The sequence below is a fragment of the Caballeronia sp. KNU42 genome, assembly GCF_053760385.1.
Genome location: NZ_CM132388.1, coordinates 2696377 through 2927062 on the forward strand (window position 1 = coordinate 2696377; position 230686 = coordinate 2927062).

Annotated in this window: 203 protein-coding genes, 1 tRNA gene, 2 pseudogenes and 3 riboswitches (2 of these 209 running past the window's edge); of the genes and pseudogenes, 86 read left to right on the top strand and 120 right to left on the bottom strand. The window is 59.1% G+C overall.

Annotated elements, in window-relative coordinates:
• On the bottom strand, nucleotides 1-312 hold the 5' end (the start) of the coding sequence (locus tag ACSOSP_RS12125; protein ID WP_455306846.1) for an IS630 family transposase. 774 nt of this gene lie to the left of the window's left edge; only the first 312 of its 1086 coding nucleotides appear in the window; the start codon lies at nucleotides 310-312; its stop codon lies off the left edge, out of view.
• 43 nt (nucleotides 313-355) lie between these two features.
• Here ACSOSP_RS12125 and ACSOSP_RS12130 point away from each other — a divergent pair, with 43 nt between their 5' ends.
• The gene (locus ACSOSP_RS12130; protein WP_455306902.1) at nucleotides 356-1198 is read left to right on the top strand and encodes a hypothetical protein; all 843 of its coding nucleotides are present in this window, start codon (nucleotides 356-358) and stop codon (nucleotides 1196-1198) included.
• 2 nt (nucleotides 1199-1200) lie between these two features.
• Here the strand turns inward: ACSOSP_RS12130 and ACSOSP_RS12135 are convergent, their stop codons facing one another.
• The 4 genes from ACSOSP_RS12135 to ACSOSP_RS12150 all read right to left on the bottom strand — a co-directional run bounded on the left by ACSOSP_RS12135 (nucleotide 1201) and on the right by ACSOSP_RS12150 (nucleotide 4427).
• On the bottom strand, nucleotides 1201-2019 hold the full coding sequence (locus ACSOSP_RS12135; protein WP_455306904.1) for a DUF2092 domain-containing protein: 819 nt from the start codon (nucleotides 2017-2019) through the stop codon (nucleotides 1201-1203).
• 9 nt (nucleotides 2020-2028) lie between these two features.
• A complete protein-coding gene (locus ACSOSP_RS12140; RefSeq protein ID WP_455306906.1) occupies nucleotides 2029-3003 on the bottom strand; it encodes a SphA family protein in 975 nt (324 codons plus the stop codon).
• Between the two features lie 33 nt (nucleotides 3004-3036).
• The gene (locus ACSOSP_RS12145; RefSeq protein WP_455306908.1) at nucleotides 3037-3489 is read right to left on the bottom strand and encodes a glycine zipper domain-containing protein; all 453 of its coding nucleotides are present in this window, start codon (nucleotides 3487-3489) and stop codon (nucleotides 3037-3039) included.
• A gap of 137 nt (nucleotides 3490-3626) precedes the next feature.
• Nucleotides 3627-4427 carry a hypothetical protein gene (locus ACSOSP_RS12150; protein ID WP_455306910.1) on the bottom strand — a complete coding sequence of 267 codons (801 nt, stop codon included), beginning with the start codon at nucleotides 4425-4427 and terminating at the stop codon, nucleotides 3627-3629.
• 726 nt (nucleotides 4428-5153) lie between these two features.
• Between ACSOSP_RS12150 and ACSOSP_RS12155 the strand changes: the two genes are divergently transcribed.
• The 5 genes from ACSOSP_RS12155 to aqpZ all read left to right on the top strand — a co-directional run bounded on the left by ACSOSP_RS12155 (nucleotide 5154) and on the right by aqpZ (nucleotide 9423).
• Entirely contained in the window at nucleotides 5154-5558 is a 405-nt protein-coding gene (locus ACSOSP_RS12155; RefSeq protein ID WP_455306912.1) for a helix-turn-helix domain-containing protein, read from the top strand.
• Nucleotides 5559-5633: 75 nt separating this feature from the next.
• A complete protein-coding gene (locus ACSOSP_RS12160) occupies nucleotides 5634-6242 on the top strand; it encodes a hypothetical protein (protein WP_455306913.1) in 609 nt (202 codons plus the stop codon).
• Between the two features lie 86 nt (nucleotides 6243-6328).
• Complete coding sequence (locus ACSOSP_RS12165; protein ID WP_455306915.1) at nucleotides 6329-7747, top strand: DUF2252 domain-containing protein; 1419 nt, start codon at nucleotides 6329-6331, stop codon at nucleotides 7745-7747.
• Between the two features lie 45 nt (nucleotides 7748-7792).
• Nucleotides 7793-8200: an RT0821/Lpp0805 family surface protein gene (locus tag ACSOSP_RS12170; RefSeq protein ID WP_455306917.1), complete on the top strand. Its 408-nt coding sequence runs from the start codon at nucleotides 7793-7795 to the stop codon at nucleotides 8198-8200.
• Nucleotides 8201-8682: 482 nt separating this feature from the next.
• Nucleotides 8683-9423, top strand: coding sequence for an aquaporin Z (gene aqpZ, locus ACSOSP_RS12175; RefSeq protein ID WP_455306919.1), 741 nt, complete (start codon nucleotides 8683-8685; stop codon nucleotides 9421-9423).
• Between the two features lie 259 nt (nucleotides 9424-9682).
• On the opposite strand, the gene ACSOSP_RS12180 is transcribed toward aqpZ, so the two are convergent.
• Both ACSOSP_RS12180 and ACSOSP_RS12185 read right to left on the bottom strand, forming a co-directional pair.
• The gene (locus ACSOSP_RS12180; RefSeq protein WP_031362205.1) at nucleotides 9683-9886 is read right to left on the bottom strand and encodes a cold-shock protein; all 204 of its coding nucleotides are present in this window, start codon (nucleotides 9884-9886) and stop codon (nucleotides 9683-9685) included.
• A gap of 1064 nt (nucleotides 9887-10950) precedes the next feature.
• Nucleotides 10951-11469, bottom strand: a complete 519-nt coding sequence (locus ACSOSP_RS12185; protein WP_455306922.1) for a DUF6440 family protein — start codon at nucleotides 11467-11469, stop codon at nucleotides 10951-10953.
• On the opposite strand from ACSOSP_RS12185, the gene dhaL reads away from it, so the two are divergent.
• The 3 genes from dhaL (at nucleotide 11456) to ACSOSP_RS12200 (ending at nucleotide 15462) form a co-directional block, all read left to right on the top strand.
• Nucleotides 11456-13162, top strand: a complete 1707-nt coding sequence (gene dhaL / locus ACSOSP_RS12190; RefSeq protein ID WP_455306924.1) for a dihydroxyacetone kinase subunit DhaL — start codon at nucleotides 11456-11458, stop codon at nucleotides 13160-13162. The two genes, ACSOSP_RS12185 and dhaL, sit on opposite strands and share 14 nt — an antisense overlap.
• A 34-nt stretch (nucleotides 13163-13196) precedes the next feature.
• Nucleotides 13197-13988 carry an SDR family NAD(P)-dependent oxidoreductase gene (locus ACSOSP_RS12195; protein ID WP_455306926.1) on the top strand — a complete coding sequence of 264 codons (792 nt, stop codon included), beginning with the start codon at nucleotides 13197-13199 and terminating at the stop codon, nucleotides 13986-13988.
• 580 nt (nucleotides 13989-14568) lie between these two features.
• Nucleotides 14569-15462, top strand: coding sequence for a glutamate/aspartate ABC transporter substrate-binding protein (locus ACSOSP_RS12200; protein ID WP_455306928.1), 894 nt, complete (start codon nucleotides 14569-14571; stop codon nucleotides 15460-15462).
• Nucleotides 15463-15536: 74 nt separating this feature from the next.
• Here the strand turns inward: ACSOSP_RS12200 and ACSOSP_RS12205 are convergent, their stop codons facing one another.
• From ACSOSP_RS12205 to ACSOSP_RS12260, 12 genes are all read right to left on the bottom strand, one after another.
• The gene (locus tag ACSOSP_RS12205) at nucleotides 15537-16091 is read right to left on the bottom strand and encodes a carboxymuconolactone decarboxylase family protein (protein ID WP_455306930.1); all 555 of its coding nucleotides are present in this window, start codon (nucleotides 16089-16091) and stop codon (nucleotides 15537-15539) included.
• Between the two features lie 25 nt (nucleotides 16092-16116).
• The gene (locus ACSOSP_RS12210) at nucleotides 16117-17463 is read right to left on the bottom strand and encodes an aspartate aminotransferase family protein (protein ID WP_455306932.1); all 1347 of its coding nucleotides are present in this window, start codon (nucleotides 17461-17463) and stop codon (nucleotides 16117-16119) included.
• A 238-nt stretch (nucleotides 17464-17701) separates the two neighbouring features.
• The gene (locus tag ACSOSP_RS12215) at nucleotides 17702-18562 is read right to left on the bottom strand and encodes a MurR/RpiR family transcriptional regulator (RefSeq protein ID WP_455306934.1); all 861 of its coding nucleotides are present in this window, start codon (nucleotides 18560-18562) and stop codon (nucleotides 17702-17704) included.
• A gap of 35 nt (nucleotides 18563-18597) precedes the next feature.
• Entirely contained in the window at nucleotides 18598-18732 is a 135-nt protein-coding gene (locus ACSOSP_RS12220) for a hypothetical protein (protein WP_455306936.1), read from the bottom strand.
• Nucleotides 18733-19057: 325 nt separating this feature from the next.
• Nucleotides 19058-19975, bottom strand: a complete 918-nt coding sequence (locus ACSOSP_RS12225; RefSeq protein ID WP_455306938.1) for a nucleotidyl transferase AbiEii/AbiGii toxin family protein — start codon at nucleotides 19973-19975, stop codon at nucleotides 19058-19060.
• On the bottom strand, nucleotides 19968-21068 hold the full coding sequence (locus ACSOSP_RS12230; RefSeq protein ID WP_455306940.1) for a type IV toxin-antitoxin system AbiEi family antitoxin: 1101 nt from the start codon (nucleotides 21066-21068) through the stop codon (nucleotides 19968-19970). Before ACSOSP_RS12230 ends, ACSOSP_RS12225 begins: the two co-directional genes overlap by 8 nt.
• A 1025-nt stretch (nucleotides 21069-22093) precedes the next feature.
• Nucleotides 22094-25414: a hypothetical protein gene (locus tag ACSOSP_RS12235; RefSeq protein ID WP_455306942.1), complete on the bottom strand. Its 3321-nt coding sequence runs from the start codon at nucleotides 25412-25414 to the stop codon at nucleotides 22094-22096.
• A 26-nt stretch (nucleotides 25415-25440) separates the two neighbouring features.
• Nucleotides 25441-25737 (bottom strand): trypco2 family protein, encoded by a 297-nt coding sequence (locus ACSOSP_RS12240; protein ID WP_455306944.1) that lies wholly within the window; start codon nucleotides 25735-25737, stop codon nucleotides 25441-25443.
• Between the two features lie 1210 nt (nucleotides 25738-26947).
• A complete protein-coding gene (locus ACSOSP_RS12245; protein WP_455306946.1) occupies nucleotides 26948-27076 on the bottom strand; it encodes a hypothetical protein in 129 nt (42 codons plus the stop codon).
• A gap of 75 nt (nucleotides 27077-27151) precedes the next feature.
• Complete coding sequence (locus ACSOSP_RS12250) at nucleotides 27152-28354, bottom strand: metallophosphoesterase (protein WP_455306948.1); 1203 nt, start codon at nucleotides 28352-28354, stop codon at nucleotides 27152-27154.
• 16 nt (nucleotides 28355-28370) lie between these two features.
• Complete coding sequence (locus ACSOSP_RS12255; RefSeq protein WP_455306950.1) at nucleotides 28371-29207, bottom strand: metallophosphoesterase; 837 nt, start codon at nucleotides 29205-29207, stop codon at nucleotides 28371-28373.
• A gap of 83 nt (nucleotides 29208-29290) precedes the next feature.
• Nucleotides 29291-29638: an HVO_A0114 family putative DNA-binding protein gene (locus ACSOSP_RS12260; RefSeq protein ID WP_455306952.1), complete on the bottom strand. Its 348-nt coding sequence runs from the start codon at nucleotides 29636-29638 to the stop codon at nucleotides 29291-29293.
• Nucleotides 29639-30473: 835 nt separating this feature from the next.
• On the opposite strand from ACSOSP_RS12260, the gene ACSOSP_RS12265 reads away from it, so the two are divergent.
• Nucleotides 30474-31337, top strand: a complete 864-nt coding sequence (locus ACSOSP_RS12265) for a DUF2971 domain-containing protein (RefSeq protein ID WP_455306953.1) — start codon at nucleotides 30474-30476, stop codon at nucleotides 31335-31337.
• A gap of 302 nt (nucleotides 31338-31639) precedes the next feature.
• Here ACSOSP_RS12265 and ACSOSP_RS12270 read toward each other — a convergent pair whose 3' ends face one another.
• Complete coding sequence (locus tag ACSOSP_RS12270; protein ID WP_455306955.1) at nucleotides 31640-32884, bottom strand: hypothetical protein; 1245 nt, start codon at nucleotides 32882-32884, stop codon at nucleotides 31640-31642.
• A 779-nt stretch (nucleotides 32885-33663) separates the two neighbouring features.
• Complete coding sequence (locus ACSOSP_RS12275) at nucleotides 33664-34227, bottom strand: lecithin retinol acyltransferase family protein (protein ID WP_455306957.1); 564 nt, start codon at nucleotides 34225-34227, stop codon at nucleotides 33664-33666.
• Nucleotides 34228-35287: 1060 nt separating this feature from the next.
• Here ACSOSP_RS12275 and ACSOSP_RS12280 point away from each other — a divergent pair.
• Nucleotides 35288-35515, top strand: coding sequence for a hypothetical protein (locus tag ACSOSP_RS12280; RefSeq protein WP_455306959.1), 228 nt, complete (start codon nucleotides 35288-35290; stop codon nucleotides 35513-35515).
• A 54-nt stretch (nucleotides 35516-35569) separates the two neighbouring features.
• Here ACSOSP_RS12280 and ACSOSP_RS12285 read toward each other — a convergent pair whose 3' ends face one another.
• Nucleotides 35570-35920 carry a GNAT family N-acetyltransferase gene (locus ACSOSP_RS12285; protein ID WP_455310942.1) on the bottom strand — a complete coding sequence of 117 codons (351 nt, stop codon included), beginning with the start codon at nucleotides 35918-35920 and terminating at the stop codon, nucleotides 35570-35572.
• A 161-nt stretch (nucleotides 35921-36081) separates the two neighbouring features.
• On the opposite strand from ACSOSP_RS12285, the gene ACSOSP_RS12290 reads away from it, so the two are divergent.
• From ACSOSP_RS12290 to ACSOSP_RS12300, 3 genes are all read left to right on the top strand, one after another.
• Entirely contained in the window at nucleotides 36082-36510 is a 429-nt protein-coding gene (locus tag ACSOSP_RS12290) for a 3'-5' exonuclease (RefSeq protein ID WP_455306961.1), read from the top strand.
• A 379-nt stretch (nucleotides 36511-36889) separates the two neighbouring features.
• On the top strand, nucleotides 36890-37201 hold the full coding sequence (locus ACSOSP_RS12295) for a DUF2442 domain-containing protein (RefSeq protein ID WP_455306963.1): 312 nt from the start codon (nucleotides 36890-36892) through the stop codon (nucleotides 37199-37201).
• Between the two features lie 197 nt (nucleotides 37202-37398).
• The gene (locus tag ACSOSP_RS12300) at nucleotides 37399-37917 is read left to right on the top strand and encodes a hypothetical protein (protein WP_455306965.1); all 519 of its coding nucleotides are present in this window, start codon (nucleotides 37399-37401) and stop codon (nucleotides 37915-37917) included.
• A 197-nt stretch (nucleotides 37918-38114) separates the two neighbouring features.
• On the opposite strand, the gene ACSOSP_RS12305 is transcribed toward ACSOSP_RS12300, so the two are convergent.
• Both ACSOSP_RS12305 and ACSOSP_RS12310 read right to left on the bottom strand, forming a co-directional pair.
• Complete coding sequence (locus tag ACSOSP_RS12305; RefSeq protein WP_455306967.1) at nucleotides 38115-39149, bottom strand: TIR domain-containing protein; 1035 nt, start codon at nucleotides 39147-39149, stop codon at nucleotides 38115-38117.
• 858 nt (nucleotides 39150-40007) lie between these two features.
• A pseudogene (locus tag ACSOSP_RS12310) lies at nucleotides 40008-40651 on the bottom strand (DUF6404 family protein).
• Nucleotides 40652-40913: 262 nt separating this feature from the next.
• Between ACSOSP_RS12310 and ACSOSP_RS12315 the strand changes: the two are divergent.
• From ACSOSP_RS12315 to ACSOSP_RS12325, 3 genes are all read left to right on the top strand, one after another.
• Complete coding sequence (locus ACSOSP_RS12315; RefSeq protein WP_455306969.1) at nucleotides 40914-42305, top strand: trypsin-like serine peptidase; 1392 nt, start codon at nucleotides 40914-40916, stop codon at nucleotides 42303-42305.
• 238 nt (nucleotides 42306-42543) lie between these two features.
• Nucleotides 42544-43806: a hypothetical protein gene (locus ACSOSP_RS12320; RefSeq protein ID WP_455306971.1), complete on the top strand. Its 1263-nt coding sequence runs from the start codon at nucleotides 42544-42546 to the stop codon at nucleotides 43804-43806.
• A gap of 194 nt (nucleotides 43807-44000) precedes the next feature.
• Nucleotides 44001-44180, top strand: a complete 180-nt coding sequence (locus tag ACSOSP_RS12325; protein ID WP_455306973.1) for a hypothetical protein — start codon at nucleotides 44001-44003, stop codon at nucleotides 44178-44180.
• A gap of 720 nt (nucleotides 44181-44900) precedes the next feature.
• Here the strand turns inward: ACSOSP_RS12325 and ACSOSP_RS12330 are convergent.
• A complete protein-coding gene (locus ACSOSP_RS12330) occupies nucleotides 44901-48080 on the bottom strand; it encodes a hypothetical protein (RefSeq protein ID WP_455306975.1) in 3180 nt (1059 codons plus the stop codon).
• Nucleotides 48080-49210: a hypothetical protein gene (locus tag ACSOSP_RS12335; RefSeq protein ID WP_455306977.1), complete on the bottom strand. Its 1131-nt coding sequence runs from the start codon at nucleotides 49208-49210 to the stop codon at nucleotides 48080-48082. Before ACSOSP_RS12335 ends, ACSOSP_RS12330 begins: the two co-directional genes overlap by 1 nt.
• Before the next feature lie 1530 nt (nucleotides 49211-50740).
• Here ACSOSP_RS12335 and ACSOSP_RS12340 point away from each other — a divergent pair.
• Nucleotides 50741-51190 carry a hypothetical protein gene (locus ACSOSP_RS12340; protein WP_455306979.1) on the top strand — a complete coding sequence of 150 codons (450 nt, stop codon included), beginning with the start codon at nucleotides 50741-50743 and terminating at the stop codon, nucleotides 51188-51190.
• A 548-nt stretch (nucleotides 51191-51738) separates the two neighbouring features.
• Here ACSOSP_RS12340 and tnpC read toward each other — a convergent pair.
• The 7 genes from tnpC to ACSOSP_RS12375 form a co-directional block, all read right to left on the bottom strand.
• Nucleotides 51739-53271 carry an IS66 family transposase gene (gene tnpC / locus ACSOSP_RS12345; protein WP_455306981.1) on the bottom strand — a complete coding sequence of 511 codons (1533 nt, stop codon included), beginning with the start codon at nucleotides 53269-53271 and terminating at the stop codon, nucleotides 51739-51741.
• A 58-nt stretch (nucleotides 53272-53329) separates the two neighbouring features.
• Entirely contained in the window at nucleotides 53330-53665 is a 336-nt protein-coding gene (tnpB, locus tag ACSOSP_RS12350) for an IS66 family insertion sequence element accessory protein TnpB (protein ID WP_408501606.1), read from the bottom strand.
• A complete protein-coding gene (locus tag ACSOSP_RS12355) occupies nucleotides 53662-54057 on the bottom strand; it encodes a transposase (RefSeq protein ID WP_455306983.1) in 396 nt (131 codons plus the stop codon). Before ACSOSP_RS12355 ends, tnpB begins: the two co-directional genes overlap by 4 nt.
• Nucleotides 54058-54380: 323 nt before the next feature.
• Nucleotides 54381-55145, bottom strand: a complete 765-nt coding sequence (locus ACSOSP_RS12360; protein ID WP_455306985.1) for a cell filamentation protein Fic — start codon at nucleotides 55143-55145, stop codon at nucleotides 54381-54383.
• Between the two features lie 142 nt (nucleotides 55146-55287).
• Nucleotides 55288-55566, bottom strand: a complete 279-nt coding sequence (locus ACSOSP_RS12365; protein WP_455306987.1) for a type II toxin-antitoxin system RelE/ParE family toxin — start codon at nucleotides 55564-55566, stop codon at nucleotides 55288-55290.
• 18 nt (nucleotides 55567-55584) lie between these two features.
• Nucleotides 55585-55983 carry a hypothetical protein gene (locus ACSOSP_RS12370; protein WP_455306989.1) on the bottom strand — a complete coding sequence of 133 codons (399 nt, stop codon included), beginning with the start codon at nucleotides 55981-55983 and terminating at the stop codon, nucleotides 55585-55587.
• Complete coding sequence (locus ACSOSP_RS12375; RefSeq protein ID WP_455306991.1) at nucleotides 55958-56269, bottom strand: hypothetical protein; 312 nt, start codon at nucleotides 56267-56269, stop codon at nucleotides 55958-55960. The genes ACSOSP_RS12370 and ACSOSP_RS12375 overlap by 26 nt, the downstream gene beginning before the upstream one ends.
• Nucleotides 56270-56476: 207 nt before the next feature.
• Between ACSOSP_RS12375 and ACSOSP_RS12380 the strand changes: the two genes are divergently transcribed.
• The 7 genes from ACSOSP_RS12380 to ACSOSP_RS12410 all read left to right on the top strand — a co-directional run bounded on the left by ACSOSP_RS12380 (nucleotide 56477) and on the right by ACSOSP_RS12410 (nucleotide 59697).
• Complete coding sequence (locus ACSOSP_RS12380) at nucleotides 56477-56824, top strand: HVO_A0114 family putative DNA-binding protein (protein ID WP_455306993.1); 348 nt, start codon at nucleotides 56477-56479, stop codon at nucleotides 56822-56824.
• Between the two features lie 145 nt (nucleotides 56825-56969).
• A complete protein-coding gene (locus tag ACSOSP_RS12385; RefSeq protein ID WP_455306995.1) occupies nucleotides 56970-57380 on the top strand; it encodes a DUF29 domain-containing protein in 411 nt (136 codons plus the stop codon).
• Nucleotides 57381-57652: 272 nt separating this feature from the next.
• Nucleotides 57653-57934 carry a hypothetical protein gene (locus ACSOSP_RS12390; protein WP_455306997.1) on the top strand — a complete coding sequence of 94 codons (282 nt, stop codon included), beginning with the start codon at nucleotides 57653-57655 and terminating at the stop codon, nucleotides 57932-57934.
• Nucleotides 57889-58176 (top strand): hypothetical protein, encoded by a 288-nt coding sequence (locus ACSOSP_RS12395; protein WP_455306999.1) that lies wholly within the window; start codon nucleotides 57889-57891, stop codon nucleotides 58174-58176. The genes ACSOSP_RS12390 and ACSOSP_RS12395 overlap by 46 nt, the downstream gene beginning before the upstream one ends.
• Nucleotides 58177-58658: 482 nt before the next feature.
• A complete protein-coding gene (locus ACSOSP_RS12400; RefSeq protein WP_455307001.1) occupies nucleotides 58659-58979 on the top strand; it encodes an MbcA/ParS/Xre antitoxin family protein in 321 nt (106 codons plus the stop codon).
• Nucleotides 58980-59020: 41 nt separating this feature from the next.
• Nucleotides 59021-59293 (top strand): type II toxin-antitoxin system Phd/YefM family antitoxin, encoded by a 273-nt coding sequence (locus tag ACSOSP_RS12405; protein ID WP_455307003.1) that lies wholly within the window; start codon nucleotides 59021-59023, stop codon nucleotides 59291-59293.
• Nucleotides 59293-59697, top strand: coding sequence for a hypothetical protein (locus tag ACSOSP_RS12410; protein WP_455307005.1), 405 nt, complete (start codon nucleotides 59293-59295; stop codon nucleotides 59695-59697). Before ACSOSP_RS12405 ends, ACSOSP_RS12410 begins: the two co-directional genes overlap by 1 nt.
• Here ACSOSP_RS12410 and ACSOSP_RS12415 read toward each other — a convergent pair.
• Entirely contained in the window at nucleotides 59694-60152 is a 459-nt protein-coding gene (locus ACSOSP_RS12415) for an HAD domain-containing protein (RefSeq protein WP_455307007.1), read from the bottom strand. The two genes, ACSOSP_RS12410 and ACSOSP_RS12415, sit on opposite strands and share 4 nt — an antisense overlap.
• 194 nt (nucleotides 60153-60346) lie before the next feature.
• Here ACSOSP_RS12415 and ACSOSP_RS12420 point away from each other — a divergent pair, with 194 nt between their 5' ends.
• The 5 genes from ACSOSP_RS12420 (at nucleotide 60347) to ACSOSP_RS12440 (ending at nucleotide 62961) form a co-directional block, all read left to right on the top strand.
• The gene (locus ACSOSP_RS12420) at nucleotides 60347-60778 is read left to right on the top strand and encodes a hypothetical protein (protein WP_455307009.1); all 432 of its coding nucleotides are present in this window, start codon (nucleotides 60347-60349) and stop codon (nucleotides 60776-60778) included.
• A 139-nt stretch (nucleotides 60779-60917) separates the two neighbouring features.
• Nucleotides 60918-61130, top strand: a complete 213-nt coding sequence (locus tag ACSOSP_RS12425) for a hypothetical protein (RefSeq protein ID WP_455307011.1) — start codon at nucleotides 60918-60920, stop codon at nucleotides 61128-61130.
• 178 nt (nucleotides 61131-61308) lie between these two features.
• The gene (locus tag ACSOSP_RS12430) at nucleotides 61309-62184 is read left to right on the top strand and encodes a hypothetical protein (protein WP_455307013.1); all 876 of its coding nucleotides are present in this window, start codon (nucleotides 61309-61311) and stop codon (nucleotides 62182-62184) included.
• A gap of 60 nt (nucleotides 62185-62244) precedes the next feature.
• Nucleotides 62245-62463, top strand: coding sequence for a hypothetical protein (locus ACSOSP_RS12435; RefSeq protein WP_455307015.1), 219 nt, complete (start codon nucleotides 62245-62247; stop codon nucleotides 62461-62463).
• A gap of 30 nt (nucleotides 62464-62493) precedes the next feature.
• A complete protein-coding gene (locus ACSOSP_RS12440; protein ID WP_455307017.1) occupies nucleotides 62494-62961 on the top strand; it encodes a hypothetical protein in 468 nt (155 codons plus the stop codon).
• Nucleotides 62962-63051: 90 nt separating this feature from the next.
• On the opposite strand, the gene ACSOSP_RS12445 is transcribed toward ACSOSP_RS12440, so the two are convergent.
• On the bottom strand, nucleotides 63052-63351 hold the full coding sequence (locus ACSOSP_RS12445) for a hypothetical protein (protein WP_455307019.1): 300 nt from the start codon (nucleotides 63349-63351) through the stop codon (nucleotides 63052-63054).
• 14 nt (nucleotides 63352-63365) lie between these two features.
• On the opposite strand from ACSOSP_RS12445, the gene ACSOSP_RS12450 reads away from it, so the two are divergent.
• Both ACSOSP_RS12450 and ACSOSP_RS12455 read left to right on the top strand, forming a co-directional pair.
• Nucleotides 63366-64859: a TnsD family Tn7-like transposition protein gene (locus ACSOSP_RS12450; RefSeq protein WP_455307021.1), complete on the top strand. Its 1494-nt coding sequence runs from the start codon at nucleotides 63366-63368 to the stop codon at nucleotides 64857-64859.
• Between the two features lie 481 nt (nucleotides 64860-65340).
• Nucleotides 65341-66327, top strand: a complete 987-nt coding sequence (locus ACSOSP_RS12455; protein WP_455307023.1) for a TniQ family protein — start codon at nucleotides 65341-65343, stop codon at nucleotides 66325-66327.
• Between the two features lie 435 nt (nucleotides 66328-66762).
• On the opposite strand, the gene ACSOSP_RS12460 is transcribed toward ACSOSP_RS12455, so the two are convergent.
• The 4 genes from ACSOSP_RS12460 to ACSOSP_RS12475 form a co-directional block, all read right to left on the bottom strand.
• A complete protein-coding gene (locus ACSOSP_RS12460; protein WP_455307025.1) occupies nucleotides 66763-68223 on the bottom strand; it encodes an ATP-binding protein in 1461 nt (486 codons plus the stop codon).
• A complete protein-coding gene (locus ACSOSP_RS12465) occupies nucleotides 68220-69914 on the bottom strand; it encodes a hypothetical protein (protein WP_455307027.1) in 1695 nt (564 codons plus the stop codon). The genes ACSOSP_RS12460 and ACSOSP_RS12465 overlap by 4 nt, the downstream gene beginning before the upstream one ends.
• 659 nt (nucleotides 69915-70573) lie before the next feature.
• Nucleotides 70574-71164 (bottom strand): hypothetical protein, encoded by a 591-nt coding sequence (locus ACSOSP_RS12470; protein WP_455307029.1) that lies wholly within the window; start codon nucleotides 71162-71164, stop codon nucleotides 70574-70576.
• 1821 nt (nucleotides 71165-72985) lie between these two features.
• Nucleotides 72986-73780, bottom strand: a complete 795-nt coding sequence (locus tag ACSOSP_RS12475) for a hypothetical protein (protein ID WP_455307031.1) — start codon at nucleotides 73778-73780, stop codon at nucleotides 72986-72988.
• Nucleotides 73781-74307: 527 nt separating this feature from the next.
• On the opposite strand from ACSOSP_RS12475, the gene ACSOSP_RS12480 reads away from it, so the two are divergent.
• The 6 genes from ACSOSP_RS12480 (at nucleotide 74308) to ACSOSP_RS12505 (ending at nucleotide 87950) form a co-directional block, all read left to right on the top strand.
• Nucleotides 74308-75321, top strand: coding sequence for a hypothetical protein (locus ACSOSP_RS12480; RefSeq protein ID WP_455307033.1), 1014 nt, complete (start codon nucleotides 74308-74310; stop codon nucleotides 75319-75321).
• 798 nt (nucleotides 75322-76119) lie between these two features.
• Nucleotides 76120-80667: an AAA domain-containing protein gene (locus tag ACSOSP_RS12485; RefSeq protein ID WP_455307035.1), complete on the top strand. Its 4548-nt coding sequence runs from the start codon at nucleotides 76120-76122 to the stop codon at nucleotides 80665-80667.
• Between the two features lie 550 nt (nucleotides 80668-81217).
• Nucleotides 81218-82816 (top strand): helicase-related protein, encoded by a 1599-nt coding sequence (locus ACSOSP_RS12490; protein WP_455307037.1) that lies wholly within the window; start codon nucleotides 81218-81220, stop codon nucleotides 82814-82816.
• Between the two features lie 251 nt (nucleotides 82817-83067).
• Nucleotides 83068-84516: an AAA family ATPase gene (locus ACSOSP_RS12495; protein ID WP_455307039.1), complete on the top strand. Its 1449-nt coding sequence runs from the start codon at nucleotides 83068-83070 to the stop codon at nucleotides 84514-84516.
• Entirely contained in the window at nucleotides 84506-85321 is an 816-nt protein-coding gene (locus ACSOSP_RS12500) for a hypothetical protein (protein ID WP_455307041.1), read from the top strand. Before ACSOSP_RS12495 ends, ACSOSP_RS12500 begins: the two co-directional genes overlap by 11 nt.
• A gap of 343 nt (nucleotides 85322-85664) precedes the next feature.
• Nucleotides 85665-87950: a CHAT domain-containing protein gene (locus ACSOSP_RS12505; RefSeq protein WP_455307043.1), complete on the top strand. Its 2286-nt coding sequence runs from the start codon at nucleotides 85665-85667 to the stop codon at nucleotides 87948-87950.
• 102 nt (nucleotides 87951-88052) lie between these two features.
• Here ACSOSP_RS12505 and tcmP read toward each other — a convergent pair whose 3' ends face one another.
• Nucleotides 88053-88892: a three-Cys-motif partner protein TcmP gene (gene tcmP, locus ACSOSP_RS12510; RefSeq protein WP_455307045.1), complete on the bottom strand. Its 840-nt coding sequence runs from the start codon at nucleotides 88890-88892 to the stop codon at nucleotides 88053-88055.
• A gap of 117 nt (nucleotides 88893-89009) precedes the next feature.
• Here tcmP and ACSOSP_RS12515 point away from each other — a divergent pair, with 117 nt between their 5' ends.
• Complete coding sequence (locus ACSOSP_RS12515) at nucleotides 89010-90278, top strand: three-Cys-motif partner protein TcmP (RefSeq protein WP_455307047.1); 1269 nt, start codon at nucleotides 89010-89012, stop codon at nucleotides 90276-90278.
• A 10-nt stretch (nucleotides 90279-90288) separates the two neighbouring features.
• Here the strand turns inward: ACSOSP_RS12515 and ACSOSP_RS12520 are convergent, their stop codons facing one another.
• The 6 genes from ACSOSP_RS12520 to ACSOSP_RS12545 form a co-directional block, all read right to left on the bottom strand.
• On the bottom strand, nucleotides 90289-91038 hold the full coding sequence (locus tag ACSOSP_RS12520; RefSeq protein ID WP_455307049.1) for a DUF5131 family protein: 750 nt from the start codon (nucleotides 91036-91038) through the stop codon (nucleotides 90289-90291).
• A gap of 858 nt (nucleotides 91039-91896) precedes the next feature.
• Entirely contained in the window at nucleotides 91897-93714 is a 1818-nt protein-coding gene (gene glmS, locus ACSOSP_RS12525; RefSeq protein WP_455307051.1) for a glutamine--fructose-6-phosphate transaminase (isomerizing), read from the bottom strand.
• A gap of 98 nt (nucleotides 93715-93812) precedes the next feature.
• Nucleotides 93813-95174, bottom strand: coding sequence for a bifunctional UDP-N-acetylglucosamine diphosphorylase/glucosamine-1-phosphate N-acetyltransferase GlmU (glmU, locus tag ACSOSP_RS12530; protein ID WP_455307053.1), 1362 nt, complete (start codon nucleotides 95172-95174; stop codon nucleotides 93813-93815).
• 111 nt (nucleotides 95175-95285) lie between these two features.
• A complete protein-coding gene (gene ttcA / locus ACSOSP_RS12535) occupies nucleotides 95286-96194 on the bottom strand; it encodes a tRNA 2-thiocytidine(32) synthetase TtcA (protein WP_455310943.1) in 909 nt (302 codons plus the stop codon).
• A 56-nt stretch (nucleotides 96195-96250) separates the two neighbouring features.
• Entirely contained in the window at nucleotides 96251-96652 is a 402-nt protein-coding gene (locus tag ACSOSP_RS12540) for a dihydroneopterin aldolase (RefSeq protein ID WP_097260064.1), read from the bottom strand.
• 50 nt (nucleotides 96653-96702) lie between these two features.
• On the bottom strand, nucleotides 96703-97542 hold the full coding sequence (locus ACSOSP_RS12545; RefSeq protein WP_455307055.1) for an SDR family oxidoreductase: 840 nt from the start codon (nucleotides 97540-97542) through the stop codon (nucleotides 96703-96705).
• A gap of 13 nt (nucleotides 97543-97555) precedes the next feature.
• On the opposite strand from ACSOSP_RS12545, the gene ACSOSP_RS12550 reads away from it, so the two are divergent.
• Together ACSOSP_RS12550 and ACSOSP_RS12555 are read left to right on the top strand one after the other, a co-directional pair.
• Nucleotides 97556-98770, top strand: a complete 1215-nt coding sequence (locus ACSOSP_RS12550; protein WP_455307057.1) for a class I SAM-dependent methyltransferase — start codon at nucleotides 97556-97558, stop codon at nucleotides 98768-98770.
• Between the two features lie 4 nt (nucleotides 98771-98774).
• Nucleotides 98775-98969 carry a DUF2905 domain-containing protein gene (locus ACSOSP_RS12555; protein ID WP_031362236.1) on the top strand — a complete coding sequence of 65 codons (195 nt, stop codon included), beginning with the start codon at nucleotides 98775-98777 and terminating at the stop codon, nucleotides 98967-98969.
• On the opposite strand, the gene ACSOSP_RS12560 is transcribed toward ACSOSP_RS12555, so the two are convergent.
• From ACSOSP_RS12560 to ACSOSP_RS12575, 4 genes are all read right to left on the bottom strand, one after another.
• Nucleotides 98966-100204 carry a multifunctional CCA addition/repair protein gene (locus ACSOSP_RS12560; protein WP_455307060.1) on the bottom strand — a complete coding sequence of 413 codons (1239 nt, stop codon included), beginning with the start codon at nucleotides 100202-100204 and terminating at the stop codon, nucleotides 98966-98968. The genes ACSOSP_RS12555 and ACSOSP_RS12560 overlap by 4 nt on opposite strands.
• Nucleotides 100201-100821, bottom strand: coding sequence for a glutathione S-transferase family protein (locus ACSOSP_RS12565; RefSeq protein WP_455307062.1), 621 nt, complete (start codon nucleotides 100819-100821; stop codon nucleotides 100201-100203). Before ACSOSP_RS12565 ends, ACSOSP_RS12560 begins: the two co-directional genes overlap by 4 nt.
• A 43-nt stretch (nucleotides 100822-100864) precedes the next feature.
• On the bottom strand, nucleotides 100865-101821 hold the full coding sequence (locus tag ACSOSP_RS12570; RefSeq protein WP_455307064.1) for a complex I NDUFA9 subunit family protein: 957 nt from the start codon (nucleotides 101819-101821) through the stop codon (nucleotides 100865-100867).
• Nucleotides 101822-101939: 118 nt separating this feature from the next.
• Nucleotides 101940-103910, bottom strand: coding sequence for a transglycosylase SLT domain-containing protein (locus ACSOSP_RS12575; protein WP_455307065.1), 1971 nt, complete (start codon nucleotides 103908-103910; stop codon nucleotides 101940-101942).
• A gap of 23 nt (nucleotides 103911-103933) precedes the next feature.
• Here ACSOSP_RS12575 and ACSOSP_RS12580 point away from each other — a divergent pair, with 23 nt between their 5' ends.
• Nucleotides 103934-104527, top strand: a complete 594-nt coding sequence (locus ACSOSP_RS12580) for a 5-formyltetrahydrofolate cyclo-ligase (RefSeq protein ID WP_455307067.1) — start codon at nucleotides 103934-103936, stop codon at nucleotides 104525-104527.
• A gap of 962 nt (nucleotides 104528-105489) precedes the next feature.
• Here ACSOSP_RS12580 and ACSOSP_RS12585 read toward each other — a convergent pair.
• Nucleotides 105490-106002 (bottom strand): winged helix DNA-binding protein, encoded by a 513-nt coding sequence (locus ACSOSP_RS12585; protein ID WP_455307069.1) that lies wholly within the window; start codon nucleotides 106000-106002, stop codon nucleotides 105490-105492.
• Between the two features lie 185 nt (nucleotides 106003-106187).
• Here ACSOSP_RS12585 and pxpB point away from each other — a divergent pair, with 185 nt between their 5' ends.
• From pxpB to ACSOSP_RS12610, 5 genes are all read left to right on the top strand, one after another.
• Nucleotides 106188-106841, top strand: coding sequence for a 5-oxoprolinase subunit PxpB (gene pxpB / locus ACSOSP_RS12590; RefSeq protein ID WP_455307071.1), 654 nt, complete (start codon nucleotides 106188-106190; stop codon nucleotides 106839-106841).
• Nucleotides 106838-107869 (top strand): 5-oxoprolinase subunit C family protein, encoded by a 1032-nt coding sequence (locus ACSOSP_RS12595; RefSeq protein WP_455307073.1) that lies wholly within the window; start codon nucleotides 106838-106840, stop codon nucleotides 107867-107869. Before pxpB ends, ACSOSP_RS12595 begins: the two co-directional genes overlap by 4 nt.
• A gap of 17 nt (nucleotides 107870-107886) precedes the next feature.
• A complete protein-coding gene (gene pxpA, locus ACSOSP_RS12600) occupies nucleotides 107887-108639 on the top strand; it encodes a 5-oxoprolinase subunit PxpA (RefSeq protein WP_455307075.1) in 753 nt (250 codons plus the stop codon).
• A 219-nt stretch (nucleotides 108640-108858) separates the two neighbouring features.
• Nucleotides 108859-109578 carry a DUF969 domain-containing protein gene (locus ACSOSP_RS12605; protein ID WP_455307079.1) on the top strand — a complete coding sequence of 240 codons (720 nt, stop codon included), beginning with the start codon at nucleotides 108859-108861 and terminating at the stop codon, nucleotides 109576-109578.
• A complete protein-coding gene (locus ACSOSP_RS12610; RefSeq protein WP_455307081.1) occupies nucleotides 109575-110531 on the top strand; it encodes a DUF979 domain-containing protein in 957 nt (318 codons plus the stop codon). The genes ACSOSP_RS12605 and ACSOSP_RS12610 overlap by 4 nt, the downstream gene beginning before the upstream one ends.
• A gap of 15 nt (nucleotides 110532-110546) precedes the next feature.
• Here the strand turns inward: ACSOSP_RS12610 and ACSOSP_RS12615 are convergent, their stop codons facing one another.
• The 9 genes from ACSOSP_RS12615 to ahcY form a co-directional block, all read right to left on the bottom strand.
• The gene (locus ACSOSP_RS12615) at nucleotides 110547-111632 is read right to left on the bottom strand and encodes a TraB/GumN family protein (protein ID WP_455307083.1); all 1086 of its coding nucleotides are present in this window, start codon (nucleotides 111630-111632) and stop codon (nucleotides 110547-110549) included.
• Complete coding sequence (locus tag ACSOSP_RS12620) at nucleotides 111625-112629, bottom strand: peptide ABC transporter ATP-binding protein (RefSeq protein WP_455307085.1); 1005 nt, start codon at nucleotides 112627-112629, stop codon at nucleotides 111625-111627. The genes ACSOSP_RS12615 and ACSOSP_RS12620 overlap by 8 nt, the downstream gene beginning before the upstream one ends.
• Entirely contained in the window at nucleotides 112626-113621 is a 996-nt protein-coding gene (locus ACSOSP_RS12625; protein ID WP_455307087.1) for an ABC transporter ATP-binding protein, read from the bottom strand. The genes ACSOSP_RS12620 and ACSOSP_RS12625 overlap by 4 nt, the downstream gene beginning before the upstream one ends.
• Nucleotides 113622-113623: 2 nt before the next feature.
• Nucleotides 113624-114541 carry an ABC transporter permease subunit gene (locus ACSOSP_RS12630; RefSeq protein ID WP_455307089.1) on the bottom strand — a complete coding sequence of 306 codons (918 nt, stop codon included), beginning with the start codon at nucleotides 114539-114541 and terminating at the stop codon, nucleotides 113624-113626.
• 4 nt (nucleotides 114542-114545) lie between these two features.
• Nucleotides 114546-115556, bottom strand: a complete 1011-nt coding sequence (locus ACSOSP_RS12635; RefSeq protein ID WP_455307090.1) for an ABC transporter permease subunit — start codon at nucleotides 115554-115556, stop codon at nucleotides 114546-114548.
• Between the two features lie 113 nt (nucleotides 115557-115669).
• A complete protein-coding gene (locus ACSOSP_RS12640; RefSeq protein ID WP_455307092.1) occupies nucleotides 115670-117304 on the bottom strand; it encodes an ABC transporter substrate-binding protein in 1635 nt (544 codons plus the stop codon).
• A 455-nt stretch (nucleotides 117305-117759) separates the two neighbouring features.
• Nucleotides 117760-118599 (bottom strand): methylenetetrahydrofolate reductase [NAD(P)H], encoded by an 840-nt coding sequence (gene metF, locus ACSOSP_RS12645; RefSeq protein ID WP_455307094.1) that lies wholly within the window; start codon nucleotides 118597-118599, stop codon nucleotides 117760-117762.
• 48 nt (nucleotides 118600-118647) lie between these two features.
• Nucleotides 118648-118998, bottom strand: a complete 351-nt coding sequence (locus tag ACSOSP_RS12650; protein WP_031364155.1) for a phage holin family protein — start codon at nucleotides 118996-118998, stop codon at nucleotides 118648-118650.
• Nucleotides 118999-119077: 79 nt separating this feature from the next.
• Nucleotides 119078-120499 carry an adenosylhomocysteinase gene (gene ahcY / locus ACSOSP_RS12655; protein ID WP_455307096.1) on the bottom strand — a complete coding sequence of 474 codons (1422 nt, stop codon included), beginning with the start codon at nucleotides 120497-120499 and terminating at the stop codon, nucleotides 119078-119080.
• A 33-nt stretch (nucleotides 120500-120532) separates the two neighbouring features.
• A riboswitch (S-adenosyl-L-homocysteine riboswitch) is annotated at nucleotides 120533-120666 on the bottom strand.
• Nucleotides 120667-120783: 117 nt separating this feature from the next.
• Here ahcY and ACSOSP_RS12660 point away from each other — a divergent pair.
• Complete coding sequence (locus ACSOSP_RS12660; protein ID WP_455307098.1) at nucleotides 120784-121737, top strand: LysR substrate-binding domain-containing protein; 954 nt, start codon at nucleotides 120784-120786, stop codon at nucleotides 121735-121737.
• Nucleotides 121738-121845: 108 nt separating this feature from the next.
• On the opposite strand, the gene ACSOSP_RS12665 is transcribed toward ACSOSP_RS12660, so the two are convergent.
• Complete coding sequence (locus ACSOSP_RS12665) at nucleotides 121846-123537, bottom strand: OmpA family protein (RefSeq protein WP_455307099.1); 1692 nt, start codon at nucleotides 123535-123537, stop codon at nucleotides 121846-121848.
• A 329-nt stretch (nucleotides 123538-123866) separates the two neighbouring features.
• On the opposite strand from ACSOSP_RS12665, the gene ACSOSP_RS12670 reads away from it, so the two are divergent.
• Nucleotides 123867-125567 carry an isovaleryl-CoA dehydrogenase gene (locus ACSOSP_RS12670; protein ID WP_455307101.1) on the top strand — a complete coding sequence of 567 codons (1701 nt, stop codon included), beginning with the start codon at nucleotides 123867-123869 and terminating at the stop codon, nucleotides 125565-125567.
• A 15-nt stretch (nucleotides 125568-125582) separates the two neighbouring features.
• Here the strand turns inward: ACSOSP_RS12670 and ACSOSP_RS12675 are convergent, their stop codons facing one another.
• From ACSOSP_RS12675 to fliE, 5 genes are all read right to left on the bottom strand, one after another.
• Nucleotides 125583-125924 (bottom strand): EscU/YscU/HrcU family type III secretion system export apparatus switch protein, encoded by a 342-nt coding sequence (locus ACSOSP_RS12675; protein WP_455307103.1) that lies wholly within the window; start codon nucleotides 125922-125924, stop codon nucleotides 125583-125585.
• A complete protein-coding gene (fliK, locus tag ACSOSP_RS12680; RefSeq protein WP_455307105.1) occupies nucleotides 125921-127264 on the bottom strand; it encodes a flagellar hook-length control protein FliK in 1344 nt (447 codons plus the stop codon). The genes ACSOSP_RS12675 and fliK overlap by 4 nt, the downstream gene beginning before the upstream one ends.
• Nucleotides 127265-127350: 86 nt before the next feature.
• A complete protein-coding gene (locus ACSOSP_RS12685) occupies nucleotides 127351-127683 on the bottom strand; it encodes a flagellar protein FliT (RefSeq protein WP_455307107.1) in 333 nt (110 codons plus the stop codon).
• Between the two features lie 24 nt (nucleotides 127684-127707).
• Nucleotides 127708-128121: a flagellar export chaperone FliS gene (gene fliS, locus ACSOSP_RS12690; protein WP_455307109.1), complete on the bottom strand. Its 414-nt coding sequence runs from the start codon at nucleotides 128119-128121 to the stop codon at nucleotides 127708-127710.
• A gap of 265 nt (nucleotides 128122-128386) precedes the next feature.
• On the bottom strand, nucleotides 128387-128737 hold the full coding sequence (fliE, locus tag ACSOSP_RS12695) for a flagellar hook-basal body complex protein FliE (RefSeq protein ID WP_455307111.1): 351 nt from the start codon (nucleotides 128735-128737) through the stop codon (nucleotides 128387-128389).
• Between the two features lie 335 nt (nucleotides 128738-129072).
• Here fliE and fliF point away from each other — a divergent pair, with 335 nt between their 5' ends.
• From fliF to fliR, 13 genes are all read left to right on the top strand, one after another.
• On the top strand, nucleotides 129073-130857 hold the full coding sequence (gene fliF, locus ACSOSP_RS12700; RefSeq protein ID WP_455307113.1) for a flagellar basal-body MS-ring/collar protein FliF: 1785 nt from the start codon (nucleotides 129073-129075) through the stop codon (nucleotides 130855-130857).
• Nucleotides 130847-131842: a flagellar motor switch protein FliG gene (gene fliG / locus ACSOSP_RS12705; protein WP_455307115.1), complete on the top strand. Its 996-nt coding sequence runs from the start codon at nucleotides 130847-130849 to the stop codon at nucleotides 131840-131842. Before fliF ends, fliG begins: the two co-directional genes overlap by 11 nt.
• Nucleotides 131835-132536 (top strand): flagellar assembly protein FliH, encoded by a 702-nt coding sequence (gene fliH, locus ACSOSP_RS12710; RefSeq protein WP_455307116.1) that lies wholly within the window; start codon nucleotides 131835-131837, stop codon nucleotides 132534-132536. Before fliG ends, fliH begins: the two co-directional genes overlap by 8 nt.
• Nucleotides 132530-134080 (top strand): flagellar protein export ATPase FliI, encoded by a 1551-nt coding sequence (fliI, locus tag ACSOSP_RS12715; RefSeq protein WP_455307118.1) that lies wholly within the window; start codon nucleotides 132530-132532, stop codon nucleotides 134078-134080. The genes fliH and fliI overlap by 7 nt, the downstream gene beginning before the upstream one ends.
• A 24-nt stretch (nucleotides 134081-134104) precedes the next feature.
• On the top strand, nucleotides 134105-134554 hold the full coding sequence (gene fliJ, locus ACSOSP_RS12720; protein WP_455307119.1) for a flagellar export protein FliJ: 450 nt from the start codon (nucleotides 134105-134107) through the stop codon (nucleotides 134552-134554).
• 45 nt (nucleotides 134555-134599) lie between these two features.
• Nucleotides 134600-136165: a flagellar hook-length control protein FliK gene (locus tag ACSOSP_RS12725; protein WP_455307121.1), complete on the top strand. Its 1566-nt coding sequence runs from the start codon at nucleotides 134600-134602 to the stop codon at nucleotides 136163-136165.
• A gap of 226 nt (nucleotides 136166-136391) precedes the next feature.
• Nucleotides 136392-136886: a flagellar basal body-associated protein FliL gene (gene fliL, locus ACSOSP_RS12730; protein WP_455307123.1), complete on the top strand. Its 495-nt coding sequence runs from the start codon at nucleotides 136392-136394 to the stop codon at nucleotides 136884-136886.
• A 127-nt stretch (nucleotides 136887-137013) separates the two neighbouring features.
• Nucleotides 137014-138012 (top strand): flagellar motor switch protein FliM, encoded by a 999-nt coding sequence (fliM, locus tag ACSOSP_RS12735; RefSeq protein WP_031364172.1) that lies wholly within the window; start codon nucleotides 137014-137016, stop codon nucleotides 138010-138012.
• Nucleotides 137999-138442: a flagellar motor switch protein FliN gene (gene fliN, locus ACSOSP_RS12740; RefSeq protein WP_455307125.1), complete on the top strand. Its 444-nt coding sequence runs from the start codon at nucleotides 137999-138001 to the stop codon at nucleotides 138440-138442. Before fliM ends, fliN begins: the two co-directional genes overlap by 14 nt.
• Entirely contained in the window at nucleotides 138439-138981 is a 543-nt protein-coding gene (gene fliO, locus ACSOSP_RS12745; protein ID WP_455307127.1) for a flagellar biosynthetic protein FliO, read from the top strand. The genes fliN and fliO overlap by 4 nt, the downstream gene beginning before the upstream one ends.
• Nucleotides 138981-139757 carry a flagellar type III secretion system pore protein FliP gene (gene fliP, locus ACSOSP_RS12750; RefSeq protein WP_455307129.1) on the top strand — a complete coding sequence of 259 codons (777 nt, stop codon included), beginning with the start codon at nucleotides 138981-138983 and terminating at the stop codon, nucleotides 139755-139757. The genes fliO and fliP overlap by 1 nt, the downstream gene beginning before the upstream one ends.
• Before the next feature lie 43 nt (nucleotides 139758-139800).
• Nucleotides 139801-140070, top strand: a complete 270-nt coding sequence (gene fliQ, locus ACSOSP_RS12755; RefSeq protein ID WP_031364176.1) for a flagellar biosynthesis protein FliQ — start codon at nucleotides 139801-139803, stop codon at nucleotides 140068-140070.
• 2 nt (nucleotides 140071-140072) lie between these two features.
• A complete protein-coding gene (gene fliR / locus ACSOSP_RS12760; RefSeq protein WP_455307132.1) occupies nucleotides 140073-140864 on the top strand; it encodes a flagellar biosynthetic protein FliR in 792 nt (263 codons plus the stop codon).
• A 47-nt stretch (nucleotides 140865-140911) separates the two neighbouring features.
• On the opposite strand, the gene ACSOSP_RS12765 is transcribed toward fliR, so the two are convergent.
• The 13 genes from ACSOSP_RS12765 to flgB all read right to left on the bottom strand — a co-directional run bounded on the left by ACSOSP_RS12765 (nucleotide 140912) and on the right by flgB (nucleotide 154484).
• Nucleotides 140912-142027, bottom strand: coding sequence for a Fic family protein (locus ACSOSP_RS12765; protein ID WP_455307133.1), 1116 nt, complete (start codon nucleotides 142025-142027; stop codon nucleotides 140912-140914).
• Nucleotides 142028-142236: 209 nt separating this feature from the next.
• A complete protein-coding gene (gene flgL, locus ACSOSP_RS12770; RefSeq protein WP_455307135.1) occupies nucleotides 142237-143511 on the bottom strand; it encodes a flagellar hook-associated protein FlgL in 1275 nt (424 codons plus the stop codon).
• A gap of 10 nt (nucleotides 143512-143521) precedes the next feature.
• On the bottom strand, nucleotides 143522-145474 hold the full coding sequence (gene flgK, locus ACSOSP_RS12775) for a flagellar hook-associated protein FlgK (protein WP_455307137.1): 1953 nt from the start codon (nucleotides 145472-145474) through the stop codon (nucleotides 143522-143524).
• A gap of 331 nt (nucleotides 145475-145805) precedes the next feature.
• Complete coding sequence (locus tag ACSOSP_RS12780) at nucleotides 145806-146555, bottom strand: flagellar brake protein (RefSeq protein WP_455310944.1); 750 nt, start codon at nucleotides 146553-146555, stop codon at nucleotides 145806-145808.
• 424 nt (nucleotides 146556-146979) lie between these two features.
• Nucleotides 146980-147966: a flagellar assembly peptidoglycan hydrolase FlgJ gene (flgJ, locus tag ACSOSP_RS12785; RefSeq protein ID WP_455310946.1), complete on the bottom strand. Its 987-nt coding sequence runs from the start codon at nucleotides 147964-147966 to the stop codon at nucleotides 146980-146982.
• Between the two features lie 57 nt (nucleotides 147967-148023).
• A complete protein-coding gene (locus ACSOSP_RS12790; protein WP_455307139.1) occupies nucleotides 148024-149142 on the bottom strand; it encodes a flagellar basal body P-ring protein FlgI in 1119 nt (372 codons plus the stop codon).
• A gap of 2 nt (nucleotides 149143-149144) precedes the next feature.
• Complete coding sequence (locus ACSOSP_RS12795) at nucleotides 149145-149837, bottom strand: flagellar basal body L-ring protein FlgH (protein ID WP_455307141.1); 693 nt, start codon at nucleotides 149835-149837, stop codon at nucleotides 149145-149147.
• Between the two features lie 45 nt (nucleotides 149838-149882).
• Nucleotides 149883-150671 carry a flagellar basal-body rod protein FlgG gene (gene flgG, locus ACSOSP_RS12800; RefSeq protein ID WP_455307143.1) on the bottom strand — a complete coding sequence of 263 codons (789 nt, stop codon included), beginning with the start codon at nucleotides 150669-150671 and terminating at the stop codon, nucleotides 149883-149885.
• A gap of 23 nt (nucleotides 150672-150694) precedes the next feature.
• Entirely contained in the window at nucleotides 150695-151450 is a 756-nt protein-coding gene (gene flgF, locus ACSOSP_RS12805; protein WP_455307145.1) for a flagellar basal-body rod protein FlgF, read from the bottom strand.
• A gap of 36 nt (nucleotides 151451-151486) precedes the next feature.
• The gene (gene flgE, locus ACSOSP_RS12810; protein WP_455307147.1) at nucleotides 151487-152746 is read right to left on the bottom strand and encodes a flagellar hook protein FlgE; all 1260 of its coding nucleotides are present in this window, start codon (nucleotides 152744-152746) and stop codon (nucleotides 151487-151489) included.
• Between the two features lie 41 nt (nucleotides 152747-152787).
• On the bottom strand, nucleotides 152788-153522 hold the full coding sequence (locus tag ACSOSP_RS12815; protein ID WP_455307149.1) for a flagellar hook assembly protein FlgD: 735 nt from the start codon (nucleotides 153520-153522) through the stop codon (nucleotides 152788-152790).
• An 11-nt stretch (nucleotides 153523-153533) separates the two neighbouring features.
• Nucleotides 153534-153959: a flagellar basal body rod protein FlgC gene (flgC, locus tag ACSOSP_RS12820; RefSeq protein WP_031364193.1), complete on the bottom strand. Its 426-nt coding sequence runs from the start codon at nucleotides 153957-153959 to the stop codon at nucleotides 153534-153536.
• Between the two features lie 33 nt (nucleotides 153960-153992).
• Nucleotides 153993-154484, bottom strand: a complete 492-nt coding sequence (flgB, locus tag ACSOSP_RS12825; RefSeq protein ID WP_455307151.1) for a flagellar basal body rod protein FlgB — start codon at nucleotides 154482-154484, stop codon at nucleotides 153993-153995.
• A 334-nt stretch (nucleotides 154485-154818) separates the two neighbouring features.
• Between flgB and flgA the strand changes: the two genes are divergently transcribed.
• The 5 genes from flgA (at nucleotide 154819) to flhA (ending at nucleotide 161050) form a co-directional block, all read left to right on the top strand.
• Nucleotides 154819-156330, top strand: coding sequence for a flagellar basal body P-ring formation chaperone FlgA (flgA, locus tag ACSOSP_RS12830; RefSeq protein WP_455307153.1), 1512 nt, complete (start codon nucleotides 154819-154821; stop codon nucleotides 156328-156330).
• A gap of 190 nt (nucleotides 156331-156520) precedes the next feature.
• Nucleotides 156521-156850 carry a flagellar biosynthesis anti-sigma factor FlgM gene (flgM, locus tag ACSOSP_RS12835; RefSeq protein ID WP_455307155.1) on the top strand — a complete coding sequence of 110 codons (330 nt, stop codon included), beginning with the start codon at nucleotides 156521-156523 and terminating at the stop codon, nucleotides 156848-156850.
• Between the two features lie 160 nt (nucleotides 156851-157010).
• A complete protein-coding gene (locus ACSOSP_RS12840) occupies nucleotides 157011-157454 on the top strand; it encodes a flagella synthesis protein FlgN (RefSeq protein WP_455307157.1) in 444 nt (147 codons plus the stop codon).
• 258 nt (nucleotides 157455-157712) lie between these two features.
• Nucleotides 157713-158951 carry a flagellar biosynthesis protein FlhB gene (gene flhB, locus ACSOSP_RS12845; RefSeq protein WP_455307159.1) on the top strand — a complete coding sequence of 413 codons (1239 nt, stop codon included), beginning with the start codon at nucleotides 157713-157715 and terminating at the stop codon, nucleotides 158949-158951.
• Nucleotides 158948-161050 carry a flagellar biosynthesis protein FlhA gene (flhA, locus tag ACSOSP_RS12850; RefSeq protein WP_455307161.1) on the top strand — a complete coding sequence of 701 codons (2103 nt, stop codon included), beginning with the start codon at nucleotides 158948-158950 and terminating at the stop codon, nucleotides 161048-161050. The genes flhB and flhA overlap by 4 nt, the downstream gene beginning before the upstream one ends.
• A gap of 45 nt (nucleotides 161051-161095) precedes the next feature.
• Here flhA and ACSOSP_RS12855 read toward each other — a convergent pair whose 3' ends face one another.
• The 7 genes from ACSOSP_RS12855 to ACSOSP_RS12885 form a co-directional block, all read right to left on the bottom strand.
• Nucleotides 161096-162337 carry a cytosine permease gene (locus ACSOSP_RS12855; RefSeq protein WP_455307162.1) on the bottom strand — a complete coding sequence of 414 codons (1242 nt, stop codon included), beginning with the start codon at nucleotides 162335-162337 and terminating at the stop codon, nucleotides 161096-161098.
• 29 nt (nucleotides 162338-162366) lie between these two features.
• On the bottom strand, nucleotides 162367-162759 hold the full coding sequence (locus ACSOSP_RS12860; protein ID WP_455307164.1) for an allophanate hydrolase-related protein: 393 nt from the start codon (nucleotides 162757-162759) through the stop codon (nucleotides 162367-162369).
• A gap of 64 nt (nucleotides 162760-162823) precedes the next feature.
• Nucleotides 162824-163783: a carbamate kinase gene (gene arcC, locus ACSOSP_RS12865; RefSeq protein WP_455307166.1), complete on the bottom strand. Its 960-nt coding sequence runs from the start codon at nucleotides 163781-163783 to the stop codon at nucleotides 162824-162826.
• A gap of 19 nt (nucleotides 163784-163802) precedes the next feature.
• Nucleotides 163803-165209: an oxamate carbamoyltransferase subunit AllG family protein gene (locus tag ACSOSP_RS12870; protein ID WP_455307168.1), complete on the bottom strand. Its 1407-nt coding sequence runs from the start codon at nucleotides 165207-165209 to the stop codon at nucleotides 163803-163805.
• 7 nt (nucleotides 165210-165216) lie between these two features.
• A complete protein-coding gene (gene fdrA, locus ACSOSP_RS12875) occupies nucleotides 165217-166773 on the bottom strand; it encodes an acyl-CoA synthetase FdrA (protein WP_455307170.1) in 1557 nt (518 codons plus the stop codon).
• A 138-nt stretch (nucleotides 166774-166911) separates the two neighbouring features.
• The gene (locus ACSOSP_RS12880; protein WP_455307172.1) at nucleotides 166912-167802 is read right to left on the bottom strand and encodes a DUF2877 domain-containing protein; all 891 of its coding nucleotides are present in this window, start codon (nucleotides 167800-167802) and stop codon (nucleotides 166912-166914) included.
• A gap of 16 nt (nucleotides 167803-167818) precedes the next feature.
• On the bottom strand, nucleotides 167819-168487 hold the full coding sequence (locus ACSOSP_RS12885; protein ID WP_455307174.1) for a cysteine hydrolase family protein: 669 nt from the start codon (nucleotides 168485-168487) through the stop codon (nucleotides 167819-167821).
• A gap of 551 nt (nucleotides 168488-169038) precedes the next feature.
• Here ACSOSP_RS12885 and flhF point away from each other — a divergent pair.
• Genes flhF through ACSOSP_RS12900 form a run of 3 tightly spaced genes read left to right on the top strand, consistent with a single transcriptional unit; the run spans nucleotide 169039 to nucleotide 172459 of the window.
• Nucleotides 169039-170772 carry a flagellar biosynthesis protein FlhF gene (gene flhF / locus ACSOSP_RS12890; protein WP_455307176.1) on the top strand — a complete coding sequence of 578 codons (1734 nt, stop codon included), beginning with the start codon at nucleotides 169039-169041 and terminating at the stop codon, nucleotides 170770-170772.
• Nucleotides 170765-171697, top strand: a complete 933-nt coding sequence (locus tag ACSOSP_RS12895; protein WP_455307177.1) for a nucleotide-binding protein — start codon at nucleotides 170765-170767, stop codon at nucleotides 171695-171697. Before flhF ends, ACSOSP_RS12895 begins: the two co-directional genes overlap by 8 nt.
• Before the next feature lie 30 nt (nucleotides 171698-171727).
• Nucleotides 171728-172459, top strand: a complete 732-nt coding sequence (locus ACSOSP_RS12900; RefSeq protein WP_031364209.1) for an RNA polymerase sigma factor FliA — start codon at nucleotides 171728-171730, stop codon at nucleotides 172457-172459.
• A 21-nt stretch (nucleotides 172460-172480) separates the two neighbouring features.
• On the opposite strand, the gene ACSOSP_RS12905 is transcribed toward ACSOSP_RS12900, so the two are convergent.
• A complete protein-coding gene (locus ACSOSP_RS12905; RefSeq protein WP_455307179.1) occupies nucleotides 172481-173572 on the bottom strand; it encodes a diguanylate cyclase in 1092 nt (363 codons plus the stop codon).
• Between the two features lie 340 nt (nucleotides 173573-173912).
• Between ACSOSP_RS12905 and ACSOSP_RS12910 the strand changes: the two genes are divergently transcribed.
• Complete coding sequence (locus ACSOSP_RS12910; protein WP_455307181.1) at nucleotides 173913-174995, top strand: Rieske 2Fe-2S domain-containing protein; 1083 nt, start codon at nucleotides 173913-173915, stop codon at nucleotides 174993-174995.
• 1 nt (nucleotide 174996) lies between these two features.
• Here ACSOSP_RS12910 and ACSOSP_RS12915 read toward each other — a convergent pair whose 3' ends face one another.
• The 4 genes from ACSOSP_RS12915 to ACSOSP_RS12930 all read right to left on the bottom strand — a co-directional run bounded on the left by ACSOSP_RS12915 (nucleotide 174997) and on the right by ACSOSP_RS12930 (nucleotide 178395).
• Nucleotides 174997-176271, bottom strand: coding sequence for a type II toxin-antitoxin system HipA family toxin (locus ACSOSP_RS12915; RefSeq protein ID WP_455307183.1), 1275 nt, complete (start codon nucleotides 176269-176271; stop codon nucleotides 174997-174999).
• Nucleotides 176271-176648 (bottom strand): helix-turn-helix transcriptional regulator, encoded by a 378-nt coding sequence (locus tag ACSOSP_RS12920; protein ID WP_455307185.1) that lies wholly within the window; start codon nucleotides 176646-176648, stop codon nucleotides 176271-176273. Before ACSOSP_RS12920 ends, ACSOSP_RS12915 begins: the two co-directional genes overlap by 1 nt.
• 415 nt (nucleotides 176649-177063) lie before the next feature.
• On the bottom strand, nucleotides 177064-177483 hold the full coding sequence (locus tag ACSOSP_RS12925) for a hypothetical protein (RefSeq protein WP_455307187.1): 420 nt from the start codon (nucleotides 177481-177483) through the stop codon (nucleotides 177064-177066).
• A gap of 567 nt (nucleotides 177484-178050) precedes the next feature.
• Nucleotides 178051-178395 carry a hypothetical protein gene (locus tag ACSOSP_RS12930; RefSeq protein WP_455307189.1) on the bottom strand — a complete coding sequence of 115 codons (345 nt, stop codon included), beginning with the start codon at nucleotides 178393-178395 and terminating at the stop codon, nucleotides 178051-178053.
• Nucleotides 178396-178547: 152 nt separating this feature from the next.
• Here ACSOSP_RS12930 and ACSOSP_RS12935 point away from each other — a divergent pair, with 152 nt between their 5' ends.
• Entirely contained in the window at nucleotides 178548-178760 is a 213-nt protein-coding gene (locus tag ACSOSP_RS12935; RefSeq protein WP_455307191.1) for an AbrB/MazE/SpoVT family DNA-binding domain-containing protein, read from the top strand.
• Nucleotides 178761-178908: 148 nt separating this feature from the next.
• A pseudogene (locus tag ACSOSP_RS12940) lies at nucleotides 178909-179097 on the top strand (PIN domain-containing protein); the annotation flags it as partial.
• A gap of 123 nt (nucleotides 179098-179220) precedes the next feature.
• Here ACSOSP_RS12940 and ACSOSP_RS12945 read toward each other — a convergent pair.
• Nucleotides 179221-179296, bottom strand: a tRNA-Arg gene (locus ACSOSP_RS12945).
• A gap of 322 nt (nucleotides 179297-179618) precedes the next feature.
• Between ACSOSP_RS12945 and ACSOSP_RS12950 the strand changes: the two genes are divergently transcribed.
• Complete coding sequence (locus tag ACSOSP_RS12950) at nucleotides 179619-180530, top strand: c-type cytochrome (RefSeq protein WP_455307193.1); 912 nt, start codon at nucleotides 179619-179621, stop codon at nucleotides 180528-180530.
• A gap of 81 nt (nucleotides 180531-180611) precedes the next feature.
• On the opposite strand, the gene ACSOSP_RS12955 is transcribed toward ACSOSP_RS12950, so the two are convergent.
• Nucleotides 180612-182717, bottom strand: coding sequence for a UvrD-helicase domain-containing protein (locus ACSOSP_RS12955; protein WP_455307195.1), 2106 nt, complete (start codon nucleotides 182715-182717; stop codon nucleotides 180612-180614).
• A 281-nt stretch (nucleotides 182718-182998) separates the two neighbouring features.
• Between ACSOSP_RS12955 and ACSOSP_RS12960 the strand changes: the two genes are divergently transcribed.
• Nucleotides 182999-184042 carry an oxidoreductase gene (locus ACSOSP_RS12960; protein WP_455307196.1) on the top strand — a complete coding sequence of 348 codons (1044 nt, stop codon included), beginning with the start codon at nucleotides 182999-183001 and terminating at the stop codon, nucleotides 184040-184042.
• Nucleotides 184043-184194: 152 nt separating this feature from the next.
• Nucleotides 184195-184572 (top strand): hypothetical protein, encoded by a 378-nt coding sequence (locus ACSOSP_RS12965; RefSeq protein WP_455307198.1) that lies wholly within the window; start codon nucleotides 184195-184197, stop codon nucleotides 184570-184572.
• Between the two features lie 49 nt (nucleotides 184573-184621).
• Here the strand turns inward: ACSOSP_RS12965 and ACSOSP_RS12970 are convergent, their stop codons facing one another.
• Complete coding sequence (locus tag ACSOSP_RS12970; RefSeq protein ID WP_455307200.1) at nucleotides 184622-185221, bottom strand: TetR/AcrR family transcriptional regulator; 600 nt, start codon at nucleotides 185219-185221, stop codon at nucleotides 184622-184624.
• Nucleotides 185222-185339: 118 nt separating this feature from the next.
• Here ACSOSP_RS12970 and ACSOSP_RS12975 point away from each other — a divergent pair, with 118 nt between their 5' ends.
• The 6 genes from ACSOSP_RS12975 (at nucleotide 185340) to ACSOSP_RS13000 (ending at nucleotide 193941) form a co-directional block, all read left to right on the top strand.
• A complete protein-coding gene (locus ACSOSP_RS12975; RefSeq protein WP_455307202.1) occupies nucleotides 185340-186254 on the top strand; it encodes an ABC transporter six-transmembrane domain-containing protein in 915 nt (304 codons plus the stop codon).
• 44 nt (nucleotides 186255-186298) lie between these two features.
• Nucleotides 186299-186422: riboswitch (glycine riboswitch) on the top strand.
• Nucleotides 186423-186467: 45 nt separating this feature from the next.
• Nucleotides 186468-186602, top strand: a riboswitch (glycine riboswitch).
• A gap of 130 nt (nucleotides 186603-186732) precedes the next feature.
• Nucleotides 186733-187857 carry a glycine cleavage system aminomethyltransferase GcvT gene (gene gcvT / locus ACSOSP_RS12980; RefSeq protein WP_455307204.1) on the top strand — a complete coding sequence of 375 codons (1125 nt, stop codon included), beginning with the start codon at nucleotides 186733-186735 and terminating at the stop codon, nucleotides 187855-187857.
• 66 nt (nucleotides 187858-187923) lie between these two features.
• Nucleotides 187924-188304 carry a glycine cleavage system protein GcvH gene (gene gcvH, locus ACSOSP_RS12985; RefSeq protein WP_455307206.1) on the top strand — a complete coding sequence of 127 codons (381 nt, stop codon included), beginning with the start codon at nucleotides 187924-187926 and terminating at the stop codon, nucleotides 188302-188304.
• A gap of 68 nt (nucleotides 188305-188372) precedes the next feature.
• Nucleotides 188373-191300 (top strand): aminomethyl-transferring glycine dehydrogenase, encoded by a 2928-nt coding sequence (gene gcvP / locus ACSOSP_RS12990; RefSeq protein WP_455307208.1) that lies wholly within the window; start codon nucleotides 188373-188375, stop codon nucleotides 191298-191300.
• A gap of 118 nt (nucleotides 191301-191418) precedes the next feature.
• Nucleotides 191419-192522, top strand: a complete 1104-nt coding sequence (locus tag ACSOSP_RS12995; RefSeq protein WP_455307209.1) for an alginate lyase family protein — start codon at nucleotides 191419-191421, stop codon at nucleotides 192520-192522.
• A gap of 30 nt (nucleotides 192523-192552) precedes the next feature.
• Nucleotides 192553-193941, top strand: a complete 1389-nt coding sequence (locus ACSOSP_RS13000; protein ID WP_455307211.1) for an L-serine ammonia-lyase — start codon at nucleotides 192553-192555, stop codon at nucleotides 193939-193941.
• Between the two features lie 26 nt (nucleotides 193942-193967).
• Here the strand turns inward: ACSOSP_RS13000 and ACSOSP_RS13005 are convergent, their stop codons facing one another.
• The gene (locus ACSOSP_RS13005; RefSeq protein WP_455307213.1) at nucleotides 193968-194273 is read right to left on the bottom strand and encodes a helix-turn-helix domain-containing protein; all 306 of its coding nucleotides are present in this window, start codon (nucleotides 194271-194273) and stop codon (nucleotides 193968-193970) included.
• Nucleotides 194266-194640 (bottom strand): type II toxin-antitoxin system RelE/ParE family toxin, encoded by a 375-nt coding sequence (locus ACSOSP_RS13010; protein WP_455307215.1) that lies wholly within the window; start codon nucleotides 194638-194640, stop codon nucleotides 194266-194268. Before ACSOSP_RS13010 ends, ACSOSP_RS13005 begins: the two co-directional genes overlap by 8 nt.
• A gap of 328 nt (nucleotides 194641-194968) precedes the next feature.
• On the opposite strand from ACSOSP_RS13010, the gene ACSOSP_RS13015 reads away from it, so the two are divergent.
• A complete protein-coding gene (locus ACSOSP_RS13015) occupies nucleotides 194969-196675 on the top strand; it encodes a thiamine pyrophosphate-binding protein (RefSeq protein ID WP_455307217.1) in 1707 nt (568 codons plus the stop codon).
• Nucleotides 196676-196784: 109 nt separating this feature from the next.
• Nucleotides 196785-198476: an AMP-binding protein gene (locus ACSOSP_RS13020; protein ID WP_455307219.1), complete on the top strand. Its 1692-nt coding sequence runs from the start codon at nucleotides 196785-196787 to the stop codon at nucleotides 198474-198476.
• A gap of 67 nt (nucleotides 198477-198543) precedes the next feature.
• Here the strand turns inward: ACSOSP_RS13020 and ACSOSP_RS13025 are convergent, their stop codons facing one another.
• Nucleotides 198544-199692, bottom strand: coding sequence for a branched-chain amino acid ABC transporter substrate-binding protein (locus tag ACSOSP_RS13025; RefSeq protein WP_455307221.1), 1149 nt, complete (start codon nucleotides 199690-199692; stop codon nucleotides 198544-198546).
• 94 nt (nucleotides 199693-199786) lie between these two features.
• Nucleotides 199787-203719, bottom strand: a complete 3933-nt coding sequence (gene putA / locus ACSOSP_RS13030; protein WP_455307223.1) for a trifunctional transcriptional regulator/proline dehydrogenase/L-glutamate gamma-semialdehyde dehydrogenase — start codon at nucleotides 203717-203719, stop codon at nucleotides 199787-199789.
• A 318-nt stretch (nucleotides 203720-204037) separates the two neighbouring features.
• On the opposite strand from putA, the gene ACSOSP_RS13035 reads away from it, so the two are divergent.
• On the top strand, nucleotides 204038-204223 hold the full coding sequence (locus tag ACSOSP_RS13035; RefSeq protein ID WP_455307225.1) for a hypothetical protein: 186 nt from the start codon (nucleotides 204038-204040) through the stop codon (nucleotides 204221-204223).
• Between the two features lie 8 nt (nucleotides 204224-204231).
• On the opposite strand, the gene ACSOSP_RS13040 is transcribed toward ACSOSP_RS13035, so the two are convergent.
• Together ACSOSP_RS13040 and hemE are read right to left on the bottom strand one after the other, a co-directional pair.
• Complete coding sequence (locus ACSOSP_RS13040; RefSeq protein ID WP_455307227.1) at nucleotides 204232-206499, bottom strand: primosomal protein N'; 2268 nt, start codon at nucleotides 206497-206499, stop codon at nucleotides 204232-204234.
• Between the two features lie 461 nt (nucleotides 206500-206960).
• Nucleotides 206961-208049, bottom strand: a complete 1089-nt coding sequence (gene hemE / locus ACSOSP_RS13045) for a uroporphyrinogen decarboxylase (protein ID WP_031364245.1) — start codon at nucleotides 208047-208049, stop codon at nucleotides 206961-206963.
• A 197-nt stretch (nucleotides 208050-208246) separates the two neighbouring features.
• On the opposite strand from hemE, the gene ACSOSP_RS13050 reads away from it, so the two are divergent.
• On the top strand, nucleotides 208247-209113 hold the full coding sequence (locus ACSOSP_RS13050) for a transporter substrate-binding domain-containing protein (protein ID WP_455307229.1): 867 nt from the start codon (nucleotides 208247-208249) through the stop codon (nucleotides 209111-209113).
• A gap of 122 nt (nucleotides 209114-209235) precedes the next feature.
• Here ACSOSP_RS13050 and ACSOSP_RS13055 read toward each other — a convergent pair whose 3' ends face one another.
• The 20 genes from ACSOSP_RS13055 to ACSOSP_RS13150 form a co-directional block, all read right to left on the bottom strand.
• A complete protein-coding gene (locus tag ACSOSP_RS13055) occupies nucleotides 209236-210183 on the bottom strand; it encodes an alpha/beta hydrolase (protein ID WP_455307231.1) in 948 nt (315 codons plus the stop codon).
• Between the two features lie 543 nt (nucleotides 210184-210726).
• Nucleotides 210727-212460: an AMP-binding protein gene (locus ACSOSP_RS13060; protein ID WP_455307233.1), complete on the bottom strand. Its 1734-nt coding sequence runs from the start codon at nucleotides 212458-212460 to the stop codon at nucleotides 210727-210729.
• A 246-nt stretch (nucleotides 212461-212706) separates the two neighbouring features.
• Nucleotides 212707-213132, bottom strand: coding sequence for a F0F1 ATP synthase subunit epsilon (locus tag ACSOSP_RS13065; protein ID WP_455307235.1), 426 nt, complete (start codon nucleotides 213130-213132; stop codon nucleotides 212707-212709).
• Nucleotides 213133-213183: 51 nt separating this feature from the next.
• Nucleotides 213184-214578: a F0F1 ATP synthase subunit beta gene (gene atpD, locus ACSOSP_RS13070; protein WP_455307237.1), complete on the bottom strand. Its 1395-nt coding sequence runs from the start codon at nucleotides 214576-214578 to the stop codon at nucleotides 213184-213186.
• A gap of 66 nt (nucleotides 214579-214644) precedes the next feature.
• A complete protein-coding gene (atpG, locus tag ACSOSP_RS13075) occupies nucleotides 214645-215547 on the bottom strand; it encodes a F0F1 ATP synthase subunit gamma (RefSeq protein WP_455307239.1) in 903 nt (300 codons plus the stop codon).
• Nucleotides 215548-215683: 136 nt separating this feature from the next.
• Nucleotides 215684-217225: a F0F1 ATP synthase subunit alpha gene (gene atpA / locus ACSOSP_RS13080; protein ID WP_455307241.1), complete on the bottom strand. Its 1542-nt coding sequence runs from the start codon at nucleotides 217223-217225 to the stop codon at nucleotides 215684-215686.
• Nucleotides 217226-217273: 48 nt separating this feature from the next.
• Nucleotides 217274-217813, bottom strand: a complete 540-nt coding sequence (locus tag ACSOSP_RS13085; protein ID WP_455307243.1) for a F0F1 ATP synthase subunit delta — start codon at nucleotides 217811-217813, stop codon at nucleotides 217274-217276.
• Nucleotides 217814-217815: 2 nt separating this feature from the next.
• Entirely contained in the window at nucleotides 217816-218286 is a 471-nt protein-coding gene (locus ACSOSP_RS13090) for a F0F1 ATP synthase subunit B (RefSeq protein ID WP_050382343.1), read from the bottom strand.
• Between the two features lie 137 nt (nucleotides 218287-218423).
• Complete coding sequence (gene atpE, locus ACSOSP_RS13095) at nucleotides 218424-218696, bottom strand: F0F1 ATP synthase subunit C (RefSeq protein ID WP_031364235.1); 273 nt, start codon at nucleotides 218694-218696, stop codon at nucleotides 218424-218426.
• A 144-nt stretch (nucleotides 218697-218840) separates the two neighbouring features.
• Nucleotides 218841-219692, bottom strand: a complete 852-nt coding sequence (gene atpB / locus ACSOSP_RS13100; protein WP_455307245.1) for a F0F1 ATP synthase subunit A — start codon at nucleotides 219690-219692, stop codon at nucleotides 218841-218843.
• 195 nt (nucleotides 219693-219887) lie between these two features.
• Complete coding sequence (locus tag ACSOSP_RS13105; protein WP_455307247.1) at nucleotides 219888-220502, bottom strand: ATP synthase subunit I; 615 nt, start codon at nucleotides 220500-220502, stop codon at nucleotides 219888-219890.
• A 313-nt stretch (nucleotides 220503-220815) separates the two neighbouring features.
• Nucleotides 220816-221955 (bottom strand): SLC13 family permease, encoded by a 1140-nt coding sequence (locus tag ACSOSP_RS13110; RefSeq protein WP_455307249.1) that lies wholly within the window; start codon nucleotides 221953-221955, stop codon nucleotides 220816-220818.
• A 6-nt stretch (nucleotides 221956-221961) separates the two neighbouring features.
• A complete protein-coding gene (locus tag ACSOSP_RS13115) occupies nucleotides 221962-222891 on the bottom strand; it encodes a ParB/RepB/Spo0J family partition protein (protein ID WP_455307251.1) in 930 nt (309 codons plus the stop codon).
• A gap of 37 nt (nucleotides 222892-222928) precedes the next feature.
• Nucleotides 222929-223699 (bottom strand): ParA family protein, encoded by a 771-nt coding sequence (locus ACSOSP_RS13120; RefSeq protein ID WP_455310947.1) that lies wholly within the window; start codon nucleotides 223697-223699, stop codon nucleotides 222929-222931.
• Between the two features lie 62 nt (nucleotides 223700-223761).
• Nucleotides 223762-224442 carry a 16S rRNA (guanine(527)-N(7))-methyltransferase RsmG gene (rsmG, locus tag ACSOSP_RS13125; protein ID WP_455310948.1) on the bottom strand — a complete coding sequence of 227 codons (681 nt, stop codon included), beginning with the start codon at nucleotides 224440-224442 and terminating at the stop codon, nucleotides 223762-223764.
• Nucleotides 224442-226412 (bottom strand): tRNA uridine-5-carboxymethylaminomethyl(34) synthesis enzyme MnmG, encoded by a 1971-nt coding sequence (mnmG, locus tag ACSOSP_RS13130; RefSeq protein WP_455307253.1) that lies wholly within the window; start codon nucleotides 226410-226412, stop codon nucleotides 224442-224444. Before mnmG ends, rsmG begins: the two co-directional genes overlap by 1 nt.
• Before the next feature lie 234 nt (nucleotides 226413-226646).
• Nucleotides 226647-227393 carry an ABC transporter ATP-binding protein gene (locus tag ACSOSP_RS13135; protein ID WP_455307255.1) on the bottom strand — a complete coding sequence of 249 codons (747 nt, stop codon included), beginning with the start codon at nucleotides 227391-227393 and terminating at the stop codon, nucleotides 226647-226649.
• Complete coding sequence (locus tag ACSOSP_RS13140; RefSeq protein ID WP_455307257.1) at nucleotides 227393-229177, bottom strand: branched-chain amino acid ABC transporter ATP-binding protein/permease; 1785 nt, start codon at nucleotides 229175-229177, stop codon at nucleotides 227393-227395. The genes ACSOSP_RS13135 and ACSOSP_RS13140 overlap by 1 nt, the downstream gene beginning before the upstream one ends.
• Nucleotides 229178-229181: 4 nt before the next feature.
• Nucleotides 229182-230237 carry a branched-chain amino acid ABC transporter permease gene (locus tag ACSOSP_RS13145; RefSeq protein WP_455307259.1) on the bottom strand — a complete coding sequence of 352 codons (1056 nt, stop codon included), beginning with the start codon at nucleotides 230235-230237 and terminating at the stop codon, nucleotides 229182-229184.
• A gap of 135 nt (nucleotides 230238-230372) precedes the next feature.
• A protein-coding gene (locus ACSOSP_RS13150; RefSeq protein ID WP_455307261.1) for an ABC transporter substrate-binding protein crosses the window boundary here: on the bottom strand, nucleotides 230373-230686 show its 3' end. The gene runs 865 nt beyond the window's last position; the window shows 314 of its 1179 coding nt (coding positions 866-1179); the start codon falls outside the window, past its right edge — the gene reads right to left on this strand; the stop codon is at nucleotides 230373-230375.

The following is a 230686-nucleotide window of genomic DNA, read 5'->3' on the forward strand; positions in this document are numbered from 1 at the left end:
TTCTTCCAGTGTCTTGGCAATGAGTGCATCGACCCGAGCATCATCAATGGTGCGTGGCGCACCGGGTCGGGGTGCATCGAGCAGCCCATCAAGTCGCTGGTTGAGAAAGCGCGCACGCCATTTCGTTACCGTCTGCGGTGTCACGCCAAGCACCTCGGCTACGACTCTGTTGGTGGTGCCACTGGCGCAACTCAGAACGATGCGCGAGCGCAAGGCGAGCGCCTGAGCTGTCTTGCGCCGACGCGACCAGGCCTGCAACTGCTCACGTTCCGATTCACTCAACACCAACTCCGCTTTCGGTCGACCTCTCATCGCGCCTCCGCCGTATCGAACCAACTATACGACGGACAACGCAATGATCAATAAATTCCATGAACTTCCAACTCAGGACACTAGCCCAACCGGCATCAACGACCGAACGTACCGGCTGAGCTATCGACGCACGTCATCTGGGCGCCGTAACAACGATGTACTGAACCTGAGTTCCAACGTATTGCGGCTGATACCAGTTCGGCCCGCAATGCTGGTATGCAATGCCGTTCACGACGATGCTCGAGCAGCTCGGCGGCAACGATGCAACCGTCGCGCCAACCACCACCGCCGTCGTCACGCCAACTGCGACGCCGACTGCCACCGGGTTCGCATACCAGCCGTCATCGTGATAGTAGTCATCGTGGTGGTGATGATCGTCATCGTGATGGTCGTCGTCGTGATGGCCGTCGTCGTGATGGCCGTCGTCGTGATGGTCGTCGTCGTGATGGTCGTCGTCGTGATGGCCGTCATCGTGGTGGCCATCGTCGTGGTGGTCGTCCCCACCGCCGCCGTTGTGACCGCCTCCGCCGTTGCTACCACCACCGTTGTGATCGCCGCCACCGTTGCTGCCACCACCGCTGTGTCCACCGCCGTTGCTGCCACCACCGCTGTGTCCACCGCCGCCGCCGCTATGACCTCCGCCGCCTCCGTTGCTGCTTTGGCCCACGCCACCGCCCGGATGCGCCCCCATCTGTTGGCCACCGCCTGGACCGCCGGGGTGGAAACCGCCACCGCCGCCCCCCCCTCCACCGCCATGAAAACCGCCCCCTGGCGGCGCGTGAACACTCGTGCGCGCGCCTCCGCGGAAACCAAACGCGTGGACACTCAACGACGTCGCAAGAAAGACCCCGGCAATACCGGCGGCCGCAAGTTGTTTTGTGCGTGACATCATTCGCTCTCCTCGTACGGCGTACGCGTAGCAGGCTTCAGCTCGATGGCTTTCGCATTCGCCGCAGGCCGGAAAGTAAAGGTCGACGCGGAAAACTCCGGATTGAGTGTCCAGTGATAGGTCACGACGTGTCGTGGACGCGAGTCCTGAGTTGTATCGATGATCTCCATGCGACACGGCAACTGCCGTGTTCCGCTCTGGATCCAGAGCTCCCAGTCAGCGCCTTTCTGCTGATACGCGTAGTGATTGCACCAGCGCGTGTCCACGCGCTCCAGTCCGATGAAAAGCGCGGACGTCAACGTGACGTCATCCACCTTGCCGTTGCCCCAGTAAAACAAATCCGCAAGGGGGGTATCGATGTTGTATGTCGTCGATAACTCCCGGACCAGCAGATCGATCGTGGCCGGTGCGGGGTTCTTTGAGTAGTAACCCGCCGACGTATTGAAGATGGTGAATGTCCTGCCGTCGTAGATCAGCCCTTTCGAACCACGGTTTCCGGCGATGTCCGCTCGCATGCGATTCGGCCGCTCCACCTTCAAATCTGTTTCATGAAGAAACGCGACGGTCTGTCCGCTGTCGAGAACGGCATCGGTCGCAGATGTTGCGCTCACTTCGAAGCGGCTCAGCGAGCGCAAATAGCGTCCCATGGACAACAACGCATCGATAGCCTGCTTCTGGCGTTCGGGTTGCGCGACGGCCGCCGGTGTGCCTCCTGCAGCGCTCGCAGGCTTGGGGCTTGTTTGCGCGAATGCATTGACCACGCTGATGCCCAACGCGATAAGCACACCGCGTATTAGTCGATGAAAGTGTCGTTGCACGTCGCCCCCTTATTGAAAAGTGGCGCTGATTGAAAGTTCGACCGCGTTTCCCTTCGGGCGATCACGCGCTGCAAATTCATTGACCCATCGCAACGATGCCGACACAGGTGTGCTGCTCAGCTTCCCCGACCAGGTCGCCATCGGGCCGATCCCGAGAGCGTGGCCGGCGGTGCCGCCGGTTAACTCGGCAAGGCCGCCGGTGTCTTCGCCGAGCTGCTGAATCCAGCCGCCGACCACACCAACACCCCATCCTCCGGTGAAGCGCTTGAGCGCGAGCAGGTCGAGCACGCTGAGCGGTGCGTTGTGATAGTGCGTCTCGTTGTTGGCCGTATAGAACTCAACGCCGTAGTTCGCTGACAGCTCGATGTTGTGCTCGGGCAGAAGTTTCGTGTACGCAACGGTCGGGATGAACGTCCACGTGTTCAGCCCCGGGTTTGCCAGGCGGTTCACGTTATATGCACCGGTGGGCGCATACATCTGGACGCTCAGTGCAATATGGTCAGTCTTCGTCAGGTGATAGCCGGCCACCACGGGCGTGAAGAAGATGTCGGTGAACTGAGTGCCGCTGTCGTTGGGCAGCCGGCCGTTGAACGAGGAGATCGACGTGTATTGAAACGGCACGCCAAACGACGACGCGAAATTCCATCCGCCAGCGGTGATGCCCCATGTCTTTACGGCATTCAGGATGGTGTACTCGATGTGATAGTTGAGGCCGGCAGACACCGTCCCGGCGATTGGAATCGTCTTGGTTTTGCCGAGCGATCCTTCGTAATAGATCGTCGAAACAGAAAAGATCCAGTCCGAAGTGGGCGGCACAATCCCCATGTAAGGCGCGATCTGCATGCCTGTTATCGGGCGGCCAAGACCACTTTCAGTCGCGCGGCCGGCAGTTGGAATGCCGAGCACAACAGTGGCGAACGCGAACGCGGTCAGCTCCCGTTGCCAGCTTTTGCGCGCACCTGCCCGCTTGTTGTACGTGTCCATCCTGATTCCCTCGCTAAATGTTTTCGCAATCAACTACTGGACGGTGTAACCACGCCCTTGCATGCATGCGCCGTAGGCACGCCAATACGTGTTCATCTCGGCTTGCTGGTTCGCTTGTGCGTTCTGTGCCTGGGCCGCGTGCTGCCGACGGCTACGTACACCGCCCGCTACTGCCCCGGCCGTTGCGCCGACCGCCGCACCGTGTCCCGGATCGTTGTGGTTCACGTCGCCAATGAGCGCACCGGCCGCCGCGCCGCGGGCCGCCCCGCCCACCCGCGCGCCCGTAGGTCCCTGCGGCGGTGGCGGAGTGCCCGCGACGACCGCCGGATCGATGCCCGTGTTTTGCTTGGCCCAGGCGTAGCAGGCGCCGTCGTCCTGCGATTGCTTGCTCGGGCTTTGCCCATGCGCCGGATACACCGCGGGTTTGGCCGCAAACGCAGCGCTGCTTGCCATGGCAAGTGCCGCTGTCAAGAAAATTGTTTTCATACCAACCTCAATATCGATTAGTAAAACTTACCTTTTCACTAACTCCACCCGATCCGATGTCAACCCGCTCCGGCTTTCTTTGTTTCACAAGTTGCCACGTTCCATTCAACACCGGCGTTTCATGGAAGCGCCGTCCGTTATTTGCCGAAGGTCATATTCAAACCTGCAAAGATCGTGAATTGCGGAACGCCCCGCCCTGAATGAGCCACCGAGTACTGCGGCTCTATATACGCGTTGTAGATGGTTGAGCCGCTTTTCCATGCCTTGCCGCCGCCCAGTCCGACTGGGATGTAATAGCTTCCTTGCTGCAGGTCGAAGGTCCAGGTGCCGGTCGAGCGCACATACCATCCCCCGGGCAAGTTGAAAATGCCGAAAGGCTGGGCGGTCAGCGACTGCACGGCCGGGCGGCTATCCTGCCCGGCAAACGAGTGTTGCCACTGGACCAGCGCGCCCAACAGCCGCTCCTTCGTCGCACTGACCGCGACTGCCGCAAGACCGGCTTGCCACTTACCTGTCCCGAGGCTTGGGTCGGTAGCGCTCGGCATGGTGATCAGCGGTCCGACACCAATCTGCATGCCCTCCTGGGAGAGCAGGAAAATATCGAACAGGTTGATATCGCCCAATCCCGTGTTGTATCCGCCACTGGGATCGGGACGGGTGCTGACAGGCACGGTTGCGCGGAAGATCTGCGGCACGCCGATCAGAGCGTTTGGCCCGATTGGAATGGTTGGGCGCAGCAATAGATCATTGGTATGCGAACTCGCACCAAATACACTGGGCGTGTAGTAATTTTGAATATTAAATGAAGCTGCCAAATTCAGCGGATTATTGCTTTTATTAGCCTCGTCCGCGGCGCTTTGCGCGAACGCCAGATTTCCCCAGGCCGTAATAATCAAGCCTGAGAGCGATATTCGAACGAACAGCCGCCGGTGCTTCATTAATTTTCTCAACGTTGATTTCACAAGGCGCAGAAATCCCTTCGGCGTTAATCAAATAACGCTTTTCGGGCACACGAGCGCGACCCTTGCCGGCTCAGCGGCAAAAGGCTTTCGATGATTCTATAAATCGGTTTTCCGCGATATGGACGGAAGGACGATATGAGTTAAACGAACTGCGTGGAACGAGAAATAGCCATACGTTAGTCCTCTCAGAGACATAACAGGGCACGTGTGTCCCGTGCGGGTCTGCCTTGCGCGGTGCATAAGCAGGATTACATTTGTTACGGATGCTAGCAAACGTTTTAGCGTTTGCCAATATTATTTTGTAACTGACCGAGCCCAATTCAATCACCCGATACGTTTCAAAATAACGTTAGCAAACGTTAGTAACAGCAGCCTTAATCCAAATGAGCCTTAGGCAAAATTTGACTAAATTGCAAGCAGGAAATTTTACATGCAATCGGCCCCAAATCCTGAGAAAACAGATATTGGTTAAGAAATCAGCTTCGGGGGCTCTATTCCACCCGCATCGGGAACAGTGCAATTAACTGACTTAATAATTATTGACCCTGCGATGTTTGCGGACATTCATATATTTTCAGAAATAGAAACGCAGTGCCGAAGTGTTTCAAAACAGAATTTCGGCCGTTCCTGGCGAGCCGGAGTTGAAAAACGAACGGCGACGGACTGCCGTGCATTCCTGATGACACAAGGACGAGTGCACAGATGCTTTCTCAGCCCGAGAACCTTCCCAGCGTCGTACGCCGAATGACGGCGGGACAGATGCTGCTCGACGGTGCGTCGGTGGATGACGTTGCCGCGCAGCTTCATTTGTCGATGGCGACGGTAAGGCGCTACAAGGCGCTGATCGACGCCGGCGGCCTGGACGCGCTGAAACAGTTGGGCGTGGGGGGACGTTCTTCCGTACTGGATCAGCGAGCGCTTGAGTGGATATCCGCGGCGCTTCAGGGCTCGGCCAGGGATCATGGCTTCGACAGCGAGGCGTGGACCAACGCGCGGCTGCGGGCGCTGATTGAGTCGCGATACGGCGTCCGTTACTCCCGCGTGTACATCTGGCAGATCGCGACCAATCTTGGACTAGGCCACTTGCTGTCCAAGTCGCGAAGGTAAACATAGGCTTCATCACCCAGGCGGCTCGCCGTCATCCGTAACCATCGACATCGAAACGAATGAGAGGATTCCATAATGACTCGCAAACACCCATGGCGGATTTTCAGCATCAACACACTCAAGGCAGCAATGGTTGTTTCCGCCCTGTTTACCGCGCCGGCGTTTTCGCAAGATGCAGCCTCGGGCGCCGCTCCGGGCGGAGTGGGAGGCGCCGCCACCGCGGAAGTCCAGGCACGTGTGGTCGGCATCGACACTGCGTCCAATAGCGTCGCGTTGCAGGGGAAGAGCGGACGAATCGTTGATATTGCCGTGAATCCGGAAGTCGGTGACGTCGGCAAGTTGCAGATCGGCGATATCGTCCATATCAAGTACGAGAACGCCGTGCTGATCCGCGCCACCAAGGTGGCGTCGAACGGTATTCGCGAGCGGGTCGACGAGACCGCGACCATCCCCGCATCCGGCGGAGCGACGGCGACCGCACGTCGGGTTCGCGTGCTGGCGACGGTTCAGAAGATCGATCAGGCGAAGCGGACCATCACGATTCGTGGCCCGAATAAAACTGAAACGCTGCAGGCGGGACCCGACGTTTCGTTAAAGGGAATAAAGACCGGCGACAGCGTACATGCCGAATTTATTGAAGCGACTGCCGTACTGGTGACACGCAACGGCGCTCCAATAAAGTAAGAAGCCGACAGCAACAGAAGTCGTGATTCGGACCGGCCGCTCGCGCAAGACGTCGCGTGCCCGGTGCGAGACATAAAGGAGCGTAGATGGCGACTGAAAACAAGACGGCGTCGCGTATGGCTGCGGGCAAAGCGTACCGCGAGCGCATGGCCCGTTCCGCGCACGCCCGGATTGGAACGATCGAGCGCGACCCGATCGAGTTGCTCGAGCAAAACAGCAAGGGCCGTGTAGAACGGCTGATCCCGCTCAGATACGGGCGGATGATGGCGTCGCCTTTTACGTTCTTCAGGGGGAGCGCGATCCTGCAGGCCAACGACCTTGGCAAGATATCGAATACGGGCCTGGTGATGCCCATCTGCGGCGACGCGCATCTGATGAACTTTGGCGGATTCGCGACGCCGGAACGCCAGCTCGTGTTCGACCTCAACGATTTCGATGAAGTCGCGCTCGGCCCGTGGGAATGGGATATCAAGCGGCTGGCTGCAAGCTTCATGGTGGCCGCGCGGCACATGCGCTTAAGCCGCCTGACCGGCGAGAGTCTGGTCCAATCGCTCGTGACGCAGTACCAGGTGCGCATGCAGGAGTACGCACAATACAGCGCCCTGGAGCTTTGGTACGAGCGCGTTACTTTCGACCGGATGCTCGAGATTGCCGTGACGCCGGAGCGCAGGCGCGCGTTGCGCAAGGGCATGGAAAAAGCCGCGAGCCGCACGCACGACAGCATGCTTGAGAAGGTGGCGGAATTTGATGCCGAGGCCTGCACCTGGACCCTTCGCGACATGCCGCCAGGGATGTTCCACGTGCACGGCACCAACACGCTATTCGAAGCCGGCGATGACTGGGTCAAGCTCGGGAACTGGCAAGCGTTGATCAAGGGCATGTTTCCGGAGTACGTGAAAACGCTGAGCCACGACCGCCGGGCGCTTCTCAAACATTTCACTGCGCAGGACCTGGCCTTCAAGGTAGTGGGCGTCGGCAGCGTCGGGACTCGTTGCCTGGTTCTGTTGATGATGGATGAACTGGGAAAACCCATGTTCCTGCAGATCAAGGAGGCACGGGCATCTGTGATCGAACAGCATTTTGATGCCGATCGGCTGGACCACGCCGGCGAACGTGTAGTGCGTGGCCAGCGCGTGATGCAAGCCGCCAGCGATATCTTCCTTGGCTGGGCGACCGGGCCATCGGGACGCCATTTCTATTTCCGGCAACTGCGGGACATGAAGCTCTCGGCGAACATCGAATTATTCGATATGGACTTGCTGGAAGGTTACGCCCGGTTGTGCGGCTGGATACTTGCGCGCGCTCATGCAAAAGCGAGCGGCAAGGCTATCGAGATGAGCGCCTATCTGGGCCAGGGCACTCAATTCGCCGACGCGCTGGTCGCCTATTCGAAGGACTATGCGGATCAGGTCGAACGCGATTTCGACCTGTTTTCACAAGCTGTCCGAAACGGCCGGCTGGTCGCCCGGACCGACGAGGATATGGCGGCGGACTTTCATGTTTGAGCGGCCGGGCAAGTCCGGTGGCAGTCCGTACTTTAAGGAGGCTTTATGCGCGTTCGATCATTCTCGTACCGCCGTTCCGGCTGGCTTCAGTTAGCGGTTTGCAGCGTGTTCCTAAGCTATGCCGGGGGCTCCTACGCGGCCAACCTTGGGTTCCTGATGAACACGCCGATTAGTTATATGAAAGAGCGTGATCTGCAGCAACTCAACCGTGCCGCGCAAAAGGCGCTGAACTCGAAACAGGACGGCGAAGCGCTTGACTGGAACAACGACGGCACCGGCAATCCGGTTCATGTAGAGGGCACCGTCACGCCGCTTGACACACGAAAGGAGGGTGACCGGAGTTGCCGGACGATTGCTATCGTCGCCAAGGCAAAAGGTCAGACGCAAACCTGGGCGCCGACTGCTTGCAAGGACGGCGGCGCGGATAGTAAATGGCAACTGCTTAAACAATAGAGCGTGTTGCCCCAAGACCATCGGGTGGTTGGGGGCGCCGCAATTTCACGCATGACGCGAACCGCCGGAGCGTTCGGAGCTATTGATGCGCACACCTAGTCCGCAACCGATCCGCTGCTTTGAATCGTGAAGCACGTAGCGCAATGCAAGCTGGATGACATCGATTTTTAAGAACTTTGACCTACACTGAATTCGTGTCCGAACGACCTCACCCCGGGTGTGCTTCGATCACGCAAACAGCGATGCTGTAGATGCACTGCATCAAGCATTTCCACACGCAAGCCGTTCGTATCTATCGCAACGCATGAATGCCGGGCGCGCGGGTGAGTCTTGCGGCAAACGCCGGCCAGACACATAACTCGAAGCAGAAACGCAAACAGGATCGACCATAAAAAAGCGAAGCTTTTCGTGAAGCGCAATTGTCACTTAGCGCGCCTGGCCACTTCGTATTGAAACCGTTAACCAATCTTGGAAGGCACATCATGCGATTACAACAACGTCTTGCTGCGGAAATGTTTGGCACGTTTTGGCTAGTACTTGGCGGTTGTGGCAGTGCCGTTCTCGCAGCCAAATTTCCCGGTGTCGGAATTGGATTTGCAGGCGTCGCGCTCGCGTTCGGATTAACCGTCCTGACCATGGCTTATGCACTCGGACATATATCGGGTTGCCACCTGAATCCGGCCGTTAGCGTGGGACTCGCTGTTGCAGGCCGTTTTCCTGTCCGCGACCTGGCACCTTATATTGTTGCGCAGGTCGTGGGCGCGACCCTTGGAGCATTCGCACTCTACCTGATTGCGTCCGGCGTGCCCGGATTCGACGCAGTGACTAGCGGATTTGCATCGAATGGATACGGTGCGCGTTCACCCGGCGGATATTCGATGACAGCCGCCCTGATCTGCGAAGTCGTGATGACGTTTTTCTTCCTGATGGTCATTCTCGGCACAACCGACGGTCGCGCCATCTCCGGTTTCGCGCCGCTAGCCATCGGGCTTTGCCTGACGCTGATTCACCTGATATCCATCCCTGTGACGAATACCTCAGTCAATCCCGCACGTTCGACCGGACCGGCACTGTTCGCAGGTGGCGCCGCGTTGGGTCAGCTCTGGCTTTTCTGGGTCGCGCCCATCATTGGCGCATGCATTGCGGGGGCGTTATATCCGCGGCTCTTTCCCGAGAAGGTCGAGGCGATTGCCCCGGCACCCTTGGCGATCGACGCTCCTTGAGGCGGGGCTGCTGGACGGGTTAATGGGGCCGAGACGGGGCTAATGGGGCGGCGGTCACGCGATCCCCTGACAACGGACGCTCATGGCGCCCACGGCCTGTCCTTGCCTGTCCTTGCCTGTCCTTGCCTGTCCTTGCCTGTCCTCGCCTGTTCTTGCCTGTTCTTGCCTGTTCTTGTATCGTGACATTGATGCCGCAAAAAACGAATGGCCCGCCTAAGCGGGCCATTCGGTTCATGCAATCAAGCCGTGCTGTAACGAATTACAGCGGCTGGATGTTCGACGCTTGCAGACCCTTCGGGCCTTGCTTCGCTTCGTAGCTTACTTTCTGATTTTCCTGGAGTGTCTTGAAGCCTTCCGAGCGGATCTCAGAGAAATGCGCAAAGAGGTCATCGCCACCGCCGTCCGGCGTGATGAAGCCAAAACCCTTCGCATCATTAAACCACTTCACAATACCTGTTGCCATTTGCTGATTTTCCTAGAAGAGACGTAATTCCGTTTGGTAGCGCCACCGGCCGTCAATCGGCCAAGCGTTGCAGACTCCTTTTACCACGCGAAAATGACAGTCTGCAATTGGATTCTGCCCGATGTTTCCAAAACAAAGCTCCAAAAACCGTCACGTGCGCAGTCCGGAGACGCATGGCGCCCACAATCCGGAAGCTCAGATAATAAATAAAAGATTCGATAAGACAAAGGAAAAAATCTGTTTCCAGCCGTCATTGATGGTCCTGAGAGCGCCTATCAATGAAAAAAGTGCCGGACGCCGGCATTTGTCGCACCGTTTTTGTATCGGAGGCGCTGTCCGGAACCGCCGACACAGCATGCAGTTCGATTTGGCCGGCGACGGGCGCGAGCGTCGTTTGCAGCGCCTCCAACAGCGGCGCTTGGACGTTCACGGGCGGTGGCGGGTTTGGGGCCAAACCGGGGCGCTGTCCCGCCCGGCAGGACGAGGCAAACCAGCCCACGGATATGTCGGCGGGCAAGATCACCGCAGCCCGGCCGAGCGCCCACGGGATGCCTACCACTTGGGAAAGACAAACGTCGAGCAATTAAACAACACCTTGGTCAAAGCCGGCTCCCCGCCCGGCTGCCGCTAGCGGTAATAGTTACTCCGACGGGACGACGATCAATGCAGGTACTCTCACGATTGGTGATATATCGCATTCAAGTGCGCTCCCAAGCGTCGCATCCTCGTGACGGCCGGAGGTGGAATTTGCGCAATATTTGGCCCCCGCACCTGTCGTCCCGCCGACACATCCCGACACTCCGTCAGGTTCGACGAACGCCAAAAGCGCCAGCCCGCGACATTACTCGGTTGTGGCCTGACACCCATGGGTCGCTCACCTGGGCGCCAGGTACGGCTGAAGGCTCGCCGAGCGCAAATTGTCTGGCGAAAGCCCGATGGAACCAGTAGACACTTCAAGAGCACTCTTTTCGCCGCGGCTTCCACGCCTGGCCCGGCGATTCGCCGCGCGCAGGCTCATTACCGCCGGCGCGGTCGATCAAGACCACGCAAGGCTGCACGTTTTTTTACTGACCGCGTTTTGGCGCGTTGCAGTCGGGTGTGCCGTTGCTCTTTAGAAGTGGTGTGATGCCCTGGCCTTCTGCAATCAGATAGCGGCAACCTGTTTCGTGATCGGTTTCCATCTGGACGTTGATGTCCTCCGTGGTATCGCGAGTGAACCGCGGCGATGAGTTGGCACTGCCGGCCTGCTTCGGTTCAGCGTTCTGCGCATATGCGCTGGATCCAACCAACGCCGCAAGCGATACAAGTAGCCACTTCATATTTTGTACTCCGTTATTTGCAGTCTGTGAGTCTTGGCGATATAGCACCTTAGTGTACGAGTGAATATCCGTGATCGACATGGATTCATTGCCGGAGTTGCACATCAAGTAGCGTGCGGTGAATTCTTGCACAGGCCCATGCTTCAGGAACGCGCGAGCGAGTATCTCGACTGAAAGCGCGATGCAGTCAGGCCATCTATCATGTCCTCCAACCGCGCAGGGCCGGCGGCTTCCAAGGAGGGTGGCTGACATGAAGAAACTCATCAACGAAGTCTCCGCGGTCGTGCCCGACATGCTCGACGGACTCGCCGCGCTCAACCCCGGCTTGTCGTTGCTGCAAGGCAGCACGATCATCGTGCGAGCCGATGCCGAGGCCGCCGCAGCGCGCGGCGAAGTGGCCCTGATCGCCGGCGGCGGCTCGGGGCATGAACCCGCTCACGGGGGTTACGTGGGTCGCGGCATGCTCAGCGCGGCGGTAGCCGGCGAGGTCTTCACCTCGCCCTCGACCGATGCCGTCCTCGATGCAATCCGCGCCGTAGCCGGTCCCGCCGGCGTGCTTCTGATCGTCAAGAACTACACGGGCGACCGCTTCAATTTTGGCCTTGCTGCGGAGATCGCGCGGGCTGAGGGCATTGCGGTGGAAATGGTGATCGTCGCCGACGATGTCGCCCTGTCGGCACACGGCGAACACGCTGGCAGGCGCGGTCTTGCCGGGACCGTGTTCGTGCACAAGATCGCCGGCGCCGCTGCCGCCGAGGGGCGGCCACTCAGCGAAGTGGCGCAGATTGCGCGCGATGCGGCGGCGGCGCTTGGCACCATGGGCGTCGCCCTTACGCCGTGCACGGTACCGGCCGCCGGCAAGCCGGGTTTCCAACTCGCCGACGATGAAATCGAATGGGGTCTCGGCATTCACGGCGAGCCTGGCGTGGAGCGTGGTGCGCTTGAGCCGGCACAGCAAATTGTCGGGCGCCTGCTTGCGAAGATCATCGATGATCTTGCATTGAAGCCCGATGAGCGCGTCGCGATGCTCGTGAACAATCTGGGCGGCACGCCGTCGAGTGAACTGAGCATTGTTGCCGGATCGGCGCTGCGATACCTTCGCGAACATCGCGTTCAGGTGGAGCGGGCGTGGTCGGGCACATTCCTGAGCGCACTTGAAATGGCGGGCATTTCACTCACGTTATTGCGCGTGGACGATCAGCGGCTCGGATGGCTCGACGCTGCGACGCAGACCGCCGCGTGGCCTGCGTTGAGCGGGCGGGTCGCAGAGGCGACCGTTAAGCCCGCGCCTGTCGCGCCAGTTACGAGCAGCGGCGCGCGGCTCTCGCGGGACTCGTCGTTGCGACGGGTTATCGAAGCGGTGTGCGCATGTCTTCTCGAAGCGGAACCCGTCCTGACCGAGATGGATCAGCGCGTGGGCGATGGCGATCTCGGCATCAGCCTGTCGCGGGCGGCTCGTAGCATCCGTGGCGAAATCGATACCTATCCCTCGGAGAACACGCCGGGCGCCGTGCTGCGGAACATGTCCGCCACGATCCGGCGCGTGGTCGGTGGCACATCGGGACCGCTTTACGCAGTGATGCTCTTACGGGCGGCAGCGGTCATCGAACAGTCTGGCGAGTCCGCTGCGAAGGATTGGTCGGTGGCGTTCACTGCGGCTGTCGATGGCGTGACGGCGCTGGGTGGCGCGCATCCCGGTGACCGAACAATGGTCGATGCACTGCATCCGGCAGCCGTTGCGCTACACGACGCGCTTGCAAAAGATGGCATCGATACGGACGAAGCATTGAAAGCAGCCGTCGATGCGGCGACATCAGGCGCGGCATCGACGGCCTCGATGACACCCCGGCTCGGACGTTCCAGTTACGTCGGCGATCGCGCGCTGGGTTTTACCGATCCCGGTGCGCATGCAGTCGCACTATGGCTCGCCGCAATCCGAAGCGCGCTGCAAACCTGACTGAGCTTAAGCAACCAAAAGGGAGACGATAAAAATGGATCTGAATCTGCGCGGTAAGGTTGTCGTATTGACGGGCGCAAGCGTCGGGATCGGGCTCGCCGTAGCCGAGGCATTCGCGGCGGAAGGCGCGAACCTGCTGCTCGCTGCGCGACAGGAAGAGCGGTTGACGGAGGCTGCAGCGCGCATCGCGCGGGAGTTCGGTGTACCGGCGGTGCCGGTCGCTTGCGACGTGGCGACCACCGCAGGCGTCGACAAGATCGTTGCTGCTGCGAGCACGAACTTCGGCGGCGCCGATATCCTCTTCAACAACGCAGGCACGGGCAGCAACGAGACCATCATGGACGCGCCCGACGAGAAGTGGCAATCCTATTGGGACCTTCACGTGATGGCGGCCGTGCGCCTCGCGCGCGGTCTCGTGCCGTTGATGAAGGCCCGTGGCGGTGGCGCGATCCTGAACAACGCGTCGATATGCGCGACGCAGCCGCTCGGCTACGAGCCCATTTACAACGTGACGAAAGCCGCGTTGATGATGCTGTCGAAGAACCTGGCGAACGAGCTGATCAAGGACAACATCCGCGTCAACACGATCAATCCGGGGCTGGTGCTGACACCCGACTGGATCAAGACGGCCAAGGAACTGACGCGCGATTCGGGCGGTGACTGGGAAGCGCATCTGCAACACGTCGCCGACGAACACGCGCCCATCCGCCGCTTCGCCACGCCTGCGGAGCTGGCAAGCTTTATCGTCTTCCTCTGCTCGGAGCGGGCGAGCTATAGCGTGGGATCGACTTATTTCGTCGATGGCGGGATGCTAAAGACTGTGTGACGCGTGCCGATGCGCTCAACCGGCAACTCCAACCCAAGGGACCGTGCCCGCGCCAATGCGGCGCGTGTCCTTCAACTGATACTTCGCGGCGCCGATGTTGTTGCGGCCTTTCGCCTGCTGCGCGCAAAGCTCTGGATAACTTCTGCATAAGTCAGTGAAGTCCTGTGGGCGAAACCTTGATAACCCGGGTGCTGTGCATAAAGTGCCAGAAGTTATCCTTCGGCCAAGTGTCCACTCCACATTTGGTACGCGACTTACCTGTTCGCTAGAGCGTTGATCCAAAGGAGGATTGACTGCTTATCCACAGAATCGGTCGATGCTTGTTAACTATTACTACGTATACATATCAATCTATTTAAAACCCTAAGGCATGCATGCGCGCAGCGGTGTGATGCTGCCTTTTCTATGAGCGGCCTCGCGAGATGCACCGCCATGCGGACCGAACCGGTTCGCGTCATCGCCTGACAACACTCCAAACCCCAGTAGTTAACATATGTTGTAATTTATTTTGACATGGCAACATATGGTTATCGGTGCTGCGAAGCGCCATTGATAACCCATGGAAAGACTGAGGAACGTCATGAACCGGTTCACATTGCTCGCAGCCGCCGTGATGGCCGCTGTGTCCATGGGCGTCTTTGCACAGGATGCGCAAACGGCCTTGGGCAAGATCCAGGCCTCCAATACGATTGCAATCGGGCATCGGGAGACGTCAGTCCCTTTTTCCTACGTCGATGCCAACAATGAGGTCATCGGTTTCTCGCAAGACATCTGCAACAGGGTCATTGATGCGGTGAAGGCGAAGATCAAGAAGCCTGACCTCAAGGTGCGGTTCATCCCGGTCACATCGCAGAACCGGATTGCGTTGGTGCAGAACGGCACGGTCGATCTCGAATGCGGCGTCACCACGAACCTGAAAGCGCGTCAGGCTCAGGTCGCGTTTTCCGACACATTCTTTGTCGCGACGACTCGCCTGCTGACGCGCAAGGATTCGGGCATCAAGGACTTCGCGGATCTTGCCGGCAAGACCGTCGTCACGAATCAGGGAACCACGTCCGAGCGAATTCTCCGCAAGATGAATGAGGAGAAAAAGATGAACATGCAGATCATCAGCGCGAAGGACTACGGCGAAGGGCGACTGACGCTGGAAACGGGCCGCGCAGTTGCATACATGATGGACGACGTGCTTCTGGCCGGCACCCGCTCGCTGACGGCCAACCCCTCGGACTATGTGCTGGTCGGCACGCCGCAATCTTCCGAAGCCTATGGCTTCATGCTGAGAAAGGACGATCCGGAGTTCAAGAAGCTCGTGGATGACACCATGAGCGAGATCATGAAGGGACCGGAGATCAAAGCGATGTATGCGAAATGGTTCCTGAAACCGGTGCCGCCGAAGAACATCAACTTTGATTTCCCGATGAGCGATGCCCTTCAAAAGCTGTACGCCAATCCGAACGACACCGCTTTCGAGTGATTGGCCGCGGCGCTCCAAATAGAAGAGCCACCTTTGAAAGTGAAGGTGGCTTAGCTATTTGGAACGCGTTAGCGTTATTCCGGGAACGGCAAGGTGGTCTGTCCTTCGGCGCGCATGCCGAAGGTGTTCAGGGTCATCGCAACCAACGCGTAGTAACCGAGCAATCCGACCAGATTGATGACGACCACATGGTCGAAGCGTGCGACGGCTGCTGCGAACGTCTTATCTGAAACTCGCCGGGTCTCGTATAGCTCCGTGGCAAATTCATAGATGAGCGCGTCGTCGGCGTCATCGAAGGTGGGACGCTCCCCTCTCTGGATGGCGTCGGCTATCGTCTTCGGAACGCCCGCATCCAACGCGATGGGATAGTGGATGAACCACTCCCCCTGCGATTGCCACCGCGCGGCCGTGACGAGAATCGCCAGCTCCGACAAGCGCAGCGACAAGCCCGTCTTGTATCGACAAAACGCGCCAAGCCGTTGAGCATGGTCAGCCAATTCCGGGCTATGAATCCATCCGAGGAACGGACCGTTCAAGTTGCCGCGTGGACCGCTCAGGATGCTTTGAAGAACGGTTTTTTGTTCGTCGGTGGCGTTAGCGACATCGAAATTCGGAAGGCGAAGGGTCATGGGTTGTCCAGAGTTTGATTGTCACTTAGTGAGCACCCGGTGCACCGATTGACGTCAATGCCGCTTCTATGGCGTCGGAAAGACGTGCACCGATTTCATCGATTTGCAAGGCCGTCGTGATGAACGGCGGAGCGAGGAGCACATGGTCGCCAACGATGCCATCCACTGTGCCGCCCATCGGATAGACCATCAGGCCGCGTTTCATCGCTTCGCTTTTTATCACTGCGTGTAATTTCTTGCTTGCGTCGAATGGAGTCTTCGACGCCCGGTCCTGCACCAGTTCCACGCCGATAAACAAACCCCGTCCACGGATATCGCCGATGAACGGATGACTCGCATAATGCGCTCGCAGCAAGCCGCGAAGCTGCTCGCCTCTTGCCTGCACATTGTCCAGCAATTTCTCGTCGGCGATGACCCGCTGGACTTCAAGCGCCGCCGCACAAGCCGTCGCGTGGCCGATGTACGTGTGGCCGTGCTGGAAAAAACCGGAGCCGTCGACAATGGTGTTGTAGATCTCATCGCTGACCAGCGTCGCTCCAATTGCCTGATAGCCGGCTCCCAGGCCCTTCGCGATGGTCAGAAGGTCTGGAGCCACACCATCCTCTTCGCAAGCGTGCAGGCGCCCCGTACGCCCCATCCCGGCCATGATTTCATCCAGGATCAGCAATACGCCGTACTTGTTGCACACCGCGCGGATTTTCTTGAAGTATTCGCGCACCGGCGGCACCGCGCCCGCGGTTGCGCCTACGACCGTTTCGGCGACGAAAGCTGCGACGGTATCCCCACCGAGTTCCAGGATCTTCGACTCGAGTTCATCCGCCAGGCGCTGCGCGAAAGCTTCTTCGGTTTCATTGGCGCGTTGTTCGCGATACGCGTAACACGGGCTCACATGGTGAGCTTCGATGAGGATCGGAAGAAACGGCTCACGGCGCCATGCGTTGCCGCCGATAGCGAGCGCGCCGAGCGTATTGCCGTGATAGCTCTGGCGACGAGCGATGAAATGACGCCGCTGCCCCTGCCCTTTTTCGACGAAATATTGGCGGGCAAGTTTGAGCGCAGCTTCGATGGCCTCGGAGCCGCCGGACGTGAAGTACACGTGGCCCAGACCAGCGGGCGCGTCCGCTATCAAGCGGTCGGACAATTCTTCCGCGACGGCCGTCGTGAAGAAAGAAGTGTGCGCGTAGGGAAGCTGCTGGGACTGCCGCTTGATGGCATCGATGACACGCTGATTGCTATGGCCCAGGCACGATACGGCGGCGCCACCCGATGCGTCGATGTAGCGCTTCCCCTGCGAGTCGATAATTTCGATTCCATCGCCTGCAACTGCAATAGGGAGTTTGGCTCGCGGCGTGCGATGAAAAACAGTTGTCATTCTGGCCTCGACGTTTGTGACGATGACTGTGCGCTCGTCGCTTGGAGAATAAGGATTCTGATCAGATGTTTGCCTTGATTGACGATACCCGCCTCCGGCTCGGAGGACAGGTGACGACAGCATCAATCACTCAGAAACATGCGATGCTATATTTTCCATCGTCACAACATATGTTGTCAACGCGGATATTGTTGAAGCATCGGCGGAGGCTCTCCGCCTCCGCGCGCTGCAATAAGACTTACGACGAGTAGGCGCCCTTCGCGTGGAGCGCGGATTCGGCTTCTTCCAGCAATTCGACGGCGGATCGCCCTTCGAGCGCAAGCAGATGGGCAACCAGAGATTCCGCTATTGCGGATGCCGCGACAAGCGATGGAAAAAAGGATGGGCTTTCGTGCGAAAAGATGAGGACATGGTCGGCGTTGAGCGCGAGGGGTGACACGGCGCTGTCGGTGATGGCGATAAGCTTGCAGCCCTGCTCTTTCGCCGCTTGCGCGACTCGGACGGCTTCGGCCGAATATGGGGCGAAGCTCGTTACGACGGTCGCGTGCCCTTTGGCCATACCGCGTAGTTGCATTTCCAGCGTCCCGGCCTCGCCGTTGACCAAGCTCACCGATGACCGGAATAGCCGATAACCGTAGACCAGGCTGAACGCGACCGGATAACACGAGCGGAATCCCGCCACGTGGACATGCGGCGCCTTGCGCAGCATCTTGGCGACTTCGACGATCTTCGTGCCGTTCTGTGCGACCGTAACTTCGAGGTTGTGGCTTTGCGCGATGGCGAGTTCCTGGACTAATGACTCGCCAGAGCCGCCTTTGACTAGCGCGCGGGCTTTGGTCGTGAGCGCTTCAGGGCGGGTGCGGACACGGGCGACGAATATTTCACGAAGCTCGTTCCAGCCAGGAAAGCCCAGTTGCTGCGATAACCGCACGAGGGCCGCAGGCTGGACGTTGGCTCGTTCGGCGACCTTCCGCATTGAAAGCACCGCGACCTCGTCCGGGAAGTTCAGCAGGAAACCGGCGCCCGCCTGGAATTGAGGGCTGAACTCGGGAAACTTCGCACGTATCGATGAAACCAGGTCTTCGAAATTGGACGACACGAAACAAACCTCGTTAGGTTGACAACATTTGTAGTTTAACGAGGTTGCTGCATCGACGGGATGTTGTTGGTCGGCGGAGGCCTCAGACCGTCCAGCTCCAGCTCTGAAGGCAGCAGCGGATGCATCTGGTGAACGGCGTAATACGGATATTTCGAGTTGGCGGCGGTCATGGCGAATATTTCGTCGACAAACAATCTCCAAAAATCGCTATAAAACAATCAGATAGACAGCTTATGGCGAATCTCGTGGCGAATCTTGTTGAGTAACGACCGCCCGTCCCAGCTTGTTAGTGCCAATAAGTTGAGAACAGCACAACACCGACTTGTAGCATGCGCACGACCTGTGTCGAGTGGATCTGATTGTCGCTTCGCGACCTGAGCAAACCGTCGCGCATGCGAAAAACCGTCGTTCAGAGAAGGCCGCTGTTGGTCTGAAACAGCGTAGTGGGTGGCCGTTGGAGCGTAGAGCGAGTTCGAGCGCAGTCCGCGCCGCCTCTCAGACGCCGGCCACCGGCCCTCTAAGCTTCTCGTTCGCGCGATCCCCGTTTGCGTCGCCCATCGACAAAAATTCCTTTGTGAAGGTCGCGAGGAGGGCGTCGGAATCATCGACGAAGCCGCCCAGCAGCGTGGCGGCGCGTGCCTCAAGGTCCGCCCGCAGCCTTTCGGCATTCTCTGGCGCTTGGAGCATCGCCTGTAGCGCCGCCTGCGTCTCTGGATACGCAAGATCGCGTACATCGCGACCGAGCAGCCCAGCGGCTGCCCGCAACGGATCGGTACCCTCGGTTTCCAGAAGGTCCAGAGCCTGCTGAAAGGTCCGTTCGATATTGCCGGCTTGGAAGTAGTTGCGCAGGACGAAAAGCATGTCGCCGGCGTCGGTGTTTTTCTGCAGCCGCCGATCTTTCGACGCGAAGAGCTTGAGCAGGACGAAGGCGGGAAGCGTCACCACGGGCACCACGAGGTCCTCGCCGATGTGCACGGGTTCTGCGGTATCGACCGCCTCCCGGAATCCAAGAACCGTCATCACGGTATCGCCGCCCGGTGGCCAATGGATCTCGCCGGGTGGCCCTTCGATTTGCCCGAAGGGAACCACGTCGAGCTCGATCTCGTAGTCGTGCGGGCTGCGCTTGAACAAGAATTTCTGCTGCTGTTTCGGGTGACGTCTGATGCGCTGCGTTTGCAATAGCAGGTCGATCAGATTGTCGTGAAACTCCCAACTCACCGAGCAGACAGCCACGTCGACATCACGCGTGGCAACAGGGGCCTTGATGCCGTGAAGATGCCACATGAGGATGTCGCGCGCGGTCGCGCCCGCGAGCACGAATTGCGTGCCGAGTTGCGCGCACGCGTCTTTGACGTCTCGAAGCAATGCGATGGTGAGCGGCTCGACCGGACGTTCGGCGGGGACTTTAAGCATTCTCTTTCGCCATGTAGCTTGCGTAGATCGCCTGGGCCACTTCGCGATTCCGGTCGTCGCCCGACATGATCAGATCCGCGTAGACGAGCAGAGGGTGAACGACTCCCCGATCGGGTAAGTTCCATCGGTCTTCTGCCTCCACGGGCCAGAACGCCTCGAGCACTTCGACGTCACCGCGCTCGTCTGGCCTCAGCATGGCTTTCGCCATCATTTTCGGCGCAAGGCCGCCTGGTGTGTAGACCGTCACGGACGCGGGCTTGATCTTTCGGGTGAGGATGTCTGCCGCCACTTCGCCGCCAAGACGGGCTTGAGGGTCGAGCGCCTCCGGGTTGAGCCACCAGTTCTTGTCCTTCGCCCAACTGGTAAAGCGATGCGGGCTGAGCTTGGGGCGTAGCCGGGTCGGATAGAGGCCCACCCAGTCGTCGACCAGTCGGCGGCGGTCCACGATTACTCTGTTCTTGCCCTTGACCACCACCAGACCGCGATCCATCAGGTCGTCCATCGCCAGATTCACCGTGTTCAGGGCAACGCCCGAGAATTCTGCAATCGTGCGATAGGGTTCATGCACGAGACCCGGCAGAGTCAGGAGCGCGAAGGTCATGCGCATGCCTTTTGGTGTAGTCGAGCGCGACGTCTGGTCCAGACGCTGCAGTGTGGGTTTACTGCGGCCGACGATCATGATCGTCGCCTCCGGCGCCTGGAGGAAGACGTTGCCCGCGGTGTCGAGGAACGGGATACGTTTGGTGATCAGCTCATCCGCCAGCTTCGGCGTGACATGCTGCGTGACGAGCATCAAGGGAAGATTGTCTTCGGGCGTGGAGCGAGAGCGCATGCGGTTGACGATGACTCCCGCGCCGAGCGAACTGGCGCTCGCCTTGATGACTACGGGCATTACGAGGTGCTTTCCCGCGACGTCGAAGCGGATCCACGCGTCCGGGCCATCGTCTGTCAACTTCCGCGCCTCGGCTCGCCCTTTCCTGCCCGACGCGCTGACGGGCGTTGCCTGATAGAGGTGCGTTGCATCTGAAAACGCTTCGCAAGCCAGCGTCAGCGCGCGCTGCTCACTACTGGTGAGGTGATCCGAGAAGGTCACGTGCAATTTTCCTGTACGTTTATGGCTCAGTGTATGATAAAAACATACACGATGCAAATAACGTACAAAAGTGGTAAAGAGGTCATAATTTGACCGAACTTTCAGCTCGGGAGCGATTCGTGTACGTTAAAGAGCGATGTCCGTCAAAAGCGTACAAATTAAAAACACGTACAGAAATGGCGGTTTTGTCCGTGGGACGTACTGCGGAATCGATGATCTCGAACAAACCGTCGAACGTCAGTTCACGAAAACAAGTTGATGCACAGCACGATTCCAGTTGTTCTTTCCCCGCGCCACACCATCGCACGACGTCGAACTCGGTCTATGGATTGACGACCGCTTGAGAGCCGACGATCAGTGACCGGTTCGGGCCGCTACGCGCCAGCCAGGTAAGAGTAGCAAAGTAGGTGGGTTCGCGCGGCCGGGCTAATCGTCCGTCATCTATAAATTCGCGGAATGGAAAACCCGATGCTACCGCCGCGTCGGCTTTACTCAACTAAGGGCCAGGATTCCCGTGTGCCCGAAGCATTAGTTCGTGACAATAAAGTTGAGAACTGCCGCCCTCGTGGCAGAAGGCTCGCGTCGATCTAAGTATCGCAGCATCTTGCTTTAAAGTTGCGAACAGCGCGGGTTCAATCTGCTCCATCTGCTTGCCTGAAACAATAAAGTTGAGAACAAGATACCGCAGGCTTGTGGCATGCGAACGACCTGTGTCGAGTGGATCTGATTGTCGCTTCGCGACCCCTTGCCGTCATTCGGTTCGCCACGAGGGCAGCGGCCGTTCGCAAACTCCAGCGGCCGTTCGTTTGCTCGCGCACGGCGGCCAGCCGCATGCCAGTCTTTGCGGTCACCCAAAGACAATCGCTGGGGACTGTTTGAGGCTGGCCGCTTCTCACCGTAGAAGTGCCGCGGGGCCGCACTATAGGCGCTAAACTGAGGTGCTTCCCGCACTGGCCGGAGCGCCCCGCCACGCGCGTGTTAATTGGGGAGGCCGAGCGAGCGGCGCATGAATTAAACTCATTGGCTCAAGCGAAATCTTTCAGCCTGCGTCTCAACGTTCTAAGATGGTCATACAACTCGTAAGGCGACGAAAAGACGGACAAACCCATTAACGGACGTGTCTCTTGTTCATCAAGTCGGACGAGCATCGTCGAATCCCCCGTAATCCACCTAAGAGGTGTACGCGTGCAGACCTTTACCGGAGGAGAATACAGCTCCTTTCCAGTGAGCGCGCTAATAGTGGCGCATCGTCCGCTTTTACCAATGACAACCAGTCGATCGTTCGACGCGAATTTGAGTTGCGCTATCTCCTCGTCTCTTTCGTGCTGACGACCAACACCGCGGGGGTCATTAGTCCAGATAAAACATGAGTTGGCTAACCCTGCAGCAATAAATTGACCATTCGGTGAAACGTCAAGTGTTGTAACGCCGCTGCCAAAGTGTCTCTGATATCGAAGCCCAAACGGCTTATACCTTGCACAGACTTCAGGCGGCGTCGGACGAATGCGTATTGCGACAACGCTTCCATCGCCGCAGCCGACGTACATACGCTCTCCGCACGCTGAAAAAACGACGGGCCCAAGAATAAAATTCATCTCCTCTTTCGTACCCTCGTCAAAACTGTATAGCCATGAGTCGGTCATAGAGATAAGCAATAGTCTGGGTCGAATACTGACGAGGGCCACTAAAAACTTTCGATCAGGAGTGAAGCTGCACCAGGTCGCCGCAAATTTGTTTTTCGGCTTGAAATCGGGATCAGCGAGGTCTCCCTGAAACAATATCTCGCTTTTTCTGGCATCAAAAAGAACAAATGAGCCGTCGGAATAGAAGATTGCGAACTCGGCTTTGCTACCAGAGCAAGCATATGCTGACGGCGCTTTGGGAAGCAGTTTCGGGTGAGATAAGCGCGCTCGCCCGGCAGAATCTAGACGGATCAGAACTATGTCTGGGAGCAGACGCGTGCCACGGTCGTATTCCGGATCGTCTTGGAAGACAAGTATGCTCGAGCGGTCGGTGGCCCAACAAGCCCGTCCGTAGACCTGTTGTCTGTTCTGGACTTCTCGCAGTTGTCCGTGGGTTACTGGATGGTGCTCCGTCCGCGTCAAGTGCCAACCCGCGTATTTCATCCCAGCGCCCACATATAGCGCCTTGTCCTTGACGACAAAAGTGCGCGCGTCGGCCTCGAGTTCGGGCGGCCCGATCTCGAGCACATCCTCGGCAAGCCACTTTCCTGTCGGCTTCGATATATCCCACAACATTAGCTCGCCGCTTGAATGAGCAGTGGTTAGCTTCTTCCCGTTCTCGACAAAACATGCGGTTCGGATATCTGCTCTCGTCGACAGTACCACGTGCGATGGGCCATCAGTCTTTATCGGCCAGATTTGCACCACACCATCAGCGCCTATAGACAAGAATTTGCTAGCGGATCGCCATGACTCTTCTGGCCAGCAGGGCTTAAGTTCGACAATGGCACCGTAATGGGCGCGGTCGAATCTGGAAAATCTCGCAAAAGAATGACTGGAAATCTCAAAAGTCTCGATGGATCCGTCTTCGTAACCAAGACAACATTCCGTACTGCCAAGGAGCGCCGCGGCTGTAATGCGCCCTCCCTCGTAAGCAGCGATCCGATCTATTTGATCGTACCTGATTAAAAATATCTCCATTTTTGTCATGACCAGAAGCATAGAATCGCGGGACGAAAACGATACGACTTCGGAGTGCATGCTCAGATCGAGAAAGTCGACAGGTTCTCGCCAGTTTCTCTCTAAGAGAGTTACGCAATCTGCGTCAAGATGATAGTAACGACCTTCCCGCGAGACACAAGCTACAGATATTTCATGCTCGATGCCGACCGTTAGTTTTTTAAGAATTTCGACGCCTATCCAAGCATCCTCCCTCGTCCTAAGGTCGAGTTGGATCTCTTTTGAATCCGCGCCCTCTTTATGAAGGCGCAATTTTCCGCGAGCGCTAAGCGAAACTTGAAATGGCCAGTCGTAAGCAAAGACGCCATCATCAACCGAAGGTGAGTCGAAGTAATTTTTGGGACCTACGTGAGAGATCGCGAAGTGTGCACCACCGCCCAAGGGCAGCCGCCTAACTTCGAGCGGCGTGTGAAGAACCGCTCCAGGAAGGAATCTCACCTTAATTACTTCGTCGCGAGAACTACATCTTTGGGAAACGAGTTTTAAACGCGCGCCGGACAGGCCTATACGCAAGCCAAATGGGTAATAAGCCAGATAGATCGGGTCAGAGGTCCCAATTGGTTCACTCAAATCAGACCCGTCCAAGCTGACAGGTAACCGTAAATGTTGTACGAAGGTCACTCCGTCTCTACAGCCAATCGCGAGCAACCCATCATCAGTCGACACGTCCAGCGATACGGGCAAGTTCGCGATCGGCTCAGCTACCTCGATTGGGGCGGTGACCATGCTGTTGCTGAGGCGATACGCTAATCGTTCCCATGCGAGCCAACCATCCTCCGGATCCCACGAACTTGAGAAGGACTTGACTAGCAGGTCCAAGGCCGGAAGCAGCAATCCGGCACGAAGCTGTGCATCCGCTTCGACGGTGGCCCGATGGTACTCTCTCGAACGTTCAATACGTCTATGATGAGCCGAAGTATAAGGCTCCTCGGCATCGAAATCGGCGACACCGGCAGTAACTAGAATAGTCCGGACGTCATCTAAGTTCCACGCGTCCGCGAGCCGGCCAACGCGAAACTGACCGTCGAAGTTTCCTGGGACCTCTTGTACAACTCCGAAGACCCATATTTCCTTCTTGGAGGGCGAATCGTGAAGGAAGACAGGGCTGCCAGACATACCCTTCCAAACGTCACGGGGATATTTTGGAACATCGCTAAAATTTAGACTGAAGATAAGAGGATCTGTCGGAGTGATTGCGCGAAGGTCGCCCAGCGCGCCGACTAAGGAACGTCCCACACCTAGTTCTAGCGACGCCCGCGGATAACCTCGCGACTCAACCCGGAGGGTCGAACTACTACGAAGTGTCGCCACGCGCAAACGCAGCCGCGGCCGCCACGCCGGCGCCTCGGATGATTCAATGCGTAGCAGCGCCACGTCGGGGATACAGTCCGTACCGCGCCACACGACTTCGTCGCAACGTCGACTTGGCCAAGCGGACTTTTGCCTGCCATTTGGCCAGTCGGATTGTCGGTAGGCCTCCCACCCGTGCAATATGGGCGTCTTATCGTCGAATAGTATGTGGGCTGCCGTGAGAATAAGGTTGTCGGCGATCAGTCGGCCAGAACCTTTGAGATACTTTCCATTTGCCTCATTGAACAGCCACACCAAATCGTCATTTAATTCGCTGACGTCTGGATAGGGCATCACCTCCCCTTATAAATCGGCCGCGGTTACTCTGGCCCCTCGTCGCTGAGCAACGCTCGACGACCGCTTTTGTCCTGTGGCTCTAGAATCAACTTGATCTTATGTGAGTGCTCGTCGTCTCTCTTCCCTTTCCCAGCAATAGCTAAAAACCAAGCTTTTGCTTCGGCTTTGCTTTCAAGCGAGGTTCTGAAAGCGATCGTAAGCTCCACTTCCACCGCTTTCGCGACAAACTGAATATCGTGACCTACGGCTTGTTTTTGTGCTTTTTCGAGTTGCTCTCGTAGCCGCAAGATTGCCTCGGTGATCGTGACGTCATCACTCATGGCTCAATGCTCCACGTCAGAAAGAAGTGTCCAGTGTAATTCAGAAAGTCTAAAAGGGGCGAACGTATGTGATGCCGTTGCTGCTGTGCCTCGCACTAACACCAGAAATCCGGGAATCGCCAACTCCGACCTGGGTCAAAACGGCACAACTTTACGCCCTATCTCGCAACGATCCCTTGAGACATTCTCACTAATCTACGTCAGACAGCAATCCTGACGACCGACGCACAATCCACGTGTCACGTCCATGCTATCTTTCACCTACAGGTGCTTTTGTCAGATTTACGCACACCCAACCTTGTTGCAGCTCCTGATACTTTTAGGGATCGATAAGGAAGCGTAGTGATTTGTTTGAGCGTCTCGCGGACGTCGTTACTTTCAACATGCGTCGATCGGTTTGGTTTTTCGCTGGAGCGTCGAATGTCTCAAAATTACATAGGCTTCGGCGGGGATTTGGGACCCGTGAAAACTGCATCGATCGGTGGCGCGATCATGTAGTAAGTGCCTGCTGCTAAAGTTCGCGATCAATTCAAAATCCCAGCTTATCTCGCGGAAGCATGCAGAAGTGGCGTTTCGGCTTCTATCGATTTAGGACCACGAATGGGTTTCGCTGAAACGGTCATCTGTTGATCCTTCGTCGCCGTGCCCAGCGAACGACTACAAAGGCCGCCAAAGCATCGTTTGCTTTCGGCAATCGAATGGCCGTTTGCTAAGCGGAGCCGCCGTCTGAGCGTCCGAGCGACCCGGCGCACGAATGACGCATCATCGCCGAGCCCGGTCTAATACTGAAATTCCGTGCTGGACCCATCGCTGCATCTACCTAGCGGTGAAACACGAGCTTACTCATGGTTTTGTGTGTTGTCGGGCATGCAGGAGTTCAGGAATTCTTTGGCCCGCGACGATCGGGTAATCTCCGTCCATTGCAGATGAGCAATGCGTGGGTCCTCCCGGAGATTGGCGAACTTGACGCGATTCTTCGCGAACGTCATGTATGACCACAGGAGTATCGAATCGCGGGATAAGAATGTCATACGCAACGACTCACGATTTCCAATTGAAAGGCGGGTGCGCAAGATTCCGCGACTAATGGTGCGCCAGAGCAAACGGGCGAACACGGTGATGCGGCTAAATTCAGCCAGACGACATGCGTGGCACGAAACCACAGCAGATCGCGTACGACACTATAGTTGCCGTCGGCCACCGAGCGTTCTCAGACTGTGGATTCCCGTACCGCGTTTTCGAAGCTTGAATGTGGAACTGGTTGCCATTCTGGGCACCAATAGAGCTGGTCGAGTTCGATGTAAGGACAGGTCATGGCCCTTGCCAATGCGCGAGCCAAGATGGACTTTCCCGCTCCACTTGTTCCGACGATGAGAAAACGCGTGGATATCGGTCGTCGTTTTGGCCGATCGTATTACAACTGTTTCCGGGTAAAAGGCCGATCACCGTGTACCACCCATTCCTGGACATCGGCCAAATCGAAAACGGTGAGCTTGCAGCCGTACACGGCCCCGGTGTCGATGTTGATCACGTTGCCCCGCTGGGCAGCTTCCTGGGTGGGCGTGTGTCCAACGATCACAGCTGTTACGCCCTTAATCTGAGTGGACACTTCATGCCCCGCCCAGCGTCGCCGATCCCACAGAACCTGTTCACGAACTGGATGGTCGAAACGCCCCTTTTCGAGTACGCGTATTAGTTCAGACCATTGCACGCAGGGTACGTCGGCATGCACTACCCCAATCACCCCATGTGCAGTTTCAATTTCGATCGCCCAGGGCAAGCTGGAAAAATATTCGACGATCCACCGTCCTAGCTGCGACGTCGCATCGACATCTGAGCTATAAAGTTCGACGAACCACTCGCCACCGTTGTAGAGCAGCGCACTGGTCGATCCATGACGATAGGCAACGTTGGCGAGCACGCTGTCTGCATCAGCATGGGGATCTGCCAGACAAGCCTTGTATGCCCTGATGTGTTCGAGACCACCATTTAGAGCCCAGTCCAGGATCATTTGCTCATGATTGCCCCGCACGGCCTTGATCTGGTGGCGATGCACGGCATCCAGCACCGCCGGCGATTCCTCGCCCCGGTCTACCAAATCGCCCACGCTAAAAAGTCGGTCACGCGCTGGATCGAACCCGTGGGCAGCCAATTCGGCATCTAGCAGCGCGAAGCAACCATGAATGTCGCCGACCACGAAATCCCGGCCACGGGTATTGAGTGGATACCGATGGACCGGAGGACCCGAACTCGAATTACGCCTTTCCCTGACCATTCCCTGTGCGGGTCGAGGCTGCGGTAGAGGCGCCATATCGCGCCGTCTACGGACGAGGACAAGTGCTCCCTCAGCATCCGGTGAAGACTGCGCTTGGAGCTTGAAGATGCTGGCGATGCGGTTCAGAGACTCAACGTCCGGCTGTCCCCTGCCAAGCTCAAGATCCTGAACAGTTTGCTCGCTGACGCGACGATGTGCTGAAAACTCAGCCTGGCTCATGTCAAATATCGCGCGCATTGCCCTGACGGCATCGGAAATCGTCAGGTTGCCACGGTCGATCCTTTCATAGAAATTCCTGCGGAGGGTGTTGATCTGCTCCAGTGAGCGTGAACGGCGGTTCATGGCAGTCCAATACGGTTCAAACTTCGACGATCAGCGATGGATTGAAGTACGGATTCAGATGCTTCGGGGAGTACCCTCTCGGGTTACAGATCACACGCGTACCGCTCGTCTCAGGATTGGGCGAGACAAGGTAGTCGAAGCTTGTGTGCATGTGGCCGTGAATCCATAGGGGAAGGAACGGCTCCATCAAATTCTCTAGATTTGAAGCATAGGCTGGCGTCAACGAATCTCCCGCGTACTGCAAATCCACGGAGCCCGCCGACGGGGCATGATGCGTGACGACAACGGTTCTTCCCGCAAATGGTTCGCTTAAGCTATTTCGGAGCCACGCACGCGACAGCTCGTGCCGCCGGACCGTGTCTGCGGGATACAACTTCCGATACGATGAAGTCGCGCGAATCAGTCGAAAGTCGCTCATCGCACTTTGCGCATCCCGCATGCAAATCGCGGATGAGATGTCATTGTCGTACAGCTTGAAGTCCGTCCAGAGCGTGCATCCGAGGAAGCGAACGTCGCCCAGCACAAGCGCGTCGTTCTCCAGAAAATGAACGTTGGTCTCCCGTGCAAGCTCACGAAGCTTATCCAGCGTGTAGTCGAAGTGCCCTCGGTAAAATTCGTGATTCCCGGCGATGAGAACAACTGGCTTGGCAGGATCGTCAACGAATGCCTGGGCCCACTCAACGCTTCTATCTTTCGTATGGATGTCGCCAGCCAGCACGACGACATCGGCGCGGGCAACAGCCTCCGCATCAGCTGCGAATGGCTCGAATTCATTGTGAAGATCGGATAAGACGAGCAGTTTCATGCCTTGGCGATCGAAGGTCTGGTTACCGATGTGATCGGCGGCGGCCACTCCTGCGTTCGATGATATAAAGTTACGTGTATGTCCGCAATGCGCAAGGGTTTGTTGAATACCGTCAGCGTTTGCCTGACAGATCAATTGCGCGGTGCAATTAGTACGAAGTCGACGTGGACAGCGGCGTCGGGAAAGATAACCGAGCCGTCGTTAGTCAACTCCACGACGCCAGCGTTTGAACAACGCACGCACATCCCGATCAACTGCTTGAACGTCGCGCCGGACGCGTCGTGCAATCTCAGGATCGATACAGGCCCTGTGCCCGTAATCGAGCCAATGCTGTTCCAGCACCGTCGCGTAAGGATTCGAAATAACAGCTCAACCGATTCGAATGGAATGTGCGACGCTTGTTCCGTCCCTTCGAATGCGTTTAGAAAGCGATTGTTGACGGCCTCGCGCGATGCGACACCAAGAGTGACGGTTTCCATGCCGACCTTCAGTGCCTCTCGGCAGTATAGCGAAGCGAAACACGGACTGGCCGGTGGTACGTCGCCAGTGTTCGATACGCGGGCGTCAGCGGCATCCGTTCGGACGTTGCCGCGGTGCAGTTCTGGCAAACCGCGCCGCACAGCGAGGAAGCCCTGCGTGCGCTGCCAACTCTCGCGTCGATGTGCCGGAAGCGGGCCCGACACCGCAACGCACCGGAACTTGACCGCCAATGCTTCATATTTTCGAAGTTGCATGGAGTACATTCACGAATCCGATCCGGCGATGCATCTCGTGCGGCACTCCTTTCCAACCGCGCGCCCAGGAAGCGGATAACCATCGACGGCGATCCCACGCCTAACGCTCGCGCGATCGCCTTCTACGAGCGGAACGGTTAGCGATTTGTTGGGACTAAATCTAGTTACATCGACACAACGCCAGTGATAGACCGCCGATACGTCATCGACATATAGTGCGTCGTCGAATTGGTAGAGAACCATGACGGTCCGTTGTTGGCCGATCACTGCCTCACGCAAATGGCATGGACTGTTCGATCTCGCACGGTCGCGATCGGCAGCACACGAGACCCGTAAGAGTCTGTCGAATAAAGTCCTTTATGGGCGGCTTTGGCTCCGATATAAGACGATCGCGCCTTACCTCTCTAACAGATGCCGCGGCGCGGGCTCTCTTGAATTCCGCAGGCCAAGGCCTATCGGCAGGACGCCGCCCGTTCGAGGTGCGCCGGGCCTTTGGATTCGTCTCCGACCTCCCTGGCAGAGGCGGAATCCCAGGTGAATTTTCTTGATTCAGCCGTATTGCGCAGCGTTGTAGACTTGCATGCAATATTCCCCGGGGGTACGTCCGATGCCGCCAGATTATCTGTATAAATACACTGCATTGCAGGCACCGACAGAAGGGACTTGCACGCGTGGATTTCGTGCTCGCCTAGCCAGGCAGCCTCGGTTCGATGCTCTGCTTTCTTCTCACCAGGTATGGTTTGCTGCACCTTCGTCATTCAATGATCCCATGGATTGCAAACCACGATTTCGGTTTGAAGGCGGCAGCAACGAAGAACTTGAGCGGTTTCGTCGTAACACTATCATGCACATGGTCAAACAAGACCACCCGCACAGCTCGGGCGACGAATTGGTGAATATAGTGGCTGAATATTTGACCAGCTATCCGAGAGCAGACGCGGGGTTTCTAGCGCTTGCACATTTAGTCATGGAGCGCGAATTGCGCAATGTCGGCGTGCTCTGTCTCTCTGAATGCGGGTGCGATCCGGTCATGTTCTATCACTACGGCGACCAGCATCGAGGCATGTGCCTTAAATTTCGAAGCATCGATTTCTTTGCACACGCTGAACCGGTTCGATACAGTATGGACTACCCGGTGGTCGATTTCTTCGACGATGAAGACCTGCAAGAGCAATTCACGAAGATATTTTTCACAAAGTATCAAGGCTGGTCGTACGAGCATGAGTGGCGTGTTGTCGACTTTGACCAAGATCCGGCGCGTCGCCTGCGGAACTATTCGTCCGAACTACTCGAAGGAGTGATATTCGGCTATCAGATGCCGCAAGTGGATAGAGCTCGCGCGATCGAACTGCTGCAGCAGCGTCGTCATCCGGTAAAGCTGTTTACAGCAAAGGTGAACGAAGCTCACTATCTCCTGGACATCGTTCCGTGCGGCGAAACATAGCCGAGCAAAGAGTAAAATCCAAGATCGATTGATCTACTTTCAGTGGAGCATGAGGTCCCCTTGAACGCGTCGCGGTCCATCAACGATGAGTTGTGAGCCGAGTTGCCTCAGGCGACAGGCGCATATCGACCCACAACTGCCGTTTGAATGCGTATCGAGTGGACGGCAGCTTTCAAGGGCTAACGGTCGTCCGCAATGTCGAGCTTGCAGCCGGTCGGAGCCATCTAATACCGAATGTCATACTGTCTGCGCTTCCGGCACACATAAATCCTCGGGGAATCGCTACGAGATAGCCGAAAAATTCAGCTAATCTTGTCCCCAGTGCTCTTTATCGTTTCGTGACTGTCGATAGTTTTGTTTACTCGATCGAGCAGAGAAAACAGCGTATCGATACTAAATCCCGCCATGAACGCCAATCCAAACGGAATAGACGAAATTGGCACGGCTACTACGCTCGTGTTGCCTGGTGTAGAGCTAGGTACCCAGAACCACCCGATAATGATTCCAGCGAGTCCACCGAGCGCAACTCGTAACAGGATCAATAGGATTCCCACGACCCGTTTGTCCTGAACAGGAGCCACGTTGTCACGCAAGAGAACAAGGTCACGCAGTACATAGACGCAAGCACCAAGCAGTCCATACAGACCGGGTAGCAACCAAGTCACCAAAAGATTGATCTTTGCTTTCGTTTGGTAAATGACCGGCCAAGCCGAATACGTCATCGCCTGCTCGGATATGTGCAGGTGATTGAGGAAGCATTCGAAGCTATTTGTATATGCGTCGATTTCCGCAGTCTGCATTTGTGTAGCTTTAGAAATCTCTACCTTTGACAGTCTCACTGGTTCATCCTTGCAAGGTTCTCCGGGTGAGATACCAGCGGGCGCCGGAGCGAGATACTTTCCCGTGTTGCTCGTAACGCTTCCTTCATTGAAACTCGCGATAAAGCTCCGCAACGACTCTGGGACAATTTCTCCTGCGAACTGAGGCAAATAAAGAACAAGAGCCGACTCAGTCAGTAGGGATTGTATTGCCGCACCTTTTTCGACCGACTGACGTGCTTCGTCGACGAGCTTTTGATAAGCGTCAAGCTGAGCTAGAGGAGGCGTCTGGACGTTGAGTACACGCTCATAGCGGTACATCTTCCAGGCAGCGTATAGTTTTTCTCTCGGCTGTTGGTTCACCCACTCCTGGTATTCGCGAATAGCAATATCGGCCTGATTCAACTGCGAACTTTGGAAGGCTAGATATAGCGTTAGCAATAGCGTAAGCAAGCCGAGGACGAAAGGTGTAACGCCTGCGATTGTATGCCGCACATATCCGATTAAAGAGCCACGCTGCAGTAAGTGTCTCAGCGTTACCGGCGCGATAGCTTTTACTAGCCCGTCGATCTCTTTCTGCAACTGCGGGATGTGTTCGGGTTTAGCTAAAGTTATCGACTCGAGATCCGCTATCAATTCGAAGGCTTCGCTGTTCGCTGGAAGCTTCCCGGCCCGCGCCGCATACCACGCCAGTACACGTGCGTCACGCAGAAGATTCTGAAGCTCCATCGGTAGCATCGGACGCCTCTAGATTAGGACACCTTGAATCCACCCTTGTTGAGGCACAGGACAAGCACATCGGGTTCCCGGCGGTCCAGGATAGGCTGCCCAGCACCAAAACTGAGGCGTTGCACAGACAGTTCCCGGTTGATGTGGCGGAACTTGTGCGATAACAGGTCCACTCTGGGAAGCCCAAAGAAGCAGAATCGCGTAACCAAGCCAAGGTACGTTGCGCATTTTTCACTGCTCCAAGCCAAATCAAGCATACTGTGGGCAGAGTTAATGTAGGCTGAGTTCACGCTGGAGTCAAAAGAGATCGGTCCTTTCTGTGCGGCTGGTCACATAAATTGTATTTAATATCGATGCATATCTAACTAGCCGCCTTTTCGCTTGAGCGGAAGTCCATGCCAAAATGACTATCGCTGGAAACTGAAGGTAAAATGAAAGATTAAGTCCGCGGCCACTACCGATCAAATCCACGCTTGATTGTTGCCTTCGTGGAATCTGCTCCTTGCATTCCGACAACAACGGTCTCTTCGGTTGCTTTGGAAGCGGGTTCTATTGGGCTGCCTGAGCAACGAATCAAAAATTTAAAGCGCGCTTCGGCCACTAACGGGACTTCGTCCGCATAAGACTGCTCTTCATCTGGTGCATCAGGTTTGTGCGCTTTGAGTGCTCGTTCAAAGCGACTTTCTACAGTATGGAGACATTAGTTGAAAGTGGTGTATTCATGGGGGAGGACGAGAACGAGCGGCGCAAGCACTTTTAAATGATTTCAATACGGCCGCCTACAAGAACTCTGTGCCACGAGTCTCCCAATTGACCCAGGCATCCCCACAGAGACGGCGCTTGACTGTCAATCTAAGTAGCCACCAAAAATTGTCGCAATTTTCGAAGTCTCCAGTGAGACAACCGGACGTGAACTGATGGCAGTTATCTAGCACAATCTGGTATTCTCGAGTGGTTCCGATTTTAGCGACGGCGAGTTGCGCTACGGCCTCGCTGCCAACCGGAGTGGTACCCGAGCACGAAACCCATATGGTGATCGCGGGATTCAAGCCACCGTTACGCGCGAGAAATGTTTTTGCCGAAACCTTCTCTACGACGCCTTCGCCGTTCAAATGCACAATCTCGCCGTTGCCGACATAGATTCCGCTGTGCTCGGCAAAACCAAAGCCGAGATTACAATAAACGATACTACCGATAACTGGTCGCACGTGATCGCGGATGAAATTATCGTAAAACCATTTCCCCAGCCCCGCGCTTTCCAACGGTAAACCTGTGATATTAGGATTCCAAATTCCCATCGAGTTCCCGTCGATCGTTCGTTGTAGTGTGTCTACAGACGTCATGTTTGATCTTTCATAGACCTGCAACCTGCATGCCTATTAGGCCTTATCGGCATCTTGCCGGGGAACCTGAGGATAGTCTTTTCAATGACTCAGGTGCTCGCGCGTTAATGGGCGAGGATTTCGTGATACACGCTGCTTAGTTAACGTCTGCTCCCAAGGCGCTCCGGCCGTTCGAATGGCAGAGACCGCACAGAGCTCAACGTCCGAAGATGGCTGGCTACCGCCTGACGCTGCTGTCGCTTGCCGACCCAAACCGGGCATTCGACCGCCTCCAGAGCAGCCCTTCATAGGAGCGAAAACGCCGTCCTTTAGGAACAGGTTTCGGCAACCCCGAGCAGTAGATACGACTCAATTTCAGACGCTAGCCTTCAGAATTCCATGGGAAAGCCGTTATGCAATGTTGAGCCGACCGACTTCTACATTCTGCTGATAAATTGAGCCAAATGAAAATTAATCGACGAACGCTCGGAATGACCTTCTACGTTATCCAAGCGCTGGGAGGTCTCGGACTTGTGATCGGTCTATTTTTCTATGGATTTGAATCAGTTTGGTTCTGTGCACCATTGCTAATAATGGGCTCGCTCGGAGTTAACCGGATAGCTAAATCAAATCCCCAAGCGCTCAAGCGTTCAGCTGCGGCTGTCAAGCTCCACTTGTTTTTCTTGTACAGCATCGTAGCCTGTGGAGTAATCGGAATCTTTGTCTTGATGTCGGCCGCATTTTTTCGATCGCATTCTTAATGCGTTGTTCATTTAAGGACGGTCGTTGATCTACTGAATGTCGGCTCTTGGGCCGCCGACTGCGGCCAGCGAAGTCGATCCATTAGAGACGACCAACTTTCCAGGCAGCGGATGTTCGAAAACCGTGGAGGTGCACGCGTGCGACTCGGGCCGAACTGTGGACTATCAAACTTGCTGCTCAGACGTTTTTCTGCCGACCCAACGCAAACAATGGTAAAGAAAGAGTGTTGTCGGCCGTTAATACAATCATGTATGAACTGCGTTCCAAGGACGAAAAACCAGCGCGTACACGGGAAGAACGGCCCTAATACCGGAGCGGGATGACAATCAAGTATAGAACGCCGTGGATGACAACAAAGACAAGAGCAAGATTTGTCGGCTTTGGGGCAAGTGTCTTATTGGCATTAGCCACCTTAATTATTTTATATTTCTTTAACCGTTCTTCGTCAGTAGCGATCAAAGCTCTGATGACGGTTGCAACGGTTTACGCGGTAGCGTTTGTTATTCAAATCATAAGGCTGATCCGCTTAAATAAGCGCGATCCATGACGAATAGACGCTGTCAAGTCGGACGGCGTTCTCGAATGGCTGAAAGTGGCCGGGTTAAGTCTGACTCGATGAATCCATTTCGCTCGCCTGAGCTGAATAGGACATGAAATAGCGCTCTTCGCTTGAACGATCTATGCGGAATCCGTTCCTTTCATAAAGCTGCCGAGCGGGGTTGACGCGAAGAACGCGCAATCGGATCGCCTGTCCGCCGGCGTCAGCGCGCTCAATCAAGCACCTTAGCAAAAACGTACCAATGCCACGATTCTGATGGCTGGGCAAGATATAAAGCTTTTCCAACATCAAGGCGTCGGGTTGGTCGATCAATGCAATGCATCCAATATCCTCTCCGTCGCATTGAATAATTTGATGGATTTCGGGTCGAAAATTGTTCCGAGGCTCCGGTATCCGCGATAAATCTTCAACTCATTGCTTGCCGGTTGTCGTCAGAGACAAGTGGTCGGTGAGTCGGTGAGTCGGTGATTGTTCAAGTTGCGGCACAAACGTGTCGATATACGTCACATGGCGGCTTCCGATACCTTCGGCGGCATTGCCACGGGGAGAAGCGCATGAAAGTGGCGATCATCGATACCGAACCCACAGGCGTAGCTGCCCACGACGAACCGATCAGCGTGGGGATTCTGCTTGTCGAGATTGAAACCGACTCTGGCAGGCTCATCCGGGAAATCGCCAGGTATCACGGATGGCGCGAGCCGCGCGTAGCGATTCATCCGAAGGCTCAGGCAGTACACGGTATGACCGTCGCCGACCTTGCCGGAAAAGCTCTGGATCTCGGAACAATCACGTCACTCATCAACGAAGCTGAGGTGCTGATCGCTCACAGCGCGCAATTCGACGCAAGGATGCTATCGGTCGTCTGGGCGGCGAACGGCGAACGGCGAACGGCGAACGGCGAACGGCGAACGGCGGGCACGTGCGCAGCAGTCTTGCTCAAAACAGGGATGCTAGAAACCTTGTATGCGTCGCTTTTGCAATAACTACAGTTTTGATGCATTCTCCACAACGAGCGGGTTGGTGCGCAAACCAACGGAGCATCGAGCAATCCGTTGGTACCGTTAAAGCCGTACTTGGACGTTAACTTGCTTGTCTTCTTCATCGCGGCACCGAAAATTTGCGGAACGAAGCAGGGAGATGGGGATGTGCCACGAATTTGAAGCCAGTGAGAATCCCGAAGAAGCACATGGCGTTTTTTACTTCGCCGAAACTGGCCCTATTTTTTTAAACCTAAATTGTGTAAGCGGCAAGCCCGCAGAGGCAGAGTATTACTGGGGAGTTCCTCTAGATTTCGTCAGAAAGATGGAGGAAGCAGCTGAAAAGTGCAGAGACCATCTTTGCGTAGACAAATAGGGGTTGGCTATGACGGTTCAGGACGACAGATATGAAGCTGCAGCTGCTCGGGGACGCGAGGAGCACGCAAACTTTGCAGAAGATTTTACGATAGAAGAACGGAAAATCCGCCTCCGCACTTTTTCCGGAAAATCGATCGATTTTCCTACTGATAAGGCTCCTGGCCTTGCCGGGGCCTCGCAAGAGGACATCAAGTCCGCTGTTTTGATCTCTGGCGGATCTGCGCTCCGGTTTCCTACGCTCAACCTCACATATTACGTGCCCGCGCTAGCGCGGGGCGTGTTCGGGCCAACCGCCAAGGCACGAGCGGCCGCCCGGTAGTTGAAGTTCGGTTTGCGACAGCCCCGTCTCGTAAGGAAGCTGTCGCAGCCCCACTTTTCGACCGATCAGTGTCAGAGCACGTATCCTACAAAAAAGCGATCGTCTTGGTGTCGCTATGGGGTCTCGCGTCACTACTTTGGTGCGCAGTCGCACTGTTAAAGGTCGACGAAAAGGACTTCTGGATAGCTGCGTCACCGATGGCTAGCCTCGCGGGGGCTATAGCCAGTTTCAGCGCTGCCTTCGCAGCCATCTGGATCGGCCTCGATGCTATTCGTTACCGCGCCCGGGTGGAAAAGGTACGTGCCCGCGTGACCGCAGTTTCTTTGTTGCCCATCATTCAGCAAATGAGGTTTCACGCGAGGATACTTGAACGAAGCCTTCGAAGCGTTCACGAAAAGCTTCAGGGGCCAGGCGTCCGGGACGACAATTATGAGAACAACTTGCGAACATCAATGAAGGGACTCTTTGAAAAATACACTCTTGACCAACTTACGCAACTAGCGCCGATATCGCCGGTGGGCGCTGAGGCTCTTGCGGAGGCGCACAGTTTGATCACCTTACTGCACCAAGACATCGTCGTTGAGGGCCTTGATAAACTTTCTGAAAGAACGGGCGAGTCCGCATACAGCCCGAGGCAAAAACAATGTCTGACATGGGTTGCCAGCGTTAGACGTTGCCTAAGCGATGGCGAGGCGGAGTGTAAAAAGATAAAATAAATGGACCGACCGTTTGCGGTGCCACATACTTGGGCCGGAAGAAAGATAAGCCGCAGGATCCTTTCCAACTTGACAGTGTACTCAACCTCTCTGACGAAGACTATCTCAGGTCGACCCGTTTTCAACATTTAAAGAACCACCACATGAACGTCGGATCTCAAAGCGAAATCCGACGCTAGATGCGGCATTACGCTTTATCAGTTTGAGTAGTGGAATTCCCAAAATTCTTCGTTATCGGTCTCGAGAGTAAATTCGTAGGTATTTTTGTGGTATCGGATTAATGATTTTTCATCCGATCCGTCGACAAGCGATTGCAGAGCGGTCAGTTTCTTGCGAAGCTCAGTCATTCGAGAATTTTCCCACTTTACGCTAGGCGAGTCTTCTAAACTGATTAGATTTCGTCGTGCAGCTTGAGAAAATTCGTCTCCGTAGTTGAATAAATCAGGGTGGTATGGTTGACCATAAAAATCTGACAAAACAAACTTAAATACCTCGCCACTTTTTGCAATTTTCCTGAATTCCGCGATTTCCTTGAGCAGTTTTTCGAAGTCTTCCTCGGCTCCGGTTTTTCTTACGCTACGCTTGATTTCAGAGACTTCAGAGGCATCCTTCGCCTTTTCAAGTTTCTTATTCAGAGCTTTAAGCTCACTAACCTCCGACGCGTATTCCGAAAGTGTCTCTTGTGCTTCTTCTAGTTGATTCTTCACCGCTTGATGCTCTTCAGGCGACACCTTTTCCGGCACCCGCATGTTCTTCAGCAATTCCGGTAACGAACCCAAGAATCTGCGTCGCTCTGTGTCCCACTTCGTCACGCTCTTCGGCTTGAAAGATACTTTCGATATTAGATAATCTCTAAGTTCATTATATTTTATATCGTTATCTATTTTCGCCACCTGTGTCGCCGTAATGACGTCTTTGACGTCACTGTATTCCAGCGGCGGCACCAAAATTGGAAAAATTTTGTGCGACTTAACCCATGCGCCGCCCATCTCACACAGGCAAAATTTACTCTCAAAGTAATTCGGGGTCAGCAGCAACACCACTACATCGGGCGTTTGGATCTGATTGTTAATATGATCGATGAAATTTTCACCTGTAGGGATGCCGTACCCCTCAAGAGACGAGCAGAATATCTCTTCGCCAGGCACTCCAATTCCGTTTTCAATTAAATCGACGATGGCCGATGCGATGCTCGCGTCAACGACCGCGTGACTAATAAATATCGACTTCACCAACGAACTCCTTTGTGCTTATAGGTTGCCGAAACAAATTTGGCTTTGTCTCGAGGTAATTGGTTAAGCGGTTTCAAAGGGAAGGCGCCCCTGCAAACCTCGCGAGATGACTGCTGTCGAGCTTTTTTCGACAAAATAGGTCGTCGGTGCACATTCGCCAAGGGAGGAATCCTACACTCGGGGCTTTTAAATGGCGAGCGGCCGGTCAGCGGGAGCGGAGCAGACACTCCGATGTCCGAAATCCGCGAGTCACGAAGGACCCTTCTTGGCCGACTGTTGCCCGATGCATCTAGCCGTAACCGACACGTTGCGAAATTTCACGTCTGCCAGCAGCTCTTCATTCCATTGGGTGCCGCCCAACACGCGATCTATCGTTGGGAGAGGATCGCTGTAGGTTCAGCATTGACTGGTTACTTAAGCGCGCAATACCAGTTGCCCGCGTAGTCGCGATCCACAGTTTCCTGTGACTCGAACGTGAATGCAAGGTCAGCGATGAGGTCATCAGGGCAGCCGCGCACTCGAAACACATCCCTAAATTCATTCAATAGTGTTTTGTTCTCGGTCAATAGGGCGCGCTCTGCATCAGTCTTTGTCTGGATCAAAATCCATGTGAGGCTTGGCTCCATGCAAGTAACGTCGCAGTGTGCGACATGTCGCCGTGCCAGCACCCTTAAATCAGACTCGGCTAGCAGAGCTATCAGACGAAAACTAATTTGCATTGTTAATGGCGAGCCCCACGTCGTGACCTATCTGCACCGATTGTCAACCATGCACGCCGCAATGTCGATTGGCCGGTCCTGGCCGACTTGCGCCCGCTGGCGAGATCGGCAAGCTTTCAAATCACTCGAGCCTTTCCGGTCACACCGATGGATTCAGGTCTTGCCACAATGGCAGGCCGAAACGCCGCCGGAAATACAAGCCTCGCATCGCCATGGATAAACCGAACACGAGTGATCCGCCTAGTATCAGTTGCCAGGAGGGCATATTCATTAGCGGGGTTTGCCAATGCAACCGCAGAAATTCAAATACTGAGAAGCCGAACGCAAATAGCACGGTGTAAGCGATCCATGTCGTCTTGAACCCCCAAAATATAGGGGTGGCACCTTACAGCCTAAGCGTCGGATCAATTTCCAGCCTGGCGGCAAAGCGTTGTCGTCCAGCAAACCTTTTGCCGCAAGCATGCTCATCGCCAATGAAAGCTTTTTCTCAAATAGGGATGCCATCTTTGCTCCAGTGATCTGACCGGCAATTGCAGGGTTCGGCCGGCGCGGTTGGTCAGAAAGGACGCTCGATAATTGTCGCCGATTCAAGGCTCCGCGTCGAACGTCTCCAGTTGGCCGAACGCGGGCCGACGATGTACCGGCGGGGCGTGCCTGCATTGATCGGTCCGCGTCGGGCAGAACTCGACCCGTTTCGGACCTTGGACCTACCTTCACGTCTTCGTTGGCTTCTAGGGTCCTGCGGTCATTCAGCTTACCAGTCGTTATAAAGTCCTCGACCATTATCGGTTGGCTGATATTGCAGATACTTTTGTCCGAATTTGCTACTCATGTTGCTAGAAATTAGCTCAAGTACTAACTAGCATTCTACATAGCTTAGCGATAGGTATCGCTATCGAAGCAACTTCCTACCGTAAAATTATAGATATTACTGAAAAAATAAGAATACGCGATGGCGCAGCTTGCAAAAACAGCAGTTTGAATTCTCGAATTCAGATGCGCCAAGAGTGGGTTACATCCTGTTTCGATGGAGCAGATGATGTCTATGAAAACCGTATTAATCATAACCTCCATCGCTTTAGCGGTTATATTCGTTGGTTTTTCCCTCCCAGGACATGCACAGGTATCTGATACCCCCCCACCACCAAAAGGGGTTGCTCCTAACGCGTCCACGCAAGAAACCGTATTAAACGGTTTTTCTACGACGGATCTTCGCGATTTCCTGGCTCGCCGCCGAAACAAATCGATTGATAACTCAATCCCTTCTCCGCTTAACGATATTTCGAGCGAAGCGATCACCGACAATATTATCTATCGGGAGAAAAGTATCTACGGCACCGATCGTCGCAAGGATTTCTATGAGATACGCGATATAAAACAAATGGCCGCCGCGAACAGCGTGGCAATCCTCGTCAAATCCGATCACTATAAAGAAGAGGCCTCCACGTTGGAAGTTTTTGGAAGACGCCTTGGTGAAGAACTTGGTTTATGCAGCGATCAACAATACTTCGCACAACCGGTGGTCGGCTACTGTACGAGTTTTGTCATCGGCCCTGATACCATCGCGACAGCTGGACATTGCGTTCCAGCGAAAGAAGAGATGGCCAATGTTCGAATAGTTTTTGGCTTCCGTGAGCAGAGCAATGGAGCAGTTATCGGGCTTAGCCAAACCATTTTCAAGGAAGATGTCTATATTCCTACTACGGTGGTGGCAAGAGCACAGGAACCAAATGGTGCGGATTATGCAGTCATCAAGGTGGATCGCCCAATAACGAATCACGCCCCACTTGTGCTTTCCGTGGATAAAGATATAGCTGTCGGCGACGAAGTTTATGTGATCGGATTTCCCTCCGGTCTGCCGATGAAACTTGCAGACAATGCATTTGTTCGGTCGGTTTCCACGCGCGGATATTTCGTCTCAAATCTTGACGTCTTTGGTGGTAATTCTGGCTCGCCTGTTTTTATTGCTGGTTCAGAGACTGTAGCGGGCATACTGGTCCGCGGCGGAACCGACTACGTCGCCAAAGACAAATGCAACGTTGCATACGTATGCCCTTCAGGTTTTTCGGGTTGTCAAGGCGAAGACTCAACATCGGCAAAATTATTAGCGGGTAAAGTTCCAAAAGCCGTAGCAGAAAGCGTGCAAAAGCCAATCACAAAGACCTTCTCTTCGGGTCCGGTTCCTAGCGGCCCCATGAAATCTTTTAGCCGGTTATATGAGGTTAGATCAGATACGCCCCCTCCGGGGTTCAAGATTTCTGATTTTTCCGGAGTGTTAAATGGTGACCGTGCGTGCAATTCGTGGTCGACTTGCGCTGTAACAAAAGAGGGAGATCATGCGGTCTTTAGGTTCAGTTTGCAGGGGCATGACGAATGGCCATTTCCCGGTCAAGCATTGAGTACAGGCACGCTTATTGTAACGTATTCGCCAGAGTAAAGTTATTGAACGCTCCCTGCTAACTTATTGAAACGTAACGATGCACTGTTAGCAAGATGCGTTGAATTGGAAGTTAAACAGAGTCGCCCCACAGAAGGGCGATTTAATCTTTTCGCCGATTCCTATCACCGGTCCCCATTATTGCGCTAGCGTCGGCATTTCGCGCTGGCATGAACGTCTCGAACGATCAGAAAAAGGTATCAATCTCGTAAAAAGATGTCTAGGAATGGGGGCGGTTATGTATACAAGTTATTGGACAGCAGGACCGAAATTGCTCGGGGTCGCGCCTTTGTCGTTTATAGCTGTTTTATTCGCCTTGGCCGGATGCGCACCCACTGTGACTTATACGGCACTAGGTACAGCAAGGAATCCGAGCAGCAGAAATCTTGATGCTCTTGCGGAAGGGGAGATTTTATATTCGCTTCCGACAACTCGACTGACGCTAAAACCGGGATCCGCGAAAGAAGAAGAGTGTGCTAAAGCGGCTATCAAATGTTGGAACGGTGCGGCATTTATCCGGAGTTCGTTCGTAGCAGACGACGCGGTCGTCTATAGGGTGTCACCGGGCGGTCTCTCGTTGTTTTATGGCAAAACCGATTTGTCATCGAGCCTATATGACGACAATGAACCTCGATTGCCGAAGAGCGTGAGCGTCATTTACACAAATACAGGAAAAAACATTGCCGTCGCGGGAGGCGCAGCCTTCGTCAGTCTGGCCGGATTCGGCGTACCCTTTGCTGTCGGAGGAGCCCTGTTTGCAGCGATCGCCGCGACTGGCGTAGGAGGTGGCGAAAAAGCTTTCAACCTTTCGCAAAACTCGATTTCGCCGGTTCCGAGTTCCCTTATTTGCACTGCCAGCAGTGGTAAAAGTGATCGCACGACATACGAAGGCGGGATGGCAGCTGTTCCGAAGATTCCAACATTGCCGCCAGACGGTGCAATCATTAACATCGAAAGGCTTTCAATCGAAACTAAGGGCGGATGCTGGAGCTTACTTCGTAATCCCAAAGAGCGTTACTCACCGAGTGAATCAGCTGAGTTCTCCGGTTGGCTATTCCGAGTAATTCGACTTGAAAACTCTTCGACCCTGCCGTTATTCGCGCAAGAGCCGCTAGATTCGTTCGTTAGGAAAAATCAAACAGGGAAGATGTTCCCCGTCGTAGCATGTATAAACGTGAAGGTCGAGGTTGCTTGGTGGCAGGTCCCACGCAAGCCGGCCACAACGGACAATCCGTTCGATATACCCAGGCTTCAAGGTGAGATATTCAAGGTCGCCTCTCCACCATTCCGGCAAGATGATCTGACGTCAAGCGACGGCATAGTCGTCTCGCCAGAGATTCGACCGCTCGCACTTCCGAAAAACGGTCAAATTGCCGTCGGAGAGTTTTGTGGAGGATCGACAAGCCTTACTGCCACGTCGCTTTCACATGATACGAGTGATACCTTAAATGCGGTCATCAAGGCTATCGGCGACAGCAAAGATAAGGAGAAAAAAAATTGAAGACGAAGCGAACTGCCTACCCTATTCGCCGCGTGAAGTCGAAAATCTCGACTTCTTACGCCGACGCATATTCATGAACAACAAGATTCGCGCACAAGGCTCAGCATATCGCGTGGAGCCGCCGTTCGAACGTCCGCGTGTCAGCACGCGCCGACGTCCGCAGATGGCCGCGTGCCGCCCTACGCGACGGGCGCATGTCGACTCAAAACGATCCCCCGATCGTTCCGAAAAGCGCCAAGGAAAAGCATCGCGTCGATCGCGTCAAGCTAGCGGTCGTTCAGCAGCTCGAAGCCTTCGCGAAGCGCCGGAATACCTATCTTGATGAAATCCTGAGGACGCGACGTGAGCGGACATCGTTCGCTTTATTGATGTGATGCAGGTGCAGAGCAAAGCAAAACTCAGCGCACTCAGTTGTGGCTACAAAGGAACCAGCACTAACACAATCTTGGCATCGGGTGGGGAATGGCGTTCAGTATGGCCATCGATCACCCGTCGCTTTGTGTCAGAGAAGCTCTGGACTGCAGCGGTTGCGACATCAGCGTTATCTACTGATTCGATGTGCCCCCAAACGTACGTCGTCTGGAGATCGGAATCCGGCGCCGCTGGCAATCCCGCAGCCGCGGCGATCGCGGCGCGACAAACCGCCATGCTCGCGTCGTCCGTCGCACAGATTGTTGCCACTGTCGACAACGCTGGGCGTCGGACCAGGCTGACTCTCGATAGCGGAGGGGGCGGTAGGGGTGGCGTGTCAACCGCCGCGCAAAGCGACACCCTCCACCTCGGCGCTGGCGACGGCGAGGAAGCGGACGACGCAGGAGCAGCGACGGCAACAGGACTCGATCGCACGGTAGCATAGGGCAAGCCAGTGGCACCTAGTTTCGACAGCTCTGCCTGGCCAACGATCAATGAATCCAGCGTTTGGATGATCGTCGCAACAGCCAGTGGGGATGAGATCGTGTTTGCATCAACATCGGAGGACTCAGCGCAGAAAGTAGCCTGCGTGGGCAAAACGACCTTCGCGACTGACGGTTGTGCGAGCGAAGCCTCGCTCAGACAAAACAAGCCTGCAAAGGCCAGCCAGGCAAATAGACCGTTCATCGCAGGCATAGCGCCGCCTTGTCGTTGATTGAGGAGCCAAGGAAGAGCGCTTCATTGCCTATCGCAGTGGTCACGACGCTCTCTAACGGCGTCAACGCAGCGGCGATGGCCGCATTTGCAATGACATCGGCCCCGGGAATGGGCGTCGGTTCGAGTGCTGGTCTGAGTTGCACGACATCGCTCATTCCGGTGAACGTGGGCAATAAGCCACCAGGTTGGCAGACAGATGTCTTGTTGTTCTTATATTCCAATATTGCACCTGGCATGGAAGCAGTGACCGCAAAGGCATCGATTTCCGCCACATTGCGATACTCGAATGAGACCTCCGGGGTCGACCACTTCCACTTGCATGCGTAAACCTTGGGTGGCAACCAGCCCTGCGTGCAGATGCCGTTCGTCCATCCTTCGGCATAGGCGGCAAGGACAATCTTCGTCGGTTCGCTCTTGCACGTCGCCGCATGCGTCGAAACCAGTGTCGCCGTCATCGCGGGGACGATCGCCAATATGTCGTAGTTCCCCTGATCTAGCTTGATAATTCCTTGCAGTGTGGCAAAAGCAAGGTCGGCCCTCATGGGTACCAGGAGTCGACCACCAGAGTCAATATCGCCCGAAGTGCAATTGATTCTCGGATCGACGATCATCTGGGTCTTCTTGTGCGCTTCCGAGGTAGAGATCGACAGGGTTCCCGATCCGGAGAGCTTGGATGCATCGCCGTTCGCCACGAGGTCTAGCGTCGCCACAGGTTTGAGGCCGAAGTCGATGTCTTCGAGATGGTTCAGAACTCCGTTCAGGTGCAGCTTCATTTGACGAAGAATCGTCGCTTCGACGTAAGCAGGAGGTGGCGGCGATGCGGCTGGGGCCGAGGCGGCTGGGGCCGGGGCCGAGGCGGCCGCGTCCGCGGTGGGGGGGGCGAGGGTCTTCGTCTTCGTGATTTCGGCGATGCTGAGTTGGGCCGTAGCGTTGCTAAGGTGCACGCCGGCAACGGTTTCATAGTCGGCATTCTTGAGCCCTAACTTCAATCCTTGTATGTTGCTGTCGTCGAAGCGAATGATGTCGTTGTCAGTCGCAGTGACCGCAATGAGATTGTCGAACGTTATAGCACCGTCTGGATCCGCGACGAAGTAATCTTCATTCGTTTTCCTGACCTTCTCGACCCTGCTCGCGTCCACCGAAAAAGCCGTGATCGCTCCGCCTCTGATTTCCGAATATGTATTGTCGGATTGCAGCTTTTTGGCCGCGAAGACGCTGAGCTGTTTCACCTTTCCGACCGGATTGGTCACAAGTACATCCCCAAACTCGACCGTTGGGTTCGGCGTGTCAACGAGCTTGAAGTCGAAGTCTTCGGCGAAAAGTTCCCCAGCGGCAAAGGAAATCCTGGACCGGTTGAGGTCGTAGTCCAGCAGGACATTACCCCGGGAATTCAGATTGACGCCCAGCGTTGCGGGTGTTCCTTGGCTGCCTACCTGCACCTTAGGGTTGGCAACGACCATCGCGATGACATTCATCTCCAGGGTTCCGGAGCTCGTGGTGGCCACATGGACAAGCGAGGTGTTGACGACGTCGATGTCTGTCTGTGCAAAGGTGGGCCTTGTGCCGGCAAGGATGTCGGAGACTGCCGCTGCCGCGCCGATCCCGGCCTTGAAGTCGCTCGGCTGCACATCCAGATAGCTCTGTTTTAAGTCGGGCAACACCAGCACTATTTGCCCCTTCAGCTTAAGACTTTTGAGCGTCGCCTTAAAAAGGCCGGACTGGTCGCCCTCGGACAGCAAAAAGCCGCCGGTCGCCGCCGGCATATCAATGTCGATGGGTATCACGACTTGCAGCGCGCCGCTGGATGGCTGAACAGCCTTGAGCGAGACGGGAGCGTCGAACGATGCGCCAGCCAGCGACATTCCCGTGCTCTCCACAGTGGCCGAGACGTGGGGTCGACCGAGCGGGCCGTCCAAGGTCATCGTCAGGACACTGACCTTGCCGTCCGGCATCATGAAGCGGACTGCAGGCAAGGTTGGCTTCATGAACGTTATGTCGAGGTGTTGGAGGTTTTCTGCCGACAGGCTCGCGGCCGAAGCCTTGACGGCGCCCTGGACAAGTGCTGCTTGCCCCTTGATCCCGAACGAGACAGCCGGGCTGGAGTAAGCCACCCCCGACAGAGCTATGGAGGTAGTCACCACGTGTCCGTCTTCTGCAGCAATCGTTCCCCGAGTCGCTGCGACTGCGGCGCTGAACGACGCTGTGGTCATAGCGTGAGAATAGTTGGACCCTTGCAGATCGGAGTCGCCCAGCGTACCGGCCAAGCCATTGATCTGGATCGACTTGATTGCCGAATCACGGATCTGCATGCTGATCTGCTTGAGAGTCAACTGCGCGTGGCGCGAAGCGATAGGGCCCAGCGTCACGGCATCTACGCCGCTTTGCTGCGTTGCGGTGCCCGCAAGCTCGCCCGCAAGGACTCGTGCAGTCCCGATGGCAAGATTGAGCCGGAAGCACGTGTTCTTGCACGGTGTGGTGCGTTCGACGGGCGCAGCTACCTGGGTGAGGTTGCCCTGAATCGATAGGCCGCCGTCCATCGTGATACGAGCGCCCTCTATGGTCCTTGCCCACGTCTCAATGTCAAGGTCGCCGATCATTGAACCAGAGCTGATCTGGATATCGGACTTCGGATTGGAAAGCCACGCTTTGGAGCCCGCAAAATTGACTGCGCCGCCCATGACGGGGCGCCCGCCAGATAGGACCGAAACAATCTGAGCTTCCAGGGACCTCGGGGGGATTTCCCAAAGCGTCGCCTGGCCAGTGGTCGGGACGAAATTGCGGGCTTGCAGGTCGAGGCGCTGAAGCTTTCCGGAAATGATAATGGCGTTGCCTTCGGCGACAGTACGCTTTGCGATGGTCCCGCAGTCCTCGTACCACTGGCTTGGGGAAACCGGCTTCTCGAACACGTAGATCCAGCCAGGTTCGCCGCTCCCGTTGGGGTAGTGGTATTGCAATGGCACCCATTGTCCATCAGTCTGGGACTTACCCTCCAGCGTGCCAGGAGCCTGGCTGACGCCTTCCATGCAGAATTTGCCGATCTGCACCACTTTGGCGGCTGCGGGCAACGAGGCCGACACGAGGCAAAGCAGTAAGACTCGAAGTAAGAGCCGGCGCCAGGATACCTGCGGAGACAGTAGATAGCGCACTACATTCTCCCGACAAGATTGCCGATAAAGATGCAATCCCATAGCATGTTCTGGGATCGAGGATTGGTCTGGTCGTCGTCGGAGAGTTCCCAGATCCACAGGTTTTTGTCGGGTCGCACGTCGGCAGGCGTGGCCGGGCACGCCGCTAGTGCGCGCCTGGCCACGTCCTGCTTACTTTGGCCGGCCAGCCAGGCAAAGAAGGCGTTGTGGGGCTGCTTTTCCGCCAGCCCTCCGGCTGCAAGCCGCAGTGGCAAATCATCACCGGCGATTTCGCGATGAATGAGCAATCCCACTGCTACTAGGTGCTGCGAATATCCCGGCTTGTTGACTAAGGCGTCGACCTCAAGCATCGGACTCGCATGGGGTCCAAAAGTCATCGCCAATGCCGCCACTGAAATATCGGTCATCTGCAACTTTTGATAGTCGGCCTTGGAGATCTTGAGCAGTTGCAGAATGATGTCCGGAATCTGCAGCGACTGTACGGGCCTCGGAAAGGGGATAGAGAGGCCGTTCGCGGTCACGAACAGGCTGGCGTAGTCGCCTGGCCTGATCGTGCAACCTTTTTCGTCATCGTCGGTACAGAATCTCGGCAAACCCGGCGCGTAGCACACCTTGGGGTCTAGAGGCGAAGTCACCAAGCAAGGGCGATTCGTTTCGATCCACCCAAGCCACGCAGTGTAGGCGACGATTGCGCTTGCAGAGGCGCGTTGGGTCGACACGTAGAGATCAAGTCCAAGCGCCATGTCGGGCGAGAACGAATTGTGTTCCCTTAGCTTTGGCTTGGAAACGTAACGCGGGGATCGCTTCCATTCACCGGAACCGACAACCTGCGCTTTGGCTACCGCGTCGCAAGCTATTTTCTCGCCGGAATAGCAAAGCAATGAGTTGAAGAGCGTGGCATCTCCGTCGTCGCAGTCACCTTTCTTCGCCTGATCTGCAGACTCCTTGGCAGGGAATGCAAGCCCGGTGACTGAATCCTTGCAAAGGGGGGCGGCCTGCCGCCACATCGGCATTCTTGCCTGGAGGTCAGACGCCTCGTCAGCTACAGCGCAACGCGGCACCACGGCAAACAAAAGCGTCGCAACGACTATTGCAGGCAGACTCGATGCCATTCGATTCACGAGCTTCACGGACGCCCTCTCTTTTGTCTTTTTGCGGCACGTACATGGTTCGATTGAGAGCGACTCTGCGTCCGGTAAACAGCTCGTGCTCGACGCGAGGCTGAGACTTCGGTTTGTCCAAGGTTCACTAACCATTGAGAACGCACAGGCCGCCTCGATCACGCTCGCAGGTGCTCTAGCAAGGAAATTGCTTTGCCTGATTACTCAACCAGGTTGGACACCTCTGTTCGCGACCGGGAATACTTCGGGTCCAGTCATCCCTGTCCAAGCAAGTTCAACAATAGTCTGCCGATGGTGTTCTACCCGAGTGCACGAACTCTTGGAAGCGCTACAGGTTCACTTCCGCCTACACCACATGCGTAACACTCGTGGCCGTCTCTCTTAGGTTGTTGCCGGTGGCAGTCGACGGCCTAAGGTCATGCAGAGGGCGGCAAATTGGATATTAAATTAAATATGTATTCCGTCTTATATGCCATAGGGTCGTTATTTATTCTACAACCAACCTACTGACCTCTTGAATGATGTGTACCGATCTGGACTACGAATCATCCCTACGATAAGGAGAATAGTGAAGGGGGCGATTTTTTCAAGCAAGAGCTTTCGATGCAATGCGCGGTACCGCACACAGACCTTCTTGTATTACGCTACTCAAGTCGAAGCTTGGGAGGGCGTCCTTACACTCCTATCGAAAGACGCATCGGGGCAAAAGATCAAAAAAGCGCTCAAGTATCGACTACATTTGGAACAGTCGAACGGTTCTATGCCGCCGTCCGCAGGTCCACGCGGCAAGGAATTACCGCCGGAAGGCTTGTGAGGGAATGTCACTCTGCCCGAACCTTGCCGGTGATTAGAATGTTGCGCCAAAAACCGATCGTGCTCATCCGGAGGCGCTTTTCGTCGTTCAGGAGAAGTGGCGATTGCTGGACGTATTGTCGAGGCCGGCGCGCAAATCTGGTTAGGCCACGCAAGCGAAATATTGCTCGCGCCAGCATATCGGTGCTGGTAGTGGTTTACTCCTTGTGGATTGTCGCGATTGCCACCGGCGCGCCCAACTTGGGGAGGTCTTCTCGTGATCTAAGCGTGGGCGTCGACATCGACCCGCGAGAGCCGCTCGATAGTTATCTGACTATTTCAGATCGGGTTGAGCATGTGGCTCGGTCCGAAAAAGTTAGACAGTTATTGATTGATAAGGAAACGCAGTCTGCCGAACTCCCGATCTCCGTAGCTCTCTCTCATCGTGGAGTTGCTAACGGATCGGTCACCTATGCCCTGGAGTAGTCGCTTAAGTTGAGAAGAGCGACAAGCAGTACGACGTCGCGAGTGGCCGATCCAGTTGACTTTAGGGTGAGTATCCGTCTCTCGCCCATCTGAAGATCAATAAGAAATCGCATTAGCTGGCACAAAGACCACACCCAAGCGTGTTCAGCCTTTCCGACGTCGTTTCGCGACTAGGCCAAAGCTTGTATTCCAGCGCCCTGACACTACACTCAGTTGACCATCGGTCGCAGAGCCGTGGCTACAAATAACTGGAGGTCTATCATGGGTGACAACGAACATCATTCCGCCGATACGAATATCACGGGTAATCCCGCGATCTGGCGTCGGGTAGCCTTCGAAAATGACTACGGTGACAATTTCTGCGATTGGGATGTTGGCTCCTATCTCGACATGTACTCGGACGGTCACGTCGAGGTATGGAATACCCACTTAGCGGACAACCGGACCGATGACGTTAACTTTTTCATTGAGCTTTGGTTCATAGAAAACGGTAACCGGATCAATCCAAATGAGTTCGTGTTTATGGTCTTTGAGGGGATGTCTAATGGAGGGCACAAGGAAGACATCATGGTTGTGTTTCCCCCACGACCCGATCTGGTCGAGTTTCAGACAAACGGGCGAACCCTTTCATGCTACCGCCACGCCTACACGGTCGACCCGGACAATAACAACACGCTTCCTAGCCCGGCCATCGTCATTCGTCCATCCTGATAACGCCGATAACGAAGGTGGTTTGCGCAGCAGAAGGCTATGTGCAAAACGATGACAATTAGCTACGAGTTCAATCGCATCGTGCCCGGGTCGTCCGGTTGGGCGATTTGGCGTACGCAGCGTGAGGCGCAATTGTGCGACTCAGTCTGAAGACGAACGGGCGATTTCATGCCCGAGCCCGCTAATACCGGTGAGGGTTCAATTTGCTTTGAACAGATTGAAAACGCGCCCCTGGGTCACCGAGACGCACTCGAATCTCTTCCAGGTGCGGTCATTCGTGGCCGCCCGGTTCGGCTCATCCTCAGATGACCGCAAGGGCCGACGAAGCAACGTTCGTCATCCTCAATCGAATGGCCGTTTGCTGAGCGAAGCCGACGTCTGAACGTCCGAGCGACGGCATGGATGAATGGCGCCTCATGGCCGATCTCGGAAGTTCGATGTCGCTCCCGGGCCAACGGTGTGGCGTTGTGCAGAACTTCCGCAGTCGATCTTCGTCGTGTGGGTCAGCTACGAACGTAAGCGCCCGGCAAAGTCAGGGGTGAGCTCAATCAGGGTACAGATGGTACCCAGTTATGGGGAAGCAATTCGGCGATCTTATCGGCCCGCTGTGTCGGCAACCGCGTGAGGACGTCTTTTAAGTATGCGTACGGGTCGTGCCCGTTGAGCTGTGCGGAACGCACCAGACTCATGATGGCAGCGGCTCGTTGACCAGCGCGTAGAGAACCTGCAAATAACCAGTTCGCCCGTCCGATTGCCCAAGGTCTAATCAGATTCTCGATTCGATTGTTATCGATGGGCACGTGAGGATCGTCGAGATAGCGCGTGAGCGCCTGCCAACGCTTGAGGTTGTAGTCCAGTGCTTTGGCGATCGGCGAGCCCTCGGAGACAAGTTTGCGCTGTGCGAGCATCCAGACGTGCAACGCCTGTGCAATTGGCCGGCCTCGCTCCTCACGAATCGCTCGTCGTTGCTCAGGGTCTAACTCGGCAGCGTCGCGCTCCACGTCGTAAAGCGCCACGAAGAATTTCAATGCCTGCTCGGCGATCTGGCTCTTCTTGCTCGCATGCAGATCGAAGAATTTTCTCCGCGCGTGCGCCATGCAGCCAATTTCCGTGATGCCCAGTTTGAATCCTGCTTTATAGCCGCTGTAATCGTCGACGACCAGCTTGCCACGCCAGTTGCCCAAGAAGGCGCGGGCATGTTCGCCAGATCTGCCGTCGGCGAACTCGTACACGACAGCGCGCACCTCTGCAAACTGAGTCGACGTGTAGGCCCATAAATAGGCGCTATGCGTCTTCCCTTTGCCGGGGCTCAACATCCGCACCGGTGTTTCGTCTGCATGTAAGACGCTGTGGCGCAGCAGTTCCTCGCGAAGTGCGTCGACCAAGGGCTGCAAACGTACACCGCATACGCCCACCCAGCCGCCGAGCGTCGATTGTGGAATTGCTAGGCCAGCCCGGGCGAAGATGCGTTCCTGCCGGTACAGAGGAAGGTGGTCGCCGTATTTGGCAACCAACACCTGCGCGAGCAAGCCATTCGTCGGAATCCCTTTGTCGATCACATGCGGTGGCACCGGCGCCTGGATCAACGTCTCGCACGCTTTACATGCCCACTTCCCACGGATGTGGCGCTCAACAGTGAACACGCCCGGAGTGTAGTCGAGCTTCTCACTGATATCCTCGCCGATGCGCACGCGTTGGCAGCCACAGGGGCAGCTCAACTCCGTCGGCTCGTGATGGATGTCAGTGCGCGGCAACTGGGGCGGCAACGGCAAGCGTTTGGCCTGCTTGCGGGGCTTCTCCTGCGGGGCGTCCGAACGAAGTTCATTCAACTCGGCCTCAAGCGCTGCCAAATCCTCGTCAATCGCTTCGTCGAGCAGGCTCAACTGCTCGGCAGTGAACTGTTCGCTACGTCTGCCGAATTGCAGGCGTTTGATGACCGAGAGCTCATGGGTGAGCTGGTCAATGCGCGTTTGGCGGTAGTGCGATTCACGCGTCTTCTCGTCGACCTGGGTCATCAACTGCCGCGCAAGTGCGCGCAGTTGATCGGGGTTCAGGGCATCGAGATCAGTGGGTGAATTCATGCCCCCAAGTTTGCCAGCACCTGCACGCCGGGGGAATCGAAACTGTTTACGTCATTTGCTATACCACCGCGATTACGTGGTCGTGCGCCAACGTCTGCCAGGGCAGCCCGATCACGAGTGCGCGCAGTTGCTCGAGATTTAACGTCTCAGCAATATCACTATGACCATTGGCCCAAACGAAATGACCTTTGTTCAAGCGTCGTGCGGCAAGCCAGACGCCAAAACCGTCGTACACCAGGACCTTCATGCGCGTCGAGCGCTGATTGGCAAACAGATATGCATGATGTGGCCGTGCGGACCCAAATACCTTCACCACGCGAGCAAGGATGGTATCAGCGCCGGCACGCATATCGAGGGGCTCGGTCGCAAGCCAAATGGCGTCGATGCGGATCATCGCAGCACCTCCCGAACCCAAGCTGCGCTGTCACCCAAGCAAAGCTGCGGCCACAGCACTGACACGGTTGTGCCATTGCGCTGAATGTCGATACGCACGTTCGCTTGCGCCGCGTCGGGCGCTTGAGCTATCGGCGCGGTCATTGGCAACGCGACGAAGGCAGGCTTTACGTCGACAACAACCGATTTGGGTGCGGGCGGCGCAGCGTCACTGGAATCGGCGGCATCTTTAATCCAACGCCGCAGCACATTGGGGTTCAGACCATGCGAAATCGCCACGGCTGAACATGAGACGCCAACCTGGCGACATTGTTCGATAAGCTCTGACTTAAACGAGGTGCTGTAGGTGCGCCGCGTGCGCCCGGTCGGAATGTCTTGGGAAATAGTGTGCACGTGTCCGCTTCCTGATCGTGGAAACGTATGCTCTTACGCCAAAGAATAGAAAACCAGATGAGATTGCCGGGTGCTTACCTACGAACCTCGGTATCGCCAGCCACAAGCGCCTCAATGGCAAAAAGTATGACCGCTGGCAGGCTTGCTGGTGAATGGCGCCCACCTGCAACCGGGTGTTCAGTTCGCGTGCTTCTGTCACGCTCGGATAGTTATTCTGGGCTTAGAAGACTGAGAGCGACGGCGCGTGTGCCAAAGGTGGCTCTACGAGCCACGGGCTACGCCCGCTCGCGCCCTTAACCCCGATACAAGGCAAAGGCCGCAGGCTAGGTCCGCGAGATCCCTGCCTGCGGATGGCAGTCCGCTATGAACTTCAGCATCTCGGTGGCGTCCTTGGTCAGATAGAAGCGCACCATCTTTTCATTGAATATCTCAGCTTGGGCGGCTGGGTTGCTGATCGCGTCAATGCCGTGGGACATCAACACCCCATTCATCATGTGACGGGAAGTCCGCTTGTTACCATCAAAGAAGAATTGCTGCAAAGCCCCGAACAGGAAGAACGCAATGGCCTTCTCGAAAGGACTGTCGACATGCTCGTCCAGCGCCGCGACACCCTGAGCAAAGATCTCCTGCAGATTGGATCCGCCGGCGATAGTCGGCAGTGGAGTGAGCCGCCCATGCTCGCCAAGCAACACGTCGGGCGTGAAGTGCGTCTCCTGTCCCTCGCCTCGAAACACGCCCCATTCGAGCGCTTCGTTGCAGGCCACGATGCGGTGCAGTTCGACGAAGATCGCCTTGCTAAGCGAAAACGCTCCGGCGCGCACCAGCGCCAGCAAACGCTCGCTGCTTTCGGCGAGCGCAAGAATCTGCGCTTGGTCGGAGGCACTATGGTCGCTGACCGTTACGCCAGCCAGCAACGCTTTGACTGCTGGCAATGTGAATGGGTTGCCTTCGAGCACGCCGGCATCCCACACGAATTCTGCGAGATTCCGGTGAAAGTGAAGACAGACGTGCTGTACAGGGTAGGTCGGTACGTCAGCTCGGACAGCGGACCGATCCCACTGAAATCCAAGCGCATCAAAAAGTGTCATGTCGTCAAGCCATAGTGCGGATGTCGGATCGGATGCGTAAGCATTTGTTCGGCAAAGCACCGAAAAGTAAGCGTTTTTAATACCGCGTAATTGTTTTTTAGACAACACATGGTGCACCGGATGCAGCGGGTGGAGATCGAAATCAGCGATCCTGCTGGGGTGCGTGCCGCACGCGCAGGACCTCGACGCGCTCAGTGACGCGATAGACCACAATGTAGTTGTGTTTTACGACGAGTTCACGCGTGCTCGGGATGCGTCCGGCCCGATAGCGGTTCAGGTCCGTGGCGAGGGTGTCGGCCGCCGCGCGGATCGTCAGCGCCAGGTCGATGGCCGCGCTCGTGCTGTCCTCGCTGATGGAGTCGATGATCGACAACAACTGCGCGATGGCACGGGGCAACCGGACAACGTCCACCTCGCTCATGCACGCCTTCCGTTTGACCTACTTCTGGATCTCAGCGGCCTTGGCATCGAGCCTGGCCATTGCACCGCCATGCGAGATCTTCTCCACGCGCGGGTCGTCCGCATCTTCGAGCGCCTGCAGGATGTCGGTCTCGAACGCAGCGGCGTGCTCGGCGCGCTGGTGCCGCGCCTTCATGTCGGCCGACTGGTCGGGTCGGCTCCATGCCTTGGCCTTCGGCGGATGCGTGTCCCATTCATCGAGCGCAAAGCGGCAGGTGACCAGGCCGACCTCGCGCACGACATTGAGCGCCGCGCCCGGTTCGCGGAACGTGCGGCGTTCGCGGCCATTCGAGGTCACCAGTTCGGCCACGCCCGCTTCACGCGTTTCCAGTTCGACGTAAAAAGACTTTTTTTCAGCGGGCAGGATTGCGGACAGCACACCGCCTGCCTTGACCGCAGCACTGGCCTGAGCCGGAACAAACCTTGCCCGACGCATCATTGGTGCTCCCGTACCTTTCAAGGCTGTCGCCGACATATGAGACACCTCCCTGATTGAACCCGCTGAGCGCTGCGGCCGTGTTACCCACGTCGCGTGCGGCCATCACGTGAGCGAGGCCGCCCACGGCCGCGCGACTAAGCTGACCGGTCTTGTACGCATCGAGCAAGCGTTCGAGCACGCGGTCCATCGCGCGGCGGTCCTTGTCGGTGAGTTTGCCTTCGTTCACGGTCGTGTCAGAGTAGATGATGTATTCACGAGGTAATGTATTTTGCAACACGCAATATAGTATTACGTGGCCTTTTTACCAGAAGGGTGATCAGGGGACGGTGAGCTTATACGGGAGGCGGCGCTGCGGGCGAGTAGACATAAAAGGTGTTCTCGTCCGATGCCGTGTTTCGCTTCGCTACACTGCCAAGAGGCACTGGAGATCAACATGGAAACTGTCACGCTTGGCGTCGCATCGCGCGAGGCCGTCAACAATCGTTTTTTGGATGCATTCGCAGGGACGGCGCAAGGGCCGCACATCACATTCGAATCGGCTGAACTGCTATTTCAAGTCCTCACACAACGGCGCTGGAACATCGTTAGCTCGATTACGGCCGCAGGGCCTGTATCGATCCCTGAGATTGCGCGACGCGTCCGGCGCGACGTTAAAGCAGTCGATCGGGATGTGCGAGCGTTGCTCAATGCTGGCATCGTGGCGCCGACTGCCGACGGCGCGATTGTCATTCCCTACGCCGCTGTCCGCGTCGACTTTGTGCTAACTGCAACGCGCAATTGATCTGATATCGAACGCTCGCACCGGACCAGTCGCCCCGAGCACTGCGCGCCGCTATTGACCAACATACCGTTCTCACGCAGTGCAACATGCGACTGTGCCCGTTACACTGGCCGTTCGTTCATTGTCGCAGTGGGGTTGTTGATTCGTGACGGACTACAACGCTGACTTTGCGCTTTGGGCCGAAGAGCAGGCCGCCAGATTGCGCGCCGGCAAGGTCACGGAACTGGACCGCGACAACATCGCGGAAGAGCTGGAGAGTATCGCGCGTGCGTTGCGACGCGAACTGGTCGAGCGCCTTGCGCGACTGCTGCAAAACCTGCTGCACTGCGAATACCTGGACGGCCTTCGATTGCCCATGTGGTACACCGCGATCCAGGAAGAGCGCAGCATGATTCCGCGCCTTCTCGAAGACGCGCCGAGTCTCGACCAAAACTGGCACGAGACATACACCAAGGCGTGCGACATTGCGCGGGAGAACGCCTGCAACACCACGGACTCGCTGCCGTGGTCCTGCCGCACGAATGCCCGTACAGCCGCAAACTCGCCCTTGCTGTAACTTTCTGGCCGGGTCTCGGCGATGACGCAGTACGTAAGGTCGACGCGGCCAGCGAGGCCGCAAGGCGGCTTGCCAATCTCGGCGGCACTCGGCCGGGCATTGAAGGCGCACCGCGTCGTCGGCAGGAGCGCGATTAGGGATAGACGTGGCGCTGTCTCAGCCCGGAGAACGGCCTGACAAATTCAAGCGGCACTGCCCTTAAGGGCATCATCGGTGCACCGCAGCGGCCCGTTACCGTGGAAGATATGCACGCGGCGGCACAGGAGCGGGCTATGAGCACAAAGAGCTGGATCGGGTCTCACACGGGTGAAAACGGTGACCCGTCATGGGGTCTCTATAAGGAATTGTTCGAGCGTGAGGTGGTTTATCTCGAGCTGACAGGCGTCCAGGTTGACGTGCGCATGATCGATGAGAAGTCACCGACCGTGCTGCTTCGCCTACCTGAGGCACCGCACGACAAACTTGCCTGCTGCGCTCAAAGGATGGCACGGCGTCGCAATGAAACAGGATGGACATCGCCTGCGGCCACCGGAGACACCGCGCACCGACCCTGAGCGAAGCGGAATCCGAAGCGATCGCACGCAGGGGCACATGCCGCGCCGTGCCCGTGCGCGATGCCCGCCCGAGCTATATCCGGCTGAGCTATATCCGGCTGAGCGACATTCCGCCGCCGTGGCAGGACGCGTTTCGTGCTGCACTGCGCGGCTCGGCTGCGCCCTTAATTGAGGGCGAGGACGATTGCGCGTGGGCGTGGGACTGGACGGACTGGCTGCAGGGACGTTTTCCGTACGGATGAATAAACGGGCACGGCATGGCATGGCTGCCCGGCTTGATCCCAGTGCGGTGGTCCGGTCGCATGGCGCTGGAATATACTGTTTTTATACAGTGTTTTCGAGCGACCGCAATGCTCTTTCAAGTCACATCAATGCGCTTTCACGGCAAAGCCCTCGACCAGCATCAAGTCCGCTCGGCCGAAGCGGTACGGGCTAACATCATCATTTCGCTCAAAAACGTGACGGTGTTGGGGCGTTATTCGGACGTGGCGAGCGCGCGCACGGGGGGCAAGGTGACAACGATGCGCTGCTGCCGGACCTATATGACTGTCGGCCGTCGCACATGGGCACGAATGGGTTTGTCCTGGCAGGGCTGCAGATCGAAGGATCGATAGCGTTCGCTCAAAATTGGTGGTGTCGGCCGGCATGAACGATGGCGGGTCTGCCTGTCGGCTTAGACTCGCTACACTGACCACGACTACCCCGTTGTTTATTAGAGTCCGCAATGACACGCAAAAAAACGAAACTCGCCCACCAGCTCGTGCAGTTTGACCCGTCAGATACGCTCGCGAATGGCCGCACGCCCATGAAGCCGTGCACAGTGCACGAAAACAGCTTTGCGGATCTCGCGCGCCAGGTCGAAAAGATGGTGGCGGAGTCGGGAAACCCAGAGGGCTTTGACGCGGGGCAGTGGCTCGCTGCGTGGATGGAGCGCTCAGTTCCGGCGTTGGGCGGCAAACGCCCCGCCGAGTACATGGCTACCGCCGAAGGTCGTGCGTTGATTTCCCGGCTGCTTGCGATGATGCAAAGCGGTGCGTACGCGTGAGTGTCTCGATGGCTCGGCATCACTGTGTAGGAGCAAATGCGATGAAGTTTTCTTCCCAAATCATGCCGATTTCGTACCTGAAAAACCATACCGCCGAGGTCGTGCGTACCTTCGAAACTGACCGGACCCCGTTGATCATTACCCAAAACGGGGAAGCCAAGTTCGTGGTTCAAGACGTGCGCGATTACGAAGAAAAGGAAGAGACCTGGGCGCTGCTCGCTTTGCTGGCCGTCAGCCAACGTGAGAAGCAAGAAGACAAGGGCGTGTCGGCGGAGGAATTTCGCAAAACGTTGGCGGACTACAAGCCGCAATAATGATCACGATTCTTCCACAAGCACAAAACGACCTGCTTAAGACGAAAGAGCCAGCGTCATGGTCCAGTGATCACGCGCGACTTGATGCCCGCAGCTTGGCGCTTCATCAGTTGGTCGCCGAAAAGATTCGACGTGATGCTTCGGTGGTCGACATCGCACGCGCCAACATCGCTCGATGGCACGCTGAAAGCCGGGTGCCCATTGAATCTTCCGCGCATGCCGAATGGCTCGACCTGCTCGACGGTCCTATCGATCAACTGCTCGCCGTGCTCGAAAACGATGATCAGCACGCCACGCGCTTGCGGCAGTCGACGCCGTTCTCGGGAATTCTGACGCCTGCCGAACGCGAAGCGGTATTCGCCGCCTTCGCGCTTGCGCGCGGACCAGCCGCGACGCGCAACTAGCCGAGAAAGGTTTTGAGCTTGGCCAGCACGTCCGGGTCATCGATGCCGCGCGTCGGGTCGCAGACAACGAGTCGCGCGGCAAGCGCCGGCACCGCGGCGAATTCTTTGGGCGCATCGTCCAGAATCAGATAATCGTCCGGTGTCAATCGCATGCGTCGAACGTAGTCCATCACGCGAGCCGACCGACTCTCGATCTGCCGCTTGGTTGCCCGGATCCGGGCAACCGCACCGAGTGTCGGCAGGTAGTCAGCCTGCAGCTTGGCTGCGTCGAACATATAGATCCACGTGCTGTGAACGACGATATCCACGTCTTTCCCGGCCACGAGCCGCGTTAGCTCCGCTTCGAGCGCGCACACGCCGGCACCGGTCACTTTCGAGCCCGCCTCGTCGTATTCGAGCTCGCCTACCGTGGTCGGATGCAGTACGCCGTCGATGACCAGAAAGAGTGTTTTCATGCTGTCGTGAAGCCAACTTTTCCCGTAATGATTTGAATGCAGACGATGTTCGACTCGAACATCGCTCGCGACGCCAAATTTGTTCCGTAAACTATTGATTATTGACGATGTCCTACCAGAACGTAGCTTGTCGCGCGCGCAGCCGATTGATTATTATCGATCGTCAGCTTGATAGTGCCTAACCGCCGGCCGCGTTGCTGAAAAAGCATCATGCCTCGTCCACCGGGCGCAACATGAATCGGTCATTCCAACACGCGTTGTTCGAGCGCCATCCTCGCTTGCTGCGTTACCTTCGGGAACAAGGTAGGCAGGGATACGGCACGTTCGAATGTGACGATGGCTGGTTTGCATTCCTCGACGAGGCGTTATCGAGCTTCGAGCAAGCTGTTGTCGACATTCCGACGAACTCGGACGACTACCCCGATCTGACGATGGTCAAATCTAAATTCGGTGAGTTGCGGATCGCCATGACTGGTCGCAGCTCGATTCCGAACTTTGAGGACATCTATTGCGCGCTCCAGAAGAAAGGCAAAACGACCTGCGAATTCTGCGGAAAATCTGGCAGGGTCACAGATCATAGCGGTTACTTCGCGGTCAACTGCGGCAACTGCGTTCCGCCCGGTTAAGCGCTGATTAGCTCACTAACCGAAGGAGCGAGCGCTCGCTCGCCTTGCGCTAAGCTGCAACGACGCCCGGTATCCGAGAGACTCACCGATCGACGATCGTTGACAAGGTAACGAGCAATCCTTCGGATTGGGAGGCTTCATGCGCATTTTCGTCGACACCGATTTTACGGATTTCATCGATTGCGATCTCATCAGCATTGGGCTAATAGCGGATGACGGTCGCGAGTTCTGCGGTGAACGATCTGACTTCGATATGCGCGCGTGGCCAGAATCAGTTCGCGATCGAGTACATGGCCTGCTCGGACAGCGCAAGCAAGCAACCAACGTGTCGAGATCCGCCCATCTCGCTTAATCGAGCTGAAGGCCGATTGTTTCGGGTTGGTGCCGCAGCACGTAGCTGAGAAATTTGCTGTCCATCGCGGTACCGTTTGGCGCTCACGGCGCGCAATTTATTGACCTACTGATATCCCAACTAGATAGTCGCTCAAACGGCGGTTGACAGCGAGCGGCTCACACAGGACGTCTCCACAATGGCGCTCAGAGACAAGCATCAGGCACTTCGGTTCGGCCTCATTCGCGGTATTCCGACACATCTGCTGAACGGTGAAGATGTTCTTTATTTGGACGATGTCCCTTATGAGTGGCGCGACAACGACTTGCAGCGCTGGTTGATCTTGCGACCCGAGAGATTTACTGACGTCGGCTCCCCGTTCTTTGCGCTACGTCGCAAAGAATATGGGCAGGTGGCGATCACTTGGCCGACGTGGGTGATCTTCGTCGAATGGATTGTGGGATCGCTCGATGCCGAAATTCGAAACTTTTTAAGCGACCCGAGTAAATCGGCTTCCGTTCACAATGAAGCAAAGACGGCGCTGCTCGCACAACTGCGGGCTGAGACCGAGCCTGATCTGGAGTCAGTGGGTGTGGTCGAACGCTGTTCGTTGAAACGCCCGTCAATCAATCTTTCAAGGGACTACATAGATGACGTCCCCGTCCTGCATGCCTTGCATATACCGATCGAATTCATCGGATCAATTTGCGACTGGCTGTCGACGTCGCCGGAGAACAATGTTTTAGGCCAATCGGAAGAACCGTGGAGCGCTCCCGCAGTCCTGCGCAGCACGGACGGGAGAGCGGTCCTCACGTGGGAAGCTTGGGAGCGGTTCTTATCTTGGATGGGTGGTGTACTTGATGAGCGCTTAGCTGAGTTGGACCAACAGCGAGACCCATCCGACCGGCCGCCTGACATAGAAACGGAGGAATCGGGTTGGGCAGAAAAGCGACGTAGGCAGGCACAGTGCCGGGAGGATGTGCGCACGGGCAAGCGCACTCCCGAGTCCATGAGCCTTTTCACACCAGAATTCGTGCGCGATTGCCTATTCATCCGCCGTTCGGAAGACTACTGACTCCGCCCCCGTCACTCGTAAAATGGGTAATTGCGCTGCCTCTATTTCGGTGAGTACATCATGGAAAATGATGCTGAAAACGTTGACATCGACTCCAAAGAAGTGAAGTCGGTAATTAATGAAGAAACGGAGGAGTCAGGCTGGGCCGAGAAACGGCGTCGGCAGGCTCAGTGTCGCGAGGACCTGCGCGCGGGCAGGCGCACCCTAGAATCCGTTCGCTTCATTCCAAAAGAGTTGGTACGCCAGTTGAAGGTGCGCCACCGTTCAACCGACTTTTAATCGGCTGAGCGAATCTCGGCCGGGGATTTCATGCGCATTTTCGTCGACACCGAATTTACGGATTTCATCGATTGCGATCTCATCAGCGTGGGGTTGGTGGCCGAGGACGGTCGCGAGTTCTACGGCGAGCGATCCGATTTTGACATGCGTGCATGCAGCGAATTTGTCAGGGCGGCCGTTTTGCCCCAGCTTGGCCAGTATCCGGACCGGATTTTCAAGCGAGATGCGCTGGCCATCGAGCTGCGCGGGTGGCTCGAACAGTTTTCGCGTAAGGAAGGGCTGATATTGAGTTTTGATCATGGTGGCGACTGGGAACTACTGATCGATCTCATTGACGAGTTGCCGGCGAATTGTCTTGCGCAACAGGTTAACGCTTTGATCGATGTCGAGCGTCTGGAAATGTATTACCGCAAGCATGGCGGCCGCCACCATGCTCTGTCCGATGCCCGTGCAAACAATTACGCAATGCGAGACGAACATGCTGAGAGTCACGATTGAAATGCTGCCAGATGGCGATGAAGAGGCGGCCCGACTCTTGGGCCAGTTGACTATCGCGAACGACGACACCGGCACGCCTTTGAAAGGGCACTATGACACGCAGCTGACGACATTCGACGCCACGGCGGGTCTTTCGTACGAACAAGCCGCGTCGAAGATTTCAACCACGAGCGTGGTGCCGTCGATTTGGTCATGTTCGCGCTCGCAACGCTCAATCCAATCACGCGCTCGATGACGATGGGGCGGGCTGAACTGCACGATCAAAAAAGCCGTTCGGATAAGTAGAAACTGACGGTCTGTGAACGCGCGTTCGTGCAGCAAGGACATCGCCACGAGAAAATATAAACGGCGATCGCTTTCCGTATAACAGCGCTTGTTGGGTAACAACATCGCACGATGACGTCATGCGTTCAGACCTATGCCCCCTAAACTTGCCGCTTCTGCATCCAGACGAGACGCTCTACAGTTGGTGTGGCGCCGTGCACGCCAGCAACGGAAACGTAAGCGCGCTAAATACAAGTCGGCGTTTATTTGGCGCTCCATACGCTGCGCTGCTTCACGATTTTCCGTCGCACTTAACAGCATTCTGTGAGCGCACCGACAATCAACTCGGTGCCGGCGTCGACATCGCCGTGCACCATACCGTACTCGGCTACTACCTCCCGTTCGTAGCCAATGACACTGCGCAACGCATTCTGTCCTCGGTACAGAGCGGCAACGCTCGCTACTTGAAAATGACCTTGGGTATTCCCGCCAGCCGCCTCGGAGCAGGTCATCCGCTGAAAGCGTGCGCTGAGTGCATCGAGGAAGGTCTAGCGCGGGATGGCGTTGCGTCCTGGCAGCTAAGCCATCAATTTCCGTCGGTCTACGTGTGCGGCAGGCATCGATGCCTGCTGACGACACTGCGAATGGAGACGACACCTGTTCATCTGCGGCAATGGTTGATGCCCCATCCAAGACCGAAAAAAAACTGGCTGACGTGTCCTCCGGTCAACCGAGCCCAGATGACTCGTCTCACTAAGCTTGCCGAATTTTCCGTGCACATGAGCCATGCGCAGCCAGGATCCTACGATCCCGATATCATCGCGGCCGCCTACCGCACGGCTCTTAGGCGCATCGGAATGGTCACCTGCGGTGGGAGTCTTCGGACAGATCCTATCGAAAAATGGATGCACCGCTATTACGACGGTTTGGAAAGCTTTCCAGGGCTGGAGATTCTAGCGTCCATCAGACCGGGCTGGCCTGGTCTCGTGGCGCTGTCACGCAAGGCACCTCGACAGGGTCATCCATGCAAGCATCTGTTGCTGATCTGTGCGCTTTTCGATTCGTGGGCAGAATTCGAACATAGCTACCGCACAGCTGATGCCAGTCGCCTTTTTCCCAGCGATAGGCCCACGAAAGCCGAACGACCGCCCGACGATCGTTTTAACGAATTCATAGAACTAGTAAAGAGTGGGCTTTCGATAAGTGCTGCGGCTCAAACACTCGGCGCGACGTCTACGACTGGCGTGCGATGGGCGAAGCTTCAAGGTTTCCAATTCACATCGAGAGCTAAATCTTTACAACCGCCCGTATTGGATGCCGCGCGCGTACTGCTTGCCGCAGGGCAGTCGAAATCTAGCGTCTGTGAAAAAACCGGCATCTCCCTCGTTTCGATCAATCGCCTTCTTTCGTCCGAACCACAACTAGCAACTGTCTGGCGTCGCAGCCGACATAACTTGCTGCAACGCGAAGCACGTCAGCGCTTCCTTTGTCTTCTCGCCACCCATTCTGAGCGAAAAATCAATGAGATTCGAAAAATTCCCGGAAATGGATACCCGTGGCTCTACCGACACGATCGCGACTGGCTAGTTGCGCATCTATCCGCGGCTAAGCGATCGCACGTCGCACGCCCATGAACCGCGTCAAATACGTTGCCTTCGCTACATAAAGCTTTCCAAGCACAATAATTTTGCATATTATTTGCATAATCCCAAACAACACTAACCCGATTTGCCCTTGAACGACAAACAAACGGCGGAACTACGTTACTTGGCTACGCTCGCCCGCAGCCGCCAGATTCGCCAATCCGAGATAACTTTGGCGACAGGTGTTCATCAAAGTCAAGTCAGTCGAATTCTTTCAGGTCATACGCGGCGATCGTCAAAAAACGTCCTAATTTTATGCAAATATGCGAATTTGCTCCAACAGCAGGAACGAGAGGGTACCGTGCCCAACGCGGACGCGCTGTGCGAAGCAATATTGAGTGTTTGGGACGGGACGCACGCCCACGCAGAAGCGCTAATAAAGACGATGGAGGCGATACAAACAGTGCAGGACGCTATACGCCGCGGTAAATGACAGGCGCCATCAATCTACGCTCAGGCCGACTAAATCCCAATGCTCAATGTTCCAACTCTCTTGCCCGACCAAACCATCGAGAGCGCCGGCGCTACGGCTTGGGCGATGAATGGCTGGGCGCGGTGGCGCGACGCGATGCAGCACGTGTTTGGCTCGTCCAACGTCCGCCCGGAGCGAATGTTTCATGGGGGCATCGCTATGTGTTTCAGGGTCTTAGCGAAAGACGATTTTCAAACTCCAGAGGCCTTCATAGAGAGACATGGATTCGTGTCAATCACAAAGCCCTTCATGGACGTCACGAACTACGATTACGCCCTCTGGAAGATGGGGCGGTCGGCCCGAGGCATCGGAGGAGGCAGGGGAAACGCACATTGGCCCAAGCTCGTTGATTCCCGAAGACACTATTGCCGCGCGTGCGTGGATAAGGAAATCCAAGAACGAGGCTTCGCCTATACGCACCGAAGTCACCAGATCATCGGCGCCTTCGTCTGCCATGTACATGGAGAGCGATTAGCTCCGCTCGACGCTGCAGGGTCCGACGATCTGGCCGCTCATGGATTTTTGGCTCACTCTGCGTTCGGCAGCGATACAACTTGGCGCCTTGGCGCACCCGTGTCTCACGGGCCCGTTAGTATCCCCCATCATCGTCTCGCGCAATTCATCAAAGCTGCACTAGATGGCGAATTGCCCCGTATCTCGTATGAGATCCGGCATTCGATCATCGCGCACAAGTCAAAAATCTACGCCGCGAAGAGCCAGAGTGGCCGCGCACAATTAGACGCGTTGCAGCGCCGAGTTGACGAATCTTTCTCGGCAGCGTTCCTCAAGGAAATTGGCGCAGAATTTTTGAATGAACTGCATCGCCACGTATCGCACATCACTCTCGAACATCCGCAATTTTTGAAAAATCCACTGGCGAATCTAGCGATGTTGTCCGTTTTGTTCGAAACCCCAAAGGAATTCCTAAATGAAATTCGAGCAATGCTTAAGGAACGGCGCTGGTCGTTCGGCAACAGTACTCAGTGATAGTCTCGTTCCACCGACATTCTCGGGCTCCCGAGTTCGTTTCCGTGCCTCTTGGGTCGCGCAGGCCAGCGGCCAAAATGAATATGGTATCTGCAGGGTCAAGATGAATGACTTCCTAGCGATGCGTCTGTCTTTCGCCGATCGCCGAGATCCAGCGATTGCAAAAAGCAAACAGCGCAATGTGCGACCGGCGCTGTTCCGCATCCCAAGGACGCTTCCTGACGGTCGCCGGAATGATTTCGCTTGTCCGATCGCAGCAACCACCGTTGGTTAACTTCTTACGACATGGCCCGCAGTGCGGCAGGTGATAGTGATGAGGACAACCGGTACAGACGAATTCGTAAAGCGGCGATGTTCAGTCGCGAAGCTTGAGCCGAGGGGTTCGGCAACACTCCGCGATGCAATGCTCCGCGACCTTGTGGCTCTAAGCCGCCATCACCGCTTCACCTTCCCGGGTCGCCGCGAACCCTCAAGATCAGCACGCATAGCACTTAAGCTTTTCCCCAATGTATCCGTGGTCCCACTTCGCAGATCATTTGGAGCCGCGCTTGAACGCGCCCGCTCGTTTGACTCGGCCTTCGTTGCTGCACGCGTTTGTTTTGACAATAAATCCCGACAGAGCCGCTTATGGGCAGAATAAAATGAACGCCTGGTGGCCGCGTCGTATCGCAACAAACCGGACGATCCCTTGCTTGTCCCAGTCCCAAGGATGGCTTCAGGGGACCATCCCCATCTCAAGGCATATTCTTCCCATGGAACGTCGACGTATCGTGATAGCAATACGGGATCGTGATTTCTGAATCCATCAATCAGATCCCTAAATTCCGCAAAAGCGAGGGACTTCATTCGGTACGAACGGATATGATCTGCCGTCACCCGCCGAGCCCCACTCTCCAGCGCTAGCCGCTGTGCGCCGACAACTGCTTTCCATAAAAAGTCTGGGATGCCTGCTGAAACTAGCATAAGTTCCATTTCGATCTCCTTGTCAATCGGCGTTGGCTCTGGCATGACGTTGTGTGCCCACATAGTTGGAACAAGTCCTTGGGTCCAGTCCGGATCATCTGCCTCGTAGGGCATATGTTCGATAGGATCCTCTGATGTCAACCGACGCATGTCTTGGCTATGATCCGATATCCCCACGAAGGCAAGCGGGTTTCCGATAAATATAATTGGTATTCCAAAGTTTAAAAATCTGAGAAGCATATTTAACATCTGCCCGCGATACGTAGAGTCACCGAAATTAATTGGCTGCAGCTCCTCAATAATCAAGATACCGACACTGTACTGAATCAGCAGGATGCCCACCTCGACCGCGAGCTTCTCGACTCTCCAATTTTTGTATTGAATGCGAAACTCTGTCCCAAGGACTTGGTCAAGCGCCGATACGATCGCATATAACAGGCCACCTCTGTGGGTCGGCATTGGGACTTGCAAGTAAATTATCTGGACCCTCCTAATCCAACCTGCTGACTCAGATCGATCGTGGACGTACATTTGCGGGAACAAACTGCAGAAGCGCTGCATCAAAGTGGACTTTCCGAGGCCTGTGCAACCCTTGACAATAAGCGCATCAGCGTAGGCCGCGCCAAATGGCTCATCTTTCAGCGATTTGCGGCCGCGAAGGCCCAAGATTCCTGAACGCTCACGTTGGGCTGTGCTCGAAGTTGGGTCTCTCCGGTCATAGCCCGAACGCAACATGCGCCGCATCTTGTGTGCGGCATTAATCATCTGGAGCGTTGGTTCAACGAGATTGCGGATAGTATTCAGGTGCAGCTCACGCTGCTCCTCAGATAGGTTCTTCACATCTATCCCTGCGAGCGGGTTGTGGGCCAATCTCAAAGCCCAATCCTTTCTGTCGATATACGGCCCAAGCGGTTCGAGTAGGGGATTGCTCATTTCGTCCCCCTCTGTTTCCTATACGCTGCCAGTTCTTCCGCGACTGGATCGGCAAACGTTTTTTCAGCCACGTCCTCCTTCGGTTGGCCCTGCGCCTGCAGGGGCGACTCCAGTTCCGAATCGACCGTCGAGTTTGAAACAGAATCGAGGGGTGCTCGGGTGATTGGATCGACGTTGGCAGACAATGACTCAATCTCCCGTCTTCGATTGTCTTTTATGTTTGCCGCCAATTCGGCCTTGGAAACCTTGCGGCCGGTTGCTTTGATCGCCTCTTGCTTGGCGGCCCGACATTCAAGATTTGTCGCCTCGATGTGGCTCACAACGTCAGATAACCCTTGATCGCGATCTTGTTGCGTTCGGAGCTTTTCGACACCCTGCCTATCCTGCAAGTCGAGATAGTCCAAAAGCGTCCCCTGCCTCTGCAACACGGGGTCGGAAGAGAGATTGGACAATCGATGCATCCCCAGTTCGTCTGAATACCAGACACACTCAAGATTGTTCGGGTCATATCTAACGTCGATGTATAGCGGTTTCGAAGTGCCCTTGTGCCATCCCAACTCAGTCGAGCGCGGACCGCTAAAGCGAGCGCTACGCAGCATTTCGTTTTTCCGTCCCCGGTCGGTTCGCAGCAGGAACACGCCGTTCTGCTGTACCACCGCCCGAGTCACCGGCAACACCATCGCCCTCAGCAAAGCGAGATCACAGTATGGTGTCGATATTCGACTTTGCTTGATGCACCAAGCGTGGATAGCGGCGCGATTAGGCGGAACGTTGTCACGCAGCATCTCCGTTCTGAATGGATGTCGATCGTATAGTGCCGACGCATCTGCTACGCAGTTGTAGTAGCGTATTGCGAGAAGCAACTCGCGTACATAATCGTACCAAGTCCAACACGCCTTGACCGCTGAATGATCTTCGCCACGCGCTCGCTGGCGACCGTTCGTGCGCCCGTCTCCTCGCCGATCTAGGATGCGATGGAGAGTCTTGTGACCTGTTTCCACTGGACTCTTGCGTTCCGGACGGTCTCGCTGAACGAACTGAAGCGCTGTTCCCACACTTTTCATCAGCTCGATCGCTTGTTGCGCGCGCATTTCTCCATTGTCGATACGCAATGTCCGGAACAGAAGGCTCGGAAACTGCTCTGACGTAATGTCAAGACCGAACCTGCGGCAAAAGTCGACTTTGTCGCTTGCCGCGTTAAGCACGGTCAACATCGCAGTCATCGAACTTGGTGCTTCAAAGCCGCAATAGACACCGCATATAACATCTGACAAGGCGTCGTGGATCACGTTTCGGTTGCAGGTCCCGACCGCCTCAAGGGGCGAGATCATTGACACTAGCGTTTGATCGGTTGATGTTGAATCCATCAACCCCGTGTGTCCGATACCAGTTATGCCGTCCAAAGCCGAACCCAACATTGACCGATACTTCTTTTCCCATTCATTGGGCCGCAAGAGAAGCTCGAAGGCTGATCTTCCGTCTTCTTGAAGCGGCCCCCAATAACGAAACTGTCGCAACGTCGGACGCTGTTCCGGCGGAAGCAGAACGGGTAGCTCTACTCCGTTTTCGACTTTTGTTCCGCTACTCCACCAGGTACCCAAAGTTAGAATATGAGCTGCTTTGACAGAATGGCCATTGCGCAAAAAGGTGCTCCATCCTAGGTTTATTTTGCACTTGTCCTTCTCAGTCAAGTGGACGCCTGGAGATGGCCATAGCCCCTTAAGGTAAGCGGTGTTCTTGCGCCCTAGGCGCGGCTTAGTCGATGGACTGCGCGGTTGGTTCGCCGCTCCACACCACAACGTCGCTGCGAGCAGCGAGTTTCGTCCGCATGCGAGTGCGAGATAGCGATTCAGCGCGTTCAATATCTCCGCGCGAGACCTTCGCGTCTGCAATGCCCGCTCCTTCACTAGCGGAGAAATTGCACCGGGCCGGTACATTTGCGCAGGATGATCTTCAACATAGCTAACCAGTGGCTCAACCAGCGTCCAAAGGCGATCTCTGGTTTGCAGTGGAGCACAGTCCGTCCGATGGCGCCGCTTCGTTGCCGTGGACCGCTGTGGATATCGCCGTCTTATCTGATCATCAGTCAGATGCGCGAGTGGCGGCATTTCGATTTTTGTTTGAACCACGGTCGATTGCTCAATTGCCGCCATCACCGCATCCAATGAGTGTCGTTCCGGCGACTTCCAGTAACGCACTGGCGGAGCTCCTTTCGTCCTGGTCGGAATTTGTATAGTCACAATGAAACCCTCCTCTGTCGGCGAGTGATCCTGGACCCAAAGGACCCGATGCAAACCCGACAGGGGTGAGTCGCTGCCAACTCCCTTCAAGACGCTTTTCAGTTGGATTTTCATGCCGTCACCTCACCAAACAGCTCGACTGCCAGTTGTGCGGCAATGTCACCTCCACCTAAGCAAAGAGGAGCCCCCATTTCCATTCGCTGCGTGATGTCGATTTCGATACGGCGCGTCCAAACGCCATGGCGCCACAAAAGCGTGGCATCGAACGGAGATTCGAGGCGCAAGTCGACATGGGCACGACGTATTCCATCCTCGACGCTTGTGCGTGTCGCAACATCAATGAGTCGCACACAAAAGTCCTCAATCAATCGCGGAGATTGCAGGTGCAGCGGAAGGCGCCACGCGGACGAGAAGTTTTCCAGGTTTGCTCCGGTGAATTCTCCGAGCAACGTTTGGTCGATGATGTTGTGGTGCGCTTTCGCTTCTCGCATGTAGCGGGACTCGAGTTCGAGGCGCTCGACAATTCGATCCGTCGATTCCGCCGTGAAGATTTCTTCGTGCGGCTTAATGGATATCGCGGCCATTCGCACATCGGTGTTCGTGATAAGCGTAATCGCTAGATCAAGAGTTGCCACGTACGGGACCCCTTGGCTACCCACCTCAACTCCATGCTTGATGCCAGCCTCTTCAGCAATGTCCAACAATCCTCGAACGCTACCGAGGTGGGGGTTTGTTGCCGTCGACGGCGAGAGATCTGCAAGAGGATGAGGGTGCGGCATTGGCCACAGGGGGAATTGTTCCCGTACATCGCTGGCTCCCAGGAATAGACAGAGGAGTCCGACGTGCCACTCGACCCTTGCAAGAAAGTGGGAACCCCGACGGTAGCCGGGCATTGCATCGACCACTTGGTTACCTCGCGATGAAGGGTTCTTTCGACGAATCCAAATCCACGGTCGATATGCATCGCCATGTCCTTGGCCCCTTCCAGATCGCACCAACTCCTCCAGCTTCTTCCAGGTCATCACTGCCATACCGATTTTTCCTTGCTTCAACCAATTGCATTTACCTTCTCCTGTTTGAAACAAGCTCCGGTGACGCGAAGATCGAACACCCGGGCGCGCTGAGCCATAAAAAGCATCTCTGCGGGCAGGGCACGCGGAGTCATGATGTTGCGTTGCAAGCTCCGTGTTTCTCACCATGTGGTTCTGCCGATTTGACGGCCGAGCCGAGCCAGGAAAACAGCAAATGTCGGGAAGGTTGTCACCCCCCCGGGTACGAGCGATTTCTGTCAAAGTCATAGGTTCCATCCGCGTTCGTAGGGCAGACGCGCGCCCGGGTGCGTCGGGACGAGCGCAGGCCTACCCATGTATGAAGGTATGAATTCGATGGACGAGCGAACTTGACTTTGGATGAACCGCGGACAATACTGGAGTCTCCCAACGCCGTATGTGGTTCTGTCCAAAGTGAGAAGCCAGTCCTCGTGATTGGCTTTTTGCTTTTTTGGCTTACATAGGCATTTCTCCTGATGCTCGTGATTAAGGCGGGATTTGCGCGCGATGGCGTAGCGAGCTGAACAACAGCATCGCGGGGAAGTGATTCCAGGGCCTCTTACGCGAGCTGCGCCGTTGGCAACCCGCTGAATTTGCCACTACCAGAAATCGGTAATATCGAACTTTTTCCGAGCCGTCTGGCTCAGGAACCCCTGTCTTTTCCCTATGCGATGGTAGGCGTCACCCACGTCGACAACAAGCCTCTTTCTGAAAAAACTTTGGATAACAAAACAATTATTTTTTTGCATCGCCAGTGATCATTTTCAAAACTTTTTTTTGTATCGGGAAGCAGTGAAACGTTAGTTGATGCGCAGCTTCGTCACGAGTAACTTCATGCAATCAACCTCGATTAAGTCGCGATCTGATTTACCCTCTCTTTGACGATGAGCACAATTAGAAGCCGACTCGCCGGAGGCCCTGAACGCGGCCCTGCAATGACGTATGAGTAAGCAAAAGTGACTACCGAAGTTGCGAGCCTTGATTGTTAGCGTCCCCCACTCACGCGCTCCGCTGATCCCGTCGCGCTCCTCATCTTCGGTTCTGTAGGTGGTCCAACAGAGCGTCTGTCTTGATGTGCGGCCTTTTTCATCGATCGCCTCCGTCAGGATAAGCATTCAGCAGCACTGCACGGTGCTCATCGGCCATTTCCCCTTGAAGTTGATCGAGTCATGTAAATAGTGGCCATTCCAGTTCTTCAAGCTGAAAACTATAGCTCCATGCCGCTCGGTGAGGCGAACGCCCGGATGTGTGACCAGCTCAGCCATCGACTAGTCCATAATGAACGCGTCGACCTACCAGGCCGAACCGATCGCTCGTGCCGCGAACAATGTTTGCGCACGCGGTCAGATTCGGTACCAAAGCTCTTAAAATAATTAGCTTTACGGGGCCGCATCTGTAGCTATAGCCTGAATTGGTAACTCTGCTGAGTTGACCCGGCAAAAGCGGAACATCCGCACCGAATCACCGCTAAAGTCATTGCACCTTCGTTGGCCTTAAAGCTGGGGGAACCTCACCAAGCTCGATTGTCGACCATGTGGCGACGTTGGCAAGGGGCACCGTGTGCGCATGCACTGGTCCAACCGGGGTGTAGATGGCACATAGCTTGTCGGTACACGAAACCGGTACACCGGAAACAGCATCGCCTTTGTTGAGAGTAAACTCGACGAATTGGACCTGATGGTCTTTCAGCGTCTTAGTATCCCAATTCTGGATAGCGGTCATCTCTTTGACGGCGTCGGCTGCCCCTCTGTTGCGAACGGGGTCCAGCAATGCCAAAGGTACTAGGCTACATATCAGCAGCGCGAATAGAACGACAGCCGCAACCCAGAAAACCCAAACTTCAAACGTTACGAGTCGGAACGACGGACCCTCGCTTCGGGAAGACAGCCTGGCAGACCTTGTGTTTGCGCGCTGCTTAACGATGTTTTCTAGGAGGAAAATCGCGGCAAAGAGCGAAGCGAAAAATACAGCGAACGCGAGAAGTGGAACCAAGTAGTCTTCCTGCGCGTAGTAGCCAAGGTACACGAGCTGGTCTGTACTCCACGGGAGTGCGTCAGGCTGGAAGCCGAACTTGAGTAAATATCCAATCCTGTAGGCGTGGCCTGCGTTAAGAAGTAACCAGACAAAGATTGCGCCGGTTAATGCCAGGCCACTGATTACTGCTCCTAGAGATGGATACTGAAAGGTCGTCTGATTCGCGCCAGCGTCGATTGGCCCTGCACCGTTCACGGACGCGTCCGATTTTTTGCTACCTGTGTTTGTGCTCATTGCTGAACCCCGTATTATTTTGGAAGAATGGGCAGCGCATGCGATTCTCAAGCGTACAGCGCTGCACCGGCGTGCCGCCCCATCTCAGCGGCGCAGAGCCGCGGCGTGGTGGTCGTCCAGCCGGTCAGGAATTATCGTGCAATTAGTGTAGGTTTCGGGTCTTTCCAAACAGCCACTGGAAGAGCGAATGGCCTTTCCCGTGTTAGGCCGGCATTGGCGTTGTCAGTTGCCCGACTTTGTCCTGCCGGTATTGACCCCGCCGGTGGTAATGCCGACAGTTGCAGTTCCACCGTCAGGCCCGGGTTGTCTACGACGAGCTTTTGCAACGCAGCCAACCGAGTCGTTGTTGGGGCGATAGAGAGAAGTGCGCCACGCCGCGCCACGATGTCCGGGATGGACTGCGCGCATAATACGCGTGCCCCTCGAGACCACCACTAACGGGAAAACCCGGCATGGCACTCTTAAGAAACCTCCTCGAGATTTTGGGACTGAAATCCCGAAGCGCATCTGAGCCGGCGCCCCGACAGGTGACCGACGCGACGACGGCCAAAACGACAAGGAAATCACCTGTTGAGGCCGTTCACAAGCCTGTCCGACTTCCATCGAAGTTTGACGACCTCGTGGATTTCGGGGTGGCGCAACACTCGCCCAACAAGCACTGGTCTGTAGGGTACTGGGACCCCGGCCCAGACGCTTCGCAGAAGCGAAAAAGAATTGTCCGGCTTCGCGACAACACGACCGGCCGGATTGTGGCCACGGTCAGTAATCTAGAACGTCCATTCTCTGCAGACGTCTCAGACACGGGCGTTTTCGGAGTGAACGACGCCGGGCAGGCCTCGGAGCTTTCCTCCAATCTGGTCATTTTCGATACGACCGGAAAGCCGATGTACAGGCGCATATACAAAGCGAATCTGTTCGGCTTCAGCATCTCCCCGTGCGGGCGGTACGTCGCGAGCCAAACCTGCAATTCGGCGGACGAAGACAGCTCAATCCTAGAAATACACGACGTCGCGCAGCAACGGGTGCTGGCCTCGTGCGCGCCTGTCGCGGGCTGGAGCTCGGCATACACGTTTGAAACCGAGGACGGGGAGCTAAAGCGCGTCTTTGCAACAATCAACCATCTCGGAAAGTTTGCGTATTCTCCGACTGGAGAGTTTCTCGACGCTAAGAAATTCATGACCACGCGCCTCACCAAAGGTGACCCGTGGACGCGCATTCGGGCCGCCGGGGAACTTTTCCAGGCGGACGGGTCCGACAAAGCGCTCGAACGCGCGTTAAGTGTTGTTGCGGCAACGATTTCCGCTTTTCAGCCCGGGCAGGACGAAAGATGGCTGGCGGACGGCTATCGCCTCAAGGGCGAGTTGCTGGAAAAGATGCAGAGGCCCGGCGAAGCGATGGAGGCCTATCGTGCTGCCCTTGGCATGAACCCGAAGATAGGCGTCAAGAAAAAGCTGACCAATTTGGAGAAGGCCGTGTCGCGCCAGACGCTGTCGGACATGGGAGCTGGGCGACGCGCGAATAGCTCGCCGCGGTCAGACTAAGCGTTGTCCTGAAGGGGCTATGAGCGCTCAGTCGGCGTCAGTGATGATGGCCATCCGGTTTGCGTTCCATGAGATAAGTCGGGGGAGTCAACTGCTGCGCCCGGGCGATGTCGCGTGTCCGCCCCGACAATGGGCGCGCCCTTCAAACGCGTAAGCCTGAGCTCGACAATGACCGCATATCGGTCTGACGTCCATCAGAGGTCGACAACGTTGGCTACGGATTTCGCCAAAAAGTTGTTATGTATCCGGGCAATAATTGGGAATCCTACCGTGTCACCCCGGACCATTCATATATTTAACCGCGCGGATTCACGATTTATTGAAAAGGCCAGTTGGATGATTGAAAGCCATCCCGCTCCCAATTGTGAACAAAACCTTCTTGTCGGCTGGCGTGGTCATTGAGAGCCGGCACGCCGCGCCAACAGCTTTCGTTTTTTCCAGAGTTGCCCCCTTCGGGACTTCGTTTCGCCATCGTTGGCAGCGCACAAAAATCCGGCCCGATTCTCCGAGTAATCGGACGCTCGTGACCTCCGCTTCAGATGGCAATCGCGATTAACGTAAAAAAGGCGATTGTGTAGAAACCCAGCGATATAAAATTGCGGGTAAAACTATGCTAACTGGTAAAACGAGAGAATCAATATGCGCGTTCGGCCGGACCTAAAACGCCCGCTCCTTGAAGTCGCCGAATGCGAAAACCGCAGCCAGACGAAGCTGTTAGAGACGCTTATTCTCGACAGTTGTCGAAAGCTCTGGCTCGTCACGACGCCGCGCATAAACCGCACCGAATCCGAGGGATAAATGAGCTCTTCCGGCTTGCTTACTAAGCTTCTTGACTACGTCATCGAGCAATCGAAAGACATTGACCCCCGGGGGTTCAAGCTTTCTGGCACCGAGGGATTCCTGCGAACGAGTGGTGACCTGCGCGGCTTGCCGGGCGTAGACCTCGACATAAAGGTCGAAGGCGACCATATCTGGCTTCGTGTTGAGCGACTTGAGGCCCTGAATCCGCCAGCGGTTTCGCCCGAATGGAAGGAGTTGCTTGTCGTCGACACCAGCCCGACTGGAAAGCCTCCACGCATCAATGAAGCGGCGCTAGAGCGGCATCTCGCCATTTTGGCGGAAGGCAAGCCGGGGCTGGATGCGCAGCAGCTTGCAGACAGCGAGAAAGGGGCTGTGCAGACAGAGTTCGAGCGATACACAGGACTCTGGCAGACGTGGGCTGAAGTGGAGAAGCCGCGGTGGCAAGCTATCCGACTGTACGGTGAGTTGTTCTCACTCAAGCAACAACTGGAGCTGGAGGACACTGCCAAGCCGCAGGAGTTTGTGTGCGGCGTCGGTGTCGCGTCCTGGAAGATGAGTTTCGAGGAACGCATGAAGAAGGTCGAATTCGACTACCAGTATCCGGTGCTCACGCAGGCGCTCGAACTGGGCATCGACGACCGGACCCTCGCCATTGAGGTCCGTCCACGCGCGGTGAGCCCGCGCGTCGAATTCGACGCGTTTTCGGCTTGTCAGCTGCAAAGTGCCGCGGCGGTCGAGCGTGCTGTCAAGGAAGAACTCGAGCGGTCGGCGGAGCGCCCGCCCAACCCATTCGACCCGGGTAGCTACCAGCATGCACTAAGAAGTGTTGCGGGCAACATCGACCGCAACGGCAAATACATTGAAGGGCAGGTGGGGCTGCCTCCTGCTGGTCCGTCGCTGCTCGTAACGGACCTGTGGGTGCTCCACTCGAGGCCCCGGTCCAACAACTTCCTGCACGAAGACATCGAGCGGCTTAAGGCGCGCCTGAAAGAAGGCGCTGAGATTCCGAACGGCCCGCTCGCGCTGGTCACACCGCCCGCCGACGAGACGGTCAGCTATGAGGCAATTTCGTTCCGCGGCCTCGCGGGTACGCCATCCAGTGGTTCGGGCAAGACCAGAGAACTGTTTTTTCCGCTGCCCTATAACCACGAGCAGGTCACCATCGTCGAGCAACTTGAGCGCTCCGAAGGTGTGGCGGTGCAAGGACCGCCCGGAACCGGCAAGACGCACACCATCGCCAATATCATCTGCCACTACTTGGCGAACGGGAAAAAGATTCTGGTGACGTCGAAGGGTGAGAAAGCCCTCGAACTGCTTCAGGAGAAGATTCCCGAGGAAGTGCGACCGCTGACCGTGGCACTGCTTTCCGGTGACCGGCAGGGCATGCAGCAGTTTCAGGCAAGTATCGAGGCGATTATTCACTCGGTCAGCCAGATGAACCCGGACGTCGTCGCCACCCAGATTCAGGCAGACCTCTCCGCCATCGACCGCGCGCATACCACCATGCAGCGCATCGACCACCGCATCGATGAAATTGCGATGACACAACTATCGGACGTGGAGGTGGACGGCGTCGTCATGCGTGCCCAGAAGATGGCCGAACTCCTCATCGAAGGCGGGAAGACGTTCTCCTGGTTTGACGATTCGCTCTCGCTTGCTCCCGAGAATGCGCCGCCTCTGGTCGCCGAGGAAGTCAGTGCTTTGCGCCAGGCGCGGCGTAACCTCGGCTCGGACATCGGATATGTTTCGTCCCATCTGCCATCGAGTGCAGCGCTGCTGACTGTGGATGATGTCCGCCGGCTGCATACGGTCATGGTGAACATTGTAAGCCTCAAGGAAGCTGAGGCAAAAGGCACGCTCATTTCGTTGAGGGCGACAACCGACGATGTCTACGAGCACGCGCGTGACATGCTGCTCAAAGTCGACGCGGCCGTGACACTTGCCCTCGAGATTGAAGAGACGGAAGAGACATGGCCGTTCGACCTGCGGCGCAAATGCCGCCGCGCCGACCACTCGACTGAACGCATAGCGCTGGAAGCACTTTTTGGGGAATCCGACCAGCTGATGGCGGCGCGCTCGGCGCTTATGCAGCGTCCGGTCAAAATCGACGAGGCCGCGCTCGGCTCGCCGAAGGTGAAAGAGGCACTTGAGCGCGCCGCAAAGACCGGAAAAGCCTTCGGCATGTTCGTAATAGGCGCAGGCGATGCCAAGGACATGGTGGCAGCCATTCGTATCGCGGAGGTCGAGCCGAAGAACGCGGCGGACTGGCAGCATGTGCTCTCGTACGTGAACCTGCACGAAAAGGTCGCATCCTTCTGCGCGCGCTGGAACGAGTTTGCCGATGCCTTGGCCGTCCCGAGGCTCACGCCGAGCGTCACAAAGTTGCGTCAAATTGAGCGCGTGACCATTGCCGCTCGCAACGCACATGCTTTCGCGACGAACCACGACGTCCATCTCAGTACGGCTGCCGAGAATGTGTTTGCGGAACCGCCTGTGGACGACCTTCGAGGTGGCTCGAAGGAGCTTTCGCGCGTTCGCGAGTACCTGCGCCAGCACTTGAGTAGGATCGAACTGGCGAAGGCGATGACGAACCTGAGCATCCTACGCGAGAAGCTCGCGGGCACCCGCGGTCCGGTCGCGGAGCGGCTGTGCGATTTTGCGGAGAACCGCCTGGGTGAGCCAACGCTGTTGACCGAGAAAGCGGCGGCCGATTATGCCGAGCTGGTTGCAGAACTGCGACGCATTGAAGGGCTCGTCAACGAGCTGGAAGTGGTCCGCGCGCTCAGCAAAAAGATTGAGACAGCTGGCGCAATGCGTCTTGCCGCGCGTCTGCGCACTGTCGCTGTGCCGGCTGCCGGTGAAGACGTCACGTGGCCGGCGAACTGGCGCGCAGCGTGGAACTGGGCTCGCGTGCGCAATTATTTGGAGAGCATCGAGGCCCGGCAGGAACTGCTTGAACTCGCGGCGCAGCGCCGTGACGCTGAGGCGGGGCTTTCGCGACTGTACTCCAGCATGGTCTCGAAGTCGGCGTGGCTCTCGACCAAGATGAATGCGACGCCCAAGGTGCTGTCCGCGCTGGAGACATACCGCACGGCAATTCGTCGCATCGGTGCCGGCACCGGTCCCAATGCTGTCCGGCACCGCCGCGACGCGCAGAACGCGATGCACGACGCGCAGGATGCCGTACCGTGCTGGGTGATGAGTCACGCCAAGGTGTCAGAGACGCTCCCCGCTAACCTCGGCGCTTTCGACCTCGTCATTGTCGACGAGGCGTCACAGTCTGACCTTTGGGCGTTGCCGGCAGTCCTGCGTGGCAAGAAGATTTTGGTGGTTGGGGACGACCGTCAGGTGTCACCGGATGGCAGCTTCATCTCGGCCGTGCGAATCCAGGAGCTAAAGGACCGCTTCCTCTCTGACCAGCCGTATGCACCCGTGCTGACGCCGGAGAAGTCGCTCTACGATATCGCGTCGACGGTATTCGCCGCGCAGAAGGTCATGCTGAGGGAGCACTTCCGTTGCGTTCCATCCATCATCGCGTACAGCAACAAGCACTTTTACAAGGACTTCATCCAGCCGCTGCGCATTCCCAAGATGTCACAGAGGATTGACCCACCCTTGGTCGACATCTACGTGCCGCACGGCTTGCGGGACAAGAAGGATATCAACCGTGCGGAGGCAGAGGCGATTGTTGCCGAGATACATGCCATTATCACCAACCCGCAGTTCGAGAATCGCACGCTTGGCGTAGTCACGCTACTTGGGCCAGAGCAAGGTAAGTTTATCGACACGCTCGTGCGCGAACGTTGTGACGCGGCTGAACTGTATCGGCGCAAGTTCGCCTGCGGCGATGCCCGGACATTTCAGGGCGCTGAGCGGCACATCATCTTCTTGTCGCTAGTTATTGACTCGATGGGCACACGCGCGCTATCGGACCAGTCGTCCGAACAACGATTTAACGTGGCCGCGAGCCGTGCCCAGGATCGAATGTATCTCGTGCGTTCGGTCAAGCTTTCGGAACTGTCCGCCTCGGGCAAAGACCTGCGCATGGGTCTGCTACAACACTTCTCGACGCCACTGGAGCAGCAAGGCCAGGGCGAGGAAGAGAAAAGCCTCATCGACCTGTGCGAGTCTGGCTTTGAGCGGCAGGTGTATACGGAATTGGTGAACCGGGGCTACCGCGTCATTCCACAGGTGAAGGCGGGTGCATTTCGCATCGATATGGTGGTTGAGGGCGCGAACGACGCGCGGCTTGCCATCGAACTGGATGGTGACGAGTTTCATGGCCCCGACCGATGGCAAGCGGATATGAATCGGCAGCGCGTGCTTGAGCGTGCCGGATGGGTTTTCTGGCGCTGCTTCGCTTCCACCTGGTCGATGCGCAGGGAGGAAGTGCTCAACGACCTGGTGGCTCGCATGTATGCGCTTGGCATTGAGCCCTTGGGAACTATTGAGAGGGTGCCGGCGCTAGTTGAGTACCGCGAATGGAATGGAAACGAGCAAAAACCAATCGACGAAGAAACGGCACCCGCAACATTAGTAGTCTGAATTTGCGCCCTTGACTTCTGGAACAGCTTCGCGGGAAAGCATCTCGTTTCTTCTTGGCTAGTCCTGGTGAACGCGGCGGCGGGAGAAATCCACGTAACAATTTCCACGCAATCAGGGTGGCGAGGTTCCGATGAAAGAGCGTTGTGAACGATGCGGCTGCACCCCCATTCGCCCCGGCACCGTTGTTCACTTTGTCGGAAACTTGTGTGCAAATCGAACTGCTGGTCAGCGTGGACGAGAACCTGCAGACACTGCGCACCACAACCGGAACCGCAACCACAGCCAGACCGACAGCCACAGACCAACACTAGACAAGGTGCAGCGTTCACCGTATCCCAACCAAAGCGGGCCGGGCGAATAACGTTTGAGGGCGACCCCGTCTACACGTGCAGCTTCTGCAATGCTCCCGTCGGACGAAGTGCCTCGCACTGCTCTACGTGCGGCTAGCGCACAGTTCGTATTTCTCGCGCCTGGAGCAACGGGGTTCGCGGCTTTAGGCAACTCCATTGGACTCGACGAAATATCGGTACAAAGGACCGGTTTATCGCCCGTGCTTCAGAACCGAATAGGCGTCACCCCGGACGCAGCGAAGCCTACCTATCTCCACCTGAAGCTACTGGAATCCACTAAGTCGGTGCCGCTTGGGGAGGTAATCGAAAGCCGAGGTTTCCTCAATGCGAAGACCGCGTTGGCTGCAGTCGCGCTTGAACTTGGAAGCAACGGCGCCTCCCTTGTGTATGGCACCGGGCCGTCCCAAACCGAAAAAATTGCACTCCAGATTGCAACCGAATTACCCCGCAAAGTGACACCCGTGCTCCTCGAACTCTCGAAGTTCATCAAGGACCATGTGCATCCGAAATACAGTCTGACCGAGAGGGTCATGAAAGGTGTCGCGTTCCACTATGGCAAGATGCCCAGCTTGCTGCGCGAGGCCATTGAGGCAGCCTTCAAGAGCGACGACATCAAGTATCTGGTGTGCACGACAACGTTGTTCCAAGGTATCAATTTGCCAGCGCGGAACGTGTTCATTGACACGCCAACGCGTGGTCGAGACGGAAAGCTCGATGCTGCCGCGCTGTGGAACTTCGCAGGGAGAGCTGGCCGACTGAATCATGACATGGTCGGCAATGTATTCCTTGTCAACTATGACAGCTGGCCAGACAAACCCTTGAGCACCGCGCAGCCGTTCTCACTTCGGCCCGCGTTCATCGCGGCCATTGCCGAAAAGTACGACGACGTTCTGCAGGTGCTTGGTAGTGGGCTTGAAAGCGACATCTCAAAGGTGCCCGCCGACGCACGGGCTGCTGCTGGACTGATGATGTCTCGCGCCGCAAAAGGCTCGCTGTCGACGTTCTTTGGACGGCTTGAGTCCTCGCTCGACTCAGGTGCACGTGAGATTTTGGTCGAAACTGCACAGAAGACAACCGAAGCGCTTGACCTGCCTCCTGAAGTGCTTGAAAGCAACTGGACCGTGAATCCTTTCGGACAAGCGCGCCTTCTAGCACGGTTCCAGGAGCTGATTGCTATTGACCGTTCACAAGAACTGATTCCCCCTCATCCATCGGGCGACGTTTTTGAAAGCTACGTCCAGATTTTCTCGCGCATCAACAAGTACGTAGTGGGTTCTAGCTTCGCTGGCTACAACGTAAAGCTTGCGACCATAGGTCTGGCGTGGATGCGCGGAACTCCTCTTCCGGTGCTCATAGGCAAGAGCATCGAACTAGCGCAGAAGAACAAGAAGACCGACCGTCCAGTGAACGTTGATACGCACGTGCGAAACACCTTCGAGTTTGTCGAAGACAAGCTGCGGTTCGAATATGTGCAGCTTGGAAAAGCGTATGTTGACCTGCTCCGCTTTGCGCTTCGCGAAAAAGGCCTCGATGTCGAAGCCATGTCTGTCTTCGATTTCCCACTCGCTCTTGAGCTCGGGGTTTCGTCTGTGGCCGGTCAGGCGTTCATTGAGTTGGGGCTGTCGCGCGTGACGGCATCTTTGCTGCAGGACTTGATACCGGACTCGAATCCGACGTTGGCGCGTGCCAAGTCATGGCTTGCATCACTTACGGCCAACGACCTTAAGCTATCGGCGGTCATTTCTCGAGAACTTGAACAGAAGGGGTTACTGGCTCAATCGATAGCGGACGGCGCGTGAAGTAGCCTTCTCGCCTCAGGTCGCCGACAACCTCGGCGACGAGCGAAACTATTTGGCAGACGCTTTGCCATTGCAGTGGCCGATGCACGCGGCGCCCCTCTACTTCTCGACTCACCAGTCCGGGGCTTCACATGAGAGGCTCCGGAACCTAAAATTATCCAGCTGAAACACGAACCGGGCGGGCGCGGCACGCGGCTGCGGCGAGGGGTGTGATGAAGGCTTGCTTTACTCTAAGACGAAGGGGACCCTCGATGTTTCAGGTTGAAACCGTGTCTTCGCCTCGCGGCGAGTTGCAATTTAGCCGCTCGCGCAAAGGTCAAAACAAAATCAGCATCATCACTGGGCCGAATGGCTCCGGGAAAACAGAGCTTTTGGCGAATCTTGGCAGGTGGTTCTCTTCTCCATCTGTCGGAGGATTGGGGCGCGGCGTGTCCATCAGGTGGCGCAACAATGGCATCGCGTACTCGTCCACGGTGTCTGGCTCTGAGTCCTTGCCCTCAAGGGTCATTGCCCAGACGTTTAGTCCATTCTCTCGGTTCGCTTCGCCAAGAGATACCCCCTTATCCCTCACAAAAATCTACGCGGAATCTGCCGAGCAGGAATCCAACTACCGTTGCGTAGGAATACACCGGCGCACCCGCTACATCTCGGGTAAGCTATCAAAACAAGTCCTTGAGCGAGGAATCTACCAGCTGACCGAAGCGCCGATACATACGCGGGCCCTCGGAAAGGTAATTCGGGCGCTCGGCTTCCGGGAGAGAATCGATTTCAGATATCGGGGTTTGCAAACTGCAAATGAACTATTTAAAGCCTTCCACTACGGCGAACTCGAAGCGTATCTTATCGATATATCTGAGCCATGGAAACGCAATGAATTGAGCAAAGAGGCTCGGCGCACCGGCGTCGCTGCGCTTACCCCACTTTTGCAAAGCGTGCTCGGTTTGCTAGGCGAGTACCCGGACCGAGGCGTATTCGAATTCACATTCGACTTCGAAGCCGGAAGGGCTTCAGAGGATTTCGCCAGAATGCAGGCTCTTGTGCTGCTTCGTCGGCTGGATGCCATGCGTCTGGAGCGCTGCTCATTCTCTCCGATAGATGGCGCCACATCAATCGACCTCGCAGAGGCGAGTTCGGGTCAACAGCAAATGCTTTGCTCGATGTTCGGTCTTTTGAGCGAGCTCAGAGATAATTCGATTGTCCTCATTGATGAGCCAGAACTTAGCCTCCATCCCACGTGGCAAATGGACTTCTTGGGCCGTTTAAGCTCGGTCCTCGAACAGTTCAACGGCTGCCACGTCATCTTGGCAACCCATTCTCCGCTCATCGCTCAAAGCGCGTTGATTAATGGAATCGAAGTCCTTCGGATGCGCCCACTTGATGACGTCAAAACTGCTGGTCCGATGTATCAACAAGATGCCGACACGTCAGTCGAGGAGACGCTCCTCGATGTATTCGGCACACCCGTTCCGGGAAGCGTTTACCTCGCTAATCAAGTCTTTGAGATAGTCACCGAAGGCGAGCGTGGAAGCTCGGCGGAGCGTGAGGACGCGCTGGCGCGATTGCAGAGATTGAAACAACTGTATGTAGGACGCGAAGAGGGACCGTCCAACGGACGGGACCTCGAAATGATTCAGAAAGCCACGCGATTGCTCCTGCAGTCTGATGAAACGCCGGGCGAGAATTTCTCCGATGCCGAATAGTCGTACCAAATCAAAGGTGATGACGCTCGCTGATTTCACTCCCGCGCTGCTGGATGCAGAGCATTTGTCTTTGCAAGAACAAGGTGCAAAGTCATCAGACTACTGGAGTAAGCAGCCAGAAGCTGAAAAGCCACTGTTCGCACGTTTCAAGCGCGGGGTGAAGCACTATTACCGTGGCGGGCAAGACCTACTCTGCTGCTATTGCAGCTGCGACCTTCAGTACGCTCAGAATACATATGACCTTGAGCATATTCTTGACAAAGCAGACCACCCCCAGCACATGTTCGCACTGAACAATCTGGCCGCTGCGTGCAAGTCTTGCAACACCTCAAAAGGCAAGTCGACGGTCGTGGCAGAAGGTGTCGATACAAGCACCGTCCCGACTCAGCACGAGCATTACACAATCGTCCATCCACACATAGACGAGTGGTATGACTTCTTCACGTTTGATGAGGTCGGTCGGGTGCGCGCTCTAAACGGCAACAGCAAATCCCAGAACACAATACGAGTTTGCGGGATAGATTCAGTCAACGCGACACGGCTCGCGCGTAGTTTCACTGGCAATGCCGGTCATGCTGAGATTCAACTCCGAAAATTCTTTGAATATAGGAGCATTGGAAAGAAAGAGGCTTGTCTCGACTTTCTTCGTGCGCTGAGTCCAAGATTGAAAGTTGCAGACGCGATAATCGAACAGCTTACGCTTGAAGTAGAACGGCTCAAAGTAGAGCAAGATGCCCTCAGGGCGCAGCGACAGCAAGCCCGCCGCGAGGCCCTCGCGGCGCAAGCTCAGAATGCAGACGGTTGAAGCGCCGTTACCGGCCGACAATATCGGGAGGCGCGGATGCTACAGGACTAGGAGCATCAGCAAAAAGCGCAGCAGATTGCAAGCCAGCAGTTCGTCACGAGCATCAATGTATGGGCTAACTATACGCAGGCGGTCAATGCGCGCTAGCCGCAAAACAGTCCACCTGACCAGTCCGAATGTCCGCTGTACGTCAACAAACGTGGGTAACACTATAAACACCAACTGCAACTAGGCAGCGAACAGGCGGCGCGGCGCAGGGTGCCGACACCGTAGACATGGGGAGCGCATCGCAAGCACTGCAGTCGGGTGGCCGACAGCACACAGAACAAGGCATAGAAAGAAATTGAGCGACGACAGCACGGTTGAACAACGGCTCGGCCCCGGAGCGCGGGCGGACGGGATTCGCTACCTCTTGGACCCAAGGTTTAGGGTGCATTACTTTGTTCCCTTCGAAAGAGAGGAACTGGACGATGCCAGCCCATTGCGTCTCTACAGCAACACTCTAATGGAGAGTGCTCTGCTGCATCTGCTTGCTGCTAGACTTCCCGCCGACGTTCGGGAGCTCGGTATAGATTGGCCGACAATTGGGCGGTTGCGCTGTTCCGGTGCCGTTGAACACAACGTCTTGCCGGTTTATCTGGACGCCTTCGAGCAAGTTGCGCCGCTAATGCGTACTATGCCTTTCCGATGTGTCTTGAGCGACGACACGACTGTTGACGCAGTTGACTCGATTTTGAAGAATATATCAGAGCCTTGGTTGCACCTGTCCACTGCGAGCGGCGAAGGTAGGCTTAGTCCCTTAGACATGAGTTGGTCCGAATTCTCGGCTGCTCTGCGCGCGGTTGTTGGTCCAAGTGAAAGGTCGACGCACCGTTTTCATATCGAAGTGTTTGAAAATGAATCGGGGGGGGCTATCGTTGAGCCAACTCGGCCGTTGGTACACACCTCTAGGATGCACGGTGTGACGGCAATGAATGAATTCGCTGTTGAAGCTCTCGGGGCCGTCTCCGGGGAGAGCGAGCCTCTTCACCCTAACGACAGAGTGGGGTACGAGACTTCAATTCTCAATTCGATTGATGAGGTCAGAGCGCATCGAGATTGGCTATCTTCCGAAGGAACTCTCATTCGTTATCGGTACAAGTTATGCATCGCCGTCCCATCCCTGCTGAGCCACTTCTACGAGAATACGTTCTCAAAGAATAACTCGGCGAAGCTTGAACAGCCGGAGTTGCATCGACTCGTATTAAGCCTGGTCCGCCAAGAAACGTACTCGTTGACGTTTGACCAAAAGACGTTGGCAGCGTTGGCGACCACCGCAGGACAATCGCTCATAAAGCTAAATCAGACCGAGTTGCAGACATTCGTCACGAGTCTCGCGTTGTTTGCTGCAAGAACACTAACTCCGGTTTTACGGCTAGAGCCGAAGTTGAATCGGCTAAGGCCTTTGCTCGCGCGAGTCGCCAGCCTATCGAGGGGCGACAACCCACGCCGAGTGCACAAAATGAACATCGCGGTTGCCGAGTTGACCTCTAGCATGAAGAGCGCTGTAAAGCCTTCGTATATGAGGTTGATTGCCGGGCGGCCGGATGACCCGCACGAAGGGGTCAAGCTCGTGACGGACCTGCCATTGGAATGGTTGCCCGTGGGAAAACTACCACTGATGATGGCCTTCGAGACTAGCAGGGCTGCAGTGACGCCAGGTAACGTGAGCTTCGACCAGGTGTCGAGATTCCAATCTCGACACCTGCCGGTCTCATCTTTTGCTGACGTCTTGGTCATCCGGTCTTACACTGCAAGCGACCCAATACGTGATGTGTTAGTCGAGGCCCTTGAGGGAAAGCTTCCTCACGAGTCCCTGTTGACCGTCAATGTAAAGGTGGTCGACGTTGCAACTCCCGAAGAGTTCGTCGAAGCATGGAACATGTTTGACGGAGCCATCGTGATTTTCGACGGCCATGGCGTTAGTGACCCGGAAAGCGGCATTGGACAACTCGTCATCGCAGGTAAGCCAGTGGTCATTTGGGAGTTGAAAGATAAATTGACGAAATCCCCCCCCATTGTCATCTTGAGTGCGTGCGACACCCATTCATTAGATGCCAACCACGCAACGGTCGCCAATACTATGCTGATGCTCGGTGCAACATCAGTTCTTGGTACTTTTCTGCCGGTGGATGCTGTCTATGCTGCAACATTTGTACGAAGACTTTTGATTCGCGTTGGTGGATTTTTACCTCTCATCGCCGCCCCCGATGTGAACAGGCCGGCCACTTGGCGCTCGGTTGTGACAGGCTTGCAACGCATGCAATATGTTACTGAAATCATGCTCTCGTTGGCTGTAAACGCCAAGATAGATTTGAGCGCAGCTTTCGACAAGATTCAGCTGCAGTCCAACATCGAAATCAACAGCGGCAAGGTAGATTGGTTTGAGCGATTTGTCGACCGATTGGCTGAGGAAACCAACAGGTCAGCTGAGGCGATACATCTGCTTATTCGGAAGTGGGCGTCGGTTGTCGATGTCATGCATTACGTGCAACTTGGAAACCCAGAATCGATTTTGATTCTGAAAGATGAACTCACTGTTCCCGGTCAATCATCAACTTCGGTGGAACGTATAGCCGCGCAAACCTGAGTGTCGGAGGGACTTTGTGCCCGTCGCGCGCAGCCGGAATTGCGGTCAATTCATTTGATGCGAATGCCGCAAGAAGCACTGCCGCACCGGAACCGACGCGCGTTAGAACCCCGGCAGCGACTGTTGGCGCGAACTAGGTATCGCCGCGTCGTTCCAAAGCTTCGTCGCAAGGGGATGGCGGGCGAGGTGGATGAGCCGGTAGAGAGGCCCCTTGTTCATATTGACGAATAGCGGCTTGCTTTGTGCGACTTGCATCTTCGTCAGGTCTGTTACGAGCGTTTCCCAATATTTCAAGTAAGCACCGACCAGGTCGCGCTTCGGTACGGCGTCGAGTCGCAGATTGTTGCGCCAGCCAGGCGCTGCCGCATCCAGCCTGGAGCTGGCCAGGTTGAAGTCGCCACCGATGTTTCGCTGGACATCCATCACACTGAAGTGAATCAGGATGTCGATATTCGGCCGAGCGGACAGCTTGCGGATAATCTCGAAGTCCAGGTGCTCGATGTTGAACGGGTCGAGGAACGCGAAGTGCAATCCCTTCGGCAGTGCGTCGAGCACCCAGTCGACGGTCACAGATGCTTTACCTACGCATGCTCGGACATTGGCGCCGGCGGAGCGAAGGCGCGTCGCGCATGCTTCCACGCTGTCCGCGTCCGCATCGCCGATGTAAATCTCGTTGAACGGAGCGCCACCCTTCTCCGATATGCGCCATGCCGCTAACACTCCACCGTCCGAGATGGTTTTTGAATCACGGTTCATTACGCGCCCAGGACCCGAGAAGAGGTCGATGAACGAGGCGTAAGGCCACTTCGCACGCGCCATACGGGCGGAGTCGATGTAGCGCGAAAGTGCCACGTGCTTGTCTTCCGACCAGGCGCCAACCTTCATGACCGGCAAACCATCGGCAGGGTCGACAGCAACCTCGTGTTCCTGTTTGCTGTTCACGCTTTGTGTCCCGTTTTCTGCGGCTCAATGGGGAGATTAAATAGTATGCCGTGATTTCGAAATATTTACTAAAACCTGATAATCTTTCGACAGACCAAGGGCCACATAACACAGCTGATGGCAAAGTCAAAAGATAAGTATCTCTGGCAAGTCGGGAAGCCGCCGCCGATTCTCGACCAGCACAGTGCCGTAAAGCACTCGATTGTCGAAAGCTACGTTCAGAAATACATTGAAACGGTGATGTCTCAGGCCATTATTCCAAAGCTGACTTTGTCATTGGTCGATGGTTTCGCGGGCGGAGGGGAGTACATCAGCGAAGCCGGCATATCGGTCGATGGAACGCCACCTTTGATGATGCGCGCGACGCACGCGGCTCGCGCCAGCATAAATGTTGGTCGCAAAGTTACGGAACGCGAGGTCGACGCCGAGTTCTTCTTCATCGAGAAACGGCGAGAGTCAGCAAGGTATCTGCGTGAACACATTGATAAGCGGCGCGCGGAAGGGGTCATCGCTGACATGGATTATCAGCGAACGACCATCCGGAATGCGAGTTTCGTAGACGAATTGCCCGGAATAGTCGCGCGAATCAAACAGCGTCGCGGTGGCTTTCGCTCCATCTTTCTGCTCGACCAGTACAGCTACAACGCCATACCGATGAGCGCGCTTCGATGGTTGATGTCGGAGCTACCAGGTGCCGAGGTCATCATGACCTTCAACGTCGATTCCCTGCTTACGTACATCAGTGACAGAGAAACGAATCGGAAGGCCGTCCGCGGCGTTGACCTCGAAGGCTACATCCCATGGGAGCACCTCGGACAAATCAAGGCGGAGCATGGCCGGGCATCGCTGCAAAGATACGTCGCGCATGGCATTAAGGAGGAGACGGGCGCGCCGTTCATGACGTTGTTCTTTGTCCGCCCTAACGCAGCGAACCCTTGGAGCTACTGGCTCGTGCATCTGTCGCAGCGCTATAAGGCGCACGACGTCATGAAGTCACTGCATTGGGACCACTCAAGCGAGTTCGGACATGAGCTTGAACCAGGGCTTTTTATCCTTGGCTATGACCCGAAGCGCGATGAGGAATACAACGGCCAGTCGTCACTTCTGTTCGATAAAAGTGGTGAGCAACGCTGTATTGAGACGCTAACCGACGACCTCGGTCGCGTATTGTCCAGTCAGCAGCAACCTGTCTCGGTCGCGCAACTGTTCACGGGAAATATCTCGAACACAATCGCGGACGAAGCTCGTCTGCAGAAGGTGCTCCGTAGCCTGCACGCCGCAGGCACCATCGCAGTGTCGAACAAAGAAGACCGAGCGCGGCGACCGTCGAAGCTGTATCGGCCGACCGACATCATCGAATACTCCCCGCAACTGCGGTTCACCTGAGCCGGCGCGGTCAGGTTAGCAGACCTCGTTCGGGCATATCGTCCCAGGTGCGCCCTTCAAGAAGCCGGCCGTTGGCTGTCTTGGAGCGGCGCACGCCGTCGCTCCCCCACGTGCCCCATTGCTTGAAGAAGAACTTCACGCCTCGCTCCTCGCACTGAACCTTGACGTTCTGCACCCAGGCTTCGTGCATCGGGCGTGCCTTCGGGCCAGATTCCCCGCCGACAATTACCCAATCAATTTTCTCGAGATTTAGGGTGCCCAAGTCCTCGAGTAGCGGCTCGACGGACAAGAAGCGAACGCCGCCTTCCACGCGGCGCAGCTCGTCGATTCTTGGTAGGCCGTGCCGGCGGTCCTCGACGGTCACACCAAGCCAAGCATTCGCTGGCATCTCTCGGCGGCTGCAATAGGACGCCAAGCGCTCTGCGCGCTTCGTGAGTATCTGAAAGGTGTGCTGAGGGCACGCTCGAATCGAATCGAACACCTGCGTGATGTAGGCGTCCGACACGGAGCGATGGAACAGGTCCGACATTGAGTTGACGAAGTAGACCGTCGGGCTTTTCCGCTTCAGCGGCTCGTCCAAGCGGTTGGGCAGAACGGTCAGCTTGAAGCCATTTTCATAGCCTGGAGTCCCCATGGCGTGCAGACGCTTCGCCATGCCTTCGGCGTAGCAGTTTTTGCAGCCCTTGGAGATTTTCGTGCAACCCACAGTCGGGTTCCACGTGCGCTCCGTCCACTCAATCTTGCTTTGCCCGCCGCTCATTGTTCGACCTCTCAATTAGTTTGCGATTTTATCGAGCTTCCTGCGGCTGCTACGGAATAGCCATACTTTCGTCATGTGGTCGCGTTTGTCCGAATGCTTCCATGTGACAAACGAGAGAAAAATGGACCACGCATTCGCGTCAGGTGCCTTAGCAGTATAGAGACCGGCACTGTATATTTATACAGTGGATGAGTAAATATGATTGAGTGATAGCAGGAAATAGGCGCGGCCTATGCGCCGGCCGAAGAGTTCCGAGAAAGTGCTCCCGGCCAATACCAGCAAGGTTTTTAGAACAGGACAAGGAACGCACATCTCCAGCGAACATCTCGGGCATGGTGTGCTGCGACGACACGCAAAGCAAGAATCTGAGGGCAATCGCAAAAAAGGGGCGCTGGAAAGTGCTCCAGCGCCCCTTTGTCATTAATTCTGGTTACGCCTTGTCAGGTAAGGCTCAGCCGCTAATGAGAGCACCCGTAACCAAACCTAATTGAGGTCTCGTACCCGAAACTAATGCAACTCGGCACATCGCCAACTGGGAGCGACCGCTCCCACACCACCGCCACCGACTTCGCCAGATACCGCAAAGGATCACTCCCATCTAGCACCGGAGATACTTTTGCGATTCGTCACGGTTAAAACGGCGTTTATTTCAAGGGGGGGCAAAGATCGCTGACGCCCCACACGATTTGACAGATGCTCTATATTGGTTCGCAACTTTATTGTTTCGATCCCTCGCTTAGTTCGCAACTTTATTGTTCAGTTCGCAACTTTATTGTCACGGACCAAGCATTTCAATCTGAATTTACCGTTCGCAACTTTACTGTCACGAACCATCGGCTTTGCTCTTCCAAAATCCCCTCACTCCACCGTCACACTCTTCGCCAAATTCCTGGGCTTATCCACATCCGTCCCTCTAGCACAAGCCGTGTGATAAGCCAGCAACTGCAGCGGCACAACATGAAGAATCGGCGATAGCAAACCATAATGCTCAGGCATCCGAATTACGTGAATCCCATCCTCGCTGACAATCCGAGTATCCGAATCCGCGAAAACATAAAGCTCGCCCCCTCGCGCCCGAACTTCCTGCATATTCGACTTAAGCTTCTCCAGCAGCGTGTCATTAGGCGCAACCGTCACCACCGGCATCGCCTCAGTCACCAACGCCAAAGGCCCATGCTTCAACTCGCCGGCCGGATAAGCTTCCGCATGAATATACGAGATCTCCTTAAGCTTCAACGCGCCTTCAAGTGCGATCGGATAATGCAGTCCACGCCCGAGAAACAGCGCATTCTCCTTGCGTGAAAACTCCTCCGACCAGGCGATGATCTGCGGCTCCAGCGCCAGCACGCTATTTAGCGCCGCCGGCAAATGCCGCAACTGCGTCAGATAATCCGTTTCCTGCTTTTCACTCACATGCCCACGCAACGTCCCAAGCGTAACGGCCAACACAAACATCCCCACCAACTGCGTCGTAAATGCCTTAGTCGAAGCCACCCCAATCTCAGTCCCCGCATGCGTCAAGAACGCGAGCTTCGTCAGCCGAACCATCGCGCTGGAAGCCACATTGCAAACCGCGAGCGTATGTTTATGCCCCAGCCCTTGCGCGTGTTTCAAAGCAGCCAACGTGTCCGCAGTTTCACCCGATTGCGAAATCACCACGACCAAAGCCCGTGGATTCGGCACCGACTCTCGATACCTATACTCACTCGCAATCTCCACTTGCGTGGGAATCTTCGCAACCGATTCAAGCCAGTACTTCGCCGTCATGCCCGCATACGAACTCGTGCCGCAAGCAAGAATGAGCACGCTATCGATATCCGCGAAAACCTCTGCCGCGTCCGACCCGAACAAATCGGCGGAGAAACGATCGGTTTGGGGAATCGTGTCGGTGATCGCACGCGGCTGCTCGAAGATTTCCTTCTGCATGAAATGCCGATACGGCCCAAGTTCAACCGCGCCGCCATACGCCGCGACCACGCGCACTTCACGCTCGGCAGGCATTCCATCGCGATCGACAATCTTCACGCCGTCCAGCGTAATCTCGACCACATCGCCTTCATCGAGGAACGCAAAACGATCGGTGCTGCCGGCGAGCGCGAGCGCATCGGAGGCGAGGAAGTTCTCGCCATCGCCCACACCCACCACCAGCGGCGACCCCTGCCGCGCGCCGACCACCGTATGGGGCTGATCCTTGTGAATCACGGCAATGGCGTACGCGCCATGCAATTCCTTCACGGCATCGCGCATGGTCTGGAACAGATCGCCGCGATACATGCTGTGGATCAAATGCGCGATGACCTCGGTGTCCGTCTGCGATACAAACTCGTAGCCCTTCCCGCGCAGCATGGTCCGCAAGGTCTCGTAGTTCTCGATGATCCCGTTATGCACCAGCGCCAGTTCGTTACGCGAAAAAATCGGATGCGCGTTGTCGGTGACGGGTGCGCCGTGCGTCGCCCATCGAGTATGCGCAATGCCGGTTGCGCCTTCCAGATGCGTATCGCGGACCTGATCGGCGAGATCGGCCACGCGCGCGACGCTGCGCGCGCGCTTCGGTTCGCCAACGGCCAAGACAGCGACGCCGCAGGAATCGTAGCCGCGATATTCCAGCCGCCTCAGACCTTCGACCAGCACCGATACGATGTTACGTTGCGCAACCGCGCCGACAATTCCGCACATGGCGTCGTCCTTTCCAGATTGTTTTTGAATCGCTCGAAATCGCCCGGCGCTCGCCACCAGGGCGCGCGCTCAAGCACATGACTGAGCCGTCTGATTGTTCAAGCTTTCTTTTTTGTCGGCCGTACGTAACCGCTCTTACTGACCTGAGTTTTTTCGTTCAGCACGAGCTGGTCTTCCGCGACATCCTTCCAGACGGTCGTCCCGGCCGCGATGGACGCACCACGCCCCACACGCACCGGCGCAACCAGTTGGGTATCGGAGCCGACAAACACGTCGTCCTCGATCACCGTGCGGAATTTGTTCGCGCCATCGTAGTTACACGTGATCGTGCCCGCGCCGATATTCACCCGCGCCCCAATATCCGAGTCACCGATATAGCTCAAATGATTCGCCTTCGACCCGCGCCCGAACACCGCATTCTTCACTTCGACAAAGTTGCCGACGTGCGCCTCGTCGCCGAGCACAGCGCCCGGTCGCAAGCGCGCATACGGTCCAAGCACGACATTCGCGCCGGTCGTACCGCCCTCGATATGAGTGAACGCATCGATACGCGTGCCCGCGCCAATCGATGCATTGCGAATCACGCAGTTCGGCCCGACGGTCACGTTATCGGCCAGCGTCACATCGCCTTCGAAGACACAATTCACGTCGATAGACACATCGCGCCCGCAGGTCAGCGTGCCGCGCACATCAATGCGCTTGGGGTCCAGCAGCGTGACGCCGGCAACGAGCAACGCCTCGGCAATGTTGCCTTGATGAATCCGCTCGAGTTCGGCGAGTTGCTGCTTGCTGTTCACGCCAAGCGTTTCCCACTCTTCGTCCGGTTGCGATGTAACGACTTCGATGCCGGCTTCGAGCGCGCGCTCGACGACATCGGTGAGATAAAACTCCCCCTGCGTGTTGTCGTTTTTCAGCGATGCCAGCCATTCGCTCAACTGCGCAGTCGGCGTGATGACAATGCCGGTGTTGATCTCGGCAATCGTCAGTTGGCCGGCATTTGCGTCTTTCTGCTCGACAATGCACTGCACGGCGCCCGTCGGATCACGCACGATGCGCCCGTACCCGGTCGGATCGGCCAGCGTGACCGTCAGGACGCCATAGCGGCCGCCGGATGCCGCATCGGCCAGGCGTTGCAGCGTGCTGACGCGGGTAAGCGGCACATCGCCGTAGAGAATGAGCGTAGGCACGGAAGGGTCGAGCAGCGGCAGCGCTTGCTGAACCGCGTGGCCTGTGCCCAGTTGCTGATCCTGCACGGCAAACTGGACATCGGGTGCGCCGACTGCTTTTTGAACCTGTTCCCCGCCATGTCCGATCACGACGACAAGCCGCGTGGGCTTCAGCGCCCGCGCAACATCGAGCACATGGGAGAGGAGCGGCCGGCCAGCCAGGGGATGAAGGACTTTCGGCAAGGCGGAACGCATGCGCTTGCCCATGCCTGCCGCCAAAATAACAATGTTCATGGCGTCAGCTTCGTTGAAGTGTTTGGAGCCGCCAATATAGCATGCCCGGGTAGACGGAAAACCCGGGCGCGGCCTTGCTGAGCAACGATTCTGCAGGCTTGTGGCCCGGCATCAAATATCGTCGAACTGAACAATCGAAATGGTGTTCGATGGTGCTTCCGTCGAACACGGGTCTTCATCGAACGCGATATCTCCATCCGCATCCGCCACGCCCGTCGCGCGCAATCCGGCAAACGGAAACAGCCCGTGATCCATCAAATGCGACGGCACCACGTGCCCCAGCGCGTTGAACATGTTCTCCACGCGGCCCGGGAAACGCTTCTCCCAATCGCGGATCAGGGCCTTCATTTCCGCGCGCTTCAGGTTCGGCTGGCTGCCGCACAGATTGCACGGAATGATCGGGAACTCGCGCAGCTCTGCAAACTTCTCCAGATCCCGTTCCTTCACATACGCTAGCGGCCGAATCACGATGTTCTTGCCATCGTCGGATTGAAGCTTGGGCGGCATGCCCTTCAGCTTGCCGCCGTAGAACATATTCAGCAGCAGCGTCTGCAGGATGTCATCGCGATGATGCCCAAGCGCAATTTTCGTCGCCCCGAGCTCACCGGCCACGCGATACAAAATCCCGCGCCGCAATCGCGAGCACAGCGAACACGTCGTCTTGCCTTCCGGCACCAGCCGCTTGACGATGCTGTACGTATCCTGATTCTCGATATGAAACGGGATATCCAGCTTGCTCAAATACTGGGGCAACACATGCTCCGGAAACCCCGGCTGTTTCTGGTCGAGATTCACGGCCACGATGTCGAAGTTGATCGGCGCGCGTTCGCGCAGCCGCATCAGCAGTTCGAGCATGGCGTACGAATCCTTGCCGCCGGACAGGCAGACCATGACCTTGTCGCCGTCCTCGATCATGTTGTAGTCGGTAACGGCCTCGCCCACCTGTCGCGCCAGCCGCTTGAACAACTTGTTGTTCTCGTAGGCCTGCTTCTGCTCGCGGCGCGTCAGGGGCTCGCGCATTGTCGGGACGGATGCCAACTCCTGAACCACCGGCGCTTCCGTTTCCGTTAGCGAACTCATGCTGTCACCTCTTTGATGCGAAAGACTTCGACGCCCACGGCATCGCAGTCGGGATAAACGTCCGGCTTTTCCGTCGATACCACCACGGCACGCACATTGGGATGTTCCAGCAACGCCGCGGCGACGTCATCGCAGAGCGTTTCCTGCAAGTGGATATGCCCTCTGCCCACGCGTTTGGCGATAGTCGAGCGCATGAAGTCGTAGTCGACGACTTCGCGCAGCTTGTCCTCGGTCGGCGTCGATAACGCCAGCGGCACGAACAATTCCACGTTGATCACCACGCGCTGCTCGCCCTGCTTTTCGAAATCGTGCACGCCAATGTTGATGCGCACTTCGTAGTTGCGCAGAAAAAGCCGCCGGCAATCGGCCAGCCGGGGATGCGAAAGTGCGGCAAGCATGGTGATGTCCTGGTGATTCAAATTCAGATTAACTTACTAAGACCGACGCACTAAACACCGCCGCCCGGAGCGCGGCCTGCGGTCAAGAACATGATGTCGCGCGGCGACGGCACGAGATGCTGCCCGCCATCGACGACCAGCGTCGTACCCGTCACGCCCGCCGCGTCGGCGAGATAACAGGCGGCGGCCACTACATCTTCCACCCGCGAAGCCCGGCCCAGCGGCGTTACCTTGTGCGCGGCCTCGAACTCGCTGGCCGTCTGACCGGCGGATTGCAACGTGAGGCCCGGCGCCAGCCCGACCACGCGCAACTTCGGCGCAAGCGCCTGGGCGAGCGCGACGGTTGCATTTTCCAGCGCCGCCTTGGTCAGCGTGTACGACAGGTAATCGGGATTCATGTTGTACAGCTTCTGGTCGAGCACGTTGATCACGCAGCCGCGCCGGGTGTCATCGTCGGCGGCGGCATCGGGCGTGGCGTCGAACAGCGCACGCGCCAATGCCAGCGGCGCGCCGACATTGATCGCCATCATCTCGAGCAGGCGCGGGTAGCTGAAGTCGCGCGCGGTATCTTCGACAAAACTCGACGCGTTGTTCACCACGCAATGCAGACCACCCAACGCATCGATACACCCCGGCACCAGCCGCGCCACATCGCTTTCCACGCCAAGATCTGCGCGCAGCGCGACCGCCCGGCGGCCGAGGGCGCGTATCGACTGGACGACTTCCTGCGCCTCGCCCTCAGAACCGCCAAAATGCACGGCGACGTCCCAGCCGCGCGCCGCGAAACCGAGCGCCAGCCCGCGGCCGATGCGCTTTGCCGCGCCGGTAATCAGCACCACGCGCGCTATCGGCGCGGAAGAATCTGGAGAAGTGGACGTAGAAACGCTCATTTACAATGCCGGAATGAATCCAAAAGCTCACGAATCCGACAGTTTACCCGTTCCCGGCTCCGACGCGCTCGCGCAGTCCGAGTTGCTGACAGCACGCATCCGGGCGGAAATCGCATCGGCGGGCGGCTGGCTGCCGTTCAGCCGGTATATGGAACTGGCCCTTTATGCGCCGGGCCTCGGCTATTACAGCGGCGGTGCGATGAAATTCGGCAAACGCGGCGACGATGGCAGCGACTTCGTCACCGCCCCGGAAATGTCGCCGCTGTTCTCGGCGACGCTCGCGCGGCCCGTCGCTCAAGCCTTACGCGACAGCGGCACGCGCAATGTGATGGAATTTGGCGCCGGAACGGGCAAGCTCGCCGCGGGCTTGCTCAACGCGCTTCAAGCGCTCGACGTCCCCTTCGATAGCTACGCAATCGTCGATTTATCAGGGGAATTGCAGCAACGCCAGCGGGTCACGATTGAAGCCGATGCGCCAGAACTCGCATCGAAGGTGAAATGGCTCAGTGCTTTGCCGGAGCAATTCGAAGGCGTGGTAATCGGCAACGAAGTGCTCGACGCCATGCCCGTGCGTCTGGTCGTGCGCAAACTGGGCGTGTGGCATGAGCGCGGCGTGTCGTGGACGAACAATCGTTTCGCGTTCGACGACAAACCCTTGCTGGCCGCTCTGGACGACCCGCTGCTGGCCGAAATCGATGCGACCATCGATGAAGTCAACGACGAGCCGTTCATCGAATACCTGAGCGAGACGCACGAAGCGGCGCTGGCTTTCACGCGCACCATTTGCACGATGCTCACGCGCGGCGCGGCGTTTTTCATCGACTACGGCTTTCCGCGGCGCGAGTTTTATCACGCGCAGCGCGCGCAGGGCACGCTCATGTGCCATTACCGGCATCGGGCGCACGGCGATCCGTTCTTGTATCCCGGGTTGCAGGACATCACGGCGCACGTGGAGTTTTCGGGAATCGCGGAGGCCGGCACGGAAGCGGGCGCCGATCTGCTCGGCTTCACGTCGCAGGCGCGTTTCCTGATGAACGCCGGTATCACCGATGCGCTTTCCGACCTCGATCCTTCAGATGTCCGGCGTTTTCTACCGGCTGCGAATGCGGTTCAGAAGTTATTATCGGAGGCGGAAATGGGCGAGTTGTTCAAGGTGATCGCGTTTTCGCGCGGTATTGACGACACGCTGGCTGCGTTCTCGTCCGGCGACCGCTCACATACCCTTTGAAATCATGATCCGCTGGGTACTCACCACGTTTATTGCTTTGTCGATTCTCTCGGCGTGTTTGCCGTGGATGAAAAAACTCGGCATCGGCAGGTTACCCGGCGATTTCACGCTGCGCCTGTTCGGACGGGAATATCCGTTCCCGTTCATGTCGACCATTTTGCTGTCGCTCGTGTTGTCGTTGCTGGCGCGAGCGCTTTAACTGCGCGGAAGCACTGCGTCCACTGCCGCCACGCGCGCAGCGTGAACCGCGTCCTTGATCTTCCCCGGCTCGTTTGCGAACTGCTGCGCGACGGAGCCGGCATCGACTGAACGCGCCGCCACCAACGCTTCGCGCAAGCGCTCGGCCTGCGGATACGGTTGCTGGCGCAAACCGAGCCGGCCGCGGGCATCGGAGACACAGGCTTGCAGCGCTTCCGCAAAGCGAGCGGGCTTGCGCAGCGCGTCACAACGCTCGAACAAACGCACCAGCGCCGCCGCCCCGAACTCCATCACCCGATGAATATTGCCGTGCTCACGCGCCACCAGCAGCGCGAGATCGCGGCAGTCGTTCGGCACGCGCAAACGCTCGCACAACGGCTTCAGCAGATCGACGCTGCGCCCTTCATGGCCGATGTGGCGCGGCAGGATATCGTCAGGCGTGGTCGCCTTGCCGAGATCATGCGTCAGCGCGGCAAAGCGCACCGGCAGCGCATAACCGTGCGCCGCCGCGTAATCCAAAACCATCATTACGTGCACGCCGGTATCGACTTCCGGGTGATAGTCGGCGCGTTGCGGCACGCCCCACAGCGAATCCACCTCCGGCAAAATCCGCTCGAGCGCGCCGCATTCTCGCAGCACGTCGAACATCCGTGACGGCGTCTTCTCCATCAAGCCGCGCGACACCTCCTGCCACACGCGCTCGGGCACGAGCGCATCGACTTCGCCATCCGCGACCATGCGTTTCATCAGCGCGAGCGTTTCGTCAGCGATCGAAAAATCCGCGAAACGCGCGGCAAATCGCGCGATCCGCAAAATCCGCACCGGATCTTCGATAAACGCTTCACCCACGTGCCGGAACACGCGTGCGTCAATATCGGCACGGCCATTGAACGGATCGATGACCGGCCCGGTCAGCTCGCCATCCGGGCGCACTTCGCGCGCCATTGCGTTGACGGTCAGATCGCGGCGCGCGAGATCTTCTTCCAGCGTGACGTCAGGCGCGTAGAAAAACTGAAAGCCGTGATATCCCGCCGATGTCTTCCGCTCGGTCCGCGCGAGCGCATATTCCTCGTGCGTTTGCGGATGCAAAAACACGGGGAAATCTCGGCCGACGGGCTTGAAACCTTGCGCCGTCATCTGCTCGGGCGTCGCACCGACCACGACATAATCGCGGTCCTGAACCGGCAGGCCGAGCATGTCATCGCGGATCGCGCCGCCCACGGCGTAAATGTTCATCGTTCGTTCCGTGCGCCTTCAATCCACTCCACCACCTCCGGCAGCGCGGTGATGCGAGCGGCGTAGGCAAGTGCCGCTTCGCTCAGCTTGGGCGCGTAGGAATTGAAGCGCATGACGACCGGCGCGTACATGGCGTCGGCAATACCGAACTCCTTGCCGAACAGGAACGGGCCACCGTGCGCGTCGAGACAATTGCGCCAGATCAGGTCGATCCGTTTAACGTTCGCCAGCGCGCCCGCAGTAAGGGTCTGGCCGAAGGCCTGATGCTGGATATTCATCGACATCTGCTCGCGCAGATCCGCGAACCCCGCGTGCATCTCCGCGCTGATGCTGCGAGCGTGCGCCCGCGAGGCCACATCGCGCGGCCACATGGCGTGCTGCGGGAACAACTCCGCCAGGGTCTCCATGATCGCGGCCGATTCCCACACGGCGTCGCCGGCATCGGTCACGAGGCAAGGCACTTTCCCCGACGGCGAATGCGCGAGGATATTTGCGCTCGAATCCGGCTGGCCGAGGCGGATCATCGTTTCCTCGAAAGGAATGCCGAAGTGCTTGAGCACGAGCCACGGCCGCATGGACCACGACGACACGTTCTTGTCACCGATAATGAGTTTCATCGCAAATATCTTGGGTTAAGGCACTGCTTAAGGAACACACCGTTCAACGGCCGGCGGACGCGCGAAACGTATTGAAGCGCGAACGCGACGATGAACCCGTGAGGTACATCGGCGCAATGGCTTCAATGCTCGCCGGTTCTTCGATGCCGAGTTCCGGCGCCATCGGTCCGCTTGCTATGTTGGGCGTTTTCATCGAATCGAGATTATCGCGCGACATCATGGGTTCGCCGGGCGCGAGTTCAAGCGACATCGCCTGGAGGCGGCCCAGCATATCGGGCAAACGGATGATCTTCGCGTTTTTGCCGATCGCCGCGCCGCTGAACCGGACCAGTTCTTCGAGCGTGTACACCGTCGGTCCGGCGAGTTCATACACGCGGCCGGAAGCGGCATCCAGATCGAGCACGTTGGCAAATGCCTTGGCAACGTCGCCGACAAAAACCGGCTGGAACTTGGCCTGCGAGCACGCCAGCGGAATCACCGGAAAGATTCGCTCGAGAAACGCGAACTGATTCAGGAAGTTGTCTTCGGGACCGAACACCACCGATGGACGAAAGATCGTGGTGGCCAGATTCGATTCGCGCACGGCTTTTTCGCCGTCGCCCTTGGAGCGCAGATACATGCTCGGCCCTTTCGGATCCGCGCCAAGTGCGCTCATGTGGATCAGGCGCCGCACGCCCTTCGCCTGACACGCAGCCACGATCTTGCTGGGCAACTCGACATGCGCCTTGGCGAATTGCGGACCGTAGGGATCGCCGCGCCTGCCTTGCAGAATGCCGACCAGGTTGATCACTGCATCGGCTTGAGAGACGAAGGCGGCAAGCTGGACGGGATCGAAGAGATTGGTTTCGATCACATCCACGGGCAGCAGCGTCAGGTGCGCCGCATTCTCGCGACGCCGCGTGGCGATACGCACGTTCTTGCCAAGCGCGACAAGCGCATTCACCAGATGACTGCCGATAAACCCCGATCCGCCGATCAACGCAATGGTTTGATGCCGCATCTTCGCCTCCATAAGTGGCGGTCCGCGAAAGCCTCGGGGCGGCAGCGCCGCGCGTGACTTTCGACTGACCGTTCAAACCGGAAAAGCGAAACGCGCGGCGAGTCTGGTTGCAGGCCCCTTACGGCGCGATATAACCGAGCCGCGTTTTCAGCGATTGCGGCCGCCCTTCGAACAGCGCCGCATAGTACACGGTGTTCGAGAGCACGTTCTTGACGTAATCGCGGGTTTCGGTGAACGGAATGGTTTCAGCAAAAATCGCACCCTCTACCGGTGCGCTGAGCGTGGAACGCCACTGCGTCGGGCGTCCCGGGCCAGCGTTATAACCGGCGGTGGCGAGGACGGCGGAATCGTCGAACTGGTTATAGACCATCGCCAGATAATTCGTGCCGAGCAGGATGTTGGTATCGAGGTCGTTCATCTGTTCACGCGAGATGGGCCCCATGCCGATTTTCTTCGCCACGAGTTGCGCGGTGCCGGGCATCAACTGCATGAGGCCGCCCGCGCCCACTTCCGACTTCGCGTTGATGATGAAACGCGATTCCTGGCGAATCAGGCCATATGCCCATTCGACATCGAGTCCGGTGTTCTTCGACTCACGCTCGACCACATCACGATACGGCGACAGATACCGCAATGAGAAATCGTGCTCGGTCTTGGTTTTATCCGCCGTGTTCACCGCGCGGTCGAACAATTCGATCCGCTTTGCATACTGCGCAGCCGCGATCAATTGCCGATCCGTCATGGTACGCAGCGGCCAGTTCCATTCGCGATTGCCTTCGAGCCGGAGGTTCATGGCGTAGAACTTCTGCGACAGCGCAAAACCCGGCACCGCCGCAGCCTGGGCGACTTCGGCGTCGCTGACTTCCGTGCGCGGCGGCACCGTGATCTTCTGGCCAAGTTCTTCAGACGCCAACTGGCCGTAGAAGTTGAACTGATCCGCAATGCCCGTGAATTCCTGATTGGCCGTGGCGGTGTCGCCGGCTTGCTTCAGTGCGCGCGCGTGCCAGTAGATCCACGCAGGCTGGTTGCGCAGCGTGGGCGGCATTTGTTCGATCGACCAGCGCACCATGGTCCAGTCGCCGGCGAGCAATGCGCTGCGCGTGCGCCATTCATAGGCGGGATTCGACAACGGCGCGTTCACCGAAAGCCGGTACCAGTCGACCGCGCTCGGCATGCGCTTCGATGCGGCCTGATAAGCGATCGTGCCCCAGCCGATAGCGCGTTCCGTCGGCGTCAATGCCGGCGCAACCGAGCTGAACGATGCCGCTGCCATGGCCGGATCGTTGCGCGCCATGCGCGTGATGGCGACGAGCGCCAGTTGATGCGATGACGTGTCGCGACCTACGCCGCGTGCGAGATACAGCGGCGGGGTGTTGGCGGCGGTGTCGAAGACGCTTTGATCCGGGCGTTGCTGGCCGAGTGCGTCCGCGATCTTGCTGCCGGTGTTCGTGTAGTTCTGCTCGTAGGCGAGGCGGATTTGCTGCCAGACGTCGTCGGCGGTGAATTGCTGCGAGACGGCCAGTGCGTTGATCAGGTCGACGCAACCATCGCCATACCACTTTGGATCGACGAGCAGAGCGCGAGCGGCGTCAGCGACATTCTCTCCGCGCGATGCTCGCGCTTCAAGCGCGTAGCATTTCACCTGCGTGTCGTCGTTGAGTACGAAGCGCGAATACTGATCGAGGAAATTGCGCCAGTCGTGGCGAGCGCCGAGCACGGTGAGGTAGTCGTTGCGCATGCGGTCGGCGATGGCCTGGCCGTCGTAGCGCTGCAGGAACGCGAGCACCGGCTCGTCCGGTGCGTCGATGCGCGCGTGTCCTTGCGAGTCGAAGAGTTGCGGCTTGATGGTGAAGTAATCGATATAACCCGGCGCCGGATAATTCGGAATTTGCGCGGCGAGTTGCATGGCACGGCCGGCGTCATTCGAGCGCGCGGCTTCGCGCAACTGGATGAAGATGCGGTCGTCGGGTGAGAGCGAATAATCAGCGGCTGTCGGGCGCACGGCGGAGGCGGTACCGCATCCGATCAGCGTGAACGCGGCGAGCGCGGTTGCGGCTGCGAGATATACTCGTTTGAGACGTTTTGACATCGTTATTTCTGGAGCGCGAAGTGATGCAAAGCATAGCACGCAACCCCCTGCTGGAAACCAAAAGCGCGCTGCGTGCAACCCTGCTTGCAACCCGCGAGGCGCAAGGCGCTCGGGCCGATCAGGACGCACGTGGCGAAGCGTTGGCGCGGCGTTTGATGGAAGCGGTTGCGCGTCATCCGAAAGCGTCGTGCATTGGTTTTTATTGGCCGGTCGCGGCGGAGTTCGATGCGCGTGATGTGCTGACTGTCTGGCTGGCGCTGAATGCATCGCGCAAGGCTGCATTGCCGGTGGTGATTGCGCCCAGGGCGCCGCTGGTTTTTCATGCGTGGCAGCCGAATGTGGCGATGAAGAAGGGGCGGTATGGCATTCCCGTGCCGGCGGAGGAGCATGTGGTCGTGCCGGACTTGCTCGTCATTCCATGTGTGGGTTTTGATGCTGATCGATATCGGCTCGGGTATGGCGGAGGGTATTACGATCGGACGCTGGCTGATTGGCCGGGGGGCCTGGCGCCGGCGACGATTGGGGTGGCTTTTGAATCTGCCAAGTGTGATGCCCTTCCGAGGGGGGAATTTGATTTGCCCCTCGGGGCGATTGTGACCGAATCAGCGGTGTATTGAGTGTTCGCACCGGTGGACGGGTTTGGTGGGGGTGGGGTTCTGGGTTAGCGGTCGGAGTCATTGCCGGGTTGCTAGATTCCTGCGTTAGCGGTCGGGGTCAGTGCCGGGTTGCTGCTTTCGGCCTTAGCGGCCTGCTTGCGTTGGCTCATTTCTTTATCACTTTTAGCCACTGCGCGTGGCGGCGCGTCATTTCTTTGTCCAAAGCGACAAAGAAACGAAGCAAAGAAAGCGCTTTCAAAACGCGGGCTCGTAAGTTGACCTAGCGTGCAGTTTCCACGTTTTTGGCACCCCAAAAGCACGGTGCTCGCAAGAGCCACGGATGTGTGAAACCCTCCTTCTCCGAACACCGATACCCACACGCTTCGCCACCAGTGACTGAACCTGCCCAAGGGGCACTCCGCGCTATCCGCGGACAACCATCCTTCGAATTTGTACGCACGCCGAACCACGTCGCCAACCCGCCTCGAAACAAGGTGCTCGGATAGATGAGGCCCAACCAGCAAAAATAACCGGGCCGATCATGCCGACCAAACGGCTAACTCATGAAGACCTGTAGCCGTAAATACGTGTGGGGCCGTGCGGGTTTCTTGGCAAGCGTGCTTGCCCGAGAGCGTACGGGGCGAAGCGTGTTCGTGTCAGGATTCGCGAGAAGGAGGGGTTCAAACATCCGTCGTTCTGGCGAGCACCGTGCTTTTGGGGTGCCAAAAACGCAGGAACTGCACGCTAGGTCAACTTATGGGCCCGCGTTTTGAAAGCGCTTTCTTTGCTTCGTTTCTTTGTCGCTTTGGACAAAGAAATGACGCGCCGCCACGCGCAGTGGCTAATAGTGATAAAGAAAATAGCTCTCTCACGCAGACCACTAACCCCGAAAGCAGCAACCCGGCATTGACTCAGACCGCTAACCCTAAAACCTAGCAACCCGGCACCAACCCCAACCCCCAAAACAGTGCGAACGCCCCCCCCTATAACGAGGCTGCAGCCCTAGCCGCCGTATCGTAGAGTCCCGATGCATTTCGCAGCAATTGCGCCGCCTCGCCTATCTGCTCGTTGGTCAGCCCGCTCTCCTTCAACGTGCTGATCAAACAATTCTCCCGCACCTCCCGGTACTTCCCGCACAACTCCCGCCCCGCCGGCGTTGCGGAAAAGAACACCTCCTTTCCCACTTTTTCGCTCTTCACATAGCCCCGCGCCATCAGTTTCTTAATGGCATAGCTGGCAACGTGCGTGTCCTCTATATTGAGAACAAAGCAGATATCGGCAATCTTTTTCTTCCGGTCCCGATGACTCACATGATGCAGCAGCGATACTTCCACCGCCGTCATGTCCTTCGCGCCCGCCGCCGACATGCATCGAACCATCCAGCGGTTGAAAGCATTACCGGCCATGATCAGGCCATATTCAAACTCGGACAACTCGGCGCTCGTTTCCGAGACGAGATGCTCGGACGAAACAATCTTGGTCGGATGACGGGCCATGGATATATAGACAGAACAATATGTCGGCGAGTTTAGCGTATCGAACGAAATTCACCGCCATGTCTAAATTCTTATTGATAAATTGTCGATAAATTCTTAACAATGTACATTCCCGAGCTAGCGTCGAGACGACTAGTCCTCCGACTTTCGTTCCAGCGCCCGCTCGATTACCGGCAAAACCCAGCATGACAACACCCAAAATTCACCCACTCGGCGACACCGCGCTTGTTTGCGTCGCGCCGCCGCCCGCCACGCTTGAATGCCAGCGACGAATGTGGGCGCTCGCCGACGCGGCGCGCCTGTGGCCGCACGTCGTGGAAGTCGTGCCGGGCATGAACAACCTGACGCTCGTCTTCGATCCCCTCCAGGCCGACCCCGCCGACCTCGCCAGCCAAATGAAAAACGCGTGGGAGCAAGCAGCCGAGGTCGAGGTGGGCACGAACGAAATCGACATTCCCGTGCGCTACGGCGGCGCTGACGGACCCGATCTCGCGTCGCTGGCGAAGCAGTTGGACCTGAGCGTCGATGAACTCGTGAAGCGCCACACCCAAGCCGACTACATCGTATTTTTCCTCGGGTTTCAGCCCGGCTTTGCCTACCTCGGCGGCCTCGATCCCACGCTGCACGCGCCCCGTCATCCCAAACCGCGGCTGGAAGTGCCGGCCGGGTCGGTGGGTATCGGCGGGGAGCAGACGGGCATTTATCCGGCGGTGTCGCCAGGTGGCTGGCAACTCCTCGGACGCACGGATCTCAAACTCTTCGATCCCGCCCGCAACCCGCCCACCCTGATGCAACCCGGCGATCACGTGCGTTTTACCGCGCTGGAGGTGCTCGCATGATCGACGTCGTTCGCGCCGGCATGCTCTCCTCCGTGCAGGATCTTGGACGCGCGGGGTATCGGCACCTGGGTGTCAGTGCGGGCGGCGCACTCGACGCGTTGTCGCTGGAAGTCGGCAACCGCATCGTGGGCAACAAGCCCGACGCGGCCGGCATCGAACTGACGCTCGGACCCACCACGCTGCGCTTCACGCGCGCCACGCGCATCGCAATCACAGGTACGGATTTCGCTGCAACGCTGGACGATAAACCCGTCTATTCGTGGTGGAGCCTGCCGGTCCAGGCCGGCCAGGAACTGACGTTGCGCGGAGCGCGGCACGGCATGCGCGGTTACGTGTGCGTGGCGGGCGGTATCGATGTCCTGCCCATGCTCGGTTCCCGCAGCACCGACCTCGGCGCGTGCTTCGGCGGTCTGGGCGGCCGGGCGTTGCGCGACGGCGACCGTTTGGCCACGGGCGTGCCTCAGCCGAACAAGAGCGCGGTGTTTTCATCGGCGGGAACGGCCTTTGGCGTGAAAGCGCCCGCGTGGTGCAAGTTCGTGTATGTGGAAGAACCGGTACGGCGCGGCAAGCACACGCCGGGCAATTCATGGTCGCTGCCAATCCGCGTGCTGCGCGGTCCCGAATACGAGACCTTCACGCAGACGGCCCAGCGCGACTTCTGGAACGAGGAGTGGACGATCACGCCGAACAGCAACCGCATGGGTTTCCGGCTCGCCGGCACAGTGCTGGAACGCGGCGATAAAGCCGACCTTTTGTCCCACGCCGTGCTGCCCGGCACGATTCAAGTCCCGCCGAACGGTCAGCCGATCGTGCTGATGGGCGACGCCCAGACCACCGGCGGTTATCCAAAAATAGGCTCGGTCATCAAGGCCGACTTGTGGAAGCTCGCGCAAGCGCGGCTCAACAGCGGTGTGCGCTTTATCGAAACAACGGTGGAAGCCGCGCGTCACGCGCTGGCGGAAGAGCGCATGTATGTGAAACAGGTCGAATCGGCGATCGCGATGCACGCGGAACGCCTCGGCCGGTAAATGAACAGGGAACAAAGATGGAAATCGATCTGAACGCCGATCTCGGCGAAGGCATGGGCACCGACGAGGCACTGCTCGATCTGGTGAGCTCCGCAAATATTGCTTGCGGCTGGCACGCGGGCGGCGCCACTGCCATGCGCGATTGCGTGCGCTGGGCTGTCGCGAAAGGTGTCGCCATTGGCGCGCACCCAAGTTTCAACGATCCGGAGAATTTCGGTCGCAAGGAAATGGACATTCCCGTGTACGAGATTTACGCGGGCGTGCTGTATCAGTTGGGCGCGCTGGCCGCGATCGTGAAGGCCGAAGGTGGCCGCTTGTCGCACGTGAAGCCGCACGGCGCGCTGTATAACCAGGCCGCGAAGAATCCCGAAATTGCCGAGGCTATCGTCACGGCGATTCGCGATTTCGATCCGTCGCTGCTCGTGTTCGGCCTGGCGAACAGCAATCTCGTCGATGCCGCGCGCAAGGTGAACCTGGTGGCGATCGAAGAGGTGTTTGCCGACCGCGGATATCGTGCAGACGGCTCGCTCGTTCCGCGCAAGGACCCCGGCGCGTTGCTCGAGGACGAGGAAGCCGTGATTACCCGCACGCTGGAGATGGCGACGGAGCATCGCGTCCAGGCGGTCAGCGGGGAGTGGGTGCCGATCAACGCGCAAACGGTCTGTCTTCACGGCGACGGCGCGCACGCGCTCGCATTCGCCCGGCGGATTCGCGGGGCGCTTGAAACGGCGGGCATCGAAGTTCGCGCGGCGCATGCGGCCGAGGTTTGATGACTGGCCGTGCCTGATTCGCTGCATGCGCCATGCTACGCAGCGAGTCGAACCGACACCTCAAGGAACCTGAATGCCTCGCATATTCGCGGGGCGTTTTCGTAAGCGGCCGCAGAGCCGTTTTATCAAGCCAACGGAACGCTCCGCTCGAAGCAAGCGGTTCGTCCAGCGGCGGAAGAAGCCCTTACCGGGGCATTGCCCCGACCACTTGGAGATCTTATGGGTACCGCTGTCAACCTATGGCCACTGATAGGCGTGGCCGTCATCATCGCGGGGTTTATCCTGCGCTTCAACCCGATGCTGATCGTGGCCGCCGCCGCCATCATCACCGGCCTCGCGGCGCACTTCCCCATCGATCGCATTCTCACCGCGATCGGTACGGGCTTCCTCAAGACGCGCAACATCCCGCTCATCATCTTTTTGCCGCTGGCCGTAGTCGGTTTGCTGGAACGGCACGGTCTGCGTGAACGCGCGCAAATCTGGATTTCGGGCATCAAGGCGGCGACGGTGGGCCGCCTGCTGATCGTCTATTTGCTGATTCGCGAGTTGACGGCGGCGGTCGGGCTGACCGGTCTCGGCGGACATCCGCAAATGGTCCGGCCGCTGCTCGCGCCCATGGCCGAAGGCGCGGCGGAAGCACGCTTCGGCAAGCTCTCCAGCGAAACCCGTTTCAAGCTGCGCGCATGGTCCGCCGCGACCGACAACGTCGGCCTGTTCTTCGGCGAAGACATCTTCGTTGCGTTCGGCGCGATCGTATTGATGACGACCTTCCTGAAGGAAGCGGGGATCGTGGTCGAACCGCTGCACGTCGCCGTCTGGGGCATCCCTACCGCGATCTGCGCGTTCCTGATTCACGGCTTCCGGCTGTGGCTGCTCGATCGACGGCTGAATCGCGAACTCGGCGCGTTGACCAAAAACGTTCGCGGAGAAACCGCATGACACTCACGCTCAACTATCTGTTCTATCTGCTGGGTATCGTGCTGGTCGTGGTTGCCGGCATGATCTACGTCGACAAGAAACATCCGCGCCGCCTCACCGCCGGGACGTTCTGGCTCGTGTATGCGCTGATTTTCCTGATCGGCGACTGGTTGCCGGCCAATGTGGTCGGCTTGCTGGTTGTGGCAATGGCGTTGATAGCAGGCTTCGGAGGCGTCACGGCCGGCAAGCCGAAAATGCTCTCCGACGAAGCCCGCCGCAACAGCGCCCTGCGTCTTGGCAACAAGCTGTTCGTGCCGGCGCTGACCATTCCCGTGGTGACCGTGGTCCTGACGCTGGGAGCAAGTTACCTGATGTTCGGCGGCAAGCCGTTGCTCGATCCGAAGAACGTCACGCTGATGGGCTTTGGCATCGGCTGTATCGTCGCGTTGGGTGTGGCTTGTGTGATGACACGCGATACCGTCGGGCAATCGATGAAGGAAACGCGCCGCCTGGTCGACGCGCTTTCGTGGGCCGCCGTGCTTCCGCAAATGCTGGGCATGCTCGGCTTGGTGTTCTCGGACGCGGGCGTGGGCAAGGCCGTCGCGCACGTGACAACGGCCTATGTGAACCTCGACTACCGCTTGGTCGCGGTGGCCGTGTATTGCATCGGCATGGCGCTCTTCACCATGGTCATGGGCAATGGCTTCGCCGCGTTCCCGGTGATGACGGGCGGTGTCGGCGTGCCAATCCTGGTCGGCGTATTCCACGGCAATCCGGCAACGATGGTCGCCATCGGCATGTTCTCCGGTTACTGCGGCACGCTCATGACGCCGATGGCCGCGAACTTCAACATCGTGCCCGCCGCGCTGCTTGAATTACCCGATAAAAACGCGGTGATCAAAGTGCAGATTCCAACGGCGCTAACGATGCTGGTGATCAACATCTTCCTGTTGAACTGGCTGATGTTCCTGTAAAGCAAGGGCGTGGGTTCACGCCGGATCCACCACGAACCCACGCTTCCTAAGCAACGCCAGCACGCCCCGGTTCCCCCCAAGATGCAACGCGCCGATAGCCACGAACACCGGCTTGTTCGGCGCGGCCGTGGCCACCATCCGCGCCGCGAATCGATAATTCCGGTCGATCACCACGCGGTTATCGATCTGCCTTGCAAGCTGCTTCGATCGCGCCAGTTTCTCCGTCTTGGCGTCGTCCCAGGCCTTCAGCGCATCGGCGTCGCCAATCCGCCATAAGCGATGCAGCTCCTTCACATCGGCAACATTCTCGGCGGGCGTCTGCACCAGATCCTGCGCGAGCATTTCCCGCTGCTGCGCCTGCGTGAGCCGCGTGAACGCAGCAATCTGCTCGTTGAGCGTCTCCAGCCCGATCACCCGCCCGCGTGGTCGTAGATACACGTTCTGCAATTGCGTTTCCGTGCCGAACTCGGTTTGAAATCCAGCCTTTAAGGTATCGACGGTTTCAACCAGCATCGACGCAAGCCACGGCCTTGAGCGGCTGATATCGTCGAGCATGGCGGGGTTGCCGTGCATGCGTGTTTCCAGCTTTTTCCACAGCGCATCGGGCAGATATCGCGACAGGCACGGTTCCCGGCACGTACCGTATCGGCTGACTTCATCCTCCGAAACGACCAGGTCGTCGGGCGAGATTTCCAGCGCGAGGATAGGCGATGCGTCGAGCGCACCGAGGATCGGTTTGCGAAATGGCTGACGGGCAGGATAGTCGTCGGCGAAACCGACATGCAGCGTGCCAAGCACGTAGATGGTGACCTGGCCTTTGGTGGCAACGTAGAACGGCATATGCGCCGGCTGAGCCTGCACCGGACCGCTGGCGGTGGTTCCATCGGAGTGGTCCACATCTGGCGGCGCCGGACGCGCGGGGGGCACGCGCAAGCCCGGCAGCGAAGAAGAGGATGTGGGCGGCACCGCGGCGCCCGGCGGCGAGCGCGCGCCGGTCACAGCGATTGCCAGACGCGGCGCCGCGCAAACAACGGCAAGGGCCGCCGCCAGAACAACAGCAAAACGGCGCGCAACCTGCCGCGCCGTTCGCGTTTCAGGCATCCATCTCCCCGACTTCCTCGGCTCGGTGACAGGAGACATGCCGACCATCGACGAAACGCAGCGCCGGTTCTTCCACGCGGCATTTATCGATTGCATACGGGCAGCGCTGATGAAATGTGCAACCTGATGGTGGGTTAAGCGGCGAAGGCATTTCGCCCTGCAGCCGGATCTTGATGCGCCGATCTTCTTCGAACAAGGCAGGCGTCGCCGACATCAACGAGCGCGTGTACGGATGACGCGGCCGTGCGTAGATCGTCGCCTTGTCGCCAAGTTCGGCAACACCGCCAAAATACATCACCATGACGTCATCGGCGATATGTTCCACCACCGACAAGTTATGCGAGATGAACACATAGCTTGTACCGAACTGCTGCTGCAGATCCATGAACAGGTTCAGAATCTGCGCCTGAATGGAAACATCGAGCGCGGACACGGGTTCATCGGCCACCAGGATCTGCGGATCGAGAATCATCGCACGCGCGATGGCGACCCGCTGGCGCTGCCCGCCGGAAAACATGTGCGGATACCGCGCCGCGTGTTCGGGCCGAAGCCCGACCGTGCGCATCATGTGCGCAATACGCTCGGCGCGTTCGCTTGACGACAGCTTCGTGTTGATCGCGAGCGGTTCGCCTAGCGTCTGCTCGACAGTCTTGCGCGGATTCAGCGATGCGAACGGATTCTGGAACACCATCTGCACGCGTTGCCGCAAGTCGGCTACTTTCGCCCGGTTCGCGCCGGCTACGTCCTCGCCATCGATCAGCAAACGTCCCGACGTGGGCGCTTCGATCATCGTCAACTGGCGCGCCAGCGTCGATTTGCCGCAACCGGATTCGCCCACCACGGCAAGCGTCTTGCCGCGTTCGAGCGAAAACGACACACCATTCAACGCCTTCACCGTGCCCTGCTGGAACATGCTGCGCTTGACGCTGTAGTGCCGGGTCAGTTTATCGGCGACGAGAACGGTGTCTTTAGTGAAAGTCTCAGGAACGGCATTCATTGCGCGCCTCCATGATCGGCCACGAGTTCCATGTTCAGCGGCTTGATGCAGCGTGCGCGCACTGCCGGATCGTTCGGGGCGAGTTGAAAGAGCGCCGGCCGCGCCTTGCGGCAATCGTCGACGGCGTAGCTGCAGCGGGGGGCGAACAAACATCCGAGCGGACGGTCATCGCGGCCCGGCACCATGCCCGGCAAGGCCGCGAGACGCTCGGCGCCGCGGCTATGCTCAGGAATCGCGGCGAGCAACGCTTCCGTGTACGGATGATGCGGCTCGCTGAAAATGGTCGGCACGTGATTCGTTTCGATAATCTCGCCCGCGTACATCACGGCCACCCGTTGCGCGACCTCGGACACGACCGCGAGATCGTGCGAGATCAGCACGAGCGCCATGCCGCGTTCCTTCTGCAGCTTGACGAGCAACTCCATGATCTGCGCCTGGATGGTGACGTCGAGTGCGGTGGTGGGTTCATCGGCAATCAGGAGCTTTGGATTGCAGGCGACCGCCATGGCGATCATCACGCGCTGGTTCATGCCGCCGGACATTTGATGCGGGAAGGCATCGATACGGCTCTTCGCATCGGGAATCCCGACTTGATCGAGCAGGTCCAGCGCGCGTTGATGAAGTTTCGATCCTCTGAGGCCTTCGTGCAGTTTGAGGACTTCCTTGATCTGGTAGCCGACGGTATAGCTCGGGTTCAAGCTGGACAGCGCGTCCTGAAAGACCATGGCGATGTCCTTGCCGATAATCTTCCTGCGTTGCGCCGCCGACGCCTTCAACAAATCGACGCCGTTGAACGTGACCTGATCGGCCGTGACAATGCCGGGAGCATCGATCAGGCCCATGAGCGCCATCATCGTGACGCTTTTGCCCGAACCCGATTCGCCGACCACGCCGACCACTTCGCCGGGTTTGACGGATATATCGATTCGATCGACAGCCGGGAGTCCGTTGAAACTCACGGCGAGATTGCGGATGGTTAGGAGATCGTCCATTTTTAGGCCATCCGTTTGAGCTTGGGATCGAGTGCGTCGCGCAGACCATCGCCGAGCAGGTTGATCACCAGTACCGAAATCAGGATGGACAGCCCGGGCATGGTCACGATCCACCAAGCGCTTTCGATGTAATCGCGAGCGGACGCGAGCATCGCGCCCCACTCCGCCGACGGCGGTTGCACGCCAAGGCCGAGAAAGCCGAGCGCGGCGGCATCCAGAATGGCGGACGAAAACCCGAGCGTCGCCTGCACGATCAGCGGCGCGGCGCAATTCGGCAGCACTTGCGAGAACATCAGCCGCACGGTGCCGGCCCCGGCCACGCGCGACGCTGTCACGTATTCGCGCTGCAGTTCTCCCAGCGCGGACGCACGCGTCAAACGCACATAACCCGGCAACGCGACAATCGCGATAGCGAGCATGGTGTTCACCAGCCCCGGTCCGATGATCGCGACCACCGCGACCGCCAGCAGCAGCGAAGGCAGCGCGAGCAGCACGTCCATGATCCGCATGATCGGCGTATCGAGCCACTTTGGGAAAAACGCGGCCGTCAGCCCGAGCACGATGCCGGGAATCAACGCCAGCACCACCGACACGAAGCCGATCCAGAACGACAGCCGCGCGCCGTACATCAGGCGCGAGAGGATGTCGCGGCCGGCTTCATCGGTACCCAGGATGAAATGCCAGTTACCGCCTTCGAGCCACGCGGGCGGGATCTTGACGTTGTCGCGATATTGCTCGATCGGACTATGCGGCGCGATCAACGGCGCAAAGATCGCGATGAACACCAATATCAGCACGATCGCCCCGGCCACGACGGCGCCGCGATTACGTGAGAAATTAGCCCAGAATTCGCGGCCGGCGAGGAACCGGCCACTCGGGACGGGGATCAGCGCCCCGGGATTGTTTTGGATATCGGCCATGGGCTTACCTCGTGTGGCGAATGCGCGGATTCAGCACGCCGTACAACAAGTCGACGACCAGATTCACAAAAATGACGAGCGTCGCAATCATCAGGATACCGCCCTGCACGACGGGATAATCGCGCCGGCTGATGGCATCGATGAGCCATTTGCCCACGCCCGGCCACGAGAACAACGTCTCCGTCAGCACGGCGCCTGCGAGCAGCGTACCGACTTGCAAACCGATCACGGTCACCACGGGAATCAGCGCGTTACGCAGCGCATGCACGATCACCACGCGGCTCGGCGAAAGACCCTTGGCGCGCGCCGTGCGGATGTAATCCTCGCGCAGCACTTCGAGCATCGACGAACGCGTCATGCGCGCAATCACGGCCAGCGGAATGGTGCCCAGCACGATAGTCGGCAGGATCAGGTGACTGACGGCGGATTTGAATGCGCCTTCATCGGTGGAAAAGAGCGCGTCCCACAGCATGAAGCCGGTGCGGTGCGGAATGTCGTATTCCACCGCGATACGGCCTGACACCGGCGTCCAGCCCAGCTTGGCCGAGAAGAACATGATGAGGATCAAGCCCCACCAGAAGATCGGCATGGAGTAACCGGTGAGCGCCGTGCCCATCACGCCGTGATCGACCACCGTGCCGCGCCTCAACGCTGCCACAACGCCTGCCGGCAATCCGATCACCAACGCAAAGATCATTGCGCAGATGGCGAGTTCGAGCGTCGCGGGAAAGCGCGCCAGGAATTCGCCCATCACGCTGGTATTGGTGATGATCGATGAACCGAGATCACCTTTCAGCGCATGTCCAACATAGTGGAAATATTGAACAGGTAACGGCAGGTCGAGCCCGAGCCGCTTCATAGCTTCGGCATGCATTGCCGGGTCCACGCCGCGCTCGCCCATCATGACTTCGATAGGATCGCCCGGGATCAGGTGGATTAACGCGAACGCCAGGATCGTGATGCCGATGAACGTCGGGATCACCATGCCTATGCGCCGCAGAACGAATCGGAACATGGTTCGTCTCTTTGGGGAGGAAAAATGCGACCGGCGACGCGGGCTTGTGACCCTTGTCGCCGGACCTTTTCGACTAGTTATAGTTTTAGTGCATAAAGCGTACCGCGATCAGCTTACTGCACGCCGACGCCGTCGAAACGCAGGTAACCCAGCGGCTCGATCATCATGCCGACAACCTTCTTGCTCGTCGGCTGATACACCGTGGAGTGAGCGATCGGCGAGAACGGCAGCTGGTCAGCGAAGATTTGCTGCGCTTGAATGTAAGCCTGCGTGCGCTGCGCCTGATCCGACGTATTGCGGCCCTTGATCACCAAGTCGTTGAACGGCTTGTAGCACCAGTGCGAGAAGTTGCTGCCGTTGACCGCTTCGCAACCGAGCAGCGTGCCGAGCCAATTGTCCGGATCGCCATTGTCGCCGGTCCAGCCGATCAGCATGGCGTCATGCTCGCCTGCATGGCCGCGCTTGATGTACTCGCCCCATTCATACGTCACGATATTCGCCTTCACGCCAATCTTCGCCCAGTCGGCCTGGATCATCTCGGCCATCAGACGTGCGTTCGGGTTGTACGGACGCTGGACCGGCATGGCCCACAGGTTCATTTCGAAACCGTTCGGGAAACCGGCCTTCGCGAGCAGCGCCTTGGCCGCTGCCGTGTCGTACGCCTGAACCTTCAGGTTCTTGTCATAGGACCATTCGGTCGGCGGAATCGGAGCGGTTGCGGCCTGGCCTGCGCCTTGATACACCGACTCGATGATCGCCTTCTTGTTGATCGCCATGTCCAGCGCGCGGCGTACATCGACGTTGTCGATGTTCTTCTTGGTCGTGTTGTACGCGACGTAGCCTTCGTTGAAGCCCGGCTGCGACGGCGTGTCGAGGTTCGCGTCGGCCTTCAGCGGTGCAATGTCAGCCGGACGCGGATACGCCATCACCTGGCATTCGTTGTTCTTCAGCTTCTGCACGCGCACAGCGGCGTCCGGCGTGATCGAGAAGATCAGCTTCGAGATCTTCACTGCGCCCGGCTTCCAGTAATCAGGATTGCCGTCGAAACGGATGGTCGCGTCTTTCGTGTAGCTGCGGAAAATAAACGGGCCCGTGCCAACCGGCTGCTGGTTGATGTCCGCTGCCTTGCCCGCTTTGAGCAGCTGCTGAGCGTATTCATCCGACTGGATCGACGCATATTCCATCGCCATGTTCTGGATGAACGGCGCGTTGACTTCCTTCAGCGTGAACTTGACCGTGTACGGATCGACTGCTTCGATCTTCGTGATCAGCTTGTCCAGGCCCATGTCCGTGAAGTACGGAAACGATGCCGGGTACGCCTTGCGGAACGGCTGGTTCGGATCGAGCATGCGGTTGAAGGTGAAGAGCACGTCGTCCGCGTTGAAGTCGCGCGTGGGCTTGAAGAACGACGTGGTCTGGAACTTCACGCCATGGCGCAGGTGGAACGTGTAGGTCAGGCCATCCGCCGATACATCCCACTTTTCCGCGAGACCCGGTTCCACTTTCGTGCTGCCGCGCTCGAATTCCACGAGGCGGTTGTAGACCGTGAATGTGTTCGCGGTGAAATCGGTGCCCGTGGTGTATTGCGCGGGATCGAAACCGGCCGGGCTGCCTTCTGAGCAGTAAACGAGCGTTTTGTTGGGGATCGGTGCCGCTTGAGCGACGCTCGCGGTTACAAGCGAGGCCGCGATGGCGGCGCTTAATGCCATCGACAGACGAGCGGCTCGTAACAGGCCAATTTTCTTCATGTTTCCTCCAGGAACGGTGCCGGCTAAAACCAGCGTAGCGCGATATTACTGAGCTTTGCCGGGGGGAACAAGGCGACGAAATTCCCGATGGGAAATAGCGTCTGGGCGTGTATCCGGCGAGCCAGCTATCAGGGTTGAAAAAGCCGTGTTTTCGCTTAACTTCTCCGAGTTAGGGAGGTTTTTAGTCGATGCAGCGCGATTTTCATCGATTCACGCTGCGTCGCCACACTCACGGGCAACGGCAAATTCGGGCGCTACCGTAGCACGAAAGAAATGTAAATTTAAGCTAAAGAGCAGGATTGTTGCGCGCCGAAAACATAAGTCCATCATGTTTCGTTATGCACAATGTTTCAAGGTGATTAAACGAGAGGAAGGGTAAATACGAAAACCGGGAGGGGAGCGCGCGGCGAATGCCGCGCGGGTTAAGCAAAAACATCAGGCTTTATTCAGGCCATTCAGCCTTTGGGCAACGCCAACCGCTCGCAAATCGTCTTGCTCGCCGCCGCCCCGTTCAGCGTATAAAAATGCAGCCCCGGCGCGCCTTCCTTCACCAGCCGTTCGCACAAACCGGTCACGACATCCAGCCCGAACGCGCGAATAGCTTCTCTATCGTCGCCAAAGCTTTCCAGGCGGCGCGCAATCCACTTCGGCACTTCCGCGCCGCACATCTCGGAGAAACGCATCAGCTGCGAGAAGTTCGTGATCGGCATGATGCCCGGCACGATAGGCACATCCACGCCCAGCTTGCGGGCGTCATCGACGAAACGGAAATACGCGTCCGCGTTGAAGAAGTACTGCGTGATCGCCGAGTTCGCGCCCGCCTGCACCTTGCGCACGAAGTTGTCCATATCGGACTTGGGCGAACGCGCCTGCGGGTGATATTCCGGATACGCCGCGACCTCGATGTTGAACCAGTCGCCATGCTCGGCCCGGATAAAACCGACCAGTTCCGATGCGTACCGCAACTCGCCGACTTCGCCCATGCCCGAAGGCAGATCACCGCGTAACGCGACAATATGACGAATGCCATGCTCGCGATACGCGCCGAGAATGGCGCGCAGACTCTCCTTCGATGACCCGATGCACGACAAATGCGGCGCCGCTTCGAGTCCCTGTTTCATCATCTCGACGACAGTATCGAGCGTGCCTTGCTGCGTGGAACCGCCCGCGCCGAACGTCACGGAGACGAACTTCGGGTTGAGCGTCTTGAGCTGCGCGCCGGTTGCGCGCAATTTCTCGATTCCTTCCTGCGTTTTCGGCGGGAAAAACTCGAATGAGAGTTCGATCGGTTTCATGGGAATGAGCTGAACGCGGTTGAACGCGCGCGCAGGACGCGCGTGTTCTTAGAAGTTGCGCTGACCGAGGATCAGCGCCGACAGCAGCCAGGACACGATGCTGTACAGAATCGAGCCGAAGAACGCCGACCAGAAACCCGATACCTCGAAGCCTTTGAGCAACGAAGCGCACAGCCAGAAACACAGCGCATTCACGACGAGGATGAACAACCCGAGCGTGAGAATGGTCACCGGCAGCGTGAGCAGCACCAGCAACGGACGCAGGAACGTATTGATCAGCCCGAGCACGATCGCGACGATCAGCGCGGTGCCGAAACTGCGAATGTGAATCGACGGCACAAGGTAAGTGATGATCAACAGCGCGAGCGCGTTGATCAGCCAGGTCAGCAGCACGGACATCGATGGTCTCCTGGTACTTGGAAAAGGGTCGCGTGCGTGAGTTTGATCAAACCCACGCACGCTTTAGACTAAACCGCTATCAATAACGGTAGTGGTTCGGCTTGAACGGACCCATCTTGTCCACGCTGATGTAGTTCGCCTGATAGTCGGACAACACGGTCAGTTCCGCGCCAATACGGCCCAGATGCAGACGTGCGACCTTTTCATCAAGGTGCTTCGGCAAAACGTAGACCTTGTTTTCGTACTTGTCGCCGTGCACGAACAATTCGATCTGAGCGATCGTCTGGTTCGTGAACGATGCCGACATCACGAACGACGGATGACCCGTCGCGCAACCCAGGTTCACGAGACGCCCTTCAGCCAGCAGGATGACGCGCTTGCCATCGGGGAAAATGATGTGATCGACTTGCGGCTTGATGTTTTCCCACTCGTACTGGCGCGTCGATGCAACGTCGATTTCCGAGTCGAAGTGACCAATATTGCAGACGATAGCGTTGTTGCGCATCGCCTTCATGTGGTCATGGCCGATCACATGGAAATTGCCCGTCGCGGTCACGAAGATGTCGGCCTTGTCGGCGGCATATTCCATGGTGACCACGCGGTAACCTTCCATGGCTGCCTGCAACGCGCAGATCGGGTCGATTTCCGTAACCCATACCGTCGCGCCCAGACCGCGCAGCGATTGCGCACAACCCTTGCCCACATCGCCGTAACCGGCCACGACCGCGATCTTGCCCGCGATCATCACGTCGGTGGCGCGCTTGATGCCGTCCACCAGCGATTCACGGCAGCCATACAGGTTGTCGAACTTCGACTTCGTGACCGAGTCGTTCACGTTGATGGCCGGGAACGGCAGGCGCCCTTCCTTTTCCATCTGGTACAAACGATGCACGCCCGTGGTCGTTTCTTCCGTCACGCCCTGGATGTGCACGAGGCGCTTGGAATACCACGTCGGGTCGATATCGAGGTGAGCGGCGATCGACTTGTACAGCGCGGTTTCTTCTTCGTTTTCCGGTTTGGCAATGACCGAGCGGTCCTTTTCAGCCTTCGAGCCGAGGATCAGCAGCAACGTGGCGTCGCCGCCGTCGTCGAGGATCATGTTGGCGAATTCGCCGTTCGGCCATTCGAAGATGCGGTGGGAGAACTCCCAGTATTCGTCGAGCGATTCGCCCTTGAATGCGAACACCGGCACGCCGCCTTGAGCGATGGCCGAGGCTGCGTGATCCTGCGTCGAGAAAATGTTGCACGATGCCCAGCGGACATCCGCGCCCAGTGCGGTCAGCGTTTCGATCAGCACGCCGGTCTGGATGGTCATGTGCAGCGAACCGGCGATACGCGCGCCCTTCAGCGGCTGCGATACCTTGTATTCCTCACGCGTTTGCATGAGACCGGGCATTTCCGTTTCGGCGATATTGAGTTCCTTGCGGCCCCAGGCAGCAAGCGACATATCGGCGACGACGAAATCTTTGTTGGTGTTTGAATCGAGAACTGCGGCGTTCATCACGCCCTCCTTTCTAAATGGAAATATAGAAATTTGACGTGAGCGCCGTTCGATGCGGTGGTTCAACAAGCGCTTACTGGTCTGAAAGCGCTGGTCACTCCGTCCGATTGAATGCTTCGAGCCTGGCGGCCTTCATGTTGAAAGCCGTCGCAACGCTCCTCGAAGCGAGTTGGGATTGTAGCAAATTGGGATGGAGGGAGCGCGTTTGCGCGTGCTTTGTTTTACCCGCACCCTAATGACTTAAACTTATCAAATGCATTCCAATCTGGAATTCAAGGAACTGTATGGAATTGCGATCGTTGCGATATTTCGTCGAAGTCGTGAAGCAAAAAAGCTTCACCGGCGCGGCGGAGAAAATGTTCGTCACGCAGCCCACCATCAGCAAGATGGTGAAGTCGCTCGAGGACGAAATAGGTTCGCCGCTGCTCCTGCGCGAGAGCCGCCAGATGACGCTCACCGACGCCGGCCAGATCGTCTATCAGCGCGGCCTGGAAGTGCTCGCGGCGCACGCGCAGCTCGAAGCCGAACTCAACGATCTCGGCAAACTCGGGCGCGGCACGCTGACTATCGGCATTCCGCCGATGGGCGGATCGCTGTTCACCCCGGCCATCGCCACATTCAAGAAGCGCTATCCGAAGGTGGAGCTGAAGCTGTTCGAGCGTGGCTCGAAGGCCATCGAGGCGGCGTTGATCGACGGCGAAATGGAACTTGGCGGCGTGCTGCAACCGGTCGATCTCGCCACGTTCGACGTACTGCCGATCAGCCGCCAGCTACTCTGGCTCGTTGCGCCAAAAGGCTCCCGCTGGGATGCCGTGGCGGACGTGGCGCTCGCCGATCTCGCGCAGGAACCGTTCGTGTTCTACGGCGAAAGCCTGGCGTTGTCAGATCTCGTGCTCACCGCCTGCCGCGAAGTGGGGTTCACGCCGATCATCGTGGGGCGTAGCGGCCACTGGGATTTCATGGCGGCGCTGGTGCAGGCGGGTGTCGGTATTGCGTTGCTGCCGGCGCCGTATTGCCGGCGGCTCGATATCAACGCGTTCACCTGCCGGCCGGTGGTTGCGCCGGAGATCCATTGGGACATGGCCGTGGGCTGGCGGCGCAACGGCTATTTGTCGAACGCGGCGCGCGCGTGGCTCGACGTCGTGCGGCAAACACTGCCAGCCAATCTCGGCGATGATTTCCTGCAAGGTCCGGCTGAACGATTTCCGGCGCGCGTGCGCAACGCTCCACCGAGGTAACGCATCACTAAGCATCCAAGCAAAAAACCCCCTGTCCCGCTCGCGCGGGACAGGGGGTTTTGCATTTGCTACGCCGGTACGGAACCGTTGCAGCGTCCGGTCAGTCGATCATTCCTGCACGGCGAAGTCGATCCGGCGGTTAGCGAAACGTCCGCTGGCCGTCGAGTTATCGGCAATCGGGTGCTCATCGCCGAAACCTTGCGCCGTCAGCGAATCAGCGGCAACGCCGTGCTTCACGAGGAACGCGCGCACTGCTTCCGCCCGCTTCTTCGACAACGCCAGATTCGTGCTCGCCGGCCCGACATTGTCCGAATAACCGCCCACGTTCAACTTCACGGTCTTGCCCTTCGCTTCGCACGCCTTCAGCACTTGCGCCGATTTCGCCAGCGCCAGTTGCGCATCTTGCGGCGGCACGTCGGAGCCTGTGCGGAAATTGACGACTTGCAGGTTCAGCACCTTGGCGACATCGGCGGGAGAGCAATCATCGCTCAACGACGAGAACGCGCTCATGAACGATTCCTTCGCGCTTTCGACCGCTTGCTTGACATCGAACGTGCCGATGGTGAAGCCCGCGCCGAACAACGACTTCAGCTTGTCCATCCAGCCATTGCGCACGTCGGCAGCCGACCCGCTCAACTCGATCTTTTCACCCGACAACCTGGCTTCCGCGCCCGGCAATTGCATCAGCGGCAACAGGCCGTCGAGCTTGTCGAGCCAGCTAGCCGGCTTGGTATCCGGATCAACGGTAATGGTCGCGTTCAGATGGTCCGCGCCGAACTTCGCCGTCAATGCGGCGAGCAGCTTGGCCTTCTCTTCTTCGCTGCCGACCGTTGCGTGAATGGTCGGTGCGCCGAGCTTGTCGACGCTGAACGTCAGCAGCGCGTCCTTGGTCGGTGCGGGTGCGGCAGCGGGCGCCGAAGCCGGGGCCGGTTCCGAAGCAACTGCCGAAGCCGCTTCAGCAGCAACCGCCGGCGTCGATGTGACCACCGGCGCTGCGGCGGACGCTGCAACGGGAGCCGCGGCGGGTGCCGGTGCGAGCGGCGTCTGGTTACCGCAGCCACGGCCGAACAGCAATGCGAGCAGCGCAAGAGCGGCGGCGACAGCCAGCCACCACCATTTCTTCGATCCAGCCTTCTCTTCCATCACAATGCGGTCGAGCGACGGGTTGACGGCGGGCGTGGCGCCAGCCGTCGACGGGTGTTCAAGATGCGACGACACCGCTTTCATCTGCGCCGCGACGCCTGCGAGGAAACTGCCCGCGCCGCCCAGACCCAGCGCGCTGGCTACGTCTTCCGTCATGCTTGCCTTCACCATCGGCAACTGATGGCCGAGGAGCGTGGGCAACTGGCCGACATTGCTGCTGGACTTCGTGAAGTAATGCTTTAGCACGCCGAACAATACGGTCGTGACGATGCCGCCCACTGCATGCGTGGCGCCAACCGATACGCCGGTCTTGGCTGCCACCGCGTTGCTGAGCGCGTTCACACGTTCTTCGGATGCGACGCCGCTTGCGAGCCGCGTACCCGACGCGAGCAGCGACTGGAGGCCGTCGCCGTGGACGAGTTGCGGCAGCATATCGACGATATTGGCGTTCGCATCCGGCGACATGATCGTCGAGAACAAGCTGCGCGCGCCTTCAGGCGATGCGGCCTTGTTCATCAGCGACCCGACGAGTGCGGGCGCGATCATGCCGACCACGCGCTTCGCCGCTTCGGGCGCGACGCCCAATTTTGTAGCGAGTTGCTGCAACACGCTTTCGGTCAAAGCGCCCTGTACTAGCTGAATAACATTGATGCTCATTTAAATTGCCTTTTCCTTACTTGCGTGAATTCGCCAACCGCCCACAGTGAGCGAAGCGGATTATAGATTCGGCATTTGGAAAATAAGGAGTTCCGATTAAAAATCGGAAATACCTCAAAGCAGAAAATTTGAGACGATTCTCAAGACGTCTTGCAATACCCATGAATGGCATCGCATTGACGCAGTAATCGAAGCGCAAACTTTGAATGAACGTCAATTCGCGCTATTCGGTTGAATGGGCGAAGCCGTGGTGCATGACGTCGATCAAGCTTTTTGCAAAAATTGAAGCGAGCGAGCAAACTGAACGAACGCATGACGGAGGCAACGCGATGAGTTCATCCACCTACGGCCAAACGCACGAAGTCACGAACCAGGCGCCACCGCTCGAGCGCTACAACGCGATGACCACCGACGCGTCTCTCGTGGCCGCGCTGGAACGCGAAGGCGCGGCGTGGCACCTCGACACCCTCACTCGCGACGGCTTTGCGCTCACCCAACCCGACGTCCTCGCGCTCGCCGACCTGGCCAACCGGCATACGCCTGAACACCATCCGTTCAGCGCGCGCGGCGAGCGTATCGATGCAATCGAATTCCATCCGGCGTGGCACACGCTGCTTTCCATGCTGCGTGAGCAAGGGCTTCACTCGCTGCCGTTCGAAACCGCTACGCCCAGACCCGGCTCCATGGCCGCGCGCGCCGCCGGATATTTTCTTCACGCGCAACTGGAAAGCGGTTCGTTGTGCCCGCTGACCATGACGTTCGCCAGCATTCCCGTGTTGCAACAGGAACCTGCGCTCTACGCGAGCCTGCGGGAGCAATTACTCTCGCGCCGGCATGATCCACGCGATATCCCGCTCGGCGCCGGCAAGCAGTCGATGATGATCGGCATGGGCATGACCGAAAAACAGGGCGGCTCGGACGTGCGCAGCAACCGGACCCGCGCGGTCGCGACGGGCGCGGGCGGACGAGGCGGCGAGTATCGGCTGATCGGCCATAAGTGGTTCTTCTCGGCGCCTCAATGCGACGCGCATCTCGTGCTGGCCCGCACGGGTGGAACCGGCGAAAGCGACGACGGCAAAGGCCCGGTTTCCTGCTTCTACGTTCCGCGTTTCGCGCCGGATGGATCGAAGAACGCCGTGCAAATCCAGCAACTCAAGGACAAGCTCGGCAACCGCTCGAACGTCAGCAGCGAGGTCGAATTCCTCGATGCCTACGGCGTCATGATCGGCGACGAAGGGCGCGGCGTACCGACGATCATCGAAATGGCGAACTTCACGCGTCTCGATTGCGTGATCGGCAGCGCCGCCTTGATGCGCGCCGCGCTGATCCAGGCGATTCATCACGCGCGGCATCGGCGGGTCTTCGGCGCAAGGCTTATCGACCAGCCGTTGATGCGCAACGTCCTCGCCGACCTCGCGCTGGAATCGGAAGCGGCCACCGTGCTGTTCATGCGGCTCGCGGGCGCATTCGAGAATTCGGCCAAACCGGAGGAGCGCGCGTGGCGCCGCATCGTGACGCCGGCGGCGAAGTTCTGGGTCTGCAAGCGCGCGCTGGAATTCACCGGCGAGGCAATGGAGGTCTGGGGAGGAAACGGTTATGTCGAAACGGGGCCGATGGCGCGGTTTTATCGCGAGGCGCCGGTGAATTCGATCTGGGAAGGTTCGGGGAACGTGATGTGCCTCGACGTGCTGCGGGCATTCGAGCACGAACCCGATGCCGCCCGCGCGCTTTTCGATTCCTGGCAGGCGGTGGCGGGTGAACATCGCGTTCTCGGCGATGCGCTGAAGACGCTGCTCGCCATGCTGACCGGTGACCCGGCGACGCGCGAAGCGTCGGCGCGGGGGACTGCGCAGCAGTTGGTGCTCACCGCGCAAGGGATTCTGCTCGCGCAGCACGCGCCTGCGGACGTGGCGGCGGCGTTCATCGAAACCCGTCTCGGCGATGCCCGTGGTTCAGTCAATCGCGTATATGGAACGCTGCCGGCCACGTTCGACTTCAACGCTGTGATCGAGCGTGCGTTCGCGGGGTAAGACAACGGCCGCAAATCAAGCCGCGCGGTTACGCCCCTTGCGCACTGGAATCGTGGGGTCGACTTCGGGCCGCGGCCCCGCCTCCACCCCGTTCTCCAGCCGATACAACCACGCAAGAAGTTCTGCCACCGCCTGATAAAGCGCGGGCGGAATGCGCGAGTCCAGATCGACCTGCATCAGCAGCGACACCATCTCCGGCGACTCATGCACGTATAGCCCCGCGTCCTTGGCGCGCTGCACGATCATTTCCGCGACCAGCCCGTAGCCCTTCGCGACCACGCGCGGCGCGGCATCGGCATTTTTGGCGTCGTAGGTGAGCGCGGTCGCCTGCTTGCGCGAATCGTTGCGCGGACTCACGTGTCGCTCCCAGCCGATGGCGCTGCGTTCGCGGCGCTGATGACATCGCGGAAATGGGGAAATGCCGGATCAGCGGCCAGGTCGGCCAGCGCGTCGCGGGCGTGAACCGTCAACCCCGCGAGCTGCAATCCCGCGGCGTCGAGTTGTTGCCGGAAATGATCGCCATCGGCGGCAAGACGGGCCGCGCCGCCCTCGCTCGCGTTCAGCCGCACCACCAGTTGCTGGCCGGTGAGAACCAGGTCGGCATCCACATTGCCGAGCGTGGGCAAGCTCAGCGTGACACGCGTGTGCCAGGCCCGGTCGGTATCGGCAGGACCGGTTGCCGCGCCGCCATCCTGAAACGCATCGCGTCCATAGGGAGCGCGGTTTTGAGGCTGGATTTCCCAATCGAACTTCGCGCCCGGCCAAGCTTCGCCGGACCAGCGAAACTGGTCGGAAGCGAGTACGTCGAGTTGCTGGCGGATCAGCGGAATAGTCGATGGATGAATGCCGGAGGCCACCGCCGCTTGCACGGCCGAATCCAGCAGATGCGCGGCCGAAGGCAGCGCGGGCGTTGCCGCTGTCCCCGCCCCCTGCGCTGCCGATGAAAACACGCTGGCCGGCATTGCGCGCACCGATGCCGCCATCGCCGCCGCCTGCTGCGGCGTTTGCGGAGTGGGCACGGGACGCATGGGATTGGGCGCGTCGGGGGTATCGGCTGCGGCGAAAGCCGGTGGCAGCAGCGTTTCGTCGATGACGGCTTCGGGCCGGGCTTCCGCAGCAGCCGGGAAGGAATCCGACAGCAATTCATCCGCCAATTTGTCCACCCGCGCCTGAGGCTCATTTCGCAACGACGCAAGCGAACGCTGTCCGCCCAGCCACAGCGCAATATGGTTTTCGTAGAAAAGGCCGCTATCCGCGACGGTCCGGGCCAGCATGGCCGCCAGTACGGGCACGGGCAAAGGCGGCGCAGGCGGGTTGACCGCGCTCGCGGCATTCGCCGAACTGGAGGAAAACAACGACCCTGACAGGCTCTCGAACGCGCTGGCAGCCAGGACTAGGCGCGGCGCGGTCGGCCACAACGGTAAGCTGCCGAGCAAGGCGGGCGTCGCGCTGCCGCCGAACCGCGAAATGATGTCGAGCGTGCGCGCGATCTCGCTTAGCGCGGTCTGCGTCGACGGACCCGGCGCGGCATACGCGTTGATGACGGCTGCGGGCGTGGCGACGCGCGGGGTATCGACTGAAAGCTGCGAGGCATTGGCTTGAGGCGCGGTCGAACTGGTCTGCGTATTGAGCGCGGACAACAGCATGTCAGTGCGGCTGGCAAGCAGCGCAGCGACGGCGGAGTCCAGTCCAGTCATGCCAATATCCTCGGGTCAGCAGTCCAGCCGAACGGCCGGCCACCGGTTTCAACGAGCCGCAAACGCGTCAACCACATCAAGCGCGTCTAGCGAAACCCGACCATCTTCTTCAAAACTCGCACTGGCCTGTTCACGCTGAATAATGCTGCGGACAAACGCGCGAGGCTGGGGGTGCTGAGATCGCGAATAGCGGCGTCATCGGCAAGAATCCGGCGCACCAGTTCGAGCTTGCGGGCACGCGCGGTGTCGTCCAGTTCGGAACTGGGGTCGGCCTCTCTCAAGCCGTCGACCAGGTCCCGGTACTTGCTCTGCATAGTCTTCAGTTCGCCCCATTCTCCACTGCGTGCTGCGGCCAGCATGCACGCAGAAAGTGCGGCAATCGCTTCATAATGAGCGAAATATTCGTGTGTGGTTTTCATTATGTGCAAGCAAGTTTCGCGGCTTCACGCCGCAGCCATTTTTGCTGCATCGGGTGCAATCGCCATCCAGGCTTCCTCCAGGGTCGCCAGCAGGCCATCGATCTCCACCAGCACTTCTTCGCTCTGACGCACGTTCGCTTCAAGCAGCCGGTGCGCCATGTAGGTGTACAGCGCGTCCAGGCGTGCCGCGATATCGCCGCCAATGTCCTTGTTGAGCGACTGCTGCAAACCGCTTTCAATGATGCTGATCGCTTTCGAGATCGCCTCGCCGCGCGCCGGGATATTGCCCTGCTGCAGGTGCATCCGCGCCTGGGCAATCGACTGTCGCGCGCCCTGATACAACATGGCGACCAGCCTGTGCGGGCTTGCGCCCATTACCCCTGTCTGAACTCCGACGCGCGCATAGGCGTTGGCCCCACCGTGTGCCTGGGAAAACATCCGACCCTCTCCTCTATCGATTTCCGTCGCTTCATGGGCGTTCGCTCGAAGGCGCTGCACACCAGCGTACCTAGTGACGAAGACCTTGATGAACCGGTGCCGATAAACGGGTTAAGACCCTTCTATTTGTCTGATCGTTTATCGTGCTGCTATCCGGGTTATCGGAGAAAGCGGCAAAAGCTTTAGGCGTGCTTTGCGTCACAGCGAATTCCAGGAAGGGAAATGGTCGGCAGGCCGATGAGGCGGAAAACCGCCGGCACAGCGTTCAGACCGAGATGTTCATGATGTCGTTGTAGGCGGACACGAGCTTGTTGCGGACCTGCAAACCGAACTGGAAGCCCACGTTCGCCTTCTGCATGTCGACCATCACGTCGTTCAGCGAAACGTTTGGCGCGCCCACTTCGAACGCGTGCGCCTGGGTGATCGCGTTGTTCTGGCTGCTGCTGATGCTGTCGAGGGACGACTTCAGCGCGTCGGCGAAACTGCCGGCGCTCGCTGCGCCCGATTCGGGCACGACGCTGCCGCTTGCGACGTTGCCGGCACCGCCCGCAGCCTGCGTCGACAAGGCCTGCATTTGCTGAAGCGCCGAACTCAGCGGGCTGATGGGAGCATTCATGGTGTCTCCAGAAGGAACGGAAAGGAACTGAAAATCGGCGGCAACATATGGATCGCTTTACTTCTGGGACAATTCGAACCGGGGCCTGTCCCGGGCCTCAGGCCGGCGTCTCTCGCCGGAGCCTGGGCGGTTCGCCATATGGCCTGACCGATTAGGAAAAAGTCTAGCAGCAGCGCCATTTCCCAAAGCGGGGAAAGGGAACCAAATCTCGCTTCTGTTCGCTGAATCGACTTACCTCTCCTTACGGATAATTCCTCTCATGAAACTGCCTGCAGCGCGCACGGTCATCGCCGCCGCACCTCGCAGAAAACGCAAGACTCGGAGAGTTTCGAAGTATGGATTCCACAACCAACCTGATTAACCCGGACGCCCGCATGGGTCTGACCGGCGCGCCGCCGGGCGCGGCCGGGTCGATCACCGCGGGAACGGGCGGAGCCGGCTACGCGGGCGGCGCGGACTTCAGCGGCAATAACGGCTTCGGTCCGCGCATGCCGATGCTCAACCAGTTCCGCAACAACCCGCGCATGCCGCTGATCATTGCTGTCGCCATCCTGGCCGTGGTGGTGGCGGGCCTGGTGATGTGGTCGCGCCAGCCGGACTACCGGGTGTTGTTCAGCAATCTCTCGGACCGCGATGGCGGTGCGATTGTCGCGGCGCTCCAGCAAGGCAATATTCCCTACAAGATCGCCGAATCGGGCGGCGCGATCCTGGTTCCCAGCGACGCCGTGCACGAAACCCGCCTGCGCCTGGCGTCGCAGGGTTTGCCGAAGAACGGCTCGGTCGGCTTCGAATTGATGGATAACCAGAAGTTCGGCATCAGCCAGTTCGCCGAGCAGGTCAACTATCAGCGCGCGCTGGAAGGCGAGCTGGAAAAAACCATCGCGTCGATCTCCTCGGTGCGCGAAGCCCGTGTCCATCTCGCCATTCCGAAGCCCACCGTGTTCGTGCGGGAAAAGGAACTGCCGACCGCGTCGGTCATGCTGAATCTCTACCCGGGCCGCGCGCTGGACGAGGGTCAGATCATCGCGATCCAGCACATGGTGTCCTCCGGCGTGCCGGACATGCCCGTGAAGAACGTGACGATCGTCGATCAGGACGGCAACCTCCTCACGCAGCAGAGCTCGGCGAACGGCCTGGACGCGTCGCAGCTCAAATATGTGCAGCAGATCGAGCGCAACACGCAGGGTCGCATCGACGCCATCCTTGCGCCGCTGTTCGGGGCCGGCAACGCGCATTCGCAGGTGAGCGCGGATATCGACTTCTCGAAGCTCGAGCAAACCGCCGAAAGTTATGGCCCGAACGCGAACCCGCAAAACACGGCGATTCGCAGCCAGCAATCGAGTCTGTCGAACGACAGCGGCGGCGCAGCCGCGGGCGGCGTGCCGGGCGCGTTGTCGAACCAGCCGCCGGCCGCGTCTTCCGCGCCGGTCGACGCAGCCGCGAGCGGCGCCGAGGGCGCGAAAACCGCCCCGGTCAGCATGCGCAAGGACACCACGACCAATTACGAAGTCGACCGCACCGTGCGTCACTACGAGCAGCCGATGGGCGGCATCAAGCGCCTGTCCGTGGCTGTGGTGGTGAACTACCAGAAGCAGGTCGACGCCAAGGGCAAGGTCACCATGCTGCCGCTGCCCGCCGACAAGCTCGATCAGGTGCAGCAACTGGTGAAAGACGCGATGGGCTACGACGAAAAGCGTGGCGATTCGGTGAACGTGGTCAACAGCACCTTCCTGGTGGATTCGACCGTGATTCCCGACGTGCCGTGGTGGCGCACCCCGGACATGATCGCGCGCGCGATCCAGCTCGCGAAGTACGCGGGGATCGGGGCGGTGGCGTTGTTCCTGTATTTCAGCATGGTGAAGCCGGCGCTGCGCCGCGCCTTCCCGCCGCCTCCGGAGCCGGCAGCGCTGGCCGCGCCGGATGACCTGTCGCTGCTCGACGGGCCGTCCATGCCGAAATCGCAGGTGGAAGAAGAAAAGGATGCCGAGGTAAGTTTGCTCGGTCATGAAAGCAACAAGGCCAAGTTCGAACGCAATCTCGACTACGCGCGCATGGTTGCGCGCCAGGACCCGAGAATCGTCGCGACGGTCGTCAAGAACTGGGTGTCCGATGAACGCTGAAGGCCTCAATAAAGCTGCGCTCCTGCTGATGTCGATTGGTGAATCGGAGGCGGCGGAAGTGTTCAAGTACCTTGGCCCGCGCGAGGTGCAGAAGATCGGCGCGACCATGGCGACGTTGAAAAACGTGACGCGCGAACAGCTCGACAACGTCATGACCGAGTTCGTCAATGAAGCCGAGCAGCACACCGCGCTGTCGCTCGATTCGAGCGAATATATCCGCGCTGTGCTGACCAAGGCGCTCGGTGAAAACAAGGCGGGCGCGCTGATCGACCGGATCCTGCAGGGCAGCGATACCAGCGGTATCGAAGGCCTGAAGTGGATGGATTCGGCCGCTGTCGCCGAACTGATCAAGAACGAGCATCCGCAGATCATTGCGACAATCCTGGTTCACCTGGACCGCGATCAGGCGTCCGAAATTGTGGCGCTGATGACGGAGCGCTTGCGCAACGACGTGCTGCTGCGCATTGCCACGCTCGACGGCATCCAGCCGGCCGCGCTGCGCGAACTCGACGACGTGCTGACCACGCTGCTTTCGGGCAGCGACAACCTGAAGCGCGCGCCGATGGGCGGCATCCGCACGGCGGCGGAAATCCTCAACTTCATGTCGACGGCGCAAGAAGAATCCGTGATCGAAAACGTGAAGGAATTCGATGCGGAACTCGCGCAGAAGATCATCGATCAAATGTTTGTGTTCGAAAACCTGCTCGAACTCGAAGACCGCGCAATCCAGTTGCTGCTGAAAGAAGTGGAATCCGAAACGCTGATTGTCTCGCTGAAAGGCGCGCAACCGCCGTTGCGGCAGAAGTTCCTGTCGAACATGTCGCAGCGCGCCGCCGAACTGCTGGCCGAAGATCTCGACTCGCGCGGCCCGGTGCGGCTCTCGGAAGTCGAGGCGCAACAGCGCAAGATCCTGCAGGTCGTGCGCAACCTGGCCGAATCGGGTCAGATCCAGTTAGGCGGCAAGGCCGAGGACGCATATGTCTGACGCTGCCGAAGCCGCCAAGAAGGCTCACGCTGCCGATGCGGCCGCAAAGGCCCGCATGTCCGCTTACCAGCGCTGGGAAATGGCGTCGTTCGATCCGGTTCCGGTCGATCGCAGCGCCGCCGATCAAGCCGCGCTGGAAAAGCACTTGCGCCGCGTCCGCGATGAAGCGCACGCGCAGGGGCTGGCATCGGGCCATGTGGCGGGTCAGGCAATGGGTTACAAGGCCGGCTACGACCAGGGTTACGAACAAGGCGTGGAAGAAGGCCGCCGCCACGCGCGCGCGGAAGCAGCGCGGCTGACGCAAATGGCCGATACTTTCAAGATTGCGCTGCAAGCCGCGGACGCTGTCGTTGCCGAGGCGCTGACCGCGCTGGCGCTGGACATCGCGCAGCAAGTGGTTTCGCAGCATCTGACACTCGATCCGACCGCGGTGCTGGCCGTCGCGCGCTCGGTGATCGCCGCCGAGCCGGCGTTGGCCGGAGCGCCCTATCTGACGGTGAATCCGGCGGATCTGCCGATTGTCGAGGCGTATTTGCTGGAAGAACTCCAGGCGGCGGGATGGTCGGTCAGGACCGATCCGGATATTGAGCGCGGCGGTTGCCGGGCGCACGCGGCCAGCGGTGAAATCGACGCAACCAATGTCACGCGCTGGGAGCGCGTGGCGGCGGCGCTCGGGAGGTCACAACCATGGTGAATTTAGCCCATGTCAATGCAAGCCCTGCGCGCCGCGTTACGCAGGAAGGCTTGAGCGAGCTCGAACAGGAACTGGCGCGCGCGTCGTTCGGTCCGCTCGCCGCGGACGACGACGTCGAACCGACGATCGAAGAAATTGCGGCCCAGACCATCGTCGATCTCGCCGATATGGCGAACAACCCGCATCTGGATGGCTGGCGCGCGCAGCTCGAAGCTAGCAAGGCGCGCAGCCAGATATCGAAACCGTTGCGCGCGTGCGGGCGTCTTACGCGCGCAGCCGGCCTGGTTCTGGAAGCCGTCGGATTGAAGCTGGGCGTGGGCTCGGAATGCATGATCGAGTTGCCCGCCGGCAGTTCGATTCCCATGGCCGAAGCCGAAGTCGTCGGTTTCTCCGGCGACAAGCTGTTCCTCATGCCGACCACCGAAGTCTCCGGCCTGCTGCCCGGGGCGCGCGTGTATCCGCTGGAAAGCGCGCCGATCAATGATCCGATGGCCGGCGCCAAGCGCCTGCCGGTCGGCTGGGAAATGCTCGGCCGCGTGGTCGATGCGTCGGGCAGGCCGCTTGACGGCCTCGGGCCCCTTGGCTCGAAAATCGATGCGCCGCTGACCTCGCCGACCATCAACCCGCTCAATCGCGAACCCATTCACAAGGTGCTCGACGTCGGCGTGCGCGCGATCAATGCGTTGCTGACCGTGGGACGCGGCCAGCGCATGGGCCTGTTCGCGGGGTCGGGCGTGGGCAAGTCCGTGCTGCTCGGCACCATGGCGCGTTATACGAGCGCCGAAGTGATCGTGATCGGGCTGATTGGCGAACGGGGCCGCGAGGTGAAGGAATTCATCGAGCAGATTCTGGGCGAAGACGGGCTCGCGCGCTCCGTCGTGGTAGCGGCGCCTGCTGATGTGTCACCCATTTTGCGGATGCAAGGTGCGACCTACGCGACCTCTTTGGCCGAATATTTTAGGGATCAGGGCAAACACGTACTTTTGCTCATGGATTCGCTCACGCGCTATGCAATGGCGCAGCGCGAAATTGCCCTCGCAATCGGCGAACCCCCCGCCACCAAAGGCTATCCGCCCTCCGTGTTCGCCAAATTGCCGGCGCTCGTCGAGCGAACCGGGAACGGCCGGGAGGGCGCCGGATCGATCACGGCTTTTTATACGGTCTTGACGGAAGGGGACGATCAGCAAGATCCTATTGCCGATTCCGCGCGCGCCATTCTCGACGGCCATATTGTGTTGTCGCGTTCGTTGGCCGAAGCGGGGCATTATCCCGCCATCGATATTGAAGCGTCCATCAGCCGGGCGATGACTGCCCTGATCGACGACAAGCACCTGGACCGGGTGCGTTTGTTCAAACAAATGTTATCGCGCTACCAGCGCAATCGCGATTTGATCAATGTCGGGGCGTATTCCACGGGGCGGGATGCGCTGCTTGATCGCGCCATTGCACTTTATCCGCGGATTGAAGCGTTTTTGCAGCAAGGATTTCGTGAGCAGGCCATGTTTGATCCAAGCCTGGCCCAACTCGATGCTTTATTCGAATAAAGATAATTTAGGAATCTGACGTCCATGTCCAAGCATCTGCCGATCACTACCCTGATCAACCTCGCGGAAGAAGAACTGGAGGCTGCCACGAAAAAGCTTGGCAAGCTCCAGCAAGAGCGCGACGAGGTGGAGGCGCAGTTGAATTCGCTGGTCACGTATCGGGACGAGTATCACGCGCGTTTTACGGCGTCGGCGCAGGAAGGCACGACCGCGCAGACGCTGCGCAACTTCCAGGCATTCGTCGATACCCTCGATTCCGCCATCAACCAGCAGCGCAAGTTGCTCGTGGGCGCGAACCACCGGCTGGAAGCGGCCAAGCCGGAATGGCAGCAGCGCAAGCAGAAACTGGGTTCCTACGAAGTGCTGGCGGCGCGCGGCGACGCAGTGCGGGCGAAGCAGGAATCGCGAATCGAACAACGTGATTCCGATGAGCACGCTTCCAAGATGTTGCGGATGCGCGCCGAAAAGGCATGATTTTTATAGCGATTTTTATCTTGCACAAGATGCGAGGGCTCCTGCATGTCCACCGTTAATACTGCCAGCACGATGCTTAGCTTGAGCGCTGCCCAATCGCGGAACGCGGCGGCAACGTCGGCGAGCGATGACGCGGCGGCATCGTTCGTCTCCACGCTGCACAACATAACCACCAAGGCTAACGAGGAAGCGGCGGCTCAGGCGCGGGTGCAAGCGCAGGCGCAGGCGGCGAAAGCCGCAGCGGCGGCAGCGGCGGCGCGGGGCAGCGTTCACGACGCGTCCAAGCCCGACGACGCTTCAACTGCACAGGCTAAAGCGGCGGCGGATCAGGCCGACAGCGCGGATCAGGCGGCGACGGCAGATCAGACGCAGGGGGCGGGTTCGAGCGCGTCGACGTCGTTGGCTTCTTCGGCGTCATCGGCGTCATCGGCGTCATCAGCTTCATCTGCGGCCGATCAAACGCAGGCCGCGACCGCATCCACGGCGGCGGCTAACGCGACGGCTTCGGCTCAGACGGATGCCGATGCAGCGAAGACTCAGCCCGAAGCCACAGCGGCGGTAGCAGCAGCGGCCGCGACTGCGGCTGCGACCGTGGCGGCCATGTTGAAGGCGCGCGGCGGTGCGGCCGCCGATCCGGCCACGGCTCCGACCGATCCGGCCACTGCCGCGATGGATGCGCAAGCGGCGAGCGCGACGTCTTCCACGCAGTCGAAGGACAAGCCCAGCGACGCCAAGACTGCGGATGATGCGCTTCAGGCTGCGCTCGCGCAGTTGGCGAATACGCAGGGTGCTGCAACGCCATCGCCCGATGCAGCGGCAGCGGCGGCCGCAGCAGCGGCGAATGGTGCGATTGCGGCCAACGCTGCGAATGCGAATGCGGGCGGCAAGGGGGGTGGGTCGAGGCAGCCGGGCCGGGCGATCTCGCTTACAGCGTCCTCGGGTGACGCGACGAGCCGGGCATCGACAACGCAGCAAGCCGGCGCGACATCGGCTACGCAACAAGCAGAGGCAACGGCGGTGGCTTCCGCAACGCCGGCCGATGATGGCAGTGCTGCCTACAAAGCGACTGCCGATGCTGCGGCACATTCGGCTTCGATGCAGGCCGCGTCGGCGAGCGCGAGCAGCGCTCCCGTGCAGAGTGCCGCAACGGCGGCCGGCAGCGCGGCGATTGCGCCGCATGTCGGGTCGAGCGGCTGGGATGAGGCGTTTAGCCAGAAGGTGGTGTTTCTGTCGAATGGCCATCAACAGAGTGCTGAACTGACGTTGAATCCGAAGGATCTGGGGCCGTTGCAAGTGGTCTTGCAGGTCACGGACAACCACGCGCACGCGTTGTTCGTTTCGACGCACGCGCAGGTTCGGGCGGCGGTCGAAGCGGCGTTACCGACTTTGCGTGAAGCGATGCAGGCAAGCGGAATTGGCTTGGGCAGCGCGAGCGTGAGCGATGGGCTCATGGGTCAGCAGTCGAGCCAGCAGAATGGCGGGGCATCATCGAACGCGGGTAGAGGTGGTCGAAGCGCGGATGGCGTAGATGACGGCAGCAGCCTGGGCACGCTGAGCTCAATCAGCATGCCGGTGCGCAAACAGGTGGGATTGGTCGATACGTTTGCTTGATTTAGCGTAAGCGCTCAATAGCAAAAAAGCCGCGTTCCCGAAAGGGACGCGGCTTTTTTGTCGTCGTGCCTTTGTACCGCCCTTGGCTCTGCGCTGTTTGCTCCGATCGCAACCAGTCCACGCAAACAGCTAACTCACGAGTAAGCCCCAATTCCCCCCTCTATTCCCCTCATCGCAACCCTGCGAAATCGCCAACAATTCAGGCTACAGAAAGAGGTCCGCAACCATGGCAAGCACCACCGCAACTCAACAACCCATCGTCACCGTGAAGAGCGGCAAGATGAAGCGCGTCCTGCTGATCACAGCGGGCATTATCGTTTTGCTGGGCGCCGGCGGGGCTGGTGCTTACTACTACTTCCTGCAGAAGCCCGCTGTGGGCGCGGTGAAGAAGGCTGCACCCGCCGCGCCCCCGGTGTTCTTCCCGCTGGAGTCGATGACGGTCAATCTCCAGTCCGACGACACCATGCACTACTTGCGTATCGGCTTGACGCTGAAGCTGCCGGACCAGAAGGTACAAGCCGCGCTGGTTGAACGCATGCCGGAAGTACGCAGCCACATCTTGATGTTGCTGTCGGCGAAGCGGCCGGACGATCTGGCGGGCATCGACGGCAAGCGTCAGCTTGCGAAGGAACTGTTGGAGACGGTCCAAAAGACCGGAGGTGCGCCTGGCGATCCGGCGCAGGTCCAGGAAGTGTTGTTCACGGAATTCGTCGTTCAATAATCCGCGCGACAACCCTCGCCTTCAGCCGCTTTAGCAATAGCAAACGCAAACGCAAACGCGCACGCTAACTGCAAGAAGCACGACCGCTAAGCATCAAGCAACCGCGCACAGGAACCAAGGAACACTCATGGGCCACGAAGAGTTCATGTCGCAGGAGGAGGTGGATGCCCTGCTCAAGGGCGTCACCGGGGAAGTCGACGCAGTCGCCGACGAAACACGCTTCCATGGCGTGCGCCCCTACAACCTCGCGACGCAGGAACGCATCGTCCGGGGCCGGATGCCGGGCCTGGAAATCATCAACGACCGCTTCGCGCGCCTCTTGCGCGTGGGCATCTTCAACTTCATGCGGCGTTCGGCGGAAATCTCCGTCGGTCCGGTAAAGGTGCAGAAGTACAGCGAATTCACCCGCAACCTGCCGATCCCGACGAACCTGAACCTCGTCCACGTGAAGCCGTTGCGCGGCACCTCGCTGTTCGTGTTCGATCCGAACCTGGTGTTCTTCGTCGTCGATAACCTCTTCGGCGGCGACGGCCGTTTCCACACGCGCGTTGAAGGCCGTGAGTTCACGCAGACCGAGCAACGCATCATCAGCAAGCTGCTGAACCTCGTGTTCGAACACTACGCGGCATCGTGGAAAAGCGTGCGAACGCTTAACTTCGAGTACGTGCGCTCGGAAATGCACACGCAGTTCGCCAACGTGGCCACGCCGAACGAGATCGTGATCGTCACGCAGTTCTCCATCGAATTCGGATCGACCGGCGGCACGCTGCACATCTGCATGCCGTATTCGATGATCGAACCGATCCGCGACATCCTCTCCTCGCCCATTCAAGGCGAAGCGCTGGAAGTGGATCGCCGCTGGATCCGCGTGCTGTCGCAACAAGTTCAGGCGGCCGAAGTGGAACTCACGGTGGATCTGGCGGAGATCGGCACGACCTTCGAAAAGATTCTCAACATGCGGGCAGGCGATGTCCTGCCGATCAACGTGCCCGAAGTCGTCACCGCGAAAGTGGACGGCGTGCCAGTGATGGAATGCGGCTACGGAATTTTCAATGGTCAATACGCGTTGCGCGTCCAGAAGATGATCAGCGCAACCGACACGATGAAGGAAGGTGGATATGAGTGACGTAACTGAACCGGGCACGCTGCCGTCCAATCCGCTCAAGGGCGAGGACTTCGGCATGGACGACTGGGCGAGCGCGCTGGCTGAGCAGAACGGCAATGAAACGCCGGCGGCGGCTTCATCGGCGGGATTGTTCCAGCCTTTGTCGAAAGTCGAACCGCCCTCGACGCGCAATGACATCGACATGATTCTCGACATCCCCGTGCAGATGACGGTGGAGCTCGGACGTACCAAGATCGCGATCCGCAACCTGCTGCAACTGGCGCAGGGGTCGGTGGTGGAACTCGACGGCCTGGCCGGCGAACCGATGGACGTGCTGGTCAACGGCTGCCTGATCGCGCAGGGCGAAGTCGTGGTGGTCAACGACAAGTTCGGTATCCGTCTCACCGACATCATCACGCCGTCCGAACGCATCAGGAAGTTGAATCGATGAAACGCTCGGCCGTCGCGCTCTCAGCATTGGCAGTGCTTGCCATGACGCTTGGCGCCCACATCGCTCAAGCCGCCGACATGAACGCCGTCAATCACGCGGCGCAGATTGCATCGGGTGTTGGCGCGGGCACGGCCGTGCCGTCTCTCGGCGTGGGCGCGGTGCTGCAGACGCTGTTCGGCCTCGTGATCGTGATCGCGTTCGTGTTCGGCTGCGCGTGGCTTGCACGCAAGTTCGGTGTGGCCGGCACCAAGCGCACGGGGCTGGTGAAGGTGATCGGCGGAGCGTCGCTTGGCAACAAGGAGCGTGTCTCGGTAGTTGAGATTGGCGATACGTGGCTCGTGCTCGGCGCGGCGCCCGGCAATGTGCGGCTGCTGCACACCATGCCGGCGGGATCGGCGGAACTCAAGCTCGACGGAACGCCCCCCGGTGGTGACCCCGAAGCTCAGGCGCTGCAAGGAAGTTTCGGTCAACGTTTTCGCGATGCCCTCGCCGGCGAAGCGACCAAACGTCTGCAAAAATTCGCAGGCGGGAGCAAGTAATGCAGGCTCGTTTTCTAGCACGCTGTGTGGGACTGGCGGGTTTGCTCGCGCCGGCCGTCATGCTGGCCCTCCCCCACACCGCTTTCGCCCAAAGCACGGCAGGACTTCCGGCGTTCAACACGAGCGCAGGCCCGAACGGTGGCACGACGTATTCGCTCAGCATCCAGACGATGCTGCTGCTTACCATGCTGTCGTTCCTGCCGGCCATGCTGCTGATGATGACGGGCTTCACGCGCATCATCATTGTGTTGTCGCTGTTGCGGCAGGCGCTGGGCACGACCAGCACGCCGCCTAATCAGGTACTCGTCGGACTCGCGCTGTTTCTTACGCTGTTCGTGATGTCGCCGGTCCTCGACCGCGCTTACGTGGACGCATACAAGCCCTTCTCCGACGGCACGATCACGATGGACCAGGCCATGACGCGCGGCGTCGCGCCGTTCAAGCAGTTCATGCTGCGCCAGACTCGCGAATCCGATCTCGCGCTGTTCGCCCGCATCGCAAAAGCGCCGCCGATGAACGGTCCCGAAGACGTGCCGCTCTCGCTGCTGGTGCCGTCGTTCGTGACGAGCGAGCTCAAGACCGGCTTCCAGATCGGCTTCACCATCTTCATTCCGTTTCTCATCATCGACATGGTGGTGGCGAGCGTGCTGATGTCGATGGGGATGATGATGGTGTCGCCCACCACGATTTCGCTGCCGTTCAAGCTGATGTTGTTCGTGCTGGTGGACGGCTGGCAGTTGCTGATCGGCTCGCTCGCGCAGAGCTTCGTCTCATAGCGTCCGTCTCATAGCCTTCGAATCTAGCGTCAGGAATCAAACGATGACACCCGAATCCGTCATGTCGATCGCGCACCAGGCCATGTACGTGGCGCTGTTGCTCGCGGCTCCCTTGTTGCTGGTCGCGCTGGTGGTCGGCTTGGTCGTGAGCCTGTTCCAGGCCGCGACGCAGATCAACGAAAGCACGCTTTCGTTCATTCCGAAATTGCTCGCGGTGGCGCTTACGCTCGTGATCGCCGGACCGTGGATGATGGAGACGCTGCTCGATTACATGCGCCACGTTTTCACCATCACGCCCGCCATCACCGGCTAAGCATGTTCTCCGTCACTTACGCGCAGCTCAATGTCTGGCTGACGTCGTTCCTCTGGCCGTTCACGCGCATCCTCGCGCTGATTGCAACGGCGCCGCTGCTCAGCCACCAGGCCATCCCGATTCGCGTCAAGGTCGCGATCGCGGCGTTCATGGCGCTGATCGTGGCCCCGACCATTGGCGCCATGCCGCAGGTGACCGTGTTTTCCGCCGATGGCGTGATGATCATCATCAACCAGTTCCTGGTCGGCGCGGCGCTCGGCATGACGATGCAGATTGCGTTCGCTACCATCGATGCCGCGGGCGAGTTTATCGGCATGCAAATGGGCCTCGGTTTTGCAATGCTCTACGACCCGCGCGCCGGTGGGAATTCGGTGGTGATATCGCGCTATCTGAACACCATCGCCATGCTCGCGTTCCTTGTGTTCGACGGTCACCTGCAAATGATCAGCGCGCTCGTGCAGACGTTCCAGAGCGTGCCGGTGAGCGCAAACGTGCTGGGTTCGGCCACGTTCTCGCGCGGCTGGCAGACGCTTGCCGCGTACGGCGTGAGCGTGTTTTCGACGGGCTTGCTGCTGTCGCTGCCGGTGGTCACCGCGTTGCTGATCGCCAATCTCGCGCTGGGCATCCTGAATCGCGCGGCGCCGCAGATCGGGATTTTCCAGGTGGGCTTTCCGGTCACCATGCTGGTCGGCTTCCTGCTCATCCAGTTGATGATCCCCAACATGATCCCGTTCTTCCAGCGCATTTTCGATAGCGGTATCGACCAGATGGGGCGCGTGGCGGCTGCCCTTTAGCGGCCGTGGCTGCGACCGGGGCCGCGGCCGTGGGCCCATCAAACCAGTCAATCAACCAGCTCGTACGCGGTGCTGCGCCCGCCTGACATCGATCTGCGCAGCACCCCCAACGTCATCAGTTCGCCGATGTCACGCAATGCGGTATCCGGCGAACACTTCGCGATGGCTGCCCACTTGCTGCTGGTCAGCTTGCCTTCGAAACCATCCAGCAGCCGGTTCAGCAGCTTGATCTGCCGCTCGTTGAATGGCGCGCCGGCCCAGCGCTGCCATAAACGCGTCTTCACCAGCACCGCGTCCACCGTATGCTGGGCGTTATCCACCGCGCGGTGCAACGCGTCCAGGAACCACGTGAGCCACGCGGTGACATCGAGTGACCCGCGCTGGGTTTGTTCGAGGATGTCGTAATAAGCGCTGCGCTCCGACTGGATCTGCGCCGACAAACTGTAGAAGCGCTGCGGGCTGCCGTCGGCGCGGGCGAGCAGCAAGTCGCCTACTGCCCGGGCGATCCGGCCGTTGCCGTCATCGAAAGGATGCAGCGTGACGAACCACAGGTGCGCCAACCCGGCCTTGATTGCCGGGGCCACGTCAGAGTCGCGGTTGAGCCAGTCGAGAAAACGCGATGTCTCGACGTTGAGGCGAGCGGCCGGCGGCGCTTCGAAATGAACCCGCTGACGGCCGATGGGACCGGAGACCACTTGCATGGCGCCGTTTTCGTCGTTGCGCCATGCGCCGACCTGGATCCGCGACATGCCGCTGAAGCCGGTTGGAAACAAGGCCGCGTGCCACCCAAACAAGCGCTCCCGGGTCAGCGGCGCGTCGCAGCGTGCGGTGGCGTCGAGCACCATTTCAACCACGCCCTCCACGTGCCGGTCGACCGGTGCAAGTGCGCCGATATCCACCCCAAGCCGGCGCGCGATAGACGATCGGACCGAATCCGCATTCAGCCTCTCCCCTTCGATCTCGCTGGTCTTCAGCACGTCCTCGGTGAGCGCGGCCAGGCTTGCCTGATTGCGCAGGGTCAAACCGACATCGGAGAGGCGGCCGAGCAGCAAACCCTGGGCGCGGCTGACCGCGGCCAGCGGCGCGGCGATCAGCGACAGATCGTAGCGCCAGGCCGGCCAATCAGGATCTTCCCAGATGTAGGTCCATTCTCCGCGTTTCATGCGGTGATTATGAGGCGCAATCACCGCAAATGGTGATTTATTCTCCGCATAAAATGCGGAGAATAGGCTCGCTATTCTCCGCACACCTTGTGCAGAAAGGGTTCCAGCGCGCCGGCATGACCCAATAAAAAAGGCCGCCCTTCATGCCGGCGGCCCAAAACACGTCCTACAACCCACATCAATTGCTTCCCTGCACGCCCCCCCGGCGCTTAGCTGCTCAAGTAGTTGAACAACGACATTTTCTGGATCTGCGCAAAAGCCTGCTGTGCAGCCTGCAGCGAATTCTGCGTCATCTCGTACTGGCTGATCGCACTGGGCAAATTGACGCTTACCAGGTCCGACAGATTGTTGGCAGTCTGCGTCGCGGTCGTCTGCATCGCGGTCTGCGTCGCCGTGACTTCCTGCTCGCGGCCACCCACCGCCGTCTGTGTCGTCAGCACGTTGTTGTACGTGTTGCTGATTTTCGCGCCTGCCGTGGTCAGCGCGTTTTGCAACGTCGCCTGCGTGGCCGCCGTATCGGCAGGCTGTTTCAACGCATTCACCAACGAATCGAGCGTCGTGAAGATGTCCGTATCGCTGACGTTGCCGGTGTTCGCCGGCGCCACGGTGAACGTATCGCCCGATGCCGGTGTGCCGGAAATAGCCACGGTCTCCGAACCCACCGTGATGTTGCCGCCCGCCGTATAAGGCACCGGCGTGGTCGGCGCGGTCACGGTGGGGGGTGTCGTCGACGGATCAGTGGACGTGATCGAGTACGAACTGACGCTCGTGGGCGGCGTGCCGCTGGTCGTGGTCCCGAACGTAATGGTGTAGATCAGCGAGTTGGCCGGGTCGCTGCTGTCACTCACGCTGACCGGACTGATCGTGCCCGAACCCGTATTGGCGGCCGATCCCGACGAAACCGGCGAACTTTCGTTCGACGAAACGCTTTGGAATATCGCCGAACCCGCGTCGCCTACGTTGATCGTGCGGGTGTCGGAAATCTGCACCTGGCGTTGGCCGGGACCGCCGTCGTAGGTCGCACCAACGCCCGAGGCGTTGTCGCTGAAAGGCTTCGAGCCGCCCTGGAAACCGGCAAAGATGTAGTTGCCGTTGGCGTCGGTGGTGTTGGCAAGCGTCGTCAGCGTGCTGCGATAACCCTGGAGCTGGGTCGCAAGTGCGCTGCGGTCGGTGTCGTTGAGCGTGCCGTTGCCGGCGTTCACGACCAGCGACTGGATGCTCTGCATCACGTTCGTCACGCTGGTGAGCGTGGAGTCTTCCTGCTGCAGCGAGGTCAGCGCGGACGACTGGTTGGTCGAGTATTGCGCGAGGTTGGCCGCCTGCGCGGTCAGCGCCACGGCTTGCGCGGCGCCGAGCGGATTGTCCGCCGCGGTCTGCAGGGCCTTCCCCGATGAGATCTGCGCGTACATGTTGGCGAGCGATGCCTGCTGATTGTCCATCGTCTCGACATTCATCGTGAAGTACTGGGAGCTGGAGATGCGCATCGTGAAAGCCTCAGTTGAAAATGCCGAGCAGCGTCGAGAACAGCGTGGAAGCGGTCTGGATGACCTTGCTGTTGGCCTGGTACAACTGCTGGTACTGGATCAGGTTCGCGGCCTCTTCATTCAGGTTCACGCCCGACACGGCCTGCTGCGCCGACGTCGCCTGCGTAAGCACCGCGGTCGCCGACGTGCTCGAACTCTGCAGGTTATTGGTCTCGTTGCCGATCTGGTTGACGTAGTTCGCGTACGCGCTCGTCAACGAGTCCGTGCCGCCGTTCAGCGACTTCGCCGTCCCGAGATTCGCCATCGCGAGCGCGTTGCTGCCGTCGCTGCTGCCGCCCGTGTTCGCGCTGATGGTGAAGGTATCGCCGTTCGCCGGCGTGCCGGTGATCGTCGCGCTGACGTCCGTGCCGTTCGATACGGTGAGACCCTGCGCGGGGTTGTAGGCGAACGCCGTGCCTGCCGGAACGACCGTGCCGCTCGGCAGCGTGACGGCTAAATTCGACGTGAATTGCTGGGCGGTCGAGTTGTACGTCAGCGTCATGGTGGCCGGTATCGAATAACCGATGGTGGCCGTCGCCGCCGAGATGTTCGCGGTGCCGGCGTTGCTCGCACCCGCCGATGCCACCGCCGGGGACGCTGCCGCAATCGCGGTCGGATTCGTGGTCACCAGCGAGAAGGCGGAGAGCGCGCCGCTCGTTGGCTGAATGGTGAACGAATCGCCGGACTGCATGGTGCCGCTCGTCAGCGAGATATTCAGGCCCGCAATCGTGCCGGCGACCGCTCCGGTCACCGGATCGGCCGTGAGGGTGCCGAGCGCCGCGCCGCTTTCCTGGTCGGTCAGCGTGTAGGTCGCGCCGTTGCGGGACAGCGTGTAGGTGCTGCTGGGCGGCTGGGTCGGATCCGCAAGCGATACGCTCACCTGAGCATTGCCTGTATTGCGCGAATTCGCATAAATGGTCGGGCTGCCGGTCGAGAACAGCGCGGTGCCGGGATTGCCGTTCAGGTCCACGCCCAGCGAGTTTTGCTGGTTCAGTTGCGCGGCGAAACTGGTCGCGAGCGAACCCAGCTGTGCCTGCGCGGGATCGAGCGACTGGCTGCGGAACGCGAGCAAGCCGCCCACCGTACCGCCGCCGAAAGTGGAGTCCGGCAGATATTGCGTTTGCGCGGGCGTCTGCGGCGAGCCGTCCGGCGATGCATACGCAATCGACAACTCGCTCGGGTCCGACGTCGACGTCACTGCCTGCAGTGCATACGACGTAGTACCGGAGACCAGCGGCTGGCCCGTGCCGATCGACACGTTGTACGCGCCGTTGACGGTGTTGACCTGCACGTTCGTCAACTGGCTCAGGTTCGATACCGCCGTATCCCGTGCATCGAGCAACTGGTTCGGCGGCTGCCCTTGCGCGCTCGCGGCGGCGATCTGGCCGTTCAGCGTGGCGATCTGGGCGGTGTAGCTGTTGATCTGCGTGACTGCGTTGGTGAGCGACTGGTTGACGCCGGAGCGGAGCTGGTTGTAGTTCGCGGCGGCGGCGTTCATCTGGTTGACGAGCGATTGCCCGCTGCTCATCAGCGACTGCCGTGTCGACGTCGTGGCGGGGCTGTTCGCCACCGACTGCAAGCCCGTGAAATAGCTCGTCATGCCGGCGCCAATACCCGTGGTCGGATCGCCGACGAGGTTGTTCAACTGCGACAACATCGAGTAGTAGGTGTTCAGCGAACTGCTGTTGGACTGCGCGGCATTGAGCTGCGTGGTCAGGAACGAGCTGTATGACCGCGCGACGGTCGCCGTCGCGACGCCGGAGCCCAGATAACCCGACGTCGTGTATTGCCCCGACGCCTCCTGGTACACCGGTTTCTCCTGGGTGTAGCCCGGGGTCGCGGCGTTGCTGATGTTCTGTCCGGTGGTCGTCAAACCCCATTGGGCTGCATTGAGACCACTGACGCCGATATCGAATAGGGACATGCAAGGAATCCTGGTAAAGGCACGATGCCCGGGGGCACGTCGCCGGGCCGCCGCAGTTTGACGACAACTGGTGTATATCGGCCAATTGCTGAAAAAGTTGAATCCCGGCGCGGTGAATCGGAGCGCGCGCGGCGTGAGCGCCGTGAGCGCCGTCCAGCTTCCGCTCCCATGAAAACCGCGCGCGCATTGCGCCATGACGGATTATTCACCGGCATTGATCGGAGCAATCGGTGAAGCAGCGGGGGGATTGGGCGTCAGTTCGCCGAATGGAAGGGGCGTTACGGGAAAGCGCTTGGGAGCAGCGAGCGCGGGGCTCGCTGCCATGTCCAAGTTACCGCGCCAGCGACCGGCGCTTCATCTCGAGTTGCGTAATCAGGCGCTGCAGCGTGTTTTCTGCTGACCCGGGCAAGCTCATGAACTTGAAGCCCAGCGTATAGCGCATATCGCCGCGGTTATTGACCGTGTGCCGGTTCGACATCAGTTGCAGGTCGAGCACCACCTTGCCCGGGTTGCTGAAGTGCAGTTCCACGGAACGCAGGATCACGCCGACTTCCATCGACGCAACCCGCTCGTCCATGGTCCGCAGGGCCACGCCACCCAGCGAGAGGTCGTTCACTTCAAAGCGAAAACGCTCGCCGTTCGGCAATTCGCCGCTGCAGATGTACGGATCGAGCACGGGCGCTTCCACGCGGAAATACTCGCGCCGCTGCATGTAGAACAGCACCGGCGGGAAATCCGCTTCAAACGCCGGGTGCCCTTCGAACAGGACTTCACGCGGCGTGCCGGTGGCGAATTCGACGCGGATTCCGTCGGGACTCGCGTGGAACATCAGGTTTTCGGTGCGCAGCATCGCTTCGTTCTGCTCGGGAATGCCACCCCAATCGAAGATGAATGTGTGCGCCGACGGATTCACGTCGAGCAGGCGCGTGACGATCTGCCCCGTGCCGTGATCGACGGTCAGGAAGTCGGCTCGATTGACGAGGTTGCGCAGGGAGACGCCGATTTCCAGCGGATTGCGCCGGCCGAAATCGTGCGTGTCGGACTCGTCGTCCGGGATGTCGGAACCGTTTGGCGGATTCATGTTCATGGAGCTTGCCGTGTTCGTTTGCTCGCTCTCGCCCCGTTCTGCGGGACTGTTTGAGCGTCTAACCGGACCCAGTGGATCCGGCACTTCGATGTTTCATTTAGCGGCAACCGGGATTGAATATTTAGGGTTGGCTGTAAAAAAACTTCCCTAATTCTGTCACCGGCGGCCGAAAACGGTCGCAAATCGCGCAAATCGAAACGAACCAGCACATTCTCTCCATTTCGATGCGTCCCGAGCGGCTGCCAAACGGGCGCACCATGCACCCGTTCCTCGCCGTCAGCCTGCATCGTCTTTTTATTGCGACATTGGCCCCGTCGCTTTTCACACCTTACTCGTAATACGTTTCGTCTACTGAATTAGATGCAGCAAAAGGTGCGCCAGTGCGCACTGCGCTCAAGCTCCGTTCCCGCTCACCCAATCAGGCAATGTGCCGCATGATCGAAATCAGCTTTTTAGCGTATTGCGGGTCGGTTGCGTAGCCCGCTTTCTGCATTCCGTGCGCAAAACCAGCGGCATCGCGCGAGGCTTCTACGACCGGCGCGTAGCGGGGATTGCTCTTGAGCACGCTGGCGTAGTCGGTGAGTGCGTCTTCGTACGAGTCGTAGGAGCGGAATTTCTCCACCACCTTTTGCGATTTGCCGTTCACGTATTCCGTGGTCACCGCGCTCGTGGTCTTGCCGGTCCAGTCGCTGGTCGCCTTGATGCCGAACACGTTGTGACTCGAACTGCCGTCGCTGTTCTTGATCTCGCGCTTACCCCAGCCGGACTCGAGCGCCGCCTGACCGATGATAAACCGCGCCGGAATCCCGGTCGCCGAACTCGCGGCCTGCGCCGGCGCGGCGAGGCGGTCGACGAACGCCGCCACCTTGTCCGTGCCCACGCCGCGCGCGGGCGGCGTCAGCGCGCTGTCGGCGCTATAACCGTTGCCGGCAAGCGATGCCTTCGACGCTGCCGTCGATGACCCCGCCGCGTTCGCATACGCCTTCGCCATTGCGTTCATGGCGGCCATGTTGCCGGCGTTCGCGCTGCTGTCGCCGCCGGCGCTCGCGCCTGAGGCGTCCATCCCTGCCCCTGAACCGGCCCCGGCGTTGCGCATGAGCTGCTTGAGCATCATGTCGGCGACGCCAATGCCCTTCGCGCCCATGTTCTGCGAAAGCTGCTGGTCGAGCATCGAGGTGAAGGTCTTGCTGTCGTTCGAATCGAAGGGGCTGTCGGACGGCGTGGCGTCCCGCATGCTCTTGAGCATCATCTGCGTGAACACGGCGTCGAATTGCTTGGCCGCCGCCTTCAACCCCTGCTGCGGGTTCGCGTTGGCCTGGGCGCGCATGGCGTCGAAGCCCTGCACGTCGAGCGCAAACTTGTTCGACAACGAATTCAGGCCGCTGCTCGAGTCGGTGGTGTTCATCGATGCGAGCGCGTTGCTTGTCGTACCGGTCCCGTTCGCGTTCATGACCTGTCGCCTTTAAATAATTTCAAGATCGGCGCGCAACGCACCCGCCGCTTTCATCGATTGCAAAATCGAGATCAAATCCGCCGGCGTCGCCCCGAGGGCATTCAACGCCTTGACCACGTCCGCGAGCGTCGCGCTTGCCGCAACCGACTTGAGCGCGCCCGTGTCCTGCTTCAACTGGATACTCGATTGTTTTGCCGCCACGGTTTGCCCGTTGGAGAACGCGCCCGGCTGGCTCACGGCGGTCGTCGTGTTGATCACCACGGACAAATTGCCGTGTGCGACCGCGCAGTTCTGCAGCGTGACCATCTGGTTCATCACAATAGAGCCGGTACGCGCATTGACGATAATCTTCGCCGCGCCCTGCGACGGCCTGACATCGATATTCTCCAGCTCCGCCATGAACGACACCACTTGCGATGGGTCAGTCGGCGCGCGCAGCTGGATCGTGCGGCCGTCAAGCGCGATCGCCGTGCCCATGCCGAACTGGTTGTTCACCGACGCCACGATCTTCTGCGTGGTGTCGAAGTCGAGCGTGTTCAGCTCCATTGTCATCACGCCGCCGGCTTGCGTCACCGCAGCGGGCACGGCACGTTCGACCAGCGCGCCGCCCGGAATGCGGCCGACTGCAAGCTGGTTGACCTGGACCTTGCTGCCGTTGGCGCTGGCGCCCGCACCGCCGACCGCGAGATTGCCCTGCGCCATCGCGTAGACCTGGCCGTCAGCGCCTTTGAGCGGCGCCATCAGCAGCGTGCCGCCGCGCAGGCTCTTGGCATTGCCAAGCGATGACACGGTGACGTCGATCGCTTCGCCCGGCCGCGAGAACGGTGGCAGCACGGCCGTCACCATCACGGCGGCGACGTTCTTCAACTGCATGTTCTGGGTGGTCGCGGCGTTCAGCGTGATGCCGAGGTTGCCGAGCATGTTCACCAAGCTCTGCGTGGTGAACGGGGTCTGGGTAGTCTGGTCGCCGGTGCCGTCGAGGCCGACCACGAGGCCATAGCCGATCAACGGATTGTCACGCACGCCCTGGAACGAAACCAGGTCCTTGAGGCGTTCCGCCTGAGCTGCCTGGGGAAGTGCGGCAGCGAGCGCCAGCGCGATGAAAACGAAGCGAAGAAAGAGTTTCATGATCAGAAGGGCGCCACGTTGAGGAAGAAGCGCTGGAGCCAGCCCATCTGCTGCGATTCATCGATATAACCCTTCGCCGAATACTCGATCTTCGCGTCCGCCACCTGGGTGGAAAAGACGGTGTTGGTACCGGAGATGGTCGTCGGGTTGACGACGCCGGAGAAGCGCACGAATTCGTTGCCCTGGTTGATGAGCATCTGCTTTTCACCGCTCACTTCCAGGTTGCCGTTGGGCAGCACGCCGGTGACGGTCACGGTCAGCGTGCCGTTAAACGTATTGGCCGCGCTCGCACCGCCCGCGCCGTTGAAACCGTTGGACCCGGCGGCGCTCAGGTTGGTGTTGTGGAACAGGCCGCCGAAGATGCCCGGCGTGACCGGCACGGCGAACGCCTCGCTGGCGTTGCGCGCCGCATTCGCCGCCGACGACTTCGTCGCGTTGACGTTTTCCGCGATCACGATGGTGATGATGTCGCCGGTATTGCGCGGACGCTGGTCCTCGAACAGCGGCCGTCCCGCGTAGCCTGCGTTGTAGATCGCGCCGGGCGTTGCCGAATTGAGCGGCGGCGCCGGCGGCCGGGCGGTCATCGGCTGCTGCGTGATCGGCTCTTTGGGCACGAGCGCGCAGGCCGCCAGGGCGACCAGCGCCAGCACCGATGCACGGCGCAGGCGTGGAAAACGTGAAAATTGTGATGACATCTTCGTGGTCCTTCGGAATGACGCTGCTGATGCGGTTGGTGCGGCTTAAACCTGCATCTGGCTCAGCGTCTGCAGCATCTGGTCCGACGTGGTCACGGCCTTGCTGTTGATTTCATAGGCGCGCTGGGTCTGGATCATGTTCACCAGTTCCTGGACCACGTTCACATTCGACGATTCCACATACCCCTGCTGCAACTGTCCCGCGCCGTTCAAGCCAGGCGTCACGACGTTCGCCGTACCGGACGAAGCCGTTTCGGAAAAGAGGTTTTCACCCTTTGCATCGAGGCCGGCCGGGTTGATGAAGGTCGCGAGCTGCAACTGGCCGACCGTCGTGTTGGCCGAGCTGCCCTGCGCCGTGGTTGTGACCGTGCCGTCCGAGCCGATGGTCACGCTGGTTGCATTCGTGGGGATCGTGATCGCCGGGCTCACCTGATAACCGCTCGACGTGACCAGTTGACCCTGCGCGTTGGTCTGGAACGAGCCATCGCGGGTATAGGCGGTCGTGCCGTCGGGCATCGTCACCTGGAAGAAGCCGTTGCCGTTGATGGCGACGTCCTTCGAGTTGCCGGTCTGCTGCAGGTTGCCCTGCGTGTACAGGCGTTCGGTTGCGACCTGTTGCACGCCGGTGCCGATCTGGCTGCCCGAGGGCAGTTCGGTCTGCTGCGTGGAACTCGCGCCCGGCTGGCGGACGGTCTGGTACAGCAAGTCCTCGAACACCGCGCGCGAGCCCTTGAAGCCGTTCGTGCTGACGTTGGCGAGGTTGTTGGAAATCACGTCCATCTGCGACTGCTGGGCGTTCATCCCGGTTGCGGCGATGTAAAGAGAGCGGTTCATGTTTTTTATCCTGGTACTGCGGATTAACTGAAGTCGAGCAGCTTGTTAGCCGACTGATCGTTCGAGTTGGCTGAATCGAGCAACTTGGTCTGCATCTGGAACTGGCGGGCGTTGGTGATCATGTCGACCATCGCGGACACCGCATTCACGTTGCTGCCTTCCAGCGACGCAGGCGCCACCGTCACCGTTGGATCGGCGTCGGCGGGCTGGTTGTCGGCGGTGTGGAACAGGCCGTCGTCGCCGCGCGTCAGGCTCCCCGCTTCGGGATTGACGAGCTTCAACTGGTCGACCGTTACAATAGAGGTGGGCGACTCGCCCGCCATCAGCGCGGTCACCGTCCCGTCTTTGCCGATGGTGACATCCGCGCCCGGCGGAATCGACATCGGACCGCTGTTGCCGAGCACCGGCAGGTTGTTTGCCGTGACCAGCTGGCCGTTGGCATCCACATGCAGGTTGCCCGCTCGCGTGTACGCTTCGCCGCCGTCTTCCGTCTGCACGGAAAGCCAGCCCGGACCCTGGATGGCGACATCGAGAGGATTGCCGGTCTGCTGGATCGGACCCGGCGTGTAATCGGCGCTCGGCGTGGACGACAGCACGAAGGTGCGCGTGGTCGCGTCGCCGGACGCGCCGTTCTCGAAGTTCATCGGTACCTGGCGAAACGCGGAAAGCTGCGCACGAAAGCCCGTCGTCGACGCATTGGCGAGGTTGTTCGCCGTGACGCTCTGCTGCTCGAGCGCCTGCGCGGCGCCGCTCATCGCGGTATAGATCAGACGGTCCATTTATGACTCTCTCGTGCCCGGCTTGGGTGGCGGCGCTTACAGGTTGATGAGCGTCTGGTCGACGGTTTGCTGCGTCTTGATCGTCTGCGCGTTCGCCTGGTAATTACGCTGCGCCGTAATCAGGTCCACCAGCGAACTGGTCAGGTCGACGTTCGAGTTTTCCACCGCGCCGCCTTGCAGCGAACCGTGGTTGGTCGAACCCGGCGTGGACACCTGCGCGATACCCGATGCGGCGGTCTGCTGGTAGTTGTTGCCGCCCAGGTCCTGCAAGCCGTTGTTGTTGGCGAAGGTCGCCAGCGCGATCTGGCCGAGCGCCTGCGTCTTGCCATTCGTGTACGTGCCCGTCAGCGTGCCGTCCGTGCCGACCGAAAAGCCCGCCAGTTCGCTCGACGAATAGCCGTCCTGGGTGCTGTTCACGAGGCCGGTCGTGGCGCCGTACTGGGTCGTGCCGGCGAATGACATCGACATGGTTTGCACGGCGCCGGCGGTGTTGGACGCACCATCCGGAATCGAAAAGGAGAACGGAGCGATGGCGGTGGCGGGCGGCGTCGGGATCAGGTTGCCCGACTGGTCGAACGTGACCTGGCCCAGATCACCGGCCACACCGGTCGACGTTCCCGTGACGGGTGTGTTGGCCGTGCCGCTGGTCGCGTAGGCTTCCCACGATCCCGTCGCCTGCTTGACGAAAAACACGTTCACCGCATGTGTGCCGCCAAGCGAGTCGTTGACGTTGATCTGGCTGGTGGCGCTATAGGTGCTCGCGTTGGTGGGATCGAACGGCGTCTGGGTCGGGAGCGCCTGCTGTGAGTTCAGGTTGAACTGAAAAGTCACGTTCTTGGTGGCCGCCGGCGGCAGGTTCGAGTTCGGCACGACGAGCGGCACGGTCGACGAGCTGTTGATCACGCCCTGCGAATTAGCCGCATAACCCATCAGCGTCTGGCCGGCCGCGTTGACGATCGTGCCGTTGGCCGCAAGGTTGAACACGCCGTTGCGCGAGTACACGTTCGCGCCGTTGGCCGACATCTGGAAGAAGCCGTTGCCGTTGATCGCAACGTCGAGCGCCTGGCTGGTCGTGGTGATCGTGCCCTGGCCGAACTGCTGCTGCACTTCCGACATCTGCGAGCCGATGCCGATCTGGTTGTTCACGGCGGTGGCGACCGAGTTCGCGTACATATCGGCGAATTGCGCCTGGCCTTGCTTGAAGCCGACGGTATTCGCGTTCGCAATGTTGTTGCCGATCACATCGAGATCGTTCGACGCGCCGGACAAACCAGATAAACCTTGTTGGTAACCCATGACGGTCTCCGCTTCCAGAAGAATAAGTTAGTGAGTGGGGCTTAGAGAATCGACGCGATGCTGGTAAGCGGAACCGACTTGCCGGTCGAGAGCATGACGCCCGCCGTGCCGTCGCCCTGCTGCACCACGCTCTGCACCACCGAGGAGGACAGCGCGGTCGCCGTGGCCGCGGCGCCGTTGATCGTGCCCGCCGCCGTGATGGTGTACGTGCCGTCCGGCAGCGTCGCGCCGGTCTTGTCGGTTGGCGTCCAGCCCGAGATAGGCACCGTGCCGGCAGCCTGCGGACCGAGGTCGATCGTGTTCACGACCTGGCCGGCGCTGTTCGTCACGCTCACCGTCAAGTCGCCAAGCGCGTTCGCCGTCTGCGCGCCGAAGGCGCTGGCCTTGCCGCCGCTAACCGTCATCGTGTTGCCAGGGGCGAGTACGGTTGCGCCAATCAGCATCGCAGCCTGCGACGACTGGCCGGCCGACAACTGCGTCGCCAGCGAACTCAGCGACGTGTTCAACTGGCCGATGCCCGACACCGTGCTGATCTGCGCGAGTTGCGAGGTCATCTGCGAGCTGTCGGTCGGGTTCGTCGGGTCCTGGTTCTGGAGCTGCGTGACGAGCAGCGTCAGGAAAGTGTTCTGCAGGTCTGCCGGCGACTGCGTGCCGGTCGTGCTCGAGCTCGAACTGGCCGATGAAGATCCCGACGTGCTCGAGGTGCCGTTCATGGTGTTCAGCAAGCTCTGCGACATCGTCGTGCCGGTGTTGCCGATCGTGGTGTTGGTTGTCACGGGGTTGGTCCTCAGGTTCCGATCGTCAGGGTCTTAAGCATCAGCTGCTTGGCGGTATTGAGCGTTTCCACATTCGCCTGATACGAACGAGACGCCGAAATCATGTTGACCATTTCCTGCACCGGATCGACGTTCGGCAAGGTCACGTAGCCGTCGGTGTTTGCTGCGGGATTGGTCGGGTCGTAGGTGGTCTTCATGGGCGTCGGGTCGTCGATCACGCCCGTCACCTGCACGCCGCCTACCTGCTGGCCGGACGCCGTGCGCGCGCCGCCGAGCGGATCGACGCCGAACACCACCTGCTTCGCCTTGTACGGCTGGCCGTCCGGGCCCGTCGTGCTGTCCGCGTTGGCCAGGTTCGAAGCGGTCACGTTCAGGCGCTGCGCCTGCGCGGACATCGCCGAACCGGCAACGTTGAAGATGTTCATCAAAGAGGGCATTGCTTCTCCTCGTTATTTAGCTGAATTCGTGGTTCAGTTCGACGTGATCGCCGAAAGCATCGTCTTGATCTGCGACGACACCACGGTCATGCCTGCTTCGAAATGCAGCGCGTTGTCCGCGAACTGGACCCGCTCCGAATCCATGTCGACGGTATTGCCGTCCAGCGCCGGCTGGCTCGGAATCCGGTACGCGAGACGGCCGTAGTCGTCGGTGCTGCCGCCGCTGGCGGTCAGCGTCGTCGTGCCGGACATATGTCCCGCCGATGTCGTCGCGAGCGACGCGCTGGTCGACACGCTCACCGGCTGCGCCATCTGCAGCGTCGCGGTGCCGGAAGCGGTTGTGTCACCCGATGTCCCGGTCTTTTTCAGCGCGCCGGCGAGGGCGCTGGAGAAATCGACGTCGCGCGCCTTGTAGCCCGGGGTATCGGCGTTCGCAATATTCGACGACAACAGTTCCTGCCGGTAGGCGCGCACATCCAGCGCTTCACGGCCGAACGCGAATTCCTTGTCGAGCTTGTCCAGCATGGCGGTCCTCCTTCAGCTTCGGATCGGGTGTGCGGTGTTTCGCGTGTCTTTGCAGCTTTCGCGGTCGATGACGCCGGGCAATGGAGCGAGCGCCGGGTTGTCATCGGCCATTGGCTATCGAAGACTTTTGCATGAGACGAATCTTAGGAGCGAGACGCAAGATGCAATCAGACGAATAACAGGGAAAGCCGGCCTCTATTCGACGCTTGCCTTTGGCCGGCGAAATCTAGAATTCGTCTCGTGGGTCGATCTTTTAAAGAATTCGCCGACTTTGGATGACGGGTTTCTTGTTGTTGATTTGCCGGATTCGCTGGATTTGTTTGGGAGAAACACAATGCACAGCTTCACTGCGCCTGCTCGCAAGCCGGCGGTTCATCGCCTGGCCGCGAACGGCCTGGTGAAGGCCCGCGCGCGTCTGGCTCGCCGTGCCGCGCCGAGCGGTCCGGTTGCGCTTTGCGCGCTTGCATTGGCTCTGATGGCGGCCGGCGTGACGGTGGCGCACGCCCAGCAAACCGGCGGTGGCAGCGGCACGATCATGATTGCCGGTCCGGGCGAAACCAATCCAGCGGCCGTCGAGGCGATGGCGAAAGACGCCGGCATGTCGGTGGACGGAAACGCGAACCAGCCGGCAAGCGCGGCTCAGCCGGTGCGCACCTCGCGTCCGGCGGGTTACGCCGCCGCAGCCCATGCAGCCGATGCCGCCATGCGTGCCGCCGCACTCGCACTCGATGCCCACGCCGACGCCGCCGACGCCTCCTCTTCCTCCGCCGATACCAGCGGCCTGATCGTGATCCCGGGGCCGGGTGAAGCTACGGCGGCCAAGACCGTGAAGCCCGCCGCTGCGGCGCCCAGACTGGCGATGTCGCCGAGCGGGACCAGTGCATCGACCGATGCCCCCGCTGCCGGCGGCATGATCGAGATCCCCGGCAATGGCGAGCCGAAAGCGCCTACTACTATTAGTAACGTTGGAAAGACGGCTGCAGATGCCCTTCCCCGCGTCGCTACATCTTCACCCGACGTGATGCCCGTGGTCGTGACGGCGGATGGCAGCGCATCAGTCCAAGGCACTCCGCGCGTCGCCTCGCGAGGCTTCCAGGCGAGGCCGATCGCAGCCGCGCCCGCCACGCCGGTCGCCGGCATGATGCCCGTTTCAATGCGCACTCCGGCGCCCATCCGCGCCCCGCTCCAACCCGTACCCGCCATGGCTGGCGCGCCGAACCAGCTGACGCAGGACGGCGACTCGGTGCGCGCCGCCGCGCTCGTCTTCCTGACGCAGCAGGCAGCAGGTTTGCCCGGCAAAGCTGACATCACCGTTACGCCCGTCTTCCCTCGCGGCCTCGCGCCCTGTTCGACGCTCGAGCCGTTCCTGCCCGCGGGTTCGCGGATCTGGGGCCGCACCACCGTCGGCGTGCGTTGCTCCGGTGAACGCCCATGGACGCTTTATCTGCAAGCACGCGTCTCGGTGATGGCCACGTATTACACCGCCGCCCGCGCCGTTGCGCCCGGCGAAGTGCTCTCCGCCGCCGACCTGATCCCGCGCGAAGGCGACCTCACGGCCATGCCGCAAGCTATCGTCACGGATCCGTCACAAGCGGTCGGCGCAGTCACGCTGTCGCGGCTGGCAGCAGGCCTGCCGCTGCGCACCGACATGCTGCGCGGCGCCGGCGCCGTCGTGATCGGCCAGAGCGTGCGTGTAGTAACCGCAGGCGCAGGTTTTTCGATATCGGCGGAAGGCAGCGTCATGAATAACGCTGCGCCCGGCCAGCAGGTCCGCGTCAAAACGGCCGGGGGACAGATCATTTCCGGCGTCGTGAAGGACGGTTCGACAGTGGAGATCCAGCTTTGAAGAAGGCTCCGGAATCGCCCTATGTGGGTTATCCCTCACTTGTTTCAATTTGTTGCAATTCCTTATCGGGCTTATCCGGCAAGGCTGAGCGGGAGATAGGACTGACTGGCGCGTGGTCCGGGCGGCGGGAAGGTTAAAGTTTTTACGTCCGTCCGCCGATAAAGGAATCACATCGTCAGGGAAGACCATCGTGAAAATCGATTCCAGCAATACCAGCCAGATCGCAGCTTTGCAGGAAGCTGCACAACAACGTGCGGCGCAAGCCGACGCGCAACCGGCCAGCACGACTGGCAGCACGACCAGCAGCACCGGCGGTTCGAATTCGACGGTGAGCTTGTCGGCGTTGTCGACGGATTTGCGCACGTCGGGCTCGTCCGACATCGATACGGCGAAAGTCGCGTCGATCAAGGCCGCGCTGAACGACGGCAGCTACAAGGTCGATTCGGGCAAGATCGCCGACGGCATGCTGAGCAGCGCACGTGAACTGATTCAAACGAATACCCCGCCGGCCGGCGGCTGAGCATAGCGGTCATGTTTTGCAGGCGACGCGAGAAAGCGCGCCCGCTGTACAGGGACACTGGGTTCAGATAGACGCATCGTTTCCGCGATGCAGCGCCGGGCGGCTTTTTTTGACCTTGGCACCGCTATGAAAGCGGGCCGGAGTTTTTAGCGAGTCGCCCATGAAAGACGCCCTGCTTGCCACCGTTATCGACGAAACCGCTGCCGTCCAGGCGTTCGAGTCGCTGCTGGTCCACGAAGAGAAAGCGCTGATTGCGGCCTCGCCGCTCGATACGCTGCCTTCGATCATCGAACGAAAAACTGCGTTGACCGAGCAGCTTGCCGCACTGGAACGCCAGCGCGACGAGCAACTTGGCGCGCTCGGGCTGCCGAAGGGGTTTGTCGGCATGGAGCAAGCCGTGACTGGCGACGAAGCGCTGGCCTCGCACTGGCAGACATTGCTCGCGGCGGCAGGACGTGCGCGGCGTGGCAACAACAGCATCGGCGTGCTCATCCGTTCGCGCATGGAATACAACCGCAATGCGCTTGCCGCGTTGACCATGGCTCCGCCCAAGTCGACGTTCTACGGTCCCGATGGCCGCGTGCCCGGGATCTACGGGGTTTGACCGTCCCGCCTGACTGACTGATACGACGCAATGACAACGCAATGCGCCGGTTTCCTTTTGGGACCGGCGCATTTTTCATGCAGCGTGGTCCTTTAAGTCCGGCCGGCCGTGCTCCTCGCCCCATTCCATCGCCCGAATTACCCCCGTTTCTCCGCCCTGATCAAGCGATGGCCGCTTGCTGCTTTTAGCAATAATCGCTTCACTGGATCAATGCGTCAGTGGCTTCGTTGAAGCCCGCGCAAGCTGGAGCACAGTGAAGTGGCAGAAGAGAGCGACGTCGAAAAGACCGAATCAGCGACTCCCAAGCGCCTGGAAAAGGCGCGGGAGGAAGGTCAGGTCGTGCGCTCGCGGGAACTCACGTCGTTCGCTTTGCTCGGTGCTGGATTCGCCGGCATCTGGGGCTTCTCCGGCTCCGTCAGCCAGCATATGCAGGCCATCCTGCGCGGCGCGTTCACGTTCAACCACAACACCGTCCTCGATACCAACCAGATGCTGATTGGCGCCTCCGCCGCCGGCAAGGAAGGCTTCATGGCCCTGTGGCCCGTGCTCGCGCTGACGGGCCTGGCCGCGGTCGGCTCACCCATGGCGCTGGGCGGCTGGCTGCTCAGCACGTCGGTCATGGCGCCGAAGTTCAGCCGCCTGAACCCCATCAGCGGGCTCGGCAAGATCTTCTCGGTGCAGGGGCCGATTGCGCTCGGCATGTCGATCCTGAAGACCCTGGTGGTCGGTGGGCTGGCCGGCTGGGCGATGTGGTCCCGCAAGGACGAAGTGCTCAGCCTCGTCACGAAACCGCTAAGCCTCGCACTCGCCGACACCATGCATCTGCTCGTCGTGTGCTGCGGCATGGCGATAGCGGGACTGTTCCTCGTTGCCGCCGTCGATGTGCCCTACCAGCTCTGGACGCACGCGAAGAAGCTTCGAATGAGCAAGGAGGAAGTGAAGCGCGAGCATCGTGAAAGCGATGGCGATCCCGCGGTCAAGGCGCGTATTCGTGCGCAACAACGCGCTGCAGCCCGCCGCCGGATGATGACGAAAGTGCCTACCGCCGACGTGATCGTCACCAATCCGACCCACTTCGCCGTCGCGCTCAAATACGCCGATGGCGAAATGCGCGCGCCGAGGGTCGTGGCGAAGGGCGTGAACCTCGTGGCCGCGCGTATCCGCGAAATGGCGATCGAACATAACGTGCCGCTGCTCGAAGCACCGCCGCTTGCCCGCGCGCTGTATCACAACGTCGAGATCGACCGCGAAATTCCGGGCGCGCTGTACGGCGCCGTCGCGCAGGTGCTCGCGTGGGTGTATCAGCTCCGCAAATACAAGAAAGAAGGCGGCAGCCGGCCGGATGAACCCGAAAACCTCGACGTTCCTCCCGAACTCGATAAAGGCAGCGTCCCCGAATCAGAAGCCGACCAGGAAGCCGCCGAAGCGCTGGCTGCCAACGATGCGAACTCCGCCGGCAATGATGGAAATGACCCGATGAAAGGAAGCAAAGCATGAACGCGCGCGCCGGATTTTTCTCGAAGCGCCCTGACGCATTGGGATCGCAGAACCTGCGGGCCTTAGCCGGGCCGGTGCTGATCTGCATGATCCTCGGCATGATGATCTTGCCGTTGCCGGCCTTTTTGCTCGACTTGCTGTTCACGTTCAACATCGCGCTTTCCGTGATGGTGCTGCTGGTCAGCATGTACACGCAAAAGCCGCTCGACTTCGCCGCGTTCCCGAGCGTGCTGCTGTTCTCCACGCTGCTGCGTTTGTCGCTGAACGTAGCGTCCACGCGGATCGTCCTGCTCGAAGGCCATACCGGCCCCGATGCCGCCGGCCAGGTGATCGAATCGTTCGGCCACTTCCTGGTGGGCGGGAATTTCGCGGTCGGTATTGTGGTGTTCGTGATCCTGATGATCATCAACTTCATGGTGATTACGAAGGGCGCGGGGCGGATTGCCGAAGTGGGCGCACGCTTTACCCTCGACGCCATGCCGGGCAAGCAGATGGCTATCGATGCCGACCTGAACGCCGGCCTCATCAACGAAGACCAGGCCCGCAAGCGCCGCTTGCAGGTCGCGCAGGAAGCCGAGTTCTACGGCTCCATGGACGGCGCCAGCAAGTTCGTACGCGGCGATGCAATCGCGGGCTTGATGATCATGATCATCAATATCGTGGGCGGCTTGATTGTCGGGATGCTCCAGCACGACATGGACTTCGCGCACGCGGCCACGAACTACACGCTGCTGACGATTGGCGATGGCCTCGTCGCACAAATTCCCTCGCTGATCATTTCGACGGCGGCCGGTGTGATCGTGTCGCGCGTGGCGACCGAAGAGGATATCGGCACGCAGTTGACGGGGCAGCTCTTCAACAACCCGCGTGTGTTGATGATTACCGGCGTGATCATCGGCATCATGGGGTTGATTCCCGGCATGCCGCATTTTGCATTCTTGCTGCTGGGCGGCGGCCTGGTGTACGCCGCGCGTTCGATGAACCAGCGCCTCGCAGCGAAGAAGAAAGCGTCCCTGGTCACGGATGTCGTGCCTGCCGCCGCTGCACCGCTCGAAAATACTGAAGCGAGCTGGGACGACGTCGCGATGATCGATCCGCTCGGGCTCGAGGTGGGGTATCGGTTGATCCCGCTGGTCGACCGGAACGCGGACGGCGAGTTGTTGAAACGGATCAAGGGTATTCGCAAGAAGTTCGCGCAGGAAATCGGCTTCCTGCCGCCGGTGATTCATATTCGCGACAACCTGGAATTGCGTCCGAATGGTTACCGGATTGCGCTGAAGGGTGTCGAAGTGGGCGTAGGGGAAGCATTCCCGGGCCAATGGCTTGCGATCAACCCGGGGCAGGTTTCCGCAACGTTGCCGGGGAATCCGACACAGGATCCGGCGTTTGGTTTGCCGGCGGTGTGGATCGATACAAACCTGCGTGAACAGGCGCAGGTCTACGGCTACACCGTGGTCGATGCCAGCACGGTCGTGGCGACCCACCTGAACCATCTGGTCGTGACGCACGCCGCTGAATTGCTGGGTCGAGTGGAAGTGCAGGCGTTGCTGGAACGCGTTGGCAAGGACACGCCTTCGCTGACCGACGACCTGGTGCCGAAGACCCTCGCGCTGACCACCTTGCAGAAGGTGCTGCAGAACTTGCTGGAAGAAGGCGTTCCTATCCGCGACATGCGCACGATCCTGGACGCGTTGCAGGAACATGCACCGAAGATATCCGATGCCTACGACCTGACCGCGGCGGTGCGTCTGGCGCTCGGCCGCGCGATCACGCAGCAGTGGTATCCGGGGAGCGGCGAGTTGCAGGTGATGGGACTGGATCCGAATCTGGAGCGCGTGTTGTCGCAGGCATTGCAGACAGGCGCGAATCCCGGACTGGAACCGGGCTTGGCGCAGACGCTGTTGAACTCAACGCAGAATGCGATCCTGCGTCAGCAGAACATGGGATTACCACCGGTGCTTCTGGTGCAGCATTCGCTGCGCGCCATGCTCGCTCGTTTCCTGCGAAGAAGCTTGCCGCAGTTGAAGGTGCTGTCGTATGCAGAAGTGCCGGATACGCGGAACGTCAAGGTGACGAATCTAATTGGGGCGCAAGGATAAAACCGCCCGCCACATCGCGTGGCGAGCGTATATCAATGCGCTGATTCAGGTCCCGGAAGCAACGCTGCGCACGCGTGCGAACCGGCTGAAAATCGCGTAACAAACGCAAGCGACAATAATCGAATCGAGCGAAGGGATGCTCGTGAAGGAAAACACACCCTTCACGGTCATGAACCCGGCCAGCGATCCGATGATCCACGCAACGAACGTCAGCAACTTCACCTGCGGATCGGTCGCGAGAAGCCGCTCGTCATACCCGCCTCGCCGATACAGCAGAAAGTCTGCGATATAAATCCCGGCCACGGGCGGCGTTGCGATGCCCAGAAAAAGCAGGAACGGGATAAACCACGCCATGATGTCCATGCTGCCGACAATCATCGCCAGCACACCCAGCGCCACCGTAATCTGCCACTTGGGAAATCGCGTGAACAAGGTGGACACGACCAGCGTGCCCTGAAACATATTCCCGGCATTCCCCGTCACGGTCGCAAAGATCAGCAGCAAAGCGGCCGGCAATACGGCGCCGAACACGGCCATGGCGCCGAGCAAGGAAGCTTTCCCCGATATCCCGCTCGGCGTTGCCCCCGCCCAATACAACAACGGATAAGCGATCAGGAACGTCAGCACCGCGCCAATCAATGCATGCTTGCGATCGTGAACGAAGCTGCCGAAATCAGGCAGCGTAGCCACCAGCACAATGATCGTCCCGACGACGGTGGAAACGGCCACGCCGGTATTCATATCGGTGAAATCGGCTGGCACCGGCACCATGCCGTGAGCCGCGACATACACGCAGTAACAGAGCATCAACGCGATAACGGGTATGGCGAACTGAGCGACCTTCCCAAGCAGTTCGAAACCAAAAGCCGTCGCGGCCACAAAAATCACGCAGCCCACAGCAACCAGCAGGGGTACGGGAATCTCGACGCCCTGTTGCGCGAGCAGATCGTGGACCGAATGCCCGAACATATTGGCAGTCACCGCAATCCACCCGAACAAACTGATCGCGAGCAGGACGTTGATGGCGATCGCCCCCTTTTCGCCGAACGGATATTTAACGATGCCGTACGTCGGCAGCCGCGCCTTCTCGCCGACACAAATAGTGATGCCCGACAGGATGGTCAGGATAATGCCGCCGATGACCACCACCTTGATCAGCGCCAGGCTCGATAACTGGCTTCCAAGACTGGAGGACGAGAGCAAAACCGGCGTAATGGCAATGCCCAATAAAATCATGGCGATGCGATACCCGGGCGCCGTATTCGGGCCTTCGTCAGTGTTGCGCATACAAGTGTTCCTTGGAGGTTTTCAGGCGATCAGGCGGTGTGTGTATGACCGGTATAGGCACGCCAGCTTCCGTGCGCGGTGATGTCTTTCTGGTTTTCAACCAGCCAGGGTTCGGCCAGCACGCCCAACACCTGACTGCCGTCGCGAAGCGTCACCTTGCCGATCGCCAGCCCTGCCGGTTCGCTCAACAACAAAGCGGCGAACGAGGCAAGCGGCAGTTCCCAGATCTCGAGCGCGACCGACGTTCCGCCCGTCGCCACGCGGATCATTCCCGGATGCCGGTCGCCAATACTCCAGAGCCGGTAATGCGGATCGGTGTGATCTTCACGCAGGAACACGCCGCCCGCCGCGGTCATGTTGCCGTTCAGTTCGAGCCCACGCATGAGCGTGCCGTTGACGGCCAGCAACGTAGTGTTCTTCATTTTTTCGCCTTCATTCTTCAATAAAAATTGGTATTGCTAAATAAAATGCACACAACTTGGGCGACTATTGCGTGATCCACGTTCCGGTCTTGCGATCGAGCGCACGTTTGATCGCTTCCGGGCTGGTAATCAAGCCTTTGCCGTGCCCGCCTTTCGATCGGCTGTGGGTAACGAATTGCATGATGGCTTCCACTTTGGGCAACATGCTTCCGGCGCCGAACTGATCTTGCGAGATCAGTTCCTGGGCTTCGGCCAGGCTTAGCGTGTCGAGCCAGCGCTGATCCGGCTTGCCGAAATTGATCGCCACCTGTTCGACGCCTGTAGGAATCAGCAGCAGATCGGCGCCCAGTTGTTCTGCGAGCAATGCCGACGCCAGATCCTTGTCGATGACCGCTTCCACGCCGGAAATCTGGTGGTGCTCATCGACTAAAACCGGAATACCGCCGCCGCCGCACGCGATCACCACGCAGCCTTGCGCAAGCAACGTCGCGATCACTTCGCGCTCCATGATCTCCAGCGGCTTGGGCGACGCCACCGTCCGGCGCCAGCCCCGTCCCGCATCTTCCATCAGCGTCCAGCCGAGCGACTTTTGCCGCTGCCGCGCGGTGGCTTCATCGAGGAAGGCGCCTATCGGTTTGCCGGGATTGAGGAACGCCGGATCGTCGCGGCTAACACGCGTCTGGGTCACGACAGTGACCACGGGCCGATGAATCCCGCGGCGGCGCAGCGCGTTGCTCAACGCCTTTTGAAACATGTAGCCAATCGCGCCCTGCGTGTCTCCCACGGCGTAGTCCAGCGGCACTGGACGTACTTCTTCAGCGGCAAGTTCTGAGCGGCGCAGGATAAAACCGACCTGCGGTCCGTTGCCATGCGTGAGCACCAGATCCCATCCGGCCTCGATCATGTCGGCAATGTGCCGGGCACTTTCGACGACCGCGTCGTATTGATCAGGAATGCTATCGTGTTGATCGTCGCGGATCAGCGCGTTGCCGCCGACCGCGACAATTGCCAGAGGTTTGGTCATGTTGCGTGTCCCGTGTGGTTTAAACGTATTCGGCGAGTGCGCGAATCGCTTCGATGAAACCCGGCATCGGCGCCGTGGTAATGCCCGCGCCGATCTGCCCGACGCCCGCCTGCTTGTGCGCAATCCCGGTATTGATGATCGGCAGGATGCCGCGATCAACCACCTTGCGCGCATCGATACCCGCAGCGGTCGGCGCGAAATTCAGTGCGGGGAGCGTGAACGCAGGATTGCCGCCCAGCGTGATCGCCTGCATGCGACGGCTGTTGCTGGTGGCGTCGGCCGGCGTGCCGCCCACGAACTTGACGATCGCCGGCGATGACGCCATCGCGAAGCCGCCCACGCCGGCCGTCTCGGTGATGGCGCTGTCGCCGAGGTCCGCTGCGGCGTCTTCCACTCCGTAGCCCGGGAAGAACAAACCTTCGACCGGATTCGCGGGCGCCTGGAACCACCGGTCGCCCGTGCCGGACATGCGGATGCCAAAGTTCACGCCGTTGCGCGCCATGACCGTGATCATCGAACTGAAGGGCACGTTGTGGGCTGCGTCCATCATGGACTTGCACGCGGCCATCGAAAGATTGAGGAAGAAGTGATCGTTGCTGACGATGAACTCGGTCACGCGCTGAATCCGCTCGATCGGCAATCCGGTCGATAGCAACGCGGGAATCAGGCGCTTGATCAGGAGGCCGGTGGCGGCCGCGTTGCGGTTATGGACTTCGTCGCCCATGTGCAGCGCCTGCGCCATCAGCGGCTTCAACTCCAGTTCGCCCAGCACCTTCAACGCGGCCTTCAATGCCGGCGCAAGCTCCTGGGTCATCCAGTGCAGGCGTTCCAGCACTTCGTGGTTGTTGGCGCCGAAACGCAGCACCTTGCCGAGCCCTTCGTTGAAGTTGCTGAAGGCCCGCCGGCCGTTCGTCTTGTTCTCGATCACCCACAGCGGCATGGACGGGCTGATGATGCCCGCCATCGGGCCGACCGCCTGATAGTGGTGACATGGCTCGAAGTCGATCGCACCATCCGCCGCCAACCGCTCGGCCGCTTCGTGAGTCGTCGCCCATCCTTCAAACAGGATCGCGCCGACAATCGCGCCCTTCACCGGTCCGCACATATCGGCCCACTCGATTGGTGGCCCCGAGTGCAGGATCAGCTTGCGATGCGCCATTGCGCCTATCGCGTGCGAGGCGCTCATGACATCGACGAGGACGGGCTGGGCCGCCAGATACTGCTGGAACGCCTGCTCGTTAGCCTGGTCGACCAGCGGATGGCGAATCAGCGACGCCAAAGCGAGTCCCGCGTCTACATCGCCGAGAGCGGGAGGCTGCCAGCGGAGATCGGTAACGTCGCCGCCGGCCAGAGCCAGGTTATCGGCGAAACTGCTCAAGCCTGCGTTCACCACGTTCAGTGGCTGTTGAAATAGCGTGTTCATCATGGTCCCGTTATTTTTGCGCCTGAAGATGGGCAACGTGGCTCGCCCAGAGCGCCGCCTGCGCGTTGCAGCCGGCGACGAGTACGCCGGCTTCGCGCAAGGTATCGACCTGACGGCTTCTGACTTGTGGATCGGCTTGCGTGCCGCAGACGTGGGAGATCAGCACCGGCAGGTCCTGACCCGCCGCTTGCAGCCGCGCGTGTTCGATCAGTTCCAGCAACTCGCGGGCGGGTTCTGTCGATGCGCCGTAACCCAGCACGAGGTCGAACAACACGACGGCGGTTTGCGCGTCGTTCAATTCCGCGAGGATCCGCTGGTTGCGCAGCGTGGGATCGATCATGGGATGCGGACGGCCGCGCGTGAAATCGTCATCGCCCATGTCGACGAGTGTGTGCCCCGTGCTGTGCCAGATATCGTCGAGCTTGCTGTTGGACGCAACCGGCGTATTCGACGACGCGGCGAAGCCGCGTTCCCGGCACAACAACTGACTCTCGTAGCAAAACGTGCCACCGGCGAACACGCCGCGAATGAAGCGCCGCATGGGCCGCAATGTACGGCTGTAATCGTGGAGACGGCCTGCGTCCGGCGTGCTGATCTCCGCTACGGTTGCCGGCAGTGCGGCGCCTGAGAGCAACGCGACGGCGAAGCCGGCGGCATCGGCCAGGGTGTACGCCGGGATGATGCCCGGCACGTTCATGTCCTCCGGCCGCGCGCCCAGGAAGTTGACGACGACCGGCTTGCCCGCCGCGCGCGCCCGCGCCAGGATCTTTTCCGCGACGACTGGCGCCGGCGGTTTGGAGATCAGCACGATCACCTGGGTGTCGGGATCGGCGGCGAGCGCATCGAGACCGTACAACATGGAGATCCCGCCAATCGATTCGTGCAGGTCGTGCCCGCCCGTGCCGAGCGCCTGCGAAATCCCGGCGCCCAACTGGTCGATGCGGCACGTCACTTCCTGCAGTCCGGTCCCCGATGCCGCCACGACGCCGATCGCCCCGCGCTTGACGACATTGGCGAAGCCCAGCGGCATCCCGTTGATGATGGCCGTCCCGCAATCGGGGCCCATCACCAGCAGGTTTTTCTCAGCCGCGAGCGTCTTGATTGCGCGCTCGTGGGCGAGACTGACGTTATCGGAGAAAAGCATGACCGAGAGCCCCAACCGCAGCGCCTTGATTGCTTCGGCGGCGGCGTAATCGCCGGGGACCGAGATCAAGGCGAGATTCGATGCCGCCTGCTGTTCCACTGCCATTTCGAGGCTGGCGAGCGGCGGCGGACGCACGCCGTCGCCGCTCGACTCCTCCGGCTTGCTGTTCAACCGCTCTTCCGCAATAACGAGCGCGCCATCGCACGCCGCGATCTCGCCGCGTACCGCGATCACGAGATCGTTCGGCCCGGCGGTGCAGCCGTCATCCAGCGCCGCATCGCGCAATTGCGCCAGATTGGTGCTGGTTCCCATCACCACCGACGCCTGCTCGATGCCAGCCAGCTTCGAGATGTGCGCGGATATCTGCATCAGGGAAACGGAGTCCTGATACATGTTCTTGAAGACTTTGGTTCTTATGCTCATTTCAGCTTCCGGTAATCGTTACACTTGCCTGGTCCAGATTTCGGCCGAGTGCTCGCCTGGCGAACCCGGCGTTGCACGCGCCGGGTGCCATCAATCTGATTAACTCGATAATCGTTTTCGGCTAATCCATATTAAAGATCAGTTCATTTCTTTCAGCTGCACTTTTCCAAGCGCTCTTATTCCGTGCAGGAAACCTCCAAGACAATCTGCGCCAGAGGACGAGCCGAATTTCATGACGTTGATTGCCGAAAGTTTTATTTCCGCCGGCGTGCTTCCGTGAATCAGGACAGACGTCAAATGGTCAATCGACTGTGAATAATGTCCCTGCAACGCGAGCGCGAGATAATGCCGGCTGATACTGGTGGTCCGGTGAAGCTGACTCTTGATTGCCGGACGCAATAGTTTCAAATGGTTGGATATGACGCCGAGATGCTGCCATGGCCATAACGACGCCAGATAGCCCAGCAGGTAGTCATCGCCATCCGGCGTCAGGCCTGCGCCGTATCCAATCAGTTCCGAGACGCTGCTTTCCAACTCCGCCTTTGCGTCGCCGGGGTTCAGGCGCGGTATGCGCCCACCCGGCGGCCAGCCCGGCAGCAATTGCAGGTTGCTGCGGACCTCGCGCTCCATGCAGTACTCCAGCAACTGGCTCGCCAGTAACGGATAAGCCGTCAGCAGCGCGTTCGGCGAATGGCCGCCCTGCACCCGCTCCGTTCCGGGCCGCCAGCATGGCGCCCGGTCCAGGTTGGCGCGCCAGAGTGTCCCGCGCAACTCGTTGTTCTCGAGCGTGATGGGCTCCCGGGAATGCGCCTGATGGCGCCAATCCCAGCCAGGCGGCGTGGCAAGCCTGATCGCCGTGGGCAGGTTCTGGTAGCGTGGACTCAGCAAGGTCAGCAATTCGCCACTCGCCGACGACATGTTCATGGCGTGCTGAAAGCAGCTATGAACCCAGAACCGCTGCGTCTCGCGTGGCCCGTGCTCCGCCATATAACCCACCGAGCACACCGGGAACGTGAGGAGGCGCGCCATGGCTGTCCGGCTGTTGTCAGCCACGCAGGCCGTCGACAATGGCCGCGGCGTCGCCCACCCAGCCGAAGATTGCGCCCTGCGCCTTGATCATCTCCAGCGCCGACTTCTGGAATTCCGGGAAGTACGATCCGACGCAATCCGCCGGAATAATGCACTCGTAGCCGCGGTCATTGGCTTCGCGAACCGTGGTGGTCACGCAGACTTCAGTAGTCACGCCGCACACGATAAGCGTCTTGATGCCGTGGTTTTGCAGGATCAGCTGCAGGTCGGTTTGATAGAACGCACCCTTGCCGGGTTTATCGATGATGGGTTCGCCCACCGCCGGATACAGCTCGGGAATGATGTCGTGCCCTGCCTCGCCGCGGACCAGGATGCGGCCCATGGGGCCGTCGGTGCCAATGAACGTCTTGCCGCCGCGCGTCAGTTTCGCGGGCGGGCAATCGGCCAAGTCGGCGCGGTGACCCTCACGCGTATGGATGACCAGCAGCTTCGCGTCGCGCGCCGCCTTCAGCACCTTCCCGCACGGGACAATCGCGCTGCGCACCAGGGAGACGTCATTTCCCAATGCCTCGCCAAAGCCTCCCGGTTCAACAAAATCACGCTGCATGTCGATCATGACCAATGCTGTCGTGCGTGAATCAAACGGGAGCGGGAACGGTTGTGCGTGAAATAGTTTTTGAGCCATTTTTATATTCCTTGATTAATGTCAGGACGTGAAATGCCTGCTCTGCTATTGCAATTTATTTGAATTGTCCTTCGATTTATTATAGGTAGGTTCGGCTTGATGGACGATAGATATTTCATCGACTTAACCATTGTTCATCGATTTCCATGGTTGATTAAAGTCGTTTCAAAAACTTAATATAATTATTATCACGAACCAGCCGGCACTGTGTTGCGCGAGAATAAAGCGGCACGCGAAATAATCATCACGGCCCTGCGGCGGAATAACACAACGGGTAATGAAACGATTCTTGAAGTTTTTGATCCAGTCGCGGCCCACATCACCGCAATTGTCTGATGTTTGATCCGGCATGCACCTCTGCGATGCAGCCCGTGCGCCGCCCCCGCCATCGATCTCCCGAATTACCCCGCTTTCCCGGCTCTTATCAGCCGATGGCCCGCCAGCCACCCTTGCAATAATTCATTCACTGGAAAACGGTACGTCGCTCAAAACCAGGGGCTACCGGTCAACCGCAACAGATCAATGTGAGCGCGAGCTCATCGGGGGATAAATTGAACATCCGCAAATTCATCGGTGCCACGAGTCGTGAAGCGTTTCGGCTCGTCCGTGAAGCACTGGGCCCCGATGCGGTCGTGCTGTCGAATCGGGTAACCGAAGACGGCAGCGTCGAGATCGTCGCGGTCGCTGACGGCGATCTCGCGAAGATCTCCCCGAAAGCCGCCGCCCAGCATCGCGAGATGAAACTGCGGGAGTCGGCCGGGAATCAGTCACATTCGCAGTCACATTCGCAACCGCAATTGCAGTCCCACGCGCCGTCTCACCTGAATTCGAATTCAGGTTCGAACGCGTACGCAAGCGGCGATGTCTTTTCATCGGTATTCGGCGCCAATCCCGAACCGCTGGATGATATGGAGCCCGAAGCGCAAGTGGACGACACGTCGCGCACGATGGCCGAATCGAATCCCTGGCTGATCGAGCATGCGCGCCGGGTAGCTCAGTCAGCGGCTGAAAGTGCGCAGCAACGCACGCTGAGCGCGTCAGCCGCAATTGCGAAGGGCTTGGGCAGTCCCGTGACCGTCACGCCGCAGGACTCCGCGCAAGCCCACGGATGGACCCGCGAAGCAGCGCAAGCCGCCGCTCGCCGGGCGGAACAAAAAACCGCGCAACTGCACGCAGCAACCCAGCACCAAATCCAAACCCCGGCGGCCCAAACCGCCAGCTCGATGCAGGAAGGCGCGTTCGCGGGCCTGCCGGCGTCGGCCGCTGCAGCCGTGACCGAAGCCATCCGCACGCGCATGGAGCAAGTCGTGAACGACACCGTCATGAATGAACTTTCGTCGATGCGCGGCATGATGGAAGAGCACTTCGCCGGCTTGCTGTGGGGCGATCGCCAGCGCCGCAGCCCGAATCACGCCGCGCTGACCAAGCGCCTGTTCGCGGCCGGTTTCTCAGCGCAGCTGGTCCGTCTGCTGATCGACAACATGCCGGAGATCGAACAAGCCGAAGAGTCGATGCAATGGGTCCAGCAAGTGCTCGAGAACAACCTGCCCGTCATGGACAGCGAAGAATCGATGATGAACCGCGGCGGCGTTTTCGCGCTGATGGGCCCGACGGGCGTGGGCAAGACGACCACCACCGCCAAGCTCGCCGCGCGCTGCGTGATGCGCTTCGGCGCCAGCAAGGTCGCGCTGCTCACCACCGACAGCTACCGGATCGGCGCGCACGAACAACTGCGTATTTTCGGCAAGATCCTCGGGGTATCGGTGCATGCGGTGAAAGACGCAAGCGACCTGCAACTCGCGCTTTCGGAACTGCGTAACAAGCACATCGTGCTGATCGACACCATTGGCATGAGCCAGCGCGACCGTACTGTCTCCGATCACATCGCCATGTTGTGCGGCGCCGGCCATCCGGTGCAGCGCCTGCTGCTGCTGAACGCAACCAGCCACGGCGATACGTTGAACGAAGTCGTGCAGGCCTATCAGAGCAATCCGGACCAGGCGCCGCTCGCGGGCTGCATCCTGACCAAGCTCGACGAAGCCACGAACCTGGGTGGCGTACTCGACACCGTGATCCGCTACAAGCTGCCCGTGCATTACGTATCGACGGGTCAGAAGGTGCCGGAAAACCTGTACGTCGCGACCAAGCGTTTCCTGATTAAAAGCGCCTTCTGCATCCCGCGCGACGGCTCGCCGTTCGTGCCGCAAGACGATGATGTGCCGCCGCTCCTGTCCGCGCTCTCAGCGCGCGCTTCCACCGAACTGCATGAGGTTCACTTTGGATAAGTTCGTGTCCGATCAGGCTGAAGGCTTGCGCCGTCTGCTGACACGCAACGGCTCCCGGGTCGTGGCGGTGTGCGGCGCCCCGGCAGGTGGATTGGGGGGAACCGGCAATACCTCGACGGTCGTCAACCTCGCCTGCGCGCTCGCCGCGCAAGGTAAGGATGTGCTGGTAATCGATGAGCGCCATAACGCGTTGTCGGTGAGCCGGCTGGCGAAGGTGCCCGACAACGGCGCGCTGGGCGCCGTGTTGTCCGGCAAGCGTTTCTTGCAGGACGCCGTCACGCGCACGCCGTTCGGCTTTTCGGTGATCGCCGCGCCTCGCGACGAACGCATCAGCCAGGACGCCGCGCATTGCCGGGTGCTGCTCGACGGACCCGCCGATGTGGTCCTGATCGATACCCAGCTTGACCGTAGCGGCGCGTTGTCGAATCTGGCCGTGCAAGCGCACGACTTCGTGATCGTGACGCGCGTAGCGCCTGCCGCGATCACCGAGGCGTACGCCTGCATCAAGCGTCTGCATTACGCACACGCTATCGGGCGGTTCCGGGTCGTCGTGAATCACGTGAAGAACGGCGCCGATGCGCAAATCGCTTTCGATAACCTCGCGGGCGTCGCCGGCCGCTATCTCGCGGTGCAGCTCATGCCGGCGGGCTGCGTGGCTGAAGATCCGCGCGTGGCGCGGGCGCACGAGCTGTCGCGTTGCGCGGTGGAAGCATTCCCGGCGACGGCAGCGGCCCGGGATTACCGGCAGATTGCCGCTGAATTGCAGTACTGGCCGATGCCGCAAGCGTCGCAGTTTGAATGGCCCGTGCAGTCCTTGCGAGCGGAAACGCAGCAAGAGGTAGAGCGTTCGATCAACTCCGGCGCGGTACGTCGCGCCGAAACGCCATTGATGCAGCGCGCGATGAGCAGTCCCGCGTCCGTGTGATGCCGCAAGAGAAGGAACAAGGTGAATGCGATGTATAACGCCCAGGGAAAACTGTCACAGTCGGAAGTCCTGACCCGCTACGCGCCGCTGGTGCGCCGGCTCGGACTGCAGCTCGTGGCGAAAATGCCGGCCAGCGTCGATCTGGACGACCTGATCCAGGCCGGCATGATCGGCTTGCTCGATGCGGCCGGCCGCTATAAGGAAGATCAGGGCGCTCAGTTCGAGACCTACGCCAGCCAGCGGATTCGCGGCGCGATGCTCGACGAGTTGCGCGCCAACGACTGGCTGCCGCGCAGCATGCGCAAGACCTCGCGCGAAGTGGAGTCCGCTGTGCACAAGGTCGAGCAGCATCTCGGCCGGTCCGCGAGCGAACAGGAAGTGGCCGAGCACCTGAACATGCCGCTGATTGAATACCAGGCCATGCTGCAGGATCTGCATGGCAGCCAGTTGATCTATTACGAAGACTTCGACCGGTCTTCCGATGACGAGCCGTTTCTCGACCGTTATTGCGTCGATAAAGCCGACCCGCTGTCCGCGTTGCTCGACGGCAGCTTGCGCTCGGCGCTGGTTGACGCCATCGATAAATTGCCGGAACGCGAAAAGCTGCTGATGAGCTTGTATTACGAGAAGGGCTTGAACCTGCGCGAAATTGGCGCGGTGATGGAAGTCAGCGAATCGCGTGTGTGCCAGTTGCATAGCCAGGCTGTTGCACGGCTGCGGGCGAAGTTGCGGGAACAGGCTTGGTCGGGCGTGGAAGCTTGAGCCCCGGCAGATAAACGTAGTTCAGGTTTCGAAATCCGCGCTGTCGGCGAATACTGTCTGGCCCTTGCCTCGCGCCTTGGCGCGATACATTGCACGATCCGCTGCGCGCATCAGCGCGGCAATATCCGTGTAACCGGGGCTCAGGTCCGGCGAGATCAGGCACGCGCCAATACTCGCCGATACATTCATCACCCGGTCCTGCACCGACTTCATTTCCGCCAGCACCGCGTGTACGCCGTTCGCCACCGTCTGCACGGCGTGGTTGCCGGTCACGTGCCGCGCCAGTACGACGAATTCGTCGCCGCCGAGGCGCGCGACTGTGTCGGTGGTTCTTACTCTTCTTGCCAGCAGCGCCGCGAAAGTTTGCAGCACGACGTCGCCGACTTCGTGGCCGTAGGTATCGTTGACTTCCTTGAAGCCGTCGAGATCGATCAGCAGCAGCGCGGTCGCGCCTTCCTGTCCCGTCGATATCGCCATCACCGCCCGGCCGATGGTCTGTTCCAGCATGTAGCGGTTGCTCAAGCCCGTGAGGGGATCGGTACCGGCCTTCAACGCGAGGTCGCGGTTCGCGCTGCCCAGGCGGCCGATCAGCACCGCGAGATAGATCGATGCCCCAAGGACGCTTAGGCCAATCCCGAGCGCCGCGAGCTGATTGATCATCCACCAGGGCTGCAGGACGGACAACGCGACGATACCCAGTAGCGCCGTTCCACACGACAACGCCAGCGTGCGCTTGCCGTAACGCCCGGCCGCGCCGATCAGAAAAAGGAAAACGGCCCACAGCATGGGCAAGGTGAGCGCGCCTCCGGCGCCGAGAACCACGGTGAGCAGGACCTGATCGGCGACCGTTGTGCAAGCGAGGCGCAGATCCGACTGCCGCTGCATTTTGCTGATGATTAGCCGGGTCGCGACGCCATAGATCAGGCAGAGCGCGAGCGCATGGAAACTGGCGATGGCGGCGGGCGTCGGATCGAACCACGCCAGCACACCGTAGACTGCCGCTGCGAGGCCGCCCAGTATGACTCGCAGCGTCGCCTGCTCTTTTTCCGGATCGTGATGCGGCGACCACACGTAACCGCGCTGCCGGTGCAAGGGGTCCTTCGCCTGCCCCATTCTGAATCTCCCTGATGTGATGTCGAAGGTGATGCCGAAGTGCTGATCGATGCCGCGTTTTCTGCAGTTTTTCTGCCGTTTTTCTACAGTGCCTGCGTGTTGCAGAATTGCAATCGTACTGCGTCGTTGAAAAGTGACCGAAAAGCGCACGAATCGGCTAGATTCATGGCTGATTAATGCTGACTTGTTGCGATCGATTTCGAACGGAGCGGGATGCATTCAGCACGTTAGGGTGTTTTGGCGGCTTGCGGTTCTGTCCGGCTTCATTTCGAATCGATGTTTGTCGGGTTGGTTGATCGTTAGTTGATCGTTATTTACTAAGCAGGTTTTTCGACGTCCGATGCAACCCTCTGAATTTGCTTCTTCCGCTGGCAGCGTGAGTGCTGCCGATGACGCCCACTCCGTGCCCGATGCCGCGCTGCTCGGCGAATGGCTGCCTGTCTGTAATAGCGCCGATGTGCCCGCCGGGGAATTGCGTGGGTTTGTGGTGGCAGGGGAGCGGCTGGTGGTCTGGCGCGACGCATCGGTATCTGACGATCCGGCAGCGCAGCCCGATATTTCCACCGATGTCCACGTCTGGCGCGACCGTTGTCCGCATCGTGGAGCGCAGTTGTCGATGGGCTCGGTGACGGGCGGCTTGCTTGCGTGCCCGTATCACGGCTGGCGCTATGACGTCGATGGCCAATGCATCCACATTCCCGCCAATTCTTCGATACGCCCCGCGAAGCGCGCTTGCGCGCGGACGTATCGCGTGGAGGAGAAATACGGCGTGGTGTGGACGTGCCTCGGCGAGCCCTCGCGTCCGCTTGATTTCTTTCCGGAGTACGACACGCCCGGTGTGCGCCGGATCAATCTTGCGGCGCAGATAGTGCGTTCATCGGCGCCGCGCGTGGTCGAGAATTTCCTCGATATGGCGCACTTCCCGTTCGTGCATACCGGCATTCTCGGCGATGCATCGCACGCAGAAGTGCAGGATTACGAAGTGATTGAAACGGAGGGAGGGCTTGAAGCGCGGCAGTGCCGGTTCTGGCAACCCGCTGGGTTGCCGGGACAGGAGGGCGTGGATATTGACTATGTGTATCGAGTTAAACGGCCGCTGGTGGCGAGTTTGTCGAAAGCGGCGCAGCACGGTGCGGGCGCGTTGCATCTGTTGCTGGTGGCATCGCCGGTGAGTGAAACGGAGACGCGGGCGTGGATGGTGTCGGTGTTCGAGGATGAAGTTTCGTTGTCCGACCAGGAACTGCACGACTTCAATATGCAGATATTGATGCAGGACACTCCGATCGTGGAATCGCAATGGCCGAAGCGGCTGCCGCTCGATCCGCAGGCGGAGTTGCATCAGGTTTGTGATCGAATGTCGGTGGGGTATAGGGGGTATTTGAGGGAGCGGGGGTGGGGGTATGGGACGGTGAAGCGACCTTGAGTCAGGCGCGCTGGTCTCCCGCGTCCAGAAACACCGACTCCATCCGTTGAACTTCCTGGCGCGACAGTTTCAACCGTGTTGCCTCTTCACGCCACCTGGCGACAACCTTGCGGATGTCAGCGGCGATCTCTTTGGCTTCCGGGTCGGTGAGCCGGTAGAACGCGGCCGTGTCCAGCACAGCGTCTATGTCCGGTACCGCGCTGTTCCCATCCAAGCTCAACGCGTGCTCCAGCTTGCTCGCATTCGGGTTGATATCGAATGCCGGAGACAGCCGCCAACCGGTAGCCTCGCGTATAAATCCGTGATTGCGCAAATGGTCGTCGCGATTACCTACCAGTACGTTGAATACGAGCCGTCGGTACAATTGCTCCAGATCGCCGCCTATATGCCCTTGCGCACCGCTGTCGGAAAGAAATTCTGCGAGATCGGGATACCCTGCGCTCGTGTCTCCGTCCTGACGCTCCAGCACGGTCATGGCGGATGCGTACATCCGCCGGCTACCATCGCTCCGGTCAAAACGCTCGACACAAAAGGTTCCATAGCCGGTACCCACATACTTCAACTCCGATTTGGGAACCCAGATACCTGCATCTCTCGCTAGACCATGAACCAAGTATTCCCACGCCCCGACGTCGTATCGGTCGTCTTTGGCCGGGAACTTGGCAATCCATAATTCGCTGCCCAAGTTGGTAAAGTTCGCCTTCGGCCGTGCGCCGCCCAGCGATGTGCCCGGTGCAATCAGCATTGCCAGCCATTGTTCGTATTCCGGCAATTTCTCAATGCCAACGTCTTCAATGCGCATCGCAATGTTAGCCAGCGTCCCCAGGTCAGTTACAGGCGGCGCTGCGTTAGCACTGTTGTCCTGGAATACCTTCTGCCCGTCCCGAAAGCGCAAAGCCCCGACGCGCGTCAAATCGTGGACGCCTAGCAGGAAGTCGATTTCCTGCAGATTGCGCATCGGCCGGTCTTCCTTGTCGGCCTGAACGGCTTCGCGGCGCTCCATCAATACGCGTCCCCATCGGTCAGGAGCGGAATCCATGAAGATCCCGAAAGCAACGGACTTGTCCGGAGGATATTGCTCCTCGGGATAAAGCTCCAGACGCGGGTCCAGCATGAACGCTTTGCCACCGTCCAACCACGATTGCGCGTAGGCGAACGGCGCGGGCAAACCGGTACGTTCGGCTTGCCGATAGAGCGTGCCAATCTGCTCCAGACCGCCTAGCTCCGAGCTGTCCAAAAATACCTCGAAGGGCGCTCGCGTTTTTCTGGTGCTCATTACGATTCCTCGGGCGGCGTTTCCGATGCCGGTTGCTCCGACAACACAGCGGGTTTCTTCGCGCGTGTCCTTTTGCCTGGCGAGATACGTGATGGCAGATTCAAATCTTGCAGCTTGCGGCCAAGCTCGTCGTCCCGCGCAACAGCGTCCATATCGGCATCGAGTCCAAGGATGCGAAGCGCGCGCATGTAGGTGCTTATCGCAATGTTTCCGTCGCCCTTTTCGAGACGACTGAGCGTATCGCGGGATACGCCCAAGCGCTCCGCAAAAAGGGATGTCGACATCCCGCGCCTCATGCGGGCGAGCTTCAATCGCTCCGCGAGGGCTCGAATCTGTCTTTCTACGGACGGAAATGGACGTTGGAATGTGCGCGGCATGTCCGATATTTTATGCGTTAATCATTATTGTGTCAAAAGTATCGGACAGAAATGCGTTTTTGAGTTATCAGATTATTTTCTTTATGTCCGATATTTCAGACACTAAATTGCTTTTTGATGGAAATATCGGACATTTCTGTGTCGACTTGCATGGCTACGAGGAGCCGACAATATCGTCGGGAGGGCAAGCAACACGGAGGATGGATTCGCGCTGCGCCTTATCACGTCTCAGAAATATCGCGTAATAAGCGCCCGAGCGGATTCGCAAAAGATCTCTAATACAAGGCCGTTAACGACGGTAGCGGCTACTGCACTCATCGGTCGTTCCAACAAGAATTCACACCAATCACTCGGAGCAATGCATGTCCATTTCAGCACTGACAGGATCGGCTGCTAGCGCCGAGCCGCGCGCGGTTCATCGCTCGCGGGCAAACCAACAAAACGGCGATAGTGCCGATTCTTCGTCAACCTCATCGACCAGCAGTAGCGGCGGCACAAACCCGCTGCTGCAGGCTATTTCCGCAGCGTTGTCGCAACTTGGATTGACGTCATCGAGCGACACGTCTTCGGCCAGTTCGAGCGCCGCTTCGACGGCCTCGACCGATTCAACTTCCAGCGCTTCGGCGCCGTCGGCGACCTCGGTAGCCGCAGCTCTGCAACAGTTTCTCGGCTCGTTGTTCCAGACGGCTGGGCAGCAGGGAAGCTCGGTCCCGACATCGACGAGCACCAGCGACACCGCCACTAGCGCTGTTTCGGCTACCGACGCGGCCAGTGCTGCTTCAACTGCGAACGCGGCGACCACCACGGCCGCGACAACCGCGCCCACTTCGCCCACTGGCGCAGCGCCGGCTCATTCGCACGGGCATCATCGGCATGGGGGCGGTGGCGGCGGTGATCTTGCGTCCCAAATCTCCGCGCTGGCTGATTCGTTGACGTCCAACTCAAGTAGCACTACGTCAACCACCGGCTCAACCAGTTCATCGTCCGATTCGAGCAGCGTCAGTGGTTTGACATCGGATTTTCAGAATCTGCTGTCGGCGTTGGGCTCGACGTCCGGAAGCTCGTCGAGCAGTGCGAATACTCAGTTGCAGACGTTCCTGCAGAGTCTTGCTAGCAACCTTCAGCAGCAAGGTGCGTCGGGCGCCACGGGGATGTTTGTTAATACGGCGGCTTGAGGTCAAGACCGGGCGAGGCGCGGTTGTCGTCTGGTCGCGACGTCGCACGCGTTCGGAGATGACGGCGCTGCTGGTTGCATCGCAACTTGCAGTGGTTTAGGCGCCGTTTTAGATGCGGTTCAAATGCGATGGGCGCGTGGCAGGAACGCGTTTGTATCGTTGCCCTATTGATGTCGCTGATGGGCGAACGTCCATGATTACGTCCTGCAATCTAATGCTCGACGTTGTCAGAGTGCATCGTGGCAAAGCGCCATCATCCTCTGCACCATTGTGCTCGAACCGTTGAGCTCCATTTCATCGGTGAAGAGTGCCTGCACGCTTGACAGCCGAACCGCGACTCCGGCCTCCAGCAAGTCTTTACTGGCGATCTTCAAGGCAAGTTGGCCCATGCGGACCCGATCGAGCCAGTGCATCTTCATCTGGTTCTTCTTCAGCCATCGACGGCAACATTCAACGACATGGTCCACGCGCCATTCTTGATGCAGGGCGTACGACGCCGCCGCAATCGCGACTAGGAAGCAGAGCAAGTCGGCACGCGCGCTGTCGTGCTCGGTAAGTTCAGGTTCGGTCATGCTTGTCGGCCCGCCTATGCTCGTTTATCAACATCACCAAATGTGGGCGCAGGCCCAAGAATCAAGATGGCCTGCCGTTCTGTCCATCTTGGCATGGCGCGGGAACAGATGCATCCTCACCAAGTTCATATCGATCTATAGAAGGTAAGGCAATGCCCGCCACTGCTACGCTCTCCAGCAAATTTCAGATCTGCATTCCCAAAGCAGTTCGCGAAGAACAGCATTGGGAGGTCGGACAAGAGTTCATGTTCATTCTAAAGGGCAAAGGCGTGCTGCTCATCCCCGTACCCGAATTGGAGCAACTGGTCGGCATCGCGAAGGGTGCAAGGAACGACGACTATCGTGACCGCGAGGACCGGTATTAATGGCGACATCAATGCGCGTGCCAATAGCTCGGCCCGGATCGAGTAGTTGGTCGACGGTACGTTAGGCAAGAAGCTGATTAAGGAATTTCCGGACAAGTCTCGCTGTATCGTGCCGACGATCGTACAGCTCGAATTGTCGAAATGACTAGTGCGCGAGGTTGGTGAAGAACAAGCCGACCAAGTCGTTGCATACACGCAGAAATGCAGGGTAGTACCGTTGGACACGGCCATCGCATTAGTGGCAGCCGAACTGCATCGGGAACACAAACTTGCGACGGCCGATGCGATCGTCTACGCGACAGCACGGCAGCAGGGTGCGGATTTGCTTACGTGTGACGCGCACTTTAACGGTCTGCCGGACACCGTGTTTTTCGCAAAGCCGGCGCGCTCTCGAGAACCTGCGCGGGCGCCGACATTTCCGATCCGACCGAGGACTATCACTCTAGATCGTTACGGAGATTGGTGCGCCCGGCTGGGATCGAACCAGCAACCCCTGCCTTCGGAGGGCAGTACTCTATCCATTGAGCTACGGGCGCGTATGACCGAGGGCACCGCGTTCCATATACAAAACAATGGAGGCAGGCCCGCTGCGAGTCCGAAACAATACCTGTTTTCCGCCGATCCGTCCACCGCAAGGACTAAGCCAACCGATCACCCGACCGTCAAACACCCCCGCCAACAGCACCGAAATTCGGGTTAACACGCGCGGTTACTGGCCTCTGCGGGCGCGCCGCCACGTAAACGTTCCGTCTATAATCGACCGTGCTGGTGAAAACGATCACGAACGCCCCGGAAAGTCGTTGTTGCTGTCAGGCTGTTGCTGAACCGACTCACAAATAAAAGGGAGACGAGACGAGCATGAGTGAAGCACCCCACGGAGTCCCGATCAAAACGCCTGGCCAACTCATTGCGGCAATAGTCGCCGGGTTCGCCGTCCCGATCGTCGTGATCATCCTGCTGGCCGTCTACGTCAATAACACGACGCGCACCGGCGCCGGCACCGATTCCCTCTCCGAAGCAGCCGTGGGCGCCCGCATCTCCCCCGTTGCGCAGGTCGATATACGCGACGCCAACACCCCCCACGTCTACAAATCCGGCGAAGAAGTCTTCAAGGCCGTCTGCACGACCTGCCACACGGCCGGCGTAGCGGGCGCACCCAAGTTCGGCAACGCCGGCGACTGGGCGCCCCGCATTGCGGAAGGCTACGACACCCTGCTCCACAACGCGCTCAACGGCAAAGGCGGCATGCCCGCACGCGGCGGCACCAGCCCCGACGACTATAGCGACTTCGAAATCGCCCGGGCAGTCGTCTATATGGCTAACGACGCAGGGGCAAAATTCGCCGAACCCGCGCAACCGGCGCCAGGCGCGCCAGCGGGCGCATCGGCACCGGCGGCAGCACCGGCGAGCGGAGCGGCAGCAGGCGCGGCCTCGACCGACAACGCCCAGGCCGCCGCCGCAGTCGCAGCGCTGGCGAACGTGCCTCAAGCAAGCTCGGGCGCGGCGGCAGGCACAGAAAGCGCGGACGCATCGCAGGCTGGCAAGACGCTCTACACGCAGGTCTGCCAGGCCTGTCACGCAGCCGGCGTGCTCAACGCGCCGAAATTTGGCGACAAGGACGCCTGGGCCCCGCGCCTGAAAGAACCGATCGACACCGTCTACAACTACGCGCTGCACGGCAAGGGCGCGATGCCGCCCAAGGGTGGATCGAATGCATCCGATGCCGACGTGAAAGCCGCCGTCGATTACATGGTCGCAGCCGCCAAATAGCCGCTATCCATCACGCGACGCCAACAAAAAACCCTGCGCAAAACGCAGGGTTTTTCAATTGAGCCGCCGAGCGACCAACAATCAAGCCGGCTTTTGCAGCAACTCTTTCAGCCGCGCCATCCGGTCCTTCGGCGACATCGGCGCTTCCTCTTCCGTCGGTGGCGGGGCATCGTCGAGAAGCATTTCCGGGATAAACCGCGACGCTTCGCACACCACTGTCTCGCGCGCCCGCTTGCGCTTCTTGCACCAGTTCACATGAAGGCTGCGCTGCGCCCGCGTGATCGCGACATACATCAGCCGCCGCTCTTCTTCTATCCGGCCAGTGTCGACCGGCGCGTCCGCGTCGGCATCGGGATTGCCACGGTGCGGCATGATCCCCTCCTCCACGCCGACCAAAAATACGTGCGGATACTCAAGCCCCTTTGACGCATGCACCGTCGTCAGCCGCACGGCATCGGGGTTTTCATCCTTGCCTTCGAGCATCGACATCAGCGCAACGGTCTGGATCAGCCCAAGCAGGTTCTTGCCTTCATCGCCGAAACCATCGGCGTTGTCGTAGCCCGTGGCCTCCGAATCTTCCGACGGCTCCGCCTCCGGCTTCGTGCCCTTTTTCTTCAGCCACTCGCAGAATTCCAGTACGTTCTGCCACTTCGATTGCGCCTGACGTTCGTCGTGAGCATCGTAGAGATAGGCCTCGTAATGGATCGCCTCCATCATGTCATCGAGCACCTGGGTGGCCGGATCACGCCCCGCCCGATCGGCCAAGCGCTGCATCCATTCGCAAAACGCGCGCAACGGCTCGACCTGCCGCGCCGACAATCGCGCTTCAATGCCGCCCATGAAAACGGCCTCGAACAGCGACACCTTCGCCTGCCCCGCGAACGATCCCAGCGCCTCGAGCGTGGTATTGCCAACGCCCCGCCGCGGCGTGGTGATCGCGCGGATAAACGCAGGATCGTCGTCGGGATTCGCGATCAGCCGCAAATAAGCGACGATGTCCTTGATCTCGGCTTTATCGAAGAATGACTGGCCGCCTGACAGCACGTACGGAATCCGCTCCCGCCGCAGCACCTGTTCGAAGATCCGCGCCTGAAAATTCCCACGATACAAAATGGCGTAATCGCGAAACGCCGCGCGCCGCTCGAACTTATGCGCCGACAGCCTGAACACCACCGATTCCGCTTCGTGCTCTTCGTCGTTACAAGCCGTCACGGTGATCGAATCGCCCATGCCGTGTTCGGACCACAGCTTCTTCTCGAAGAGCTTTGGATTGTTCGCAATCACGTTGTTGGCGGCCGTCAGGATGCGCACGGTCGACCGATAGTTCTGCTCCAACTTCACCACATGCAGCTTCGGAAAGTCCTTTCCCAACTGCGCAAGGTTTTCCAGCGTTGCGCCGCGCCAGCCGTAAATGGCCTGGTCGTCATCGCCCACGGCCGTAAACGCCGCACGCGGACCGGCCAGCAGCTTCAGCAGTTCGTACTGGCAGGTGTTCGTGTCCTGATATTCATCGATCAGCAAATAACGCAGCCGGTTCTGCCACTTTTCGCGAACCTGCTCGTTCTCCGCAAAAAGCTGTGCGGGCTTCAGGATCAGATCGTCGAAATCGAGCGCCTGGTAAGCGTGCAGCGTCGCCACATAGCTTCGAAACACAATGGCCGCCTGCATCTCGTCCTCGTTCGACGCGCTCGCCGACGCCTGATCCGGCGACATCATGCCGTTTTTCCACAGCGAGATAATCGACTGGACCTTGCGGATCAGGCCTTTGTCGGTTGTTCCGAGCTGTTCCTGGACGAGGCCGAAACAATCGCTGGAATCCATGATCGAAAACTGCGGTTTCAGCCCGACATGCTCCGCTTCCTGCCGCATGATCTGCACGCCAAGCGAGTGGAATGTGGAGATGGTCAACTGGTTCACCGGCACCCGGCGGCCTTCCTTGCCGGGCGTGGTGAGCGTCTTCCCTTCGAGCAGCTTGGCCGTGCGCTCGCGCATTTCGAGCGCGGCCTTGTTCGTGAAGGTCAGCGCGGCAATGTGCTTCGGCTCGAAGCCCTTGCCTTCGATCAGATGGGCAATCTTCTGGGTGATCACGCGTGTCTTGCCGCTGCCGGCGCCGGCAAGCACAAGACATGGGCCATCGAGATAGCGCACCGCTTCGGATTGCGCGGCGTTCATACCTGCTGCGGACATCGTTCGGACACTTTGAGATGCGTAAATCGGGCGGACGTTTCGGCTGCCGGAAGTACGCGATGGTGAGCAAGAAGGTGAGCAAAATTGCGCCCCTCGCAAGCGGGCGCAATTTCGAGAGCGCGATGTTAACACGGAAGAAACCATCGCCCGAAAGCGATGGTTCTGGCCCTTTCGGCAGCCCGTGCTCAAGCACCGCGCGAAGTTCCAGCCCCGTTTCAACCCGATCCGCCATTTCAGGCCCGTGCCACAATACTGGCATCGCCAACCAACAGGATGCCCGCATGACAGCACTTCTAAAAGTAGGCCTGATGGGCTATGGCTTTGCCGGCGAAATTTTTCACGCGCCGGTAATAGACCATTGCGGCCGCGCCTCGGTGTTCGCCATTGCCACCGGCAAGCCCGAGCGCGCGCAGGCTGATTACCCGAACGCGACGATCGTCGAAGATTTCGACGCGCTGCTCGCCCTCGATGAACTCGATTGCATCGTCATCGCCACACCGAACGACACCCATTTCGATCTCGCCAAAAAAGCGCTGGAAGCGGGCAAGAGCGTGGTGGTCGACAAGCCCGTCACCCTCTCCGGCGCCGATGCAAAAACCCTCGCCGATTTGTCCCAAACGCGCGGATTGCTGTTCGCGCCGTTCCACAATCGTCGCTGGGATGGCGATTTCATGACAGTGCGCGCGTTGATCGAAAGCGGCCGGCTTGGGCGCGTGACGCACTATGAATCGCATTTCGATCGCTTCCGGCCGAAAGTGCCGCAGCGCTGGCGCGAGGAAGCGTCACGCGGCGGTGGCTTGTTGTTCGATCTCGGACCGCATCTCATCGATCAGGCGTTGGCTCTGTTTGGCCGGCCAAAAACCATTTTCGCCAGCGTCAACGCGCACCGCGATCACGCGAGCGCGCCGGATTACGTTCATCTATTGCTCGGCTATGAAGACAAGGAAATCGTGCTGCACGCAACCGCCTTGGCCGCGCTGGAACCGCCGCGCTTCGCCATTCACGGCACCCGCGGCAGCTATGTGAAAACGGGTCTCGATGTGCAGGAAGACCAGCTCAAAGCCGGTTTGCGCCCCGGCAATCCCGAATTCGGCCACAACCCGCCCGGCCTGCTTCGCGAAGTCGATGGCGATCACGACCTGCGCCAGGAATTTGCCACGCGTGACGGCGCCTATGTGGAGTTTTATCGAGCGCTGGCGGCATCGGTGCTTGAGGGCAAACCATTCCCGGTGACGTCGCAAGATGCCGTCGATGTCATGACCATCATCGACATCGCCATCCGCAGTAACGCAGAAGGTCGCCGCCTGGATTTCGTGCCGCTCTGACAAAGCGGCGATAACAAACGCCCCACGCAAGACTTTCAAACACACAGCGTTACATTTGCGCACCGCCCCGGCGTCAGCCGGCGCGGTGCGCGGACCGTTCTTCTCCAGTCGTCTTATCGTCTTATCCTAAAAACCAAACGAGGAGAATTTCAATGCTGACGCTAAAAGCAGGTATTACCCGAGTGCTGATTGGCGTGGCGCTGGCGGGATCGCTGGCGGCGTGTGTCGTCGAGCCGACGCGGCAGGTCGATGTCGTCCAGGCAGCACCGGCGCGCCCCGATCCGCATATGGAAGCGGTGCATCGGATGGATCAGGTCAACGGGCGCATCAACTCGCTTTGGCATCATGTCGATCAGCGCGTGAGCCAGGGCTTTTACCCGCCGCCACAAGGCGATGCGTTCCATCATCGGCTGGATCTAGTGCGTCAGGAATCGCGCGACATGGCCTCCCAGCATGGCGGCGGTTTGTCGGGTGAAGAACAGCACACGCTGAACGGCGAGCTGGACGGGTTGCAACGGGCGATTCAGTAAGCATTTTTATGTGCCGGACGACGGGCTCGCTACGCACGTGTCGTCCGGTTCATTGTTTGAGAGCGCTAAGCTCGAAGCCAAGCACCATCTCTGCTACTTCCACGACCTCCCCCAACGCCGCTTCAAAAGCCTCAATCGACGGCTGCAGCAACAGATCATCGGCGTAACCCATGGCCAGCGCAAAGATCTGCCGAGCCGCACGCTCCGGCGATGCGCATCGGAACACCTGCGCCTCCACACCCTTTTCGATAATTCCGCGCAGCAAACCTTGCCAGCGACTGATCTCGCTTAAATAAGCCTGCGCGAGTTCTGCGTCGTGCATGGCTTCGTCCCAGGCGTCGAGCCACAGTCCCCAACCATCACTTTTACTTTCCGGCAGGCACTCGCGGATAAAACCAAGCAACGCGTCGACCGGCGGTTTATCGATCAGGCGCGCGCAGGCTTCTTCAAGCTGCTCATCGGCGAAATGCACGAACGCCTCGCGGCGCAACTCGTTCCAGTCGCCAAAGTAGTGATAGATGTGACTGCGCGATAACCCCGCGTGCTCGGCGAGATCGCGCGTGGAAACATCGGCGAAACCCTTCTCGCGGAACAATTCAAGAGCGGCCGCAATGATCTGACCTTTGCGTTCGGGGGACGACCGCGACATGTTCGATTCCTTTCTTCAAGCGTTGATGGATTGACTGAACTTGCATTTTGAGCGACTGCTCAAGTATAATTTGAGCAGTCGCTCAAATTATAGCTGTGATTTTACTTAAGGCACGGTCATGTCATTCGTCACACCAGAAATCCGGATAGTTGAGAGCGAAAAACTCGCTCAGCAGTCCGCCACGTCCACGCTGAAAGCCATTGCCCGGGCGTATCCGGGCAAGCTGTTCTGCACGCTGTCACTCGTCGCGCTCGAGAACGCGTTGTTGCTCGCGTATCCGTTATTCGCTGGCTTCGCCGTCGACTCGATCATGCGCGGCGACGCTCATCACGCGTTGTTCTACGCGGTGATCGTTTTGGCGTTCTGGGCGGTCGGCGCTGCGCGCCGGGCCGTGGATACGCGCACCTTCACGCGGATCTACGCCGATCTGGCGGTGCCGGTGATTCTCAACCAGCGGCTGCAAAACCAAAGTACGTCGACGGCCGCGGCGCGCGTGGTGCTGGCTCGCGAGTTTGTCGACTTCTTCGAGAAACACGTGCCGACCATGGTGACCGCGTTTGTTTCCATCGTGGGCGCGGTTGCAATGCTGCTGGCAATCGAACCGTGGATCGGCGTCGCCAGCCTGGGGGGATTGCTGCTGTGCATAGCCTTGTTGCCGCGCTTCGCACGGCGCAATCAGGGCTTGCATCAGCGCCTGAATGACCGGCTGGAGAAGGAAATCGGCCTGGTCGCGAAAGTGGGGACGGTTACGTTGAAGCGGCACTATCGCGTGCTGTCCAAGCTCCGGATTCACCTGTCCAACCGCGAAGCCGCGGCGTTTCTCTTCGTCGGGTCTGTGGCGGCCGTGCTGTTTGTGATTGCCATCAGTCAATTGGCGCTGGCGCCGGCGGTGAAGGCCGGGCATGTGTACGCCGTGATGACGTATCTCTGGACCTTTGTCAGCAGTCTCGACGAAGCGCCGTATATGGTCGATCAGCTCGCACGTTTGCGCGATATCGGCAGGCGCGTGAATCCCGGGCTGGCGAAGGATTAAAGCCCCTCGCCGTTTGACAAGCTGAATTCGGTCGCGTAAATTCGCCGCACGCGTCGGGAGAGAGCGCTTGCTGTCGGTTGTTCGCATCGAGAACGACTTGGAAACAAGGCAAGCGCCGCCGAAGGGGCACACCCACAAACTCTCAGGCAAAAGGACCGGCCGCGTCGACGTTCCGTTTATGAATCGCGCCTTTTATCGGGCGCCAAAAACGGAAAGTCGAACTCTGGAGAGCGGCATCGGCTGATCAGGAAGCACCAGCCAGATGCCCACCGAAGGGGCGCGCGTTGTAAGTCAGATCATCGGCGAACAGCGTGCAATCTCTCAGGTACCGAGGACAGAGGGGTCATGTACCGAATCGCTGCGCGGTTTGGGCTTTGCAGGTCGCATTGACGTTATCCATGCAACCAAAAAGCCGAAATCCCGAGCGGCTTCGACGCATGGCCTTTTTTTGTTTTCGCGCACGCCCGAGGCCCGCTCCATGTCTGATCTTCAACACACGCCCTTGCACGCCACTCACCTTGCGCTCAACGCACGCATGGTCGATTTCGGCGGCTGGGACATGCCCGTCAATTACGGTTCGCAGATCGACGAACACCACGCGGTGCGCACCGACGCCGGCATGTTCGACGTGTCGCATATGCGCGTCGTCGATTTCACTGGCGATAAAGCCCGCGACTTCTTCAAGTACGCGATCGCCAACAGCGTCGACAAGCTCACCGTTCCAGGCAAGGCGCTGTATTCGTGCCTGCTGAACCCGGAAGGCGGCGTGATCGATGACCTGATCGTCTATTACTTCGCCGATGACAACTACCGCGTTGTAGTGAACGCTGGCACCGCGGAGAAGGACATCGCGTGGTTCGGCCATCTGAATGCCGAAGGCGGTTTCGGATTGACCATCACGCCGCGCCGCGATTTCTCGATCGTCGCCGTGCAAGGTCCGAACGCACGCGAAAAAGTCTGGCAAGTGCTGCCGGAAACCCGCGTCGCCACGGCGGAAATCAAACCCTTCAACGCCGTGCAATTCCCGGCCAGCTCATTCGGCGACGTCACGCTCGCGCGGACCGGCTACACGGGCGAAGACGGTTTCGAAATCATTGTTCCTGCGACGCAGGTCGTATCGTTCTGGAACGCGCTGATCGCGCAAGGCGTGAAGCCGGCCGGTCTCGGCGCACGCGACACGCTGCGTCTCGAAGCAGGCATGAACCTGTACGGTCAGGACATGGACGACACGGTTTCGCCGCTCGACGCAGGCCTCGCGTGGACCGTCGACCTTACCAACCCGGATCGCGCATTCGTCGGCCGCGCCGCGCTGGAAAAGAATGGATCGAAGGCGCGCTTTGTCGGCTTGATTCTGCAGAAGGAAAACGGCCGCGCCGGTGGCGTGCTTCGTGCTCACCAGAAAGTCGTCACGGCCGACGGCGAAGGCGAGATCACGAGCGGCACTTTCTCGCCGTCGATGCAGGAATCCATCGCGTTCGCCCGGGTGCCGGCGAGCGTGAAGCCGGGCGACAAAGTGCACGTCGTGATCCGCGACAAACAACTGCCGGCAAGCGTGGTAAAACTGCCTTTCGTGCGCAACGGCAAGGTGTTGGCGGCGCTTTAATCCGCCTGCAAACATCGGCCGAAAAAGCCACGCACGTCCACCCTCAATGACAACTGGAGCATCCGCATGAGCATCCCGGCCGAACTCAAATACACCGAATCGCACGAATGGGTACGCACCGAATCCGACGGCACCCTGACCATCGGTATTACGGATCACGCACAGGAAGCACTCGGCGATGTCGTGTTCATCGAATTGCCGCCGGTCGGTAAGACCGTTGCCGCCGGCGACGCCATCGCGGTGATCGAATCGGTGAAAGCAGCCTCTGATATCTACGCGCCCGTGGCCGGCGAAATCGTCGGCGCGAACGATGCGCTGACCGGCACGCCGGATCAGGTCAACGGCACGCCGTACGAAAGCTGGCTCTTCAAGATCAAGCCCGCCGCCGACGCCAAGACGGATCGGCTAATCGATGCCGCTGCATACGGCAACGCGATCGGCGAGTAATACTTTTCAACGACCGTGCGGCGTGCTTAAGCGCAATAGCGAACCAGGCCGCACCAGCAGGAATTCTCATGAAGCTCGAACACCCGGACCGTCTGATGAACCGCTCATCCTTGTCTCTCGCCGCGCTCGAATGCCACGATGCGTTCGCCCAGCGGCACATTGGCCCGGATGCGGCCGACCAGCACGCCATGCTCGAAGCGCTCGGTTTCGCATCGCGCGCGGCGTTCATCGACGCGGTGATTCCCGAAGCCATCCGGCGTAAAGAAACGCTGCCGCTCGGCGCGTTCACGCAGCCGAAAAGCGAAGCGGAAGCGCTGGCATCGCTGAGGAAGCTCGCGGATCAGAACCTGGTGTTCAGGAACTACATTGGGCAGGGTTATTACGGCACGCATACGCCTGCCGTGATCCTGCGTAACGTGCTTGAAAACCCGGCGTGGTACACGGCTTACACGCCGTATCAGCCGGAGATTTCGCAAGGCCGCCTGGAAGCGTTGCTCAACTTCCAGCAGATGATTATCGACCTCACGGGTCTGGCGATTTCGAACGCTTCATTGCTCGATGAAGCCACCGCCGCCGCCGAGGCCATGACGCTGCTGCAACGCGCGGGCAAGCCGAAATCGAACCTGTTTTATGTCGCCGACGACGTGCTGCCGCAGACCATCGAAGTCGTGCGAACGCGTGCAAAACCGGCGGGGATTGAAGTGAAAGTCGGCCCTGCCGCCGATGCCGCCACCGCCAACGCTTTCGGCGTGCTGCTGCAATACCCCGGCGCGAATGGCGATGTTCATGACTATCGCGCGTTGACTCAAGCTGTTCATGCGGCCGGTGGTTTTGTGATCGCCGCCGCCGATCTGCTCGCGCTCACGCTGCTCACGCCGCCGGGCGAATGGGGCGCTGATGTGGCTATCGGTAATACGCAGCGTTTTGGCGTACCGGTCGGTTTCGGCGGTCCGCACGCTGCGTACATGGCCGTACGCGATGACTTCAAGCGGCAAATGCCGGGGCGCTTGGTTGGCGTAACTGTCGATGCCCAAGGCAAGCACGCGCTGCGTCTCGCGCTGCAAACCCGCGAGCAACATATTCGCCGCGAAAAGGCGACATCGAATGTATGTACGGCGCAAGCTTTGCTCGCGATCATGGCCAGCATGTACGCCGTATATCACGGGCCGCAGGGTTTGAAAACCATCGCGTTGCGCGTGAATCGCGTGGCGTCGATTTTCGCTGCCGGCGCGTGCAAACTCGGCTACACGCTCGCAAACGAAACCTTCTTCGATACCGTCACCATCGTCAGCGGCACGAATACCACGGCGCTGCATCAGGCGGCCTCGGCGGTGCATGTGAACCTGCGTCACATCGATGCAACGCACGTAGGCGTTTCCGTCGATGAAACCACCACGCGCGACGACCTCCTGAAGCTCTTCGCGTTGTTCGCGGAAGTGGCGGGCAAGACGGAAACATTCGATATCGACGCACTCGATGCCGACGCAAAAGTCTCGCTGCCGAAAGCACTGGAACGCACGAGCGCCTACCTCACGCATCCGGTGTTCAACCGTCATCATTCCGAGCATGAAATGCTGCGCTACCTGCGCAGTCTGGCGGACAAAGATCTCGCACTCGATCGCACGATGATCCCGCTCGGTTCCTGCACGATGAAGCTGAACGCAACGTCAGAAATGTTGCCCGTGACGTGGCCCGAATTCGCGCAGATCCATCCGTTTGCACCGGGTGAGCAGACGGTCGGTTATCGCACGATGATCGATCAGCTCGAGCAAATGCTGGTGGCTTGCACCGGATACGCGGCTGTATCGCTGCAACCGAACGCCGGTTCGCAAGGCGAATACGCCGGCTTGCTCATCATCCACGCGTATCACGAATCGCGTGGCGAAGGGCATCGGAACATCTGTTTGATTCCATCGTCGGCGCATGGCACGAACCCGGCATCGGCGCAAATGGGCGGCATGCAGGTCGTGGTCGTTGCGTGCGATGAACAGGGCAACGTCGATATCGCCGACTTGAAGGCGAAGGCCGAAAAGCACGCCGACAAACTCGCCGCGATCATGATCACGTATCCGTCCACGCATGGCGTGTTCGAAGTGAACGTGCGCGAAATCTGCGAGATCGTGCATGCGCATGGCGGCCAGGTTTACGTCGATGGCGCGAACATGAACGCGATGGTCGGCCTGACCGCACCGGGTCAGTTCGGCGGCGATGTCTCGCACCTGAACCTGCATAAAACCTTCTGCATTCCGCATGGCGGCGGCGGACCAGGCGTGGGTCCGGTCGCGGTCGGAGCACATCTCGCCAAGTTCCTGCCGAACCAGCATTCGACTGGCTACCAGCGCGATGCAGCCGGGATTGGCGCTGTATCGTCGGCGCCTTATGGCTCGGCCGCCATCCTGCCGATCTCGTGGATGTACATCGCGATGATGGGCGCGCAAGGCCTGACCAACGCCACCGAAAGCGCGATTCTCGCGGCGAACTATGTGGCGAACCGGCTCGCGCCGCATTACCCCGTTCTGTACAGCGGCGCGGGCGGCCTGGTCGCGCACGAGTGCATTCTCGATCTGCGGCCGTTGAAAGAAACCAGCGGCATTTCGGTCGATGATGTCGCCAAGCGCCTGATCGACTACGGTTTCCATGCGCCGACCATGAGCTTCCCGGTGCCGGGCACGCTGATGGTCGAGCCGACGGAGTCCGAATCGAAAGAGGAGCTGGATCGGTTTATCGACGCAATGATCGCCATTCGCGATGAAATTCGCGCGGTGGAAGAAGGCAAGTCGGATCGCGAAGACAATCCGCTGAAGAACGCGCCGCACACGGCAGCGGTTGTTGTCGCCGATGGCTGGAGCCACGCCTACTCGCGTGAAACGGCGGCGTATCCGCTGACGTCGTTGATCGCGCGCAAGTACTGGCCGCCGGTCGGCCGCGCCGACAACGCCTACGGCGACCGCAACCTGTTCTGTTCGTGCATTCCGTTGTCCGAGTACGACGAATAAGCAGCGAATAAGCATGGGTTTCAACTGTCCGGCTTCTTCTCAGAGCCGGACAGTTTTGCCGGAGTCACGCAACACCAGATACCATCTCTCCCGAACCAAGCCAATCAGGGAGTTTTGCATGGCGCGACAGGTGCGAGTGGTGAGTAAAGCGTGGCGTGTTCCGGCGATGATCGCGGCCCTTGCAGCAACGGCTTTGACTACGCAGAGCGCGTTTGCCGCAATGAATTTTTGCGCCGCGCCCGCGATGCAGAACAGTGAGCGCACGAACGCCGATCCGGGCGTGAAAGCACTGGTGCAAATGGTGCAGTCGCGGCTGAACGACCAGCCGAAAGCGCGGGCGACGCTGCATACGGAAGGCACGTTGCCGCACCAGGGTATTCGTGACGAAAGCGAAGAAGCGGAGAAGGATCTGGGATTGATGCGCGACGCCGCGCTGGCGTGGCGCGCGACCGGCAACGAAGCGTATTTGCGTCTCGTCGACCGGTTTTTATTCGCATGGGTCACGACGTATCAGCCGAGTTTCAATCCTATCGATGAAACGAATTTCGAGTCGCTGATCCTCGCGTATGACCTGACCGCGAGTGCATTGCCGGTGAAAACGCGCAATGCGGCGAACGCGTTCATCACGAAGATGGTGACGGGGTATATCGCGGATATCGACAAGCAAAAGCGGCCGCTGACGGGCACGTATCGCAACAACTGGCAGAGTCACCGGATCAAGTTGATTTCTATGGGCGCGTTCACGATTGATGACCGCAAGCTGATTAACGCGGCGCAGCGTCTGTATGTGGAGCATATTGGAGACAACATTGCGCCGGACGGCTCGACGGTCGATTTCGGCGAGCGCGATGCGCTGCATTACGTCACTTACGATCTGCAGCCGCTTGTGACGGCCGCGCTGGCTGCGCGCCGTCATAACCGCAATTGGCTGAGCGAGCGTGCGCCGTCGGGCGCGACGCTCGCCGCCGCGTTGAACTGGCTCACGCCGTACGCACTCGGCACGCGCACCCACGAGGAATTTGTTCATTCGAGCGTGCCCTTCGATGCCACCCGCCGCGAGGCCGGTCTGCCCGGTTATTCGGGCACGTGGGAGCCGAAGCACGCGGCCGAATTGTTTCACCTATCGGCGCGGCTCGACGGGCGCTACACGCCCATTGCGCTGCGCCTGGCGCCCACGCCGCCGGCCTGGCTCGCGGTTTGTTTGCCGTTGCCGGCGCGCTGATTTTTTAGCACGACCTTTGCAGGAGCAGTCATGGCAGTCAGCGTTTTCGATCTTTTCAAAATCGGCATCGGTCCGTCGAGTTCGCATACGGTCGGGCCGATGCGCGCCGCCCTGATGTTCGTGCAAGGGCTCGAACGCGATGGTCTGCTGGACGCCACGGCTACGGTGAAATGCGAGTTGTACGGCTCGCTCGGCGCGACCGGCAAAGGTCACGGTACGGATCGCGGCGTCATGCTCGGCTTGATGGGCGACGCCCCGGATACGGTCGATGCGGGGACGATCAGCACGCGTCTCGAGACCGTGCGCGCGACGAAAAAGCTGCCGCTGTTGGGGCGTCACGAGATTCCGTTTGTGCTGAAGGAACACATCGTGTTTCTGCGGCAGGCGCTGGCTGAGCATCCGAACGGCATGAAACTCCACGCCTTCGATGCCAACGGTGTGTCATTGCGCGACTCGACCTATCTCTCGGTGGGCGGCGGTTTTGTGGTGACGGCGGGGGCATCGAATGTGAAGGTGTTGACCGCAATAGAACAGTTGCCGTACGCGTTCCACTCCGGCGATGAATTGCTGGCGTTGTGCCGTGAAACGGGCAAATCCGTGGCGCAATTGATGTGGGACAACGAGCGTACGTGGCGTAGCGAAGACGAGATCCGTTCGGGCTTGCTGCGCATTTGGGAAGTGATGCAGTCGTGCGTGAAGCGCGGTTGCGGTATTGATAACCCCGACGCCGATGGCTGCCTGCCCGGTCCGTTTCAGGTTAAACGGCGCGCGCCGGTGTTGTATCGAGCGCTGGTCGACAAACCCGAACAGGCGTTGCGCGATCCGCTTTCCATGATCGACTGGATCAATTTGTATGCCATTGCGGTGAACGAGGAAAACGCGGTGGGCGGGCGCGTGGTGACGGCGCCGACCAACGGCGCGGCGGGGATAATTCCAGCGGTGCTGCATTACTACGACCGGTTCTTACCGGGATCGAATGCACAGGGCGTGATCGACTTTTTGCTGACGGCGGCGGCGATCGGGATTTTGTACAAGATGAACGCTTCTATATCGGGCGCCGAGGTTGGGTGTCAGGGAGAAGTGGGCGTCGCGTGTTCGATGGCGGCGGCAGGGTTGGCGGCGGTCATGGGCGGGACGCCGGCGCAGGTTGAGAACGCTGCCGAGATCGGGATGGAACATAACCTCGGGCTGACTTGCGATCCGGTTGGCGGGATGGTGCAGATCCCGTGCATCGAACGTAATGCGATGGGTTCGATGAAAGCGGTGAATGCCGCGCGCATGGCAATGCGAGGCGATGGCAGTCATTACGTATCGCTCGATTCCGTCATCAAGACGATGATGCAAACCGGCGCCGATATGAAGACCAAATACAAGGAAACGTCGCGGGGTGGGTTGGCGGTGAATATTGTCGAGTGCTGAGGTTGAAATGATCTCCTTCGGAGGCCTTAAAACATCGCTTCCAAGCCTTTACGGTCAACCAGATCGAGCAATTTCAGCGACGGGCCATTCGGGCGCTTCTGGCCCTGTTCCCATTTCTGCACGGTCGATGCGCTGGTGTTCAGGCACGCCGCAAACACCGCCTGACTTGCCTTGCTGCGCTGGCGCAGCCGCTTGATCTGCGCCGCGCTATAGTCCTTGATCGGCGGCAAGCAGAGCGCATCGAACTCCCGCAACGTCACTGCGTCCATCGTTCCAGCCCGGTGTAGCCCCTGCGCCGTTTCGTGCAGCGCCTTCAACAGTTTGTCACTCATCGCTTTGTACCTCATGTAACTCGCCCGTACGCAGAGCTTGAGAAAGCGTGCGCGCGTCATAGCCCAACAACTGCGACCCGAGCAGCTTTAATGCAACCAGCCCCTTGTCGCTCACATTGGCCCGCTCGTTCTTTGCAAACCCGAAAACGAAGAAGGCCCGCTCACCTATCCGAAACGCCAGAAGCGTGCGCAAACCACCGCGCTTGCCCCGTCCGTCGATACCGACTCGTTTCTTGAACACGTGGCCGCCCAAATTCGCATCAATCAGACCCCGGCCCATTTCCTCGACAGCAGCTAGCAGCGCCGCATCGGCCACGCCCTCCTTATTGGCCCAGCGCGCAAACCACTTAGTCTTAAAAACCCGCATTTCTCACCTTGTCTTTCTTCGTGAAGTATAGCACTTAGTGCTATACATAATTTTCGTCATTTCTCGATTTGTCCGCTAATCAGCAAGGTACCGATTCGTGCGCAACGGCGTAACTAGCCAATCGGCTAACGCACTACCGTTGAGCTCTAGCAGGCTCATCACTAAGGAGCAGCAGCACGTACGGCCAGTCGCGATTCGATAGTGGCGCTGGTTTGCTCTACGCCACCCAGCAAAACCCCTCCCTAGCGCCCCCGCCCCGCGCGAGCGTAAGCTATGAAATCCCCTGCCCATTGCGGCTGGCGCGAAACCTTCTGGGAGATTTCATCGCATGACATCTGCTGTCCCGTCCTCCAACTCCGTCCCGACCACGGGCGCACGCCTGGTCGTCGATGCACTGCTCACTCACGGCGTCGAACGCGTCTTCTGCGTTCCCGGCGAAAGCTTCCTCGCCATCCTGGATTCCCTCCGCGATGAAACCAGCCGCATCCAGACCATCGTTTGCCGCCACGAAGCGGCAGCGGCAAACATGGCCGAAGCGGTAGGCAAACTGACTGGCCGCCCCGGCGTGGCGCTTGTTACGCGCGGCCCGGGCGCGACGCACGCATCGATCGGCGTCCACACGGCATTCCAGGATTCCACGCCGATGATCCTGCTCATCGGCCAGTGCGCACGCGAACACATGGACCGCGAGGCGTTCCAAGAAATCGACTACCGGCGCATGTTCGGGCAAATGGCGAAGTGGGTCGCGCAAATCGATGATCCGCGCCGTATCCCCGAATATCTGAGCCATGCATTTCACATTGCAACCTCTGGCCGGCCAGGCCCGGTCGTGCTCGCGTTGCCGGAAGACGTGCTCAGCGACGCATGCGAAGCCGTGCCGGGCGCACCGCGTTATCAACGTGTGGCGGCCTCGCCGGCGCCCGCGCAGATTGCACGGTTGAACGCGATGCTCGCGGCATCGAAGAAACCTTTTGTGATCGCTGGCGGTAGCGGCTGGACGGCCGAAGCCACGGAAGATTTCGCGCGTTTCGTAGAGGCGTGGCAGTTGCCCGTCGGCTGCGCATTCCGCTTTCAGGACACGCTGGACAACAACCACCCGAACTACGCCGGCGATGTCGGCCTCGGGATCAATCCCGCCCTCGCCGCCCGCATTCGCGATGCCGACTTGCTGCTGGTGTTAGGCCCGCGCATGGGCGAGTCGACAACCGGCGGCTACACATTGCTCGATATCCCCAAGACGAAACAAACGCTGATCCACGTGCACCAGGGCGCGGAAGAACTGGGACGCGTGTATTCAGCCGATCTGCCGATTGTTTCGGGCATGCCAGAGATGGTCGCGGCGTTGGTGGCGCTCAAACCGCCCGCAGCCATTCCATGGAGCGGCGCCATTGAAGAAGCGCATGACGCCTATCTCGCATGGCGCAAGCCGCGTCCCATGCTCGGCGATGTCCAGCTTGGCGAGATCATGGAGCAACTCAGCGAACACCTTCCCGCTGATGCCATCGTGACGAATGGGGCCGGGAATTACGCGACCTGGTTGCATCGGCACTATGCGTATCGGCATTTCCGGTCGCAGGTTGCACCGACAAGCGGCGCGATGGGTTATGGCGTACCCGCAGCGATCGCGGCGAAGTCGCTGTATCCAGATCGGGTCGTGGTGGCATTTGCAGGCGATGGATGTTTCATGATGTCGAGCCAGGAACTGGCTACGGCAATGCAGTACCGGCTCGCGGTGATTTTCGTGGTGGTGAACAACCAGCAATACGGCACGATCCGTATGCATCAGGAACGCCACTATCCGAACCGCGTACATGGCACGGCGTTGACGAACCCCGACTTCGCGGCCTACGCGCGCGCATTTGGAGCGCATGGCGAACTCGTCGAATCGACCGCCCAATTCATGCCCGCATTCGAGCGGGCGGTGAAAACGGGATTGCCATCGGTGATAGAAATCAGGATTCCGCAAGATGCGAGCACCCCGGCGGCAACGTTGGACCAGGTGAGGCAGCAAGGGGAGAAGTTGCGGCAGAAGTAAACTGCAGCCACGAACCAAGGTGCACACGCGGGTTTTACAAGAACCCGCGAGCGAAAGAGCCCATTCAAGGCTCACGCATAAACGAACAAAACCCAGGAGACGCAAGACCATGGCATCGCAAGCATTCCTGCAGGCAAGAGACTTTCTGCTACGTCATCGCGACGACTACGACACCGCGTACAAAGACTTCGCGTGGCCCGAACTGACAGAGTTCAACTGGGCGCTCGACTGGTTCGATGAATACGCACGCAGCAATCTTGCGCCGGCGCTGTGGATAGTCGAGGAGAACGGCGACGAAACGAAGCTCTCGTTTGCGGAGCTATCGGCGAGATCGAATCAGTTGGCAAACTGGTTGAAGCAGCAAGGCGTCCAGCGAGGCGACCGTATCCTGCTGATGCTGCCGAACCAGCCGGCGCTCTGGGAAACCATGCTCGCCGCTATGAAACTCGGCGCCGTCACCATTCCGGCGACCATGTTGCTGACGCCCGCCGACATAGCCGACCGCATGGCGCGCGGTGAAGTGAAGCATGTGATCGTGGCATCGAGCGAAACCGCGAAGTTCGATGCCATCGATAAAGACAAAACCCGCATTGCCGTAGCGATCCCGCAGAGCGCCGCATTGCCCGAAGGCTGGCTGAACTTCGCCGATGCGTTCAACGAAAGCCCGTCGTTCGAGCCCGAAGGCAGGACCCTCGCAACCGATCCGCTGCTGCTCTATTTCACGAGCGGCACAACGAGTCGTCCGAAGCTCGTGCTGCACAGCCATCAGAGTTATCCGGTGGGGCATCTATCGACGATGTACTGGATCGGTTTGAAGCCCGGGGATGTCCATCTCAACATCAGCTCGCCCGGGTGGGCAAAACACGCGTGGAGTTGCGTTTTCGCCCCGTGGAACGCGGGCGCGACCGTGTTCATCCACAACACGTCGCGCTTCAGCGCAAAGGCTACGCTGGAGGCGCTCGTCGAACACCAGATCACCACGCTGTGCGCGCCGCCGACCGTCTGGCGCATGATGATCCAGGAAGATTTATCGGCGTATAAGGTGCACTTGCGTGAAGTCGTGGGCGCGGGCGAGCCGTTGAATCCTGAGATTATCGAGCGCGTGAAAAAGGCCTGGAACCTCACGTTACGCGATGGTTTCGGCCAGACCGAAACCACGGCGGAGATCGCAAATTCACCGGGCCAACCAATGAAGCCGGGATCGATGGGCAGGCCACTCCCCGGCTACCGCATCACGCTGCTCGATCAGGACGATAACCCCGCGAAGGAAGGTGAACTCGCGCTGATCCTCGACCCCAAGCCGCTGGGTTTGATGGACGGTTACGTGGACGATCCGGCTAAGACGCAGGACGCCATGCGCAGCGGTCATTATCGTACGGGCGATGTGGCCTCGATCGACGACGACGGTTACTTCACCTACGTAGGCCGCGCCGACGATGTCTTCAAGGCAGCGGATTACCGTATCAGTCCGTTCGAGCTGGAAAGCGTGCTGATCGAGCATCCCGCAGTGGGCGAAGCGGCCATTGTGCCGAGTCCGGATCCGCTGCGGTTATCGGTGCCGAAAGCGTTCGTCGCGTTGCGCAAGGGCTATGAACCGACAAAGGAAACCGCAGGTGAAATCCTCAAGTTCGCCGCGCAGAAACTGGCCGCGTACAAGCGCATTCGACGCATCGAGTTTTACGAATTGCCGAAGACGATCTCAGGCAAGATTCGTCGCGTAGAACTAAGGAAAACTGAAGAAGCACGAGGTAGCGACGCGCGTCGGGAGAATGAATACTGGGAAGAGGATTTCAGCGCGTAGTACGTAAAAAAAAGCCCCGCAGCGCAGAACGCAAGCGGGGCTCCCAAACCTAAAAGCTAAACCAACCTTACTTCCCACCCACGCTTTGCAGCGTCGTCCACTTACCGTCGACGACCTTGTACAGCGTGATCCCGCCGTTCTTCAGATCGCCCTTCGCGTCATACGCGAGCTGCTTCGACGTCACGCCCGGCATGTCGGTCTTGGCGAGCAGCGGCAGGTACTTCGCCGGATCGGTCGAGTTCGCGGTCTTCATCGCGGTGAACATGGCCATTGCGCCGTCATACGCGTACGGCGAGTACGTTTGCACGTCCTCGTTGAAGCGCGCCTTGTACTTCGCAACATAAGCCGCGCCACCCGGCATTTCATCGAGCGGCAAACCAGCCAGCGATGCCACCGTGCCGTCAGCCGCGTTGCCCGCGATCTTCAGGAACGTATCGGTCTTGACCATTTCACCCGCCATCAACGGCGCGCGCATGCCCAGCGTCTTCATCTGCTTGACCATCGGGCCGGCTTGCGAATCGGCGCCGCCGTAATACACGAGGTCCGGGTTCATCGACTTGAGCTTGGTCAGGATTGCCTTGAAGTCGACAGCCTTGTCGTTGGCAAATTCACGATCCACGATCGTGCCGCCCGATGCCTTCGCGGCCTTCTCGAACTGGTCGGCGAGACCTTGGCCATAAGCCGTGCGGTCATCGACGATCGCAATCTTCTTCATCTTCAGCGTCTTCACCGCGAACTCGCCGGCTACCGAGCCTTGCTGCGTGTCCGAGGTCATCATGCGGAACGCGGTCTTGTAACCTTGCGTCGTGTATTCCGGCGCTGTCGCCATCGCGATTTCGGGAATGCCGGCGTTCGCGTAGATGCGCGAAGCGGGGATCGTCGTGCCCGAGTTGAAGTGACCGAGCATGCCCTTGACGTTGTCATCCACCAGCTTTTGCGCCACGGTCGTGCCGGTGCGCGGGTCGGCCTGGTCATCGGCGGAATCGAGCACGATGCGAATCGGCTTGCCGCCGATCACGGGCTTCGTCGCGTTGAAATCTTCAACTGCGAGCACCACGCCGTTCTGGAAATCCTTGCCGTAGTGCGCTTGCGCGCCGGTCATCGGGCCGGCGAATCCAACCTTCACGTCTTCAGCGGTTTGAGCCTGAGCTGTTGCAGCAACCGACACACCAGCGACCAGCATTGCTGCTGCCAGCTTCTTCATCGTGTAATCCATAAACTCTCCTGATTCCCATGTAAGTGGCAGCGTGTGCCGGGATCGCCGTGCTTGCTGCCGTTTGTTTGAGCCAACCCGCCGCGCTGAATACAGCTCAGCCGATCGTCATCAAATTCGCATTGCCGCCCGCGGCCGCCGTGTTCACGCTCACCGAGCGTTCCGTCAGCAACCGTTCGAGCGCGTAATCCTGCTCGCCATCGTGAGCGTCGCTGGCGAATGCTCCCGCCGGCACACCCTGCACCGAGACGATCGGTCCCGGGCGTTTCGCGACATCTTTTACCAACGCCATCAATTCGTCGCTGTCGCCTTCGAACAGGACCGCATCGAAGGCCGCGTCCGTGCTCTTGCTCGTCGATGCATACGGCTTGATCGACGCCGGCAACGCAGCCACGAGTTGTTCACCGGCCGCGCCGGAAAACAGCGCTTTATTGCCCGTGGCGAGCGCAGCGGCAAGTTGCGCGCGAGCACCGCTTGCGGTCGACGCCACGCACAGCACCGTGCCGCGTGCGCCGAGCGTGTACGTGTTGCGCTCGCCGGTCGGGCCAGCGAGCACAGCGGTCGCGCCGGCCATCACGTGCTGCAAATGGCCATCGCAACGCGCCGCCGTTTGCGGATCACGCTCCGCGATCGCCCAGTCGCGCAACGCGGTCAGCGCAGCCGGCGTTGCATTTCCAGCCGTCTGATCCACGATCAGCCCGCTTTCCAGCGATTTCGGCAAGCCTGTGGGTCGTTTGGCAAGCAGCCGCTGCAAATACAGCGCGCCGCCCGCTTTCGGTCCCGTGCCCGACAAACCCTCACCGCCGAACGGTTGAACGCCGACGACCGCACCAATCACGTTCCGGTTCACATAGATGTTGCCCACGTGCGCCCGGCTGATCACGTGCGCGATGGTTTCATCGATACGCGTATGGATGCCCAGCGTCAGCCCGTAACCCGTCGCCTTGATTTGGTCGAGCAGTTTATCAAGATGCGCCCGGCGATACCGCACTACGTGAAGTACCGGGCCGAAGACCTCGCGCTTCAGTTCATCGATGGAATCCAGTTCGATCAGCGTCGGCGGGACGAACGTGCCTTGTGCGCAGCCATCGGGCATGGGCAATTGCACGACGTTGCGGCCCTTCTCGCGCATCGCCGCGACGTGCGCGTCGATGCTTTGCTTCGCTTCGGCATCGATCACGGGGCCGACGTCGGTGGAGAGGCGGTCGGGGTTGCCCATCGCGAGTTGCTGCATCGCGCCGGTGAGCATTTCGAGCGTGCGGTCCGCGACGTCGTCCTGCAGGCACAACACGCGCAGCGCCGAACAGCGTTGGCCGGCGGAATCGAAGGACGATTGCAGCACGTCCGCGACCACCTGCTCAGCCAGCGCCGACGAATCGACGATCATCGAGTTCTGTCCGCCCGTCTCCGCGATCAGCGGAATCGGCCGGCCATCGGGGTCGAGGCGTTCGGACAGCGTCTTGTTGATCAGGCGTGCGACTTCCGTCGAACCGGTGAACATCACGGCGCGTGTGCGCGGATCGGCGACCAATGCAGCGCCCACTGTTTCGCCATTGCCCGGCAGCAGTTGCACCGCGCCCGCTGGTACACCGGATTCACGCAGAATGCGCACGGCTTGCGCTGCAATCAACGGCGTTTGTTCGGCCGGCTTCGCGAGCACCGTATTGCCGGCAGCGAGTGCAGCCGCGACCTGTCCCATGAAGATCGCGAGCGGGAAGTTCCACGGGCTGATGCACACCACGGGGCCGAGCGGACGGTGCGTATCGTTGGAAAACTCGCTGCGGATCTGCGCCGAGTAATAACGGAGGAAATCGATAGCCTCACGAATCTCCGACACCGCATTCGCCAACGATTTACCCGCTTCGCGCACGACGAGACCCATCAGAGTATGCATCTGCGCTTCGAGCAGATCGGCTGCGCGAGCGAGGCAATCGGCGCGTTCATCGACGGGCGTCGATTGCCAGATCGGCGCGGCGGCGACGGCGTTGTTCAGAGCCAATGCCACTTGCTCCGATGTCGCCTCGACCACCGTTCCGACCAGATCGCGCAGATCGGCAGGATTGCGAACATCGCGTGCGACGCCGTCCACGACGTCAGCAGCTTCGAGCATCGGAGCCGCGCGCCACGGATGATTCGCGCTCGCGAGCAACGCCGACGACAACGACGCCAGCCGATGCTCATTCGACAGATCGAAGCCCATCGAATTGAGGCGCTCGCTGCCGAACAACTGACGCGGCAGCGCGATTTTCGCGTGCGGCAAACCGAGCGGCGTGAGCTTGGACGCTTCATCGATAGGGTCTTGCACGAGATCACTGACCGGGATCGTTTTATCGGCGATACGGTTCACGAACGACGTATTCGCGCCGTTCTCGAGCAAGCGCCGCACGAGATACGCGAGCAGCGTTTCGTGCGTGCCGACCGGCGCATATACGCGACACGGGCGGTTGAGTTTGTCGCGTCCGGTGACTTCTTCGTACAGCGGCTCACCCATGCCGTGCAGGCACTGGAACTCGTACTGACCGGGGTAATAATTCCCCCCGGCGAGATGATAGATCGCCGACAGCGTGAACGCATTGTGCGTGGCGAATTGCGGATAGACGGCATCGGGCGCGCCGAGCAGTTTCTTCGCGCAGGCCACGTACGAGATGTCCGTATAAATCTTGCGCGTATAGACCGGATAACCTTCGAGACCATCCACTTGTGCCCGCTTGATTTCCGAATCCCAGTAAGCGCCTTTCACCAGCCGAACCATGATCCGATGACGGCTGCGTCGCGCCAGATCGATCAAATAATCGATAACGAACGGGCAGCGCTTTTGATAAGCCTGCACCACGAATCCGATGCCGTTCCAGCCCGCCAGTTCCGGATCGAAGCACAGCGCTTCGAGCAGATCGAGCGAAATTTCCAGCCGGTCGGCTTCTTCCGCATCGATGTTCAAGCCAATGTCGTAACGACGCGCGAGCAACGCCAGCGCTTTCACGCGCGGCAGCAACTCGTTCATCGTTCGTTCCTGCTGCGAGCGCGAGTAACGCGGATGCAGCGCGGACAACTTGATGGAAATTCCCGGGCCTTCGTAAATGCCGCGCGATCCGGCGGCCTTGCCGATCGCGTGAATCGCCTGTTCGTACGATGCGTAATAGCGAACCGCGTCCTCTTCGGTCGTCGCGGCTTCGCCGAGCATGTCGTAGGAATAGCGGAAACCACGCGCTTCAAACTTGCGGCTGTTTGCCAGCGCTTCCGAAATCGTCTCGCCCGTGACGAATTGCTCGCCCATCAGGCGCATGGCCATATCGACGCCCTTGCGGATCAGCGGTTCACCGCCACGGCCAATCAGGCGCGTCAACGCCGATGACAACCCCGCTTCGCTATTCGTCGTCACCAGCTTGCCGGTGATCATCAGGCCCCACGTCGCCGCGTTCACGAACAGCGACGGCGCCTGGCCCATGTGCGAGCGCCAGTCGCCCTTGCTGACCTTGTCGCGTATCAGCGCGTCACGCGTGGCGCGATCGGGAATGCGCAGCAAGGCTTCCGCGAGACACATCAGCGCGACGCCTTCCTGGCTGGACAGCGAAAACTCGTGGATCAGCCCTTCGACACCGCCGCCCGTTTGCTTCTTGCGCAACGCTTCAACGAGCTTCGTCGCCATGGCGTTCGTCTCGGCGGCAACCCCGGCCGACAGCCGCGCCTGACCGATCAAAAACGGCACGCATTCCGGCTCCGGACGCCGGTACGCAGCGGTGATCGCGGCGCGCAACACGGATTGCGGTTGCACGTTCTGGGCGAAATCGAGGAAGGGATGCGGCGCGCCGTCTTCTTCAGCGTCGGCGTGCGCGGAGGATTCCAGCGTATCGCCCGAACCGATTGCACCGGACAGTTCCGGTGGCAACTGTCCATGTTCGATGCGCTCGAGGTACGCGAAGATGGCTTGCTTGATGAGCCAGTGCGGCGTGCGCTCGAGCCGCGTGGCGGCGTCTCTCAGGCGGGTGCGCAGCAGATCGTCGACTTTAACGCCCAGGGTGGTGCTAGCCATATATCCGTCCTTGCCGGAATCGGAACCGGCGATAGCTTGAAAAGTGGCCGAATCGTAACCCGCTCTTAAAAAAGGTGCAACCTACATTTCAAGATGGGTTGCACCCTTCAAAAATCCTTTGAGAACAAGGCATTAGGGGTAATTGTGGATGGCGGTTTGGGCTGGGCGTGCTCTAGGATTTCTTGTCTGACAAATATTTTGGGGTCACCCCTAATTAATCGCTGCCTGCTGCCGATAAGAACTGGTACGGCCAAATCAGCGATGAAACTCTGCGGGCCGTCTTACAATTCAGCCGCGCGGTTTCGGGGAGAAGATGACATGAGCACCTGGATGATTTTTTGCAGTATTTGGGCGTTGACTGCGCTGTGTGTGGTGTTTTTCATTCGCGGCGCGCATCCGCACGTCGAGCGTCCGGAAGATGACAGCCGCGACAATGGGAATGACATGACCGTCGGCGGCCTGACGGTTGCGCGCGTGCGAAGCTCGGACCGCGGCAATAGCTAAAAGCGCGCTCAAATATCCAGCGGATCGACTTCGACGTTCCATCGGATCACGCCTTTTATCTTGAGACTGCGTAATGCCGGCTGCCAGGCCCGCAACGCATTCTGCAACACGGCCCGCGACGCACACTCCAGCAACAACTGCGCGCGGTGCACGTTAAACACCTTCACGATAGTCAACGGCACCGCGTCGTAGACGGTCACGCGTTCGGCACCCGCCAGCGCGGCAAATTCCGCTGCCGCAGCCGCCAGAAAGTCCAGCGCGGTCTCGAGCGTGCGCCCTTCGGCACGAAGCATCGCTTGGTAGACGAACGGCGGTAAATGCGCGTCGCGGCGCTCGGCCAGCGTGGAATTGGCGAATCCAACGTAATCATGCCGGGCCAGCGCGTGATAAAGCGCGTGCCGCGCATAGCGCGTCTGGATCATCACTTCGCCCGGCAAGCCGGCGCGCCCCGCCCGTCCGCTAACCTGCATCAACTGGGCGAAAAGCCGCTCGCTTGCCCGGAAATCGTGGGAAAAAAGCGCCGTGTCGGCGTTGAGCACGCCAACCAGCGTCACGCGCTGAAAGTCGTGACCCTTTGCGATCATCTGCGTGCCGACGAGGATATCGACCTCGCCGGCGTGGACATCGGAGAAAAGCGCTTGTGCGCTGCCCTTGCGCCGCGTGCTGTCGGCATCGATACGTAACACCCTCGCCCCGGGCACAGCCGTCGAGAGCGTTTCTTCCACGCGCTGCGTGCCGCGGCCCATCGGCGCGATATCCACGTTGCCGCAGTCCGGGCAGGACTTGGGAATCCGCGATTCCCAGCCGCAATGGTGGCAACGCAACGCGCGCTCGGGTTTATGAAGCACGACATACGCGCTGCATCGCGGACAGCCGGCGACCCAGCCGCAGGCGTCACACGAAAGGATGGGGGCGTAACCGCGCCGGTTGAGGAATACGAGGCTTTGCTCGCCGCGTTCGAGGCGCATTTTCATCGCGGCGATGAGCGGTCCCGACAATCCCTCCACCGACGCCCGTCCGCGCTGCCGCTCCTCTTCCAGGTCGATCAGCCGGACGCTCGGCAAAACCGCCGTCGCCACGGCTCGGCGAGTGAGCGTGAGCTTGGTGTATCGGCCCTGCTCTGCTTGCCACCAGCTTTCCAGCGATGGCGTCGCCGACCCGAGCACCACCGGAATCTCCAGTTTGTTCGCCCGATAAACCGCCAGATCACGCGCCGAATAGCGCAAGCCTTCCTGCTGCTTGTAAGCGGGATCGTGTTCTTCATCGACCACAATCAGCGCCAGCTTCGGCAACGACGCCAGGATCGCCAGCCGCGTCCCCAGTACGAGCCGCGCACGGCCCGTGTGCGCCGCGAGCCAGTTTCGGGCGCGCTCTCCTTCGGCCAGCCCGCTATGCATCGTTACGATGGCGCCCTCCGGCAGCGCGGCGAAACGCGTGCGGAACGCAGCTTCGAACTGCGGCGTGAGATTGATTTCCGGGACGAGCACGAGCGCTTGCGCGTCGGGTCGCGAACCGAGCAAGTCGGCCAGAGCGTGGAGATAGACCTCGGTTTTGCCGCTGCCCGTCACGCCGTGCAGCAGGAACGCGGCGAAACCTTCCGCGCCGGTTATCGCCTCGACGGCATCGGATTGCTCGGCGGTCAATTGCGGCAACAGCGCGTCGTGTGCGTGCAGCGCGGCCTTTTCTACCGCGGGCGCGAGCGCGATGTCCTGCTCCGGCGTATCGCCGGTTTCCAGCGCGATCCATCCACGCGTTTGCCATTCATCGAGCGTCGCACGCGCCTTCGGATGCAGCGCGCGCGCCTCAACGGCGGGCAACGTGGGATGGGCGGCGAGGGCATCGGCGAGACGGCGCAGCGCGGTGGCGCGTGGCGGCAACGCATCGGGCAAACTCGCGCGCCCGTCCGGCATCAGCCGATACCGCTCCTCCGGCGCCAGCAATTTCGCCCAGCGCGAGGCGTCGCGCAAAACCTGCGGCAGCGCGGGCAACGCCACTTCGCCCAGACCTCGCTGGTAATACTCGGCCGCAAACAGCGTCAGCGCGCGCCATTCATCGGCGAGTGGCGCGAGCGTGCTGCAAATCGCGGCCACGTCGCGCAACTTGTCCGGCGGCACGTCGGTGTGGTCCGTGACCTCGCAAATCAGGCCGACCGCATCGCGTCTTCCGAATGGAATTCGTACCAGCATGCCGGGTAGCGGGATGGCAGCCAGATCGTATCGATAGTCGAAAAGCGTCGGCAGAGGATGGTCCAGCGCGACCCGGACGAAGACGCTCAATTGACGCACCCACCGCAAGCCACGCCTGCGCTGCCGTTCCACCTGAACATGCGGCTGCGCGGGACAGAGTTAAAGTAAAACATCACAATCGCCGCTAAGCCGTGGATTAATTTTGAGATTTCGAAGCTTTCCACAGGCCTGTGGATAACTTTGTTGAGAACTTTGATTGACAGGGACAAAAAGTGGCGATCTCGCTCGTTGTGTGCGGTAGCCCACATTTCGGGTTGCTCTCAAATTTCTCTTATTAATCATGTATTTGAGGACACACAACATGCCTTCTGAATAGCGCTTAGGTCTGATTTGAACATGGCGCGCCGCAACGAACAAAATGTGCATAAGTCAACTCTTGACATTGGCCGAAGGGCCAAGCTGCGGGCATTTCGAGGCACTTTTGTCTGACCACGGAAACGTTTGACGTAAGCTTTTCATGACGCAGCGCAGCAATCTTTTTTGACCAAACGTCAGTTCTTTGCGCGAATGGCGCGGCTGTGACGATGCACTTCATCGACCAGTTCCGCCACGTTCTCCGGACGCGTGAACTGCGAAATGCCGTGGCCGAGGTTGAAGACATGGCCGGGGAAATTGCCGAAGCTGTCGAGCACGGCGCGCGCTTCGGTACGAATCACGGCCGGCGACGCAAAAAGCACCGCCGGATCGATGTTGCCCTGGAGCGCCACCCGATCGCCCACTTTTTCGCGCGCTTGCCGCAGGTTCACGGTCCAGTCGAGGCCGACCGCGTCCACGCCGATTGCCGCGATCTGTTCCAGCCACAAGCCGCCGCCCTTCGTGAACGTGATGACCGGCACCTTGACGCCGTCGTGTTCGCGCTTCAATCCCGCGACCACCTTCGCGATGTAGTCGAGCGAGAAGCGTTGATACGCGCCGTCGGCCAGCGCACCGCCCCAGGTATCGAAGATCATCACGGCTTGCGCGCCCGCTTCGATCTGCGCGTTCAGATAAGCGACGACCGCCTGCGCGTTGATATCGAGGATCCGATGCATCAGGTCCGGCCGTGTGTAAGCCATGGCCTTGACCGTATGGTGATCGGGCGAGCCGCCACCTTCGACCATGTAGCACGCGAGCGTCCACGGGCTGCCCGAGAAGCCGATCAGCGGCACTTTCTGACGGCCTTGCGCGTCGGTTAGCGCGCGGCGAATTTGCGATACCGCGTCGGTCACATAGCGCAGCGTGGCGTCAATATCCGGCACGTGCAGCTTGGCGACGTCCTCTTCCGTGCGGACCGTGCGCTCGAATCGGGGACCTTCGCCCTGGACGAAATTCAGGCCGAGGCCCATGGCGTCGGGGATGGTCAGGATGTCCGAGAACAGGATGGCGGCATCGAGAGGAAAGCGTTCCAGCGGCTGAAGCGTGACTTCCGTAGCGTAGTCGGGATTGGTTGCGAGCCCGAGAAAGCTGCCGGCGCGCGAACGCGTGGCGTTGTACTCGGGCAGGTAGCGGCCCGCCTGACGCATCAGCCAGATCGGCGTGTAATCCGTGGGCTGGCGCTGCAGCGCGCGCAGGAAAGTGTCGTTCAGGAGTGTGGAAGGCACGGGGATTGGAGCGTAGGGCAAAGGGGCATTCTACCGGACGGGGGTTTGCGTTCGTACTCGCGAGCCAGGGATTTTCGGGCAGCGGCCGGGGTTCGGAGCCGGGGTCGATGCGCCCCCGCCAACGCTTTTATTCCGGGTGCCATTGACGCCCCGCTTCGATATCATCGGCGGCTGAAATAATCTTTCCAGGAGTGTCGATGAAAGTTCTTGCCTCTGGTTGCACGTTGCTTCGCGGTGTCTTTCGCACGGGCGCTTGCGCGCTGCTGCTCGGCTTCGCCATCGGCGCGCAGGCGCAAACCGTACAAGGCGGCAGCATCATCGCCGCTCCCGGCGCGACGCAACCTGCCAGCACAGCGGCCGCTCCATCGAGACTCGACGAAATCCTCGCCCGCGGCACGCTGCGCGTTTGCACAACAGGCGACTACAAGCCGTACTCGTTCCTGAGGCCGGACGGCCAGTTCGAAGGCATCGACATCGATGCCGCGCAAAACCTCGCCCAGTCGATGAACGTCAAAGCCGAGTTCATCAAGACATCGTGGTCGAACCTGATGAACGATTTCGTCGCGAAGTGTGATATTGCGGTCGGCGGGGTGTCGACCTCGCTCGAACGCCAGAAACGCGCGTTCTTCACCGAGCCGTACATGGTCGACGGCAAGACACCGATCGTCCGCTGCGCCGACGTCGATAAATACCAGACCGTCGCGCAAATCGATCAACCGGGCGTACGCACCATCGTCAATCCGGGCGGTACGAACGAGAAGTTTGCGAAGCAGTTCTTCACGCACTCGCAACTGATCGAATACCCCGATAACGTGACCATCTTCAAGCAAATCCTCGACGGTCAGGCCGACGTGATGGTTACCGACGCCTCCGAAACACTACTTCAGCAAAAGCTGAATCCCGGCTTGTGTTCGGTCCATCCGGACAAGCCGTTCCAGTTTGGAGAAAAAGCGTATTTGCTGCCGCGCGGAGATGGGGTGTTCCAGCAATATGTCGATCAATGGCTGCACCTATCGCGCTCGACAGGCGAGTTCCAGGCAGTTCTCGATAAATGGCTGAAATAGGGGGCGAAGGCGGCCCGGTCGGGCCGCCTTTTGCGCGCATCGGCTAGTGAACGCTTCGAATTCAGCAGATTGACAACTATTCGTAATTTATACGTAAGCTGATGTCGGTCGATATCGAAAAGTCAACGCACTGCGTGTAACAATTCACCGAAGCGTTCCGACGTTTTTTTCATCCAGGCCGCAGCCGCTTTTGAATGCGCCTGGATCCGGCCAAAGCCATGCGTCATGTCGTGTGCGTCAATTACCTCGGCGCGCCCGCCATTCGCTTCCAAGAAACGCGCAAATTCGTGGGCGTCGTCGTAGAGCGGATCGTAGGCTGCGGCAACGATCAACGCCCGCGCCGGCGTACGATCGCAGGACTGCGCCAGCGGGAAAGCACGCACATCGTCATCGGCGGGCGGTTCGGCAGTCAGGAATTGAGCCCAGTAAAAGCGCATTTCCTCGGTGGTCAAGCCCGGCCCTTCCGCATTCGCCGTAAAGCTGCCGCCCTCAAAACGGCAGCGCGCCACCGGATAGATCAGCAGTTGCGCCGTGACCAGGCCGGCTACGCGATCGTTCGCAGCACGCGCAGTCACGGCCGCGAGATGGGCGCCCGCGCTGTCGCCGGCCACGCCCAGCCGGCTGGTCGCAAAGCCCAGACGCGAACGATGCTCGGCGAGCCACAGCAGCGCATCGAGCGCGTCGTCAACGGGCGCGGGGAACGGATGCTCCGGCGCCATCCGGTAATCCACGCTCACGACCGCGCAATGCGAATCCAGCGCGAATCGCGCGATCATCAGGTCGTGCGTCTCCAGGTCGCCGACCACCCACCCGCCGCCATGAAAATAGACCACGAGAGGCAACGGCTTCCTGGCCCCTGCCGGCCGGTAAACCCGCGCCCGCAGCGTACGTCCGTCAAGCGGCAAGGCTGTGTCTTCAACATCCACTCCCAGCGGGCGCGGCGCCGCAAACTCACGCGCGACATTCTGGAATTGGCGTCGAATGGCTAAGGGATCGGCATCTGCCGGCTGTTCGGGGAACGCTGCCGCAACCTTGGCGTAATAGGCGAGAAGGTCTGCGTCGATGGTCATGCGCTTGTCTCCAGTGCAATTCGCCGCCCGGTCGGCGACGGATTTTGATTGTCCTTAAAATCTACATATCGCGCTTGGCTGCGCAAGCATTTCTAAAACGCGCCGAAATATCGACTTGTAAATCACCATAATCGACAAAATTTGGACAGATTAATCGCCGAACCTCGTTCGTCAGGGGTTACAACCTGAAACACTTTGTTACGGTGACACCCGGATTATTCGCCCACAATCACTTCAACGGTCTCAACACGGATGTGATCGAGTGCAGCGTTGGTGAATTACAACGTTGAGTTGCATTCGATGGTCGGCATAGTGCCGAATCCCAGCTTCAGGGACATGTTTGTTGGGGTCGTTGGCTGATGAAATCATATCGGCCGGTCCCACCCTTGGTCTCCTCGCGCTAACCCCGTAGCGTGTGGTTTTTAGCGGGCTCCAGGCCCGCTTTTTTTTGTCCTGTACAAACGTTTGCGTAACAACTTAAATGGCCGCCGAGATTATTCCGGCGGCCATTTTTAGTTGTGGATATGTTGAACTTACCAGTAATTACGCGGTTTTAGCTTCCGATAGCTTCAGTTCCTCGATCATCTTTGCTCGCATGATGAACTTCTGGACCTTGCCGGTGACCGTCATCGGCAACTCATCGACAAAGCGGATATGCTTCGGAATCTTGTAGTGCGCTATCTGTCCTTGGCAAAACTCGCGAATGTCTTCTGTCGTCGCGTACTCTCCCTGGCGCAGAACAATCCACGCGCATACTTCCTCGCCGTATTTACTATCTGGAACACCGAATACCTGGGCTGATTGAATCTTCGGGTGCCGGAACAGGAATTCTTCAATCTCCCGCGGATAAATGTTTTCGCCACCGCGAATCAACATATCCTTTAATCGTCCGACGATATTGCAATATCCCTCGGCGTCGAGGGTGGCGAGATCGCCGGTATGCATCCAGCCATCGATAATCGCTTCGCGCGTTTTTTCTTCGTCGCCCCAATATCCTTTCATTACTGAATAACCGCGCGTGCAGAGTTCGCCGGTCTCACCAACCGGGACGATTTCGCCCATCGGATCAACCAGCTTCACCTCCAGATGAGGCTGGATCTGACCGACAGTCGTCGTGCGTTTATCGAGGGGATCGGTGGTCGAGCTTTGAAACGACACCGGGCTCGTCTCGGTCATTCCGTATGCGATCGTGACTTCGCGCAGATGCATCCGCGAGACGACCTTTTTCATCGTTTCGATCGGGCACGGCGAACCCGCCATGATCCCGGTACGCAAACGGCTCAGGTCGTACTTATCGAAGTTCGGGAGATCGAGTTCCGAGATAAACATCGTCGGTACACCGTGCAATGCGGTGCAACGCTCTTCATCGACGGCAGCGAGCGTGGCGGCGGGATCAAACGCTTCGCCCGGGAACACCATCGCAGCGCCCACGGATACACACGCAAGCACCGCCAGCACCATGCCGAAGCAGTGATACAGCGGCACGGGAATGCACAGCGAATCCTGCTCGGTGAGCAACATCGAGTGCGCGATGTAACGGCCGTTGTTCACCACATTGTGATGCGTGAGCGTGGCGCCTTTGGGATTGCCGGTGGTGCCGCTCGTGAACTGGATATTGATGGGATCGTGGTCGGTGAGCGCCGATTCCAGCGCGTCGAGTTGCGCTGTGTCGAGTCCATCCCGGCCGCGCGCCATCACGTCGGGAAAACGCAGCATGCCGGAGGTGGCGCCCTCGCCCATTCGGATCACGGCTTTTAAATCGGGGAAACGCGCTGCGTTGAGTGCGCCAGGTTCGGCGGTGGCAAGTTCCGGCTCTAACAACGCTTGCAGCATCTCCAGATACTTCGATGTCTTGAATTGTTCCGCCGCGATCAGCGCCTTGCAGCCGACCTTGTTCAGCGCGTACTCGAGCTCGGCCAGCCGATATGCCGGGTTGATATTCACGAGGATCGCGCCCATTCGCGCGGTGGCGAATTGCGTCAGCAGCCATTCGGCGCGGTTCGGCGACCAGATGCCTACGCGATCGCCCGCTGTAACACCAAGCTTGAGCAAACCCGACGCGAGGACATCGACTTCATCGGCGAATTCCCGCCAGGTCCAACGGATGTTTTGCTCGCGGAAAATCACCGCAGGACGATCGGGATATTTCGCGGCCGTAGCGCGCAGGAAACGGGAAACGGTGGCGTCGCTGAGTGGAATGTCAGTCGAGCCGCGAACGTACGACAAACCGTCGCGTGGTTCGATCTGCGGCCCGGTGTGCGTTGGTTGGGTAGGCATATCGAAGGTCTCCTCCGTGGGATGGCGCTATGAGACAAAGACGAAGCGCCATGAAAGCGATTCGGAAGGCCAATTGTGCATCGCGAGGGAGAGCGAGGGCATTGAGTGTTACCCGCAAAAAGGCCCGGATCAACGCATGTTCGATGTGCAGTTTTGCGCGGAAGCGCGACGGCCTCACGCTTTCTGAGGTCAATAAAAAAAGCAGCCCGAAGGCTGCTTTTTCATCTCGCCAGACTCGCGAAACGCTTAGTGATTTCCGCGCAGTTTCCGCAGCCGCTGAATCGCCGCGATCTGAGCCGTCGCGTACGCCAATTCCGCTTGCGCGGTCGCGTACTCGAGGTTCGAACCCGTGTTCTGCAGCGCTTCCTCAGCGTGCTTCTTCGCTTCCAGCGCCTTCGCTTCATCGAGATCCTGGCCACGGATCGCGGTATCGGCCAGAACCGTCACCACGCCCGGCTGAATCTCGAGAATTCCGCCCGCGACGAACACGAACTCTTCGTCACCGTTCTCCGCTTCGATACGCACCGCACCCGGACGAATCCGTGTGATGAGCGGCGTGTGGCCCGGCAGAATGCCGAGTTCACCCGCTTCGCCCGGCAGTGCGACGAACTTCGCCCGGCCCGAGAAGATCTGCTCTTCCGCGCTGACGACGTCTACTTGAATAGTTGCCATATCGACTCCAATAGGGCGCGGTTTTTCTACAATTCTCGCGCCCGGCCAGCTTTACTGAATCTTCTTGGCCTTTTCGAAGGCTTCGTCGATCGTGCCGACCATGTAGAACGCCTGCTCCGGCAGATGATCGCACTCACCGCCCACGATCATCTTGAAGCCGCGGATGGTTTCCTTCAGCGGCACGTACTTGCCCGGCGAGCCCGTGAAGACTTCCGCGACGTGGAACGGCTGCGACAGGAAACGCTGGATCTTACGAGCGCGCGCCACGGCGAGCTTGTCTTCCGGCGCGAGTTCGTCCATGCCCAGAATCGCGATAATGTCGCGCAATTCCTTGTAGCGCTGCAGCGTTTGCTGCACGCCACGCGTGATGTTGTAGTGCTCTTCGCCAATCACGTTCGGGTCGATCTGGCGCGAGGTCGAATCGAGCGGATCCACAGCCGGATAAATACCCAGCGAAGCGATATCACGCGACAACACGACGGTTGCGTCCAAGTGACCGAACGTGGTCGCCGGCGACGGGTCGGTCAAGTCATCGGCAGGAACGTACACGGCTTGCACCGAGGTGATCGAGCCGGTTTTCGTCGACGTGATCCGTTCTTGCAGACGGCCCATTTCTTCAGCGAGAGTAGGCTGATAACCCACTGCCGACGGCATACGTCCCAAGAGAGCCGACACTTCCGTACCAGCCAGCGTGAAACGGTAGATGTTGTCCACGAAGAACAGCACGTCCAGACCTTCGTCGCGGAAATGCTCGGCCATCGTCAGGCCGGTCAGCGCCACGCGCAGACGGTTGCCCGGCGGCTCGTTCATCTGGCCGTACACCAGCGCGACCTTGTCCAGAACGTTCGAATCCTTCATTTCATGATAGAAGTCGTTCCCTTCGCGGGTACGCTCGCCCACACCGGCGAACACGGAATAACCACCGTGTTCCTTGGCGATGTTGTTGATCAGTTCCATCATGTTCACGGTCTTGCCCACACCGGCGCCACCGAACAAACCAACCTTACCGCCCTTCGCAAACGGGCAGATCAAGTCAATCACCTTGATGCCGGTTTCGAGCAGTTCAGTAGACGGCGACAGATCTTCGAACTTCGGCGCTTTCTGGTGAATCCCGCGCGTCACGTCCGAGTTGATCGGGCCAGCTTCGTCGATCGGACGACCCAGCACGTCCATGATGCGGCCAAGCGTCGGCTTGCCGACCGGCACGCTGATCGGCTTACCGGTGTTCTTCACCACCGTGCCGCGGCGCAATCCATCGGATGCACCCAGGCAAATGGTACGGACCACGCCGTCGCCCAGCTGTTGCTGGACTTCGAGCGTCAGTTCCGAGCCTTCCAAAACGAGCGCGTCGTAGATTTTCGGCATGTCGGCGCGCGGGAATTCCACGTCGATAACCGCGCCGATGCACTGTACGATCTTGCCTTCTACCAAAGCAGTAGTACTCATCGCATTTCCTTTAGATACTTGATTCTTCACTCGCGCGACAGGCGCAGTTCGATTCGACGCTCACGATCAACCGACCGCTGCAGCGCCACCGACGATTTCTGACAATTCCTTCGTAATCGATGCTTGCCGGCTCTTGTTGTACACGAGCTGCAATTCGCCGATCACGGTCTTCGCGTTATCCGAAGCAGCCTTCATGGCGACCATGCGAGCCGATTGCTCCGATGCCATGTTTTCCGCCACTGCCTGATACACGAGCGCTTCGACATAACGCACGAGCAGTTCGTCGACGACCGTCTGCGCATCCGGCTCGTAGATGTAATCCCACGAAGTCTTCGGCGTAACCGGTTCGCTGTTTTTATCCAGACCGTCCTGGCGCGCGAAATCGCTTGCCGACAAAGGCAGCAATTGTTCGATCACGGCTTCCTGCTTCATCGTGTTGACGAAGCGGGTGAACGCCAGATAAACCGCACTGATCTTGCCTTCCGAATACAGATCGAGCTGAACCTTGATCGCGCCGATCAGCTTTTCCAGATGCGGCGTGTCGCCCAGATGCGTGACTTGCGACACGGTCTTGGCCTTCAGCCGGTTCAGGAAGCCCAGACCCTTGCTGCCGATCGCCGATGCTTCGATCGTCTGGCCTTTCTGCTCGAGCTCCTTGAACTTCAGGAGCGCCGCGCGCAGCACGTTCGTGTTCATGCCGCCGCACAGACCTTTATCGGTCGTGACGAGGATCATGCCGGCCGCTTTCGCGCCCTTGTTCTCAACCATGAACGGATGGCGATACTCAGGCGTGGCAGCGCTCATATGAGCCGCGACGTCGCGGATCTTGTCGGCATACGGGCGAGCAGCGCGCATGCGCTCCTGCGCGCGGCGCATTTTCGACGCAGCCACCATTTCCATCGCCTTGGTGATCTTGCGCGTGTTTTGCACGCTCTTGATCTTGCCGCGAATTTCCTTCATTCCAGCCATTGCTTACTCCTTTGTCGGTCCGAGTTAGCGCTTAAGCGCTTACTCGGGGCCCATGCAAAGCTATCGAAGTGGCGCGGGATGCTTCATTGGTTCCGAAAGCGGCCCGCGCCGCTTCAAAGTTCGACCAATACGAGGATCAGTAAGCGCCCGACTTCTTGAAGTCCTTCAGCGCGGCATGCAATGCGCCTTCGTCGTCCTTCGACAAGTCTTTGTTCTGTTCGATGCGATTGATCAAGTCCGTTTGCTTCGTCTTCAAGTAGTCGCGAAGACCCTTTTCAAACGGCAGCACCTGAGCCACTTCGAGATCGTCGAGGTAACCGTTGTTCGCGGCAAACAGCGCGATCGCCAGTTCCCACACCTGCAGCGGCTGATATTGCGGCTGCTTGAGCAATTCCGTCACGCGACGACCGCGCTCGAGTTGCTTACGCGTCGCTTCGTCCAGATCCGATGCGAACTGCGAGAACGCGGCCAATTCACGATACTGCGCCAAGTCGGTACGAATACCGCCGGACAGCTTCTTGATGACCTTGGTCTGCGCTGCACCGCCGACTCGCGACACGGACACGCCTGCGTTAATAGCAGGACGGATACCGGCGTTGAACAAGTCGGTTTCCAGGAAGATCTGGCCGTCGGTAATCGAGATCACGTTCGTCGGAACGAATGCGGTCACGTCGCCGGCTTGCGTTTCAATGACCGGCAGTGCCGTCAGCGAACCGCTCTTGCCTTTCACTTCGCCGTTCGTGAACTTCTCAACGTAGTCTTCCGACACGCGAGCAGCACGTTCGAGCAAACGCGAGTGCAGATAGAACACGTCGCCCGGATACGCTTCGCGGCCCGGCGGACGGCGCAGCAGCAGCGAAATCTGACGATACGCCCATGCTTGCTTGGTCAAATCGTCATACACGATCAGCGCGTCTTGACCGCGATCGCGGAAGTATTCGCCCATCGTGCAGCCGGCGTACGGTGCGAGGTATTGCATCGCAGCCGATTCCGAAGCCGAAGCCGCGACCACGACCGTGTATTCCATCGCGCCGCTTTCTTCCAGCTTGCGCACCACGTTCATGATCGACGAAGCTTTCTGACCGATCGCGACATAAATACAGAAGAGGTTCTTGCCCTTCTGGTTGATGATCGCGTCAATGGCCACAGCCGTCTTGCCGCACTGGCGGTCGCCAATGATCAGCTCGCGCTGGCCACGGCCAACCGGCACCATGGCGTCGATGGACTTCAGACCCGTTTGAACCGGCTCCGACACGCCCTTGCGCCAGATCACGCCCGGTGCAATCTTTTCGACAGCGTCGGTCAGCTTTGCGTTGACCGGACCCTTACCGTCGATAGGCACGCCCAGTGCGTCGACCACACGGCCGAGCAGTTCCGGACCTACCGGCACTTCGAGAATGCGGCCCGTCGTCTTGACGATGTCGCCTTCCGAAATGTGTTCGTATTCGCCCAAAATCACGGCGCCAACCGAATCGCGCTCGAGGTTCAGCGCGAGGCCGAAGGTGTTGCCCGGGAATTCGAGCATTTCGCCCTGCATCACGTCCGACAAACCGTGAATACGCACGATACCGTCGGTCACGGAAATCACAGTGCCTTGGTTGCGAACATCGGCGCTCGCTTCCAGACCCTGGATCCGGCTCTTGATCAGCTCGCTGATCTCAGAGGGATTGAGTTGCATTAGTCACTCCTGATAGTCAATTCTTAACCGCGCCGGCGCAAAAGCGCGTCAGGCGGACAGCGCCGTCTGCATGCCGGCAAGGCGCGCGCGGACCGAGGTATCCAGTACTTCGTCGCCTACCGTCACGCGAACACCGCCAATCAGCGACTTATCGACTTCAACAGTAGGTTTCAGCTTGCAGTGGAACTTGCGTTCGAGATTCGCGATAAGGTCGGTCAACTGTGCGCCTTCCAGCGGGAACGCGCTGACAATTAGCGCATCAGCCGCACCTTCACGGGAATTCTTCAGCTCGTCGAACTGCACGGCAATTTCAGGCATCAGCGTCAGCCGGTGGTTGTCCACCAGCATCCGCACCAGGTTCTTGGCTTCCGGCTGCTTCGCGATCGGCGATTTCACCGCCGCCAGCAACAGGTCGCTGACCTGGTCGCGGCTCACTTTCGGGCTCGTCGCGATGGACAGCACTTCAGGCAAACGCGCAACCTGAGCCAGCTCCTCGACGAAGTCAGACCAGGCGGCGAGCTCACCCGCTTCGGCCACGCGGAATACGGCTTCTGCGTACGGTCGGGCGATGGTTGCAAGTTCGGCCATGATCAGAGCTCGGTTTTGAGTTGATTCAGCATCTCGGCGTGAACCGATTGATCGACTTCGCGCTTCAGGATCTGCTCGGCGCCCTTCACGGCCAATGCCGCGACTTCGCCGCGCAATGCTTCGCGCGCTTTGACGACTTGCTGGTCTGCGTCGGCTTTCGCTTGCGCAATGATGCGCGCGGCTTCGGCCTGGGCGTTAGCCTTGATTTCGTCGGCGACTGCGACTGCGCGCTTTTCAGCATCCGCAATGCGCTGCTGGCCGTCGTTGCGGGCTTGCGCGAGTTCCTGGTCGACGCGCTTATGTGCGGCTTCGAGTTCGGCCTTGCCCTTTTCGGCGGCTGACAAGCCGTCGGCGATCTTCTTCGAGCGCTCATCCAGGGCGTTGATCAACGGCGGCCACACGAACTTCATCGTGAACCACGCGAGGATCAGAAACACGACCATTTGCGCAAACAGGGTTGCGTTGAGATTCACGGTGTTTCCTTAAACGTTGCTAATCCGGAGAGTGAAACGGCAAGGCGCCTGATCGAAGCTTGCATCGATTAAGCGCCGTTGCACGTTCCGTCCTGCGCCCGTAGCGTGAAAGCCCGAGCGCACACTTCCGAGGAACCTCAGCCTGCGACGAGCTTCGACAGCAGCGGGTTCGCGAACGCAAACAGCATTGCCACACCAACGCCAATCAGGAACGCCGCGTCGATCAGACCAGCCAAGAGGAACATCTTGGTTTGCAGCGGGTTCATCAGTTCCGGCTGGCGAGCGCACGCTTCAATGTACTTGCCGCCCATCAGGCCGATACCGATACAGGCGCCGATTGCACCCAGGCCGATGATGATGCCGATACCGATGGCGGTCAGACCCTGGATGTTGGCGATGAAAGCGTTCATGACTACTCCTATGTGAAAAAGACTTTGGAACTTAGATTTATAAAATTGAAACTCGATGCGATTCTGCTGATTTTTGGTTCGCCGCTGCAATGTTCTGCAGCGTTTTACCGAACTACTGTGAGCCTTCCCTGCTTAGTGCGAGTCTTAGTGCGCGTCATGCGCCTGGCCGAGATACACCAGCGTCAGCATCATGAAAATAAACGCCTGCAGCAGCACGATCAGAATGTGGAAGATCGCCCAAACCGTCCCTGCCACCACGTGGCCCAAAAAGCCGAGCACAGAGGCGTCCGCGCCGAAGTGCCACATGCTGCCGAGCAACGCGATCAGCAGGAACAACAGCTCGCCTGCGTACATGTTGCCGAACAGCCGCATGCCGAGGGAAACCGTCTTGGCGACGAACTCGATGATGTTGAGTGCAAGGTTCGGGATCCACAGCAGCGGATGCGCGCCGAACGGAGCGGACAGCAGTTCGTGAACGAAACCGCCTGCGCCCTTGATCTTGAAGTTGTAGTAGATCATCAGCACGAACACGCCGATAGCGATGCCGAGCGTACCGTTTAGATCGGCCGTCGGGACAATGCGCATATGCGGGAACGTCTCCGACAGACCCAGCCAGCCGATCACGCGCGTAGGCAGATCAACCGGGATGAAGTCGAGCGAGTTCATAAGTGCGACCCATACGAACACCGTAAGGGCGAGCGGGGCGATGAAACGGCGGCTGCCGTGGACCATCGACTTCGACTGGTCCTCCACCATCTCGACCAGCATCTCGATTGCGCACTGGAAGCGGCCCGGCACGCCGGAGGTCGCTTTGCGGGCCGCGAGGCCGAGAATCACGATGGTGACGACGCCGCAAAGAATCGACCAGAACAACGTGTCGAGATTCCAGACGTGGATGTCAAAAATCGACGTCTGCGGCGACGTGGAAAGATTCTGCAAGTGGTGCGCGATGTACTCCGACGGATCCATCGCGTGCGTTCCTTCGCTAGCTGCCATAACTTTAAAGCCACCCAAATTGTCGAAAATCTTCCGCCGCCCGTGTGGTCCTCGAGTCGCCATTCGATGGGCGATTCGCAGGGCACGAGCCCGCATGCAGGAGAAGCACTCCGCACGTATTAATTTGCACTGATACCGTTGGACCGTCACTTACCTGGCACGTCATGCCTGCGAGGTACGCTGTTGTCGTGCGCCTTATTTCCAAGCCATCGCGATCCAGTACGTCTTCAACGCGATGAGGTACGTCACCAGCAACGGCACCCACAGTACGCCTTTGAAACCGTACGCGATCGCCGCGAACATGGCGATGGTCGCGCCCATCTTGATTGCTTCGCCGATCACCCAGCTTGCGACGGTTTGAGCGCCGCTCTTCGCTTTCAGACGTGCTGCGAACAATCCGCTTGGCACCCAGCAAATCGCTCCCCCGAGGAACGCCGATAGCGCTACGGCGCTCGGCGCGGAGGCACCCGGTGGACTGTAGAACAGCCACCATGCCAACGTCGCACACAGGGACAAAACCATTTGCGCCGCCACGACCTTGAACGGCGTGACACGCGATGGACGACTCACTCCGGGACCAAACAGCGTCTCCGCCTCTGCCCGCGTAAGCGGAACAGTCTTGTTATCTTGCGCTTCAGCGTCCCACGAATCGTCGAATGGATGATCCGACGGGCGGTGTGACTGACCGGAAGAAGATGAAGTGCTCGACATTGAACCGGACGGCATGTGTCCGGTCAAATCAGCGGCATGGCGTAATTCGCGCCCATCTTGCCCGCCTTTCGGCGCTCGATCCTGCTCTCGCACCGCCATCACACATCTCACTAAAGTCAGTTACAGCCTGCGCATTTACCGCTCGTTCATGGCTGGATTCAACCACATACTTACGTTGCGCTTTCGGGGTCGCCAAGCTGATAAATCCGGGGGATTGTAAGCGATTGTTGTCACAGATTCAATAGCTTAGGCCCATCAAAAAACAACCGGACGAGCCTTAAAAATACGTCTCCGAAAGGAGATTTCGCTTGTATGGACAACGAGTTTGTTTCACGCGGGATGAGCGATGGTTTCACGTCGCTTTTCAGCAGGACACGAATTGCAGCGCGTGCGCCGCACCATTTTCTTTTGATTAAACGAGCCAGGCTCCGACAGCCGCTGCGACAATCCAGAATGGAATCGAGATGAGGTGAAACGGGCCCCACATGCCGCGCTCACCCGATAGCCGAACGGCAATCAGATTTGCAAGCGAACCGATCGCTATGCCGAAGCCACCCACGCTCACGCCGAACGCCAACGCCCGCCAGTCTTTCGAAAACTCCGCGAGCATGATCGCTGCCGGAACGTTGCTGATTCCCTGCGATAACACGGCGCCGGCTGCATAAGCCTTGAGTGGCGAATCGAGGCCGAGGCTTGCTATTGCGTGATGCACCGAAGGCAACGCCGCCACGCTGCGCAGCACGATGAACATCAGCACGAAGATCAGCAACAGCAACCAGTCGATCTTGAGCACGACCTGACGTCGCCACAACAGGAAACCCAGTGCGACAGCGGCGAGACCAATGCCGGCGTAATGCGCGTCGGCGAGAACCACGAACGCGATGAACGCAATGCCCGCTACCGTGCAAAGAGGGATATCGACGGAATGAGATTCTGTATCGCCGGAAAGATCGAGCGGCTTGTTGTGGAACATCACGGCGGCCAGCGCGTAAAGCATCGCCATGAGCGCCGCGCACAACGGCAGCAACGCCCACACGAAACGGCCGAAAGACACGCCGCTCGTCTGCCAGAGGAACAGGTTTTGAGGGTTGCCTAGCGGCGTCAGGATCGACCCGGCATTCACCGCGATCGCGATGAAGATCACCAGCCGCTTGATAGGAAGCGGCGCGAGTTTGTGCAGCGACAAAGTCAAAGGCACGACGGCGAACAGCGCGACGTCGTTGGTGAGCAAGGTCGAGAGTATTGCGGCGAGACCGATCAGCAGAAACGCGAGGCCGCGTTCACCGTGAATCCGATGCACAACGCGGTGCGCCATCCACATGAGGAAGCCCGACAGCTCCACCGCCTTGGTCAGCATCAGCAAGCCGGCAAGCGTCAGCACCGTCTGCCAATCGATCAACCCGGGCAGCGACGCCCACGGCTTGGGATGCAGGACTTGCAGCGCGATGAGCGCGACAACCAGGATCGCCAGGACGGGTTCTTTGGTGACAAGCGCCCAGGCTTTGGACACCAGACTCTGTTGGGCGGGCTGCGCTTGCGCGGGCGACTGCATCGCGGCTTATGCCTGCACTGCGGACGCGTTGTCCGGGGTTGTCGCTTTGCCATTGACGGCGCCCGTGCGCAACCGTCCCAAAATACCTTCGAGCGCATCGAGATCGCCGAAATCAATCTGCAACTTGCCGCGCCCTCGCCCGCCCATCTTGATCTTCACGTTCGCCGACAGCAGGTCGGACAATTCCTCTTCGAGCCGGCGCGTGTCGCGGCCGCCATCGTTCGCAGCGCGCGCTTTTGTCGCAGGCGCTTCCTTCGTCGTCGATGAAACCAGCTTCTCGGTTTCACGCACCGACATGCGCCTGTTCACCACCTGGTTGGCCAACTGGATCTGCGTGGCGGCATCGACGGCGAGCAGCGCGCGGGCATGGCCCATGTCGAGATCGCCCGCGAGCAGCATGGTTTGAACCGGCGTAGCCAGGTTCAGCAGGCGCAGCAAATTTGATACGGCGCTACGCGAGCGCCCGACCGATTCGGCTGCCTGTTCGTGCGTGAAATCGAATTCATCGAGCAAACGCTGGATGCCCTGCGCTTCTTCCAGCGGATTCAGATCCTCACGCTGGATGTTTTCGATCAGCGCCATGGCCGCAGCGGCCTGATCCGGCACGTTCTTCACCAGCACCGGCACTTCTTCCAGCCCAGCCAATTTGGCCGCACGGAAACGCCGCTCGCCAGCGATGATTTCGTAGCGGTCATCGCCAATCGAACGCACGAGGATTGGCTGCATCACGCCTTGCGCACGGATGCTGGCTGCCAGTTCCTGCAGCGCGCCTTCGTCCATTCGGGTACGCGGCTGATACTTGCCGGCTTGCATGACGTCGAGGCGCAGAACGCTCGGCAGGCCTTCGCTGCGCACAGCCTCGGTGATATCCGAGCTTCCGCCCAGAAGGGCTTCCAGACCGCGCCCAAGGCCCTTCTTCTTCATCGTTGCGTTCATCTTGCTTCCTCGTTCTGCCATCTTGACGCTGTGTCCGTTAAAGCGCGCGCACGCGCTCGATCATTTCCGTACCGAACTGGATATACGCCTGCGCGCCACGCGATGCCCGGTCGAATACGACACCCGGCAAACCGTAGCTGGGCGCTTCCGCCAGACGGACGTTGCGGGGAATGACGACGTCGAAGAGCTTGTCGCCGAAATGCTGTTTCAGTTGATCCGATACCTGTTGCTGCAACGTAATGCGCGGATCGAACATGACGCGCAACAATCCGATCACCTTCAGGTCACGGTTGAGATTCGCGTGAACCTGCTTGATCGTGTTGACCAGATCGGACAGACCTTCGAGCGCGAAATACTCGCACTGCATGGGGATGACCACGCCGTGGGCGGCGCACAAACCGTTCAACGTAAGCAACGACAATGCCGGCGGGCAATCGATGAGGATGAAATCGTATTCGGTTTCGACTTCAGTCAAAGCCTTGCGCAATACGCGTTCGCGGTTTTCCACGCCGACCAGTTCCACCTCTGCGCCCGCCAGTTCGCGGTTGGCCGGCAAGACGTCGTAGCCGACCGCGTCCGTACGAGTACGCGCTTCGAGCACCGTCACCCCGTTGACCAACACGTCGTACACCGTGTTCTCGACCGCGGCTTTGTCGACGCCGCTTCCCATGGTGGCGTTGCCCTGCGGGTCCAGGTCGATCAGCAAGACACGCTGGTCGAGCGCCGCCAGACTCGCCGCGAGGTTGACTGCTGTCGTCGTCTTTCCGACGCCGCCCTTCTGGTTCGCGACGCAGAAGATTTTTGCCATCGTGATGTGTCCCTTCTTTCCTGACTGGATTTCAGGTGCGCGTGAGATGTCGACTGCAGTGTTCAATGTGGGGCCGCTCCGATTTCAATTTCGATCAGGTGGCGCTCGGCGTCGAGCATGGGCACGCGGAGACGTTCGATACAGCAGACTTTCGCGTCGGCGGGAAGGCGAGCAATCTCGGCGTCCGGCCTGATTCCTTTCATCGCCCAGATGCGGCCGTTGCCTGCAACGAGATGACGCGCAAGTGTAACGAAGTCAGAGAGCTCTGCGAATGCGCGGGAGACGATTACATCGAAAAGACCTGGGACTTCTGCACCTGCATGCAGATTCTCCACACGCCCTGTTACAACCGACAGATTGGTCAATCCGAGTTGCAACTTTGCCTGGGACTGGAAAGCCGTTTTCTTGTGAACAATGTCGTTCACCGTGACTTGCCAGTCGGGCAGGACGATCGCCATGACGATCCCGGGCAAACCGCCGCCGGAGCCGACATCAAGTGCGGACTGAGGCCCGGTACGGCGTGTGATAAACGGGATGATCGCGAGAGAGTCAAGAATGTGCTGGATCAGCATCTGGCGCGGATCGCGGATCGCGGTCAGGTTGTAGACCGCATTCCACTTACCCAGCAGAGCCACGTAATCGAGCAACTTCTGGCGCTGCGCGTCGGTGACGGCAATGCCGAGTTGCTCGATCCCTTCGTTTAGAAGCTTTTGTAGTCCGGCGTCGCCGGCTTCACGCTGCATCACGAGACGGAGCGAGCGTTGCCACGCCCGGCTCTGCTATTTGTCTGACCCGTAGCGCCGTCGCGCCGGCCCATGGCCCGCTTGAGGTGCACCATGAGCAAGGAGATGGTGGCCGGTGTGATGCCCGAGATACGCGACGCCTGGCCGATCGTTTCCGGGCGGTGCTGGATCAGTTTTTGGCGAGCCTCGAACGACAAGCCACGCACTTCTGCGTAATCGAATGCTTCCGGCAAGCGCGTATTCTCGTGCGTGCCATTGCGCTCGATCTCACCTGCCTGCCGGTCTATGTAACCTTGGTACTTCACCGCGATCTCAATCTGCTCTTCAATCTGGCCGAGCAAGACTGGATCTTGAGCCAACGGAGTTTCCGGGCCGGAAGTGTGGTTCCGCAGTGCACAAACATCCGCGTACGTGATGCTGGGTCGACGCAGCAAATCCGCCAAGCTGTATTCGTGATCGATCGGTTTGCCCAGCAGCGCAATGGCTTCTTCTGTCGGTAGTGTTTTAGGGTTAACCCAAGTCGATTTTAGGCGCTGCGTTTCACGTGAAACAGCGTCACGTTTTTCATTGAATACGTTCCAACGCGTGTCATCCACGACACCAAGCGCCCTGCCCGCTTCGGTCAAGCGCATATCCGCATTGTCTTCACGCAACGAAAGACGATACTCCGCACGGCTCGTGAACATCCGGTACGGTTCCGACACCCCTTGTGTGACCAGATCATCTACCAGAACACCCAAATAGGCTTCGTCACGACGAGGGCACCACGCATCCTTGCCGCTCACCTGCAGCGCCGCGTTCAAACCCGCCAGCAACCCCTGCGCGGCGGCTTCCTCGTAGCCAGTTGTGCCGTTGATCTGCCCCGCGAAGAACAGGCCACCGATCGCTTTCGTTTCCAACGAAGCCTTCAGCGCACGCGGATCGAAGTAATCGTATTCAATTGCGTAGCCCGGCCGCAGGATATGAGCGTGCTCCAATCCCTTCATGGAGCGAACCAGTTCGAGCTGAACATCGAACGGCAAGCTTGTCGAAATGCCGTTCGGGTAGAACTCGTTCGTCGTCAGGCCTTCGGGTTCCAGGAAAATTTGATGCGAATCCTTGGACGCAAATCGGTGAATTTTGTCTTCAATCGACGGGCAATAGCGCGGTCCGACGCCTTCGATAACGCCTGTGTACATCGGCGAGCGATCGAGGCCGGCGCGAATGATGTCGTGCGTACGCTCATTGGTATGCGTGACCCAGCAAGGCACTTGCCGTGGATGCTGCTCAACGCGGCCGAGGAACGAGAACACGGGAACCGGATCGAGATCACCCGGTTGTTCTTCAAGCTTCGAATAATCGATGGTGCGGCCATCAATACGCGGCGGCGTGCCGGTTTTGAGCCGCCCCTGCGGAAGTTGAAGCTCCTTAAGCCGAGCCGACAACGACACCGCAGCCGGATCACCCGCCCTGCCGCCCGTGTAATTGTTCAAACCGACGTGAATCTTGCCGTCGAGGAAGGTCCCCGCCGTCAACACGACCGCTTTCGCGCGGAATTTCACGCCAACCTGGGTCACGGCGCCCACAACCCGGTCGCCTTCGACGATCAAATCGTCCACCGCCTGCTGGAACAACCAAAGGTTGGGCTGATTTTCGAGCCGATGCCGGATCGCCTGCTTGTACAAAACGCGATCCGCCTGTGCCCGTGTGGCACGGACCGCTGGCCCTTTCGATGAGTTCAGAATCCGAAACTGGATGCCCGCTTCATCGGTTGCCGCGGCCATTGCACCGCCAAGCGCATCGATTTCCTTGACCAAATGGCCTTTCCCAATCCCACCGATCGAGGGATTGCAGCTCATTTGGCCGAGTGTTTCGATGTTATGAGTCAGCAAAAGCGTGGCCGCGCCCGTTCGAGCGGAGGCTAAAGCGGCTTCCGTTCCAGCGTGACCGCCACCGACGACGATCACATCGAATTCAGTTGGATAAAGCATGGGTTCCCGCGCGACGTGGCGGACCTTCAAAAGAGATATTGAAGAATTATAGCGGGTTAGCTTTTGTCACGATCCAGGCCAAATGGCTAACGCGAAAAAAATGGCATGTTTCACGTGAAACATGCCATTGGGATCTACCAAGGTGACAAGGAAATCCGTTAGCGACAACGTAGCGCGAAAAAATGGCGTGTTTCACGTGAAACACGCCATGGGAATTCACTCCACCTAAGACCGTTATGCCACTTTCTTTGCCAACCCCAAGTACGTCTCGACAACCTTCGGATCGTGAGCCAGTTCACTAGCGACCCCTTCCATCGCGAATTCACCGGTTTCCAGCACGTAGCCATAATCCGATATCTGCAGCGCAGCACGGGCATTCTGCTCGATCAGCAGCGTAGCAACGCCCGTTTGCCGCAACGCGCTGATGATATGAAATATCTCCTTCACGATTAACGGTGCGAGACCGAGGCTCGGTTCATCTAGCATCAGCAAATCGGGCTTACCCATCAATGCACGACCAACCGCCAACATCTGCCGTTCGCCACCCGACAACGTTCCCGCCGCTTGCTGCCTGCGTTCCTTCAGACGCGGAAACAAGTCGAACACGTGATCAAGTTGATCGAGGAAATTTCGCTCGCCAGCGCGTTTTCGCCGATAAGCACCCAAAACCAGGTTGTCTTCCACGGTCATACTCGCGAACAGCTCACGCTTTTCCGGCACAAGACACATTCCACGTGAAACACGCTTCTCTATCGGCAGCGTAGAAACATCCTCGCCCCGATAGAGCACCGTTCCCTTCGCAAAACCCGTAGAAGGAAGCGCGCCCATGATGGCATTGAGCAAAGTGGATTTGCCCGCGCCGTTAGGCCCAATAACCGAAACGATCTGCCCCGCTCCGACTGTGAGTTTGCCGTCGTGAAGCGCCTCGACCTTGCCGTAACGAACGGACAAGCCAGTGACTTGAAGAATTGCATCGACCATCAGTCCACTCCACCTAGATAAGCTTCCAGCACCGCCGGATTCTTCTGGACATCCTCTGGCAACCCTTCCGCGATGCGGGTCCCAAACTCCATCACCACCAGCCGGTCGGTGAGATTCATCACGAAATCCATGTCATGTTCCACCAGCAGAATGCTCATGCCCTCTCCCTTCAGGCGTCGCAACAAATCCGCGAGTTGCAGTTTCTCTTGATAGCGCAAACCAGCAGCAGGCTCGTCGAGTAATAGCAAAGTCGGATCGCAGCAAAGAGCGCGGGCAATTTCCAGAATCCGTTGTTGCCCCAGCGCCAGACTGCCCGCTTCATCGTAGAGATGCTTTTCCAGGCCGACGCGTTTGATCTGCTTCGCCGCCTCCGCCATCAAACGCCCTTCTTCCGCTGCGTTCAGCCGAGCGACGCTGCGCCAGACGCCCGTCTTTCCCCGCAAGTGCGCACCGATCGCCACGTTCTCCAGCACCGTCATTCCCGATAACAACCGTACGTGCTGGAACGTCCGCCCAATACCGCGCTTGACGATTTCACGTGAAGTCAGTGCATCGATACGTTCGCCCTGGAAAGTGATCGCACCGCTCGTGGCTTGCAGCACACCCGTGACCAGGTTAAACGTCGTCGATTTTCCCGCGCCGTTCGGTCCAATCAATCCGATGATCTCGCCCGCTTTCACCTGGAAACTGACGTCGTTGACGGCGACCAGACCGCCGAACTCCTTGCGCGCTTTATCGACGACCAGCAAGGGCTCACCGATGACAGGCTTTGGGCGTTGCGGCAGCGCTTCAGCGTGCTCAGGAGCATGGGCGCGCGACCCGCCGGGAAAGAGCCGGGCGACGAATGGCCAGACCCCTTGCCGTGCGTATTGGAGCAGCAGCACCATCAACACGCCGAACACGATGATCTCGAAGTTGCCATTCGAGCCAAGCAGCTTCGGCAGCAAGGTTTGCAGATAATCCTGCAGAACGGTGAGGATCGTTGCACCCAAAACCGCACCCCACACATGCGACACGCCTCCCACCACGGCCATGAACAGGAACTCGATGCCGTGATTCAAACCGAACGGCGTCGGATTCACTGCGCGCTGCAAATGCGCGTACAGGAAGCCTGAAATAGCGGCCAGCACGGCGGCATAGACGAAGATCACCACCCGCATCCACGCGGTGTTCACGCCCATGGCTTCGGCCATCGTGCCGCCGCCGCGCAGCGCGCGAATCGCCCGGCCAGGACGACTATTAAGCAGATTCTGAACAGATACGACCGCGAGCAACACGACGACCCAGATCAGGTAATAAATCGACCGGCCGGATTCGAGATGCCATCCCAACAGGTTGAGCACCGGAATGCCGTTGATGCCGTCGTATTTCCCCAGGAACTCAAGGTTCCCGAACAGGAAGAACAGCGACAGCCCCCACGCGATCGTCCCGAGCGGCAGGAAGTGGCCGGAGAGCCGCATGGTGACCATCCCCAGCAGCAGCGCGATCAGCGCCGTCAGCACCACGCCCACGATCAACGCAAGCCACGGCGACACGCCGAACTGCGTCGTGAGATAGGCCGTTGAATAGGCGCCCACGCCCACGAACGCCGCTTGCCCGAAGCTCGTCATCCCGCCAATACCCGTCAGCAGCACGAGACCGATAGCGACGATGGAATACAAACCGATGTAGTTCAGCAGCGTGATCCAGTACTCGGGCGTGCGGATCGGATTCGGCAGCACCGGCAACGCGAACACGACCAGCAGGAATACCCAGAAAAACTTGTTTCGCATGACGAATTTCATCGCGTCACTCCTCGTCTTCGTCTGAATGCGGGCTCGCCAGACTCCGCCACAGCAGCACCGGAATGATCAGCGTGAAGACGATCACCTCTTTGTACGCGCTCGCCCAAAACGACGAATACGATTCGAGCAGCCCGACCAGCAGCGAACCCGCGGCGGCCAGCGGATAACTCACCAAGCCGCCCACGATCGCCCCCACAAACCCCTTCAGGCCGATCAGGAAGCCCGAGTCGTAGTAGATGGTCGTGATTGGCGCCACCAGGACGCCGCAGAGCGCGCCCAGGCCCGCCGCGAGCGTGAAGGCAAGCCGTCCAGCCTGCGTTGTACCGATGCCCACCAGACGCGCGCCAAGCCGGTTCACCGAGGTCGCGCGCAGCGCCTTCCCGGAGATCGTGCGGTCGAAGTACAAATACAGCGCAACGATCAGCACCACAGCCGTCCCGACCACCCAGAGACTCTGCCCGGAGATGGACACATTGCCGAAGTTGAACGTGGCATCGGAGAACGCGGTCGTGCGTGATCCTTCCGCGCCGAACATCACGAGGCCGAGGCCGACCATCGCGAAATGCACGGCGACCGCCACGATCAACAGCAGCAGCGTGCTGGCTTCAGCGATCGGCTCGTAGGCCAACCGGTAGACGAACGGGCCCATCGGAATCACGATCAGCAGCGCGAGCGCGACTTGCAGGATCATCGGTAGAGGCTGCGCCAGCACGCTTTGCGTCAGCCCATAGACCGCCACCGGGAACAGCAGGTATTTACCCGCCAGCACGGCGAGCGTGCGCCCTATCCGCCTGTACCGCGACGGATGCCGCGCGATACTCGCGATCTCCGCGACGAAGCACCCCACGCCCATGGCGATCAGCAGCCAGCAGGTTGCCGGCAGCTTCTGCGTTTGCAGCGCGGCCAACGTGAGCGCACCGTACGCGACGAACTCGCCCTGCGGGATGAAGATGACGCGCGTCACCGAAAACACGAGGACCAGCGCGAGCGCGAGCAATGCGTAGATCGCGCCCGTGGTGATGCCGTCTTGCGCGAGAATCGCCGCAATCGATAAGTCCATACTGCCTCTTTAGGAGCGTCCTGCAACTGGGGCCGCCGGGTCAGCCCATCGAAACATGGCCTGGTGCCGCGAGAAAAAACGCAGCCTCAGGCCATGGTTAATACCCCGGAACGCAAACGCGGTCCATCTCACAAACTAGTCGTTCTGCAGCTTCCACTTGCCATCGACAATCTGCACCATCACGCGGGCGCGCTTATCGAGGCCATTGTGATCGGTCGGCGTCGTGTTCATCACGCCATGCGCAAGCGGCAAGTCCTTCACGTTCTCCAGCGCTGTGCGCAGCGCCGCACGAAACGCTTCAGTGCCCGGCTGAGCCGTCTTGAGCGCTTCGGGAATGGCTTGTTCCAGCATATGCCCGGCGTCCCAGGCGTGGCCGCCAAACGTCGATACCGACCCTACGCCGTACGCCTTCTCATAGGCCGCTTTATAAGCCTGCGACGACTTCTTCA

Coding starts and splice junctions, on each gene's coding strand:
- ACSOSP_RS12130 (WP_455306902.1), top strand. CDS start 356: ATGATCAATAAATTCCATGAACTTCCAACTCAGGACACTAGCCCAACC.
- ACSOSP_RS12140 (WP_455306906.1), bottom strand. CDS start 3,003: ATGGACACGTACAACAAGCGGGCAGGTGCGCGCAAAAGCTGGCAACGG.
- ACSOSP_RS12145 (WP_455306908.1), bottom strand. CDS start 3,489: ATGAAAACAATTTTCTTGACAGCGGCACTTGCCATGGCAAGCAGCGCT.
- ACSOSP_RS12150 (WP_455306910.1), bottom strand. CDS start 4,427: ATGAAGCACCGGCGGCTGTTCGTTCGAATATCGCTCTCAGGCTTGATT.
- ACSOSP_RS12155 (WP_455306912.1), top strand. CDS start 5,154: ATGCTTTCTCAGCCCGAGAACCTTCCCAGCGTCGTACGCCGAATGACG.
- ACSOSP_RS12160 (WP_455306913.1), top strand. CDS start 5,634: ATGACTCGCAAACACCCATGGCGGATTTTCAGCATCAACACACTCAAG.
- ACSOSP_RS12165 (WP_455306915.1), top strand. CDS start 6,329: ATGGCGACTGAAAACAAGACGGCGTCGCGTATGGCTGCGGGCAAAGCG.
- ACSOSP_RS12170 (WP_455306917.1), top strand. CDS start 7,793: ATGCGCGTTCGATCATTCTCGTACCGCCGTTCCGGCTGGCTTCAGTTA.
- aqpZ (WP_455306919.1), top strand. CDS start 8,683: ATGCGATTACAACAACGTCTTGCTGCGGAAATGTTTGGCACGTTTTGG.
- ACSOSP_RS12180 (WP_031362205.1), bottom strand. CDS start 9,886: ATGGCAACAGGTATTGTGAAGTGGTTTAATGATGCGAAGGGTTTTGGC.
- dhaL (WP_455306924.1), top strand. CDS start 11,456: ATGAAGAAACTCATCAACGAAGTCTCCGCGGTCGTGCCCGACATGCTC.
- ACSOSP_RS12185 (WP_455306922.1), bottom strand. CDS start 11,469: ATGAGTTTCTTCATGTCAGCCACCCTCCTTGGAAGCCGCCGGCCCTGC.
- ACSOSP_RS12195 (WP_455306926.1), top strand. CDS start 13,197: ATGGATCTGAATCTGCGCGGTAAGGTTGTCGTATTGACGGGCGCAAGC.
- ACSOSP_RS12200 (WP_455306928.1), top strand. CDS start 14,569: ATGAACCGGTTCACATTGCTCGCAGCCGCCGTGATGGCCGCTGTGTCC.
- ACSOSP_RS12205 (WP_455306930.1), bottom strand. CDS start 16,091: ATGACCCTTCGCCTTCCGAATTTCGATGTCGCTAACGCCACCGACGAA.
- ACSOSP_RS12210 (WP_455306932.1), bottom strand. CDS start 17,463: ATGACAACTGTTTTTCATCGCACGCCGCGAGCCAAACTCCCTATTGCA.
- ACSOSP_RS12220 (WP_455306936.1), bottom strand. CDS start 18,732: ATGACCGCCGCCAACTCGAAATATCCGTATTACGCCGTTCACCAGATG.
- ACSOSP_RS12225 (WP_455306938.1), bottom strand. CDS start 19,975: ATGCTTAAAGTCCCCGCCGAACGTCCGGTCGAGCCGCTCACCATCGCA.
- ACSOSP_RS12235 (WP_455306942.1), bottom strand. CDS start 25,414: ATGCCCTATCCAGACGTCAGCGAATTAAATGACGATTTGGTGTGGCTG.
- ACSOSP_RS12240 (WP_455306944.1), bottom strand. CDS start 25,737: ATGAGTGATGACGTCACGATCACCGAGGCAATCTTGCGGCTACGAGAG.
- ACSOSP_RS12250 (WP_455306948.1), bottom strand. CDS start 28,354: ATGAACCGCCGTTCACGCTCACTGGAGCAGATCAACACCCTCCGCAGG.
- ACSOSP_RS12260 (WP_455306952.1), bottom strand. CDS start 29,638: ATGGAAACCGTCACTCTTGGTGTCGCATCGCGCGAGGCCGTCAACAAT.
- ACSOSP_RS12265 (WP_455306953.1), top strand. CDS start 30,474: ATGCAATATTCCCCGGGGGTACGTCCGATGCCGCCAGATTATCTGTAT.
- ACSOSP_RS12270 (WP_455306955.1), bottom strand. CDS start 32,884: ATGGAGCTTCAGAATCTTCTGCGTGACGCACGTGTACTGGCGTGGTAT.
- ACSOSP_RS12275 (WP_455306957.1), bottom strand. CDS start 34,227: ATGACGTCTGTAGACACACTACAACGAACGATCGACGGGAACTCGATG.
- ACSOSP_RS12280 (WP_455306959.1), top strand. CDS start 35,288: ATGACAATCAAGTATAGAACGCCGTGGATGACAACAAAGACAAGAGCA.
- ACSOSP_RS12290 (WP_455306961.1), top strand. CDS start 36,082: ATGAAAGTGGCGATCATCGATACCGAACCCACAGGCGTAGCTGCCCAC.
- ACSOSP_RS12295 (WP_455306963.1), top strand. CDS start 36,890: ATGACGGTTCAGGACGACAGATATGAAGCTGCAGCTGCTCGGGGACGC.
- ACSOSP_RS12300 (WP_455306965.1), top strand. CDS start 37,399: ATGGCTAGCCTCGCGGGGGCTATAGCCAGTTTCAGCGCTGCCTTCGCA.
- ACSOSP_RS12315 (WP_455306969.1), top strand. CDS start 40,914: ATGAAAACCGTATTAATCATAACCTCCATCGCTTTAGCGGTTATATTC.
- ACSOSP_RS12320 (WP_455306971.1), top strand. CDS start 42,544: ATGTATACAAGTTATTGGACAGCAGGACCGAAATTGCTCGGGGTCGCG.
- ACSOSP_RS12325 (WP_455306973.1), top strand. CDS start 44,001: ATGTCGACTCAAAACGATCCCCCGATCGTTCCGAAAAGCGCCAAGGAA.
- ACSOSP_RS12340 (WP_455306979.1), top strand. CDS start 50,741: ATGGGTGACAACGAACATCATTCCGCCGATACGAATATCACGGGTAAT.
- tnpC (WP_455306981.1), bottom strand. CDS start 53,271: ATGAATTCACCCACTGATCTCGATGCCCTGAACCCCGATCAACTGCGC.
- tnpB (WP_408501606.1), bottom strand. CDS start 53,665: ATGATCCGCATCGACGCCATTTGGCTTGCGACCGAGCCCCTCGATATG.
- ACSOSP_RS12360 (WP_455306985.1), bottom strand. CDS start 55,145: ATGACACTTTTTGATGCGCTTGGATTTCAGTGGGATCGGTCCGCTGTC.
- ACSOSP_RS12365 (WP_455306987.1), bottom strand. CDS start 55,566: ATGAGCGAGGTGGACGTTGTCCGGTTGCCCCGTGCCATCGCGCAGTTG.
- ACSOSP_RS12380 (WP_455306993.1), top strand. CDS start 56,477: ATGGAAACTGTCACGCTTGGCGTCGCATCGCGCGAGGCCGTCAACAAT.
- ACSOSP_RS12390 (WP_455306997.1), top strand. CDS start 57,653: ATGAGCACAAAGAGCTGGATCGGGTCTCACACGGGTGAAAACGGTGAC.
- ACSOSP_RS12395 (WP_455306999.1), top strand. CDS start 57,889: ATGGACATCGCCTGCGGCCACCGGAGACACCGCGCACCGACCCTGAGC.
- ACSOSP_RS12400 (WP_455307001.1), top strand. CDS start 58,659: ATGACACGCAAAAAAACGAAACTCGCCCACCAGCTCGTGCAGTTTGAC.
- ACSOSP_RS12405 (WP_455307003.1), top strand. CDS start 59,021: ATGAAGTTTTCTTCCCAAATCATGCCGATTTCGTACCTGAAAAACCAT.
- ACSOSP_RS12410 (WP_455307005.1), top strand. CDS start 59,293: ATGATCACGATTCTTCCACAAGCACAAAACGACCTGCTTAAGACGAAA.
- ACSOSP_RS12415 (WP_455307007.1), bottom strand. CDS start 60,152: ATGAAAACACTCTTTCTGGTCATCGACGGCGTACTGCATCCGACCACG.
- ACSOSP_RS12425 (WP_455307011.1), top strand. CDS start 60,918: ATGCGCATTTTCGTCGACACCGATTTTACGGATTTCATCGATTGCGAT.
- ACSOSP_RS12430 (WP_455307013.1), top strand. CDS start 61,309: ATGGCGCTCAGAGACAAGCATCAGGCACTTCGGTTCGGCCTCATTCGC.
- ACSOSP_RS12435 (WP_455307015.1), top strand. CDS start 62,245: ATGGAAAATGATGCTGAAAACGTTGACATCGACTCCAAAGAAGTGAAG.
- ACSOSP_RS12440 (WP_455307017.1), top strand. CDS start 62,494: ATGCGCATTTTCGTCGACACCGAATTTACGGATTTCATCGATTGCGAT.
- ACSOSP_RS12445 (WP_455307019.1), bottom strand. CDS start 63,351: ATGTTGTTACCCAACAAGCGCTGTTATACGGAAAGCGATCGCCGTTTA.
- ACSOSP_RS12450 (WP_455307021.1), top strand. CDS start 63,366: ATGCGTTCAGACCTATGCCCCCTAAACTTGCCGCTTCTGCATCCAGAC.
- ACSOSP_RS12455 (WP_455307023.1), top strand. CDS start 65,341: ATGCTCAATGTTCCAACTCTCTTGCCCGACCAAACCATCGAGAGCGCC.
- ACSOSP_RS12460 (WP_455307025.1), bottom strand. CDS start 68,223: ATGAGCAATCCCCTACTCGAACCGCTTGGGCCGTATATCGACAGAAAG.
- ACSOSP_RS12475 (WP_455307031.1), bottom strand. CDS start 73,780: ATGAGCACAAACACAGGTAGCAAAAAATCGGACGCGTCCGTGAACGGT.
- ACSOSP_RS12485 (WP_455307035.1), top strand. CDS start 76,120: ATGAGCTCTTCCGGCTTGCTTACTAAGCTTCTTGACTACGTCATCGAG.
- ACSOSP_RS12495 (WP_455307039.1), top strand. CDS start 83,068: ATGTTTCAGGTTGAAACCGTGTCTTCGCCTCGCGGCGAGTTGCAATTT.
- ACSOSP_RS12500 (WP_455307041.1), top strand. CDS start 84,506: ATGCCGAATAGTCGTACCAAATCAAAGGTGATGACGCTCGCTGATTTC.
- ACSOSP_RS12515 (WP_455307047.1), top strand. CDS start 89,010: ATGGCAAAGTCAAAAGATAAGTATCTCTGGCAAGTCGGGAAGCCGCCG.
- ACSOSP_RS12520 (WP_455307049.1), bottom strand. CDS start 91,038: ATGAGCGGCGGGCAAAGCAAGATTGAGTGGACGGAGCGCACGTGGAAC.
- glmS (WP_455307051.1), bottom strand. CDS start 93,714: ATGTGCGGAATTGTCGGCGCGGTTGCGCAACGTAACATCGTATCGGTG.
- glmU (WP_455307053.1), bottom strand. CDS start 95,174: ATGAACATTGTTATTTTGGCGGCAGGCATGGGCAAGCGCATGCGTTCC.
- ttcA (WP_455310943.1), bottom strand. CDS start 96,194: ATGCGCGAGCCCCTGACGCGCCGCGAGCAGAAGCAGGCCTACGAGAAC.
- ACSOSP_RS12540 (WP_097260064.1), bottom strand. CDS start 96,652: ATGCTTGCCGCACTTTCGCATCCCCGGCTGGCCGATTGCCGGCGGCTT.
- ACSOSP_RS12545 (WP_455307055.1), bottom strand. CDS start 97,542: ATGAGCGTTTCTACGTCCACTTCTCCAGATTCTTCCGCGCCGATAGCG.
- ACSOSP_RS12550 (WP_455307057.1), top strand. CDS start 97,556: ATGAATCCAAAAGCTCACGAATCCGACAGTTTACCCGTTCCCGGCTCC.
- ACSOSP_RS12555 (WP_031362236.1), top strand. CDS start 98,775: ATGATCCGCTGGGTACTCACCACGTTTATTGCTTTGTCGATTCTCTCG.
- ACSOSP_RS12560 (WP_455307060.1), bottom strand. CDS start 100,204: ATGAACATTTACGCCGTGGGCGGCGCGATCCGCGATGACATGCTCGGC.
- ACSOSP_RS12565 (WP_455307062.1), bottom strand. CDS start 100,821: ATGAAACTCATTATCGGTGACAAGAACGTGTCGTCGTGGTCCATGCGG.
- ACSOSP_RS12570 (WP_455307064.1), bottom strand. CDS start 101,821: ATGCGGCATCAAACCATTGCGTTGATCGGCGGATCGGGGTTTATCGGC.
- ACSOSP_RS12575 (WP_455307065.1), bottom strand. CDS start 103,910: ATGTCAAAACGTCTCAAACGAGTATATCTCGCAGCCGCAACCGCGCTC.
- ACSOSP_RS12580 (WP_455307067.1), top strand. CDS start 103,934: ATGCAAAGCATAGCACGCAACCCCCTGCTGGAAACCAAAAGCGCGCTG.
- ACSOSP_RS12585 (WP_455307069.1), bottom strand. CDS start 106,002: ATGGCCCGTCATCCGACCAAGATTGTTTCGTCCGAGCATCTCGTCTCG.
- pxpB (WP_455307071.1), top strand. CDS start 106,188: ATGACAACACCCAAAATTCACCCACTCGGCGACACCGCGCTTGTTTGC.
- ACSOSP_RS12595 (WP_455307073.1), top strand. CDS start 106,838: ATGATCGACGTCGTTCGCGCCGGCATGCTCTCCTCCGTGCAGGATCTT.
- pxpA (WP_455307075.1), top strand. CDS start 107,887: ATGGAAATCGATCTGAACGCCGATCTCGGCGAAGGCATGGGCACCGAC.
- ACSOSP_RS12605 (WP_455307079.1), top strand. CDS start 108,859: ATGGGTACCGCTGTCAACCTATGGCCACTGATAGGCGTGGCCGTCATC.
- ACSOSP_RS12610 (WP_455307081.1), top strand. CDS start 109,575: ATGACACTCACGCTCAACTATCTGTTCTATCTGCTGGGTATCGTGCTG.
- ACSOSP_RS12615 (WP_455307083.1), bottom strand. CDS start 111,632: ATGCCTGAAACGCGAACGGCGCGGCAGGTTGCGCGCCGTTTTGCTGTT.
- ACSOSP_RS12620 (WP_455307085.1), bottom strand. CDS start 112,629: ATGAATGCCGTTCCTGAGACTTTCACTAAAGACACCGTTCTCGTCGCC.
- ACSOSP_RS12625 (WP_455307087.1), bottom strand. CDS start 113,621: ATGGACGATCTCCTAACCATCCGCAATCTCGCCGTGAGTTTCAACGGA.
- ACSOSP_RS12630 (WP_455307089.1), bottom strand. CDS start 114,541: ATGGCCGATATCCAAAACAATCCCGGGGCGCTGATCCCCGTCCCGAGT.
- ACSOSP_RS12635 (WP_455307090.1), bottom strand. CDS start 115,556: ATGTTCCGATTCGTTCTGCGGCGCATAGGCATGGTGATCCCGACGTTC.
- ACSOSP_RS12640 (WP_455307092.1), bottom strand. CDS start 117,304: ATGAAGAAAATTGGCCTGTTACGAGCCGCTCGTCTGTCGATGGCATTA.
- metF (WP_455307094.1), bottom strand. CDS start 118,599: ATGAAACCGATCGAACTCTCATTCGAGTTTTTCCCGCCGAAAACGCAG.
- ACSOSP_RS12650 (WP_031364155.1), bottom strand. CDS start 118,998: ATGTCCGTGCTGCTGACCTGGCTGATCAACGCGCTCGCGCTGTTGATC.
- ahcY (WP_455307096.1), bottom strand. CDS start 120,499: ATGAACGCCGCAGTTCTCGATTCAAACACCAACAAAGATTTCGTCGTC.
- ACSOSP_RS12660 (WP_455307098.1), top strand. CDS start 120,784: ATGGAATTGCGATCGTTGCGATATTTCGTCGAAGTCGTGAAGCAAAAA.
- ACSOSP_RS12665 (WP_455307099.1), bottom strand. CDS start 123,537: ATGAGCATCAATGTTATTCAGCTAGTACAGGGCGCTTTGACCGAAAGC.
- ACSOSP_RS12670 (WP_455307101.1), top strand. CDS start 123,867: ATGAGTTCATCCACCTACGGCCAAACGCACGAAGTCACGAACCAGGCG.
- fliK (WP_455307105.1), bottom strand. CDS start 127,264: ATGACTGGACTGGACTCCGCCGTCGCTGCGCTGCTTGCCAGCCGCACT.
- ACSOSP_RS12685 (WP_455307107.1), bottom strand. CDS start 127,683: ATGAAAACCACACACGAATATTTCGCTCATTATGAAGCGATTGCCGCA.
- fliS (WP_455307109.1), bottom strand. CDS start 128,121: ATGTTTTCCCAGGCACACGGTGGGGCCAACGCCTATGCGCGCGTCGGA.
- fliE (WP_455307111.1), bottom strand. CDS start 128,737: ATGAATGCTCCCATCAGCCCGCTGAGTTCGGCGCTTCAGCAAATGCAG.
- fliF (WP_455307113.1), top strand. CDS start 129,073: ATGGATTCCACAACCAACCTGATTAACCCGGACGCCCGCATGGGTCTG.
- fliG (WP_455307115.1), top strand. CDS start 130,847: ATGAACGCTGAAGGCCTCAATAAAGCTGCGCTCCTGCTGATGTCGATT.
- fliH (WP_455307116.1), top strand. CDS start 131,835: ATGTCTGACGCTGCCGAAGCCGCCAAGAAGGCTCACGCTGCCGATGCG.
- fliI (WP_455307118.1), top strand. CDS start 132,530: ATGGTGAATTTAGCCCATGTCAATGCAAGCCCTGCGCGCCGCGTTACG.
- fliJ (WP_455307119.1), top strand. CDS start 134,105: ATGTCCAAGCATCTGCCGATCACTACCCTGATCAACCTCGCGGAAGAA.
- ACSOSP_RS12725 (WP_455307121.1), top strand. CDS start 134,600: ATGTCCACCGTTAATACTGCCAGCACGATGCTTAGCTTGAGCGCTGCC.
- fliL (WP_455307123.1), top strand. CDS start 136,392: ATGGCAAGCACCACCGCAACTCAACAACCCATCGTCACCGTGAAGAGC.
- fliM (WP_031364172.1), top strand. CDS start 137,014: ATGGGCCACGAAGAGTTCATGTCGCAGGAGGAGGTGGATGCCCTGCTC.
- fliO (WP_455307127.1), top strand. CDS start 138,439: ATGAAACGCTCGGCCGTCGCGCTCTCAGCATTGGCAGTGCTTGCCATG.
- fliP (WP_455307129.1), top strand. CDS start 138,981: ATGCAGGCTCGTTTTCTAGCACGCTGTGTGGGACTGGCGGGTTTGCTC.
- fliQ (WP_031364176.1), top strand. CDS start 139,801: ATGACACCCGAATCCGTCATGTCGATCGCGCACCAGGCCATGTACGTG.
- fliR (WP_455307132.1), top strand. CDS start 140,073: ATGTTCTCCGTCACTTACGCGCAGCTCAATGTCTGGCTGACGTCGTTC.
- ACSOSP_RS12765 (WP_455307133.1), bottom strand. CDS start 142,027: ATGAAACGCGGAGAATGGACCTACATCTGGGAAGATCCTGATTGGCCG.
- flgL (WP_455307135.1), bottom strand. CDS start 143,511: ATGCGCATCTCCAGCTCCCAGTACTTCACGATGAATGTCGAGACGATG.
- flgK (WP_455307137.1), bottom strand. CDS start 145,474: ATGTCCCTATTCGATATCGGCGTCAGTGGTCTCAATGCAGCCCAATGG.
- ACSOSP_RS12780 (WP_455310944.1), bottom strand. CDS start 146,555: ATGAATCCGCCAAACGGTTCCGACATCCCGGACGACGAGTCCGACACG.
- flgJ (WP_455310946.1), bottom strand. CDS start 147,966: ATGAACACCACCGACTCGAGCAGCGGCCTGAATTCGTTGTCGAACAAG.
- ACSOSP_RS12790 (WP_455307139.1), bottom strand. CDS start 149,142: ATGAAACTCTTTCTTCGCTTCGTTTTCATCGCGCTGGCGCTCGCTGCC.
- ACSOSP_RS12795 (WP_455307141.1), bottom strand. CDS start 149,837: ATGTCATCACAATTTTCACGTTTTCCACGCCTGCGCCGTGCATCGGTG.
- flgG (WP_455307143.1), bottom strand. CDS start 150,671: ATGAACCGCTCTCTTTACATCGCCGCAACCGGGATGAACGCCCAGCAG.
- flgF (WP_455307145.1), bottom strand. CDS start 151,450: ATGGACCGTCTGATCTATACCGCGATGAGCGGCGCCGCGCAGGCGCTC.
- flgE (WP_455307147.1), bottom strand. CDS start 152,746: ATGGGTTACCAACAAGGTTTATCTGGTTTGTCCGGCGCGTCGAACGAT.
- flgC (WP_031364193.1), bottom strand. CDS start 153,959: ATGCCCTCTTTGATGAACATCTTCAACGTTGCCGGTTCGGCGATGTCC.
- flgB (WP_455307151.1), bottom strand. CDS start 154,484: ATGCTGGACAAGCTCGACAAGGAATTCGCGTTCGGCCGTGAAGCGCTG.
- flgA (WP_455307153.1), top strand. CDS start 154,819: ATGCACAGCTTCACTGCGCCTGCTCGCAAGCCGGCGGTTCATCGCCTG.
- ACSOSP_RS12840 (WP_455307157.1), top strand. CDS start 157,011: ATGAAAGACGCCCTGCTTGCCACCGTTATCGACGAAACCGCTGCCGTC.
- flhA (WP_455307161.1), top strand. CDS start 158,948: ATGAACGCGCGCGCCGGATTTTTCTCGAAGCGCCCTGACGCATTGGGA.
- ACSOSP_RS12855 (WP_455307162.1), bottom strand. CDS start 162,337: ATGCGCAACACTGACGAAGGCCCGAATACGGCGCCCGGGTATCGCATC.
- ACSOSP_RS12860 (WP_455307164.1), bottom strand. CDS start 162,759: ATGAAGAACACTACGTTGCTGGCCGTCAACGGCACGCTCATGCGTGGG.
- arcC (WP_455307166.1), bottom strand. CDS start 163,783: ATGACCAAACCTCTGGCAATTGTCGCGGTCGGCGGCAACGCGCTGATC.
- ACSOSP_RS12870 (WP_455307168.1), bottom strand. CDS start 165,209: ATGATGAACACGCTATTTCAACAGCCACTGAACGTGGTGAACGCAGGC.
- fdrA (WP_455307170.1), bottom strand. CDS start 166,773: ATGAGCATAAGAACCAAAGTCTTCAAGAACATGTATCAGGACTCCGTT.
- ACSOSP_RS12880 (WP_455307172.1), bottom strand. CDS start 167,802: ATGGCGCGCCTCCTCACGTTCCCGGTGTGCTCGGTGGGTTATATGGCG.
- ACSOSP_RS12885 (WP_455307174.1), bottom strand. CDS start 168,487: ATGGCTCAAAAACTATTTCACGCACAACCGTTCCCGCTCCCGTTTGAT.
- ACSOSP_RS12900 (WP_031364209.1), top strand. CDS start 171,728: ATGTATAACGCCCAGGGAAAACTGTCACAGTCGGAAGTCCTGACCCGC.
- ACSOSP_RS12905 (WP_455307179.1), bottom strand. CDS start 173,572: ATGGGGCAGGCGAAGGACCCCTTGCACCGGCAGCGCGGTTACGTGTGG.
- ACSOSP_RS12910 (WP_455307181.1), top strand. CDS start 173,913: ATGCAACCCTCTGAATTTGCTTCTTCCGCTGGCAGCGTGAGTGCTGCC.
- ACSOSP_RS12915 (WP_455307183.1), bottom strand. CDS start 176,271: ATGAGCACCAGAAAAACGCGAGCGCCCTTCGAGGTATTTTTGGACAGC.
- ACSOSP_RS12920 (WP_455307185.1), bottom strand. CDS start 176,648: ATGCCGCGCACATTCCAACGTCCATTTCCGTCCGTAGAAAGACAGATT.
- ACSOSP_RS12930 (WP_455307189.1), bottom strand. CDS start 178,395: ATGACCGAACCTGAACTTACCGAGCACGACAGCGCGCGTGCCGACTTG.
- ACSOSP_RS12935 (WP_455307191.1), top strand. CDS start 178,548: ATGCCCGCCACTGCTACGCTCTCCAGCAAATTTCAGATCTGCATTCCC.
- ACSOSP_RS12950 (WP_455307193.1), top strand. CDS start 179,619: ATGAGTGAAGCACCCCACGGAGTCCCGATCAAAACGCCTGGCCAACTC.
- ACSOSP_RS12955 (WP_455307195.1), bottom strand. CDS start 182,717: ATGTCCGCAGCAGGTATGAACGCCGCGCAATCCGAAGCGGTGCGCTAT.
- ACSOSP_RS12960 (WP_455307196.1), top strand. CDS start 182,999: ATGACAGCACTTCTAAAAGTAGGCCTGATGGGCTATGGCTTTGCCGGC.
- ACSOSP_RS12965 (WP_455307198.1), top strand. CDS start 184,195: ATGCTGACGCTAAAAGCAGGTATTACCCGAGTGCTGATTGGCGTGGCG.
- ACSOSP_RS12970 (WP_455307200.1), bottom strand. CDS start 185,221: ATGTCGCGGTCGTCCCCCGAACGCAAAGGTCAGATCATTGCGGCCGCT.
- ACSOSP_RS12975 (WP_455307202.1), top strand. CDS start 185,340: ATGTCATTCGTCACACCAGAAATCCGGATAGTTGAGAGCGAAAAACTC.
- gcvT (WP_455307204.1), top strand. CDS start 186,733: ATGTCTGATCTTCAACACACGCCCTTGCACGCCACTCACCTTGCGCTC.
- gcvH (WP_455307206.1), top strand. CDS start 187,924: ATGAGCATCCCGGCCGAACTCAAATACACCGAATCGCACGAATGGGTA.
- gcvP (WP_455307208.1), top strand. CDS start 188,373: ATGAAGCTCGAACACCCGGACCGTCTGATGAACCGCTCATCCTTGTCT.
- ACSOSP_RS12995 (WP_455307209.1), top strand. CDS start 191,419: ATGGCGCGACAGGTGCGAGTGGTGAGTAAAGCGTGGCGTGTTCCGGCG.
- ACSOSP_RS13000 (WP_455307211.1), top strand. CDS start 192,553: ATGGCAGTCAGCGTTTTCGATCTTTTCAAAATCGGCATCGGTCCGTCG.
- ACSOSP_RS13005 (WP_455307213.1), bottom strand. CDS start 194,273: ATGAGTGACAAACTGTTGAAGGCGCTGCACGAAACGGCGCAGGGGCTA.
- ACSOSP_RS13010 (WP_455307215.1), bottom strand. CDS start 194,640: ATGCGGGTTTTTAAGACTAAGTGGTTTGCGCGCTGGGCCAATAAGGAG.
- ACSOSP_RS13015 (WP_455307217.1), top strand. CDS start 194,969: ATGACATCTGCTGTCCCGTCCTCCAACTCCGTCCCGACCACGGGCGCA.
- ACSOSP_RS13020 (WP_455307219.1), top strand. CDS start 196,785: ATGGCATCGCAAGCATTCCTGCAGGCAAGAGACTTTCTGCTACGTCAT.
- ACSOSP_RS13025 (WP_455307221.1), bottom strand. CDS start 199,692: ATGGATTACACGATGAAGAAGCTGGCAGCAGCAATGCTGGTCGCTGGT.
- putA (WP_455307223.1), bottom strand. CDS start 203,719: ATGGCTAGCACCACCCTGGGCGTTAAAGTCGACGATCTGCTGCGCACC.
- ACSOSP_RS13035 (WP_455307225.1), top strand. CDS start 204,038: ATGAGCACCTGGATGATTTTTTGCAGTATTTGGGCGTTGACTGCGCTG.
- ACSOSP_RS13050 (WP_455307229.1), top strand. CDS start 208,247: ATGAAAGTTCTTGCCTCTGGTTGCACGTTGCTTCGCGGTGTCTTTCGC.
- ACSOSP_RS13055 (WP_455307231.1), bottom strand. CDS start 210,183: ATGACCATCGACGCAGACCTTCTCGCCTATTACGCCAAGGTTGCGGCA.
- ACSOSP_RS13060 (WP_455307233.1), bottom strand. CDS start 212,460: ATGCCTACCCAACCAACGCACACCGGGCCGCAGATCGAACCACGCGAC.
- ACSOSP_RS13065 (WP_455307235.1), bottom strand. CDS start 213,132: ATGGCAACTATTCAAGTAGACGTCGTCAGCGCGGAAGAGCAGATCTTC.
- atpD (WP_455307237.1), bottom strand. CDS start 214,578: ATGAGTACTACTGCTTTGGTAGAAGGCAAGATCGTACAGTGCATCGGC.
- atpG (WP_455307239.1), bottom strand. CDS start 215,547: ATGGCTGGAATGAAGGAAATTCGCGGCAAGATCAAGAGCGTGCAAAAC.
- atpA (WP_455307241.1), bottom strand. CDS start 217,225: ATGCAACTCAATCCCTCTGAGATCAGCGAGCTGATCAAGAGCCGGATC.
- ACSOSP_RS13085 (WP_455307243.1), bottom strand. CDS start 217,813: ATGGCCGAACTTGCAACCATCGCCCGACCGTACGCAGAAGCCGTATTC.
- atpE (WP_031364235.1), bottom strand. CDS start 218,696: ATGAACGCTTTCATCGCCAACATCCAGGGTCTGACCGCCATCGGTATC.
- atpB (WP_455307245.1), bottom strand. CDS start 219,692: ATGGCAGCTAGCGAAGGAACGCACGCGATGGATCCGTCGGAGTACATC.
- ACSOSP_RS13105 (WP_455307247.1), bottom strand. CDS start 220,502: ATGGCGGTGCGAGAGCAGGATCGAGCGCCGAAAGGCGGGCAAGATGGG.
- ACSOSP_RS13110 (WP_455307249.1), bottom strand. CDS start 221,955: ATGCAGTCGCCCGCGCAAGCGCAGCCCGCCCAACAGAGTCTGGTGTCC.
- ACSOSP_RS13115 (WP_455307251.1), bottom strand. CDS start 222,891: ATGAACGCAACGATGAAGAAGAAGGGCCTTGGGCGCGGTCTGGAAGCC.
- ACSOSP_RS13120 (WP_455310947.1), bottom strand. CDS start 223,699: ATGGCAAAAATCTTCTGCGTCGCGAACCAGAAGGGCGGCGTCGGAAAG.
- rsmG (WP_455310948.1), bottom strand. CDS start 224,442: ATGCAGCGTGAAGCCGGCGACGCCGGACTACAAAAGCTTCTAAACGAA.
- mnmG (WP_455307253.1), bottom strand. CDS start 226,412: ATGCTTTATCCAACTGAATTCGATGTGATCGTCGTCGGTGGCGGTCAC.
- ACSOSP_RS13135 (WP_455307255.1), bottom strand. CDS start 227,393: ATGGTCGATGCAATTCTTCAAGTCACTGGCTTGTCCGTTCGTTACGGC.
- ACSOSP_RS13140 (WP_455307257.1), bottom strand. CDS start 229,177: ATGAAATTCGTCATGCGAAACAAGTTTTTCTGGGTATTCCTGCTGGTC.
- ACSOSP_RS13145 (WP_455307259.1), bottom strand. CDS start 230,237: ATGGACTTATCGATTGCGGCGATTCTCGCGCAAGACGGCATCACCACG.